Source organism: Ramlibacter paludis (genome assembly GCF_022012305.1).
GTDB classification, from domain to species: Bacteria; Pseudomonadota; Gammaproteobacteria; order Burkholderiales; family Burkholderiaceae_C; genus Ramlibacter; species Ramlibacter paludis.
In genome coordinates this window covers 1-227,906 of sequence record NZ_JAKLTM010000006.1, presented here as the reverse complement: position 1 = coordinate 227,906, position 227,906 = coordinate 1, and the positions used below count along the sequence as shown (strand labels likewise).

Sequence of the window (227,906 nt, the reverse complement as noted above, 5' to 3'; positions counted from 1 at the left end):
GGCTCCTTGCCGAAGAACTCCTTCACCTTCTCCTGCACCTTGGGCATGCGGGTCATGCCGCCGACCAGGATCACGTCCTGCACGTCGTTGATCGACACGCCGGCGTCCTTGACGGCGATCTTGCAGGGCTCGATGGTGCGGGCGATCAGCTCCTCCACCAGCGACTCGAGCTTGGCGCGCGTCAGCTTGATGTTCAGGTGCTTGGGACCGGACGCATCGGCCGTGATGTACGGCAGGTTGATGTCGGTCTGCGTGCTGTTGGACAGCTCGATCTTCGCCTTCTCGGCCGCTTCCTTCAGGCGCTGCAGCGCGAGCACGTCCTTCGACAGGTCGACGCCCTGGTCCTTCTTGAACTCGGAAATGATGTAGTCGATGATGCGCTGGTCGAAGTCCTCGCCGCCCAGGAAGGTGTCGCCGTTGGTGGACAGCACCTCGAACTGCTTCTCGCCGTCGACGTCCGCGATCTCGATGATCGAGATGTCGAAGGTGCCGCCGCCCAGGTCGTACACGGCGATCTTGCGGTCACCCTTGCCGTGCTTGTCCAGGCCGAAGGCCAGGGCCGCGGCGGTGGGCTCGTTGATGATGCGCTTGACTTCGAGGCCGGCGATGCGGCCGGCGTCCTTGGTGGCCTGGCGCTGCGCGTCGTTGAAGTACGCGGGCACCGTGATCACGGCCTCGGTGACGGTCTCGCCCAGGTAGTCCTCGGCGGTCTTCTTCATCTTGCGCAGGATGTCGGCGGAAACCTGCTGCGCCGAGATCTTCTTGCCGCGCGCCTCGATCCAGGCGTCGCCGTTGTCAGCCGGCACGATCTTGTAGGGCATCAGGTCGATGTCCTTCTGCACTTCCTTCTCGGTGAACTTGCGGCCGATCAGGCGCTTCACCGCGTACAGCGTGTTCTTGGGATTGGTCACCGCCTGGCGCTTGGCCGAGGCGCCGACGAGGATCTCGCCGTCTTCCTGGTAGGCGACGATCGAAGGCGTGGTGCGCGCGCCTTCGGAGTTCTCGATCACCTTGACGTTGTTGCCTTCCATGATCGCAACGCACGAGTTGGTGGTGCCGAGGTCGATGCCGATGATCTTTGCCATGTGGTTTCTCCTTGTCTTCGTCCGGGCCTCAGCCCTGTGAATCTGTCTGTTGAGTACTTGTGGATATCTGTGGATATCTATTTCGGATTCAAGGCTGGGCCGTGTTATTTGGGTGCGGTGACCGTGACCAGTGCCGGCCGCAGGATGCGGTCCGCGATCAGGTAGCCCTTCTGCAGCACCGTCACCACCGTGTTGGCTTCCTGCTCGGCGGGCACGACCGAGATGGCCTGGTGCTGGTGCGGATCGAACTTGGTGCCGGCGGGCGGGTTGATCTCGAGCACCTTGTTGCGCTCGAGCGCGGCCTTCAGCTGGCGCAGCGTGGCTTCGGCGCCCTGGCGGATCTGCTCGGCGCTGAGGTCGGCGTGGGCGAGGCCGGCTTCCAGGCTGTCGCACACGGGCAGCAGGCTGTCGGCAAAGGATTCGACGGCGTACTTGCGCGCCTTGGCCATTTCCTCGTCGGCGCGGCGGCGGGTGTTCTGCATCTCGGCCTGCGCGCGCAGGAACTGGTCGGCCAGTTCCTGGTTGCGGGCCTGCAGGGCGGCCAGCTGGGTGGAGAGGTCCTGGTCCGGGGCCGGTGCGGCGGTGGTCGAATCGTTGGCGGCCCCGTTGTCCTGGGGCAAGTCGCTCTCGTTCTGGATGTTGTCGGGCATTGCAGGGAGCTTTGTTCTGGAAAGACGGGCTGGACTTGGGGGCAGGGAAGCCCTTTTCAAGCTGGGGATATGCCCGGCAGCACAAAAAAATCGCCCCGGTCGGGGCGAGCGCGGATTGTACGGCCCGGTACCGGTCGGCCCCCGGCGCAGGTCGTCCCCGCGCGGCGCGCTTCGTCGCAGCAGGGGCGCTTTGCCTTGACCGCGGCGGCCCGCGCCCCGTATCGTCCCCGGATGGAAATGTCGGGCAGATCGTTGGAGGCCGGCGCGCAGGCGCCCCGGGCGGCGGAACACTGGCTGCTGCCGGGACTGCGGCCGCTGGCCTGGGTGGTGGCGACGGCCACGGTGGCGGCCGTGCTGGTCATGCCCATGACGCACAACACCTACCTCGAGCTGCTGGGCGAGACGCTCTTCGTCGGCATCGTGCTGCTGTTCGCGTTCCGCGGCGCCGGAGCCTGGCGGCAAAACGTGGTGCCGCGCTGGCTGGCGCAGGTGCTGGCGATCGCGGTCGGCGCCGTGGTCGCACCCTTGATCGTGCAGCTGGTGGCGGCAGGCGGCGACATCTCCGGCTTCACGAGCTCCCGGGGCCACGTCAAGGGCTACTTCCTGGTCACCTTCGCCGCGGCCATCATCGGCACCGCCATCGCGATGGGCGCGCTGTTCCGCGAACGCGATGCGCAAGCCCGCAACGAAGCGCTGCACTTCGACCTGCTGCGCGAACGGCTGGAGCGGCAGGCCGCCGATGCGCGGCTGCGGCTGCTGACGGCGCAGATCCAGCCGCACTTCCTGCTGAACACGCTGGCCAACGTGCAGGCCCTGGTGGAAAGCGGCTCGCCGCGCGCCGTGCCGCTGTTCCGCAGCCTCACCGCCTACCTGCGCGCCGCCGTGCCGCAGCTGCAGCAGGACCAGACCACGCTGGGCGAGGAAGAGAAGCTGGTGCAGGCCTACCTGGAACTGATGCAGATGCGCATGCCCGACCGGCTCGCGTTTTCGCTGGCGGTGGACCCTGCGCTGCGTGGCCTGCGCCTGCCGCCCCTGGTGCTGCTGACGCTGGTGGAGAACGCCGTGCGCCACGGCATCGATCCGGGCGTGGACGCGGGGCGCATCGAAGTGGGCGCACGGGCGGACGGTGATCGGGTGCGCCTGTGGGTGCAGGACAGCGGCGTGGGCATGGGCGATGCGCCGGGCGAGGGTGTCGGGCTGTCGAACCTGCGGCAACGCCTGGGCGCGTTCGACCCGAGCTCGGGGCTCGAGCTGTGCGAGCTGCAGCCGCAAGGCGTGCGGGCGGAGATCCACCTGCAGCGCGGGGCGATGGAATGAGTGCCGCCACCGCACTGCTGGCGGAAGACGAGCCGATCCTGCGCGAACGGCTGGCGACGATGCTGGCGCGTGCCTGGCCGGGGCTGGAGATCGTCGCCCAGGCCCGCCATGGACGCGAGGCCGTGGAGCTCTTCGAGCAGCACCAGCCGCAGGTCGCCTTCCTCGATGTCCACATGCCGGGCCTGAACGGCATCGAGGCGGCGCGTGCGATCGGCTCGCGCGCGGCGATCGTGTTCGTGACGGCCTTCGACAAGTACGCGGTGGAGGCTTTTGCCCGCGGCGCGATCGACTACCTGCTGAAGCCGGTGGAAGAGGAGCGGCTCGCGGAAACGGTGCAGCGGCTGCAGGCGCGGCTGGCCGGCGGCAGCGCGGCGCCTTCGCTGGAAGACACGCTGGAGCGCCTGGCCGCGCGCCTGGGCCAGCCGGCCGCGCCGCGGCTGCGCTGGATCCGCGCGTCGGTGGGCGACACGGTGCGGCTGATCCCGGTCGACCAGGTGGCGTACCTGAAGGCGGACCACAAGTACACGCTGGTGGTGTGGCAAGGCGGCGAGGGCGTGATCCGCACCTCGATCAAGGAGCTGTCGGACCAGCTCGACCCGGAGCACTTCGCGCGCATCCATCGCTCGGCGATCGTGAACCTCGCGCAGGTGGCGAGCTTCGTGCACGGCAACGATGCGGGGGAGATCCAGCTGCACGGCCGGCCGGAGCGGCTGCCGGTGAGCCGGAGCTTCGTGCACCTGTTCCAGCGGATGTGAGCTGGACTCGTCATTGCGGGCTCGACCCGCAATCCATCTCCGGTTGCTTGATGGACCGCGGGAGGCGGATCCCGGGTCAAGCCCGCGATGACAACTTATCGCGTCTCGAGCAGCTCCACGTCGAACTTCAGCGTTGCGTTCGGCGGAATCACGCCACCCGCGCCGCGCGCGCCGTAGCCCAGCGCCGGCGGAATAACCAGCGTGCGCTTGCCGCCGACCTTCATGCCGGCCACGCCTTCGTCCCAGCCGCGGATCACCATGCCGGCGCCGAGCGAGAACTCGAAGGGGTCGTTGCGGTCGCGGCTGGAGTCGAACTTGGCGCCTTGCACGCCGTTGTTGTACAGCCAGCCGGTGTAGTGCACGCGCACGTCCTGGCCGGACTTGGCTTCCGGGCCGCCGCCCACGAGTTCGTCTTCGTATTGCAGGCCGCTGGGGGTGGTGATCATCTGGGTTCTCTGGTTCAGTTCTTGAGGAGGCCGCGGCGGGCCAGGTCGCGCATCAGCGCGAGCGTGCCGTAGCGCCACGGGGCCACGCGGTCGGAGGTGTTGACGCGGTTCACCAGTGTACCGAGGCGCGGGGTCGAAATGGCGACCAGGTCGCCCACCACGTGCGTGAAGCCCTGGCCGGGACCATGCCGGTCCTGCGTCGGCGCGAACATGGTGCCCAGGAACAGCATGAAGCCATCGGGGTACTGGTGGTTCGCGTTCGTCGCCTGCGCCACGAGGTCGAGCGGATCGCGGCTGATCATCGAGAGGCTGCTCGCGCCGTCCATCACGAAGCCTTCGGGGCCGACGACCTTCATCGCCAGTTCGCACTGGCGCACGTCGGCGATGGAGAAGCCTGTATCGAAAAGGCGGATGAAGGGGCCGATCGCGCAGCTGGCGTTGTTGTCCTTGGCCTTGCCCAGCAGCAGCGCGCTGCGGCCTTCGAAGTCGCGCAGGTTGACGTCGTTGCCGAGCGTCGCGCCCACGGTCTCGCCGCGGCTGTTGACGCACAGCACGATCTCCGGCTCGGGATTGTTCCACTCGCTCTTGGGATGGATGCCGATCTCCGCGCCCGTGCCGACCGCGCTCATGGGCTGCGACTTGGTGAAGACTTCGGCGTCGGGCCCGATGCCGACTTCGAGGTACTGCGACCACATGTTCTTGGCCAGCAGCACTTCCTTCAGCTTCGCCGCGCCGGGCGAGCCGGGAACGACCTTGGAGAGATCGTCGCCGATCACCGCCATCACATCCTTGCGCACCGACTCGGCCAGGGCCGGATTGCCGCGGGCCTGTTCCTCGATCACGCGCTCCAGCATCGACGCAACGAAGGTCACGCCGGCCGCCTTCAGGGCCTGCAGGTCGCACGGGGCCATCAGCCAGGGCGTGCCATCGACGCGCTTGTCCGCGTGGCTGTTGGCGATCACCTCGGCCAGCGACGCGATGCGCGGGGCGTCGTGCGCGCGCACGGCGGCGGCCGGGTCCTGCAGTTCGAGCAAGGCGCTGCTGGTCGGCGCGAGCTGCGACAGGTCGTGCAAGGCGTCGCCGCGCACGTGGACCAGCACGGCCCCCTGGCCCTCGATCCAGACGCGCCCGACGAGGGTGGCTTGCTGCGCATCGGCGGGCAGCGTCGCTTTCAGGAAGTCTTTCATGGCACCTGCTTTTTCTTGGCTTGGGCGGCCACCCATTTGGCGGCGAAGGGCTGCAGGTCGCCCAGGCGCTTGAGCAGGTCCGCCCCGCTGGCCGTGACGCTGTAGCCTTCGCCGTTGTGTTGCATCAGCCCGGCTTCGCGCATCTCCTTGATGCGCGTGTTCAGCGTGTTGGGCGTGATGCCGCCCACGCTGTCCTGCAGCAGCCGGAAGGTCTGGGGATGGCCGTCGCGCAACGCCCACAGCACGCGCATGGCGTAACGCGCTTCCAGCAGCGCGAGCAGCTGGTGCGTGGCGGCATTCTCCTTGGAACTCATTCGCGCGCTCTCCCCCGATATCCGGGCCGGGGAACGGAGTGTACGCAGGCCGCGCTACCGAAACAATAGCGAACGTGACGGGGGAACAACGAGGCCGGTCCTATCCCGGCTGGTAGATCTTCTTCAGCAGCTTGATCAGCGTGCGCAGCTCGCTCGGCGTCAGCCGCGCCGCCACGCCCGCTTCCAGTTCGGCGGCCGTCGCCTCGGCGTCGCGCACCAGCTTCTCGCCCTGCGTGGTCAGGTGCAGCCCCATGGCGCGGCCGTCGCGTGGATGCGGCTGGCGCGAGATCAGTTCGCGCTTTTCCAGCGCGTTGACCATGCCCACCAGGTTGGGCGGCAGGATGCCCAGCGTGGTGCAGAGCTGGCGCGAGGTGATGCCCGGGTTGTGCGCGATCAGCGACAGCACCGAGAAGTCCACCGGCCGCAGCTGGTAGGGCGCCATCGCCTCCAGGAACACCTCGATCACCGCCAGCGCCGCGCGCCGTGCGTTGTAGCCCAGCAGGCTCTCGAGGTAGCTGGTGTCGATGACGTCCACCGACGGCGTTTCGCCGGCGTTCAGGTGGCGGTGCGTTCGCAGTTGGGCCATGGGTCAGGCTTTCACGGCTGGCGGCAGCTGAAGCTCGCGGCATTTTCCGGATCGCCGCTGCCGTTGTAGTGCGCGTATTGCGGCCAGGGGCACAGCGGCCGCGAGCGGTTCGGGAACACCGTGGTGCCGTTCGCGACGATCCGTTGCGGCGCCTGCCCTTTCTCCACCCAGTCGACCAGCGCCCCCAGGCCGTCCCAGCTGTCGGTGGCCGCGCCGCCGGAGCAATGGCCCATGCCGGGAATCTGGAACAGCCGCGCGAAATTCGCGGTGGCCGGGCCGTGCTTCGCGACCAGGCGCTCGTAGTAATCCTGCGATTCGAGCGGCGAGAAGATCGGGTCGGCCATGCCGTGCGCCAGCAGCAGCTTGCCGCCGCGGGCCCGGAAGCCGGCGAGGTCCACGTCCTTCTCGGTGTCGAAGATCCAGTCGTAGGCGTCCATGCGCGCCGGGTCGCGGTCGAAGTTGAAGCCGAAGACGGTCAGCGAACGGTCCGGCGGCGTGACGAAGTAGCCTTGCAGCGCGTCCTGCATCAGGAACACGTGGCGCGAATTCGGCGTGGCCGTCGTCGAGGTGCCCAGCTTCCAGTTGCGCCAGTCGTTCGCGGGATGGCCCATGCCCGGATCCCAGGGCCAGGGGAAGTAGAGCTTGCGGCCGGCGGAGTCCTGCGGGCCGCCGAACATCTTCTGCAAGGCGCCGACCTGCGCCGACGCGAGGCAGTTCGCGTCCTTGGCACCGGTGCACGCGAGCGTGCGCACGTCGAACTTGCAGGCGGCCGGATGGGACACCAGGCCGTCGGCCAGGCCGTCCTGCGCGTCGCACGCCTGCAGGATGCGGTTGCGCACCAGGCCCAGGTCGGCATCCGTCAGCGCCTGGCTGAGGACCTTCTTGCCATCGACGCCGGGCGGCGCGATCGCGTCCAGCGCTTGGGTGTCCCAGGCCGCGGCGATGGTCGCGCCCTTGGAGACGCGCATGGCCGGCGCCATCGCGATCACGCCGTCGAAGTAGGCGGGGAAACGCTGCGTGAACATCATGCCCTGCCGGCCGCCGCCGGAGCAGCCGATGAAGTAGGCGTGATCGGCCGGCTTGCGGTACCAGCGCTTCACCAGTTCCTTCGCCGTCACCGCGACCCGGTCATGCGCGTTGTAGGCGTTGTCGACGCGGGCAATGGGATCGAAGCCGAAGCTCGCGTCCGGGCCCTGGTGGCCGGCGTCGGTGGTGACCACGGCGAAGCCGCGGTTCAAGGCATAGCCGGGCGCGGCCTGCGGGCCGACGGCGGGGCGGATGATGCCGTCGTTGCCGCCGCCGCCCTGGTACAGCAGGCGGCCGTTCCAGTTGGCGGGCAGGCGCAGTTCGAAGCCGATGTGGTACGGCTTGCCGTCTTGCCCCATGCGCTCGTTCATGCGGCCCTGGATGCGGCAGTGCGCGGCCAGCAGCGGCCCGGTGGTCGTGCCGGGCGGCCGCACCGTGTCGCCGGCGATGGCCTCGGCCTCGGTGATGCGCAGGCCGGGCAGGGCGAAGGCCTCCGCCGCGGTGGCGCAGCCGGTGGCCGGCACGGACGAAACGCTTGCGCTCGGCGCAGGCGTGCCGCAGGACGCGAGCAGCAGCGTGGCGGCGGCAGAGGCGGTGAGAACGGCGATCTTCTTCATGGCGGGCCTTGCTTTCAGGATTCGGCGGTGAAGCCGATCTTCTTGACCAGCGGCCCCCAGCGGGTGAATTCGTCCTTCTGGCTCTTGTCCATCTGCACCGGCGTGGAGCCCTGCGCTTCCAGTCCCATCAGGTGCAGCGAATCGACCACCGTCTTTTCCTTGACCGCCTGGTTGATGGCCGCATTGGCGTTCGCGATCACGCTGGCGGGCGTGCCCGCGGGCGCGTAGAAGCCGAACCACTCCTCGGTGGTCAGCTCGGGGTAGCCCTGTTCGGCATAGGTCGGCACGTCCGGCGTGAAAGCCGTGCGCTGCGCGCCCGACGTGGCCAGGATGCGCACCTTGCCCGCCTTGTGATTGGCCAGCGCGTCGCCGGTGGGCGTGGAGCAGGAGGCGAGCTGGCCGCCGATCATGTCGGCCACCGCCGGCGCGGAGCCGCGGTAAGGCACGTGCTTCAGGTCCACGTTGTTGTTCAGGCCCAGCAGCGCCGCCAGGAAGTGGGGCGTGGAGCCGGCCGCCGGCGAGCCGTAGCTGGCCTTGTCCGGATTCGCCTTGGCCCAGGCCAGGTAGTCCTTCACCGTCTTCACGCTGGCCGGCACCATCGGGCCGACGCTCAGCGCGTGGGTCATCACCGCCGCGATCGACACCGGCAGGAAGTCCTTGAACGGGTCGTACGAGAGCTTGGCGTAGATGTGCGGGTAGATCGACATCATCGAATACGGCGTGAGCAGCAGCACGCTGCCGTCCGGCTTGGACGCCTTCACCACCTCGCAGGCGATGCGGCCGCCGGCGCCGGGCTTGTTCTCCACCACTGCCGCGGTCTTGGCGTAAGCCGTGCCGCCCATGCGCTCGCCGACGCGGCGCGCCGTCGCGTCCGCGGTGCCGCCGGCGGGAAAGCCGTTGATGATCTTCGGTGCTTCGAAAGCCTGGGCCAGCGCCTGCAGCGGGAACGCGGACACAGCAGCGGCGGACAAGGCGAAATCGCGGCGGGTGAGCATGGGCAGGTCTCCTTCGTTGGTGGGATTCAGGCGGGCTGCTTGCGGGCAGCCCCCAGGTAGGTTTCGATCACGCGCGGGTCGCCGGCGAGCTCGCGCGCCGGGCCGCGCAAGCCGATCTCGCCGGTTTCCAGCACGTAGCCATAGTCGGCGACTTCCAGCGCCGCGCGGGCGTTCTGTTCGACCAGCAGGATGCTGACGCCGCTGGTGCGCAGCGTGTCGATGATGCGGAAGATGTCGCGCACCACCAGCGGCGCCAGGCCGAGGCTGGGCTCGTCGAGCATCAGCAGCTTGGGCCGCGCCATCAGCGCCCGGCCCACGGCCAGCATCTGGCGCTCGCCGCCGGAGAGCGTGCCGGCGAGTTGCGCGCGGCGTTCCTTCAGGCGCGGGAACAGCGTGTAGACGCGTTCCAGCTCGCTCTTCCAGTTGGGAATGCGCAGCTTCATGGCGCGGTAGCCGCCCAGCACCAGGTTGTCTTCCACCGGCATGGTGCCGAAGAGCTCGCGCTTTTCCGGCACCAGCGCGAGTCCCAGCATCACGCGTTCCTCGAGGTCCGCATTCGCAAGGTCGACGCCGTCGAACAGCACCTGGCCGCGGCAGGGCAGCAGGCCCATCAAGGCGTTCAGCGTCGTGGACTTGCCGGCGCCGTTGGGGCCGATTACCGTGACGACCTGGCCGGCGGGCAGCTGGAAGTCCAGCCCGTTCAGCACTTCGGCGCGGCCGTAGCCGGCGTGCAGGCCTTTCACTTCGAGCAGCAGGCTCATCTCAATGCTCCGTTCCGAGATAGGCCGCGCGCACGGCGGGGCTGGCCTGCACTTCGGGCGGCGTGCCTTCCATCAGCTTGGTGCCGAATTCCATCACCACGATGCGGTCGGTGAGGCCCATGACGAAGTCCATGTCGTGTTCCACCAGCAGCAGGCTCACGCCTTCGCCCTTCAATTGGCGCAGCACGTCGCCCAGCGCCTGCTTCTCCTTGTGGCGCAGGCCGGCGGCGGGTTCGTCCAGCAGCAGCAGGGCAGGGTCGGTGCACAGTGCGCGCGCGATTTCCATCAGGCGCTGTGGTCCCAGCGCGAGGTTGCCCGCCAGTTCGTGCATGCGGTCGGCCATGCCGATGCGTGCCAGCTGGCGCTCGGCTTCGGCAAAGAGCCGGCGTTCTTCTTCGCGGTCGAGGCGCAGCATGGCGCGCAGCGGCCCCACGCTGCCGCGCAGGTAGCCGCCCAGCGCGACGTTCTCCAGCACGGTCATGTCCGGAATCATCTTCACGTGCTGGAAGGTGCGCGATACGCCCAGCCTGGCAATGTTGCGCGAAGCCATGCCGCCGATGGCCGCACCGCGGTACAGCACCTGGCCCTTGGTGAGCGCGAGGACGCCGGTGATCAGGTTGAAGGTGGTCGACTTGCCGGCGCCGTTGGGGCCGATCAGGCCGACGATCTCGCCCGCGCGGATCTCGAAGCTGACGTCGTTCACCGCCACCAGGCCGCCGAACTCCTTGCGCACCGCCTGCACCTGCAGCAGCGCCTCGCCCGGTGTCGGTTTCGCGCGCACCGGGAGCGCTTCCGCGTTGGCCCAGTCGCGCGGACGGTCCGCGCGCGGCAGCCAGCGGGCGACGAAGGTCCAGAGGCCGTCCGGCGCGTACTTCAGCACCAGCACCAGGATGACGCCGAACACGATGGATTCGAAGTTGCCGCTGGTGCCGATCAACTTGGGCAGCAGCACCTGCAGCTGGTCTTCCAGCAGCTTGACCACGCCGGCGCCGAGGAAGGCGCCCCACACGTGGCCGACGCCGCCCAGCACCGCCATGAACAGGTACTCGATGCCCTTGGCCAGCGAGAAGGGCGAGGGGTTCACCGTGCGCTGGAAGAAGGCGAACAGCCAGCCGGAGATGGCCGCCAGCACGGCGGCGATCACGAAGACGGTGAGCTTGGCGCGGAAGGTGGAGATGCCCATCGCCTCGGCCATCGTCGCGCCGCTCTTGAGCGAGCGGATCGCGCGGCCGGGCCGCGAGTCGAGCAGGTGCGTGGAGGCCAGCGCTGCGAGCAAGGCGATCAGCCAGATCACCACGTGCAGGTGGCGTTCACTGCCGATGTCCATGCCCCACAGCTTGAGCGTGGGGATGCCCAGGATGCCGTCGTACTTGCCCAGGAACTCCATGTTGCCCATGGTGAAGTACAGGGCCAGGCCCCAGGCGATGGTGGCCAGCGGCAGGTAGTGGCCGGACATGCGCAGCGTGATCGCACCCAGCACGAGCGCCGCCGCCACCGCGAGGCCGACACCGAGCAGCAGCGCCAGCCAGGGCGAAGCGGCCAGCTTGACCGTCAGGAAAGCAGCGGTGTACGCGCCTACGCCGACGAAGGCGGCCTGGCCGAAGGAGGTGAGACCGGCGACGCCGGTCAGCAGCACCAGGCCCAGCGAGACGATCGCGTACAGGCCGATGTAGTTGCCCTGCGAGATCCAGAAGTCCGGCACCGGCAGGAAGGGCAGCGCCAGCATGGCCAGCGCGAACAGCGGGAAGGCGAAGCGCCGCATCAATGCTCCTCCCCGTGCGGATCGCGCAGCGACCGCCACAGCAGCACCGGGAGGATGGAGGCGAACACGATCACCTCCTTGAAGGCGCTGGCCCAGAAGGAGCCGAAGCTTTCCAGCAGGCCGACGGCCAGCGCGCCGACGAGCGCCAGCGGGTAGCTCGAAAGGCCGGCGAACACGGCGGCGACGAAGCCCTTCAGGCCGATGATGAAGCCGCTGTCGTAGAAGACCGTGGTGGTCGGGCCGATCAGCAGGCCCGACAGCGCGCCCAGGAAGGCGGCCATCGTGAAGGCGAGGCGACCGGCGCCGTTGGAGGAAATTCCCATGAGGCGCGCGCCCACGCGGTTGACGGCCGTGGCGCGCAAGGCCTTGCCGGTGAGGGTGCGTTCGAAGAACAGGTAGAGCGCGACGATCAGCGCCACCGAGGCGGCAAAGATGATGACGGTCTGTCCGGTGAGGGTGACGGCCCCGGCGTTGAAGCGGGTGTCCCAGAAGCTCGGGTTGCGGAAGCCTTCCGCGCCGAAGAAGAACAGGCCCAGGCCGACCAACGCGAAGTGCACACCGACCGAGACGATCAGGAGAACCAGCACGGATGCGTCGGCCAGCGACTCGTAAGCCAGGCGATAGATCAGGTTGCCGAAAGGCGTGACCAGCGCGAGCGTCAGCAGCGCCTGCACCGCGAGCGGAAAGCCGCGCGGCGCGGCCCAGATGGCGACCAGCGACACGAGCACGGGCAGCGCCAGCGTCTTGCCCATGTCGGTGAGGATGCGTTTGGCGGGCCGATGGTGGCGCACGCCGTTGACGAGGTCGGCCAGCGCGGCGACCACGGCCAGCACCAGCAGGAACCACACCGTACCCGGGACCTTGCCGGTCTGCAGCAGGGCGAGGGTGAGGGCGCCGAAGGCGACGAACTCGCCTTGCGGAATGAAAATGACGCGGGTGACGGCGAACACGAGCACCGTCGCGAGGGCCAGCAGGGCATAGACGGCGCCGTTGGTCAGGCCGTCGAGCGCCAGGATGCTGGCGATGGAGAAGTCCATGGGTGGGAGAAGGGCTAGAGGCTAGAGACTGGAGGCTAGGGAAGGAAGCCGAGGCCTGGCCAGGTCCGGGAAGTTTCCCTAGCCCCTAGCCTCCAGCCCCTGTTTGCTGCGCGTTTTGGCGCAGCAAACTTCATTTCTCGACGACGAACTTGCCGTCCACGACCTTCTGCATCACGCCGGTTTCGTTGGTGTAGCCCCAGTGGTCGTCCTTGGTCCAGTTCATCACGCCGTGCGAGAAGATGGTGCGGCCCATGCCTTCCATGGCGTCGCGCAGCGCGGCGCGGAACTCCGGCGTGCCCGGCTTGGCCTTCTTCAGCGCCACGGGAACGATCTTCTCCATCACGATCGCGAAGTCGTAGGAGTGGCCGGCGAACTGGTTGCGCGAACCGGCGCCGTTGGCCTTCTCGAACTTGGTCACGAAGTCGACGGCGGCCTTCTTGGACGGGTGGCTGTCAGGCAGCTGCTCGGCGACGACGGCCGGGCCGGAGACGACGTAGGTGCCTTCGACGTCCTTGCCGCCGATGCGCACCAGGTCGGGCGTGGCCGCGGCGTGGGTCTGGTAGATCTTGCCCTTGTAGCCGCGCTCGACGATCGCCTTCTCGGGCATCGCCGCGCCGGAGCCGGAAGCCACGACCAGCATCGCGTCGGGGTTGGCGGAAACCAGCTTCAGCGCCTGCGGCGTGACGCTGGTGTCGGTGCGGGCGAAGCGCTCGGTGGCGACGATCTTCATGCCGTTCTTCTCGGCCTCAGCCGTCATGGCCTTGAGCCACAGTTCGCCGTAGGCGTCGGTGTAGCCCAGGAAGCCGATGGTCTTCACGCCCATCTTCTTCATGTGGTTGACCATCGCGTGGGCCATCACCTCGTTGCCCTGCGGCAGGCGGAACAGCCATTGGTCCTGGCCGGGGGGCACGCCGACCGGCGAGGCGGCGACCTGCAGCACCTTGTTTTCGGCGGTGACCGGCGCCATGGCGGCGGCCACCGGGGTCAGGCAGGAGCCGAGGATCACGTCGACCTTGTCCTCGGTGATCAGGCGCTTGGTGTTGCTCACGCCCTTGCCCGGGTCGGAGGCGTCGTCCAGGACGATCAGGTTGACCTTCTCGCCGGCGATTTCCTTGGGGAACAGCGCTAGCTGCTTCTGCATCGGGATGCCCAGGCCGGAGCCCGGGCCGGTCAGCGACAGCACGACGCCGACGTTGATGTCGGCCAGGGCGGCGCCGGCGGCGGACAGCGCCACCGCGGCGGCGATCAGGGTACGGACTAGCTTCATCTTCTTTGTCTCCAGGGGTTAAATCGATTCAACGGGGCGCCATGCGAAGCGCTCCGTCCAGGCGGATCACTTCGCCGTTCAAGTGGCTGTTGGTGACGATATGGCAAGCCAGCTGCGCAAACTCTTCGGGTTTGCCCAGGCGGGACGGGAAGGGGATGGACTTGGCCAGGGACTCCTGCACCGGCTCGGGCAGCTGCTTCATCAGCGGCGTCGAGAACAGGCCGGGCGCGATGGTGCACACGCGGATGCCATGCTGCGCGAGGTCACGCGCCATCGGCAAGGTCATGCCCACCAGGCCGCCCTTGGAGGCGCTGTAGGCCTGCTGGCCCACCTGGCCGTCGAAGGCCGCGACCGAGGCGGTGAACAGCATGACTCCGCGCTCGCCGTCTTCCAACGGTGCCAATTTTGCGCACTCCGCGGCAAACAGCCGGCTGACGTTGTACGTGCCGACCAGGTTGATGTTGACGACGCGCGCGAAGTCTTCCAGCGGCGCCGCAGTGCCGTCCTTCTGCACGATGCGCTTCGCGGTGCCTATGCCGGCGATGTTCATCAGGATGCGGGCCGGCCCGTGGGCGGCGGCGGCCTTGGCGATGGCGGCGGCAACGCTCTCCGCGTTGGTGATGTCGCACTGCATGGCCACGCCACCGATGTCGCGCGCGACCTGTTCGGCCTGCGCGAGGTTCACGTCGAGCACGGCGACCTTGGCGCCCAGCCGCGCGAGCTCGCGCGCGGTGGCTTCGCCGAGGCCCGAAGCGCCGCCCGTGACGAGGGCGGCCTGTCCCTGGATGTTCATGCCTTGTCCTTTGGCAGCAGCGTGTGGGCGAGCTTGCCGTCGTGGAAGTCCTGCACCAGCGGGTCGCGGTGCTTGAGCACGGCGCGCTGGTTGATGGAGCCCTTGTCGGTGACTTCGCCCTTGTCGATGGAAGGCGGCTCGTGCAGCAGGTGCAGGCGCGCCACGCGGTTGGCGCTGCCGGTGCCTTCGGCGGCCAGCTTGTCCAGCACTTGCTGGAAGTGCGCCTGCACCGGCGCGCTTTCCAGCACGTCCTTCAGCGGCGCGCCTTCCGGCAGGCCGGCCAGCTTGCGGATGGCCGGCGTGGGGAACAGCAGCGCGCCGACTTCCTTGCGGTTCAGGCCGGTGATGACGGCGTCCTGCACGTAGGGCGCGCCGGCCGCGATGATCTTCGCGCGCAGCGGGCCGACGCTGACGAAGGTGCCGGTGGCCAGCTTGAAGTCCTCGGCGATGCGGCCGTCGAACTTCAGGCCCAGGTGCGGATTCGCCTCGTCGATCCACAGCACGGCGTCGCCGGTGCAGAAGAAGCCTTCCTCGTCGAAGCATTCCGCGCTGGCCTCGGGGTTGCGCCAGTAGCCAGGCGTGACGTTCGGGCCCTTGTAGCGGATCTCGGTCTTGCCTTCGGCGGGCACCAGCTTCAGCTCCATGCCCACGGTCGGCAGGCCGATGTGGCCGGACTTGACCTCGGGGTTGGTGACGAACACGGCGAAAGGTGCCGACTCGGTCATGCCCAGGCCCGTGCCCATCACGATGCGCTCGCCGATCTCCTGCTCCTGCACCTCGTGCAGCAGGTCCCAGATCGGCTGCGCCAGGGCCGCGCCCGAGTAGAAGAACATGCGCACCCGCGACAGCAGGTTGCGGCGCAGCACCGGGTCGGCCTTCATCGCGTGGGCGATGGCTTCGAAGCCGGTCGGCACGTTGAAGTAGATGGTCGGCGCGATCTCGCGCAGGTTGCGCAGCGTCTCGGCCATGCCGGCCGGCGTCGGTTTGCCGTCGTCGATGTAGAGCGTGCCGCCGTTGTAGATCGTCAGGCCGACGTTGTGGTTGCCGCCGAAGGTGTGGTTCCAGGGCAGCCAGTCGACCAGCACCGGCGGCTCCTCGGCCAGCACCGGCATCGACTGCCGCATCTGCTGCTGGTTGGCGCACCACATGCCGTGGGTGTTGATCACCGCCTTGGGCAACTTGGTCGAGCCGGAGGTGAAGAGGAACTTGGTGATCGTGTCCGGGCCGGTGGCCTGCATCGCGGCGTCGACCGCGGGCGTGGGCTCGGTGGCCAGCAGGGCGGACAAAGGCGTCACGTCGCGACCGGGCAGCGTGCCTTCGGCCAGCACCACTTCGACGTCAGCGGGCACGGTGGCCGCGATGGCCTTGCCGTAGCGCGCCGCATCGAGCGCGAACACCAGGCCGGGCGTCAGCGTCTCCAGCACGTGCCGGAGCTTGTCGTAGTCCTGGCTCACCGTGGAATAGGCGGGCGACACCGGGCAATAGGGAATGCCGGCGTAGAGGCAGCCGAGCGCGACCTGCGCGTGCTCCAGGCTGTTCTCGCTGAGGATGGCGACGGGACGATCGGCGTCGAGGCCGCGGTCCAGCAGCGCCTGGCCGACGCGGCGCGCGGTCTGCAGCGCTTCGCCATACGTGATCTTGCGCCAGTCGCCGCTGCTGCCGTCGGCGCGCTTCTCGCGGCGCGCGATGAAGACGCGGTCCGGATCGGTTTGCGCCCAATGCAGCAGGCGGTCGGTCATGCGCTGCGCGTAGCGGGTGTCCAGCGGCACTTCGGCGCGCAGGTAGCGGGCGCCGCCGGTACCGTCGCGGAGCACGGCGCGGGTGACGCCGAAACCCATGGGGCGATAGCGCGGCGCGGGCCGCTTGGCTTCCGTGCTCATCGCGCTCAGCCCTTGCTGACCTTGGCGGCGCGGCCTTCGAGGAAGTCGCGCACGCGCTGCTTGGCCTCGGGCGCGCTCTGCGCGATGGCGGCCATCAGCGCCTCGGTGAGGAAGCCCTGGTCGGCCGGCTGCTCGGCGATGCGCGGCAGCGCATGCATCAGGGCGTAGTTGGTGAGCGGCGCGTTCTGCGCCACGCGGCGCGCGAGTTCCAGCGCCTTGGCGGAGGCCTGGCCCTGCGGCACGAGGTACTGGGCAAAACCGGCTTTCTCGCCGTCGACGGCGTTGTAGACGCGGCCGGTGAGCATCATGTCGGTCATGCGAGCGGCGCCGATCAGGCGCGGGATGCGCACCGCGCCGCCGCCGCCGACGAAGATGCCGCGCGATCCTTCCGGCAACGCGTAGAAAGTGGTTTCGTCGGCCACGCGGATGTGGCAGGCCGAGGCCAGCTCCAGTCCGCCGCCGACCACCGCGCCGTGCAGCGCGGCAATCACCGGCACCGGGCCGTACTGCACCTCTTCCAGCGCGGCGTGCCACATGCGCGAGTGGTGCAGGCCGGCGCCGGCGTCGCGCTCCTTCAGTTCCGACAGGTCGAGGCCGGCGCAGAAGTGCTCGCCCGCACCGTCGAGCACGGCGGCGCGCACGGTTTTCGGCAGCGTCTCGAAGGTGTTGCGCACGGCCTGGACCAGGCCGTCGCTCAGGGCGTTGCGCTTGGCCGGTCGGTTCAGGCGGACGATGGCGACGTCGCCATCGATCTCGAGTTGGATGTCGGCTTTGCTGGTCATGTTTTCGTTGGCGGAGTGGGACCCGGGTTGTTGGATTATTTGTTATAAACAATAACCAACTCAAGCCAAATCGCCCTAGGGATTACCCTTGGCACACGCATCCCGGAGACAAGCCATGGATCACGCAAACCTGGTCGCCATCGACGTGCACACGCATGCCGAAGTCAGCTGCTGGAATCCCTTCGACAACTACGGCGAGGAATACGACCGCGCCGCCGACAAGTACTTCCGCAATGCGCGGCGGCCCACGATCGCGGAGACGATCGCGCACTACCGCGAGAAGAAGATCGGCCTCGTGATGTTCACCGTGGACAGCGAGTCGCAGCTGGGCCGCCGCCGCATCCCGAACGAGGAGATCGCCCAGGCCGCGCGCGAGAACAGCGACATGATGGTGGCCTTTGCCAGCATCGACCCGCACAAGGGCAAGATGGGCGCGCGCGAAGCCGAGCGCCTGATCAAGGAAGAAGGCGTCAAGGGCTTCAAGTTCCACCCGACGGTGCAGGGCTACCACCCGTACGACCGCATGGCCTGGCCGATCTACGAGGTGATCAACGCGCACAAGCTGCCGACCATCTTCCACACCGGCCACAGCGGCATCGGCTCCGGCATGCGCTGCGGCGGCGGGCTCAAGCTGGAATACAGCAACCCGATGCATCTGGACGACGTCGCCATCGACTTTCCGGACATGCAGATCGTGATGGCGCACCCCAGCTTCCCCTGGCAGGACGAAGCGCTCTCGGTGGCCACGCACAAGCCCAACGTCTGGATCGACCTTTCGGGCTGGAGCCCGAAGTACTTCCCCAAGCAGCTCGTGCAGTACGCGAACACGCTGCTGAAGGACCGCATCCTCTTCGGCAGCGACTACCCCTTGATCACGCCGGAGCGCTGGATGAAGGACTTCGAGGACGCCGGCTTCAAGCCCGAGGTGATGCCCGGCATCCTGAAGGGCAACGCGGTGCGGCTGCTGGGCCTGGCCTGAGCGCCATGTTCCGCTCGCTGGCGGACATCGAGGCGCTGGAGCGCACGCCTTACGAGCAGGCGATCCCGGCGCGCTCGACCTACGGCTTGATCGAAAGGGCCGCGCGGCTCCACCCGGAGCGCGCGGCCTTCGTCTACCTGCCCGACGGCGACCTGGCGACACCGGCGGTTCGCGTCACCTATGCACAGCTGCTGGCCAACGTGCGGCGCGCGGCCAACCTGTTTCGCAGCCTGGGCGTCGGGCCCGACGACGCGGTCGCGATCCTGGCGCCCAACATCCCGGCGACGCAGTACGCGCTGTGGGGCGCGCAGGTCGCGGGGCGCGCCTGCCCGATCAATTTCATGCTGCAGCCGGACCACATAGCCGCGCTGCTCGAGGCCAGCGGCGCGAAGGTCGTCGTGGCGCTGGGGGCGAACGCGGAGCTGGACATCGCGTCCACGCTGCGCAAGGTGCCGGGGCTGGAGAAGCGCACCGTCCTGCGGATCGGCGAAGACTTCGAACCGGCGCTGGCGGCGCAGGCGGAAACGCTGCAGTTCGATCCGCTGTTGACGCCCGACCGCGTCGCCGCGCTGTTCCACACCGGCGGCACGACCGGCGCGCCCAAGCTGGTGCGGCACACGCACGGCAACGAGGCGCATGCCTCCTGGTTCGCGCACTTCTTCTACGGCTTCGACGAGCACACCGTCGAAATCAACGGGTTCCCACTGTTCCACGTGGCCGGCGCCTTCGTCTACGGCCTGGCGCTGCTGGCGGTGGGCGCGACGCAGGTCCTGCCCACCGTGACCGGCATGCGCAACGCGGCCTTCCTGCGCAACTACTGGAAGTTCTGCGAGCGCGAAGGCGTGAACGCGCTCGCGTGCGTGCCGACGATCCTGGCGAGCTTGTGCAACCTGCCGGTCGACGCCGACGTCTCGCGCATTCGCGTCGCCTACACGGGCGGCTCGCCGCTGCCGGCCGAACTGGCCGCGCGCTTCGAGCAGGCGCTGGCGATTCCCGTGCGCAACATCCTGGGCATGACCGAATGCGCCGGGCTGGTCTCCATCGAGCCTGCGGCGGCGCCGCGCGTGCCGGGCTCCTGCGGCCTGCGGCTGCCGTACTCCCGGGTGGAAGTGCATGACGGGGTGCTGGCGCTGCGGGGGCCACACGTCAGCCCGGGTTACACCGACCCGGCGCGCGATGCGGGCATGTTCGAGGACGGCTGGCTGGTGTCGGGCGACCTCGGCCACGTCGACGCGCAGGGCTACATCCACGTCACCGGCCGGGCCAAGGACGTGATCATCCGCGGCTCGCACAACATCGATCCGGGGCTGGTCGAAGACGCGTTCCTCGCCCATCCGGCAGTCGCGATGTGCGCGGTGGTCGCCGAACCGGACGCGCACGCGGGCGAGGTGCCGGCAGCATTCGTCACGCTCAAGCCCGGCGTGCGGATGGACGGCGATGCGTTGCTGTCCGCCGTGGCTCCGACGGTCTACGAGCGGCCGGCCGTTCCCAGGCGGGTGGTCATCCTCGACGCGCTGCCGCTGACGGCCATCGGCAAGGTCTACAAGCCGGCGCTGCGCGTGCGGGCGACGGAACTGAAGCTGCGGGAGTTGCTGGGCCCGGACTGGCGGGTGACGGTCGACGAACGCGGTGCGACGGCCGAAGGATCGGGGGATGTCGCGCAGATGCGTGCCGCGCTCGGCGCCATCGCGGTTCCGGTGCAGATCCTACCAGCCGCCCTCGGCTAGCCACGCCTCGACGTCGGGCAGGCGGTCCACTCCCCAGAACGGCTCGCCGTCCACCACGACCGTCGGCGAGCCGAAGACGCCCGCCTTCAGCGCCGACGCCACCGCATTGCGCAGCAGCGAGGCGGCTTCTTCGCTGGCGGTGGCTTCCGCCAGCACCTGCCCGTCCAGGCCGCCCGGCAGCTCGATCGCCCCGACCTTTTCCGGCGTCGACAGGTCGCGCCCTTCCGCCCAGAAAGCATGGAACAGGGCATGCGCCATCGCCGCTTCCAGGTGTGGGTGCTGCTGCTTGACCCAGTAGAAGGCGCGCGCCGCCGGCAACGGGTTACCGACGGAAGCATTGAGGTCGCGTTTCAGGGGTATGCGATGCCGGCGCGCATGGCGCAGCACGTCGCGCCGGATGTAATCGCCCTTCAGCGGCGTCTCCAGCAGCGGCTTCAGCCCCATCACCTTCAGCACCGCCACGCCCAGCAGCATGGGCCGCCAGTCGACGTTCCGGCCATGGCGCGCGGCGATTTCCTCCACCCGCAGGCTGGCGAAGTAGCCATAGGGCGAGATGAAATCGAAATAAAAGGAAAGTGGCGCAGCCATACGCAAGCTTAGCCGTGCCCGTCAGCCAAGGTCTACAGATGATTGCAGCAGCCTGCCGAGCTGCAACTCTTTAGCGGGGGCCGGTCTAAACCTTATGGTTGACTATCTGATCGGCGTCGACGGGGGTGGCAGCGGAACGCGCGCGTTGGTGCAGCGCAGCAACGGCGCCTTGGTCGGCGCGGGCGAAGCCGGACCGTCCGCCCTGGGGCAGGGCGTCGCCAAGGCCTGGCGCAACATCGCCATCGCGGTGCGGGCCGCCTTCGACCAGGCCGGCCTGGCCCAGCCCAGGTGGGAACGCTGTGCCCTGGCCGCCGGACTGTCGGGCGTGAGCCACCCGCCCTTGCGCGAGGAATTCCTGGCGGCCGATCCCGGCCTGGCCCACCTGGAAGCCGAAACCGATTCCTTCACCATGCTGCTGGGCGCGCACGGCGGCAAGCCCGGCGCCATCCTGATCGCCGGCACCGGCAGCATCGCGGAAGCGCTCCGCGCCGACGGCAGCCGCGCTACAGTCGGCGGATGGGGTTTTCCGGTGGGTGACGAAGGCAGCGGCGCCTGGCTCGGCTTGCAGGCCGTGCGGCAGGCGCAGAACGCGCTCGATGGACGCGCCGGCGCGGGTGTGCTGGCGCGCCGCGTGTGGATGCATTGCGGCGACGAGCGCGAGAGCCTGCAGGATTGGTGCGCGCAGGCGGGCCAGTTCGAATATGCGCAGCTGGCACGCGCGGTGTTCGACACCGAAGCGCAGGACCCGGTCTCCGCCGCGCTCCTGCAGTCCGCCGTGAATTCCCTCGAAGACCTGGCCCTGGCCATCGATCCGCGCGGCCGCCTGCCCCTGGCCGCCAGCGGCAGCATCGCCGAACGCCTGGCGCCGCGCATGCGGCCCGCGCTGCGCAGCCGGCTGGTGGCGGCGCAGGACAACGCGGTGGCCGGCGCGCTGGTGCTGGCCCGCCGCGCCGCGCAGGCCGAAACCACGGAAGCGGCCGCGTGACGCGAAGCCTGGCCGGCAGCATCCTCACGCCCGGCGGCTTCGTCGCCGGCAGCCTCCACATCGACGGCCATGGCCGCATCACCGCCATCGAGGGCCGGGACATCAGCCCGGAACAGGCGCGCGAGAACGGCGACATCCTGCTGCCCGGCTTCGTCGACTTGCACGTGCACGGCGGCGCCGGGCGCGACGTGATGGAAGGCGGCGACGCCGCGCTGCAGGTGGCGCGGCGCCATGCCGAACACGGCACGACCGCGCTGCTGGCCACCACGATGACCGCGCCCTACGACGACCTCGAAGCGGCCCTGGGCGCGATCGGGACCCTGTGCCGCGAAGGCGCGCCGGGCGCCGCGCGCGTGCTGGGCATGCACCTCGAAGGGCCGTACATCAATGCCGCCAAGCTGGGCGCGCAGCCCGATTTCGCGCGCCCGGTCTCGCTCGACGAACTGCGGCGGCTGGACGCGCTGGCGCCGGTGCGCCTGCTCACGCTCGCCCCCGAAGTGCCAGGCAACATGGACGCCATCGCGGCGCTGTGCGGGGCCGGCTACCGCGTCCAGATCGGCCACACGGCCGGCGACTATGAGCAGGGCCGCGAAGCGCTGGCGCGCGGCGCCCGCGGCTTCACGCACCTCTTCAACGCGATGACGCCGCTGCACCATCGCCTGCCGGGCATGGTGGGCGCGGCGCTGGCGCATGCGCAGTACGCCGAGATCATTCCCGACCTGTTGCACGTGCACCCCGGCGCGATCCGCACGGCCATGCGCTGCATTCCGCATCTCTATTGCGTGACCGATTCCACGGCGGCCACCGGCATGCCCGATGGCGAATACAAGCTGGGACGCCAGGCCGTAACGAAGTGCCTGGGCGGCGTGCGCCTGGCCGATGGCACGCTGGCCGGCTCCACGCTCACCATGGACCGCGCGCTGCGCAACCTGGTCGACGTGGTCGGCCTGGCGCTCGACGACGCGGCGCGGCGGGTCGCGACCTATCCCGCCGATTTCCTGGAACTCACGGACCGCGGGCGCCTCGCGCCCGGCGCCTGGGCCGACGTGGTGCGCCTGGATGGCGAGCTGCGCGTGCAGGCGGTCTACCTGCAGGGCCGCGAACGCGAAGGACAAGAAGGAGACAGGCGCCATGTCGCGCATGCTGGATGAGGCGCGCGAAGCGCCGCAGGTGGTCGCGCGCCAGTTGCGTGCGGACCGCGAGCAATACGCCGCACTCGGTGCGCAGCTGCGCAGCACTCCGCCCAGCTCGCTGCTGACGCTGGCACGCGGCAGCTCCGACCACGCGGCCCACTACGCGGCCTACCTGGTGATGGCGCGCATGGGGCGGCTGGTGACCTCCATGCCGATGTCGCTCATCACCCTGTACCAGTCGCGCATCGCCTGCCAGGGCCTGGCGTCCTTTGCCTTCTCGCAATCCGGCCAGAGCCCCGACGTGGTGAAGCCCACCGAATATTTCCGCGCGGGCGGCGCCGTCACCTGTGCTTTCGTCAACGACGCGGCCTCGCCGCTGGCGCAGGCCGCGCAGTGGTTGTTCCCGCTGCATGCCGGCCCCGAGAAGAGCGTGGCCGCGACCAAGAGCTTCATCGCGCAGCTGGTAGCCGGCGCGCGCCTGGCCGCCGCGTGGCAGGAAGATGCGGACTTGCAGCTGGCGCTGGACGCGCTGCCGGCCGCGCTGGAACTGGCGGCGCGCGCCGACTGGTCGGAGGCGGTGGACAAGCTGCGCGATGCCGACCGCCTGTTCGTGGTCGGCCGCGGCCTGAGCCTGCCGGTTGCGATGGAAGCCGCGCTAAAGTTCAAGGAGACTTGCGGCATCCAGGCCGAGGCCTTCTCGGCCGCGGAGATCCAGCACGGGCCGATGGCGCTGATCGAGCCGGGCTACCCACTGCTCATGTTCGCCCCGCGCGGGCCGGCGCAGGCCGGCGTGCTCGAAGTGGCGCGGGCCATGCGCGATCGCGGTGCATGCGTGCTGCTGGCGGCGCCGCCGGGCACGCCGGGCGCCACGCTGCCGCTGGTCGAAACGGGGCTGCCGGACGTCGATCCGGTGAGCGCCATCCAGAGCTTCTATCCCATGGTGGAGGCGCTGGCGCGGGCGCGCGGCAACGACCCCGACCAGCCTCCGCACCTGAAGAAGGTGACGCGAACCAGCTGAGCACTTGCGTGCTCCGGCCTACAGGCACCATGAGGGCGCGCGCAGCCTTCGTGGTGCACGCGAACTCGCATCGTGACACAGCGCTCGCCCGAGTGCACGCGCAATGTCGTTTACATGCGTCTCGGGTATCCACCGAGAAACTCCGCCCCCTTGTTTTTATCTACCGTTCACCTACAGTGAAGTCGGCGTTTCGCCTACATGCGCCGTTGAGGCAGGACGCCGACTCGGGAGTACAGTGACACCGCACTGCGCGCCCCGCTGCAGACAGTCAACGAAGGAGGCTTCATGGACGTGGTCCGCAATTTCCTCACGCGTTACGAGAAGACGCGCGAGGAGGAGATGTCGATCGAGGAGTACCTCGACCTCTGCAAACGGGAGCCGCTGACGTACGCCACGGCCGCAGAGCGCATGCTCGCCGCGATCGGCGAGCCCGAGATGGTCGACACCCGGCACGACACGCGCCTGTCGCGCATCTTCGGCAACAAGGTCATCCGCATCTATCCGGCCTTCAAGGACTTCTACGGTCTCGAAGAGCCGATCGAGCAGGTCGTCTCGCACTTCCGCCACGCGGCGCAGGGCCTGGAAGAAAAGAAACAGATCCTGTACCTGCTCGGCCCCGTCGGCGGCGGCAAGTCGTCGATCGCGGAGCGCCTGAAGCAGCTGATGGAACAGGTGCCGTTCTACGCGCTGAAGGATTCGCCGGTGAACGAGTCGCCGCTGGGTCTCTTCAGCAACGATGAGGACGGCCCGCTGCTGGAACAGCAGTTCGGCATTCCGCGCCGCTACACGCAACGCATCCTCTCGCCCTGGGCCGTCAAGCGCCTGGACGAATACGGCGGCGACATCCGCAAGTTCAAGGTCGTCAAGCGCTTCCCGTCCATCCTCAAGCAGGTCGGCATCGCCAAGACCGAGCCGGGCGACGAGAACAACCAGGACATCTCCTCGCTGGTCGGCAAGGTCGACATCCGCAAGCTCGAAAGCTACGCCCAGGACGACCCGGACGCCTACAGCTACTCCGGCGGCTTGTGCCTCGCGAACCAGGGCCTGCTGGAATTCGTGGAAATGTTCAAGGCGCCGATCAAGGTGCTGCACCCGCTGCTGACGGCCACCCAGGAAGGCAACTTCAAGGGCACCGAAGGCTTCGGCGCGATCCCCTTCGACGGCATCGTGATGGCCCACTCGAACGAAAGCGAGTGGAAGGCCTTCAAGAACAACAAGAACAACGAAGCTTTCCTCGACCGGATCTACGTCGTCAAGGTGCCGTACTGCCTGCGCGTGACCGAGGAAGTGAAGATCTACGAGAAGCTGATCACCAACTCGTCGCTCGCCGAGGCCATCTGCGCCCCGGGCACGCTGAAGATGATGGCCCAGTTCTCGGTGCTCACGCGCCTGAAGGAGCCGGAGAACTCCAGCCTGTTCTCCAAGATGCAGGTGTACGACGGCGAGAACCTCAAGGACACCGACCCCAAGGCCAAGAGCTACCAGGAGTACCGCGACTACGCCGGCGTCGACGAGGGCATGAACGGCATCTCCACCCGTTTCGCCTTCAAGATCATCTCCAAGGTGTTCAACTTCGACAGCAACGAGGTCGCGGCGAACCCGGTGCACCTGATGTACGTGCTGGAACAGCAGATCGAGCGCGAGCAGTTCCCGGCCGAGACGGAGCAGAAGTACCTCTCCTACATCAAGGAACACCTGGCCGCCCGCTACGCGGAGTTCATCGGCAAGGAAATCCAGACAGCCTACCTCGAGTCCTACTCGGAGTACGGGCAGAACATCTTCGACCGCTACGTCACCTACGCCGACTTCTGGATCCAGGACCAGGAGTTCCGCGACACGGACACGGGCGAGATCTTCGACCGCGCGGCGCTCAACGCCGAACTCGAGAAGATCGAGAAGCCCGCGGGCCTGTCGAACCCGAAGGACTTCCGCAACGAGATCGTCAACTTCGTGCTGCGCGCGCGCGCCAACAACGCCGGCAAGAACCCGGTGTGGACCAGCTACGAGAAGCTGCGCAGCGTGATCGAGAAGAAGATGTTCTCGAACACCGAGGAACTGCTGCCGGTCATCAGCTTCAACGCCAAGGCGAGCGCCGACGAGGCCAAGAAGCACGAGGACTTCGTGCACCGCATGGAAGAAAAGGGCTACACCAAGCGCCAGGTGCGCCTGCTGTGCGAGTGGTACCTGCGCGTCCGCAAGAGCTCATAGTTCATGGATAGCTCCGAGCGCTCGCAACTCCACCAGGTCATCGACCGGCGCCTATCGGGCAAGAACAAGTCCATCGGCAACCGGGAGCGCTTCCTGCGGCGCTACCGCGAGCAGATCAAGGACGCCGTGCGCAAGGCGGTCGGCGACCGCAGCATCCGCGACATCGAGGAGGGCGCCGACATCACGCTGCCCAAGCGCGATGTCACGGAGCCCACCTTCGGCCACGCGCCCGGCGGCAGCCGGGAGTTGGTGCACCCGGGCAACCAGGAATACCTGCGCGGCGACCGCATCCAGCGGCCGCAAGGCGGTGGCGGCGGCTCGGGCGGCAGCGGCGCTTCGCAGGACGGGCAGGGCGAGGACGACTTCGTCTTCCGCATCTCGCGCGAAGAGTTCATGAACTACTTCTTCGACGACCTGGCCCTGCCGCGCCTGATCCGCACGCAGCTGCTGGCCGACGTCCCGGAATGGAAGGTGCGGCGCGCGGGCTATGTCTCCGAAGGCAACCCCACCAGCTTGCACGTGGTGCGGTCGATGCGCGTCGGCCTCGCGCGGCGCATCGCCATGGGCGGTGACGCCCGGATGGAACTGAAGCGCGCCGAGGAAAACCTGGCCGAAGAGGAAAAGCGCGGCACGATGGCCCCGGCCGACCTGGAGAAGCTGCGCGCCGAAGTGCAGGAGTTGCGCGATCGCATGAAGCGAGTGCCGTTCCTCGACCCGTTCGACCTGCGCTACCGCAACCGCGTGCGCGAGCCGCTGCCCACCAGCAAGGCAGTGATGTTCTGCCTGATGGACGTCTCCGGCTCGATGGACGAATCGCGCAAAGATCTCGCCAAGCGCTTCTTCATCCTGCTGTATCTCTTCCTGTCGCGCCACTACGAGAAGACCGAAGTGGTCTTCATCCGCCACCACACTCAGGCCGCGGAAGTGACCGAGGACGAGTTCTTCCACGCCACCGAAAGCGGCGGCACGGTGGTGTCCAGCGCGCTCACGATGATGAACGACATCATCCGCGAGCGCTACATGGGCAGCGAGTGGAACATCTACGGCGCCCAGGCCTCGGACGGCGACAACTGGCAGCAGGACTCGTCCAAGTGCCGTGAGCTCCTGGACAACAAGATCCTTCCGCTGGTGCGCTACTACGCCTACGTGCAGGTGGCGGACGAAGACCAGAACCTGTGGGAAGAGTACACGCGGGTGCGCGACGCCAATGCGCACTTCGCCATGCAGAAGATCGTGACCCCGTCGCAGATCTTCCCGGTGTTCCGTGACCTGTTCAAGAAGTCCCCAACGGCGGCATGATGGAAGCAGAACTCCTTACCCCCTCCGACGCCAAGCCCTCGAATCGCCTGCCGAGCCCCTCGGACTGGACTTTCGAGCTGATCGAGACCTACTTCCAGGAGATCCGCAAGACGGCGGAACGCTTCGGGCTGGACACCTATCCGAGCCAGCTGGAACTGATCTCCTCCGAGCAGATGCTGGACGCCTACGCCTCGGTCGGCATGCCGGTGAACTACCGGCACTGGTCGTACGGCAAGCACTTCATCCAGAGCGAGAAGAGCTACCGCCGCGGCCACATGGGCCTCGCCTACGAGATCGTGATCAATTCCGATCCCTGCATCGCCTACCTGATGGAAGAAAACACCATGCCGATGCAGGCACTGGTGATGGCGCATGCCTGCTTCGGCCACAACTCCTTCTTCAAGGGCAACTACCTGTTCCGGATGTGGACGGACGCCAGCTCGATCGTCGACTACCTGGTCTACGCCAAGAGCTACATCACCGAATGCGAGGAACGCCACGGCATCGACGCGGTGGAACAGGTGCTCGACGCCTGCCACGCGCTGATGAACTACGGCGTGGACCGTTATCGCCGGCCGCAGAAGATCTCCATGGTGGAAGAAGAGAACCGCCGCAAGGACCGCGAGGCCTACCTGCAGCAGCAGGTGAACGACATGTGGCGCACGCTGCCCACCAAGGCGGGCAAGGCGGCCGAGAAGAAGGTGCGGCGCTTCCCGGACGAGCCGCAGGAAAACATCCTGTACTTCATCGAGAAGAACGCGCCGCTGCTGGAACCGTGGCAGCGCGAGATCGTGCGCATCGTGCGCAAGATCGCGCAGTACTTCTATCCGCAGCGCCAGACCCAGGTCATGAACGAGGGCTGGGCCACGTTCTGGCACTACACGCTGCTCAACACCATGTACGACGAGGGCAAGCTCTCGGACGGCTACATGATGGAGATCCTCAGCTCGCACACCAACGTGGTGTTCCAGCCGCCGATCACGCACCCGGCCTACAGCGGCATCAATCCGTATGCGCTGGGCTTCGCGATGTTCACGGACATCCGCCGCATCTGCGAGAACCCGACCGAGGAAGACCGCAAGTGGTTTCCCGACATCGCGGGCACCGACTGGATCAAGTCGCTCGACTACGCGATGCGCCACTTCAAGGACGAGAGCTTCATCGGGCAGTACCTGTCGCCCAAGCTGATGCGCGACCTCCGGCTGTTCGCGGTGCTCGACGATGCGGCCCAGTCCGAACTCGAAGTCTCGGCGATCCACGACGACAACGGCTACCGGCGCCTGCGCGAGTCGCTGTCGCGGCAGCACGACCTGGGCTGGCGCGAGCCGAACATCCAAGTGTGGAACGTCAATGCGCGCGGCGACCGGTCACTGACCTTGCGCCATGTGCGCCATGACGACAGGCCGCTGGACAACAGCGCGGAAGAAGTGGTGAAGCACGTCGCGCGGCTGTGGGGCTTCCGGGTCCGGCTGGAAAGCGTGGACGGCCACGAGCGCGTGATGCAGCATTGGGAAGTGACGCCGCCGGCGGTGGCGCATCATTGATTTCCCGTCATTCCCGCGGAGGCGGGAATCCAGAGCATGGAAAAGCGGCCCGCGGGCCGCTTTTTTCTGGAAGCCCTGGCTCCCCGCCTCCGCGGGGATGACAACTCTTACGCCCCCAGGCTCTTCGTCTCCGCCGCCGCCTGCGCGGCCAGCTCGGTCAGCACCGCCAACGACGCCTCGTCGCGCACGATGCCTTGCGCCGGCTGCACGGCCTCGGCGGCCACCACGATCGGCTCGGCTTCCCGGACCGTGTCGCCCGCCTTCAGCAGCGCCAGGTTGTTGCGGCCGATCCCGAGGTAAGTGAGCCCCGCCGCGGCCATCGCATGCGGCTCGTACAGGTTGCGGCCATCGAGCACCAGCGGCTGCCGCAGCGCATCGCGCAGCGCGCGCAGGTTCGGGCTCTTGTAGTTCTTCCACTCGGTCAGCACGATCAACGCGTCGGCGTCCTGCACCGCGTCCATGGGCTTGGGCACCAGGGTGAGGTTGCGCAGCAGCTCCGGATGGTCCTGCAGGTCGCCGGCCAGGGCCCGCGCCGCCTGCTCCTGGGCCACCGGGTCATGGGCGCGCACGGTGGCGCCGGCGCGCAGCAGGGCCTCGATGATGCAGCGGCTGGGCGCTTCACGCATGTCGTCGGTGCCCGGCTTGAAGGCCAGGCCCCAGATGGCGAAGCTGCGGCCGGCCAGGCTGCGGCCGAAATAGGCCCACACCTTCTGCAGCAGCACCTGCTTCTGCGCCAGGTTCACGCGCTGCACCGCATCCAGCACCTGCAGCGCATGGCCATGTTCGTTGGCGGTGCGGCACAGGGCGTCGACGTCCTTGGGGAAGCAGCTGCCGCCGTAGCCGGTGCCGGCATAGAGGAAGCTGTAGCCGATGCGCGGGTCGGAGCCTATGCCCTGGCGCACCAGCTCGATGTCGGCGCCGACGCGATCCGCCAGGTTGGCCAGTTCGTTCATGAAGCTGATGCGCGTGGCCAGCATCGCGTTGGCCGCGTACTTGGTGAATTCCGCGCTGCGCACGTCCATGACGCGGGTGCGTTCGTGGTTGCGGTTGAAAGGCATGTACAGCTCGCGCAGCGTCGCCAGCGCGCGCTGACCGGCAGGCGTGCTGTCAACGCCCAGCACGATGCGGTCGGGCCGCATGAAGTCGTCGACCGCCGCGCCTTCCTTCAGGAATTCGGGATTGCTTGCCACCGAGAACTCCAGCTGCTCGTGCAGGCCGCGTGCCGCCAGTTCCTCGCGGATCACTTCGGCGACCTTCTCCGCGGTGCCCACGGGCACGGTGGACTTGTCGATCACGACCTTGAAGCTTCCCATGTGCTTGCCGATGCTGCGCGCAGCGGCCAGCACGTACTGCAGGTCCGCGCTGCCGTCTTCGTCGGGAGGCGTGCCCACCGCGATGAACTGCACGTCGGCAAAGGCGACGCTCGCGGCGACGTCGGAGGAGAAGGTGAGACGGCCTTCCTCGCGGTTGCGCTGGATGATTTCCTCGAGCCCGGGCTCGTGGATCGGCATGCCGCCGGCATTCAGCAGGCGGATCTTGGCCTGGTCGACGTCCAGGCAGAACACGTTGTTGCCCAGTTCCGCCAGGCAGGCGCCGGTGACCAGGCCCACGTAGCCCGTCCCCACGATCGTCACGTTCATCGACTTCTCCCTCGCATTTGCGGTTGTTGGGCGAAGCCTAGGGGCGCGGCGTGTGCGGCGTCCCGACCGCGCGTCCTGTGAGGGCGTAGGTACCTTCCTACGGGTGGTCGCGGGATTTACGGTGACGCCGCAATTGTTGCAGTCGCGACCATGCAGCACGACTTTCCTTGAGGGAGGAAACATGATTTCACGAGAAGCGAACCTGCCCCGCAAGGCAATGCGCGTCGCCATTCCCTTGTTCGTCGAGATCGACGGCAAGACTTATGCCGCGCGCGACTGGTCGACCACGGGCATCGGCCTGGGCGACCTCGCCACCACCCCGCAGCCGGGCGAGGTGGTGCACGCACGCCTGAGCTTCCCCATGCTGGAGTCGACGCTGCTGATCCCGGCGCAACTCCTCTATCGCAGCACCCACGATGGCGTGCACGGCTTCGAATTCCACGACCTGTCGCCGCGCAACCGCCGCATCCTGCGCCACTACATCGAGCTTTCCCTCGACGGCAAGCTTGGCGACGTCGAGGACATCGTGGCCGCCGCTGCACTGCCCGGCGGCGAAGCGCCGCCGCAGGCTCCGCTGATGCTGGGTGGACCGGCAGCGGCCACCGCGGGCTCGCACCGCACGCGCCTTCTGGGCAGCCTGGTGGCCGGCCTGGCGGTGCTGGGCGCCGCCATCGGCATCGGTTACTACAACCTGACCTACCAGCTCGAAGGCACCGGCTTCGTGAGCGGCAGCATCACGCGCGTGACCGCCAACAACGACGGCCAGCTCTCCCGCATCCTGGTCGAGCCGGGCGCGCAGGTGGAGCCCAACACGGCGCTCTTCGCCGTGGAGAACCCGGCGCTGCGCAACGAGATCGATGCCATGGAGCAGCACCTGGGCGAACTCGCGCAGCAGCAGGCGCGCCTGACCACGGCGCGCCGGTCGGCCGAGGGCGGCCTGCTGCAGACGCTCAAGCGCGACTTGAGCATGCGCGAGAGCGAACTGGCCAATGCCCGCAAGCTCTACGAGACGGGAACCATCACGCAGCGCGACATGCTGCTGGTTGCGAACCAGGCGCAGGATACGCGGCTGAACTACATGCGGCAGGTCGCCGATGGCGCCACCCGCGTGCAGACCCTGGACAACTCCGACGAGCTGACGCGCATGCGCATGGACCTGGCGTCCAAGAAGATGCTGCTGGCGCGCCAGGAAGCCGAACGTGTCGTGCGTTCGCCGGTGCGCGGCCGCGTCTACACCGTCGACCACCAGCAGGGCGAGTTCGTTTCCGCGCGCGACCCGGTCGTGCTGCTGGAAGCCGACGTCACGCCCAGCGTGATGCTGCGCATGCCCAACGAGGACGCGCTCAAGCTGCGCCTGGGCATGCCCGCCACGATCTACGTGCCCTTCCAGGACCGCAAGTACGAGGCCAAGGTCGCGGCGGTGGGCCTGAGCGCCGCCAGCGCGGCGGCCGTGGTCACGCAGGAAGGCGGCGCCAACGAGACCCTGGTCAAGCTGGACTTCCAGGACCGCAAGGTGCGGCTGCCGGCCAATGCCCGGGTGAACGTCTGGATCCGCAATCCGACCCTGCCCTGGTCTTGAGATGAGCGACATCCGGCCGACCCGGGCGCAGGCGCTGCTGTCCGCGCTGCCCTCGCTGCTGCTGTATGGCGGGGGCGCGTGGTTCCTGCTCGGATGGGGCCACGACATCCTGCACGACGTGCACCGGCACGTGCTGCTGCTCCTGAGCGTGATCGCGCTGTGGCGCTACGGCTGGCAGCTGCTGCACTACCTGCGCAGCGCCTGGTATTCGGCCGTGCACTATCCCCGGCTGCGCGCAGCGGCGCAGGAGGTCGCGGCGCAGCGCGCCTGGCCGAAGCGGGTCTACGTGATCGTGCCTTCCTACCTGGAAGAAGCCTGGGTGAGCCAGCAGGCGATGGCCGCGCTCATGGCCAACCTGCGCGAGCTGCCTTGCCGCGCGACGGTGGTCGTGGCCGCCGGCAGCGACGCGGACGAAGCCGTCATCGCTGGCGCCTGCCGCCCGTGGCTGGGCGACGGCAGCATCGAGCTCGTGTTCCAGCGGCAGAGCCAGGGCAAGCGCATCGCCATGGGCCACGCCCTGCGGGCGGTGGCGCGCCGCTACGACCACGAGCAGGACAGCATCACGGTCTTCATGGATGGCGACTCCTGGCTGGAGCCCGGCGCGCTCAAGCGGGTGATTCCCTTCTTCATGGCCTACCGCGACCTCGGCGCGATCACCAGCGACGAGCGCGCCTTCATTCCGGGCCACCGACACTGGTACCGCGACTGGTTCGCGCTCAAGTTCGGCCAGCGAAACGTGCTGTTCCAGTCGCACAGCCTGTCCCACAAGGTGCTCACGCTCACGGGGCGCTTCTCCGTGCTGCGCACGTCGATCGTCGTGTCCGAGGACTTCGTCAGCACGATAGAACGCGACACCATCGACCACTGGCTGCACGGGCGCTTCCAGTTCCTGATGGGCGACGACAAGAGCTCGTGGTTCCACCTGCTGCGCAGCGGCTGGAACATGCTCTACCTGCCCGACGTGAACTGCGTCTCGCTGGAAACCCGCGACGACTCCTTCCTGCGTGCCAGCATGTCGCTGCCCTATCGCTGGTTCGGCAACACCATGCGCAACAACCCGCGCGCACTGGCGCTGGGACCGTGGCGCACCGGCTGGTTCATCTGGTTCGTGCTGCTGGACCAGCGGCTGTCGATGTGGACCTCGCTGGTCGGCATCACGGGCGCGGCCGTCCTGGCCTTCACCAAGTCCATCCTGTACCTGCCCCTGTACGTGGCCTGGGCGGTGCTGGTGCGCAGCGTGCAGCTGCTGGTGATCGCCTGGCACGGCCACGCGGTGACGCTGCGCACCGTGCCCATCATGCTGTACACGCAGTGGGTGGGGGCGCTGGTGAAGATCCGGGCCTGGCACCACCTGTCCGACCAGAACTGGAGCAAGGGCAAGGCCAAGCAGAAGGCGCAAGTCGTCGGCGGCTTCGGCCGCTGGGCGCCGACCGGGCGCATGCTGATGGCGTACGTGGCTTTCGCGCTTGCCATCCTGCTGACGCACAGCGCCTTGCGCCTTCCTGGCACCGAACTGTTCGCCGCGCAGGTCACCGTGGCCGACGAAGCGCCGGCGGCGACGCCCGCGCTGGCCGGGGTGCGCGCGGACGACGGCCAGGACGACGCCACGGCTTTGCAGTCCATCCTGGACAAGCAGCCGGCCGGCCCGGTCATCCTGCGCCTGCCGGCGGGCGTGCTGGATTTCAGGCAGCCGCTGGTGATCCGGCGCGACGGCGTGACCTTGATCGGTGCCGGGCGCGAGCGCACCCGCATCGTCTCGCACCTGCGCGCTCCGGCCACGTCGGTGATCCGCGTGGAAGGCGAGCAGGGCGGGCGCGCGGGCATGCTGGCGCAGCCGCTGGGCGCACAGGACCAGGTGCTGCGCGCGCCGGTCAGCGCACCGGCCGGTTCACTGCTGCTCGTGAAGGAGCCGAACGACGACGGCTTCCTGCGCGACATCGGCAGCCAGCGCTGGAACCGCGAGTATCCCTACCTGCGGCAGGCACTCCTGCGCGTGGCCGGCAGCCAGGACGGCGGCGTGCGTCTGGCGGATCCCGCCGGCATCGCTTTCGACGCGGGCCGCGCGGAGGTGGTGAAGGTGCGTCCGGTGCGCGGCACGCGGCTGTCGGATTTCACGATCGAGCAAAAGGCCGAGGGCCGGGCCATCGCGAGCGTGCAGCACGTCTACGAGAACGTGCTGCCCGAGGTGGCCGTCGACGGCATCTCGCTGATGTGGACCCAGGACGCCGTGATCGAGCGGGTGGCGGTCATCAACGCCGGCCGGCACCCGGTGTCCTTCGAACAGAGCTACGGCTTCACCCTGCGCGACTGCGTGATCGACGGCGCCTGGAACAAGGGCGACGGCGGCAGCGGCTACCTGCGCATCGCGCGCAGCTACCACGGCACGGTGGAAGGCTGCAGCGTGCGCGGCATCCGCCACATCGCGCTGCAATGGAGTTCAGCCTTCAACCGCATCCGCAACGTCGACAGCCAGGTCGACGTCAATTTCCACGGCGGCTACAGCCACGACAACTCGGTGGACGACGTGCGCTTCGCGATTCCCGCGCAGCACAAGTGGGGGCCGGTGTTCGTGACGCCCAACGACGCGCAATGGGCGCCGCCGGACGGCCCGCGCAACCTGGTCAGCGGTCAGGCAGCAGGTACAGCTCTCGCGGCTCGCGCGGCTTCACCAGCGCGCTGATCTGCGTCAGCACTTCCAGGACGTCCAGCCGCGCGAGCAGGATCTCGCGCTGCATCTCCACCAGCCGCAGGGTGAGGTCCTCGACGTCGCGGTCGGCGTCGGGCAGCACCGACACCGGGTGGTCGTAGCGGTAGCAGGCCTGCTCCGCCTTCTGCCGCACCAGCCGGTTCTCGGCCTGCAGGATGCGCATGTCGTTCTGCTTCAGGCGCAGGCGCTCGGACAGCAGTGCGAGCTTCTGGCCGAGCGCCGCGCGCATCGCTTCCTGCTGCTCGCGCGCGATGCCGGCATTGGCCTCGGCCACCGTGTCGCGCACTTCGTCGTTGCCGATCGGGATGCGGACCCGCACGCCGGCCACCGCATACGGCCCCCGTTCCAGGTCCTTGCTGCGCTCCACGTAGAGCCGCACCGAGGTGTTGTCCTTGACCGAGGGGAGAAAGGCGTTGCGCTGCGCCAGCATGCCTTGCAGCTGCAGGTCGGGTGAGCGTTCCGCGGCGCGCGCCAGCAGTTCGTCATCGGGACGCAGCTGCACCTCTTCGATCCGGTTGATCAATTCCTGCGACTGCGGATACACCAGCACGTCGCGCAGCCCCGAGTAGTGCTGGCCGCGCAGCGCGGCGCGTTCGGCCTTGTATTCGATCTCGGCGACGTCGCTGCGGGTGGCGCGGCCCGCCGCGAGTTCGGCCTTGCGCCGCTCCAGCACCGGGCGGATCGCGGCCGCCTCGCGCTGGTACAGCGTGGCCAGCAGCTTGTTGCGCATCTGTTCGACGGCCAGCAAGTTTTCCTGCAGCTGGCGGTCTTCCATGTCGCGCAGCAGCTGCACGTATTGCGTCTTGCTTTCCAGGCGCAGGCGGTCCATGGTGCGGCGTGCCTCGCCGCGGCCCTGGTCGAACAGTTCCCATTCGAGGCCGAAGCTGTAGCGGTTGCCGTAGGTGTCGGTCTGGTCGGCCAGGCCGGTGGCGTACAGGCCGTTGAAGGGCACGGCGCTATCGAGCTTGGCGAAATAGCTGTCGCGTTGCTTTTCCAGCCGCTCGCTGAGGGTCGCGTTGACCGACGCGGCGGCGTTCGCTGTCGATGACAGCGGCGGCACTTGCTGGCTGGCGAGCACCTGGCTGGTGAGGCTGTTGCACAGGCTGCCGGCCAGCCGCAGGCGCACCTGTTGCGCCTGCGCGGTGGAGGCGGCCAGCAGCGCCGCCAGCGTGGCCATCACCATAGCCCGAGGCCTTGTTCTTTGCATGTACAGCTGCTTCCTGGTAATTCGCCGACGGGATCGCAAAATTCTAGGCCAGCAGCAACATTCCAGGGGGCGTTCCATGGGACTTTCGTCCAATGGCTGCTTGCGCGGCGAGGTCCCAACAATGGACTTGCCATGGCGAATGCTTCGTTGTTCGACCGCGCCGTCGCCGTCCTGTTCGGCCGGGGCGGTCACCAGCCCGACCAGGATGCACAACTGGTCGTGGAGCTGACCGACATGATCGTGGACACGGTCGAGCCCAAGGTCCGCGCCCATGGCCGTTACCGGCAGGAACTGCGGGGCTGCGTGCAAGCCACGGTGGCCTATCTGCGGGAGATCGCCAGCGCGCCCGTGCAGCCGGTCGTGCTGGCAAGGGCCAGCTGGAGCACCGATCCGCGGCTGAATGCATTCTTCGGCCGTGCCGACGACGTGCCCGAGTTCCTGGGCCGCAGCCAGGAGCTGCGCGCCTTCTTCGACGATCCCGCCAACGCGACCGTGGACGAGGCTTTCGCGCTGCTGGCCATGAAGCGCGAGGAAAAGACCGTGCTGGGCCCGCGCATGGAAGACGGGCTGCTGCGCGAAGACGTGGCGCGCACGGCGGTGAACTTCACCCGGCATCGCCTGGTGGCGCCGTCGGCCACGGCCGAGGAGGCACGGCTGGAAATCGGCCGGCGCGTGATGCAGCGGCTCGCGCAGGTCGCGCTGGGCCGCATCCTCGCGATCGACCGCCAGGGCCTGCTGCACGGCCAGAAGCGGTCCTACCTCGCCAACAAGCTGCGCTACCTGCGGCTTGCGCAGGACGGCATGGAAGGCCTGGTGGAGGATCCTGCCGCGATCGCCAGGCAGATCGAGGCCGTGCAGCACGACCTGGACCAGGTCGACAAGAACTATGTGGAGGCCAAGGCCGGCCTGGTCACGCTGGACGGCTACATCGCGCAGATCCGCGAGGTGTTCTCGCAGCCGCAGGAGCACGTGGCCCTGACGCTGAGGGAGCTGCGGCTCGATCGCATGAACATCAAGGTCGGTCCGCGCGACGCGGAGCCGCATCACGTGCTGGCGCTCGCCGAGCTGCGGGTCGGAGACCGGGTCGATGCCGTGGTGGCTTTCGCGCGCTGCCCGCGCTCGGAGCTGCCGCCGGTGGTGGACCGGCTGGCGCAGGCCGAGCGCTACCTGTAAATTGGGGGCCGGCGGGACCACCCCCGCAGGAGCCACCATGTACGCAGCGCAACTCTTTGCCGGCCAGCGCATCCTGGTCACCGGCGGCGGAACCGGCCTGGGCCAGGCCATGGCCGAACGCCTCCTTTCCCTGGGCGCCGACGTCGCGATCTGCGGCCGCCGCAAGTCGGTCTGCGACGAAACCGCCGACGCCTGGCGCCAGCAGTTTCCCGAACGCCGCATCGACACCTTCGGCGTCGACATCCGCGTGGCGCAGGGCGTGGAGGAGATGGTCGAGGCGCTGTGGCAGGGCGGCGGGCTGACGGGGCTGATCAACAACGCGGCGGGCAACTTCATCGCGCCGACCGAAAGCCTGTCGCCGCGCGCCTTCGACGCCATCGCCAACATCGTCTTCCACGGCACCTTCTACGTGACGCAGGCCATCGGCAAGCGCTGGGTGGCCGAGGCGCGCGCGGGCAAGTGGCAGTCCGGCCAGCCGTTTCGCAACGTCATGAGCATCATCACCACCTGGGTCGACAACGGGAGTCCCTTCGTGGTGCCGTCGGCCATGAGCAAGGCAGGCATCGAGGTGATGACCAAGTCGCTGGCGGTGGAGTGGGCGCCTTATGGCGTGCGGCTGAACGCGGTGGGGCCGGGCGAGATCCCGACCGAGGGCATGAGCAAGCGCCTGAATCCGGGCGAGGAGCCGGGCGCGCGGAGCCGCGAGCGCAACCCGATGGCGCGCCCCGGCAAGATGAGCGAGCTGCAGAACCTGGCGGCCTTCCTGCTGGCACCGGGCCAATGCGATTGGCTGACGGGGCAGGCGATCATGATGGATGGCGGCAATGCGCTGGCGACGGGCGGCAACTTCTACGAGCTGCGAAGCTGGTCGCCGCAGGAGTGGCAGCAGGCCAGGGAGCGGATCGAGGCGCAGAACGCGAAGGACAAGGCGCAGAGGTAGGGCAGCGCGCTGGGAGGCGCGCATCCTGCCGGCTCGTTGCTTCGAGGGCGGCGGCTCAAAAGGGCCGCAAATGCGGGAATTGGCCGTTTGTTAGGAAGTCCGACCGCGTAACTGGTGGCGGTGACGCGTTTGGAATCAACGAACTGCGGCCGCTGCGCGCCACTTCCTTGGCGATGTTATTCCGCGGGTTTGCGGAGTTTCGTGTCTGAATGGGACAACGCCCTGGCGGAGGCGTGCGCCGGATTCGGTATAAATCAAGAACTTGCGAGGAACCAGGGGAGGAAAGAGATGCGGGGGCGGAAATGTTATCGGGCGGGAGTGCGCTCTAAATCAAGTTAGAGCTCGGAGATGCGCCGCGTTGTCGTCTTTGCCGTGCTGGGAACCATTTACCTCTCTTCTCATGCCGCGGTCTGCTCCGGCGCAGCGGCGGGCGTTAAGGACTACGAGCGGGCGGTGAAGCAGGTACTAGCCTTGCGGGAAATCAAGGCTTGGAGGCGCACCCACCCCTTTCCTGTCTCGGTCGTGCCGGAAGTCGATAAGAAGCAAATGGTAGGCTCCAGGTGCTATTGGTCCGTGACCGTTTACGCGAATCGTCCGGAGAGGTTGGAGCTATGGAACGTCTTCTTCGTGGAGTTGAACGGCAGGCATATGCTCGTCTCGGATCCAAACGGCGATGAAGTGTCTTTGAACCAGTGGCGCAGTGGGAAGGGTCAATGAACGTAGTGCGTCCGAGCCCTAACTTGGCAGTCGACACGGACACGCTGCGGCAAGGGGCCGCGCGGCGCCGTGGGATATCGTGCACCGCGCGGCCCCTTGCCGCAGCGTGCCGGTCACTTCTACGTTAGGCCGCTTGGACTTCTTCGCCGTTTAGACTCGCGGGAGTTTCCGGCCATGGCGCCCTGAGGTAGCATGTCTCTTCTTAGGAGGAAGTCCTATGGAACTGAGCACGGCTCGTGTCTTCGTGACTGACCTTGCAGAGGCCAGGTCGTTTTACGAAAAGGCTCTGGCGCTGCCGCTAAAGGTCGATGGAGAGAACTGCGGCTTCTTGGTCTATGGTTCGGGCGCTTTTGACCTCGTCGTCGAAGCAGTGCCAGTCGACGCCCCGGACGATGACCAAGTTCTTGTAGGGCGCTTCACCGGACTGTCCTTTGCCGTCTCGGACATTCATTCGAAGTACACCGAGTTGCTGGCAAAGGGCGTCACCTTCTCAGGCGCACCGGAGCCTCAGGCATGGGGAGGCACTCTTGCTACGTTTAAGGATCCGGCGGGCAATGGGCTACAACTGGTTCAGGGGCGAGCGGCCTAACAGGTCTACAAGGACTTCCCTTTAGTTCAACTTTCTTCCTCTTCATCAGCACGCGCCGAAGCAGCCACACAGAGCCAGACTGCAAATCTACAAACGGCCTTGTTGCACTTGAGTGCGGACCCAGATACCAACCGCTCGGCGGGACTCCATTCGATCGACGCGGACGCTGTGCCGCTGCCTGTTAGCCGAGTTCACCCGCCGCCGGTCTGACCTGTTTGGTGCATCTTCGCTGCGCGTCTGAAGGGAAGAGCCAATCCTTCTATATGTCAAATGCCCTGAGCCGAAGCAGTTCGTGCGCCGGCATAGTGCGGGTCATACTGTCGGTCCCGCACCAAGACGGCCCAGATGATGCGGGCATTCTTGTTGGCAACGGCCACCAGCGTCTTTTGCCAGCCGACTCGCTGCTGTAGCTGCAGGATCCATCGCGACACGGCGTCGCTGCGGCGCGCAGCGGTGCCCACGACGGAGCGGGCGCCCTGGATCAGCAAGGTGCGCAAGTAGTCTTCGCCGCGTTTGGTGATCCCGCCCAGTGAAGCCTTGCCACCGCTGGAGTTCTGTCGCGGCACCAGCCCCAGCCAGGCGGCGAACTGGCCGGCGCTGCGGAACTGGTGGAAGTCAGCCACGCAGGCGACCAGCGCGCTCGCACTGGTGGGGCCGACGCCGCGGATTGGCAGCAAGCGCTGCGCCTGGACATCTTGTTTGGCATGGTCGCTGATCTGTGCGTCACACCACGCGATCTCCGCGTCCAGAGCGCGCCAATGCGTAAACGCGCGGTCCAATCCGAGGCGCGCACAGCCAGGAAGCTCGTTGGAGGCATCCTCCAGCGCGTCGCCCAGTTGCGCCCGCAGCGCGCTTGGACCGAGCGGAAACACCAGGCCGAACTCGCTGAGCAAGCCGCGTATGCGGTTGATGCACGCGGTGCGCTCCTCCTTGTAGGCTTCACGAAGCCGGTGCACGCACAGCACGCCTTGCTGCGCGCAGCTCTTGATGGCGACAAATCGCATCTTGGGCCGGGACGCCGCTTCGCAGATGGCGGCGGCATCGGTCGCGTCGTTCTTGCCGCCTTTGCCTTCCATGCGGTACGGCGTGACGAAGTGCGGCGCGATCAGCCGCGGCTGCAAGCCCAGTCGCTGAAGTCGACGGGCCCAATGGTGCGCACCCGAGCAGGCTTCCATCGCGACAACGCAGCCGCCAGGCAACTGAGCGCACCAAGCGGCGAATTTCTGCCGGCTCATGCTGCGTGCGACGACCACCGCCTCCGTCGCGTCGACGCCATGCACCTGGATGACTTGCTTTGCCAGGTCCACACCCACTCGTGTAATCTCGGTCATGGACTTCCCCTTTCAAGGTTCAGATTGACTACCGCAAAAATCAATCTTGGCACTTTGATGCCGTTACCGCGATTGCGGGAAGTCCCTTCGTATTCGTTCGACGCGGACACGCACCAGCAGCGCGCCGCAAGGCGCGCAGATAATCGTGCACCTTGCGGCGCGCTGCCGGTGCGTGCCGGTCAACTCAGTCGTTAGGCCGCACATCTATGACCGGTGCTCGTGTTAGCTACGTGATTCAGTCCGCCGTTGTACTTTGTTGTTACGCGGTTCTGGGCGCTATCGTGTCCGTGCGCGTTTGGTCTGCGACACAGCTGGGTCTCCCTGCTCAGTTCTCGGTATTCGCCTTCCTTTGGGGTGTATGGCTCTACTTCTCCTGGGTGTTTTGGAGGCACTACAAGGAGCTTCCCAATGACCTTGAATAGGCCTAGATGCTCAGTGCCGCCTAACATGTCGTTCGACACGGACACGCACCGGCAGCGCGCCGCAAGGCGCGCGGGTGATCGTGCACCTTGCGGCGCGCTGCCGGTGCGTGCCGGTCAACTCCGACGTTATGTCGCAGGCAAAGCCGTGCCGCTCGACCCGCGACGGGGCTTCTCATGAGTTTGGGATTTGCTGTAACTCTCGTTGTCCTGGGTGCGTGTGTAATTGCATTCATCCTCTGGGATCAGCCCCGTATCGACAGGGAGGTCGCGGAAGCTGCTCGAGATGACACCCAACGGCCATTTCCAGCGGTCCCTTACAAGCAGCCGGGATGGGCAGATGGCGGCTCTGGGGGCGATGGTGGAGCGGGAGGGTGTGGTGGTGGTGGTGGAGGTGGAGATGGGTGTTGAGCTTGCTGCGACATGGCAGGTCATTCGACCCAGACACGGAGCTTGCCCCGATTTTGTCGACACTCTTCGCTCATGCGCACTCGTGACCACAACCCCGCCGGCCCAGGCAGTCTTTACGTCCTGATGACCGTGATGTACTCCGTCCCGCTCTCCGGCACCCACACTTCCCCTTTGCGTCCGAGGATCTGCCGCACGTTCGCGCTCTCGCGCGGCAGCGGGTGCGGCTCGAACTTCTCGGTCTTGGGGTCGAAGGACACCATGGCGTTACTGCCCCAGTCGCTGGTCCACACGATGTCGCGCTCGTCGACGTAGACCGCATAAGTCTTCGGGTTCGCACCCGGCAGCTTCCAGGTCTTCCAGGTGTTGGCCGCCGGGTCGTGCATCGACAGGTTGCCGCTGTTCCACTCGCTCACCCAGATCCGCCCGCGGCTGTCGCTCCAGACGCGGCGCGCGCCCTGGTCGCGCGTGGGCGGCTCGACGATCTTCGATTCGCCCGTGCGGCGGTCCACGTGCGCGATGAAGGAACCGGCGAGCGAACACCACCAGATCTCTCCCGCCGGCGTCGCACAGATGCCGTACGGGCCACGGCCGCGGGGCGATTGCTTCACCGTCACCTGGCCGGTCTTCACGGCGACCTTGCCGAGGTAGCCGCCTTGGCCCGTGAACCAGAGATCGCCGTCGCCATCGAAGGCGCAGGTATTGAGGTTGGCGTAAGGCGTGCCTTCGGGCAGCTTGTAGAGCGTGACGGCGCGCTGCGGCCAGGTCACGCGGGCGATGGCGTTCTGGCCGCCGTCGGTGATCCAGGCGGCGTGGTCCGGGCCCTGGATCACGCCGTGCGGGGCGGAGCCGCTGCCCAGGGGGACCAGCTCGGTGCGGCCGGTGGAAGGTTCGAACCAGCCGAGATGGCCGCTGGCCTGGGCGGTGAAGAAGACGCCGCCGTCCGGCGCGGGCGCGAGGTCGTGGATGCCGGTGCGGCGCGACGTGGCGAGCTTCCAGGACTGCATGCCGGGCTTGGCCTGGGCGGATGCCGCGAACGGCGAAGCGGCGAACGCCGCGAGGAGGGCGCGACGGGAAGTCGGCATGGCGGATCTCCGTAGGGCACGAGCTACCGTCTTGTGCCGCGGCGCCGCGCGGCTGTCAAGGACGCCCTGGGTTCCCGCCTGCGCGGGAATGACGGGTCAGACCTTGCCGGGCAGCAGTTCCACGGCTTCCTCGCCGCGCGCGGTCATCGCCTTGCGGCCGGCGGCGGCCTGGGTGGCGAGCATCTTCGCGACGGCGGGCGTGGCGCTCAGGCGCCAGCCTTCGGCAGCCGCCGTGCTGTGCACGCTGGCAACCGCGGCAATCGAGTCGCCCGGCACCAGGGAATGGCCCTGGTCGCCATGCAGGCCGTCGTCCACGGCCACCAGCGTTACCGGGCCGCGGTGCAGGGCCAGCGTTGCCACCCGCTCCTTCGGCACCGACTTCAGCAGGGCCGAGGCCGCGCGCAGCACGCGTGTCTCCACCGGCGTGGTCAGCGTGGCCTCGTCGGCCGCGAACACCGCCATCAGGTTGGTGCCGTAAGGCATGACGTGGTTGGCGCCGAACAGGTAGAGCGTGTCGCGGGCCGACTGGTGCACCTGCTTGACCAGGTCGGCCAGGCTGGGCGCGCTGCCCTGCGTGGGCTGCGGGCCGAGCATGTCGACCAGCATCACGAAGGCGTCCTTGTACGAGACGTCGCCGGCGGCGTTGGCGCGGCTCCAGCGGGCGTTGATTTCCTTGACCAGCCGGTTCTCGTACTGGACGCCGAGGTCTTCCTTCTGCTGCTCCAGCGCGTCCTCGACGACGCCGGAGACCGAGCTCATGAAGGCCTCCTTCTGCACCTGCCGGCGCGCCAGCACGGCGTTGATCGCCTCGCAGAGTTCGTCCGGCCGATAGGGCTTGGTGAGGTAGTCGTCGGCGCCCGCGGTCATGCCCTGGCGCATGTGCTTGCGGTCGGACATGGCGGTCAGCAGGATGACCGGCACGTTGGCCAGCTCGGTGTCGTTGCGAAGGGCGGCCACCACCTCGTAGCCGGTCATGCCCGGCATCATCACGTCGCAGACGATGACGTCGGGCTTGTCGGCCTTGGCCGCGGCCACGCCGTGCGGGCCGTCGTGGGCCTCGTTGACTTGGTGGCCCGCTTTCTTGAGCGCGAAACTGGCGACGAAGCGCTGGGCGTCGTCGTCCTCGATGATCAAAACACTCGGCATGGAGCCATTATCACGAATCGCCCCGCCGAAGGGGCCGGGCGATTTCGCGCCGGCGACCGCCCGGCGTGTAAATCAACCCCACACTTCCTGGGCCGTCTCCACCACCAGCCGCAGCTTGCTGCGCTGGTCTTCCACGGCGATGTTGTTGCCGTGCACGGTGCTGGAGAAGCCGCACTGGGGCGACAGGGCCAGCTGCTCCAGGGGCGCGTACTTGGCGGCTTCGTCGATGCGGCGCTTGAGCTCGTCCTTGTCCTCCAGCTGGCCGAACTTGGTGGTCACCAGGCCCAGGACGACGGTCTTCCCCTTGGGCAGGTAGCGCAGGGGCTTGAAGTCGCCCGAGCGGGTGTCGTCGTACTCCATGAAGTACGCGTCGATGTCCATTTCCTTCAGCAGCGCCTCGGCCACCGGCTCGTAGTTGCCGGCCGCCGCGTGCGTGCTCTTGAAGTTGCCGCGGCACAGGTGCATGGCCAGCAGCATGCCTTGCGGCTTCTGGGCGACCACCTTGTTGATGAATTTGGCGTAGCGGTGCGGCAGCTCGTTGGGGTCGTCGCCGCGCTGGCGGGCCGCCTCGCGCATCTTCTCGTCGCACAGGTAGGCGAGGTTGGTGTCGTCCATCTGCACGTAGCGGCAGCCGGCTTCGTACAGCGAACGCAGTTCGTCGCCGTAGGCCTGGGCCACGTCGTCGTAGAACGCCGGTTCCAGCTCGGGATAGGCTTCCTTGCTGATGCCGGCGCGGCCGCCGCGGAAGTGCAGCATGGTGGGCGAGGGAATGGTCACCTTGGGCGTGTGGCCGGCGGAGACCTGCGACTTGAGGTATTCGAAGTCGGCCTTCTGGATGTCCTTGGCGTGGCGCACCTTGTCGATCACGCGGATCACCGGCGGGGCCAGTTCCTCGGTGCCGTCCGGCTTGCGGATCGTGACCGGGATGTCGGTCTTGACGCCGCCGAGCTGCTCGAGGAAGTCGATGTGGAAGTAGGTGCGGCGGAACTCGCCGTCGGTGATGCTCTTGAGCCCGATCGACTCCTGGAACTTCACGATCTCGGCGATGGCCTTGTCTTCCACCGCGCGCAGCTGCGCCGGGGTGATTTCGCCGCGGGCCTTCTGGGCGCGGGCTTCCAGCAGGTACTGCGGGCGCAGGAAGCTGCCGACGTGGTCGTAGCGGGCGGGCAATTGCATCATCTCAGGGTCTCTCCGTTCAAATATCCAGCACCAGCAGCTTCGACCTGGCGCGCGAGCAGCAGGGCGTGAACTGGTCGTTCTTCGCCTTCTCGTCGTCGGTGAAGTACAGGTCGCGGTGGTCGCATTCCCCTTCCAGCACCCGCGTGATGCAGGTGCCGCAGACGCCCTGTTCGCAGGACATCAGGATCTCGACCCCGTGTTGCTGCAACGCGTGCGCCACGGACTGGTCTGCGGGAATTCTATAGACGGCGCCGCTGCTGGCGATCTTGACGTCGAAAGCCTGGTCGCCGGCGGTGTCCTGCGGCGCGGCGCCGAAGTATTCCAGGTGCACCTGCTCCGAGGGCCAGCCCTGTTGCGCGGCGGTCTTGGTGACCCAGTCGATGAAGCCGGTGGGACCGCAGACGTACAGGTGCGTACCCGCCTGCGGCTGGGCGATCTCCCGGGCCAGGTCGAGCTTCTGCGCGGCGTCGCCGTCGTCGTAGTGGAACTTGACGTTGGCCGCGAAGGGCGAGGCGGCGATCTCGTCGCGGAAGGCGGTGCGGTCGGCCGAGCGCGTGCAGTAGTGCAGCGTGAAGTCGGCGCCGATGGCGGCCAGGCGCTGGGCCATGCACAGCAGCGGCGTCACGCCGATGCCACCGGCCAGCAGGATCGTCTTCTGCGCATGCACCAGCGGGAAGTGGTTGCGCGGCTCGCTGATCTGCAGCGTGTCGCCTTCCTTCAGCGCGTCGTGCATGGCGACCGAACCGCCGCGCGAGGCGGGGTCGCGCAGCACGGCAATGCGGTAGCGGTGCTGTTCGGTGGCGTCGTTGCACAGCGAGTACTGGCGCGTGAGGCCGCCGGGGACCTGCACGTCGATGTGCGAGCCGGCGCTGAAGGCGGGCAGGGCGGCGCCGTCGGCGCGGGCCAGTTCGTAGCTGCAGATGCCGGTGGCTTCCTGCGTCTTGCGCAGGACCTGGACGGTGATCATGGTGGTCAGGCCGCGACGGGTTGCGGCTGTTGTTCGGCGGCGATGAGGCGGTCGATGATACGGCGCGATTGCACGCCGCCGGCATCGATGTTCAGCAGCAGCAGCTTGCGGCTGGGATGCAGCAGCAGGTTGCGCTGCTGGGCTTCGAGCACGGCTGTGTCCTCGGCGAAGACCTTGGCCTGACCGTCGCGGATCTGCGCGGTGAGGTTCTTGTCCTTCGGGTTGAAGTTGCGCGCCATGCCCCAGAAGTACCACATGGTGGTCTCGGTCTCGGGCGTGAGGAAGTCCACCACGATGCTCGACACCTTGTCCTTGGCGTCGGCGTGGTAGCCGCCCTTGCCCGCGTGGGCCACGCCGACTTCGATCATCACGTGGCTGGGCGGGCTGAAGTGGCAGACCTGCCAGCGGTCCACCGGCACGTCGTCGGCGAGATTGTTGCCGCGCAGGTTGGCTTTCCAGAAGGGCGGCGGCATCACGTTGTCCATGAAGCGGCTGGTGATGACGTGGTCGCCCTCGGTCTTGGTGCTGACCGGGGTTTCGTCGATCTCCTTCTGGCCGATGGAGGTGGTGTGCACGTAGGTCTCGTGCGTCAGGTCCATCAGGTTGTCGACCATCAGGCGGTAGTCGCACTTGATGTAGTAGAGGCCGCCGCCGTAGGCCCAGTCGGGGTTGTCGGCCCACTCCAGGTGGTGCAATTTGTCGGGCGAAGCCTGCGCGGCATCGCCGGGCCAGACCCAGATGAAGCCGTACTTCTCGATCACCGGGTAGGCCTTGATCTTGGGAAAGCCGCCCACGCGCTGGCCGGGCATGGAGACCGTCTTGCCTTCGCAACCCATCACCAGGCCGTGGTAGCCGCAGACCAGGTTGTTGTCGCAGACGTAGCCGAGCGAGAGCTGCGCGCCGCGGTGCGGGCAGAAGTCCTCGACCGCCGCCACCTTGCCGTCGCTGCCGCGGTAGAAGGCGATCTTCTCGTTGCAGATCGTGCGGCCCAGCGGCTTGTCGTCGATTTCGTCGGGGGTGCAGGCAACGTACCAGGCGTTCTTGGCAAACATGGCGGGGTCTCGAGGTGTGGCGGGATGCGCGGATTATGCGGGAAACGGCGATTGCTGTATACAATGATCGCGAACTTTGGGGCCGTGAATGGCCGACTCACCAATGAAGCAAGCCAGCAAGGCCGGCGCGGAAGGAGTCCCGTTGTATACAGACGAGGCCGGCAGCTCCCAGGCCGTCAAGGCGCAACTGCGGCTGCGCGAGATGATCCTGGCGGGGGAACTGCCGGCCGGCGCGCGCATCGCGGAACTGGCGATCGTCGAGCGGCTGGGCGTGTCGCGCACGCCGATCCGCGCGGCGCTGATGCGGCTGGAGCAGGAAGGTCTGCTCGATGCGCTGCCCAATGGCGGCTACGCGGTGCGGACCTTTTCCGAGCGCGACGTCTCCGATGCGATCGAGCTGCGCGGCACGGTCGAGGGCCTGGCCGCGCGCCTGGCGGCGGAGCGCGGCGTCGCGCCCGAGGTGCTGGCGCAGGCGCGCGAGTGCCTGGATGGCGTGGACGTGCTGCTGCAGCAGCCTGCCCTGGATGACGAAGGCTTCCTGCGCTACGTGACGCTCAACCAGCAGTTCCACAACCTGCTGAGCGACATGGCCGCCAGCAGCGTGCTGGCGCGGGAGCTGGAGCGGGTGGTCAGCCTGCCTTTCGCGTCGCCCTCCGGCTTCGTCGTCGTGCAGGCCAACTCGCCGAAGTCGCGCGACATGCTGGTGGTCGCGCAGGACCAGCACCGGCAGGTGCTTGATGCGATCGAGCGGCGCGAAGGCTCGCGCGCCGAAGCCATCATGCGCGAGCATTCACGCATCGCGCAGCGCAACCTGCGCGAGGCGGTGCGCAGCCCGGACCAGCACCAGATGCCCGGGGTCAGGCTGATCAAGAGTCAATAACGGAGCTTGCCGTCGGCATTGATGACGCCGATGTCCACCCACTTGCTGCCCACGTTGCCCTTGCTGAAGTCGACGCGGTAGCCGCCGAAGTCCATCTCGCCCGCCGCATGCAAGGCCTTCTCGAGATTGGCCGGCGTCAGCGCCGGATCCTTCGCCCGCCGGAGCGCTTCCGCGACCGTGCGGGCGGTGAGGTAGCCCTCCAACTGGAAAGACGTATAGGTCGTGATGTTCGGATGCGCCGCCTTCATCGCCGCCTGGAAGTCGCGCTGCACCGGCAGCGTGATGCCGTTCGGGTTGGGATAGGTCTGGGCGATGCCCACGCCGCGCGCGCCTTCGGCGCCGGCCAGCTTCACGATCAGCCCCGGCGGCACGTACGACAGCACGAACAGCGACTGCCGCATCTCCGCCTTGCGCAGCGCGGCCACGCCGTCCGCCATGAAGCGCGGCGCGCCGACGATCAGCACCGACTGCGGTTCGAGCTGCTTCATCGCCTGCGCCGCCGCCGCGAGCGCCGCCGCTTCGGTCCCCGACTTCACGCCCTTCAGCTCCAGGCCGCCGACGTCCTTGGCCGCCTGTTCGGCCACCGCCCAGCCCGAAGTGCCGATCGCCAGGTCCTGGTACAGCACGGCCATCTTCGTGGTGCCCAGCGTCCGGGCGTGGTTCACGATCTTCTCGATCTGCTGCTTGTCGCCGGCGCGCAGGTGGAACAGCCGCGGGTGGCCGGGGCTGCGCAGGCTCTCGGCGCCGGGAATGGCGTTGACGATCACCATGTCGCCCTTGTCCAGGAGCTTGTCGTTCAGCATGCGCGTGAGCGCGGCCGAGCCGATGGGCGCGAGCAGGGCGACCGGCCTGCGCTCCAGCGCCTTGCCGTACTGTTCGACGAACCCGTCGGCCGAATAGCGGTCGTCCAGGTCGAAGAAGCTGACCTTGCTGCCGCGGATGCCGCCCGCCTTGTTGGCCTGCTTGACGAAGGCCTGGATGCCCTGGTTCAGCTCCGGCGCGTCCGGCACCGGAATCACGGTGAACGGACCGACCTGGCCGAGCACCACTTCCTGGGCTGCGGCCACCGCGGCGGCGAGACTGAAGGAAAGGCAGGCGGCGCGGACGGCGCACCGCAGGATATGGCGACCTTGCATGAGACCCTCCTGGTTTCAAAATCATGCTAGGTGTGTCTTTATGTAACTACAAGGCCGCTTGATACTTTATTCCGTGAAATAACTGCGGAATCGTTATCGCAAAGGTGCATAACTGCTAGACCCCGGGGTGGGCTTTTCGCTGCCAGCCGGCGGGCGGAGAATGCGCGCCGACGCACCCTGGGCGCGCCTCTGGCTGCCCACCCCACAAACTGGAGACCCGACATGCAGAAGAGAACAATGATCCAGGCCGCGATCGCGCTGGCCCTGGCCGGCACCGGCGGCGCCGCCCTGGCGCAGGCCAACGTCTTCAAGATCGGCCTGATCCTGCCGATGACGGGCCAGCAGGCCACCACCGGCCGCCAGATCGAGGCCGCCGCCAAGTTGTGGATGGCGCAGAACGGCGACACCGTCGCCGGCAAGAAGGTGCAGCTGATCGTCAAGGACGACACCAGCCTGCCCGACGTCACGCGCCGCCTGGCGCAGGAACTGGTGGTGAACGAGAAGGTCGACGTGCTGGCCGGCATGGGCATCACGCCCTCGGCCCTGGCCGTGGCCCCCATCGCGACGCAGTCGAAGACGCCGCTGGTCGTGATGGCCGCCGCCACTTCCAGCATCACCGAAGCCTCGCCCTTCATCGTGCGTTCCAGCTTCACGCTGCCGCAGGCCTCGGTGGCCCTGGCCGACTGGGCGCCGAAGAACGGCATCAAGTCCGTGGTGACGCTGGTCAGCGACTACGGCCCCGGCATCGACGCCGAGAAGTACTTCAAGGACCGCTTCCTGTTCAACGGCGGCAAGGTGCCGGAGACGCTGCGCGTGCCGCTGCGCAACCCGGACTTCGCGCCCTTCCTGCAGAAGGTGCGTGACCTCAAGCCGGACGCGCTGTTCGTGTTCGTGCCCTCGGGCGCGGGCGCCGCGGTGATGAAGCAGTTCGGCGAGCGCGGCATGGACAAGGCCGGCATCAAGCTGATCGGCACCGGCGACGTCACGGACGACGACCAGCTCAACGACATGGGCGACGTCGCCCTGGGTGTCGTCACCTCGCACCACTACTCCACGGCGCACCCGTCGGCGGCGAACAAGAAGTTCGTGGCCGAATTCCAGAAGGCCAACAAGAACCTGCGCCCCAACTTCATGGCGGTGGGTGGCTACGACGGCATGCGCGTGATCTACGAAGCGCTGAAGAAGACCGGCGGCAAGGGCGGCGGCGAGGCGCTGCTGGGCGCCATGAAGGGCCAGATCTTCGAAAGCCCGCGCGGCCCGGTGTTCATCGACGCGCAGACCCGCGACATCGTGCAGAACATCTACCTGCGCAAGGTCGAGAAGAAGGACGGCCAGCTCTGGAACGTCGAATTCGACGTGATCAAGGACGTCAAGGATCCGGGCAAGTCGAAGTAAGCGGCGGCGCGAAGCGCCGCAGGGGCTGGAGGCTAGAGGCTGGAGGCTAGGGAAACAACCCGGCCCCGGTCCCTAGCCCCCAGCCTCCAGCCTCTAGCCCCTCCCCAAATGCTCACCATCCTCTTCGACGGCATCGCCTACGGCATGCTGCTGTTCGTGCTCGCGGTCGGACTGGCAGTGACCATGGGCCTGATGAACTTCATCAACCTGGCCCACGGCGCCTTCGCCATGGTCGGCGGCTACATCACGGTGCTGCTGATGCAGCGCCTGGACGTGCCTTTCCTGGTCTGCCTGCCGGTCGCGTTTGCCGGCTCCGCGCTGCTCGGGGCGGTGCTCGAACGCACGCTGTACCGGCCGCTCTACAGCAAGCCGCACCTGGACCAGGTGCTGTTCTCGATCGGGCTGGTGTTCATGGCGGTGGCGGCGGTCGACTACTACGTCGGCTCCACCCAGCAGATCATCCAGTTGCCGGCGTGGCTCAAGGGCCGCACCGAGATCGGCTCGCTGGGGATGGGCCACTACCGGCTGTTCATCATCGCCGTCTGCGCAGCGCTCACGGTGGGCCTGCAGTACATCCTGGCGAAGACGCGCTTCGGCAGCCGCCTGCGCGCTTCGGTCGACGACCAGCGGGTCGCGGCGGGCATGGGCATCAACGTCAACATCGTGTTCCTCTCCACCTTCGCCTTCGGCTCCGGCCTGGCCGGCCTGGGCGGTGCGCTGGGCGCCGAAGTGCTCGGCCTCGATCCGAGCTTCCCGCTCAAGTTCATGATCTATTTCCTGATCGTCGTGGCGGTGGGCGGCACGTCGTCCATCACCGGCCCGTTGCTGGCGGCCCTGCTGCTCGGCATCGCCGACGTGGCCGGCAAGTACTACATCCCCAAGATGGGCGCCTTCATCGTCTACAGCCTGATGATCGTGATCCTGCTGTGGAAGCCGAACGGCCTGTTCGTGCGGCAAGGCGGCAAGGCATGAACGCTTTGCAAAGCCTGCGCGGCGACAGCCGCATGAAGTGGTGGGAGCCGGTGCTGTGGCTCGCGATCTTCGCGGCGCCGCTGGTGTTTCCCTCGCACGCGCTGATCGTCAACGAGATCGCCATCTTCGCGCTGTTCGCCGTCTCGCTCGACCTGGTGCTGGGTTTCGGCGGCATCGTGTCGCTGGGCCATGCCGCCTTCTTCGGCCTGGGCGCCTACACCGCGGCGCTCTTCTGCAAGCACGTGATGCCCGATCCGCACGTGGGCCTGCTGGTGGCCATGGCCGCCGCGGCGCTGCTGGGACTGGTGGCCAGCCTGACCGTGCTGCGCGGCTCCGACCTCACGCGCCTGATGGTGACCCTGGGCGTGGCGCTGATCCTGCTGGAGCTGGCCAACAAGCTGGACTGGCTGACCGGCGGCACCGACGGCATCCAGGGCCTGGTGTTCTCGCCGCTGCTCGGCAAGTTCGAGTTCGACCTGGCCGGCAAGGTCGCCTCGATGTATTCGCTGGTCGTGCTGCTGGTGCTGTTCCTCGTCGCGCGGCGCATCGTCAACTCGCCCTTCGGCGCCACGCTGAAGGCGATCCGCGACAACCGCCTGCGCGCCATGGCCATCGGCATCCCGGTGCACGCGCGCCTGATAGCGATCTACACCGTGGCGGCGGCGCTGGCCGGTGCGGCCGGCGCGCTGTTCACGCAGACCTCCGGCTTCGCCTCGCTCGACGTGTTCGAGTTCCACCGCTCCGCCGACGTCATGCTGATGCTGGTGATCGGCGGCGTGGGCTGGCTCTATGGCGGCATCACCGGTGCCATCGTGTTCAAGCTGCTGCAGGACTTCATCTCGCAGATCACGCCGCAGTACTGGACCTTCTGGATCGGCCTGTTCCTGGTGGTGCTGGTGCTGGTGGGCCGTGATCGCATCTTCAAGCCCTGGACCTGGATCAAGCGGGGGGCGGCGCGATGAGCGAACACGTCCTTTCCGCGCAAGGCCTGGTCAAGCGCTTCGGCGGCATCACCGCCACCCAGAACGTCACGCTGAACCTGCGGCGCGGCGCCCGCCACGCCCTGATCGGCCCCAACGGCGCCGGCAAGACGACGCTGATCAACCTGCTGACCGGCGTCCTCGAGCCCACCGAAGGCACCATCATCCTGGAGGGCGAGGACATCAGCCGCCTCGCGCCGTACAAGCGCGTGCGGCGCGGCATGGTCCGCACCTTCCAGATCAACCAGCTGTTCGCCTCGATGACGCCGCTGCAGACGCTGGCGCTGGTGGTCGCGCAGCAGCGCGGCCTCGGCGCGCGCTGGTGGCCGTCCCTCGGCAGCCACGCCGCGGTGGCCGAACGCGCCGAGCAGCTGCTGGCGCAGTTCCACCTGACCGAGGTGATGAACCAGAAGACCGAAGTGCTGGCCTACGGCAAGCGCCGCCTGCTGGAGATCGCGATCGCGCTGGCCTGCGAGCCGCGCGTGCTGCTGCTCGACGAGCCGGTCGCGGGTGTTCCCGCCGGCGAGCGCGAGGAACTGCTGCAGACCGTGGCCGCGCTGCCGGCCGACGTCTCGGTGCTGCTGATCGAACACGACATGGATCTCGTCTTCAGCTTTGCCGACCGCATGACCGTGCTGGTGAACGGCGCGGTGCTCACCGAAGGCACGCCGGAGGAAATCGCCGCCGATCCCGAGGTGAAGGCCGTCTACCTCGGTCACGGGGAGGAAGCGCATGGCTGAACTCCTGAAGGTCGAGAACCTGAGCGCCGGCTACGGCGAGGCGGTGGTGCTGAACGGCATCTCCTTCGCCCTGGACGAAGGCGCCACGCTGGCCCTGCTGGGACGCAACGGCACCGGCAAGACCACGCTGATCAACACGCTGGCCGGCGCGACGCGCCAGCATGGCGGCAGCATCACGCTGGGCGGCGTGGCGCTGCACAAGCTGCCTTCGCACCAGCGCGCCGCGGCCGGCATCGGCTGGGTGCCGCAGGAGCGCAACATCTTCAAGTCGCTCACCGTGCACGAGAACCTCACGGCGGTGGCGCGGCCCGGGCGCTGGACGCCGGAGCGCGTCTACGAGATGTTCCCGCGCCTGGCCGAACGCAAGTCCAACCTGGGCACGCAGCTCTCGGGCGGCGAGCAGCAGATGCTGGCCATGGGCCGCGCGCTGGTGGTCAACCCCAAGCTGCTGCTGCTGGACGAGCCGCTGGAAGGCCTGGCGCCGATCATCGTCAGCGAGCTCTTGAAGGCGATCTCGCGCATCACGCGCGAGGAGGGCTTGTCGGCCATCATCGTGGAGCAGCATCCGCAGGCGATCCTGGCGATCTCCGACACGGCCATCGTGCTGGACCACGGAACGGTGGTGCATGCGGACAGCGCCAAGGCCCTGCGCGCCGCCCCCGAGCTGCTGGACCGGCTGCTCGGTGTGGCACGATGAAGGCATGAAGCTCTCGCGCCGGCAGACCTTGGCCGCCTTGCTCGCGGCCTGCACCTCCACCGCCTTCGGCCAGGCCAGGTGGCCGGGCAAGCCGATCCGAATCGTGGTGCCCTTCGGCGCCGGCGGCGTCGCCGACCTGACGGCGCGCGCGGTGGGCCAAAAGCTGAGCGAACAGATCGGGCAGGGCGTGATCATCGACAACCGCCCGGGCGCGGGCGGTGTCACCGCGGGTGACGTCGTCGCCCATGCCGAACCGGACGGCACCACGCTGCTGCTGATGTCCAACGGCACCGCGGTCAGCGCGGGCCTGTTCAACAAGCTGCCCTTCGATGCGCAGAAGGACTTCGCGCCGATCTCGCTGCTGGGCACTTTCGACATCGCGGTCTTCGTCCCGGAGAACTCGCGCTACAAGACGCTGGGTGACCTGCTGGCCGACGCCAAGGCACGGCCCGGCAAGCTGAACATCGCGACCATCGCGGTGGGCAGCACGCAGAACCTGGCCGCGGAACTCTTCAAGACGACGGCCGGCATCGATGCGCAGGTGGTGCCTTTCAACGGGACGCCGGCGGTGATCACGGCGCTGCGCGGCGGCACGGTCGATGCGGCGGTGGAAATCCTCGCGCCGATGAAGTCGCAAGTGACGTCCAAGGCGGTACGCGCGCTGGCGACCTTCGGCCAGAAGCGGCCGGCCGGCATGCCTGACGTGCCGACGGCTTCGGAGACCGGCGGCGCGCTGCAGCAGCTGCACATCGCTTCCTGGAACGCCCTGGCGGCGCCGGCGAAGACGCCGCGCGACGTCGTCGTCCGCCTGAACCGGGAGCTGCAGGCGGCGCTGGCGAGTGCGGACCTGAAGAAGAAGCTGGCGGAGCTGGACGTGGATGCGGCCTCCAGCACGCCGGAGCAGCTCGCCGGCCTGCTCGCGAGCGACATCAAGCGCTGGAGCGGCGTGATCGAGCGGGCGAAGATTCCGAAGCAGTAGAAAGGGAGAGCCGGGGTTGCCACCCCGGCCTACACGTGCGCCACCACCCCGGGCGCGGTCTTCCGGATCAGGTCCAGCGCCGCCTTCTGCACCGGCGTCGCCGGCCGCTGCAGGCTGGTGGCGAGCGACAGCCGGATGCGCAGCGGCGGAGTGCCGATCTGCTGCGCGGTATAGGCCGAAGGCCGCGGCGTGTGCAGCAAGGCATTGCGCGACAGGATGGCGCAGCCGGCGCCATCGAGCACCAGGTCCAGGATCGCCGACACGCCGTCGATCTCCAGCGCCACGTTGGGCCGGCAGCCGATGTCGGCCATCTCGGCTTCGACGTGCATGCGGATCGCATTCGGGCGGCTCGGGATCACCAGCGGCAGCCTGGCGACCTCGGCCAGGTCCACCGGCCCCGGCGGCGGGTCCTCGTGCAGGCCAGGCGGGCGGGCGCGCACCAGCAGGAGGTCCTCGTCGAAGAGCGGGCTCACGTCGAGCTCGCGCGAAGGCTGGGCGTTGTACAGCACGACGATGTCCAGCCGGCCGGCGGCCAGGCCCTGCTGGAGGCCCGCCGACAAGCCTTCGCTGATCGAGAGCTTGGCCTCGGGCAGCGCCTCGCGGAACGCGCGGGTGAGCGGAACGGTCAGCACCCGAGCCACGCTGCTGGGCAAGCCGACGGCCACCCGTCCCGCCAGGCCGCCCCGCAGGCGCCCCAGGTCTTCACGCGCGCGCTCCACCTGGTACAGGATGCCGCGCCCGTGATCGAGCAGCAGCTTGCCCGCCTCGGTCGGCACCGCCCCGCGGCCGTTGCGCACCAGCAGGGTCTGGCGCAGCTCCACCTCGAGCAGGCGGACCTGGCGGCTCAGCGCGGGCTGGGCCACGTCGAGCTCGCTGGCGGCGCGCGTGAAACTGCCCAGTTCGGCGACGCGCACGAAATACTCGAGCTGCTTGAGGTCCATGGAATCCGGTATAGCTTTGCAGTAATTATGCCGAAGCGGTATAGCTGGTAGTCGGCTGCCGCGCTTCTGTTTCCCCCGGGGCGCGACCACAATCCCCGCCATGACTGCGGTGATCCAGGGTATTTCGTCGATGGCCACCCGCCAGGTGCTGGGCGAGCTGGCTGCCGGCTACGAGAAGCAGTCCGGCGCGCCGGTCGCCATCGAATCGGTGGGCGGCGTCGATGCGGCCAAGCGCGTGCAGGGCGGCGAGTACTTCGACTTCGTGGTGCTGGCGGCCGATGCCATCGACAAGCTGGCGGCCGCCGGCCGCGTGGTCCCGGGCAGCCGCGTGGACCTGGTGCACTCCGGCGTGGCCGTCGCCGTACGCGCGGGCGAACCGGCCCCCGATATTTCCACCGAAGACGCATTGAAGCGCGCCGTGCTGGCGGCGAAGAGCGTCGGCTATTCCACCGGGCCGAGCGGTGTCGCGCTGGTCAAGCAGTTCGAGCGCTGGGGCATCGCGGAGCAGCTGCAGGGCCGGCTGCTGCAGGCACCGCCGGGCGTGCCGGTCGGCAGCCTGGTGGCACGCGGCGAAGTCGCCCTCGGCTTCCAGCAACTGAGCGAGCTGATGCACCTGCAAGGCATCACCGTCGTCGGGCCGCTGCCGGCCGCCGTGCAGATCACCACCACCTTCTCCGCCGGCCTGTGCGCCGCCTCGGCGCAGCCCGAGGCCGTGCGGTCCCTGTTCGCGTACCTGGCGTCGTCCGCCACTGCGGCCGCCAAGCGCAGCCACGGGATGGACCCCGCCTGAATCCAGCCCCCTGGGCATCCCACGAGGAAGAGACGAGATGAGCCTGATCATCGATTGCCACGGCCACTACACCACCGCGCCCAAGCAGCTGGAGGAGTGGCGCAACCGGCAGATCGCCGGCATCAAGGACCCGGCGCAGATGCCCAAGGTGTCCGAGCTGAAGATCAGCGACGACGACATCCGCGAGACCATCCGCAGCAACCAGCTGCGCCTGATGAAGGAGCGCGGCAACGACCTCACGCTGTTCTCGCCGCGCGCGAGCTTCATGGCCCACCACATCGGCGACTTCCAGGTCTCCAGCACCTGGGCGGCGATCTGCAACGAGCTGTGCTTCCGCGTGAGCCAGCTGTTTCCGGAGCACTTCGTGCCGGTGGCGATGCTGCCGCAGTCGCCGGGCGTGGCGCCCGAGACCTGCATCCCGGAACTGGTGAAGTGCGTCGAGCAGTACGGCAACGTCGGCATCAACCTCAATCCCGATCCGTCCGGCGGCCACTGGAACAGCCCGCCGCTGACCGACCGCCAGTGGTACCCCATCTACGAGAAGATGGTGGAGTACGACATCCCGGCGATGATCCACGTGTCGACCAGCTGCAACCCGGCCTTCCACACGACGGGCGCGCACTACCTGAACGCCGACACCACGGCCTTCATGCAGCTGGTCCAGGGCGACCTGTTCAAGGACTTCCCGACGCTGCGCTTCCTGATCCCCCACGGCGGCGGCGCGGTGCCGTACCACTGGGGCCGCTTCCGCGGGCTGGCGCAGGAGATGAAGCGCCCGCTGCTCAAGGACCATCTGCTGAACAACGTGTTCTTCGACACCTGCGTCTACCACCAGCCGGGCATCGACCTGCTCAACACGGTGATCCCGGTCAAGAACGTGCTGTTCGCCTCCGAGATGATCGGCGCCGTGCGCGGCATCGACCCGGAAACCGGCAACTACTACGACGACACCAAGAAATACATCGACGCTTCGACCATCCTGAGTGCGGCCGACAAGCACCAGATCTTCGAAGCCAACACACGCCGCGTGTTCCCGCGGCTGGACAAGAAGCTGAAGCAACAAGGACGTTGACCATGTACGAACTGGGCGTTGTCTATCGCAACATCAAGCGCGCCGACCGCGCGACCGCCGACGCGCTGGCCAAGCTGGGCGCCTCCACGGTGCACGAAGCCATGGGCCGCGTCGGCCTGTTGAAACCCTACATGCGGCCGATCTATCCCGGTGCGCAGGTCTCCGGCACCGCCGTCACCGTGCTGCTGCAGCCGGGCGACAACTGGATGCTGCACGTGGTGGCCGAGCAGATCCAGCCGGGCGACATCGTGATTGCCGCCTGCACCACCGACAACACCGACGGCTTCTTCGGCGACCTGCTGGCCACGTCCTTCCAGGCGCGTGGCGCCCGGGCGCTGGTGATCGACGCCGGCGTGCGCGACGTGAAGACGCTGACCGAGATGAACTTCCCGGTCTGGAGCCGCGCCATCAGCTCCAAGGGCACCGTCAAGGCCACGCTGGGGTCGGTGAACATCCCGGTGGTCTGCGCCGGCGCGCTGGTGCACCCCGGCGATGTGATCGTGGCCGACGATGACGGCGTGGTCTGCGTGCCAGCCGCCCTGGCGAAGAAGACCCTGGATGCCGCCACCGCGCGCGAAGCCAACGAAGGCGAGAAGCGCGCCAAGCTGGCCAGCGGGGTGCTGGGCCTGGACATGTACAAGATGCGCGAGCCGCTCGAAAAAGCCGGCCTGCGCTACATCGACTGAAGCGCAAGCCATGAGCAAACCCACCACCGGTGGATTCGAGAAAACGCCCGGCTGGCTCGACTGGTATGCCGGTCCGAGCAAGCCGCAGTTCAAGCTGCCGCCCAACGCCGTCGACGCGCACTGCCACGTCTTCGGCCCCGGCGCCGAATTTCCCTACGCGCCCGAGCGCAAGTACACGCCTTGCGACGCCAGCAAGCAGCAGCTGTTCGCGCTGCGCGACCACCTGGGCTTCGCCAGGAACGTGATCGTGCAGGCCACCTGCCATGGCGCGGACAACCGCGCGCTGGTCGATGCGCTGAAGTCCTCCAACGGCAAGGCCAAGGGCGTGGCGACCGTCAAGCGCAGCGTGACCGACCAGGAACTGCAGGACATGCATGCCGCCGGCGTGCGTGGCGTGCGCTTCAACTTCGTCAAGCGGCTGGTGGACTTCACGCCCAAGGACGAACTGATGGAGATCGCCGGCCGCGTCGCCAAGCTGGGCTGGCACGTGGTGATCTACTTCGAGGCGGTCGACCTGCCGGAGCTGTGGGACTTCTTCACCGGCCTGCCGACCACCGTGGTCGTCGACCACATGGGCCGGCCCGACGTCACCAAGCCGGTCGACGGGCCCGAATTCGAACTGTTCCTGAAGTTCATGCGCGAGCATCCCAACGTCTGGAGCAAGGTGAGCTGCCCCGAGCGCCTGTCGGTGGCCGGCCCGCCCGCCTTGAATGGCGAGCGCAATGCCTACCGCGACGTGGTTCCGTTCGCCCGCAAGGTCGTCGAGAGCTTCCCCGACCGCGTGCTGTGGGGCACCGACTGGCCGCATCCCAACCTGAAGGGCCACATGCCGGACGACGGCCTGCTGGTCGACTTCATTCCGCACATCGCGCCGACCCGCGAGCTGCAGCAGAAGCTGCTGGTGGACAACCCCAACCGGCTGTACTGGCCGGAGGAGAAGTGACATGGCCCTCGAGAAACCGTACGCCAACATTCCCGGCACGACGATCTTCGACGCCGACCAGAGCCGCAAGGGTTACTGGCTCAACCAGTTCTGCATGTCGCTGATGAAGGCCGAGAACCGCGAGAAGTTCAAGGCCGACGAGCGCGGCTACCTGGACCAGTGGCCGATGACGGAAGACCAGAAGCAGGCCGTGCTGGCGCGCGACCTGAACCGCTGCATCGCGCTGGGCGGCAACATCTACTTCCTGGCCAAGATCGGCGCCACCGACGGCAAGAGCTTCCAGCAGATGGCCGGTTCCATGACCGGCATGAGCGAGGAGGCCTACCGCGACATGATGATCGGCGGCGGCCGCCCCGCCACCTGGATCGGCAAGGAAGAGAAAAAGTAATGGCCCGCATCACCGCATCCGTCTACACCTCGCACGTGCCCGCCATCGGCGCGGCCATGGACCTGGGCAAGGACAAGGAGCCGTACTGGCAGAAGGTCTTCGCCGGCTACGACTTCTCGCGCCAGTGGATCAAGGAGAACAAGCCCGACGTGGTGTTCCTGGTCTTCAACGACCACGCCACCGCCTTCAGCCTGGAGATGATCCCGACCTTCGCGATCGGCACCGCCGCCGAATACGCGGTGGCCGACGAGGGCTGGGGCCCGCGGCCCGTGCCCAGGGTGGAAGGCGCGCCCGAGCTCGCATCGCACATCGCGCACTCGGTGATCCAGCAGGACTTCGACCTCACCATCGTCAACAAGATGGACGTCGACCACGGCCTGACCGTGCCGCTGTCGCTGATGTGCGGCCAGCCGAAGGAATGGCCGTTCAAGGTGATCCCGTTCGCCGTCAACGTCGTGCAGTACCCGGTGCCCAGCGGCATGCGCTGCTTCAAGCTGGGGCAGGCGATCCGCAAGGCGGTCGAGAGCTTCGACGAAGACCTGAACGTGCAGATCTGGGGCACGGGCGGCATGAGCCACCAGCTGCAGGGGCCGCGCGCCGGCCTGATCAACCGCGAGTGGGACAACAAGTTCCTCGATCGCCTGATCGAAGACCCGGAAGCGCTGGCGAAGGTCAGCCACATCGAATACGTGAACGAAGCGGGCAGCGAAGGCATCGAGCTCGTGATGTGGCTGATCGCGCGCGGCGCGATGGCCGACGTCGGCGGCGCGGGCGGCAGGAAGCCGCTCGTGAAGCACCGCTTCTACCACGTGCCCGCATCGAACACGGCCGTCGGCCACCTGATCCTGGAGAACCAGCAATGAGCAAGACCGTCCGCATCGCCCTGGCGGGGCCCGGCGCCTTCGGCATCAAGCACCTCGATGGCCTGAAGAACATCGAAGGCGTGGAAGTCACGTCCATCATCGGCCGCGAGCTGCCCAAGGCCGAGGAAGTCGCGAAGAAGTACGGCGCGAAGCACGTCACGACCAACCTCGACGAAGCGCTGGCGCGCCCCGACGTCGATGCCGTCATCCTGTGCACGCCGACGCAGATGCACGCGGAGCAATCCATCGCCGCCATGAAGGCCGGCAAGCACGTGCAGGTGGAGATCCCGCTGTGCGACAAGCTCGAAGAGGGCAAGGCCGTCGTCGCGATGCAGCAGAAGACGGGCCTGGTCGCGATGGTGGGCCATACGCGCCGCTTCAACCCGAGCCACCAGTACGTGCACAAGAAGATCCAGGCCGGCGAGTTCAACATCCAGCAGATGGACGTGCAGACCTACTTCTTCCGTCGCACGAACATGAACGCACTCGGCCAGGCGCGCAGCTGGACCGACCACCTGCTGTGGCACCACGCCGCGCACACGGTGGACCTGTTCGCCTACCAGTGCGGCAGCCCCATCGTGAAGGCCAACGTCGTGCAAGGCCCGATCCATCCGCAGCTGGGAATCGCGATGGACATGAGCATCCAGCTGAAGGCCGCCAACGGCGCCATCTGCACGCTTTCGCTCTCGTTCAACAACGACGGCCCGCTCGGCACCTTCTTCCGCTACATCGGCGACACCGCGACCTACATCGCGCGCTACGACGACCTGTTCAACGGCAAGGAGGAGAAGATCGACGTGTCCAAGGTCGACGTCTCCATGAACGGCATCGAGCTGCAGGACCGCGAGTTCATCGCCGCGATCCGCGAAGGGCGCGAGCCGAATTCGAGCGTGGCGAAGGTCCTGCCTTGCTACGACGTGCTGGACCAGCTGGAGCGGCAGCTGGGTTAACTCAATCCCGCTGCGCCGTCACTTCCGCCGGCAGCCGCTTCAACATCCACCGCAGCGCGAAGGTCACCACGGCGAGGTCGTCGGCCCAGCCCAGGAAGGGGATTCCGTCCGGGATCAGGTCGATCGGCGACACCAGGTACAGCACGGTGAGCGCCGTGCCCCATTTGAGCCAGCCCGGCGCGGCCGGATGGCGCAGCGCAGCCCAGAGCCGGCGGGCGTCGCCGCGAAACAGCGTCCAGAACAGGGCAATGCGTTTCCACATGGGGCTTTCCTTTCTTGCGTGCCGGCGCATCATCTGGTCGCCCCCGGCGAGATTGCAAGCCCGGGCTTGTCCGGGAGGCGTGTGAAGCCGCCCAGCCGTGACAATAGACCGTGCCTGCCGCCAACGCCCTTGCCCTGCAGACGCTGCTGGTCGGCGGATTGCTCAATTTCGCCTGCTCCGTCATCGCGTTCTATCTCTGGAACGAGCGCCGCAGCGAGCGGTTCCTGCTGTTCTGGGCGCTGGGCTGGACCTTCGGCTGGATCCGCTGGGCGACCGCCTTTTTCGCGCTGGGCAAGCCGGAACTGGCGCCGGTCCTGAGCCTGCAAAGCGCGCTGCTGTCCTTCTTCTTCGTGCTGGGCGCTTACGACCTGTTGCCCGGCAAGCCCTGGAAACGTCCCTGGATCGTCGGGGCGACGGCCCTGGCCGATCTTTCCTTCACGCTGGCGGGGCTGGTGGGCGGCATGCCCGCGGAACTGGAGTACGCGCGCTTTTTCACGCAGTTGCTGATCCTGGCGAGTGCCTTGTCCTGGGCGTATGCGACCGAACGCCTGCCCGGCTATGCGTTTGCCGCCGGAACCATCTTCGTGTGGGTCGGGTACGTGGGCATCGCATTGTCCGTACTGGGCAAGGGCGTGGGCAGCCACGTGGTGATCCCGCTGTTCAACGTGCCGCTGATGTTCTCCATCATCATCATCGCCTACCAGCGCAGCCGCCGCGAACTGCAGGAAAACGAGCGCACGCTGCAGAAGATCTTCGACACCGCGCCCGCGCCCATCGTCATCACCCGGCCGCCGCGCGGCGAGATCGAGCGGGCCAACGCGCTGGCGATCGAGGCGCTGGGCCTGGCGCCGGGCGACGCGCTGGGCAGGAGCGCCATCGAGCACGGCCTGGTCGCCGATGCCGGCGCGCGCGAGCGGATCTACGCCGAGCTCGCCGCAGGCCGCAAGGTCACGGGCGAGGTCCTCACCGTCCAGAGGGCCGGAGGCGAGGCGCGCATCCTGGCCGTCCACGCCGACCGCATCCTGCTGGCCAGCGGCGAACGCAACATCTTCAGCTTCTACGACCTCACCGAGCTGCGGCGCGCCGAGAGCGACCTGGCCCATGCCCAGCGGGTCACCGCGCTGGGCGAACTGTCGGCGTCGCTGGCGCACGAGGTCGGGCAGCCGCTCACGGCCATCCTGGCCAACGCGCAGGCGGCGCGCCGCTTCCGGCAGATCGATGCGCGGCACCCGGAGCTCGACCAGACGCTGGTGGACATTGCCGCCGCGGCGCGCGATGCCGGAGAAACCATCAGCCGCCTGCGCCTCCTGTTCCGCAAGGGGGCGACCCAGCATGCGACGGTGAGCCTGAACGCCGTGGTGGAGGACGTGCTGCGCCTGCTCAAGGGCAGCCTGGTGCGCAATCGCGTCGAGGTCGCGGCGGACCTGGCCGCGGACCTGCCGGCCGTGACGGGCGATGCGATCCAGCTGCGGCAGGTGCTGCTGAACCTGCTGGTGAACGCCCAGGAGGCGATCAACGCCGCCGATGCGCAGCGGCGCGAGATCCACGTCAGCACGCGGCGGGTCGACGCGCATCGGATAGCGGTGACGGTCCGCGACAGCGGGCCGGGCATCGCGGAGTCGGAACTCGAGCGGATCTTCGACCACTTCGTCACCACCAAGCCGAACGGAATCGGCATGGGCCTGGCCGTGAGCCGGACCATCCTGGAGGCGCACGACGGCCGCATCTGGGCGGAGCGCGCCGACGGCGCCGGCCTCACGCTCCGGATCGAACTGCCGGCGGCCGGCTAGCGCGCTGCCGCCGGGAAAGCCGGCAGCTTGCCGACGTCGCGCGGGTCGTGCTGGATGATGACGGTGGCCTTCAGGTTCTTCTGGATCTGCTTGATCCGCTCGAGCGAGGCGACGGTCTGCGCGCGGTCGTAGTTGAAGCCCGGCACCCCGTTGCTTTCGTAGTTCTCGTGGAAGTGGGCGGCGTCGCCGACCAGGATCACCGGGCCCTTGTCCTTCAGGCGCACCAGCAGCGCTTGGTGGCCGGGCGTGTGGCCGGGCGTCTTCAGGATCATCACGGTGCCGTCGCCGAAGACGTCCTTGTCGGCGGCCTGCGGTTCCACCTTGCCGCCGCCGGTGAGCCAATGCTTGAAGCCGGCCACGTTGGCGCCGGTCATCGGCGGCGTGGAGGTGAGGGCGGCCCACTCGCGCTCGCCGATCAGCAGCGTGGCGCCCGGCACGGTCCCGAGCTGGCCGGTGTGGTCGGCGTGGAAGTGGCTGATGCCGACGAACTTCACCTGCTCGGGCCGCACCTTCATCTGCGCGAGCTGGTCGCCCAGCGAGATCGTGGGAGCGTTCGGGTTGGAGCCGGGCAGGTAGCCGGTGTCCCAGACCATGTAGTCCTCGCCGTGCTTGATGACGTAGCAGCTGAAGGTGAAAGGCACCTTCGGGTCGCTGTACGCGAAAGTGTCGCTGAAGCGGCGCTGGTCGTTGAAGCCGTTGCCGCAGTCCAGCCGCGTGAGGGTGACCTCGGGCGCGGGTTGCGCCGCGGCGGGCAGGGCGTTCGCGGCGGCGGCGATGGCGCAGGCAAGGAGGAGGCAGCGCATGCAGGTTTCCTTCGGGAGGGGGGTAGCGGCGCAGTGTGGGAAATCCCCGGGTGAAGGACAATAGGGGTTGATAGGGAGAAGCCTTGCATCTGTCAGAGCGCATCGCCGGCCTGCGCCGCCAGGCGGTGGAAATGGCGCGGCGGCCCATGGTCCGCGCGGGTGTCCGTGAATGCGTGCCGATGTCCATCGGCATCTCGGCCTGGGGGCTGGTAGCGGGTGTGGCCATGGCCAAGAGCGGCATGAGCGTGCCGCTGGCAATCCTGATGTCCATCCTGGTCTCGGCCGGCTCCTCGCAGGTGGCGGCCCTGCCGCTGATCGCCAGCGACGCGCCGATGTGGGTCGTGTGGGCGACGGTCATGTGCGTCAACCTGCGCTTCCTGGTCTTCAGCTACCAGTACCGCCCCTACTTCGCGCACCTGCCGCGCAGGCGCCGCGTCGTCCTCAGCTACTTCATGGGCGACACCATCTTCGCCATGTTCCTGCGCCGCTATCCCGAGCCGCGGGTCGAGCCGGGGCAGGAGGACTACTTCTGGGGCGCCGCCGTCGTCAACTACGGCTTCTGGCAGGTCGCGGTGATCACCGGCATCGTGGCCGGCAAGGCCATTCCGCCGGAGTGGGGCATAGGCTTCGCCGGCACCATGGCCCTGCTGGCGCTCACCTGCAGCCAGCTGCGCAGCCGCTCGACCTGGGTCGCCGCCATCGTTGCCGGCTGCGCCGCCATCGCCGCTTACGGCCTGCCCCTGCGCCTGAACATCGTGGTGGCGATCGCCGCTGCCGTCACCGTGGGCATCCTGGCGCAGCACGCGCGCCCGGAGGCAGCGCGATGAGCTCCTGGGAAATCTTCTTCACCATCCTGGGCATGGCGGCCGTCACGCTGTTGTGCCGCGCCTTCTTCCTGCTGCCGGAGCAGGAACTGCCGATGCCGCGCTGGCTGCGCGAAGGCCTGCGCTATGCGCCCATCGCGGCGCTGGCGGCCGTGGTGGTGCCCGAAGTTGTGATGACGCAAGGCCATTTGATCCACACCTGGAAGGACGCACGCATCTTCGGCGCGCTGGCGGGGCTGGCCTTCTACGTCTGGCGCAAGGACCTGTTCGGCACCATCGTCTGCGGCACCGGCGTGATGCTGGCGCTGCGCTTCGGGCTGGGCTGGTAGGAACGTGGGTCCGGAAACGGCCAGTGCGGCGGGCGCATGGCGCGCACAGTGGTGCATCGCTTCAGGAGAACGCCATGCACTTCCGCATCCAGGGCCTGCCGGCCTCGAACTTCCTGCCGTTGGCCGGCCTGTCCGACGAAGAACTCGCCGCGCGCGGCGTGCTGCGGCGCGTGGCCGACCAGTGCCCCGGATTTCCGGACCGTGTCGCGCTGCGTGACGCCGAGCCCGGCGAGCGCCTGCTGCTCCTCAACTTCGAGCACCAGCCGGCGCGGAGTCCATATCGGGCCAGCCATGCCATCTTCGTGCTCGAAGGCGAGCGGACGAGCTTCGACGCCATCGACGAAGTGCCGCAGGTGCTGCGCCGGCGCACGCTTTCGCTGCGCGCCTTCGATGGCGCGGGAATGATCGTCGGGGCGGAACTGGTGGAAGGCACGCAGGTGGAGCGCGCGATCGCGACCTTGCTGGCGGATCCCTGCGCGGACTACCTGCACGTGCATTACGCGAAGTACGGCTGCTACGCGGCGCGGGTCGAGCGGGCCCGCTGATTCCCTCCTTGACGGCGCCGCACGGGGTCCGTTTAATCCCAGCCTCAACCCGAGGGAAGACAATGAACGAGTTCCAGGTGGGCCCGCTGTGATCGCGACCCGTCCGCTCTTCGAGATCCGGCTGCAGGTGCCGCAGATCACCGACATCGGCGACACGCCCCTGGGCCGCCGCCGCATCGCCGCCGTGACCGCCGGTGAATTCCAGGGCGAGCGCCTGCGCGGCACCGTGGTCGGTGCGCCCGGCGGCGACTGGCTGCTGCAGCGGCATGACGGCGTGACCGTGCTGGACGTGCGCATCCTGCTGCGCACGGACGACGGCGAGCACATCTACATGGCCTACCGTGGCTTGCGCCATGGCCCCGCCGAGGTGATGGCCCGGCTGGCCGCCGGCGAAGTCGTCGATCCGGCGAGCTACTACTTCCGCATCGCGCCGGTCTTCGAGACCGGGTCGCAGAGGTACGCGTGGATCAACAAGATCGTCGCCGTGGGCACCGGCCGCCGCGAGCCGGCCGGCCCGATCTATTCCGTGGAGGAAGTGCTGTAGCGGCAGCTCACGCCGAATCGCTGCCCGACGTCCACCGCGGCAGCGAATAGCGCGAGAGCAGCGCCGCCACCCGCAGCCCGGTGGCCACGGCCACCGCCAGCACCATGCTCCAGTCCTGGGGCATGCCGCCGGCCTGTGCGGCGACGAGCGCCCAGCCGCCCGCGAAAGCGCAGATGGCATACGGGCTGTGGTCGCGCAGGGCCGTGGGAATCTCGTTGCAGACGATGTCGCGCAGCACGCCGCCGAAGGTGGCGGTGATCACGCCCATCAGCACGGCGACGATGCCGGGCAGGTCCTGCGCCAGGGCCAGCTGGGTGCCGCTGGCGCTGAAGAGGCCCAGGCCCAGGGCGTCGGGCCACTGCATGGCGCGCTCGGTCAGGGCGAAGTGCTGCGCGCGCAGGAAGAACATCGCGCCCACGCAGAGCGCCAGCAGGCCCCACAACCATTCCGCGTGCGCCACCCAGAAGAAGGGGCGGCGGTCCAGCAGGACGTCGCGCAGGGTGCCGCCGCCGAAAGCGGCGAGGCCGGTGACGAGGCACACGCCCACGGCGTCGAGGCGCTTGCGCGCGGCCGCCAGCAGCCCCGACAAGGCGAAGGCCACCGTCGCGGCGGCCTCGATGGTGGATTGCAGCAGGGTGAGCAGGGGGGCGCTGGCCATGCGCCGATTGTCACTCGGCCTGGATCCCCGCCTCCTTCACGACCTTGCCCCACTTGGCCAGGTCCGACTTGATCAACGCGGCGTACTCCTGCGGCGTGCCGCCCTGGATCTCGATGCCTGCGGCTTCGAGCTTGGCGCGCACGTCGGGCAGCTTGAGCGCCGCGTTGATCTCCGCATTCAGCTTCGCGACGATGGCCTTGGGCGTGCCGGCCGGCGCCAGGAAGCCACCGTTGGTGTTGGCGTCGTAGCCCTTGAAGCCCTGCTCCTCGGCGGTCGGCACGTCGGGTAGCGACGACGCGCGCTTGCGCGTCGACACCGCGACCGCGCGCGCGTTGCCGGCCTTCACCTGCGACTGGATCGCGCTGATCGTGTCGATGTAGAGGGCGGTGCGGCCGGCCAGCAGGTCCGGGTGCGCGGCCGACGAGCCCTTGTAAGGCACCAGCAGCATGGGCGCGCCGCTGGCCATCTTGAACATTTCCGCGGCCATCTCCTGCGCGCTGCCGCGCCCGGAGGTCGCCACCTTGGCCTGGTCGGGATGCGCCTTCATCCAGGCGACGAGCTCGGGCAGCGTCTTCGCCGGGATCTGCGGATAGATCGCGAACACCAGCGGCACCTCGTGCGTGTAGACGATGGGCTCGAAGCTCTTCTCCGGGTCCCAGCCGAGGTTCCGGAACAGGAACTTGTTGGTGTTGTGGCTGCCGCCGACGATGCCGATCGTGTAGCCGTCCGGCGCCGACTTGGCCAGCGCATCGGTGCCGAGGTTGTTGGACGCGCCGGGGCGGTTGTCGACCACCACCGGCTGGCCGAGCGAGACCGAGAGCTTGTCGCCGACCACGCGGGCGATGGTGTCGATCGCACCGCCGGGCGGCGCCGGCACGATGATCTTGATGGCGCGCGTGGGCCAGGCCTGGGCCGAGGCCAGGGTCGCCGCGGTGGCAAGGGCAGCAGCCGCGAGGGTTTTCAACAGGGGTCTGCGTTGCATGGAATGTCTCCTCTGGGGGGGTGGGTCGGTTTCAGCCACGCCCGACGAAGGGCATGGCGCTGGCCATGACGGTCATGTTCAGGACGTTTGCGCCCAGGGGCAGGGCGGCGATGTGGCGCACGGCGTCGGCCACGTGGCGTGCGTCCATCATGGGTTCGGGGGCGACCGTGCCGTTGGCCTGCAGCACGCCGCGCGTCATGCGTTCGGACAGATCCGTCAGCGCATTGCCGATGTCGACCTGGCTCGCCACGATGCCGTACGCGCGGCCGTCGAGCGCGAGCGCCTTGGTGAGCCCGGTCACCGCGTGCTTGCTGGCGGTGTAGGGCGCGGTGAAGGGGCGCGGGGCGTGGGCCGAGACCGAGCCGTTGTTGATGATGCGGCCGCCTTGCGGCGACTGCCGACGCATCAGGCCGAAGGCGGCGCGCGCGCAGAGATAGACGCCCGTGATGTTGGTGTCGACCACCGCGAACCATTTGTCCAGCGGCAGTTCGTCCATGGGCACGGCCGGCGCGTTGACCCCGGCATTGTTGAACAGCAGGTCGAGGCGGCCGCAGCGGGCTTCGATGGTCGCGAACAGCGCTTCGACGCTGGCGGGATCGGTCACGTCGGTGGGGACGGCCAGCGCGAACCGGCCGCGCGCTTCGGCTTCGGCGGCCAGCGCCTGGAGGGGCTCGGCGCGGCGTCCGGCCAGCACGACGCTCCAGCCGTCGTCCAGCAGGGCGTTTGCGGTGGCGCGGCCTATGCCGCTGCCGGCGCCGGTGACCAGCGCGATCTTTCCTTGTGTCATGGGATGGTGCTCGTGGTTCAGGTGGTGAGGCTCATCGCCGGGCGCTGGCCGGCCAGCGCCTGTTCCAGGCTGGCCAGCACCATCTCGCCCATGGCGGCGCGCGTTTCCCAGGTGGCGCTGGCGCGGTGCGCCTGCAGGGTCACGCTGTCGGACTGGCGCAGGGCGAGCGGCACGCGCGGCTCGTCGACGAAGACGTCGAGGCCGGCACCGGCGATGGCGCCGGCGGCCAGGGCCGCCTGCAGGTCGGCCTCGTTGACGAGGCGGCCGCGGGCAACGTTGACCAGGAAGCCGCGCGGCCCGAGGGCATCGAGCACCGCGGCGTTGACGATGCCTTCGGCCTGGTCGGCGGCCGCGCAGAGCACCAGCGCATCGCTGTCGCGCGCCAGTTCGACCAGGTCGGCCACGAAGCGGTAGGGCACGTCGTCCATGCGGCGCAGGTCGGTGTAGCTGATCGGGCAGCCGAAGGCGGCGGCGCGCTGCGCGACTGCGCGGCCCACGCGCCCCATGCCCACCACGCCGACGCGCATGCCGCTGAAGCGGCGCGCCAGCGGGATCGCGCTAGGCTGGGGCTTCAGTTCCCATTGGCCGTCGCGCACGAAACGGTCGCCGGCGCACAGGTTGCGGCAGGCGGCGATCAGCAGGCCGATGGCGAGGTCGGCCACGTCTTCGGTCAGTGCACCGAGCGTCGCCGTCACGGGCAGGCCGCGCGCGCGGCAGTAGGCGAGGTCGACGGCATCCGTGCCCACGCCATTGACGGCCACCACCTTGAGCGCCGGCATCTGCTCCAGCATGGCGCGCGAGATGCCGGTGTGGCCGCCGGTGATGACGGCGTCCACGCCAGCGCCGTTGTCGCGCAGCCAGCCCTCGGGGTCGGCGGTTTCGAAGTGCTTGTGCACCGTGTAGCGCGCCGCGAGCTGGTCGTTGATCGCGGGGACCAGGATCGGGTTGAGTTGGAGGACGCGGGCTTTCATGGCGCTTATCTTGTCAATGCTTGATTGAATAGGCAATATTGACGTATAAAATCAATATATAAAAGTTCGCGAGGAGAACATGGCGTCCTGGATTTCGATGGCGGAGGCTTGCGACCAGCTCGGCGTGCAGCCCCAGACCGTCTATGCCTACGTGAGCCGCGGCAAGCTCGAAGTGATGCCCGACCCCGCGGACACGCGGCGCAGCCTCTACCGCGCCGAGGACGTGGCCGGCCTGGCCAGGCGCAAGCAGGCCGGCCGCAAGCACGAAACGCTGGCGGCCAACACCTTGTTCGGCGCCGAACCCAGCGTGCCCACAGCGCTCAGCACCTTCTTCAAGGGGCGGCTGTACTACCGCGGGCAGGACGCCGTGCGGCTCGCGGCGACGGCGACCGTGGAGCAGGCGGCGCAGTTGCTGTGGGACGCGGGGCAGGCTGTCGACTTCTCGGCGCCGCCCCTGGCGCGCGCCGGCAAGCCCGGTCGTGCCGCTGCCTTCGCCGCCCTCGCCGGCTTGGCGGCGGGCGGCCACTCGACGCGCGGGCGCATGACGCGCGTGCTGCATGCCGAGGCGCAGGGCCTCGTCGGCCAGCTGGCCGAAGCCTTCGGCGCCCAAGCCGGCAGCAAGCCGCTGCACCTGCGATTCGCCCAAGGCTGGAAGCAACCGGCGCGCGTCGCCGAGCTGCTGCGCACGGCGCTGGTGCTGCTGGTGGACCACGAGCTGACCAGCTCCGCCTTTGCCGCGCGCATCGCGGCATCGACCGGCGCATCGCTGCCCGCCTGCCTGCTGGCCGGACTGGCCGCGCTCTCCGGCCCGGCGCATGGCGACGCATCCGGCCGCGTGACGGCGCTGTTCGGCGAGGTGGAGCGGCTGGGCGACGAGCAGGTGGTGGCGCACTACCTGTCCACGGGGCTGCCGCTGCCGGGGTTCGGCCACCATCTCTATCCCGATGGCGATCCGCGGGCCGCGGCGCTTCTGGCGCTGTTCGAACTGCCGAAGGGCATGGCGCGCTTCATCGAGAAGGCCACGCAGCTCACCGGCCTGCAGCCGAACATCGACGTGGCGCTCGCGGCGCTGGTGGCGCACCACAGGCTGCCCGCCGATTCGGCCTTCGCGCTGTTCGCCACCGCGCGCAGCGTGGGCCTGCTGGCACACAGCCTGGAGCAGCTGGGCGTGGCCGAGGTGATTCGCCCGCGCGGGCGTTACGTCGGCATCGCGCCGCAACTGGCGGCTTAGGCCGGACCTACAGGATGTCGTGGATGAGGTAGGCCGCGGCGGCGTAGAACTTCACGCCGAGGCTGCGCTTCTTCCATTTGGCCAGCGTCACTTCCGGCGCGCGCTTCACGTAGCGCTCGAACACCGCGTCGAACTGCGCGGCCACGCCGGCGTCCAGGATGCCCAGCGAAATCTCGTCGTTGGTGTCGAAGGAGCGGTCGTCGAAGTTGGTGGAGCCCACTGCCGACCAGCAGCCGTCGATCGTCATGATCTTCTGGTGCAGCAGCGTGTGCGGGTATTCGAACAGGCGCACCCCGCCTTCCAGCAGCTGCTCGAAGTGGTAGTGGCCGGCATGCTGCACCGTGGGACTGTCCGAGCCGGAGGTGGCCGGCATCATCACCCGCACGTCGACGCCCCGCTTGACCGCGTTCACCAGGGCCGCGATCGCTTCTTTCTTGGGGATGAAGTAAGGGTTCTGGATCCAGATGCGCTTCTTGGCCAGGCACAAGGCCGTGTGGTGCAGCAGCTTGACCGCGGGCGCCGAGTTCTCGGGCTTGACATAGGCCGCGAAGATCGAGACGTCGCCCACCTTCTCCAGCACCGGGTAGAACTCGTCGCCGACGAACACCTCGCCGGTCTCGCCCGTCCAGTTCTCGCTGAAGGCGCCCTGGATGCTGTGCACGACGGGTCCGTGCAGCCAGACGCTGACGTCGGAGAAGTGCAGCTTGTCCTCGGCGTCGCCCAGCCAGTCGTCGACGACGCAATGGCCCCCGACGAAGGCCTCCTTGCCGTCGATGATGACCATCTTGCGGTGGTCGCGGTCGTTCAGCACGCCGATGGTGTAGATCGAGCGCTTGTGGAAGAACTTGACCTTGCAGCCGGCCTCGCGCATGCGCTCCACCGTGTCGGCCTCGATCGTCTTGGAGCCCTGGGCGTCGAGCATGAGGCGCACCACGACGCCGGCGCGCGCGCGCTCCATCAGCGCCGTGGCGAGGCGGGTGCCGAGCGCGCCGGGCTTCCACAGAAAGGTTTCGAAGTGCACCGAGTGCTGCGCCGCTCGGATGCGCTCCTCCAGCACGTCGAAGAACGCGCCGTTCTGCAGCACTTCGACGGTGTTGCCGTCCACCGCGGTGCTGAGCGACAGGCCCGAGAGCGAGGGCATCAGCTTGTCGATGGTCGACTCGCACTGGACGTGCAGGATCGGGCTGCGGTGCCGGCGGATCGACCAGATCACGATGACCAGCAGGACGACGAGTCCCAGCAGCAGCCAGAACCAGAAAGCGGAATCGAGGACGAACATGGTGGGGTGGTATTGACTCTGCCGTGGCTTGCGGAATTCTCGGGGCGGCGGCGCCCCGCTCAGGTAGGACACAAGGCCGTCCCGTAGACTGGCGGGACCATGAGCACCACCCCACCGCGCTATGCCGCCGCCGATCTCCTGGCCTTTGCCCAACGCCTGCTGCACGCCGCCGGCATGCCCGACGACAAGGCGCAGGCCGTCGCCGGCATCCTGGTCGAAGGCGACCTGATGGGCCACACCACCCACGGCCTGCAGCTGCTGGGCTCGTACCTGCGCGAGATCGAGGCCGGGACCATGAACGTGCAGGGCGGCCCCGAAGTCGTGAGCGACGCTCCGGCCGCGCTGACCTGGGACGGCCGCCGCCTGCCGGGGCCGTGGCTCGTGCTGCAGGCGCTGGAAGCCGCGGCCGAGCGCGCCCGCCGCATGGGCACGGGCACGGTCGTGATCCGCCGCAGCCACCACATCGCCAGCCTGGCGAGCTTCCACAAACGCGCCACCGACCAGGGCCTGCTGCTGCTGCTGGCCTGCTCGGACCCGAACTCCGCGAGCGTCGCGCCCTTCGGCGGGCTCGACCCGGTGTTCACGCCGAACCCGCTGTCCGCCGGCATTCCGGCGCCGGGCCTGCCGGTCGTGATGGACATCTCGACCTCGGCGACCACCAACGGCCTGACCAATCGCCTGCATGCGGAAGGCGGCAAGCTGCCGGCGCCCTGGGTGATCGACGGGCACGGCCAGCCGAGCGACGACCCGGCCGTTCTGTTCCAGGAACCGAAGGGCACGATCCTGCCGCTGGGCGGGCTCGATTCAGGCCACAAGGGCTACGGACTCTCGCTGCTGGTGGAGGCGTTGACCGGCGGCCTGTCCGGCCACGGGCGCGCCGACCCGAAGGAAGGCTGGGGCGCGACCGTCTTCCTGCAGGTGATGGACCCCGCGGCCTTTGCGGGGCTGGAAGCCTTCCAGCGCCAGACCGGTGAAGTGGTGCGCCGCTGCCATGCGTCGCGTGCGGCGCGCGAGGGCAGGGCCGTCCGCCTGCCGGGGGAGAAGGGCTTCCAGCTCGCCGAGGCGCAGCGGCGCGAAGGCGTGACGCTGCACGCCGGGATCATGGACGCGCTGGCGGGGTGGGCGAAGAAGCTGGACGTGGCCTTGCCGGCCGGTCGCTAGTCGACCAGTTCCGGCTCGCGCCGCCGCGAGGTCTCGAAGCCGATGCCCGGCCAGAGGTCGAGATCGAGCACCGCCTGCGGCAGGATCGATTGCGGCATCGCCTCGCCCGTCGAATGCGGCGCGACGAAGGCGACATGGCATTCGCAGATGCGCTGGGCCGTGCGCGGCAGCAGCTCCTGGTAGCCGATCTTGCGCAGCAGCTCCGCGAACACGCCGGCCTGGCTGTAGCCGCGCAGCACGCCTTCGGCCGTCATCGTGCCCGAGCGGTCGACGATGCCGACCCGCAGCGTCTCGGAAGAGCGGCAGGTGACGGCGCGCGCCATCTCGTAGGCGCGCGCGACCAGCGGATAGTTGGGCAGTTCGGGCTGGTCCGGACGGCGTTTCATAGGAGCCCACCATAGGGAGGGCGCCATCCCCTCCCTGTAGGACGACGCGGCAGCCGGCCGCCAGCCGGCGGCTGCGCTTGCGCGTAGGTGCCGGCTCTCAGCCGCGGTGCGGCGGGGGCGTCGGTTGGGCGGGCGGCTGCTGGGACTGCGCTTCGCGCCGCAGGCGGTCGGCCTCGCGCGTGTACGCCGGCATGAAGTGGCGGTTGAACACCTGCTCCAGCCAGTCGGCCATGTGCTGGCCCTTGTCCTCGTAGTGGGTGGTGTAGAGGTCCCACAGGCGCGCGTTGTCGATGGCGGTGGCGATGCTGCGCTTGCCCTTCATCAGGGTGGCGCGCAGCTTGGCGGGATCGAACTCCTTGATCGAACCTTCCACCACGGCGCGCACGGCGGCCAGCGAGGCGAACTCGTGCGCCCGCAGGTCGGTGATGCTTTCCGCCAGCGCCCGCGGCACCGGCATGTAGCCGGCCGCGCCCTGCGGCATGAACAGCAGGTAGTGCAGCAGTTCGTCCATCGGCATGCTGCTCTTGAGCGGGTTGTTCTCCTGCGCGCCCAGCATGGTGCGGTCGGCCGCGCGCATCTCGCGCTTGAGCTCGGCACGCACGTTCATGAGGTCGCTCAGGCCCTGCACGATTTGCCGGATCGACTGGCCCAGGTGCTCCCACTCGGCGTCGGACAGTTGCCGTGGCCCGCCGATACCCAGGCCCTTGCACAGTGCCTGCAACGCTGCGGCGTTGGCTTCGAAGTTCGCGCTGGGGGCGGCGGTGGGCGGCGGCACCGAGAAGGCGGCGTTCAGGACCTTGTCGCTCTCGAACGAAGCGCTGGCCAGCGGATCGACCACGGTGTCGGGCATGTCCTCGACGTGCCACGCGGTGGACGAGGAGAAGGCATCGTCGAAGGCGTGGTTGAGCGGTGCCTGCGGAGCCGGCTTGTCCTTGGCCCGGCCGCCGGGTGGCACCCATTCGCTGGCGAAATCGGCCCAGGGATCCGCGGACTTGGCGGCGGGTGCGGCGGGCGCCGCCGAGGGCGCCGGTGCGGCGGCTGCGCGCGGCGCTGCCGTCGCCGGCGGCGCGCCGAACGCAGCGAGTGCGTCCAGCGCCGCGAGCGGATCGTCCGCGAGCGGTGCGGTGGGCGCAGGCGGCGGCACCGGCTGCATGTTCATCGGCCGCAGCGGCAGGTTGAAGTCGTGCACGTGGTCGGTGGCCAGCTTGCGTGCGGGGCCTTCCGATTCGGGCCGCAGCATCTGTGCCGCGCCCAGTCCGCGCGGCTGGTTGCCGGCGCCGCCCAGGAATTCGTCGATCGACACCGAGGAGTGCGCGGGCGGCTGGCTGCCGCCGAAGGCCGCGAGCGGATCGAGCTCGGCGCCCGGCGCGGCGCCGCTGAAGCTCGCGCCGCCATGCGCGGGCCTGCCGCTCATCGCATCGAGCGCCGCCGGCATGTCGAGCGCAGGCGCCGGTGCGCGCGCCGGCGTGTTGAAGAAGGGATCGTCGAAGACCGAGTTCGAACCCGCGGGCGCCGCCGCGCCGCCGAATACCTGGAAGGGATCGTCGGCGGGTGCCGGCATCGCGGCTGGCGCGGCCATCGCCGGCGCGCCGGCCCCAGCGCCGCCGCGTTCGCACACGAATGTGTAGCGACCGAGCTGCGCGGATTCACCCGGTGGAATCACCACCGACTGGCCGATGTTGAACTCGCCGCGCGGCGTGGTGATGCCATTTACTTTCGACAACACGGTGACCTTGACGCCCCCCTGGTCCCACTCCAGAGTGCAGTGGCGCCGCGAGATGAGGCGGTCGTTGTCGGGCAGGTAGACGCCGGCCTGCGCATCGCGTCCCACGTCGAGGGGTGGCGCTGCGGGCTGGAGGACCACAGACTTGCTGAAAGACGGTCCAGAGAAATGCACGAGGACGGTCACGTTGAAGCGGTCCCTTCGGTCTCGGCACAATCGCGCGGAGGAGGTATTGTCGTAAAAGTATCGGTCAGATATTATGAAAATGTAAAGTCATAAACAGACGTCTCCCCCTTGGGGTGGAGGCGCGAAGTTGAAGTCGTTGGGGATCACGCAATTCATTTGCAGGGGTCTCCATGAGCGAAATCAGCAGGTCCAAGCTTTTCTCCAAGCTCGATGCGACCACCTTCAAGGCCCTCGAGTCGGCCACCGTGTTCTGCAAGCTCCGGGGAAACCCGTACGTGGAACTCGTACACTGGCTTTTCCAGCTGAAGCAGATCGAGAACGGCGACCTCGCCCTCATCGCCCGCCAGTTCGACCTCGATCCCGCGCGCCTGCAGGCCGACTTCACGGCGGCCCTCGATGCCCTGCCGCGCGGCAGCAGTTCCATCTCCGACCTCTCCTCGCACATCGACGAAGCGGTGGAGCGCGCCTGGACCTACGCCTCGGTGATGTACGGCTCGCACAAGGTGCGCACCGGGCACATCCTGATCGGCGCGCTCAAGTCGAACACGCTGCGCAACGCGCTGCTGGCCATCTCGCGCGAGTTCAGCAAGGTCAAGGTCGAGCGCCTCACCGATGAATTCGACACACTGCTCGCCGGCAGCGTCGAAGCGCAAAGCGCCGCGCAGGCCGGCGGCAGCGGCCAGCTCGGCGAAGCGTCGGGCGCGATGGGCCCGGGCGACTCCAAGGACAGCGCGCTGGCCAAGTACGCGCAGGACCTGACGGCCAAGGCGGAGAAGGGCGAGATCGACCCGGTGCTGGGCCGCGACCACGAGATCCGGCAGATCGTCGACATCCTCATGCGGCGGCGCCAGAACAACCCGATCCTCACCGGCGAGGCGGGCGTGGGCAAGACCTCGGTGGTCGAAGGCTTCGCGCTGCGCGTGGTCAAGGGCGACGTGCCGCCCCAGCTGCGCGGCGTGCGCATCTGTTCGCTGGACCTCGGTGCGCTGCAGGCCGGCGCCAGCATGAAGGGCGAGTTCGAGAACCGCCTGCGCCAGGTCATCGAGGAGGTGCAGTCCTCCGCCACGCCCATCATCCTGTTCATCGACGAAGCCCACACGCTCATCGGCGCGGGCGGCGCGGCCGGCACCGGCGACGCCGCCAACCTGCTGAAGCCGGCGCTGGCGCGCGGCAAGCTGCGCACCGTCGCCGCCACCACCTTCGCCGAATACAAGAAGTACTTCGAGAAGGATCCGGCGCTCACCCGCCGCTTCCAGGTGATCCAGGTGGGCGAGCCCGACGAGGAGAAGGGCATCCAGATGCTGCGCGGCGTGGTGCCCGTGCTCGAGCAGCACCACAAGGTCGAGATCATGGAGACGGCGGTCGAAGCGGCCGTGCGCCTGTCGCACCGCTACATCCCGGCGCGCCAGCTGCCGGACAAGGGCGTGAGCCTGCTGGACACCGCCTGCGCCCGCGTCGCCGTGAGCCAGTACGCGACGCCGGCCGCCATCGAGGACCGCAGCCGCCAGCGCGACGTGCTGCAGACCGAGCAGGAGATCCTCAAGCGCGAGACCCACTTTGGCGCGTCGCACGACAAGCGCCTGACCGCCATCGAGATGGACCTGGCGGCGCTCAACGAGGAGCTGGCGGCGCTCGACGCGCGCTGGCAGACCGAGAAGGAACTGACCGGCCGCATCCTGGAGCTGCGGCGCCGCATGCGCGAAGAGCCGGAGCAGCGCGGCGAGCTGATGGGCCCGCTCAACGCGGCGCAAGGCGAGCTCTCGAAGTTGCAGAAAGAAACGCAGCTTGTCATTCCGACGGTGGACGACATGGTGGTCGCCTCGGTCGTCCAGGACTGGACCGGCATCCCGGTCGGCAAGATGGTCGGCGACGAGATCCAGAACATCCTGAAGCTCGCGGACACGCTGGACAAGCGCGTCATCGGCCAGCGCCACGGCCTGGAGATGATCGCCAAGCGCATCCAGACCTCGGCCGCGCGCCTGGACAACCCGAACAAGCCGGTGGGCGTGTTCATGCTGTGCGGGCCCTCGGGCGTCGGCAAGACCGAGACCGCGCTGGCGCTGGCCGACGCCATGTACGGCGGCGAGCAGAACATCATCACCATCAACATGAGCGAATACCAGGAGGCGCACACCGTCTCCTCGCTCAAGGGCGCGCCGCCCGGCTACGTGGGCTACGGCGAAGGCGGCGTACTGACCGAGGCGGTGCGCCGGCGGCCGTACAGCGTGGTCCTGCTCGACGAGGTGGAGAAGGCGCACCCCGACGTGCACGAGATCTTCTTCCAGGTCTTCGACAAGGGCTGGATGGAAGACGGCGAAGGGCGCATGATCGACTTCCGCAACACGCTGATCCTGCTGACGTCCAACGTCGGCACCGAGACCATCGCCGACCTGTGCGCCGACCCCGAGCTGGCGCCCGGCCCCGAGGAAATCGCCAAGGCGCTGCGCGCCCCGCTGCTGAAGGTGTTCCCGCCCGCGCTGCTGGGCCGCATCGTCACCATTCCCTATTACCCGCTGTCGGACCAGATGCTGTCCCAGATCATCCGCCTGCAGCTCGATCGCATCGTCAAGCGCTTCGGCGCCAACCACGAGGCGGTGCTCTCGTACACCGACGACGTGGTGGGCCTGGTGGCTTCGCGCTGCACCGAGGTGGAAAGCGGAGGCCGCATGATCGACGCGATCCTCACCAACAGCGTGCTGCCGCGGCTGTCGGAGATCGTGCTGGGGCGGCTGATCGAACAGAAGCCCCTCTCCCGCATCGACGTGACGGTGCAGGACAAGGATTTCGCGTACAGCGTGGGCTGATCGCCTCTTCAAGGAAGTACCGATGTCGATCAGCAACGCGCGCGTGATCTGGTCCGAAGGACTGTTCCTCCGCCCGCACCATTTCCAGCAGCAGGAGCGCTTCTTCGAGTCCCTGCTCGATTCGCGGCTCGGGCCGCTGCATGGCTTCGCCTACGGCTTCAAGCGCCTGGTGATCGACCAGCCCTTGCTGCTGCAGGGCAAGCTGGCCCTCAACAGCGCCGAAGGCCTGCTGCCGGACGGCACGCCCTTCAGCCTGCCGTCGGATGCCACCCAGCTGGCGCCGCTCGACGTGGCCGAAGGCGTGCGCGACGAGATCGTCTACCTGAGCGGGGTGCTGCGCCGGCCCGGGCAGAAGACGGCGGTGCTGGAAGAGGGCAAGCGCCGCACCCGTTTCATCGGGCGCGACACCACGGTGTCGGACGCGGTGCTGGGTTTCGATTCGGAAGCGGAACTCAAGGTGGGCGTGCTGAGCCTGTCGCTCAACCTCGCCAGCACGCTCGACGGCGAACTTGCCTCGATGCCGATCGCGCGCATCCGCGAGCGCAAGGGCCAGGTGGTGGAGCTCGACGACCAGTTCGTGCCGCCGCTGCTGGACATGCAGGCGCATCCCAAGGCGCGCTCCTGGCTCGAGGAGCTCTACGGCCTGGTCAAGCAGCGCGGGGACGCGCTGGCCGCCCGCGTCGGCGCGCCCGGCACCAAGGGCGTGGCGGACTTCGCCGACTTCATCCTGCTGCAGGCCTGCAACCGCTACCAGCCGCTGCTGGACCAGTTCCGCCACACCACGCCACTGCATCCGCTGCACGTCTTCAACGAGCTGCTGAAGCTGGCCGGCGAGTGCGCGACCTTCCTCCCCGAGCGCCGGGCGCCGACCTTCGAACGCTACGACCACAACCAGCTGGCCGGCACCTTCATCCCGGTGGTGGAGGCGATCCGCCGCACCATGGCCGCGGTGCTGGAACAGACCGCGGTGCAGATCCCGCTGACGCAGGTGGCCAAGGGCCTGTACGGAGCCGACATCGCCGACGTGCGCCTGATCACCTCCGGCTACTTCGTGCTCTCGGCTTCCGCGCAGGTGCCGCGCGAGGCGCTGCGCACCACGCTGCCCACGCAGATCAAGATCGGGCCGCCCGACAAGATCCGCGACCTGGTGATGACCGCCGTGCCGGGCATCCGCATCGAACCGATCGACGCGCCGCGCCAGATTCCGTTCCACGCCAACTTCAGCTACTTCCAGCTCGACGCGCAAAGCGAGTTCTGGGACTCGGTGAAGACCAGCCGCCGCCTCGCCATCTACGTGGCCGGCGAGCTGCCGGGGCTGGAACTGCAGTTCTGGGCCATCCGTTCCTGACGCTCTGGCAAGGAAGGACCACCATGAGCTACAGCCCCAACGACTCCACCCTGCTGTTCCGGCCCGCGGCGGCCATGAACTTCGCCGCGGTGGCCGCGCCCCCGGTGGCGCCGGTCGACACGCGGCAGATCGCCGGGCTGGCCGCGATCAACCCGGTCGTCGCGGCGGCCAATCCGCTGCTGATGATGGTGCCGGCGCTGCGCACGGCGCATCCGCCCGGCGACGTCGGCGTGACGCGCGCGCGGCTGATCGAGATGGTGCGCGACTTCGATGCCGCCGTGATCAAGCAGGGCCTGCCCGACGACCAGCGCAACATCGCGCGCTACGCGCTGTGCACGGTGGTCGACGAGGCGATCCAGATGACGCCCTGGGGCACCGCGGCCAACTGGGCGCAGCAAAGCCTGCTGATCCACTTCTTCAAGGAGAACTGGGGCGGCGAGAAGTTCTTCCAGATCCTCGACAAGATGTCGGAGACGCCTTCGCGCTTCACGCAGGTGCTGGAGCTGTTCTACGTCTGCCTGGCGGTCGGCTTCATGGGGCGCTTCCACCTCGCGGGCGCGCAGGGCCGGCAGGCGGTGGGCGACCTGCGCGAGCGGCTCTACGTGCTGATCAAGCGCACCCAGGGCGAGGCCGACCGCACGCTGTCCGGCCACTGGAAGGGCGTGGAAGTGGAGCAGCGCCGCTTCAAGGGCTTCGCGATGTTCGGCGTGGTGGCGGCGTTGTGCGTGCTGGCCAGCCTGGGCGTCTTCGCCTTCTACAGCTACTCGCTGGCCGGCCAGGTCGACGAGCTCGCGCTGTCGGGCCTGGCTTTGAAGAAGGGCGAGCTGACCAAGGTGGCGATGGCGCCGGCGCCCAAGCCGCGCCTGGCGCAGCTGCTGGCGCCCGAGATCCAGGGCAACCAGGTCTCGGTGAAGGACCTCAAGCTGGAGTCGGTGGTGACGCTGCTGGGCGAGGGCGTGTTCGAGTCCGGCAGCGCGGCGCCCACGGCGCGCTCGATCCAGCTGCTGCGCGCCGTGGCCGCGGCGCTGGACCAGGTCGAAGGCCAGGTGGTCGTCACCGGCCACACCGACAACGTGCCCACCCGCACGCTGCGCTACGCCTCCAACTTCGCGCTGTCCAAGGACCGCGCCGCCAACGTCAAGGCGATGATCGACACGATGTTGAAGGACCCCGGCCGCAGCAGCGCCGAGGGCAAGGGCGACACCGAGCCGGTGGCGTCCAACGACACGGCCGAAGGCCGCGCCCAGAACCGCCGCGTGGAGATCACGCTGCGGGTTCCGTCCACCCTGCAGTAAGGACAGCGCCGTGAGCTCCCTACCCTGGAAACGCCTGGCCATCGGCGCCTTCGTCGTCCTGTCGCTGGCCCTGCTGGTCTGGTTCGTCGGTCCCCTGGTCGCGGTGGGCCAGCCGCGCATCCTCGAATCGGGGACGCGGCGCGGGATGATCGTCATCCTGCTGCTGCTGCTGTGGGCCGCCATCGAACTGACGCGGGTGCTGCTGGTGCGCCGGAAGAACCGCAAGATGATCAGCGAGCTCGCTTCGGGCGGCGAAGAGGAGTCGCTCTCGCGGCTGGAGGCGGAGCAGCTGGCGCAGCGCTTCGCCACCGCGCTCGACGTGCTGAAGGCGCAGAAGTTCGGCGGCAAGTCCAGCGGCAAGCTGCTGTACCAGCTGCCCTGGTACATGTTCATCGGCGCGCCGGGCTCGGGCAAGACCACCGCGCTGGTGAACTGCGGGCTGCGCTTCCCGCTCGCGGCGCCGGGCTCGCAGGCCAGCGCCGTGGGCGGCATCGGCGGCACGCGCAACTGCGACTGGTGGTTCACCGACCGCGCGGTGCTGATCGACACCGCCGGCCGCTACACCACGCAGGACAGCAACGCCAGCGTGGACCGCAGCGCCTGGACCACCTTCCTGCAGCTGCTGAAGAAATACCGTCCGCGCCAGCCGATCAGCGGCATCCTCGTGACTTTGAGCGTGAGCGACCTGATCGGCTTCACGCCCGACGAGCGCCAGCGCTACGCGCAGGTCGTGCGGGCGCGGGTCGACGAACTGCAGAAGGACCTCGGCCTGCAGTTCCCGGTCTACGTGCTGGTCACCAAGTGCGACCTGGTGGCGGGCTTCAGCGAGTTCTTCAACACCTTCGACGCCGACCAGCGCGCGCAGGTCTGGGGCGTTTCCTTCGACCTCGACATCCGCACGCGCCAGTCGGCCAATCCGCGCGAGCAGTTCGACAAGGAATTCCCGGCGCTGCTCGGCAAGCTGAACGACCTGCTGCTCGCGCGGCTGCAGGAAGAGCGCGATTCGGACCGGCGCACGGTGATGTATCCCTTCCCGCAGCAGTTCGCCGCGCTGGGCCCGCTGGTCTCCGAGTTCCTGGCCGCCGCCTTCGCCGACTCGAACTTCAACGACAAGGCGCTGGTGCGCGGCGTCTACTTCACGAGCGGCACGCAGCAGGGCGCGCCCATCGACCGCCTGCTCGGCTCGCTTTCGCGCACGCTGGACATCCCGGCCACGGCGGCGACGTCGGCCAAGGGTGGCGGCGTGTTCGCCGGCGCGGCCAAGAGCTTCTTCCTCACCCGCCTGATGCAGGAGGTGATCTTCCCGGAAGCGGGCCTGGCCGGCTACAGCGAGCAGCGCGAGAAGCGCCTGCGCCTGCTGAACTGGGCGATGGTGTCGGTGGCCTTCCTGCTCGCGGGCGGGCTCGTCACGGCCTGGACCTTCAGCTACTTCTCCAACCGGCAAGGCCTGCTGGCCGCGGCCGAGGCCACGAAGAAAGCCAGGACCGCTGTGGCGCAGGTCGGTCCGCCTGCGCCGGCCGACCTGGCCGTGCTGGTGAGCGCCTTGAACAGCGTGCGCGCCGTTCCGCCCGCGGTGCATGACCCGGTGCGCGAGCCGCCCATGCGCATGGGCTGGGGGCTGTACCAGGGCGAGAAGGTGGAGGACCAGGTCGCCGAGCGCTATCGCACCGCCTTGCAGCAGGGGCTGCTGCCGCGGATCGCGCTGCACCTGGAAAGCATCATGGCCGCGCCCACCGTCAAGCCGGAAGGCGTGTATGCGGCGCTCAAGGCCTACCTGATGATGTACGAGGGCAAGCGGATGGATCCGGCCTTCTTTGTCGCGACGGTGGGCGATCTCTGGAACAGCGCAGGTGTCGACCGCGAACTGGCAAGCGCCGCGCGCGAGCACCTGATCGAACTGGTGCAGTCCAAGGACCTGCAGGTCGCGCGCTGGCATCCGGTCGACGAGAAGGTGGTTGCGGCCGCGCGCGATCGCGTGGCTTCCGCTTCCATGGTCGACCGTGCCTACAGCCTGCTGCGCCTGTCGGGCAACCTGGCCGGTGCCGGCCTGCGCCTGAGCGAAGTGGTGGGGCCGGCAGGCGTCGGCGTGCTGCAGCGCGCCTCCGGCGTGTCGCTGGCCGACCCGATCGACGCCGTCTTCACGCGCGAAGGCTACCTGCGCGCGGTGCGCCCGCGCATCGGCGACCTGGTGAAGGACCTGGCGAAGGAAGAGGCCTGGGTGATGGGCCCGCGCGCCTCGGGCGTCGCGGCCGGCACCAACACCAAGGAGCTGGAGGCGGCAGTGCTGCAGCGCTTCCTGGCCGACTACCGCGCCACCTGGGAAGGCGTGCTGCGCGACGTGCAGGTGCGCAAGATCGACGGCATCCGCTCGGCGATGAACGTGTCGCAGGTGCTGGCGCAGTCCGACTCGCCCCTGAAGCGGCTGGTGGTGGCGGTGGCGGAGCAGACGCGCCTGAGTCCGTCGGCGAACGACACCAAGGCGATGGCGGTATCGGCGGCATCGGAAGAAGCCAAGCGCAAGCTGCGCGACGCCGCGGCCAACGCCACCAGCGGCATCTTCGGCAGCCAGGGCAGCCAGGTGGCCGGCACGGTGCTGCCGCAGGGCGACCCGTTGCGCGCGCAGGAACTCGCGTTCGAGGAGCAGTTCGCTGGCCTGCGGCGCCTGGCCGGCGACGGCAAGAGCCCGGGCGAGATCGACGCCGCCATCGCGCTGATCAACGACATCTTCAATGAACTGGTCGCGATGCAGCAGCGGCTGGCCTCCGGCCAGGGCATCAAGGAGATGCCGCAGGGCCTGGCGCGCGCCAAGGCCTCGGCCGACCGCTTCGGCCCGCCGGTCTCGGGCGTGATCAAGGCAATCGCCGACTACTCCGAGCAGGAAGCGTCGGGCGGAGTGCGCAAGGAGGTGAAGGCCGGCGTCGGCGGCGCGGCTTCGATGTGCGCCCGCGCCATCCCCGGCAAGTACCCCTTCGTCCGCAGCTCGCAGCAGGACGCCGGCGTGCAGGACTTCGTCAACGTGTTCAAGGCAGGCGGCGACCTCGACGCCTTCTTCAACAGCAACCTCGCGCAGTTCGTCGACAAGTCGGGCGGCGTGTGGCGGCTGAAAGGCAGTGGCGAGTCCGCGCCGCCCGTGTCCGCCGGCACCCTGCGCCAGTTCCAGAACGCCGACGCGATCCGCACGGCCTTCCTCAACGGCGGCGCATCGCCCGCGGTGACCGTCGACGTGGCGGTGGTGTCGGGCGACGGCGAAGTCACCATCGACTACGACGGCCAGAGCTACAAGCTGCGCGTGGGTTCGGGCAGCGCGCGGCTCGCGTGGCCCGCCAAGCCGAACGCCCGGCTTTCGATCGGCGGCCAGCCGGTGGCGGCCGCCGAAGGGCCGTGGGCGCTGTTCCGCCTGGTCGACAAGGGCGCGATCGATCCGGCCAGCACCGGTGACAAGGTGCGCGTGAGCTACAGCGCGCCAGGCGGCTCGCGGGCGCAGCTCGAACTGCGCACCGGCAGTGCGGCCTTCAATCCCTTCCGCCTGCGCGAGCTGGAAAGCTTCGGCTGCCCGCGCGAATAGCCGACCACGAGAACACGCATGCCTGCCATCGGCCTGTTCGGAAAGATGCCCAGCGTCGGCGACTTCGTCAGCCGCGGCTTCTCGCCCACGCTGTGCGAAAACCTCGACCACCTGCTGCAGACGGCGCTGCAGGCCACGACCAGCGAGGGCGCCGAAGCCCGAGACGTGATGGCGCAAGCCAGTCCGGTGATGGTCTCGATCCGCCCCAGCGCCCTGTGCGCGACCGGCTTCGCGGGACTGTGGTTTCCCTCGCGCGACCGCGTGGGCCGCGTGTTCCCGCTGTGCGTGGGACTCGAGACCGAAGCCGACCAGTCCCAGGTGCCGCTGCTGTGGCCCACGCGCGGACTCACCGAAGCGCTGTGCGGCGCAGTGGTGCAGGTCCTGCAGGCCGGCGGCGGCCCGGACGAACTGCTCGCTGCCTTGCCCGCGCTGGCCGAATGGCAGGCCGCGGCCACGCGGGGAATCCCTTTCAGCGACGTGGGCGACGAGACCGTGCCCGACGTTTCCTACCGCGGCAGCCTGTTCGCACTGCCCGGTCCGGAAGCGCGCATGTCGCTCGCGCAGCGCGCGCTGTGCAGTCGGCTGCCCTGGGTCGCGCAGACTTTGGGCACGGTGGTGGGGCCGGATGGCAACTCGGCCTGGTACTTCGGCAGCCGCACGATGCTCACGTGGACCCCGTTTGCCGCATTGTTCGATGGACGCTGGCCGCATTGGGAGTGGACCGTCGGCGATGGCTATGGCCGCGACGACAGCACCTTGCCTCCTTCGGAAGTAGGAGCGCGCTAGATGTTCCCTGCTACCACCATTGACAACGACCGGTCCGGGTTTCATAGTGAATCTCGGAGGTCGCTGCACTGCGCGCAGTCATACGCAGGCCGCTCGAAACGGTGCCGACACGATGTTCTCTGAAAAGCTGATCCAGTCCGTTTCGGAGGCTGCTCCCGCAGGCGAGGAGGCCGTCTACACGCCCGCCTTCCAGGAACTGAACGCGCTCGCCGAGTACCTCGCCGCGCGCCTGGAACTCGGCGAACTCGAACGCCTCGCCCGGCTCGATCACCAGGGCGAGAACGCGGAATCCGATGCGCGCGTCGCGCAGGCCAACGCGGAAGACGGCCGTGCCAAGGTCGCGCGCGCCGAGGCCAACGTCAAGGAAGTCACCGGCAAGGCGCCGTCGGCCGATGGCGCGCGCAACGAACTGCGCAATCGCGCCGAGAAGATGCTCGGCGAAGTCGGCAAGGACCTGCGCGTGGTGCAGCAGCTCACGCTGGCCTGGTTGATGGAGCAGGGCGTCACCGGCCTCGGCGACGGATTCCGCCTGATCGACGCACTGCTCGAACAGTACGGTGCCGACGTGCATCCCCGGCCCGACGAGGATGACCCGAGCGACGTGTCGGCGCGCGAGATGGTCATCTCCGAGATGCTGCAGGGCGCGCCCTTCGTGCAGGCACTGCGCGAGTGCGAGCTGTTCGGCGCCAACGGCGGCCGTCTCACGGGGCGCGACGTCGAGGTGATCGACGGCCGGCTCGACGACGACCGCGGCGGCGGCGCGCGTTCGGTGGCCGAACTCACATCCATTGCGCTGTCCATCGACGGCACGCCCGAAGGCTCGAACAACGCGCTGCGCGCCGCCATCGAGAACATCGACGCCTGCCAGCAGGCGATCACGGCGGTGGTCGATCGCTTCTCGCCCGGCGCATTGCACGGCGACCGCGTGCCCAAGCTGCTGCAGCGCGCGCGCGGCCTGCTCGATTCCGCTTTGCAATCCGATGCAGCTGCCGAAGAGGCGCCTGCGCAGTCGGACGACGGCGGCATCGCCCCCATCGTCACGCGCGGCGGCAACGGCGCTGCCTCGGGTCCGCTGCGCAATCGCGACGACGCGCGCCAGCTGATCCTGCAGATCGCGAAGTTCCTCGAGGAAACGGAGCCCAGCCACCCGGCGCCGTTCTTCCTGCGCCGCGCCGAGCGCCTGCTCGGCGCCAAGGACTTCTTCGCGATCATGCGCGACATGTCCCCCGACGCCATCGCGGAGATGGAGCGCATCACCGGCCACCGCGACAGCGGCGATTCCTACTGACAGCCAAACCGATTCCCCCGACGCAAAGGACTTTCCCATGAGCACGAGCAGCCAGAAATTCATCGCCCGCAATCGCGCGCCGCGGGTCCAGATCGAATACGACGTCGAGACCTTCGGCGCCCAGAAGAAGGTGAACCTTCCCTTCGTCATGGGCGTGATGGCCGATCTCGCGGGCAAGAGCGAGACCGACGAAGCCAAGAAGGCGGTCGGCGACCGCAAGTTCCTGGAGATCGACGTCGACAACTTCGACAGCCGCATGGCGGCGCTCAAGCCCAAGCTGTCCTTCAAGGTCGACAACACGCTGACCGGCGAGGGCCAGATCCCGGTGGAGATCGAGTTCGAGAGCATGGAGGACTTCACGCCGGCCAAGGTGGCCGCCAAGGTCGACGCGCTCAAGAAGATGATGGAAGCGCGCAACCAGCTCTCCGCGCTGCTGACGTACATGGACGGCAAATCGGGCGCCGAGGACCTGCTGGCCAAGGTCATGGCCAATCCCGACCTGCTCAAGAGCATCGCCGACCTGCCCAAGAACGACGCCGCCGCTTCCTGAAGCAGCACCACACCAGGAGTACTCACATGGCCACCCAGACCAACCAGACCAGCGCCCTGGCAACCGTCCAGGTCGAGGAAATGGGCGACCTTGCCAGCCTGCTGCGCAAGGAATTCAAGCCTCGCACCGACGGCGCCGAACAGGCCGTCTCGCAGGCGGTGCAGACGCTGGCGCAGCAGGCGCTGGCCGATACGCGCCTCCTGAAGGACGACGTCGTGCAGTCGATCGAGGCGCTGATCGCCGCCATCGACAAGAAGCTCGGCGCGCAACTGGACAAGATCCTGCACAACCCCGAGTTCCAGCAGCTCGAAGGCGCGTGGCGCGGCCTGCACTACCTGGTGAACAACACCGAGACCGACGAGACGCTCAAGATCCGCGTCCTGAACATCTCGAAGAAGGACCTGGGCAAGACCTTCTCCAAGTTCAAGGGAACGGCCTGGGACCAGTCGCCGCTGTTCAAGAACGTGTACGAGTCCGAGTTCGGGCAACTGGGCGGCGTGCCCTACGGCTGCCTGGTGGGCGACTTCCAGTTCGACCACAGCCCGCCGGACCTGGAGATCATGAAGGGCATGGCGCAGATCGCCGCGGCCGCCCACGCACCCTTCATCTCCGCGCCCAAGCCTTCGCTGTTCCAGATGGAATCGTGGCAGGAGCTGTCGAACCCGCGCGACCTGACCAAGATCTTCCAGACGCCCGAGTACGCCGCCTGGCGCAGTTTCCGGCAGTCGGACGACGCGCGCTACGTCGGCCTGGCCATGCCGCGCTTCCTGGCCCGGCTGCCCTATGGCGAGAAGACGAATCCGAGCGAAGGCCTGGCCTACGAGGAGTCGGTCACCGGCGGCAGCCACGACCAGTACACCTGGGCCAACTCCTGCTACGCGATGGCGACCAACATCGCACGCTCGTTCAAGTTGTATGGCTGGTGCACCTCGATCCGCGGCGTCGAATCCGGCGGCGCGGTGGAGGGCCTGCCCACCCACACCTTCAGCACCGACGACGGCGGCGTGGACACCAAGTGCCCGACCGAGATCGCGATCAGCGATCGCCGCGAAGGCGAGCTGGCCAAGGCCGGCCTGATGCCCCTGGTGCACCGCAAGAACAGCGACTTCGCCGCCTTCATCGGCGCGCAGTCGGTGCACCAGCCGGCCGAATACGACGACCCCGCGGCCAGCGCCAACGCAAACCTCGGCGCCTGCCTGCCCTACATCTTCGGCACCAGCCGCTTCGCGCACTACCTCAAGTGCATCGTGCGCGACAAGGTGGGCCGCAGCGACTGGAACACGGCCTCGGCCGTCCAGCGCAACCTGCAGAACTGGATCCTGAACTACGTCGATGGGGACCCGGAGGGTTCCAGCGAGGTCGTGAAAGCGACCCACCCGCTGGCGGCCGCCGAGGTCGTGGTGACGGAAAACAAGTCGAAGCCCGGGTATTACGGGGCTCAATTCTTCCTGAGGCCGCATTACCAGCTGGAAGGCCTCAACGCGTCGTTGCGTCTCGTGTCGGAGCTCCCGTCCCAGCGGGCTTCCTGAGACCTCGTTCCATTCCTCTCATCTTTAGGAGCCTCGCACCATGGCTGTCGACATCCACATCAAGATCGATACGATCCCCGGCAATTCCGAGATCAAGGGCTTCGAGGGCCAGATCCAGCTCGAAGCCTTCTCCTGGAACATGCAGCAGACCACGTCCTTCGGCCATTCGACCGGCGGCGGCGCGGGCAAGGTCAACATGGGCGACCTGCACTTCACCCACCACGTCGACAAGGCCACGCCCAAGCTGATGATCGCCTGCTGCGTCGGCACGCACATCAAGGACGCGGTGCTCACCTGCCGCAAGGCGGGCGGCGAGAGCTCGGTCGACTTCCTCAAGATCGAGCTGAAGGACGTGATCGTGTCCTCGGTGTCGCCCTCCGGCTCCAACTCCGGCGACACGCCCACCGAGTCGGTCACGCTGGCTTTCTCCGAGTACAAGATCGAGTACCAGGAGCAGGACAACAAGGGCGCCAAGAAGGGCGGCCCGGTGATCGCCGGCTACAGCGTGCAGAAGAACAGCAAGACGGCCTGACGGCCGGCCAGCGCGGTGCGGCGGCCGCCGCACCGCAACCCTTCCGGGACGCTTCCATGCCCACGCAATCCCTGGACCAGCTGTTCCAACAGGCCAAGGACCGCGCCAAGAGCGCGCCCGAGGACCTGGCCGCGCGCAGCGCGCTGTGGCAGATCTTCGCCGCCCGCGGCGAGATCGACCGCGCGCGCAAGCAACTCGAACTCATCCCCAAGATCGACAGCACCTGGCTGATCGAGGTGCAGGCCTGCCAGGGCCTGCTCGACGCCGAGGCGAAGCGCGAGGCCGTGTTTGCCGGCCGCGAGCCGCCGGCCTGCCTGGGCGAGCCGCCGGCGTGGTTCGGCGCGCTGGCCGCGGCGCTGCAGTGCCTGGGCCAGGGCCAGCACGAGGCGGCGATGCCGCTGCTGGCCGAAGTGTGGAACGGTGGCGAGGCCTGTCCCGGCCTGCTCAATGGCGTGCCGATCGAGTGGGTGCGCGACGGCGACGCCCGCATCGGCCCCTGTCTCGAGGTCATCGTGCAAGGCCGCTACCTGTGGGTGCCCTGGGAAAGGCTGATGAAGCTGGAGACCAGACCGCCGACGGAGGTGCGCGACCGCCTGTGGCAGCCGGCGCAGGTCCAGCTGTCGGAGGAGGGCGCCATCGAGGCTTTCCTGCCGGTGCGCTATCCCAACCCGCGCGACGATGCCGAACGCATGGCACGCCGCACCGACTGGCTGCCCCTGGGCGGCGAGTTGTACCTGGGCTACGGCCAGAAGTGCCTGGTGACCGATGGCGATCCCGTCGGCTACCTGGATCTGCGCGAGCTGACGCTGCAGCGGCCGACCCCGTCCACGGGCCGGCTGCAATGAACGTCTTCCTGCCCTGCCTGCTGGAACGCTGGTCCAGTGCCGGCGGCGCGCGGACCGGCGCCCGCGGCGTGCTGAACACCTGGCAGGACGTGCGGCGCGACGTGATGCGCAACATCGAGTGGCTGCTCAACACCGAGGCCCCTGCAAGCCTGGCGCACCGGCCGATTCCGCCCGCCGTGCAGCAGTCGGTGCTGTGCTTCGGCATCGAACCGTACTCGGGCCGGGCGCAATCGAGCCTGAGCCCCAGCGAGGTGGCCTGGAGCATCCGCGAGCGCATCATCGCCTTTGAGCCGCGCATCGACCGCCACAGCATCGAGGTGCTGGTGACCGACCGCGACGCCAACCAGCGCTTCAACAAGATGCGCTTCACGGTGGTCGGCGAACTGCGCGCCGACCCGATGCCGATCGAATTCATCGTGCAGGCCGAGATCGACACCGAGGACGGCTCGGCCCGGGTCACCTAGGACGCCCGATGGACCCGCGCATCATCGACCTGTACAACGAGGAGCTGCTGCACCTGCGCAGCGAGGCGGCCGAGTTCGCGCGCGAGTATCCCGACCGTGCGGCGGCACTGGCGCTCGATGACAAGCGCGTGGAAGACCCGTACGTCGAGCGCCTGCTGGAAGGCGTGGCCTTCCTGGCAGCGCGCGTGCGGCTCAAGCTCGATGCGCAATACCCGCTTTTCACGCAGCAGCTGCTGGACGTGCTGTTCCCCGGTTGGCTCGACCCGACGCCGTCTGCCTGCGTGCTGCGGCTGCAGCCGGACGCGAGCGGCGGCGAGCTTGGCGATGGACCCGTGGTGCCGCGCGGCTCGGTCGTGCGCGGCAGCATTCCCGGCAATTCCGACGTGCGCTGCGACTTCCAGACCACGCGCGACCTGCAGCTCCTGCCCATCGACCTCGTCTCCGCGCAATACGTCGCGGCGCGGCCGGAGGAATCGATCGCGCAGCACCAGTCGCAGCGCGCCCTGTCCAGCCTGCGCCTGGAATTCGAGCTGAAGGGCGACGGCAGCTTCGACGAGCTGCCGCTCGACCGGCTGCCCCTGTACGTTTCCGCGTCCGACGCCTACGGCAGCCAGCTGATGGAGCTGCTGGGTGGACGCTGCATCGCCATCGGGGTGTCGGCGCAGGCGCAGGCGCGCAGCTCGCACACCTGGCTGCCCGGAACCAGCCTCGTCCACGTGGGCTTCGACGACGACGAGGCCATGCTGCCGATCCCGATCCGCGGCCACACCGGCTTCCGCGTGCTCAAGGAATACGCCGCGCTGCCCGACAAGTTCCGCTTCGTCGAGCTCCGCGGACTGCGCAAGGCGCTGGCCGGCGTGCGCGGCAAGAAGCTGTTCCTGCACTTCCACTTCTCCGGCGTCTTCCCGCGGCTGGAGAGCGCGGTCAAGGCGCAGACCCTGGCGCTGTTCTGCGTGCCCGCCGTCAACCTGCGCGAGCGCCAGCTCGATCGCGTGGACGTGCAAGCGGGCCTTACCGAGTTCCAGCTGCGCGGCGACGCGATGCGGCCGCGCGACTTCGAGGTGATCCGGCTGCTGAGCGTGCTGGGCGGCGGCGGCGGCAGCGAGCGGCGCTTCGCGCCGGTGTTCGAGGCGGTTTCCAGCGGCCGCATGGGCAGCGGCAGCTACTACATGCTGCGGCGGGAACGCCGGCGCCTCACGCAGGCGGAGATGGTCGGGCGCTCGGTGACCTACGCGGGCTCCGAGCTGTACATCTCGCTGAGCGAGCCGGGCAGCGCGCCCTATGGCCGCGACCTGCAGTACCTGTCGGTGCGCGCGCTGTGCTCCAACCGCGACATGCCGCTGTACCTGAAGGCGCAACGGGCCGATGCGCGCTACGAGCCGGTCGACACCATCCCGGTCAAGCAGATCGACTGCCTTGCCGGCCCGTCGGTGCCGCTCACATCGCCGGTCGACGGCTACGATCCGTGGGTCGCCTTGAGCCACCTGTACGTCAACTACCTGTCGCTGTTCGACGCCGGCGACGGCAAGGGCGCCGACGTACTTCGCGCGATGCTGGGGCTGTATGCCAGCGTGCCGGGCCACTTCCTGCTGCGGCAGGCCGAGGGCTTGAACTCGGTGAGCGCGGAGCAAATCACGCGGCGCGTGCCGGGCGGCGGGCCGCTCGCTTTCGGCCGCGGCGTCGCGGTCAAGCTGTCGATGAACGACCGCGCCTTCGACGGCGGCTCACCCTTCCTGCTGGCAGCCGTGCTCGAGAACTACCTCGCCGCGCACGTCGCGATCAATTCCTTCGTCGAGACCCAGCTCGAGCTGGCGGATCGCGCGGAGTCCTTCCGATGGCCATCACGCTTCGGCCGCCGTCCGACCTTCTGAGCGAAGGCGTCATCGCCACCGACGGTTCCACGGAGCCGGCGGTGCTCGACGCTTTGCAGGCGGTGCTGGCGGCGCACGCGGCGCCGGTGGAACGGCAGGCGGACGCCTGGAGCGTCGACGCGGCGATCCAGGAGCTCAACTCCGGGCTGCGCGAGCTGAACCTGTTTGCCGCGCTGCGCCTGTTGCAGGCCGCGCAGCCGGAGCGCCAGCGCCTGGGCTACTCGCACGTCGCCGAGGAAGACCCGGTGCGCATCGACCAGGAACTGCGCCTGGACTTCGCGCCCACCGAGGTGAGCCAGGTGCAAGCCTCGCGCGGCGTCGCGACCACGCACCGGCCCACGGTCACGCAGGCGGCCGTCGGCCTGTTGGGACCCAACGGTGCGTTGCCTTACACCTGGACGGAGTACGCGCACGAACTTGCGCACTCGCCTTATCGCTCGGAGCGCGACGGCAGCTTCGTCGCGCTGGTCAACGTGGTGCAGCGCCGGCAGCTGGCCTTCCTGTACCGTGCCTGGCACGACAGCCAGGCGATCGCGGGCCTGGATCGGCCGGAGGACGGCCACCCGGTTGCCGACCGGCTCGAAGCGCTGGCGGGCCTGGCGCTGGCCGACAGCGGCAAGCGTGACAGCGTCGCACCCGGTTTCAAGACGGCTTTTGCCGCGGTGTTGTCGCGCCGCGTCCGCAGTCCGCAAGCCCTGGCTGCGATGCTGGCGCATTACTTCGACGCGCCGGTGCGGGTGGAGGAATTCGTCGCGCGCTGGCTGGACATTCCGACGCCGCAGCGCACGATGCTCGGAACGCAGTTCAGCACGCTGGGGGTCGATGCCGTGGCGGGCGCCCGGGTCTGGGACTGCGCCACTTGCTTCCGCATCTTCGTCGGCCCGCTGGACCTGCAGCGCTATCGCAGCTTCCTGCCGCACGGCGAGGCTTATGCGCAGCTGGCCGACCTGGTGGCACTGCATGCCGGCCCCGAGTTCGAATGGGAACTGGTGCCGGTGCTGCAGACCAGCGAAGTGCCCTACAGCTGGCTCGGCAATCGGGGCCTGCTGCTCGGGTGGTCGTCCTGGCTGGGCGTGCGCTACGACTCGCACGACGCCGCCGACCTCAACCTTCCCATGGCACCCAACCTCCAGCCGAGGACCTGATGGCCCGCCCCCTCGACGTCGAAACCCACCTCGGCCCGCAGTTCTTCATCCTGCTGGAATTCACCGGGCACGAGCACCTCTCGCGCCTGAGCGAGTTCACGCTGCGCCTGAAGTGCAAGCAGCCGGACATCACGCCGCAGCAGATGCTGGGGCAGAACCTCACTGCGCGGGTGGAGCTGTTCGGCAACAAGGCGCGCTATTTCAACGGCTACATCACGCGCTGGACCGGCGTCACCGAGCAGCGCGACTCGCTCGCGGGCGCGAAGGAAACCCGGGCCTACGTCTACGAAGCGACGGTCAGCCCCTGGCTGTGGTGCCTCACGCGCCAGTCGAACAGCCGCATCTTCCAGAACAAGACGGTGCCGCAGATCGTCGAGGAAGTGTTCAAGGCCTACGGCGGCCTGGCCAGCTTCAAGCAGAAGCTCAATGGGCGCTACCGCGACTGGGAGTACTGCTGCCAGTATCGCGAGACCGACTTCAATTTCGTCGCCCGGCTGATGGAGCAGGAAGGCATCTACTGGTTCGTCGAGCACGAGAACGGCAAGCACTCGGTGACGCTGGTGGACAGCAGCAGCGCGCACGAGCCTTATCCGGGCTACGACGAGGTGCGCTTCGACCGCGAGGACCGGTCGCGGCAGGAATTGCTCTCCACCTGGCAGGGCCGCCACGAGATCCAGCCGGACCGCTACGTGGTCGACGACTACGACCCGCTCAAGCCCCGCACCACCCTGCAGGCGTCGGCCGCCCGGCAGGCCAGGCACTCGATGGGCAGCTTCGAGTTCTTCGACTGGCCGGCGGAATACGAGAAGCCGTCCGAAGGCGAGTCGTATGCGCGCATCCGCATCGGCGAACTCGACACGCAGGCGCAGACCTTCGCCGGCTCCGGCAACGTGCGCGGCTTCCAGCCCGGCTGTTCGTTCACCCTGGCGCGCCATCCGGTGGAAACCTTCAACGGCAAGCAGCTGGTGGTGGGCGCGGTCTACTCGGCCACCGGCAATGCGGAGACCAGCGGCGCCAGCGCGGGCTTCGACTTCTCCTGCAGCATCACCGCCATCCCCTTCAACACGCAGTACCGGCCGCCGCGCATCACGCCCAAGCCGGTGGCGCAAGGCCCGCAGACCGCGACCGTCGTCGGGCCCGCGGGCGAAGAGATCTACACCGACGAACACGGCCGCATCAAGGTGCAGTTCCGCTGGGACCGCTACGGCACCGCCGACCAGAACGCAAGCTGTTGGATCCGCGTTTCGCAGGCCTGGGCCGGCAACGGCTACGGCGCCATCGCGCTGCCGCGGCTGGGCCAGGAGGTGATCGTCGAATTCCTGGAGGGCGACCCGGATTCGCCGATCGTCACCGGCAGCGTCTACAACGGCGAGAACAAGCCGCCCTACAAGCTGCCGGCCGAGAAGACGCGCTGGGGCCTCAAGAGCCGCAGCAGCAAGGGCGGCGGCGCCGGCAACTTCAACGAGCTGCGCTTCGAGGACAAGATGGGCAGCGAAGAGGTCTACCTCCATGCCGAGAAGGACCAGACGCTCTACACGCGCAAGAAGCGCACCGAGTTCGTCGGCGACGAAAGCCACCTGAACGTCAAGAAGGACCTGGTGGAGAAGCTCGAGGCGGACGTGCACCGCGACGTCCAGGGCGACGAGATGGTGAAGCTCGGAGGCGGCTTCCACGTGAAGACGGCTTCGGGCTGGGAAGGGAAGATCGGCAGCAAGTTCGCCGTCGACGCCGGGCAGGAGATCCACCTCAAGGCCGGCGCCACGCTGGTGCTGGAAGCGGGGTCGCGGCTGTCGCTGAAGGTCGGCGGCAATTTCATCGACATCAATCCCGGCGGCGTCTTCATCAAGGGCACCATGGTGATGGTCAACTCCGGCGGCTCCGCGGGCAGCGGCAGCGGCGCCTCGCCCAAGGCGCCCAAGAACGCCGAGGCCGCGCACGACTCCGAAGGCGGCACCGACAAGCCCATTTCGCAGAAGGCGGCGGTGCTCAAGGCGGCGCGCGCCTCGTCGACGCCGTTCTGCGAGATCTGCAACAGCTGAAGGCAAGGGCGCAATGGCAAGTTTCGGCGAGATCTGGACGGGGCTGAAGCAGGCGGGAGGCGGCACGCCTTACCTGCTGGTGGACTGCGCCGGGCTCGATGCCGGCGCGGCGGCGCTGCCCCGCGGCGCCTGCACGGAACTCGAGTGCCTGTTCACCGGCGACCTGGCGGACGAACTCGCGGATGTCGCGCCTTACCTGGGCCGCGTGAAGGCCTTCGAAGGCGAGGTGCCGGGTGTCGCCGAGGACCTGCTGAAGCGCCAGGTGGGCATGCTGGTGGTGGTGCCGCCGGCGCCCGATGGCGAGGCGCCCACCTTCTCGCAGCTGCATCGCCACTTCCGCAAGTTCAACGTGGTCTACGACCCGGAGGGCAAGCCGCTGTTCTTCCGCTACTACGACCCGCGGGTGATCGTCGAGGTGCTGTCGGTGCTGGAGCCGCAGCAGCTCGATGCCTTCTTCGGGCCCATCGACAGCCTGGTGCTGGTGGATGGCGAGGCGCGCACGGTGCGCTGCTACCGCCAGGGCGGCAAGCTCGCCGTGCAGGGCTGAGGTTTTCGGCGCGGGCCGGGCCCGCGCGCATACGCAAGGAGGTTTCCATGGTCAGGATCACAGCCAGCGTAGGGCAGGGCGGACGCAACAACCGCCCCGACGTCGTCGTCGTGCAGGACCTGTTGCGATCGCGGGGCGTCGATCCGGGCCCGTCCGACGGCGACTGCGGACCGCGCACCATCGCCGCCATCCAGAAATTCCAGTCGCGCTTCATGGCCGCGCCGGACGGCCTGGTGGAACCGGACAAGAACACCTGGAAGCAGCTGCTGCAATCCACCGCCACGGTGGCGCCCAGGACGCCGGCGGAATGGCTGGGCGACTCGGCGCAGTGGCCGCAGGACAAGAAGCTGCGCAGCATGAACCCGCAGCTGGCCGTCAAGCTGCGCGGCGTGCTCGACGCGCTCGGCCGGCGCGGCTTCCAGCCCAAGGTGTTCTACGGCTGGCGTTCCGTCGACGTGCAGGCGCGCCTGTATGCCGAGGGCAAGAGCAAGGTACGCTTCAGCTTCCACAACGCGCAGAAACCCGACGGAACGCCCTACGCCTATGCGGCCGACATCATCGACGCGCGCTATGCCTGGACGCCGCAGGCCGACAGCTCCGGCTTCTGGAAGGCGCTGGGCGAGGAGGCCAAGCGCCAGGGCCTGGTCTGGGGCGGCGACTGGGCGAGCTTTCGCGATTGGGCGCACGTGCAGCTGGTCGCCAACGGCGAACTGCCGCGCGTGAAGAAGGAAAGCGGCCTGTGAAGCTGCGCTTCGCCACGCTGCTGGCCGCCGCCACCTGGGCGGCCGCGGCCTGTGGCCAGCCGGCGTCCACGGGCGGCGAGCAGTTCCTGGTGATAGGCGCGAGCGAGGCCTCGGCGCAGCGCATCGCCGTGCGCGCGCAGCAACTCGCCAAGGCCTCGGGCCGGCCCGGCCTGGTGTTGCAGGTGGGGGACTGCGGCGATGCGCGCCGGCTGTTTGCCTGGTCGGCGGCCGTGACCTCCAGCGCCGCCGAGGCGCAGCAGGCGCTGGCGCAGCTCCAGCGTTCCGCGCCCGATGCCTACGTCAAGCGCTGCAAGGTGCGACCGGGCAGCCTGCTGGCGCTGCGCGTGCCCGCGGTCGACCCCAGCATCGCGCGCGTGCCGGCGCAGGTGGTGAACTGGAGCGAGGAAGACCGCATATCGGCCGTCGTGCCGCTCGGGGGCACCGGCAGCGCGGTGCTGGTGCGGCGCTACGAGGCCGCGCCCGACGATCCGCTGGAAGGCCGCCGCACGCGCGTCGCCCTGGCGTCGGGCGGCGGCGAACTGGTCACGCTGGCGGAAGACTGCTCCGGCGCGTCGCAGTTCGTGCGCGGCGGCTCCTGGCTGGCCTTTGCCTGCGACACCGAGCAGGCGGCTGACCACGTGCTGCACACGGTGCGCGCGTTCGACGACAGCGGCGTGCCCGGCGGGACGCTCCCGCGTTGCCGGACGCCGGCCATCACCGCGTCCGGCATGCTGGCCTGCCAGGGCGAGGAGGTCGATGCCGCCGGGCAGTTGAAGCTCACCCCGCGCAGCCTGAAGCTCGCCCCGCGCTGAGGAGAACCGCGATGGCCCTGCAAGTCGTGAACAGCGCGCAGCTCATGTGCTCCATGGGCATGGCGCCCAGCGCGCTGGTTGTGCTGCCGCTGAACCGGGTGTTGTCCGGCAACCAGCCGGCGGCCAATATCATGGACCACAAGCCGATGCTGAACATCATGCCCTTCGGCATGTGCCGCAGCCCGGCCAATCCGGCGGTGGCGGCGGCGACGGCGGCCGCGCTAGGCGTGCTCACGCCCATGCCGTGCATACCGGCGACGCCGGCGCCATGGGTGCCGGGGGCGGTGACGGTGCTCCTGGGGAACCAGCCTTCGCTGGACAACACATGCAAGCTCAATTGCATGTGGGCCGGGGTGATCCAGGTGGTGGCGCCGGGACAGGCCACCCACATGATCCCCTAGGGGACTTCAGCGCAGCCGGACGGCCTGCGCGACTTTCTCGCCATGGGTTTCGGCGACGCGGTACCAGCGCAGCGACTCGGCCAGGTCCTTTTCAACACCCGGCACGCCGCGCCAGTAGAGGTCGCCCAGGCGCTTGGCGGCTTCGCCGCTGCCGGCGTTGGCCGCTTCGCGATAGAGCTTGGCCGCATCCGCGTGCCGGCGTTCTTCCTCGGCCTCCTTGCCGCGCGCGAGCGCCATGGCCGCCGCCGGAGAAACCGGCGTGGCCTGGCGGGCCAGCGCTTCGGGTGGCGGGTTGTGCTGCATGCCCGCGGCCAGCAGGGCCGCGAGGCCGATGACGGCCAGAGTACTCATTGCCTTCCTTCCCATGCCGGCAGGCCCGGCGATGTGCTCTTGCAGTTTACGTCGCGGACGCCCGTTTGGCCAATCGGCCGGCGCGAGCAATTCACGCTTCCCGCAAGGGCTAACCCCGATGCGCGGGCCCAGTGAAACCGCGGCTAGTCCGCATGGAGGAGGGAGGGAAAACGCGCAACCGCTGAACTCCCGTTGACAGGGCCGTAATCGAATGTAAGAGTCCGTTCTCGCTGCCAAAAATTCCCGCAAGAGGAGCACTCGTGAAGAGAAACACCTGGTTGAAGCTGTCCGCCATCGCGCTGTGCACTTCGTCGGCATTTGCCCAGCAGACCCGCCCCGACTCGGGCACCCTGCTGGAACCCCAGCGCCAGATCCCCACCCTGCCGGCTCCCGGCGGTGCTCCCACGGTGGTCGTCCCTCCGGCCCCGCCCGCGGCGGCGGTCAATCCGGCGCTGCGCGTCACGCCCACGGCCTTCCGCATCCAGGGCAACACGCTGTTCTCCGAAGCCGAACTGCTGCCGCTGGTGAACGAGTACGTCGGCAAGCCGACCGACATGGAAGGCCTGCTGAAGGCCGCCGGCGCGGTGCGCCGCTACTACCGCGACCGCGGCTACCTGCTGACCGAGGCCTACCTGCCGCAGCAGCAGTTCCCTGCCGGTAGCGGCCCCGTCACCATCCAGGTGCTGGAGGCGCGCGTCGGCAAGGTGGCCGTCAAGGTCGAGGGCGATGGCATCTCCGAGTCGCTCGCCGGCCGCATCGTGCGCAACCACCTGCACAGCGGCGACTACATCTCCGAGTACGCGCTCGACAAGCCGGTGCTGCTGCTGCGCGACCTGGCCGGATTCGACGCCACGGCTTCCGTCACGCCGGGCAGCAACGTCGGCGAGGCCGACATCACGGTGATCGTCAAACCCTATGGGCCGAAGTTCGACGGCGTCATCGGCCTCGACAACTACGGCGTGCGCTCGGCCGGCGAGATCCGCGGCTACGTCGGCGCCAACGTCAACAACCTGCTCGGGTGGGGCGACAGCCTGAACGTGCGGGCGCAGACCTCGGAAGGCCAGGACACCAACCTGTACCGCATCGGCTACGCAATCCCCATCAACGGCTATGCCACCAAGCTGGGCCTGAGCGTCACCAAGACCGACTACACGCTGGGCAAGCAGTTCGCGCCGCTCGGCGCGAGCGGCGACGCAACCATCTACGGCATCTCGCTCACGCATCCCTTCATCCGCTCGCGCGCCAACAACATGCTGGGCGGCATCACGCTGGAGCGCAAGGACCTGCACGACGACACCACCACGCCGCCTTCGTCGGCGGAGCGGCAGGTGGACTCGGTGCGCCTGAGCCTGCTGGGCAACTTCGTCGACAACCTGACGATGGGCTCGTTCAACAGCTACGCGCTGAATTTCACCTCCGGCAAGGTCGACCTCGACCCCACCACGCGCGCGATCGACCAGGGCGCCGCCGGCCTCAACACGGAAGGCCACTTCACCAAGGTGAACGTGGAGTACCTGCGCACCACCTACCTGAGCGCCAAGGACCGCCTGAGCGCCTCGCTGCAGGCGCAGGTGGCCTCCAAGAACCTCACGTCGGCCGAGAAGTTCGCGCTGGGCGGACCCAGCGGCGTGCGCGGCTACCCGGTGGGCGAGGCCGTGGGCGACAGCGGCGCGATCATCAACCTGGAGTACCAGCGCCAGCTGGGCGACTTCGGCACCGGCATCCCGCTCGCCGCCAGCCTGTTCTACGACTGGGGCCACATCAAGTACAACGAAAACAACACCACGGGCGTCGCCGCCGCCAACCCGAACACCGAGAACCTCAGTTCGGCCGGCCTGGGCCTCACCGTGGGCACCTTCGGCAAGTTCCTGCTGACGACGCAGGTTGCCTGGCGCCTCGACCGCGCCCCGGCCGGCGGCGAACCGGACCGCCATCCGCGCGTGTGGGTCTCGCTGCAGAAGTGGCTGCCCTGAGCGCCGCGCGCCCGACCCGTCCCCGAACCGAATAGTCGTAGCTGTCGCAAGGAATCGTATGAACACCCAGAGCGCCGCGAAACAAGCCGGCGGTGGCCGCGCCACCATCCGCACCGTCATCGTCCAGATCTCCCGCAAGCTCAAGGCGACCTACCGCATCCGCAGCGGCCGGCGCTTCTCCGACCTGCTGCTGGCGCTGGTGGCGACCATCGTCGCGCCGGTGGCGCATGCGCTGCCGACCGGCATGTCGGTGCAGAGCGGCCAGACGACGGCGAGCTCGCCCAACGCCAATTCGCTGGTGTTGACGCAGGGCACCGACAAGGCCATCCTGAACTGGCAGACCTACACGATCGGCCAGGGCCAGTCGGTGCAGTACGTGCAGCCGGGCACGTCCTCGGTGTCGCTCAACCGCGTGCTGGGTGGCGACCTCTCGTACATCTACGGCTCGCTGACGGCCAACGGCCAGGTCTTCCTGGTCAACCCGGCGGGCGTGCTGTTCGCACCGGGCGCAACGGTGAACGTGGGCGGCCTGGTGGCCTCCACACTGTCCCTGAGCAACGCCGACTTCCTTGCCGGCCGCTACAGCTTCAGCGGCTCGGGCGGCAACGTCACCAACCAGGGCACGCTCAATGGCGGCTATGTCGTGCTGGCGGGCAACACGGTCAACAACGCGGGGACCATCAACGCGCCCGGCGGCGCGGTCGGCCTGCTGGCCGGTTCGCGCGTCACGGTCGACGCCTCCGGCGCCGGCCTGGTGACCTTCTCGGTGGACGGCGGCGCCGTGGGTGCCGCGATCGCCAACAGCGGCGCCATCGCGGCCGACGGCGGCAACGTCACGCTGTCGGCGAAGGCCATCGGCGACACGCTGAACACGGTCATCAACCAGAGCGGCGTGATCCGCGCCAACACGCTGGAGAACCGCAACGGCACGATCGTGCTGAGCGGCGGCCCGCAAGGGGTGGTGAACGTCTCGGGTTCGCTGCAGGCGAACGGCACCGGCGCCGGCGAGAGCGGCGGCACGGTCAAGGTGCTCGGCGACAAGGTGGCCCTGGCCTCCACTTCGGCCATCTCGGCCAGCGGCGACGCCGGCGGCGGCACGGTGCTGGTGGGCGGCGGCTGGCAGGGCAAGGGCGAAGCGCAGAACGCGTCGTCGACCTTCATGGCCACGGGCGCGACGATCAACGCGGATGCGGTGAACAGCGGCAACGGCGGCACGGTGGTGCTGTGGGCCGATGGGAATACGGCGGTCGGCGGCGCGATCAGCGCAAGGGGCGGCGCGAACGGCGGCAACGGCGGCAAGGTGGAGACCTCGGGCAAGGAGAATTTGGTCGTCGCCGAGTCCACCACGGTCAATACTTCTGCAGCGCATGGCGCGACAGGCAACTGGCTGCTCGATCCCCTGAACATCATCGTGTCCAACGTCGGTGGTGCCGCGCTGGGTGACGTCGACCAGTTCTCGGACACGCCAGCATCCGACGTCACCATCGCTTCGGCCACCATCAACTCGGCGCCGAGCACGGTCACGCTGCAGGCCAAGAACAACATCACGGTCAACAACCCGATCGCGATGACGGTCAACGGTGCGGGCATCACTGCGCAAGCCGGCAACAACATCGCCGTCAACGCCAGCGTCAGCACCACCAACGGCTCGATCACCCTCTCGGCCAACGATCCGGGGGCCGCGCCGGCAAGCGGCGTCGGGGCCGTCACCTTGAACGCTCCGCTGAACTCCGGGACGGCGGGCATCGTCATCACCAACAACGGCAGCTCGACGCCGCATACCTTCTCTTCGACCGTCACCGGCGGCAGCATCGGCGTCACCGGCGCCATCAGCCTGGGCGGCGCCACCCAGCTGACGGCGAGCAATACGGTTTCCCTCGGCAACGTCACGGGCAACGGCAACACCATGGACCTGAGCGCGCCTGGCGGCGCGACCGCGGGCGTGGTGAGCGGCGTCAACGTGCTGACGACCGCCGTCGGCACCAACCTCAACGCGACCAGCGTCTCCGCGAGCTCCGCCAGCCTGGGCGGCAACGTGACCTCGACGGGCGCACAAAACTACACCGGCGGCATCACGCTGACCGGCAATTCCACGCTGAGCGCCGGCACCACGTTCAACAGCGGCAACATCACCGGCGGCGCCAACGACCTCTCGATCACTGCGCCCACTTCCCTCACCACGGGCTCGCTCACCGCGAACAACGTCACGCTGAGCTCCGTCAACGGGCTGGTGACCACGGGCGCACTGACGATTGGCGGCAACTACAACGTGACCGGGTCGGACTTCAGCGGCTCGCTGAGCCCGAACTTCGGCGCCGGCACCACCAACGACTTCACGATCGTCGACACGGGCGGCGGCCTGTTCCTCGGGGCTTTCACGGCGCCCGGCACGCTGAGCATCACGACCCAGAACGGCGGCCCGCTGACCATCGGCTCGGCGACTTCCACCAACGAAAGCGTCGCACTGGCCGCCACCGGCGGCGGCACCCTTACCCTGAATGGCAACGTCACGGCCAGCAACGGGAGCGTGAGCCTGACCGGGCCGTTGAGCCTGGGCGCACCCGTCAGCTTGACGGCGGGCACCACCGTGACAGCCGGCAACGTGACGGGGAACGGGAACAACCTCCTCGTGACCGCGCCGAGCGGGGCTACGGCGGGGACCGTTTCCGGCGTCAACAACCTGAACACGACCAACGGCACCACGCTGAACGCAACGAGCCTCAGCGTGAGCTCGGCCAGCCTGGGCGGCAACGTGACGACCAGCGGCACCCAGACCTACACCGGCGCAGTGACGCTGAAGGACGACATCACTTTCACGGGCACGACCGTCACGTTCAATGGGTTGGTCGACGGCGTCACCGCGGGGGGCCAGGCGCTGATCAGCGCCGCCGGCACGAACCTGGTGCTGAACGCGGCGGCCGGCAGCACGACGGCCCTGGAGGCCTTGCTGGCCAATGGCCCGACCTCCATCAACGGCAACGTGACGACCGACGCCGGCCAGATCTACAGCGGAGCCGTGACGGTCGGGGCCAGCCGCACGCTCACCAGCGTGAGCGGCGGCAACATCGACTTCAACCAGAGCGTCAACGGCACGGCGGCCACGGAAAACCTGGTCATCAACACGGCGGGCGCGACGCGCTTCTTCGGTGCCGTCGGCAACAGCATTCCCCTTGGCTCGGTCACGACGGACGCGGTCGGCTCCACGACCCTGAAGAGCACAGTCGTCACGACCGGTGCGCAGACGTTCAACGACAGCGTCAACCTGGCCGGCAATGTCACGCTCGATACGACCGGTGGCGCTTCGACGGGCGCCAACGTGACGACCGGTGCGATCACCGGCAACGGGAACAACCTGACCATCGATGCCGGCACCACGGGCACGGTCAGCACCGGCGCCATCACGGGCGTCAACACCTATACGGTCCAGGCCGCGGCGAGCAACCTGAGCGGCAGCTTCGACTCGGTGAACCTCACCTCGCCGGGCGCGATCACCGTCAATGGCGCGACCACGGCCAACAACGGCGTCACGGTGGCCGCCGACAGCTTCACCGTCAACGGCGGCGCCAGCATCTCGACCACGGCCGGCGCCGTCACCGTCAGCGCGGACAACATGCAGTTGAATGGCACGGTGTCCGGCCCGACGGTCTCTCTCCAGAACCGCACGGGTGGCCGCGCGATCAGCCTGGGCACCGAGGTGGCGGGCGAACTGAGCCTCACCGACGCCGAGATCGACCGGGTCAGCGCCACCGGCGGCACGCTGAACATCGGCTCCGCAACCAGCGGCAACATCTTCGTGAATGCGGCGATTTCCCCGGCGGGCGCCAGCCTGTTGTCGCTGCGCACGGGCGCCGCCGTGATCGACAACAATGCGGTCGGCGCGGACCTGACCGTGGCCAACCTGGCCATCCGCTCCGCGGGAGGCATCGGCTCCAGTGCGGACCCGGTGGAGACGGCTGTCAGCAACCTGGCCTTCAGCAACACCGGAGGAAGCGGCGTCAACATCGCCAACAGCGGCGCGCTGACCGTCGCGTCGCTCGACGGCCTGAGCGCCTCGAGCGGCGGCAGTGGTGCGGTCACCCTCAGCGCCAGCAGCCCGGTCACCATCGCCGTGAACATGACTTCGGCGGGCACCATTACCGTGACCGCCGGCGAGAGCGCCGGCTCCGGCGACGACCTCACGGTCAATCCGGGCGTCACGGTGCAGTCCACCGGCGGCGATGTCATTCTGCAAGCCGGCGACAACATCGTCCTGGGCGCCGGGTCCCTGGTGACCTCCACGGCGGGCACGGCTTCCTTGACGGCCGGTTTCGGTGACGTCGACGGCGCTGGCGCCATCAGCGGCAGCGGCACGGTCGCCGCGCCGACCGTGGTGCTCGATGGCCTGACCGGCGTCGGCGCCACCGGCGCGCGAATCAACACCCAGGCCACTACGCTGGCCGCGCGCACGCGCACCACCGGCGACGTCTTCGTCAACGAATCCGACGCGGTGACGCTCAACACCGTCGGCGGCGTCGTCAACGGCGCGGCCGGCGGCGCCGCCTACGACGTCACGGCAGGCGGCACCATCACGGTTTCGGGCGCGGTAAACGCCTCCGGCACGGGTTCCACGACGCTGACTTCCACGGCCGGCGGCAACATCGTGGTGAACGCCAACGTGGGTAACACCTCCGGCGCAACGGTGCTGAGCGCCGCTGGAACCGTCAGCCAGTCGGCTGCCGGCGTGGTCGCGGCCGGCACGTTGACCGTCAACGGCACCGACGTGGCGCTGTCCACGGCCGCCAACACGGTGAACACCCTGGCCAGCTCCGGCGCGACCACCGGCAATTTCAGCTTCACCGACACGGCCGGCGGCCTGGTGGTGAGCGGGACGGGCGTTTCCGCGCCGGGCTCGGTCACCATCGCCACGGCGGGCGGCAACCTGAGCATCAGCGCCCCCGTGACGGGCCTCGGCGTCAACCTGACCACCAACACGTCGGGCGACATCAACATGGGGCAGAACGTGGATGCCGGTGCCGGCACGCTGACGCTGACCTCCGCCGGCAACATCACGCAGGGCGGCATCATCAACGCCAACACGCTGACCGGCTCGGCCGCCGGCTCGGTCTTGCTCTCGCCCAACGGCAACACCATCACCAACCTCGGCTCCTTCAGTTCCAACGGCTTCGCGCTGAACGACAGCACCGGCGGCCTGACCCTGACCGGCGCCGTCTCGGGCGGCACGGGCGCGGTGTCCATCACCACCGCCGGCGGCCCGCTGGTGCTGGGAGCCAACAACGTCACCGGCACCGGGGTGAGCCTCATCGGCCCGGGCGTCACGCAAGCCGCGGGCAGCACCGTCAACGCCGGAGCAGGCGACATCCTGGTGGACGGCAACGACGGCGCCATCAACCTCGCCGGTGCCCTGACCACCACCAGCAACAGCGTCACCGCGGTCCGCATCATCGACTCCACGACCGCGGCGCTGGGGAACATCACGACCGGTGCGCTGGGCGTCGTCACGCTGGGCGGGGCCCTGGGGGACAACCTCTCCGGCGCGGTCACGCAGAACGGCACGACCACCATCAGCGCCGGCACGCTGCAAGTCAACGGCGGCAGCACGGTGTCGCTGCCCAACGCGAACGCGATCACGGTCCTGGGCAACGTCACCAGCGCGGGCGGCTTCACCCTCAACGATGTCGGCGGCCTGACGGTCTCCGGCGTGGTGGCGGACAGCGCCGGCCCGGTGTCCCTCACCACCAGCGGCGCGCTGAGCGTGGGCAACAACGTGAGCGGCGTCGGCGTCAGCCTGGCCGGCACCGGCGTGACCCAGTCCGCCGGCACGACCATCAATGGCGGCTCGGGCGACGTCCTGCTGGACGCCAACGACGGCGGCTTCAACCTCGCCGGCTCCATCGTCACCACCAGCAACAGTGCCACGGCGGTCCAGATCCTGGACGCGAACGCCCTTGCCACGCTCGGCAACATCACCACGGGCGCCACCGGCACGACGCGGCTCGGGACGGCGGGCGTGGACAGCCTGAACGGCGGGGTGCAGCAAAGCGGCGGCACGGTGATCAACACCGGCACCCTGACGGTTGCGGCCGGCAGCACCGTGAACCTGACCAACGCCAACACCGTCACCAACCTGGGCCCGACCGTCAGCAGCGGTGGCTTCCAGTTCAGCGATGCGGGCGGCGGCCTGGTGATCAGCGGCGGCGTCCAGGACACCACCGGCTCGGTCAGCATCGCAACGAGCGGCGGCACCCTGGCGGTGAACAACTCCGTCAGCGGGGCCAACGGCGTGGCGCTTTCGGCCACCGGCGCGGGCAGCGACATCGCGATCGGTGCCAACGTGGCAGCCGGCACCGGAACCGCCAACCTGAACGCGGACGACACCATCACGCGCACGGCCGGCACCTTGTCCGGCGCTGCCGTGAACCTGGTGACGGCCTCCGGCAGCATCACCGCGGACGTCGCCACGACCACCTTGACGGGCTTCGCCGGCACCACCGCGACGATCACGGGTGATGCTTCCCTGCTCAACGGCTTCACCACCAGCGGCGGCTTCACGATGACCGATGCCGGCGGGCTGTCGATCACCGGCGCGGTCACGGGCGGCACGGGCCCGGTGTCGGTTACCACGACCGGCGCGCTTTCGGTGAACAGCAACGTGTCCGGGACGGGAGTCACACTGGCGGGCACCGGGGTCACGCAACAAGTCGGCACGGGCATCGACGGCGGCACAGGCGACGTGACCATCGACGGCAACGACGGCGCGATCAACCTGGCCGGCTCGATCACCACGACCAGCAACTCTGCGACCGCGGTGCGGATCATCGACGCGACCACGGCCGTGCTCGGCGACGTCTCCACCGGGGCGACCGGCACCGTCGTCATCGGCGGGGCCGGGACCGACAACCTCTCCGGCGCGGTCACGCAGAACGCCGGCACGACGCTCAGCGCCGGCACCGTCACCGTCAACGGCGGGAGTTCGGTGGCGCTGACCAACGCGAACAGCGTCACCAACCTCGGTGCGGTGACCACCAACGGCAATTTCGGCTTCACCAACGCGGGCGCGCTCAACGTCACGGCGGCCGTCAATTCCGGCACCGGCCAGGTTGCGATCGCCACCAACGCCGGCGCGCTGAACATCGCCGCGGCAGGCGATATCACCGCCGGCGACGCCGTCACGCTCACGGGGGCGGGCGGCATCAACACCACGGGCGACGTGACGACGAGCAACGACAACGTCAGCTACGTCGGCGCCGTGACCCTGACCGGTCCGGTCGCGGTCAATGCCGGCAGCGGCGCGGTGAGCTACTCCAGCACGCTCAGCGGCAACGCCAACAACCTTTCGCTCACCGCCACCGGCGGGGTCACGGTGGCCGGCGCGGCCACGGGCTTCAACAGCCTGACCACGTCCAACGGCACCAACATCAGCGCGGCTTCGCTGGCCACCAACGCGGCAAGCCTGGGCGGCAACGTCACCACGAGCGGCCAGCAGGACTACACCGGCGCCGTGACGCTGACCAACGACGTGACCGTGCAGAGCACCGGGGGCGGGGCGATCAACTTCGCCGCCACCGGCACCGTCGACGGCGCACAGGCGCTGGTGGTCACCACTTCCGGCCTGACGACGATCGCCGGCACGGTCGGCGGCACCACGCCGCTGACCAGCCTGACCACCAACGGCGGCGGCATCACGGACCTGAATGCCAGCGTCACCACCACCGGCGCGCAGACCTACACGGACAACGTGGTCCTGACCACCGACGTCACGCTGACCGGTAGCGCAGTGAGCTTCGGCGGCACGGTCGACGGCACCACGGCCGGCACCGAGTCGCTGACCACGGTTGCAGGCAGCACCACATTCGGCGGCGCCGTCGGCGCCACCACGCCGCTGGAATTCGTCAGCACCAGCGGCGGCACGACGATCACGGGCAACGTCACCACCGCCGGCGGCCAGACCTACGGCGGTGCGACGGTCCTGGCAGCCGACTCCGTGCTCACCAGCACGGCCAACGGCGCCATCACCTTCACCGGCACGGTCGACGGCACGACGGCCGGCGTGGAAGACCTCACGGTCACCACCGGCGGGCTGACCACCTTCGGCAGCACTGTCGGCGCCACCACGCCGCTCGCCACGCTGACCACCAACGGCGGCGGCACAACCAGCCTGGCTGGCAACGTGACGACCACCGGCGCGCAGAACTACGCCGATGCGGTGACGCTGGCAGCTGCCGTGACGGCCACCGGCGCGGGCGTGACCTTCGGCAACACGGTGAGCGGACCGCAGGCGCTGACGGTCAACACCACTGGCGCCACGGCAACCACGTTCAACGGCGCGGTCAACATCGGCTCGCTGACGACCAACGCCGACGGCACCACCGTCATCAACGGCGGCACGGTCACCACCAGTGGCGCACAGAACTACGGTGACGCGGTGACGCTGGGTGCGGCGACGACACTGACGGGCGCCGGTGTCACCTTCGGCAGCACGGTCGGCGGCGCGCAGGCACTGACGGTCAACAGCACCGGCAACACGGCGACGACCTTCAACGGCGCTGTCAACGTGGCCTCGGTCACGACCAACGCCGACGGGACGACGGTCATCAACGGCGGCACGGTCACCACCAGCGGCGCACAGAACTACGGCGACGCGGTCACGCTGGGTGCGGCGACCACGCTGACCGGCGCCGGCGTGACCTTCGCCAGTACCGTCGGCGGTGCGCAGGCACTGACCGTCAATACCACCGGCGGCACGGCGACCACGTTCAACGGCGCGGTCAACATCGCGTCCCTGGCCACCAACGCCGACGGCGTCACCAACCTCGGCGCCAACGTCACCACCAGCGGCGCGCAGGCCTACGGCGATGCGGTCAACCTGACCGCCCCCGTGACTGCGACCAGCACCGGCGGCGGCGCGATCACCTTCGGCAGCACGGTCAACGGCGCGCAGGCGCTGACCGTGACCACCGCGGGCCTGACCACCTTCACCGGCGCCGTGGGCAACACGACGCCGCTCACCAGCCTGGTCACCAACGGAGGCGGAACCACCGCAGTCAACGGCGGCGCGGTCACCACCAGCGGCGCTCAGAACTACGGGGACGCGGTCACGCTGGGCGCGGCCACCACCTTCACGGGCGCCGGCGTCACCTTCGGCAGCACGGTCGGCGGCGCGCAGGCGCTGACGGTCAACACGACCGGCGGCACGGCGACCACCTTCAACGGCGCGGTCAACGTGGCGTCGGTCACGACCAATGCAGACGGCAGCACCGTCATCAACGGAGGCAGCGTCACCACCACGGGCGCGCAGACCTACGGGGACCCCGTCACGCTCGGTGCGGCCACCACGCTGACGGGGGCTGGCGTCACCTTCAACGGCGCGGTCACCGGCCCGCAAGCCCTGACCGTGAACACCACGGGCGGCACGGCGACCACCTTCAACAACGTGGTCAACATCGGCTCGCTGACGACCAATGCGGACGGCACCACCGTCGTCAACGGCGGCTCGGTCACCACCAGCGGCGCGCAGAACTACGGCGATGCCGTCACGCTGGGCGGGGCCACCACCTTCACCGGTGCCGGCGTCACCTTCGGCAGCACGGTCGGCGGCGCGCAGGCGCTGACGGTCAACAGCACCGGCAACACGGCGACGACCTTCAACGGCGCCGTCAACGTGGCCTCGGTCACGACCAACGCCGACGGCAGCACCGTGATCAACGGCGGCACCGTCACCACGACCGGCGCGCAGAACTACGGCGATGCCGTCACGCTGGGTGCGGCCACCACGCTGACGGGCGCCGGCGTCACCTTCGGCAGCACCGTCGGCGGTGCGCAGGCACTGACCGTCAACACCACCGGCGGCACCGCGACGACGTTCAACGGCGCAGTCAACATCGCCTCGCTCGCCACCAACGCCGACGGCAGCACCGTCATCAACGGCGGCAGCGTCACGACCACGGGCGCGCAGACCTACGGCGACCCGGTCACGCTCGGCGCGGCCACCACGCTGACCGGCGCGGGCGTCACCTTCAACGGCACCGTCAGCGGCCCGCAAGCACTGACCGTGAACACCACGGGCGGCACGGCGACCACCTTCAACAACGTGGTCAACGTCGGCTCGCTGACCACCAACGCCGACGGCACCACCGTCGTCAACGGCGGCTCGGTGACCACGACCAGTGCGCAGAACTACGGCGATGCGGTCACGCTGGGCGGGGCGACCACCTTCACCGGTGCCGGCGTCACCTTCGGCAGCACGGTCGGCGGCGCACAGGCGCTGACGGTCAACAGCACCGGCAACACGGCGACGACCTTCAACGGCGCGGTCAACGTGGCCTCGGTCACGACCAATGCCGACGGCACGACGGTCATCAACGGCGGCACCGTCACCACCAGCGGCGCACAGAACTACGGCGACGCGGTGACGCTGGGTGCGGCGACCACGCTGACCGGCGCAGGCGTCACCTTCGCCAGCACGGTCGGCGGCGCGCAGGCGCTGACGGTCAACAGCACCGGCGGCACGGCGACCACGTTCAACGGCGCGGTCAACATCGCGTCCCTGGCCACCAACGCAGACGGCGTCACCAACCTGGGCGCCAACGTCACCACCAGCGGCGCCCAGACCTACGGCGACGCGGTCAACCTGACCGGCCCGGTCACGGCGGCCAGCACCGGCGGCGGCGCGATCACCTTCGGCAGCATGGTCAACGGCGCGCAGGCGCTGACCGTGACCACCGCGGGCCCGACCACCTTCACCGGCGCGGTCGGCAACACCACCGCGCTGACGAGCCTGGCCACCAACGGCGGCGGCACCACCGCCATCAACGGCGGCTCGGTCACCACCACCGGCGCGGCCGGCCAGGTCTACAGCGACAACGTCACCCTGGGTGCGAACACGACGCTGAACGCCGGCGCGGGCGCGATCACCTTCGGCGGCACGCTCGACGGCGCCTTCTCGCTGGCCGCCAATACCACCGGCGTGACGACCTTCGGCACGGTCGGCGGCACGACGCCGCTCACCAGCATCGCCACCAACGCCGGCGGCAGCACCGTGCTGGGCGGCAACGTCACCACGGTGGCCGGCCAGACCTGGGGCGAGGCGGTCACGCTGACCGGCCCGGTGATGGCGACCAGCACCAGCAACGGCGCGATCGCGTTCAACAACACGGTCGACGGCGCGCAAGCGCTGACGGTCACCACCGGCGGCCTCACCAGCTTCCTGGGCACGGTGGGCGGCACCACGCCGCTGGCCAGCCTGACCACCAACGGCGGCGGCACCACCGACATCAACGCCAGCATCACGACGACCGGCTTCCAGACCTACGGGGACAACGTGGTCCTGAGCACGGACGTTGCGCTGACTGGCGCCGGGGCCGATTTCACCGGAACCGTCGAAGGCACGACGGCCGGTGCCGAGTCGCTGACCATCACCGGCCCGGCCCGCTTCGGCAGCACGGTCGGCGCCGCGACGCCGCTCGAGTTCCTCAGCGTGTCCGGGGCGACCACGCTCACCGGCAACGTGAGGACCGCGGGGGCCCAGAGCTACGGCAACACCGTGACGCTGGCGGCGAATACGACGCTGACCAGCACCGGCAGCGGCGCCATCGGCATCACCGGCGCCGTCAACGGCACGACCGCAGGCGCGCAGGCCCTGACGGTCAACACGGCCGGCACGACGAGCTTCGGCAGCACCGTCGGCTCCGGCGTGGCGCTGGCCTCGCTGGCCACCGATGCGGGCGGCACCACCAGCCTGGGCGGCAACGTCACCACCACCGGCGCGCAGAGCTACGGCGATGCCGTGACGCTGGCGGCCGACGTGACGGCCACCAGCACGGGCAACGGCGCCATCACCTTCGCCAACACGGTCAACGGCGCGCGCGCGCTCACCGTGAACACCGGCGGCGCGACCACCTTCGCCGGCGCAGTCGGCAACACGACGGCGCTGACTTCGGTGGCCACCAATGCCGGCGGCACCACGGCCATCAACGGCGGCTCGGTGACCACGACCGGCGCGGCCGGCCAGGTGTACGGCGATGCCGTGACGCTCGGCGCCAATACGACGTTGAACGCCGGAGCCGGCGCCATCACCTTCGGCAACACGGTCAACGGCGCCGTCAGCCTCACCGCCAACACCAGCGGCGCCACCACCTTCGGCGGCGCGGTCGGCAACACCACGGCGCTGAGTTCGCTGACGACCAATGCCGGCGGCACCACCAGCCTGGGCGGCAACGTCACCACCACCGGCGCGCAGAACTACGGCGACGCCGTGACCCTCGCCGCCGCGGTGACGGCCACCGGTGCGGGCGTGACCTTCGGCAGCACGGTCGGCGGCGCGCAGGCGCTGACGGTCAACACCACCGGCGGCACGGCGACCACCTTCAACGGCGCGGTCAGCATCGGCTCCCTGGCGACCAACGCCGACGGCAGCACGGTGATCAACGGCGGCTCCGTGGCCACGACGGGCGCGCAGGCCTATGGCGACCCGGTCACCCTGGGCGCGGCGACCACGCTGACCGGCGCGGGCGTGACCTTCAACGGCACGGTAGGCGGCGCGAACGCGCTGACGGTCAACAGCACCGGCGGCACGGCGACCACCTTCAACGGCGCGGTGAACGTGGCCTCGGTCACGACCAACGCCGACGGCAGCACCGTGATCAACGGCGGCACCGTCACCACCACCGGCGCGCAGAACTACGGCGACGCGGTGACCCTGGGCGCAGCCACGACGCTGACCGGCGCCGGCGTGACCTTCGGCAGCACCATCGGCGGCGCCCAGGCGCTGACGGTGAACAGCACGGGCAACACGGCGACGTCCTTCAACGGCGCGGTCAACGTGGCCTCCGTGACGACCAACGCCGACGGCACGGTCAACCTCGGCGCCAACGTCACGACCAGCGGCGCCCAGACCTACAACGAGCTGGTCAACCTGACCGGCCCGGTCACGGCGACCAGCACCGGCGGCGGCGCGATCACCTTCGCCAACACGGTCAACGGCACGCAGGCGCTGACGGTCAACACCGCGGGTGCGACCACCTTCACCGGTGCGGTCGGCAACACCACGGCGCTGGCCAGCCTGGCCACCGGCGGCGGCGGCACCACCGCCATCAACGGCGGCTCGGTGACCACCAGCGGCGCGGCCGGCCAGAACTACGGCGATGCGGTCACCCTGGGCGGCAACACGACGTTCAACGCAGGCAGCGGCCCGATCACCTTCGGCAGCACGCTGACCGGCAACGTGGCGGTCACGGCCAACAGCGGCGCCGACACCACCTTCGGCGGCGCGGTGAACCTGGCCAGCCTGACCACCGACGCGGGCGGCCGCACGGTGGTGAACGGCGGCACGCTGACGACGACCGGCTCGGCGGGGCAGGTGTACAACGATGCACTGGTGACGGCGGCCAATGCGACCCTCACCGCCGGCCCGGGCGGCATCTCGGCCACCAACACCGGCAGCAGCATCGGCAACAACACCACCTTCTCGCTGGACGGCAACCTCGACGTGCGCGGCGACTTCGCCGGCAGCGTCTCGGTGGCGGGCAACTCCACCACCGTGAACCTGCTCGACACCAGCGCCAGCACGCTGACCGTGGCGAAGATGCAGGTGGCGCCCACCGCCTCGGTCACGCTGCAGTCGCCGGCCAACCTGGTGATCAACACGCCGCAGCTGTCGCCGGTGCGCCTGCTGACGGTCGTGTCCCCGACGATCAAGTTCGAGGACTCCGACATCGCCATCACCAACGGCTCGCCGGGCGTGATCGCCACCGAGAAGATCGACGTGACCATCTCGCCGGACGGCAGCCTGAACACGCCGGACGACCCGATGTACATCCACCCGCAGACGCCGTCGATCGTGATCACGGGCGTCAACCCGGTGTCCAAGAACTACTGGATCGCCGGCAACGTGGGCACGGACGTCGTCACCGCCCGCGTGCTGGGCTTCAGCGTGAGCGCGGTGTCGTCGATCTATTCCGAGATCGCGCGCTTCCTGCGCATGCAGCAGCGCGCCGACGCCGGCCTGCTCGGCCTGGAGAACCTGGTGATGTTCGGCAACCTGCCGCTCGATGCGGTGGTGGCGCCCCTGAGCTTCCCGAGCCTCCTGATCCGCGAGCCGCGTTGCCTGGACGAACAGCGCCGCAACGAGCCGAACTGCCAGTAAGGCCGGCACCCACCACCCCGTCCGGCCCTGCGCCGGCGGGGGTTTCCACGGAGGCGTCGCAGACGCCTGCGTGACTTATTTGGCCGCCCGCATGGTGCGGCCTTGCGCCAGACCTTAAACTGTGGCGGCGCGCAGTCCACGCATCACCACCCTGTGACCGGTAAAAAGCTAGGCCGCTACGAGATCATCCGCACCCTGGGCAAGGGCGCGATGGGTCTGGTTTACGAAGGCCACGACCCCGTGCTGCAGCGGCACGTGGCGATCAAGACGATCATCGTCGAGAAGCTGGACCCCAAGGCCGCCGAGGAATACGAGTTCCGTTTCCGCACGGAGGCGCTGGCCGCCGCGCGCCTGCTGCACCCCAACATCGTCCCGATCTTCGACTTCGGGCGCGACGAGGAAGTCGCGTACCTGGTCATGCAGTTCATCGACGGGGACGACCTCAAGCACCACCTCGACCAGGGCGAGCACTTCTCGACGGCGATGGTGGTGTCGATGATCCTCGACCTGCTGGCCGCGCTGGACCACGCGCACGAAAACAACATCGTGCACCGCGACGTCAAGCCGGGGAACATGCTGATCGAGAAGGGCCGCGTCAAGCTGATGGACTTCGGCGTGGCGCGCATCCAGGACCCCGACGCGGCGAACCGCACCCAGGTGGGCGCCGCCGGCATCGGCACGCCGCGCTACATGTCGCCGGAGCAGGCGCAGGGCCAGCGCGTCGACGCGCGCTCCGACCTGTTCGCCGCCGGCGTGGTGCTGTACGAACTGCTCACCGGCGTGCGGCCGTTCGACGGCGACAACCCGTTCGCGGTGATCCACCAGATCGTCAACACGCTGCCGCCGCCGCCTTCGTACCACAACCCCAAGCTGCCGCGCGCGATGGACGCCGTGGTGGCCAAGGCGCTGGCGAAGAACCGCGACGAGCGCTTCTCCTCGGCGCGCGAGTTCGCCCTGGCCCTGAAGTCCGCGGGACAGCGCGTAGGCGCCACCGGCGCCGGGCCGCCCTCGGTGTCGTCCACGGCGCCGCCGCCGACCGTCGCCCCCAAGCCGCCGGAGACGGCCGCGAGCCAGGCCTCGTCCATCAACCTCGAGCTGGAGCTCGAGTACTGGAAGGACATCAAGGACTCCGACGACGTCCATGACTTCGTCACCTTCGTCGAGAGCTTCCCCAACGGCAAGTTCGCCGCGCTGGCGCAGCGCCGCCTGCGCAAGCTGGGCTGGGACCCGGATGCCAGCAACAAGGGCACCGGTACCGGCACCGGCACGGGGCAGGGGACCGGGCAAGGCACCGTAGGCGCCGACGAAGAGACGCGCCTGCCTTCGCAGATGCCCTCGCTGCCGGGCGGTCCGTCGTCGGCCAGCGGCCTGGGCCTGAGCAACACCGGCGCCGTGGTGACTGCCTCGGCGCCCGCGGTCATTTCGCCGGCGGCACTGAAGGTGATCGAGGAGGCCAAGGCGGGCGCCGTCGTCGCGCGCCAGTCCGACACCAGCGCGCGGCCCGCCGACCTGAGCGATGCCCAGGCCCGTGCCACCGCGGAGGCGGCGCGACAGGCGGAAGCGGCGCGGCAGGCCGAAGCCGCACGCCAGGCCGAGGCGGCGCGCCTGGCCGAGGCGCGCCGCAAGGAAGACGAGGAAATGCAACGCGAGGCGGCTGCCAAGCGCCAGGCCGCCGAGGAAAGGCGCCGGCTCGAGGACGCCAAGCGCGCGGAGGCCGAACAGGAAGCGCGCCGCATCGAGGCCGAGCAGCGCGAAGCGGAAGCGCAGCGCCAGGCGGCCGAGGAGGCCCAGCGGCAGGCGGCGGAAGAGGCGAAGCGGCAGGAAGAAGCGCGCCGCATCGCCGCCGAAGCGGAGGCCAGGCGCATCGAGGAAGCGCAGCGCGAAGCCGAAGCCAGGCGGCAGGCCGAGGAGGCCAAGCGCCAGGAAGACGCGCGCCGCGCGGCCGCGGAGGCGGAGGCGAAGCGGCAGGAAGAAGCGCGCCGCGTGGCCGCCGAGGCGGAGGCCAAGCGCATCGAGCAGGAGCAGCGCGAAGCCGAAGCGCGCCGCAAGGCGGCCGAGGAAGCCAGGAAGCAGGAAGAGACGAAGCGCCTGGCCGCCGAGGCCGAGGCCTTCCGCATCGAGAAGGAAAAGCGCGACGCCGAAGCGAAGCGCCAGGCCGAGGAAGCCGCGAAGCGCGAAGCGCAGGAGCGGGAAGCCAAGGCGCGCCAGCAGGCGGCGGAAGCGAAGAAGCAGGAAGAGGCGAAGCGGCTCGAAGCCGAGCGCCAGGCGGCCGAGAACCGCAAGGTCGAAGAGCAGCGGCAGAAGGAGGCCGTCGAGGCGCGGCGGCGCGAGGAAGACAAGCGCCTGGCGCAGCAGCGTGCCCTCGAGGCCGCGCGCCTGAAGGAAGCCGCCGACGCCAAGCAGAAGGCGATCGACGACGCGAAGAAGGAGGCCGAGGAGGCGCGCCGCCGCGAACGCGAGCGCGCCGAGGCCGAGGCGAAGCTGCGTCCGCCGGCACCCCCGGCCGTGCCGGCCGCGCCGGTGGCCCGCCGCGTCGACGACGAAGACGAGCCGGCCGCCAAGCCCAAGTCGAAGATGGTGCCGGTCGCCATCGCCGGCGTCGTCGCACTGGGTGCGATCGGGGTCGGCGTGAAGATGATGATGGGTTCGGGCAAGACCGAGTCCGCGAAAACCGAGGCCACCCAGCCGGCCGACGAGCAGCAGGCCAAGCTGACCACGCCGACGCCCGCGCCGCGGCCGCCGGCGCAGGCGCCCGTTGCCCCGCCGCCGGCGAGCATCGCGCCGACGCCCGCTCCCGCACCGGCGCGTCCCGCCGCCCCGGCGCCGGCTCCCACGCCTGCGCCGACGCCGGCCCCGACGCCGCGTCCCGCACCGACGCCGGCGCCTACCCCGGCCCCGAAGGCGGGACCGACGGCGCCGCCGCCGGCCACCGCGCCGGCACCGACGCCCGCGCCGCCGCCACCGGCTGCGGCGCCCACGCCGGCCCCCACACCGGCGCCCACGCCCGCACCAACCCCCGCGCCGACGCCGGCTCCCGCGCCGGCCCCCACGCCGGCACCCGCACCGCCGCCCGCCGAGCGTCCGAGCGCGTCTGCCTTGCTGGCCCAGGCGCGGTCGGCCGAGCAGAGCGGCAACATGGCCGCCGCCGTCAGCGCCTATCGCCAGGCTGCCAACGCCGGCAGCGGGCCCGCCGCGCGCCGCCTGTACGAGATCTACACCAAGGGCGAGGGCAGCGTCGGCAAGGACAGCTCCGAAGCCAATGCCTGGCGCAACAAGGCCACGCAGCTGGGCGAGAACATGCCGGAGGCGGTGCGGCTGCGCTGACGCGCATTTGGCGGGGTCGTCGCGCGACCCGCGACAATGCAGCCCATGAAAAACCGCTCCGCCGCCGGCGGCCTGGTCTATTCGACCGAGGCCGGCCGCATGTGCCCCGTCTGCCGCCGTCCCGTCGCCCAGTGCAGCTGCCGCAGCGCCGCCGCCGCGCCCATCGCCTCGGCCGACGGCATCGTGCGCGTGCAGCGCGAAACCAAGGGCCGCGGCGGCAAGGCGGTCACCATCGTGCGCGGCGCCCCGGTCGATGCAGCGGGCCTGCTCAAGCTCGGACAGGACCTGAAGGCCTCCTGCGGCAGCGGCGGCACGGTGAAGGACGGCACGGTGGAAGTGCAGGGCGACCACGTCGACAAGGTCGTGGCCCTGCTGCAGCAGCGCGGGTGGAAGGTCAAGCGGGCGGGCGGATGATTGGCCTGCTCAAGCCCGCGTCCTACACGGCTGAGCCGCCGGCCTCACTAGATTGCACGGCATGACTCCCGCCCTCGCGCAGGCCCGTGCCTGGGCCGCCGATCGCTGGCGGCAGCTGGTGGCCCTGGTGCGCCGCCATCCCGTCCGTTCCGCCTTCGTCCTGCCGGCGCTGCTGCTCGCCTACGTGCTGGTGCTGATCCCCTTCACGCCCAGCATCGCGGACCTGCGCAAGGCCAAGTCCGAGGTGCCCACGGTGGTGATGTCCGCCGACGGCGTGGTGCTGGCGGAGTTCCGCCGCCTGAACCGCCAGTGGGTCCCGCTCGAACGCATCTCCAAGTCGGCGATCGACGCGCTGATCGCCACCGAGGACAACCGTTTCTACGAACACCATGGCCTCGACCTGCGGCGCACGCTGGGGGCGGCCTGGAACACGCTGCGCGGCAACCGCCAGGGCGGCTCGACCATCACGCAGCAGCTCGCGCGCAACCTCTTTCCCGAGGAGATCGGCCGTTCGGCCAGCATCACGCGCAAGGTGAAGGAAGCCATCACCGCGCTGAAGATCGAGGCGATCTACTCCAAGCAGGAGATCCTGGAGGTCTACCTCAACACGGTGCCCTTCCTCTACAACGCCTTCGGCATCGAGATGGCCGCGCGCACCTATTTCGACAAGTCGGCCGACAAGCTCGACGTGCTGGAAAGCGCCACGCTGATCGGCATGCTCAAGGGCACCAGCTACTACAACCCGGTGCTCAATCCGGAGCGCGCGCGCGACCGGCGCAACACCGTGCTGGCGCAGATGGTGAAGCGCGGCAAGCTGGCGCCCGACCGCGGCCAGGCGCTGGCGGCGCGGCCGCTGCGCGTGGACTTCGAGCGCCAGCAGGAGCCGATCGGGATCGCGCCGCACCTTGCGCAGCACCTGCGCAAGTGGCTGATCGCCTGGGCCGACCGCGCCGACTACGACATCTATGCCGACGGCCTGGTGGTCCGCACGACCATCGACGCGCGGCTGCAGCGCGCCGCCAACCAGGCCGTGGCGCGCCAGGTGCGCACGCTGCAGGACGCCGCCGACCGCGCGCGCCCGCGCGGGCAGGAGCGCGCGCTGGTGCAGGCCGGCTTCCTCGCGCTGGATCCGCGCAGCGCGCAGGTGCGTGCCTGGGTCGGCAGCGCCGACTTCACGCAGGCGCAGTTCGACCACGTCAACCAGGCGCGGCGCCAGCCGGGCTCCACCTTCAAGCCCTTCGTCTACGGCGTGGCCTTCGAGCGCGGCATGAGCCCCGACGACACCTTCATCGACCAGCAGGTGGAGATCCGCGACCGCGGCTCGGTCTGGAGCCCGCGCGATGCCACGCCGCCCACCAACCAGCCGATGACGCTGCGCGACGGCCTGGTCCACTCGCGCAACAGCATCACGGCGCAGGTCGTGCAGAAGGTCGGCGCCGCGCGGGTCGCGGAGCTGGCGTACTCGCTGGGCGTGCGCGACAGCAAGCTCGAAGCCGTGCCTTCGCTGGCCCTTGGCACCAGTCCCGTCACGCTGCGCGAGATGGTGTCGGCCTATGGTTCGCTCGCCAACAACGGGCGTTACCTCGGCGAGCCGCAGCTGGTGACCGCGGTCGAAGACCGCAAGGGGCACCTGCTGGCGACCTTCGTGATTCCCAAGCCGCAGCAGGTGATGCAGCGCGGACAGGCCCTGAAGCTGGTGAACGTGATGCGCGGGGTCGTGGATGAAGGCACGGGCGCCGCCATCCGCAGCCGCTACGGCATCCAGGCCGACGTCGCGGGCAAGACCGGTACCACCCAGGACAACACCGACGGCTGGTTCATCCTGATGCATCCGCAGCTGGTGGCGGGCGCCTGGGTCGGTTTCGACGACAGCCGCCTCACGCTGGGCGACGCCTGGGGACCGGGCGCGCGGAGCGCGCTGCCGATGGTGGGCGATTTCTTCGGGCAGGCCCTGCGCGTGCGTGCCATCGATTCGCGCGCCGAGTTCGACATTCCGCGGCCGCGGCCGAAGCCGCGCGAACAGCCCGCGCCCGACCCGGTTCAGCAGGTGGTGAACGACCTGTTCTCGCGGATCATGCGGATGATCCAGTGACGCCGCCCAGCGCGTGATACACGCGCAGCGCCGCCCAAGCATCGTTGGCGGCGTAGAGCACCTGCGCCGGCGTCAACTGGCGGCTCGCCCAGTTCGAGGTTGCCGCCCGCTTGGACTTCAACAGCCGCCGGTTGAACAGCACCGCGACCGCGGCCTTCACCCCCATCTGCCGGCGGTAGCCCTGCGAGCGGAAGACCGTGTCCAGGTCCAGCACGTCCTGCGGCTCGACGCCGAGCTTGTGGGTGATGCGGCGCTTGTCGTCGTGCAGGCCGAAGCCGGCCTTGACGATGCCGCCCCGGGCCAGCAGTTCGCCGGCCACCGCGCGGCAGCCGGGCTCGTGCAGCTGGAACACGTAGGCGCGGTCGAGCACGGCCAGCTGCACCGTGTGCGGCCCGTCCGAGGCCTCGCCGGCCTGGAAGGTGGGCTTGGATTCGGTGTCGAATCCCCAGACCGGTTCGGCCAGCAGGAGCTCGGCGGCGGCCTCGGCCTGGCTCACGCTGGCGACCAGTTCGATGCGGTCGAGGCCGATGCGCTCGAACGGCTCCAGCAGCGCGATTTCTTCGGGGGCGGGTAAGGGCGGCGGCTGCATGGCCGCCAGCATAGGGCATCGGGGAATGGAGCATTCCAGCGGCGCCCCGGGCCCCGCAGAATGTTTGCATGCCACCGGAGACAAGCACCATGCGTCGAATCCCCCTTTTCCTGGCCGCGGCACTGCTGGCCGCCATCCCCTTCACCGCCGCGCAGGCGCAGGCGCAGGCGTGGCCGGCGCGGCCGGTCCGCATCGTGGTCACTTTCCCGCCCGGCGGCGCGCCGGACACGCTGGCGCGCGTGCTGGCGGAGAAGTGGGCCGCGCTCGGCCAGGCGGTGACGGTGGACAACAAGCCGGGCGCCGGCGGCAACATCGGCGCCGACATCGTTGCGAAGGCGCCGGGTGACGGCTACACGCTGGTGGTCGGCACGGTCGGCACGCACGCGATCAACGCGTCGCTGTACGAGAAGATGCCGTACAACAACATCCGCGACTTCACGCCGATCAGCTTCCTGGCCGCCACGCCCAACCTGCTGGTGGTGAACAAGGACGTGCCGGCCAACAACGTCAAGGAACTGATCGAGCTGGCCAGGAAGCAGCCGCTGTTCTTCGGCTCCTCGGGCAGCGGCACCTCCATCCACCTCTCCGGCGAACTGTTCAACACGCTGGCCGGCGTGAAGATGCAGCACGTGCCGTACAAGGGCCGCGCCGAAGCCATCCCCGACCTGCTGGGCGGCGCATCCAGATGATCTTCGACAACATGCCCTCGGCGCTGCCGCTGGTGCAGGAGGGCAAGCTGAAGGCGATCGCGGTGACGAGTGCGCAGCGCTCGCCGGCCGCGCCTTCCATTCCCACCATCGCCGAATCGGGCCTGCCCGGCTTCGAAGCCACTTCCTGGTTCGCGCTGCTCGGTTCGCCCGGCATCCCGCGCGAGGTGCAGATGCGCATCAACGCCGAGACGCTCAAGGTGCTGGCGATGCCGGACGTGAAGGAAAAGCTTGCCAAGCTGGGGCTCGAGCCGAATCCCGGCACGCCCGAGGCGCTGGCCACCACCATCCAGGCCGAAACTGCGAAATGGGCCAAGGTGGTCAAGGAGTCCGGCGCGAAGATCGAATGAAGCGGCCTTTGGCGGCTACGCCTGGAAATCGCCGGCCCTCTGCTAACGATTTCACGCTTTTCATGCTGCATTTACGCAACACTGGTAAAAATTCTTAAGCTCTCGTAATCCTTCCGGCTTAAAAAGGCGGTCCGTGATGTCGATGGACGGCCGAACAACGGCTCGCCGTCGGGAGGATGCGGAGAGATGAAAACAACCAGGTCGTTGGGGGTGAGCAGCGGATTCACGCTGCTCGAGTTGCTCATCGGGATCGTGATCGTCGCCCTCCTGGCGGCCGTCGCCTTTCCGTCCTATACCGCGCACGTGCGGCGTGGCAAGATCGCCGCGGCCCTGGGCGAGGTGAGCGCCGTGCGGGTGCGGCTGGAGCAGTACTACCAGGACAACCGCAACTACGGCGCCACCGGCTGCGGCGTAGCGATGCCTTCCTCGCAAGGCTTCACCATCACCTGCGCGTGGGGCTCCACGAGCGATTCGCAGTCCTTCCTCATCACGGCCACGGGCCAGGATGCGGCCGGCCTGGGCGGCTACGTCTACACCGTGGACCAGTCGGATCGCCACAAGACCACCCGGTTCGACGGCGCCGACGTCAGCTACGCCTGCTGGGTCATGAAGAAGGGGGAGGCGTGTTGAACCGCCGCCCCGCCAGCCGCCGCGCCCGCGGCTTCACCCTCATCGAACTGCTGGTGGTCATCGCGATCGTGGCCGTGGGCATGGCGCTGGCCGCGCCGGGCGTGTCCTCGATGGTTTCCACGCGCAAGGTGCAGAACGCGGCGCAGAGCATCGTGGACGGCCTGAACTTCGCCCGCGCCGAAGCCGTGCGGCGCAATACCGCGGTGAACTTCGTCCTGCGCAGCGACTTCACCGGCTGGGACGTCACGCAGGCTTCGGACGGCAGCTCGCTGCAGGGCTTCTCCAGCTCCGACTGGAAGACCATGAGCATGTCGGCCGCGAACTCCGCGCTCACCGCCACCTTCCTCGCCACGGGCGTGCTCTCGACCACCGGCACGCAGCTGTCGCAGGTGAATATCGTCAGCCTGGGCGGCAACGACACGACGCGGCGCGTCAACGTCTTCGGGGGCGGGCTGATCCGCATGTGCGATCCGGGGGTGAGCGCCGCCAACGATCCGAGGCGCTGCTGATGAACGCCGTCACACACTCCAAAGCGCAGCGCGGCTTCTCGCTGGTCGAGGTGCTGGTCGCCATCGTCGTCTTTTCCTTCGGCGTGCTCGGGCTGGTTCGCCTGCAGGCCACCGCGGTCAAGATGTCCACGGATGCGCGCCAGCGCGCCGAGGCAACCTTCCTCGCCGACCAGCTGCTCGCCCGCCTGCTGATCTCCAATCCCGCCACGGCGACCGAGTTCAACCACATGGCGGGTGGAACGTCCGCCTGTGCGCCGACCGGCACCGCCTCGACGAACGCAACGTTGCTGGACTGGATGTCGCAGGTGACCGCGGCCTTCCCGCGCGTGAATGCCAGCGAGCAGCAGGTCATCGTGGGCGGCACCAACAACGCCGACGTCACCATCCGCCTGTGCTGGAAGAACGGCGAGGACGACCTGCCGCACACGCTGGAGGTCTACAACCGGGTGCAATGGCCATGAGCAAGCATCACAAGCTCCAGGGCGGCTTCTCGCTCGTCGAAGTCCTGGTCGCCAGCGCGGTCGGCCTGATCGTGGCGCTGGCCGTCACCAGTGCCGTCGTCAGCAGCGGCCGCCAGTTCTCCATCCTGACCGGGAACGTCTCGGCGCAAAGCAGCGCGCAGATCAGCCTGTCGCTCATCGACCAGGCGGCGCGCAGCGCGGGCGCCGGCTTCTACGGCAACGGCCAGACGCTCTGCCCGACCTGGAACGCGTACAACGGCACCACCGTCATCTCCGACGGGGCGCGCTTCATGCCGGTCCGCATCGTCGACGGCGGCGGCGCAGGCGTGTCGGACCGCATCGTCTTCACCGGCGGCGCGAGCAGCAGCAAGCCGCTGTCCGGGGCGCCAGTCATGATGGACGTGTCGGGCGCCAGCATCCAGGTGAGCCGCGGCGGCGACTTCGCGAACGGCGAGATCGGCGTGATCGGCGCGCCGGGAACGGGCCAGCCCTGCACCCTGTTCTCCATCACCCAGGCCCCGACCGACACGGCGGCCTGCGGCGGCAACGCCACGGCCTGCAAGCTGCTGGTGCGCACGCCCAACGCCGGGCTCAATCCCGGCCCGGCCGTGTACACCACGCGCCCCACCTACGGCTTCGACGCCACCGGCACCACCACCGGGCCCGCGGTGGTGAGCCGCGTCGGCACCGCCGCCAGCGGCTTCCGCCAGGACGCTTTCGCGGTGCAGTGCAGTGCGCTCGTGCGCTACAACGCCTTTGCCACGCCCAGCCTGCCGGCCTGCACCAGCTCGCCCCTGGCCTTCGGCAGCGGCGTGGAGGCCCTCGCCACCGACATCGTCCTGATGCACGCGCAATACGGCGTGAGCAGCACGGCCGCCAGCGACGTGGTCACCAGCTGGGTGGAGGCCACCGGGGCCTGGGCCGGCACGCCGGCCGCCGCCGACATCGCGCGGATCAAGGCCGTGCGCGTGGTGCTGGTGGCGCGCTCGCGCGAGGCGGATGGCGGGGCCGTCACGGCGGCCTGCACCAACGGAGCCGCGGTCGCGAACACCGGTCCCTGCTCGTTCCAGGATGCGTCGGCCCCGGTGATCGACCTGTCGACGGTTCCCGTACCCAGCGGCCGCAGCTGGCAGAACTACCGCTACCGCGTGCACGCGGCCGTCCTGCCGCTGCGCGCGGTGATCTGGAGCGACTGATGAAGCGAGCACGACGCCAGGAAGGCATGGTCCTGATCGCGGTGCTGCTGGCACTGGTGATCACGCTGCTGGCCGGCATGGGGGTGATGCGGGCCGTGCGCAACGGCAACGTGATGGCCGGCAACTTCGCCTTCCGCCAGACCGCGGTGCAGGCCTCGGACCGCGCGCTGGAAAACGCGATGAGCGAGATCGCCAACCGCATCGCGGGCGGCACCGGCAACACCGGGTCATCGCGCTACCTCGCCACCATCGGCGCGGTCAACGCCCTCGGCGTGCCGACGGCCATCGACTGGACGACGGTGAGTTGCACCGACGAAAAGGGCGCCGTCCTCGCGGATTGCGCCGCGGACAACGGCGGCTACCGCGTGCAGTACGTGGTGGAGCGGCGCTGCCTGAGCAGCCCCGACCTCACCGTGGTCACCCAGATCCGCGCCCAGTGCGAATACGAGCCGCGCGCCTCTTCCATTTCCCCCACCACCATCTCGCTGCGCTACCGCGTGCTGGTGCGGGTGCGCGGACCGCGGGGCACCGAGAACTGGTTCGAGGCCATGGTCAGCGGCCCGGCCACGACGTGAAGAACAGGGACGGACGATGACTGCATTCCTTTGCCACTTCCCGGGGCTGGCGCGGGCGGCGCTGGCCGTGCTGGCGCTTGCCGGCGGCGCCGCGCTCGCGCAGAAGATCGACGACATCCCGCCGGCCGTGCAGAACAACGTGCCGCCGAACTTCATGTTCATGATCGACAACTCGGGGTCGATGAGCAACATCGTGCCGGCGGCGCCGTATTCGGCGACGGCCACCTACCTGGCGAGCTGCGCGAGCGGCAGCCTGATTCCCGCCGGCACCTCGGTGGACCTGAACATCGTCGGCGGCGTCCCCAAGATCGTCTACGGCGGCACGACCTACCGGCACACGACCGCTACATCGGGCACCCAGACCACGCGCTGCTTCAACAACACCGCCACTTATGGCGCGCGCCTGCTCGCCGATACGGGCACCACCACCAAGAGCCCGAGCGGCTACCTGGATTCCGACTACACCGGCCATTTCCTGAACTGGTATTTCGGCAATTACGGGGGCGCGCAGAGCGGCTGGACGGACCGCAAGCTGGTGAGCACCGGCGCGGTGGAAACGCGCATCGAGATCGCGCGGCGTTCGGCCAAGTCCGCGATCGATTCGCTGCCTATCCCCACCGTGTCCGGCGCCCGCGCCGCCGTGCGCGTGGGCCTGAGCACCTACAACGCGAGCCCGCTCGGCGGCCTGCTGAAGCTGTCGGTGCGCGACCTCGACACGACCTCGCGCAGCGCGATCAAGACCCAGATCGACACGCTGACGCCCTCCGGCGCGACGCCGCTGGCCGCGACCCTGGCCGACATCGGCCGCTACATGGCCACCGGCTACAACGGCAACGTCAGCACCGCCAACGACACCGGCGTCGCCATCGACACGCTCCTGCGCATGTCCGGCGCCGACGCCAACCCGGCGCGCAACTCCTGCGTGGCCGGCTCGCCGGTGTCCTGCAATTCGACCAGCGCGACCGCGGCGCAGAAGCCGATCCAGTACTGGTGCCAGCGCACGTCGATCTTCGCGATGACCGACGGCCGGCCGCAGAACGACCGGGTGTTCGACAACAACACCTACGTGCGCGACTACGACAAGGACTGCACCGGCGCCAACGCGGCGCAGTGCAAGGACGCCACCGGCTCCGTCCTGCCCTACGACCGCAAGAACGCCGCCACCGGCCGCTCCTACGAGTCCAACGGCTCGGACTACATGGACGACGTGGCCAAGCTGCTGTTCGACACCGACCTGCGGCCCGACCTGGTTCCCGCCTCCGGCGCCAAGCGCGGCAAGAACAACATCAGCACCTACATGATCGGCTTCGCGGATCCGGCGGTGCAGAACGACCCGCTGCTGATCAACACGGGACGGCAGGGCGGGGGCCGTTTCCTGGCGGCAACCGACGCGCCCACGCTGCTCGAGGCCTTCCAGAACGTGATCTCCGATGCCCTGGCGATCGACGCGGCCGCCGCCGCCGTCGCCGTCACGAGCGCGCAGATCACCTCCGGCACCATCGGCTACGCCTCCAGCTACACCTCCGGCAACTGGTACGGCGACCTCGAGGCCTATTCGCTGGACCAGATCACGGGCCTGCGCAACGGCCCGGTCCAATGGTCGGCGCGCGACAAGCTGGCGGCCCAGGACCCCACCACGCGGCGGATCGTCACTTTCAGCGGCACGACCGGCACCGGCGCCGGCCTGGTGTTCTCGACCGCCAACGGCGGCAACTTCCGGGGCGCCGGCACGTCGCCCAGCGACGCGGTGATCAACTACACGCGCGGCGACCGCAGCGGCGAGGGCAGCACCTTCCGCCAGCGCTCCTACGTGCTGGGGGACATCATCAATGCCGAACCGGTCGCGGTGAGCTACACGGCCGGCAGCATCGTGTACCAGGCTTCCAACGACGGCATGCTGCATGCCTTCGACGGGCGCATCGATGCCAGCGTGGCCACGCGCGGCAAGGAGCTGTGGGCCTATGTCCCGCGCCTGGTGCACAGCCGCCTGGCCGACCGCGCGTCGACCGGCTACGACCACGTCTACCTGGTCGATGCCACGCCCGCCGTGGCCGACATGTCCGGCACGGGCGCGGGCACCGTCGGCAAGATCCTGGTCGGCGGCCTCGGCAAGGGCGGGGCCGGCTACTACGCGCTGGACATCACCAGCGGCACGGCCGCAACTGATGCCGAGGCGACCGCCAAGGTCCTGTGGGAGTTCAAGCCGACGAACATGGGCTACTCCTTCGGTACCCCGCTGGTGGTGAAGACGGCCGACGGCTGGCGCGTGGTCGTCTCGTCCGGCCTTGCCAACGACGGCAGCAGCAACGGCATAGGCGGCGACGGCCGCGGCTACGTCTGGGTGCTGGAAGCGTCCACCGGCGCGGTCATGAAGACCTTCGTGACGCCCAGCGGCTTCGGCAGCGCCAGCGCGAGCCTGGGGCTGACCCACCTGTCCAAGTCGCAGGACCTGGCGCCGTCCGCCGACGTGCGATTCGTGTACTCCGGCGACCTGCAGGGCAACGTGTGGCGCTTCGACTTGACGGCCCCGGATCTCGCCTCGCCGGTGCGAATCGCGCAGCTGACCGCGCCCGACGGCAGCGCGCAGCCGGTCACGGCCGCCGTGACCGTGGCGCCGGTGACCGGCAGCACGAACCGGCAGTTCGTCTACGTCGGCACCGGGCAGTACTTCTCGATCGACGACGTGCCGGGCAGCTCCACGCCCAACACGCTGGCGTCGCAGGTGGAAAGCTTCTACGGCATCATCGACGACACCAGCGTGGCGGCGCCGACCCTGCCCAACATCCGCGGCAGCAACGGTGCCGCGTGCCCGGCCGACGGCGGCACGACGGACTACCTGTGCCAGTCGCTCACGACGGCGGCGGACGGATCGCAGACGGTTACGCACAACGCCATGACCGCCACCAAGCGCGGCTTCTACCTGGACCTCGGCTCGCTGGGACGGGTCACCACGCGCGCGGCGCTGTCCGCGGGCGGCACGCTGAGCGTGGTCGTGAACAAGCCGACCAACGTCGTCTGCAACCCCGGCGGCACCAGTACGCTGCTGCAGCTGTCCTCCGCGAACGGCGGCGCCGTTGCGCGCACCTATGGCGGCACCGTGTACTACCCGGCGCTCTATTCGATCGGGGATGCGTTGTCCAGCCGCCCGCTGATCGTGATCACCGGGGACGGCGTGCGCGCGATCCTGCGCCTGTCGGACCGCAGCACGCAGAGCGTCAAGATCAACGAGACCTCGAGCGGCTCCCCGGCCTTCCGCCGCATCTACATGCGCCCCTTGAACTGAGGGCGGGCGTCGCCTGCGCGACGCCGCCTCAGGGGAATGGAGCATGCCGGCGCCCGGGAGGCCGCGCCAGAATGGCGCATGGCCAGCACGCTCACCCTCCACGGATCTCTGATCAGCAACTACTACAACAAGGCCAAGATGGCCTTGCTGGAAAAGGGCCTGCCCTTCGAGGAACAGAAGGTCGACCTCAAGGACAAGGGCGAAGGCGTCCTCTCGGCGTCACCGCTCGGGAAGATCCCCTTCCTCACCACGCCGCAGGGCTGCCTGTGCGAGAGCCAGGTGATCCTGGACTACCTGGAAGCCGTCGCCCCGCAACCGGCCCTGCTGCCGGCCGATCCCTTTGCCGCGGCCAAGGTGCGCGAGCTCGTCACCTTCCTCGACTGGCACCTGGAGATGGCAACGCGCCAGCTCTATGGCGCGGCTTTCTTCGGCGCGCCGGCGCTGTCCGAGGCGAACGCCGCGCGCATCCGGCGCGAGATCGAACAACGCATCGCGGGCCTCAAGCGCCTGCTGAAGATGGCGCCTTATGCCGCCGGTGAGACCTTCACCATGGCGGACTGCGCCGCGTTCGCGAACCTGCCGCTGGTGGGCATGGCCACCAAGGCCATCTACGGCGAAGACCTGCTGCTGGCCGCCGGCGTCGACTACAAGCCTTACGTGAAGTTCATCGGCGAGCGCCCCAGTGCCCAGCGGATCGTCGCCGACCGCAAGGCCGCGCAGGTGAAGGCATCGTGAGCGATCGCAAGGTCGCCCTCGTCACCGGCTCCGCCACCGGCGTGGGCGCGGCCGCGGCGCTGCAGTTGGCGCAGCGCGGCTGGAACGTCGTCATCAACTACTCGCGCAGCGAAGCCGAGGCGCAGGCGGCCGAAGCGGCCTGCCGCGCGGCCGGTGCCGAAACGCTGCTGCTGCGCGGTGACGTCGCGCAGGATGCGGATTGCCGCGCGCTGGCGGCGGCGACCCTGCAGCGCTGGGGCCGCATCGATGCGCTCGTCAACAACGCCGGCATCTCGATCTTCGGCGCGCAAGCTTCCTGGGACGCGCTGGACGTCGAAGCCTTCCAGCGCATCTACGCGGTGAACGCCATCGGCAGCTTCCAGATGGTGCGCGCCTGCGTGGCGGCATTGAAGGCCGCGCGCGGCTGCATCGTCAACGTATCCTCGATCGCGGGCTCGCTCGGCATCGGCTCGTCGGTGCCCTACATTGCCTCGAAGGGTGCGATGAATGCGATGACCTTGCACCTGGCACGCACGCTGGCGCCCGAAGTGCGGGTGAATGCGGTCTGCCCCGGCATGATCACCAGCCGCTGGTTCGTCGACGGCATCGGGCAGGAAGGCTTCGACAAGCTGAAGGACAACTACGAGAAAGCCGCCCCTCTCGGCCGCCCGGCGACGCCGGAGGACGTGGCCGAGGCGATCGTGTGGCTGGTCGACGGCGCCCGCACGACCACCGGCGAGCTGCTCCACCTGGACGCCGGCATGCACCTGGGCGGCCGGCCGCCGCAGATTCCCGGCGCGCGGTAACCTTCGGGCATGACCCCCGAAGAACTGCTGCGCCACTACGACGACGCGACACTCTGGAGCACGGGCTGCGGCCTGCCCGTGAACGAAGCCTACGAGCGCGCCCTGTCGGTGCGCCAGCTGCGCATCAACCGCGGCGAGGTGCCGCGCGGCTACAAGATCGGCTTCACCAACCGCACCATCTGGCCGCGCTACGGCGTCTATGCGCCGATCTGGGGAACGGTGTGGGACACCACGCTGGCCTTCTGCGAAGGCGAGGGGGAAATCGACCTCGCCGGCACCGCTCAGCCCCGGCTGGAGCCCGAGTGCGTGTTCGGCCTGCGCGCCACGCCGCCCGCGCGCGCCACGCTGGCCGACCTGCGTGCCTGCCTCGAATGGGTCGCACCGGGTTTCGAGATCGTGCAGTCCCACATGCCGGACTGGAAGTTCACGGCCGCCGACACCGTGGCCGACAGCGGCCTGCACGCGCGGCTGCTGGTCGGAACGCGCCGGGCCGCCGACACCTTGCCGGCGGATGCCGCAAGCTTCGAGCAGCAACTGGCATCGGCCCGCATCACCCTGCGGCGCGGCGAGGAAAGGATCGACGAGGGCCGCGGCGCCAACGTGCTCGACGGCCCGCTGCATGCGCTGCTGCACTTCCTGCAAGCCCTGCGCGATTGCCCGGGCGCCACCGACCTGCAGCCGGGTGATGTCGTCACCACCGGTACATGGACCGACGCCTGGCCGGTGCGTGCCGGCGAAACCTGGCGCGCCGACTTCGAGGGCGCCCTGTCGCCGCTGACCGTTCGCTTCCGCTGAGCCATGGACGAGCTTTCGCCGCAGGATTGCCTGGCCGCCACCGCGCTCGTCGACAGCGACCATCCCGCCGTGCTGGCTTTCGCCGAGCGCCATGCGCGAGGTGAGACGCCGGTCGAACGCGCCGTGGCGCTGTACTACGCCGTGCGCGACGGCTTCCGCTACGACCCTTACCGTGTGGACCTGAGCCCGGCCGGCATGCGTGCCAGCGCGGTGCTGGCCCTCGGCTACGGCTGGTGCGTCACCAAGGCGGCCTTGCTCGCCGCCGCCGCGCGCGCCGCCGGCATCCCGGCGCGCCTGGGTTTCGCCGACGTGCGCAACCACCTGTCCACCGAGCGCATGCGCAGCACGATGACCACCGATGTCTTCGTCTGGCACGGCTACACCGAGCTCTGGCTCGAAGGCGCCTGGCGCAAGGCCACGCCGGCCTTCAACGTGGAACTGTGCGAGCGCTTCGGCCTGCTGCCTTTGGAGTTCGACGGCCTGCACGATTCGATCTACCACCCGTTCGACCGGGCGGGCAACCGGCACATGGAGTACCTGCGCGAGCGCGGCAGCTTCACGGACATTCCGCTGGCGAGCGTGCTGGAAGACTTCCGCAAGACCTACCCGCATTGGCTGCAGGACGCGTCGACCGGCAGCGCCCTGGGAGGCGCCGATTTCCAGGCGGACGTAGTCCGCGAGACCGGCGGCTGAGCCAGCACGGGCAGGCGGCCGCCGACCGCCTGCGTCAACCGGCGACTACAAGCGCAGTCGACCGACGAGGCTACGGTAGGGCATCGCACTGAGGAGCCATCGATGCCCCGCAACAAGAACACGCTGGCGCTCCTTGCGCTGGCCATCCCCCTCGCGTTCGCCGCACCGCTGGTGCAGGCGAAGGCGCCCGCCAGGAAGGCGGAGGCCGCCGCGGTCGTCGCGCCCGGCTTTCCCGCCGACGCCACCGAGCACGCCACCAAACTGAATGCCGACGGCGCGATGCCGCCGCTGGCCGAAGGCGCCAAAGGTCCGGCCGTCGTGCGCGCGCAGATCCTGCTCGATCGCGCGTGGTTCTCGCCGGGCGAGATCGACGGCCACTTCGCGCGCAACATGCAGCACGCCGTGCAGGCCTTCCAGGAAGCGCGTGGCCTGCCGGCCACCGGCAAGATCGACGAAGCAACCTGGTCGGCGCTGTCGCAGGCGCAGTCTCCGGCCTTTGCCACCTATACGCTGACCGACAAGGACATCAACGGGCCGTACGCGGCGATCCCCAAGGACGACCCGGTGGCCCAGTCGCAATTGACCGAGCTCGGCTACCAGGACATGCAGGAGGCGCTCGGTGAACGCTTCCACATGAGCCCCAAGCTGCTGGCCGCGTTGAACAAGGGACGCAGCATGCAGGTGGGGCAGTCCATCGTCGTCGCCGACGTGGGCCGCGCCGCCACGCTGCCCGGCAAGGTCGCCTCGCTGCGCATCGGCAAGACGGCCAAGATGCTGTACCTGCTGGGCGCCGACAACAAGGTGATGGGCGCCATGCCGGTCAGCATCGGCAGCTCGCAGGATCCGTTGCCGATCGGCATGCTGAGCATCACGAGCCAGGCGAAGTTTCCGGACTTCCACTACGACCCGGCCTTGCTGCGCAACGCGAAGGCGGACCAGAAACTGCGCTTGCCGCCCGGCCCGAACAGCCCCGTGGGCGTGATGTGGATGGCGCTGACCAAGGAGCACTGGGGCATCCACGGCACTTCCGAGCCTTCGCAGATGGCGCGGGTGGAAACCAACGGCTGCGTGCGCCTGACCAATTGGGACGTCGTGCGTCTCTCGACCGTCGTCGCCAAGGGAATCCAGGTGGAGGTGCAATCATGAGAATGATCGACTGGCGACTCGGCCTGTTGGCCGCCGCCGCGGCGCTGAGCCTGCAGGCTTGCGACGTGCAGGTGCATTCCAGCGCAGACAACACCAAGGTGCAGCAGCCGCAGGCCTCGCTGCCGGACAACGCTCGCCTCGACGGCCAGCAGACGGCGGCGGTGACGCCGCCGCCGGTGGACACCACTGCCGCTCCGGCGCCGGACGCCGCGGCTTCCGCTGCGCTGCCGGTGCCCGATACCACGGCGCAAGCGCCCACGCAGCCGGACATGACGGCACAGGCGCCGGCCCAGCCGGACGCGACCGCACAAGTCCCTGCGCAACCCGACACCAGCGCGCTCGGCGCCCCCGGCGCCACGCCGGCCGCCAGCACTGCCACCACGAGCGCCGCGCCCACCGAGCTGCAGCGCTTCTTCGAGACCAACTCGCCGGCCGCCAAGGCGGAAAAGGCCGCGGCGAAGAAATGAGCACGGGCCTGCGTTGCGCCGTGCTGGCGGCGATCGCGGGCTGCCTGCTCGCGGGCTGCGAGCGCGAACCGGTGCGCACGACGGTGATCCCGCCGCGGCATGCGGCGAGCGACAGCGTCGCGGTTGCACCGCCGCCAGTCGTGACCGTTCCGCCGGCAACCGCGCCGGCAACGCCGCCGATCACCCAGGCGCCGCTGCCCACCGTCCGCAACCCCGGCGACCGCGAAGGTGCCGAACTGCTCGCGCAGCGCACCTTGCTGGTCCCGGTGGTGGGCATCGCGCCGGAGCGCCTGGCCGACACCTACGACCAGGGCCGCGGCCAACGCGCGCACGAGGCGATGGACATCCTCGCGCCGCGCGGCACGCCGGTGGTGGCCGTCGACAACGGGCGCGTCGCCAAGCTGTTCACCAGCAAGCCGGGCGGGCTCACGGTCTACCACTTCGACGAGGCCGGGCGGCTGGCCTACTACTACGCGCACCTCGATCGCTATGCCGACGGCCTGCGCGAAGGCATGGAGTTGAAGCGCGGCGACCTGGTCGGCTACGTCGGCACGACGGGCAACGCGGACCCGGGGACGCCGCACCTGCACTTCGCGGTGTTCAAGCTGGGGCCGGACAAGAAGTGGTGGCAGGGGGAGCCGGTCAATCCCTATCCGGCGCTGCGGCGCGCAGCGCCTGCGACGGAGATCACCGCGAGCCGCTAGTCCGCTGCGGATAGAGCCAGGCCTGCAGCCCGTAGAGCGCCATGCCGGCGAGCAGCGCGCCGGTCGCTATCCACAGCGAGCGGTCGAAGCCTTCCGCCGTGCTGCGGCTGTGCGCCACCAGCGCCGCGGCCATCGGCGGGCCGAGGATCTGGCCCAGTCCCCACATCGCCGTCATCAGGCCCATCAGGCTGGTCGCATGCCGCGGCCGGATGCGGCGCGCTTCCTGCATCGCGAAGAACGTGATCGCCGTGAACGGCAGTCCCAGCAGCAGGCTGCCCAGTGCAAACCCCGCGAGCGTCGGGCTCACCAGGCTGGCCGCGACGCCCGCGGCCTGGATGGCATAGCAGGCCGCGAGGCGCAGCCGCAAGTCGCCGCCGCGCAGGCGCGAGGCGACCAGCGCGCCGATGATGACGCCGAGGCCGAAGAGCGGCCAGAACAGGTCCAGCCAGTGCGAGCCGGGCAGGGCGAGGCGCGCGATCACCGGCAGGAAGGTGGCGGTGACGATGTAGCCGATGCCGGCGATGCCGTAGGCCAGGGACAGCAGCGCCATCTCCATGCCGCCTGCTTCGGGCGTCGCGGTGCCGGCGCCCTTGGCCGCGGTGGCCGGTGCGGAAGCCGGCACCGCGGCGCGCGCATCGAAGACCTTCCACACGGCGGCGCTCAGCACCGCCGCGAACACGCCGAACACCAGCCACCCGAGCGCGGCCTGCGCGTGCAAGGCCACCATCGCGCTCGCGGCCAGTCCGCTGGCGACGATGCCCAGGCCGGGCCCCACGTAGATCAGCGCGCCCGTGTCCGGCACGCCGCGGCGTGCGAGCTGCTCCAGGCAGAAGCCCGAGGTGTAGAGGAAGACGACGGCACTGGCGAGGCCGGCGGCAAAGCGCCACAACACCCAGCCCGCAGGCCAGTGGAAGGCCATCGCCGCGGTCAGGAGCGCGGTGGCGGCCAGGCCCACGCGCACGAGCGCCGGCCCGTTGACGTGGCTGGCCCAGCCCAGTCGCGCCCAGATCCAGGGCTGGAAGGTGCAGGCCACCGCGCCGAGGAGGTAGCCGAAGTAATTGGCGCTCGCCAGCAGGCTGGCGCCGGGCAGGGTGACGCTGCCTTCGGCCATCATGATCGGCAGCAGCGGCGTGAAGGCGAAGCGGCCTATGCCCATGGCGACCGCCAGGGCGAACAGGCCGGCCAGCGCAATGGCGATCGGGCGCGCGGGAGCAGGGGGAGCGGGCATGGGCCGCGCAGTTTCGCACGTGCGCGCAACCGGCTGCCGGCTGGGGCTATGGACCGAGCAGCTACCATTGCGGCCATGAAAATCCTGCTTGCCCTGCGCCCGTGCAGTCCGGGCCTGGCGCACCGCGTGGCGGCCGACGACACCCTGGCAAAAGCCCTGGGCGCCAAGCCCAATCCCGCGGTCGGCTTCCTGTTCCCCCGCTTCTTCGACGCCGCCGGGCCGGTGCTGCCCCGCCTGCTGGAACTCGCCGACGGCGAGCCGGTGACCTTCCTGCGCGACCTGCAATGCACGCCGCTGGAGCTGGAAGGCAGTTCGCATTTCGAGGCGCTATGCCGCAGCACCATCGGCCAGAGCCGCGCCGACTCCAAGGCCACCATGAGCGCCTACCACCAGGACACGCTGCATCCGACGGCCAGCCGCTGGTCCGTGCGCCTGCCGCAGAAGATCTGGCTGAGCAAGCCGGTGGCCGAAGGCTCCATCACGCACGTCGATCAGTGGACCGGCGAATACGTGATCGGCCCGACCCTGGCGCAGGCCTTGCGCGCCAGCGGGCTCACCGGCTTCGAATTGCGTCCCGTGCTGCACCAGAAGGCCGAGACGCCGGATGAGGCGGCCCAGCACCTCGTCGCGCGCGAGCTGTTGCCCGCGGCGCTGGAAGATGTCACCACCTTCGAGACCTTCGACGACGGTCCGCGGCAGCCGTCGACGCCGCGCCGCTATGGCCTGCTCACGTATGCGCCCGGCGCGCTCGAGGCCAGCCCGGACCTGGCGCGCACCGCCGAACCCTGGGGCCACTGGCGCACGCCGGCGTGGATCGCGCGCCAGCAGGCGCGCTCCTGGTTCGAATCGGCGCAGGTGCGCGGCTGGAAGTTCCAGCCGGTGCTGGCCGCCGGCAGCAAGCTCCATGCGGAGCACACGCAACGCTGGCAAGACCTGCTGGGCCGCTTGCAGGCCGCCGGTGCCTCGGTGATTGCCTAGCGAACGACCAGCACAGGCATCGTGGCTTCGGCCAGCACGCGGCTGGTGACGCTGCCCAGCACCAGCTTGCGCAAGGCGCCATGCCCGTGCGAGCCGATCACGACCAGGTCGGCCTTCTCGTCGCGCGCGGTCTGCGCGATGCCGTGGGCCGCGGTGGCCTCTTCGACGATGCGCGTCTCCAGCGCCAGCGGCGTGCCGCCGTCGTCGGCCAGTTCGGCGGCGCGCGCCAGGGCCCTGCCCGCATGCGTGTGGGCCGCCGCGATGTAGGCCTGGAATCCGAGGGGGTTGGCCTGGCCGATGCCGAGGTAAGGGTAGGGGTCGACGACGTTCACGGCCGTGAGCTTCGCGCCATGGGTGCGCGCCAGGGCGATGGCGGTGCGAGTGGCCTGGTCGCAGGCGGCGGAGCCGTCGGTGGCCAGCAGGATGTGCTTGAACATGGAAGCCTCCCTGCGCGGAACAGTGCCCCAGCGTAGGCCGCCGGGGCCCGCGCGTCAATCGCCATAATCGCGGCCATGGCCTTTCCACTCGACGCAATGTCCATCACCCACGGCATCCAGCTGGCGGTGGCTCCGGTGTTCCTGCTCACCGCGGTCTCGGGAATGATAGGCGCCGTAGCGGGCCGGCTGGCGCGCATCATCGACCGCGCGCGGCTGGTGGAAGACCGCGCCCGCAACGCCGAGGGCGACGCGCTGCAGCGCTCCATCGGCGAGCTGCAGGAGCTGCGCGCCCGCGGCCGCCTGGCCAACGCCTGCATCGCGCTGCTCACCACCTGCGCCTTCCTGATCGGCCTGACCATCATCGTGCTGTTCCTGGGCGAAGCGGGCGGGCTGCAGATCAGCCGGTGGGCGGTCGGCAGCTTCCTGGCCGGCGTGGGCAGCTTCCTGGCCGCCTTGCTTTGCTTCCTGGCCGAAACCTACCTGGCCACGCGCCTGCTGAACTTCCAGCTGGTTTCCCGCACTTGAACGGGCCGCGGCGCGGCGCTAGCATGGCCGCGAGCCGCCGCCTTTCGCGGCACGGGAGGTTCCGATGCCGCAGTTGATCGCCAGCGTCAAGGGCGTGGAAGTCAAGCACGTCTACCTGACCAAGGACCGCACCACGCTGGGCCGCAAGGAAGGCAACGACATCGTGCTGGACACCATGGTGGTGAGCGGCCAGCACTGCGCCTTCGACCTGGTGGGCGTGGCCGACGTCTTCCTGCAGGACCTGGGCAGCACCAACGGCACCTACGTCAACGACCACATGGTGCGCGAGCGCACCCGGCTCAGCGACGGCGACGTGATCGCCATCGGCCCCTACCGCATCAAGTACCTGCAGGCCTCGGAGACGCCCGTCAGCGGCTTCGGCGAAACCCAGTCCTTCATGGCGGGGCCGGACAGCATCATGCCTTCGCAGCTGCAGGCCAGCTTCGCGGTGATCTCCGGCTCGTCGGCGGGCCTGGAAGTGCCGGTCGTCAAGGCGGTCACCACCTTCGGTCGCCCCGGGGTTGCGGTGGTGTCGGTGGCGCACCGGCGCAACGGCTTCTTCGTGACCCACCTGGCCGGGGACACCGTGCCGCTCCTGAACGGCCGGCCCTTGGGCGACGGGGCCGTGCTGTTGTCGGACCAAGACGTCCTGGACCTCGCGGGCACGCAAATGCGCTTCCAGCTCAGGGAATGAAGCACAATCGTTCGCATGGGCCTGTTGAAGCGCATCTTCGGTACGAACGAAACGAACCGCGACTCCGAGCCGGGGGCGGAATCCGCGCAGTTCCACGAAAGCGTCAGTACCAGCAACGAGGCTGAAACCTCGCGCAACGCGCCGCGGCGCGAGCTGATCCAGGTCCTCACGCGCGACGTCATGCGCAAGCACGGCATCCCGTCGGACTGGCTGGAGTGCCGCATCCTCTCCACGGTCACGCGTTCCGGCCGCGCCGGCCTGCACGTGAACTTCGTCGTGCGGCAGGCGCACGAACAGCTGCTGGGATACGTGTTTGCCTTCCAGGACAGCTTCCTGTCCGAGCTGGCCCGCTTCGAGCCGCGCGCGCGCGACTGGCTGGTGAGCGTCGGCTGGGAGTTCGAAGGCCACGGCGTGTCGTCTTCCCAGGGCGCGCCCGCGGTCAGGCTTGCCGGAGCGCCGCCGCCGCAGTCGGGTCGCGTCCCGCTCGTGCCGCCCGCCCAGCCGCGGGCCTTCGCGCCGACCGACGACGCCATGGTCGCGGAGCTGCCGCGTTCCGACGAGGACATGCAGCAGGACTTGCAGGCACTTTTCGCGATCCGCGACGCCGCGATCGCAGACGCCGCGAAGAACGAGGACCGTCCGGACTTCGAGCAGACCCGGCCCTTCGAGGACACCGAAGCTCCGCCGCCCAGCCCGCAGCGCTGAGCGCACGCCTGTGGCGGCCGCGCCGCAGGTCCCTGTCTCCATCCGCAACAATCGGCGGCCAGCGGCAACAGGCCCTGCTGTCGAGCGCCCTTGCCGTTACGCACGGACACCCGCCGGCACGACCCGGCCCCACCATCGCGGCTCCACAACACTGAGAGACAGCAAATGGAGAAGTCGATGCGTGGGAGCGCGATCCGCCGCCTGGCGGGATGGGCGGCAGTTGCCGCGACGGCCGGACTGGCCGCATGCGGCGGTGGTGGAGGCAGCGCCAGCGCGCCGGAAGGCACGCTGCAACTGGCGCTGACCGATGCGCCCAGCTGCTATGAACACGTCTATGTCACCGTGGAAAAGGTCCGCGTGCACACCAGCGACGCGGCGGCCGACGCCGACATGGGCTGGCAGGAACTGGTGCTGCCGGCACCCAAGCGCGTGGACCTGCTGAACCTCACCAACGGCGTGCTGGAAGAACTGGGAAGCACGCCGCTGCCCGCCGGCCACTACTCGCAGCTGCGGCTGGTGCTCGCCGAAAACGGCGGCGCCAACCCGCTGGCCAACGCGGTGCAGCCGATCGGCGGCGCCCTGGTGCCGCTGCGCACGCCGAGCGCGCAGCAAAGCGGGTTGAAGCTGAAGGTCAACGTGGAGATCGAGGCCGGCAAGGTGGCCGACCTCGTGCTGGACTTCGACGCCTGCAAGTCGGTGGTGAAGGCCGGCAACTCGGGCAACTACAACCTGAAGCCGGTGATCTCGGTGACGCCTCGCTTTGCCAGTTCGATCCAGGGCTACGTGACGACGACGCTGACCCTCTCGGCCACCTCGGTGAGCGCGCAGCAGGACGGCGTGGTCGTGCGTTCGACCACCCCGGATGCGAGCGGCAAGTTCAACCTGGCGTTCATGCCGCAAGGCACGTACACGCTGGTGATCACCTCCGACGGCCACGCGACCGGCGTCGTGACCAGCGTGCCGGTGACGACGGCCACGGGCTCGGTCAGCATCAACGGCACGGCCACGGCCATCGTCCTGCCGACGTCGACGATGGGCACCGTTACGGGCACCGTCACCGCCACCACGGCGAGCGGCTCCGGCACCACGACGGCTGCCGTCACCGACGCCACGGTCACGGCGCTGCAGTCGCTGACCGGCGGGCCGGTGATCCAGCTTGCGGCCAAGCCGGTGGATGCCGACCTCGGTACCTACACCTTCAAGCTGCCGGCCGCGGCGCCGGTCAAGGCGCCTTACGCCAGCACCGGGCTGACCTTCACGCCCGACACGGCCGTCGCCGGCAAGTACCGCCTGCAGGCGGTGGCGCCCGGACGCAGCATGATCGAGAAGCCGGCGGACATCAGCGCCGGCAGTGCGACGGTGAACTTCGGCTACTAGCCGAACCGGTGGACCGGCAGGTAACTGCCGGCCACCGAGCGCATCAAGCCATAGCCCGGCCCGGCCTCCCAGCGCAAAGCCGCGGAGGCCGGTGGCCGGGCGTTTTGCGCCTTGCGCGCCAGCGTGACGTGCGGGCGAAAGCGCCGGGTCTCCACCGGGAGGTCCAGGCGCTTCAGCGCGTCACCCAGGCATGCATGCAGGCCGGCCAGCGCCGGCGGCACGGTGCCGGCTTCGAGCACCGCGATGCCCCCGGGCCAGACTTCGCAGCGATCCAGTTCCAGCGTGCAGCCGGGCCAGTCGCACCGCAGGCCATCGCGCAACGCGGGGACGCGATCCGCATCCACGTCACCGATGAAATGCAGCGTGATGTGCAACCGCTCGTCCAGCGTGCGCCGCGCCGCGTCTGGCCAGTGCCAGGCCTGCGCATGCTCCACGATCGCCGCGCGCGTGGCGGGCGACGGCCAGAGGCCGAGGAACAGGCGCCAGGGCGGCACGGGCGTTTCGCGCATCCGACGATTGTGCGGCGGCGTGCGGAAAAAACGTCATGGTCGAGCATCGACGCCGGCCGTTTTTCAGTACATTTGCGCCAACATAATGAAACTAGGCGAAGTGCCGGCAGACGTTCGCCGGTTCATCCTCACCAGCGTTCCGTCCGTCCCCTTCCTCGAGGCGGTCCTCCTGCTGCGCGGCGAACCGTCCCATGGCTGGGACGGCGCGCTGCTGGCTCGACGTCTCTACGTGCCGGAGCGCACGGCGCACGAACTGATGGCGCTGCTCGCGCAGTCCGGCATCACCGCGCCTGCGGCCGCAGGGGCGGGGGTGCGCTACGCGCCGTTGCCCGAACTCGCCGCCGTGCTCGATCGCGTGGCTGCGGCTTATGCCGCGGACCTGGTGGCCATCACAGACCTGATCCATTCCCGCATCGACAAGCGCGCGCAACGCTTTGCCGATGCATTCCGGTTTCGCAAGGAGTGATGCGATGGCCGCGCTGATCTATACGCTGTGCGCGCTGACTTCGGTCGCCTGCCTGGTGCTGTTGTGGCGCAGCTGGCGCAAGAGCGGCGCCCGGCTGCTGTTCTGGAGCGCGCTGTGCTTCGGCGCGCTCAGTGTCAACAACGTGCTGCTGGTCCTGGACCGGGTGGTGCTGCCGACCGAGGTCGACCTGTTCGACTGGCGCCTGGCGGCGGCGCTGGCGGCGGTGATCCTGCTCCTGGTGGGCCTGGTCTGGGAGGAGGACTGATGCTGCGCGAGATCGTGACGGGCGCCATCGCCATGGGCTGGCTGGTGGCCGGACTGTTCTTCTTCCGCTTCTGGAGCCACACGCGCGACCGCTTCTTCCTGTGGTTCGCGCTGTCGTTCTGGATCGAGGCGGCGGACCGCGTCGCGCTCGGCCTGCTGGCCGGCGCCAGCGAGGACAGCCCGCTGGTCTATCTGTTCCGCCTGCTTTCCTACGGCCTGATCCTGCTGGCCATCTGGCAGAAGAACCGGCCGGATCGGAACTAGAGCTTTGGAATCCGCAGCGTCTTGCTGATCATCAGGCTGCCCGAAAGCACGAACAGCAAGGCCAGCGGGTGCAGTTCCCACGGGCCCAGGTCGAAGCGGCCGCCCCAGAGGTTGTCCTCGATGCGGCCTTCCCAGCAGGCCCAGGCAAGCAAACCCACGATGACGACGCTGGTGGGGATGGGCGTGCCCTCGAAGTACTTCACCTTGCCCGAGCTGTCGTCGCCGGCCAGCGCTTCGGCGGTGACGTTGTAGCGCGCGAGCCGGCTCACGCCGCAGCAGACGAAGTAGATCAGCGCCGCGGCGTCCCAGCCGCCTTGCAGGCCGGCCGCGAAGCCGAGCGCCGCCGGCGCCATGCCGAAGGAAATCACGTCGGACAGGGAATCGAGTTCGCGCCCCAGCGCCGAATGCGTGTGGCGCGCCCGGGCGATGCGGCCATCCAGCACGTCGAGGATGAAGGCGATGGGCGCCAGCACCGCGGCCGCGAGGAAATGCTCCCGGTGGCCGCTGACCATGAACAGCATGGCCAGCAGGATGGAGCCGACGCCGCAGGCGGCGTTGCCCAGGGTGAAGAAGTCGGCCAGGTGGAATTCCCTGACCATCGAGAAATGGCGCGGTGCGCTGCGTTCCATGGCGGTCCCGTGTTCGGTATCGCCTGAGCTTACGCCCCGCCCGGCCCGGCGGGGCGTAGGACGCAGCCTTATTGGCGGATCTTGCCGGCGCCGCTGATGATGGACAGCTCGACGAAGCGCGAGCCCGAGTGCATGTTGGGCTTGAAGCCCACCACGTAGCCGCCCAGGTCGTAGCTGGCGATGGCGTCCAGCGCCGGTGCCATGCCTTCGCGCGTCACACGTGCGCCCTGGCGGCGCACACCCTCGACGATCACCTTGGCGGCAATGAAGCCTTCCATCATCGCGTAGCTGACCGGCACCTCGAGGTTGCCGGCCTTGGCCACCAGGTCGCCGAACTCCTTGGCCAGCTTCGTGCTGATCTTGTAGGGGCTGGGCGTGACTTGGGCGATGGCCACGCCCTGCATCTGCTCTTCGGACAGGCGCTTGGCCAGCTGCTCGATGTCGGCGCCCGAATGCGCGAACAGCTGCGCGGTGCCGCCGCTGGAGCGGTACTGCTCGATGAAGCCGGCGGCGGCGGCGCCGCTGGAGATCATCAGGATCGCCTGCGGCGGGGTCTTCATGAAGGCGTCGACCGCGGGCGAGACCCGCGCGGTGCCGGCTTCGTAGCCGACCTTCTGCGTGATGGTGGCCTTGGCCTTGGCCGCCGCTTCGTCAGCCGCAGCCAGCAGGGCTGCCGCGCCCGGCCCGTTCTCGTAGAACAGGCCCAGGCGGGTGATGCCGATGGTGGCCAGGTGCTCGGTGAGCTTGCCCAGTTCGTCGCGCAGGTTGGCCCGCACGCTGTACAGGCCCGGCGTCTCCGGGCGGATCTCGGTGGTGCGGTAGCCGACCAGCGCGATCTTGTCCTTCTGCAGCAGGCCGGCCGCCACCAGGTCCGCCACGTTCTTGCTGCCGAAATAGCCCGCCAGCACCATCGGCCTGTCCTCGGCCAGCATGGCCTTGGTGAGCGAGACGGTGTCTTCCGGACGCCCGCTGTCGTCGCGCTTGACGAGCGAGAAGGTGTGGCCGTTGACGCCGCCCCCCTGGTTGACCGCATTGAAATACAGCTGCATGCCCGCCGCGTAGGCCCGCCCCTGGCTGGCCTCCAGACCGCTCATGGGGCCGACCTGGCCGACCACCACCTGCGCCGCCAGCGCTCCCTGTGCCGCCGCCGCCATCGCCACTGCCAGCGCGGTGCGCGCGACCGAAACCTTCCAACCCATTCCGACTGCTCCTCTTGTCAATGTGCGCGCCACCATAGTGGACGCGGGTGATCCCCCCGCTCGTGGTAAGCCCTAGGTGTGGTGCGCCAGCCCCAGCACCGTGATCGGTTCCAATCGGTGCATGGAGCCCGCGACGCGCAAGGACATTGAATCGCCTTATGCCTGGTGGCGGCTGGCCGTTTCGCTGCTGCTGATGACGATCGGCGGCTCCGGCATGTATTCGATCACGGTGGTGTTGCCGCGCATCCAGCAGGACTTCGGCGTCGCGCGCGGCGATGCGTCGCTGCCCTACACGTTGACGATGGTGGGCTTCGGCATCGGCGGGATCGCGATGGGTCGGCTCGCGGACCGCTTCGGCGTGATGGCGCCGGTGTTGCTGGGGGCGGTGGGCCTGGGCGCCGGCTTCATCTTCTCCGGCCTCGCGCCCAACCTGGCAATGTTCTGCCTCGTGCAAGGACTGTTCGTCGGCGTGCTGGGCACGTCGGCCACCTTCGCGCCGCTCGTGGCCGACACCTCGCAATGGTTCGACCGCCGCCGCGGCATCGCACTGGCCATCTGCATGAGCGGCAACTACACCGCCGGCGCGCTGTGGCCGCCGGTGCTGCAGCACTTCATCGCCGACCACGGCTGGCGCGCGACCTACATCGGGCTGGGCATCTTCTGCATCGCCAGCATGCTGCCGCTGGCCCTGGTGCTGCGCAGGCGGCCGCCGCCGCAGGCGCCGGTGGTGGCCCCCGCCGCATCGGCGGGCACCGCCACGGTCACCGGCACGGCGGCGGCGCGGCCGCTGGGCCTGCATCCGAACCTGCTGCTGGCGCTGCTGTGCGTCGCGGGCGTGTCCTGTTGCGTGGCGATGTCCATGCCGCAGGTCCACATCGTCGCCTACTGCGGCGACCTCGGCTTCGGCGCGGCGCGCGGCGCCGAGATGCTGTCGCTGATGCTGGCCATGGGCGTGGTGAGCCGGCTGGTCTCGGGCTGGATCTCCGACCGCATCGGCGGGCTGCGCACGCTGCTGCTCGGCTCGCTGCTGCAGGGGCTGGCGCTCCTGATGTTCCTGCCGTCCGACGCCCTGGTGTCGCTCTACGTGGTGTCGGCGCTGTTCGGGCTGTTCCAGGGCGGCATCGTGCCGGCCTATGCGCTGATCGTGCGCGAGTACTTCCCGCCGAGCGAGGCGGGCGCCCGGGTCGGCACCGTGCTGATGGCGACGCTGTTCGGGATGGCGCTGGGCGGCTGGCTGTCGGGAGCGGTGTTCGACTGGACGGGGTCGTACCGGGCGGCGTTCCTCAACGGGATCGGCTGGAACCTGCTGAACCTGGGGATCGTGTCGTTCCTGCTGTGGCGGGCGAGGGCTGGGTCCGCCCAGCGGCCCCAGCTCAGGGGCGCACGACTTCCAGCAGCCGATCCAGCCCACCCGCGTTGATCGCCACCATCGCCTGCTCCCGCACCGTCGGCTTGGCGTGGTACGCCACGGACAGGCCCGCCTCGCCCATCATCGGCAGGTCGTTGGCGCCATCGCCAACCGCGATGGCCTCCTTCGCGGAAATGCCCAGCCGCGCGCAGGTTTCCAGCAGCATCTTGCGCTTTTCCGCGCCGTCGCAGATGTCGCCCCATTCCTGGTCGACCATCCGCCCGGTCAGTTCGCCGCAGTTGGCGCCGGAGCGGACCTCCAGCACGTTGGAGCGCGTGAAGTCGATGCCCAGCCGGTCGCGGATGCGGTCGGTGAAGAAGGTGAAGCCGCCCGACACCAGCAGCGTCTTCAGCCCTGCCGCTTGGCAGGCTTTCACCAGCGCCTCGGCGCCCGGGTTCAGCTGCAGCCGCTCGGTGTAGACCTGCTCCATGTCGGCCACGGTCACCCCGCGCAGCAGCGCCACCCGGCGGCGCAGGCTTTCCTTGTAGTCCGTGATCTCGCCGCGCATCGCGGCCTCGGTGATGGCGGCCACTTCCGCCTTGCGGCCCACCGCGTCGGCGATCTCGTCCACGCATTCGAGATTGATCAGCGTGGAGTCCATGTCGAACGCCGCCAGCTTGAAGTCGGCCAGGTTCAGCGGCGGCTTGAAGCCCTGGATCACCAGGCCGGGGGAGATTTCTTGCGAAGGCATGCCGGAATTGTCGCATCGGCCTAAGATGCCACTAACGCCCAGAGGACAGCGGCATGCACTCGGTCCTCATCATCGACGACCACGACATCGTCCGTCTCGGACTGGAGGCACTGTTGTCCCGTTGTCCCGACCTCACCCTGGCGGGCTGGGCCGACAACCTGCAGTCGGGGCTGGCGCAGATCCACCGGCAATGCCCGGCGCTCGTGATCAGCGACATGGGCCTGGGCGATTCCCACGGGCTGGAGACGGTACGGGCGCTCGCGCAGGCGCAGGGGACGCGCCGCCTGCTGGTCGTCACCATGCAGGACGAGATGCTCTACGGCGAGCAGGCATTGGCCCTGGGCGCCAACGGCTACCTGATGAAGGGCAGCGTGCAGGCCAACCTGGTGCCGGCCGTGCTGACCATCCTGCATGGCGGCACCTGGACCAGCCCGCGGCTGAACGCCCGCATGGTCGACCGCTACCTGCGCCGCAACACCGGTGCCAAGGCGCGGGCGGAGGAGGGCGTGTCGTCCCTGAGCGCGCGCGAGCTGCAGGTGCTGGAGCTGCTGCGCAGCGGCAAGACGACCAAGGAAATCGCCGACCAGCTGCAATTGAGCAGCCGCACGGTCGACATCCACCGCGCCAACATGAAGAAAAAGCTCAAGCTGCGCACCGGCGCGGAGCTGATCGCCTTCGCATCGCGCCGCGCGTGACTCCGGCCATCCTCCCAAATACGGAGGCACCTTAGGTACAAGTACATAGGGGGTGCTGCTCGGCCGTGCCCATCATTGGGTTCCATGGTTGCAAGAACCCCGCCGCGCCGGTGCGCAGAGCGGGGGTGCAGGAAGGGGACTCGGATGGATGCCATTGCCGTGGGCGCGCGCAGCGCCGCGCCCGGAAGGAACGCGTTTGCCTGGGTGGCGCCCGCGACGGCGGACTCGCCGGCCAACCGGCCCGCACATGCCAGCCTCTGCATGACCTGCCCGGTGCGGGCCCATTGCCTGGGCGCCGTGGCGCCCCAGGCGGGCACCCACGAGCTGCTGTCGGTGCTGGCCGGCCGCCGGCTATTGCCCGCCGGCGAGGCGATCGTGCTGCCGCGCGGCGGCGTCTGCGTGGTCCGCCGCGGCTCCCTCAAATCGCTCACGTTGGGCACCGACGGCGGCCAGGCGCGCTGCTTCCACTTTCCCGGCGAGGCCGTGGCGGCGAGCAGCGAGGTCGGCCTGCCGATCGTCGCGCTGGAAGACACCGAGCTGTGCGTGATGCGGACCGCGCTCAGCGACGGCGCCGTGCGGCCGGACAACGCCTGCCTCGGCCGCTTGTGGGACATGACCAGCCGCGACCTGCTGCGCGAGCGCGCCCAGGCGGCCGGCCTGGCGGCGCTGTCGCCGGTGCGGCGCATCACGGCCTTCATCGCCGACACCGCGCAGCGGGCGCGGGTGGTGGGCGCCACGCCGCGCATCCTGCAGCTGAACCTGTCGGCATCGGACATCGCGTCCTACCTGGGCGTGCCCAGCGACACGGTGCGGCGGGTGCTGGGCGTGCTCGCCCGGCGCGAGGTGCTGCTGCTGGCGCGGCGGCATTTCATCGTGGTGAACCACGAGTTGCTGCAGTTCGCGGCGCGGCAGGACTGACGCCGGGTCCCCGCCCGCGCGGGAATGACCGGCACGCTACGCTGGCTCGGTCAGTTTCGGTTGCCCCAGCGACTTCAGCACGTCCCGCACCATCTGCGCCCGGTCGCGCACTTCCACCAGCGACTTCTCGATGCGCAGCTTGTCGTTGCCGGCCAGCTTGATGTGCTTGTTCTTCTGCACCAGCTGGATGATGGCCAGCGGCTCGATCGGCGGGTTGGGCTTGAAGGTGATGTGGATCACCGTCGGCGCCGCATCGACCTTCACCACGCCGTAGGGCCGCGCCAGCACGCGCAGCCGGTGCACGTCGACCAGCGTCTGCGCCTGCGGCGGCAGCTTGCCGAAGCGGTCGACGATCTCCTCCAGCAGCCGGTCGATCTGGTCCACGTTCTTCGCGGTCGCCAGCTTCTTGTAGAAGGACAGGCGCAGGTGCACGTCGCCGCAGTAGTCGTCGGGCAGCAAAGCGGGCGCGTGCAGGTTGATGTCCGTCGCCACCGACAGCGGCGCCAGCAGGTCCGGCTCCTTGCCGCTCTTGAGTGAGCGGACGGCCTCGGCCAGCATCTCGTTGTACAGCTGGAAGCCGACCTCCAGCATGTTGCCGCTCTGGTTCTCGCCCAGCACCTCGCCGGCGCCGCGGATTTCCAGGTCGTGCATCGCGAGGTAGAAGCCCGAGCCGAGCTCCTCCATCTGCTGGATCGCATCGAGCCGTTGCGCCGCCTGCTTGGTCAGGCCCTCGACGTCCGGCACCATGAGGTAGGCATAGGCCTGGTGGTGGCTGCGGCCGACCCGGCCGCGCAGCTGGTGCAGCTGCGCGAGGCCGAACTTGTCGGCCCGCGCGATGACGATGGTGTTCGCGCTCGGCACGTCGATGCCGGTCTCGATGATGGTGGAGCAGAGCAGCACGTTGTACTTCTGCGCGATGAAGTCGCGCATCACGCGTTCCAGCTCGCGTTCCGGCATCTGGCCGTGGGCGACGGCGATGCGGGCTTCGGGCAGCAGGCGCTCCAGCGCCTCGCGCCGGTTCTGGATGGTCTCCACCTCGTTGTGCAGAAAGTAGACCTGGCCGCCGCGCTTCAGCTCGCGCAGCACCGCCTCGCGGATCACGCCGTTGCCCTCGTTGCGCACGAAGGTCTTGATCGCCAGGCGCCGCTGCGGCGCGGTGGCGATCACCGACAGGTCGCGCAAGCCTTCCAGCGCCATGCCCAGCGTGCGCGGGATCGGCGTGGCGGTGAGCGTGAGCACGTCGACCTCGGCGCGCATCGCCTTCACGGCCTCCTTGTGGCGCACGCCGAAGCGGTGCTCCTCGTCGATGATCAGCAGGCCCAGGTTCTTGAACCTGGTCTTCTGCGAGAGCAGCTTGTGCGTGCCGACCACGATGTCGACGCTGCCGTCCTCCAGGCCCTTCATCGCGGCATTGATCTCCTTGGTGGAGCGGAAGCGGCTCATCTCGGCGATCTTCACCGGCCACTTGCTGAAGCGGTCGACCAGCGTCGTGTAGTGCTGTTCCGCCAGCAGCGTGGTCGGCGCGAGGAAGGCGACCTGCTTGCCGCCGGTGACCGCGATGAAGGCCGCGCGCAACGCGACCTCGGTCTTGCCGAAGCCGACGTCGCCGCAGACCAGCCGGTCCATCGGGTGCGGCGACACCATGTCCTGGATCACCGCGTGGATCGCCGCATTCTGGTCCGGCGTCTCGTCGAAGCCGAAGTCGTTGGCGAATGTCTCGTAGTCCTGCGCCGAGAAGCGGAACGAATGGCCGGCGCGCGCGGCCCGGCGCGCGTAGAGGTTCAGCAGTTCGGCGGCGGTGTCCCGCACCTGTTCGGCCGCCTTGCGCTTGGCTTTCTCCCACTGGCCGGAGCCCAGGCGGTGCAGCGGCGCTTCGTCGGCGCCGACGCCGGTGTAGCGGCTGATCTGGTGCAGCTGGCTCACCGGCACGTAGAGCGTGGCCTTGTCGGCGTATTCCAGGTGCAGGAACTCGGTGCTGCCCTGGCCCACGTCCATGCTCATGAGGCCGCGGTACCTGCCGATCCCGTGCTGCGCGTGGACGACCGGGTCGCCGACGTTCAGCTCCGAAAGGTCCTTGATCAGCGCATCGACGTCGCTGACCTGTTCCTGCTTCTTGCGCCGCCGCGTGGTCGGCGCGCTGGCGAACAGCTCGGTCTCGGTGACGAGGTCGATGGCCTCCTCGGTCCACGAGAAGCCGCTCGCGAGTGCCGCGGTGGCAATGCCCAGCTTCTCGTCGCTGGCCATGAACTCGGCCAGCGAGTCGAAGGCGGGCAGGGTGAGGTGGCTGGCGCGCAGGAAGTCGAGCAGGCTCTCGCGCCGGCCGGCGCTCTCGGCCAGCACCAGCACCTGGTTCGGCGTCTTCTCCGCGTGCTGCTTGAATCGCGCGAGCGGATCCTCGGCCCCGCGCACGACCGACAGGTCCGGCAGCGGCTGGAATTCGGCGAAGTCGGTGGCCGAGCCGGTCGCCTTGAGCGCCAGCTGCGCATGTTCGTTGGCGCGCGTGTAGAACTGCTCCGCGCTCAGGAACAACGCCTCGGGCGGCAGCACCGGCCGCTCGGGGTCGCCTTGAACGAGGCGATAGCGATCCTTGGTGTCCTGCCAGAAGCGCTGGAAGGCGGGCTCCAGTTCGCCGTGCAGCACCACGGTGGATGCTTCGCCCAGGTAGTCGAATACCGTCGCCGTGTCTTCGAAGAACAGAGGCAGGTAGTACTCGATGCCGGCGGTGGCGACGCCGTTGCCCATGTCCTTGTAGATGCGGCTCTTGGTCGGGTCGCCTTCCAGCAGTTCGCGCCAGCGGCTGCGAAAGCGCGCGCGGGCGTCGTCGTCCATCGGGAACTCGCGCCCCGGCAGCAGCCGCACTTCGGGCACCGGGTACAGGCTGCGCTGCGAATCGGGATCGAAGGTGCGGATCGAATCGACCTCGTCGTCGAACAGGTCGACGCGGAAGGGCACCGCCGATCCCATGGGGAACAGGTCGATCAGGCCGCCGCGCACCGCGTATTCGCCAGGGCTCACGACCTGGGTCACGTGGTTGTAGCCCGCCAGCGTGAGCTGCGCCTTCAGCCGCGCTTCGTCGAGCTTCTGGCCCTGCTGGAAATGGAAGGTGTAGCCGGCCAGGAAGCTGGGCGGCGCGACGCGATAGAGCGCCGTGCTGGCCGGCACCAGCACCACGTCGGCTTCGCGCTGCAGGATGCCCCACAGCGTGGCCAGGCGCTCGCTGATCAGGTCCTGGTGCGGCGAGAAGGTGTCGTAGGGCAGCGTTTCCCAATCGGGAAAGAGCGCCACGCGCAGCTCCGGGCCGAAGAACTTCAGTTCCTCCTGCAGGCGCTGCGCATCGTTCGCGTCGGCGGTGACGATGGCCGTCAGCCGCTGCGCCGCGTGTTCGCGCTGGGCCACGCGGGCGAGCAGCAACGCGTCGGCCGAGCCGGCGGGCCGCGGCAAGGTCATCCGGCGTCCGGGGGTGAGCTTGGGTAAATCCATGAAGCCGTAAAGAAAATGCAAAACACCCCGCTCTTGAACAAGGCGGGGTGTGCAAGCATTGTAGGCATAGAATGATTTCGACGGGACGGATATGAACCAGCCAGCTACCCCAGCGCGTTTCTTCGCGCTCATCCCCTGTGCCGGCAACGGCAGCCGGGCCGGCACGGCCGGCCCCAAGCAGTACGAACGTGTCGGTGGCCAGCCCATGGTGTGGCACACGCTGTCGGCGTTTGCCGGCGTCAAGCGCATCGCCCGCACCCTGGTGGTCGTCGCGCCCGGTGACGGCTTCTTCGAGCGCAACCCCACCACCTCGGCGCTCGTCGTGCCCTGTGGCGGCGCGACGCGCGCGGCCAGCGTCAGCAACGGCCTGCGCGAGCTGCGCCGCGCCGGCGCGGTCGACAACGACTGGGTGCTGGTGCACGACGCGGCCCGCTGCCTCATCACGCCGGAACTCATCGACCGCCTGATCGACACCTGCCTGAACGACGAGGTCGGCGGCCTGCTGGCGCATCCGCTGGCCGACACGCTCAAGCTGGGCGAGGGCGGCCGCGTGGCCGGCACCATTGCCCGCGACGACAAGTGGCAGGCGCAGACGCCGCAGATGTTCCGCCTGGGCATGCTGCGGCAGGCGCTGGAGGCCGCGGGCGACAAGGTGACCGACGAGTCGAGCGCCATCGAGTCCATGGGCCTGAAGCCGCTGCTGGTGGAAGCCGGCGGCCAGAACTTCAAGGTGACCTATCCGGAGGACTTCGCCATGGCGGAGGCGGTCCTCCGCGGCCGCCGATGAAGTTGCGCGTCGGCGAAGGCTGGGACACGCACGCCCTGGTGCCGGGGCGCAAGCTGTTGCTGGGCGGCGTCGAGATTCCCTACGACCGCGGGCTGCTGGGGCATTCGGATGCCGACGCCTTGCTCCATGCGATCACCGATGCCTTGCTCGGCGCGGCGGGGCTGGGCGACATCGGGCGGCATTTCCCGGACACCGACGAACGCTTCAAGGGCGCGGACTCCATCGTGCTGCTGACCGAAGCCGCGCTGCGCGTGCGCCAGGGCGGCTGGAAGATCATGAACGTGGACAGCACCATCGTGGCCCAGGCGCCGAAGCTGGCGCCTCACATCGACGCGATGCGGACGCGGATCGCGCAGGCGCTCGACCTCGCGCCGGCGGAAGTGAACGTGAAGGCGAAGACGGCGGAGAAGCTGGGGCCCGTGGGTATGGGGCAGAGCATCGAGGCGAGGGCGGTGGTGTTACTCAACGCTTGAGCGTCCCCGCAGCCTTGTCATCCCGGGCTTGACCCGGGATCCAGCCCCAGCGGTCGTTCAGGCGACCGGTGATGGATTGCGGGTCAAGCCCGCAATGACAGGTTCATCAAACCGTCGCTTCCTTCACCACCGGCACGCCGCCCCCGGGCACCGGCGGCATCATGCGCGGCCGCTGCAGCTTGATGTGCGCGGCCAGCCCGCCCGAGGTGGTGTTCGCCAGCGCGAAGATCCCGCCCATGCGCTGCACCGTCTTGTCGACGATTGCCAGGCCCAGGCCCGCGCCGGTGGCTGCGGTACGCGCAGCATCCCCGCGGAAGAAGGGCTTCACGAGATTCGGCAGCGCCTCCGGCGACACGCCCATGCCGTGGTCGCGCACCTTCAGCAGCACCCATTCGTTGCGCGCACGGGCGGCGATGTCGACCACCGCGATGCCGGTTTCCGGTGTCTTGCCGTAGCGCCGCGCGTTCTCCAGCAGGTTGGAGATGACGCGCGCGAGTTCGACTTCGTCCGCCAGCACCTGCACGTTCTTCGGCAGGTCGAGGTTGACGCGGATGTCGCCGTGGTCCTCGATCGCGTACATGCAGGCTTCGATCACGTCGTTCAGCACCACCGGCTTCAGCTCGGCGTGGTCCGGGCGGGCGTAGTCGAGGAACTTGTCGATGATGGCGTCGAGCTGGTCGATGTCGGCGGCCATGTGGTCGCGCGCATCGGCGTCGACCACGCTCATCTCGGTCTCCAGCCGCAGGCGGGCGAGCGGCGTGCGCAGGTCATGCGAGATGCCGGCCAGCATCACCGCGCGGTCCTGCTCGATCTTGGCCAGCTGCTGCGCCATGCGGTTGAAGCCGATGTTCACCTCCCGGATCTCGGAGGTCACGGCCTTCTCGTCGAGACGCGAGGCGTCGAAGTCGCCGTCGCGCACGCGGCTGGCGGCAAACGACAGCTGCTTGAGCGGCCGGTTGATCAGGCGCGCGATCACCGCGGCGCCCGCCAGCGACAGCGCCGCCGCCGTGATCAGCCAGACCAGCCAGGTCTTGCCGCCCACCTGCGAGAAGCGGGCCTTGTCCAGCAGCATCCAGTAGTCGTCGCGGTCGATCTTGAAGCCGATCCACAGGCCTTCCTCGCCATTGACGCTGCTGCCCATGACGGTGCCCGAGCCCAGGCGGCTCACCAGCTCGTCGATGATGCGGCGGTCCATGGCGCTGCCGGCCAGCGGCGCGTACTTGTCGCGCGGTTCGCGCGGCAGGATGCGTACGCCTTCCTGGTCGGCCAGGGTCTTGATGAGCGAGACCCGGGCGATCGGGTCCGCATGCACCAGCGCCGCGCGGCTCAAGTTGACCAGCGAGGCGATCTGCTGGGCCGTCTGCACCGCCCGCGGCTCGAATTCGAGCGCGCGGAAGGTCTGCAGCCAGGCCACGATGGAGCCCACCAGCAGCAGCGACAGCAGGAAGAAGGTGCGCCAGAACAGGGAGAGGCCCACGCGGGGCCGCATTTCCAGGGGCGCTGGCGCGGTCTCCAGCGGCGCGGGGCCGGTGGGTTCCACGTGGTTCTGGGAGGCGCGGATCATTGAAGAATGACGAAATGACGCCGGCTGCGCCGGACATGACGGAATGACAAGGGAGCAGTCATTTCGTCATTGAAGCGCAGCGAAGTCATTCTGTCATCCGCTGCGCAGCGCGAACGCATCAACCCGCGCCGTCCGGCACGAACACGTAGCCCACGCCCCACACCGTCTGGATGTAGCGCGGCGAGGCCGGGTCGGCTTCGATCAGCTTGCGAAGGCGCGAGACCTGCACGTCGAGGCTGCGGTCGAAGGGTTCGAACTCGCGGCCGCGGGCCAGCTGCGCCAGTTTTTCGCGCGACAGCGGCTGGCGCGGATGCCGCACCAAGGCCTTGAGCATGGCGAATTCGCCGGTGGTCAGCGGCAGTTCCTCGCCGTTCTTGCGCAGCGTGCGGGCGCCGAGGTCGAAGGCGAAGGGGCCGAAGGACACCACTTCGTTGTCGGAAGAGGGCGCGCCGGGGGCTTCCTGGGCCGGGCGGCGGCGCAGCACGGCATGCACGCGGGCCAGCAGCTCGCGCGGGTTGAAGGGCTTGCCCAGGTAGTCGTCGGCGCCGACTTCCAGCCCGACGATGCGGTCCACGTCCTCGCCCTTGGCGGTGAGCATGATGATGGGCGTGCGGTCGTTGGCGGCGCGCAGGCGCCGGCAGATCGACAGGCCGTCCTCGCCGGGCATCATGAGGTCGAGCACGATCAGGTCGGCCGTTTCGCGCAGCATCAGGCGGTTGAGCGCCTTGCCGTCTTCGGCCAGGATGACTTCGAAGCCTTCCTGCGTGAGGTAGCGGCGGAGCAAGTCGCGGATGCGTGCGTCGTCGTCGACGACCAGGATCTTGTCGGTCCGTGCTGCGGCTTGGGTCATGGTTCTCCGGAATCCAATTTGTAACAGCGACGATTCTGCACAGCGCGGCAACCGGATTCCCGGAATCCGGCCTTTGCTTTTCACAGTGTTACAAATGTTGCCCCACGGGGGCCGCCTTCACACGGTTAGGGTCTCCCGCAGGCCCTCCGGGGCCGTTGAGCAGCGTGCCAATCCACAAAAGAGAATGCGAATCCCATGACATTGAAAGCGATGCTGGCGGCTTGCGCCCTGGTCGCCGGCGCGGCCGGCCTGTCCGCCCAGACCCTGCCGCCCCCGCAGAACGTCCTGCAGCTGCAGGCCTCCGGCACGGTGGAAGTGCAGCAGGACCTGCTGACGATGAACCTCACGACGGCGCGCGACGGCGCCGACCCGGTGCAGGTGCAGGCGCAGCTGAAGGCCGCCCTGGACGCGGCCCTGGCGGAGGCGCGCAAGACGGCCCAGCCCGGCCAGATGGACGTGCGCACCGGCAACTTCGCGCTCTATCCGCGCCATGGCCGCGACGGCAAGATCAGCGGCTGGACCGGCAGCGCCGAACTGGTGCTGGAAGGCCGCGACTTTCCGCGCATCACCCAGGCGGCCGGCCGCATCCAGACCATGACGCTGGGCGGCATCGCCTTCGGCCTGAGCCGCGAGGCCCGCGCGCGGGTCGAGACCGACGCCCAGACCCAGGCCATCGAACGCTTCAAGGCCAAGGCCGGCGAACTCGCCAAGGGCTTCGGTTTCTCGGGCTACACCTTGCGCGAGGTCTCCGTGAACGCCAACGAGCCGGGCTACATGCCGCGCCCGCGGATGATGACGGCGCAGGCCAAGGCCGCCGACAGCGAGAGCGCGGTGGCGGTGGAGCCGGGCAAGAGCACGGTGGTCGTCACCGTATCCGGGTCGGTTCAGCTGCGCTGAAGCAGGGCCCGGTCTGACAAGCGCGGCCGCGCGCCGCCCCTATGCTCGCGGACCATGACGGTCCTGCTGCATATTTCCGACACCCATTTCGGCACCGAGGACGCGGCGGTGGTGGCCGGCGTCCAGAAACTGGTGCGCGAGCACCGGCCCGACGCCGTCATCCTGAGCGGCGACATCACGCAGCGCGCGCGCAGCTCGCAGTTCGCCGCCGCGCGCAAGTTCTGCGACTCGCTGCGGGTGCCGCGCCTGCTCACGCTGCCGGGCAACCACGACCTGCCGCTGTACAACGCGGCGGCGCGCCTGCTCTCGCCCTACGGCAACTACAAGAAGTGCTTCGGCGACGACCTGGAGCCCGAGCTGGAGTTCGGCGACGTGCTGGTGGTCGGCGTCAACACGACGCGGCCCAAGCGGCACAAGGACGGCGAGGTGTCCAAGGAACAGGTGGAGCGCGTGGTGCAGCGGCTGAAAGGTGCGCGCGCGGACCAGCTGCGGGTCGTGGTGACCCACCAGCCGGCCTGCGTGATGCGCGAGAAGGACGAACCGGACCGGCTGCACGGCGGCGAGATGGCCCTGCAGGCCTGGGCCCGCGCCGGCGCCGACCTGGTGCTGGGTGGCCACATCCACCTGCCGTACGTGGCCGACCTGGCCGCGCGCCCGCAGCAGCCGACGCCGCGGCGCACGTATTGCGTGCAGGCCGGCACCGCCGTGTCGCAGCGCACGCGCCATGCGGTGCCGAACTCGCTCAACGTGATCCGCTGGGAGCCGCCTTCAGCAGGCGGCCAGCGGATGGTGCGGGTGGAACGCTGGGATTACGACGTGGTGGACGCGCGCTTCGAAGAGACGCACGTCCACGAATTGAAGCTGGGCGACTGAGCCAGGGTCGCTTCGACGACGCAGCCTACTGGGCGGCCCAGCCGCCGTCCATGTTCCACGCCACGCCGCGCACGTTCTTGCCGGCGTCGGAGCAGAAGAACACCGCCAGCTGGCCGAGTTCCTCCGGCGTGGTGAACTGCAGCGAAGGCTCCTTCTCGGCCAGCAGCTGCTTCTTGGCTTCCTCGTTGCTGATGCCCAGCGCGGCCGCCTTGGCGTCGACCTGCTTCTGCACCAGCGGCGTCAGCACCCAGCCGGGGCAGATCGCATTGCAGGTCACGCCCGTGGTCGCCAGTTCCAGCGCGGTCACCTTGGTCAGGCCGACCAGGCCGTGCTTGGCGGCGACGTAGGCCGACTTCTGCGCCGAAGCAACCAGGCCGTGCACCGAGGCCACGTTGATGATCCGGCCCCAGCCCGCCGACTTCATCGCGGGAATGGCCAGGCGGCTCGCGTGGAAGGCGCTCGAGAGGTTGATGGCGAGGATCGCGTCCCACTTCTCCGGCGGGAAGTCCTCCACCGGCGCCACGTGCTGGATGCCGGCGTTGTTCACCAGGATGTCGGTGCGGCCGAAGGTCTGGGCCGCGTACTGCATCATGGCCTCGATCTCGGCCGGCTTGCTCATGTCGGCGCCGTGATAGCCCACCTTCACGCCCAGCGCCGCGACTTCGGCCTTCGGGCCCTCGACGTCGCCGAAGCCGTTCAGCACGATGTTGGCGCCCTGCGCGGCGAGCGCCTTGGCGATGCCCAGCCCGATGCCGCTGGTGGAGCCCGTGACCAGGGCGGTTTTGCCTTTCAGCATGTAGTTTCTCCGGGATCTATTACGATGATGCGGCCAAGCCGGCAGTATCAAAGTATCCCGGCAATCGCGCATCCATGACCGCACCTACGCTGAATTACGTATCCTGCCCCGACGCGGGCGGCACGCACCGCATGGCCTACTGGCTGTGGGGCGACGCCGCCGCGCCGCACGTGGTCGTCTGCGTCCACGGCCTCTCGCGCCAGGGCCGCGACTTCGATGCGCTCGCGCAGGGGCTGCTGGCGCGCAGCAGCACGCCGCTGCGCATCGCCTGCCCGGACGTCGTCGGCCGCGGCCGCAGCGACTGGCTGGCCGATCCCATGGGCTACGGCGTGCCGACCTATGTGGCCGACATGCTGGCGCTGCTGGCGCAGTTGAACGCGCAGGCCCCGGTTCGCACGCTCGACTGGGTGGGCACCAGCATGGGCGGCCTGATCGGCATGGGCGTCGCCGGCACGCCGGGCCTGCCGCTGCCCGCGCCCATCCGCAAGCTGGTGCTGAACGACGTCGGCCCGGCGATCCAGTGGGCCTCGCTGCAGCGCATCGGCACGTATCTCGGCAACACCGGCCGCTTCGAGTCGGTGCAGCAGGCCGCCGATGCGATGTGGCAGATCTCCTCCAGCTTCGGCCCGCACACGCCCGAGCAATGGCTGGCGCTGTCGCAGGCCATGGTGAAGCCGCTGCCCGAAGGCGGCTTCACGCTGCATTACGACCCGGCCATCGCCGTCCCATTCCGGGCGCTGGACGAAAAGATGGCGGCCGCCGGCCAGGCCGCGCTGTGGCAGGCCTATGACGCGATCCGCGCCGACACGCTGCTGCTGCGCGGCGCGCAGTCGGACCTGCTGGCGCGCGAGACCGCGGCGGAGATGGGCCGCCGCGGACCGCGCGCTCGTCTCGTCGAATTCGAAGGGGTGGGCCATGCGCCGACCCTGATCTCTCCTTCCCAGGTGGAGGCGGTCGCCTCCTTCCTGCTACCCGACACCGCTGCCGATGAAAAGCCATTCCGCGGAGCTGGTTGAAGCTGCCGCCGTCCCCGAGCTGGTGGCCGCCGCCGAACAGGCGCTGCCCCACCAGGCCAATGCGCTCGCCCGCGCGCGCGCGTTCGCCGAGCCGCTGATCGCCAGCGAGACGCTGGACACCGGCGAGAACACGCTCGCGCATGCCGACGCCGTCGCCGAGATCCTCAAGTCCATGGGCGGCTCCGAGGCCATGCAGGCCGCGAGCTACTTGGTCTATGCCTCGCACCACCTGAACAAGCCGCAGGAGGTGATCGCCAAGGCCTTCGGCGACAGCTATGCGGCGCTCGCGATCGAGACCAACAAGCTGGTGCGCGTGCAGCAGCAGGCGCGCGGCGCCGAGGTCACGGCGCACCTGGTCGACGACCCGCGCGTGCAGACCGAGAACGTGCGCAAGATGCTGCTGGCCTTCTCGCGCGACCTGCGCGTGGTGATGCTGCGCCTGGCCTCGCGCCTGCGCACGCTGCGCTGGTACGCGGCGACCAAGCGGGCGGTGGCGCCGGGCGTGGCCTACGAGGCGCTGCACGTCTTCGCGCCGCTGGCCAACCGGCTGGGCATCTGGCAGGTGAAGTGGGAGATGGAAGACCTGGCCTTCCGCTTCCTCGAACCCGAGACCTACAAGCGCGTCGCCGGCTGGCTGGACGAGAAGCGGGTCGAGCGCGAAGACTACGTGCAGAAGCTGCGCACGGAGCTCGAAGCCGACCTCAAGCGGCAGGGCATACGGGCGCAGGTGCAGGGCCGCCCCAAGCACATCTACAGCATCGTCAAGAAGATGCGCGGCAAGTCGCTCAACTTCGAGAAGGTGCTCGACGTGCGCGCGCTGCGCGTGATCGTGCCCGACGTCAACGACTGCTACGCGGCGCTGGCCTGGGTGCACTCGCGCTTCTCGCCGATCCTGGAGGAATTCGACGACTACATCGCGCGGCCCAAGCCGAACGGCTACCAGTCGCTGCACACCATCGTGCGCGACGAGGCCGGGCGCCCGATCGAGATCCAGATCCGCACGCAGGCGATGCACGACCACGCTGAGCACGGCGTCGCCGCGCACTGGGCCTACAAGGAGGCCGGCCACAAGGGTTATGCGGGCGTGGCCGCCAGCGGCAACTACGACACCAAGATCGCGGTGCTGCGCCAGCTGCTGGCCTGGGAGCGCGACTTGGCCGGCTCCGCCGAAGGCCTGTTCGAGGATCGCATCTACGTGCTGACGCCGCAGGCATCGATCATCGAGCTGCCGCAGGGCGCGACGCCGGTCGACTTCGCCTACACCGTGCACACCAGCCTCGGGCACCGTTGCCGCGGGGCGCGCGTCGACGGCGTCATGGTTCCGCTGAACACGCAGCTGCACAACGGCCAGACCGTGGAGATCGTCGCGGCCAAGGAGGGCGGGCCCTCGCGCGACTGGCTCAATCCCGAACTCGGCTTCCTGGCCAGCCACCGCGCGCGGGCCAAGGCGCGGGCCTGGTTCAACGAGCAGGTGCGCCACGAGACCGAGTCCCGCGGCCGCGACTTGGTGGAAAGGCTGCTGCAGCGCGAAGGCCGCACGGCGATGAAGCTCGACGACCTGGCGTCGCAGCTCGGGTTCAAGTCCGCCGAGGACCTGTTCTACGTGGTCGGCAAGGACGAGTTCTCCCTGCGCAGCATCGAGGTGCTGCTGCATCCGCAGCGCGAGGCGCAGCAGCACGACGACGGCCTGGTGCTGAAGAAGGCCAAGGCGCCGTCGCGCTCAGGCAAGGGCGGCGTGCTGGTGGTGGGCGTGGATTCGCTCATGACGCAGCTGGCCAAGTGCTGCAAGCCGGCGCCGCCGGACGCGATCAGCGGCTTCGTCACGCGCGGCAAGGGCGTGAGCATCCACCGCGTCGACTGCTCCAATTTCCGCGAGATGTCCGCCCGCGCGCCGGAACGGATCATCGAAGTGGAGTGGGGCGCACCGCGCAAGGACGACGCCGCGGTGTATCCGGTGGACGTGGCGATCGAAGCCGCCGACCGGCAGGGCCTGCTGCGCGACATCTCCGAAGTCTTCGCCAAGGAGAAGATGAACGTGATCGGCGTGCAGACGCAGACCGTCAAGGGCACGGCCTGGATGACGTTCACGGTGGAGACCTCGGATTCGCAGCGGCTGGCCAAGGTGCTGGGGATCGTGCGCGACGTGAACGGCGTGCGCTCGGCGCGCCGGCGGTGATGGACCTGCTGCTGCGCAACGTGCGGCCGCTGGGGGCGGGCGCGGTCGACGTCGCCGTGCGCGACGGCCGCATCGCGGCCATCGGCCCCGGCTTGCGCTGCGAGGCGGAAGTGATCGAGGGCGAGGGCGCCTTGCTGCTGCCCGGCCTGGTCGAGTCGCACACGCACCTGGACAAGACCCATTGGGGCCTGCCCTGGTACGTGAACGAAGTCGGCCCGCGCCTGGAGGACCGCATCGCCAACGAGCGGCGCTGGCGCGCCGGGAGCGGCCACGATGCAGGCGCGCAGTCGCTGCGGCTGGCGCGCGAGTTCCTGGCCCAGGGCACGACACGCTTGCGCACGCATGTCGACGTCGATACGGAGGCCGGCCTGAAGCACCTGCACGGGGTGCTGGCAACGCGCGAAGCGATGCGTGGGCCGATGGAAATCCAGGTCGTGGCCTTTCCGCAGTCCGGCCTGCTGGCGCGGCCCGGGACCTTCGAACTGCTGGAGGAGTCCCTCCGGCTGGGCGCGGACGTATTGGGTGGCCTGGATCCGCAGGCCATCGATGGCGATGCGGCAGCATCGCTGGACCTGCTGTTCGCGCTGGCGCTGCGGCACGGCAAGCCGCTGGACATCCACCTGCACGAGGCCGGCGAGGAGGGCGCGCGCACGCTGGACGCCATCCTCGATCGCACGCAAGCCCTCGGGATGCAGGGGAAGGTGGCCATCAGCCACTGCTTCTGCCTCGGCGACGTCGTGGCTGCGCGGCGTGCTGCGCTCCTGGTGCGGATGGCGCGGCTGCAGGTCGCCGTGATCAGCACCGGCACCGCTTCGCGCCCGGTGCCGCCGCTGAAGGAATGCGTGGCGGCCGGCGTGGCCGTGGCGGCCGGCAACGACGGCATCCGCGACGCCTGGACGCCGTATGGCCGCCCCGACATGCTGGAGCGCGCGATGCTGGTCGGCCTGCGCAACAACCTGCGGCGCGACGACGAGATCGCCCTGGCGTTCGATGCGGTGACGCACGCCGGCGCCCGCGTCTGCGGTTTCGCGGATTACGGGCTGAAGGCCGGTTGCCGCGCCGACCTGGTGCTGGTGCAGGCCGCGAATGTCGCCGAAGCGGTGGTGGCCCGTCCGGCGCGGCAACTGGTGATCGCAGCGGGCCAGGTCGTGCGATGAGCGAACCCTCGGCCACCGACCTGCTGCTGCTCGCCTGCGAGCTCGCCACCCGGGTGGAGTGCCGCCCCGAGCGCCGCGACGGCTCGGACGCAGCCGTCTACGAAAGCTCGGGCGCCACGCTGGCGCGCCGCATCCGCGCCGGCGCGCCGGTCACGGCCTCGTACCGCGAGGCGGCGCCGTTCTCCTGGACCGTCGCCCTGCAGGCGGGCGCCGCCCGCAAGACGAACTACCAGCTGTGGCTGCGCGAGTCGCCCGCCGAACTGAAGGCCTTGTGGCAGGCGCGCGCCCAGGCCCGGGCCTTGCGCGAGAGCCTGCCGCACGCGCAGCGCAAGAAGAAGCCCTGGGGACCGCTTTGATGGGCGGCGCCAGGTTTTTGCTATACTCCGAGGCTGTGACGCGCACCGCATCCGCAAGGGGTGGCGCGAGGAACACGGGCCGTTAGCTCAGCGGTAGAGCGCCTCTTTGACGTGGAGGATGTCGGAGATTCGATCTCTCCACGGCCCACCAGAACCGCGCACGAAGCCCGCTCCCGCAAGGGGGCGGGCTTTTGCTTTTTGCCTGCATGGGACCTAGGTCCAACTGCGGCAAAGCGCGGCGCGTCCGAATAATGCGTCCCCTGTCTCTACGCCCGGGGTGCCCATGCAACGACGCCAATTCTTCCTGTTCGCCTCCGCGCTGGCCGCGTCCGGAGCGCCGGCTTTCGCCCAGGACAACGCGGCCAAGCAGGCCGAAGTGAAGGACAAGGCCATGAAGGCCTTGCAGGACTTCTACAAGGCCGATCCCAAGCTGAAGGACGCCGTGGCCAAGGCGCCCGGCTACGCGGTGTTCACCACCTTCGGCCTGAGCTTCGGGCTGGGCGGCGCCGGTGGCCGCGGCTTCGCGCACGACAACCAGTCCGGCAAGGACACCTACATGAACATCGCGCAAGCCAGCGCGGGCCTCCAGCTCGGCGCGTCCAACACGCGCTACCTGTTCATCTTCGACAGCCCGAAGGCGGTGGCCGATTTCATCGACAAGGGCTGGGACGCCTCGGCCAGCGCTGCCGCCGGCGTGGGCGCGGGCGGCAGCGCCAATGCCAACGTCGGTGCCGGCGCGGGCAACATCCAGGGCGGCCGCATGTACTCGCTGACCAAGGCCGGCCTGCAGGCAGGCGGCGCGGTTTCGGGCCTGAAGGCCTGGAAGGACAAGGACTTCAACTAGGCGCCCGGGCCTGCTCCTCCGGCGGCCGGATGCGGTGGAACATGGCCAGCAGCAGCAGGTCGTAGGCGATCTTCAGCGCGCCCCCGGCCAGCAGCGGCCAGCCGAAGGTGGACGCACCCAGCAGGTAGCCGGCGATGGCGGGGCTCAGCGCCGCCGCCAGGCTGCGCGGCACCGAGGTGACGCTGGCCGCCGCCGCACGCTCCGGCGGCGTGACGATCGCCATCACGTAGGAGCTGCGGGTCGGCACGTCCATCTGCGACAGCGCCCCGCGCACCAGCAGCAGCGCGATCACCCACGTCACGTCGCTGCAGAAGGGCAGCACCAGCAGGCAGATGCTGGAAGGCAGGTGCGTGAACACCATGGTCCGCACCAGGCCGATCCGGTCCGCGATGCGCGCCGCCACCAGGTAGGACAGCGCGGCCAGCGTGCCGGTCCAGAAGAACAGCGTGCCCGCCGTTTCGAGCGACATGCCGAAGCGCTGGAACAGCCACAGGGCCAGCAGCGACTGCACCAGGAAGCCGCCGGCGAAGGCATCGATGCTGAAGAGGCCGGCCAGCAGCAGCACGTTGCGGCGCGACGGCCCCAACACGGAGCGTTGACTGGTGGCCGGACCCTCCTGCCCGCGCGGCAGTCCGCGGTAGACGAGGGCAGCGAGCCCCGCGACCAGCGCGTAGGCGACGAACATCGCTGGCACCGCGTCACCCAGGGGAATGCCCAGCCTTTGCGCAGCCACCGCCGGCACGCCGGCCGCCAGCGCGCCGAACGCGCCGGACAGCGTCCCGACCAGGCTGTAGCGGGCGAAGCCCGCCGTGCGCTCGCGCGGCGCGACGCGGCTGGTGACCACCGCATGTTCCAGCGGCAGGAACACGCTCACATCGCCGCCCGAGGGATTGATGGTGCCGAAGAAGGCCACCAGCAGCAGCGGCCAGAAGCCGGTGAGCGAGGCCAGCGCGAGGCCGGTGGCGGCCATCAGCGCGCAGGCGGCCAGCAGGAGCGTGCGCCAGGCATGCCGGCCCGCGTGCGCGCCCACGAGCAGCGTGAGCAGCCCCGAGCCGAGCAAGGTGGTGGTGGCGATGCAGCCGACCTGGAAGGGCGTGAAGCCCAGTTGCAGCAGGTGCAAGGGCAGCAGCAGGCTGACGAAGCCGTCGGCGAAGGCGCGCAGGCCCTTGGCCAGCAGCAGGCGGTGGACGGTGGTGTGCAAGCGGTGCTCCCATCCGGGCGTGTGCCCGTGACCAGGAGCAGAACTTGGGCGCTGGCGCGCCTGGGTGCGGGGAGTCTGCCCTTGTCCCCGGCTGGAAATTCTAGTCCTGCTGGGTCCGTCCGAGCTCGCCGAAGAAATCGGCCATCCACTGCGGCCCGGTCTTCTGCGGCAGCTCGCGCGGATGGTCCTGCGCGAGTTCCAGCGCCAGGATCAGCGGCAGGAAGCGGCCCGGGCCGAAGCGTTCGATGCGGCTGATCCGCCGCAGCATGCGCGAGGGCTTGAGCGCCATCTCGATCTTGCGCACGGTCCCCGAGGCCAGCACCGCGCAGTGTTCGGCCGGCGAGGACACCAGGTACTCGCGGCAGGCCAGGGGCCGGTCGGGATGGATGGAGCAGGACTCGTCTTCCAGGAAGGGGCAGGGCACGCCCAGGTGGAAGTACTGCAAGGCGAGGTCGGTGAGTTTCTGCCGCGCCGCTTCCGCCGGCTCGGGCGGCGGTGCGGTGACGGTGGCATCCATCGCCTCGAACCAGCCGGTGGGCCGGATGCGTGCCACGCCGGCGGCGAAGCGTGCGCGGATCTCGCTGCGGCGCGGCTCGGGCATCGCTTCGACCAGTTCGGAAATCTGCTGCACCTCGGCTTCGGAAATCGGCACGGCCTGGCGGCAGCACGCGCCGCAGCCCGCCTTGCACGAGACTGCACGCCCATCGCTCGCGGCGACGCCCGTGCTGGCCTCGACGAAGAGGTTGGTGACCTGCTGGAAGATGGGGATCATGCGGTGCAGCGGCACCGGCTGCGCCGGAACCGTCATTTCCAGGTCGACGGGCTGCGCGCCAATGCGCAGCGTCACCCGGCCCGTGATCCAGTCGTCCTGGTCCATGCCACAACGGTAGTCCCAAACGCGGCGCAGCGCCAGCCACCGATGACGGTGTCAGAAGCGGACGTCGTAGTTGAAATAGAGGCGCAGTTGCTCGCCGGCCCGCGGGGCCCCGTCCTGGCGCAGCCAGGAGTAGCGCAGGGCGCCCGTCAGGCCCGCCAGCGCGCTGCCCCTGGCGAAGGCGTAGGCCAGCTGCACGTTCGTTTCGCTGCGGTCCGGCAGGGGAGCGCCGCTCGTGAAGTCGATGCGGTTGCTGCCGCTGGCGTGGATGGCCGACGCCTTCAGGCCGGGTGCGCCAAACGGCCCGAAGTCGATGTCGCCGCCCAGCCCCCAGGCCCTTTCGCCCGCGGTGTTGAAGGCCACCTGCATCAGGTTCAGGTAGGAAGGGTGCTGGCCGTAGGGGTTGAGCGTGTCGCGCCCCTTGCCGGTCTGCGTCCAATGGAGTTGCGCGCCGAACGGCCCGTGCGCCAGCGCCGCCTGCAGGCCGTAGCCCCAGGTGGTGAAGGAGCCGATCTGGCGCTCGCCCACGGCCCTCTGCGGATAGCCCTGGGCGCCGAGCACCAGCGTGGTCCGGTCCGCCAGTTCCAGCGGGTAGCGGATGTCGGCGTAGAAGGAGTTGAAGACGTCGACGGAATACTGTTCGTCCAGCCGCAGCAGGCCGCCCTGGCCGAACTTGTAGTCGAGGCCGGCCAGGGCGACGCCGCGATGCGGACCCGCGCCGCCGGCCACGCCGGACATCCAGGCGAAGTCGTCGGTGTCGCGCAGCTTGACCTTCGTGACGTAGCCACCGGTGTAGCGCGCCGGCCCCGCGGCCCCCGAGAGCAGGTAGGCCTCGAAGGTGTGCGGGATCATGCGGCTGTCGTTGGGATTGATGAAGGGCCGGTCGATCTGCTGCCGCCAGGCGCTGAAGACCTGGCCGGCGAACTTGAGGGAGGCATTCGCCTCGCCCAGCACCGTGATGGACCCCTGGTCGGCGGTGAGCAGGCGCGTGCCGCCCTTGCCCTCGGGGCCGTACAGCTTCTGCGACGTGTAGCCGATGATTTCCAGCTGCAGCAGGTCGCCCCACCAGGGGCTGCGCAGGCCGGCCCAGCCGCCCAGCGCCCAGGCGGTGCTGGGAACGCCGCTCGTGGTCTCCTGGTCGAAGTAGTAGGTGCGCAGGTGCAGGATGGGCTCGAAGCCGCCCGGCAATCGGTAGCCGTCGTCGGCCCGCGCATGCATGGCGAGCGCAGCCAGCAGCAGGGCAGCTGCGGATCTCCTTGCAGGCGGCATCGGCATCCTCCGGAAATGGCCGATGCTTGCGTCTTGCCGGCGGCGGTCCCAGTGGACCAAGGTCCCATGCGACATCCTTCACGCCGCTACTCCGTCCGCAGTATCCCCAGCGCGGGTGCGGCGCTGCACATTCGGCGCACCCCACGACAAAGGAAGTACCGGGATGAAAGCAAGCATGCTCCGCTCCGCCGCTGCCGCGGCTTTCCTGGCGCTCGCCGGGCTCTCCGCCCAGGCCGCCGACATCGTCTACATCTCCTCGGCCAGCGGCTACCTGCTGCACAACACCGGCGGCGCCGCCGTCACCGCGCCCTGGAACGGCCAGGCGGTGGTGCAGGGCTTCAGCGGCTACGGCGCGATCCGCATCAACGGCCAATGCCTCACCGGCCGCACGTCCGGCCAGCCGCTGCGCTGGGAGGCCTGCCATGGCGGCGACAAGAGCCAGGTGTGGGCGCTGTCGGGCCGCAAGTTGAACAACGAACTGGGCCTGTGCGCCGACGTCGAAGGCAACCGCTCCGGCGCCGGCGTGCGGGTGCTGGCGTGGAGCTGCAGCGGCGCGAGCAACCAGCAGTGGAAGGCGCACCACCGCGAGACGGCCCAGTCGTACGCCATGCGCATCAACGATCCGGCGGCGCGCGCCGAGTTCATCAGGAATGCGCAGGCCGCTTCACCCGGCACCATCATCAGCATCGCCACCGGCCGTGTCGTCGCCCCGGGCGGGGCCAACGTGGTCGCACCCGGCGGCGCCAACGTCGTGTCCGCCGGCGGCGGCAACGTGGTGGCGGCAGGGGGCCTGAACTGATGCGGCTGACGCGGGCGGCCACGCTCGCCGTCCTGTTCGCGTCGGCCCACGCCGGCGCGTCCGCGGCGGCGCTCGGCCCGTCGAGCGGCAGGCTCACGGTCTCGGGCATGCTGGCCGGCGGCGGCCGCTTCGAGATCGACGCCGACCTGAAGGGCGGCAATTTCACCGGCACGGGCAAGGTGACGGTGGGCGGGCAGTCCTTCGAAGGCCCGCTGCTCCCGCGGCGCAGCTACCTCGAAAACGGCAAGTGCTACTTCCGCTTCGAACAGGGGCGGGCCCGCGGCGACATTTCGGGCAAGTGCGACAGCAGCGGGATGGAAGGCCGATTCGAGACCTTCGTCGCCGGCGACCTGCGCAACGGCGCCAGCAGCGGTCGGGTGACGGTCGCGGGCGGCGGCATGGCGACGGCCGCCGCCGGACAGTTGCCCACGGCAAAGCTGACCTGCGCTTACCAGGACCGCCGCATCGGCGTGCGCCCCGGCGAGACGACGCAGTTCAGCCTGCAATCCTCCAACCTGGCGACGCTCACGCTGGCCGCCGGCCGCTACAGCGCCGGCAGGTCCGCAGGCGGCAGCTTCGAACGCGTGGGCGCCGACAAGATCCGGCTCACCTCCGGCCCCTGGTCCGGCGCGCTCGGCACGCTGGAGCCGGACCGTTCCGGCCGGCCCGCCGTCGTCTTCCACATCGAGGAGAACCGCCGCCCCGACGGCGTCCACCTCGTCGACCCGTCCACGACCCGCTGCACCGAAAGCCGTTCATGAAGTTCCTGCCGCTGGCACTTGCCGCCTTCGCCTCGCTGGCCGCGTCGGCCGCCACCATCAATCCTCTGAGCGTGCTCGTGAAGAAAGGCGGCGCGCTGGAGACCGGCACCTATTCCTGCAAGCAGCAGTACAACCAGGCTGGCTACACCTACAAGGTGGTCGAGTTCAACAGCCCCACGCAGTACGCATGGGTGCACGGCGGCAAGAAGGCCGGCAGCATGAAGTACGACAGCGGCAGTGGCCGCATCACCTTCACCGCCGGCCCGCTGGGCAAGGGCTTCGAGGCGCATGCCGGCCACCGCGCTGACGGCGCGCCGGTGATCATCCTGGTCGACACCGACCTGGCGCCCAAGGCCGACGCCTACGACTACTGCACGCGGCGCAAGGGCTAGCGCGCCGCGCCTGCGGGCTTGCTCATGCATAGGGTTAACCTTGGGCGAGTGCCGCGGGCGCCTCCCTAGAATCTGCTGCATTGCAATACAACATCCGGTGGGACCCATTGCCACACCGCGAAGAGGAGTGAGCCCCGTGCAAAGCAAGAAAGCCACCGGCCCCAAGCCGGCGCAGCGCGTCATCAAGAAGTACCCCAACCGGCGGCTCTACGACACCGACACCTCCACCTACATCACGCTGGCCGACGTCAAGCAGCTGGTGATGGACAGCGAGTCCTTCGTGGTGCGCGACGCCAAGAGCAACGAGGACCTCACGCGCAGCATCCTGCTGCAGATCATCCTGGAGGAAGAGGCGGGCGGCGCGCCGATGTTCAGCGAGGCGGCGCTGGCCAACCTCATCCGCTTCTACGGCCAGGCGATGCAGGGCTTCATGGGCAGCTACCTGGAGAAGAACGTCCAGGCCTTCACCGACCTGCAGACCAAGATGGCCGAACAGTCGAAAAATGTCACGCCCGAGGCCTGGGCCCAGTTCATGAACGTCCAGAACCCGCTGAACATGTTCGAGAAGATGCAGGAGCAGATGGCCAAGCAGACCGAGCAGATGCTGGGCGCATTCGGGATCAAGAAATGACGGAATGACGCCGGCTGCGCCGGGCATGACGCCATGACCGGTTGAGTCATTGCAGTCATCGAGCGTCCATATGGACGCGAGGTCATTTCATCATCTGGGACAATACGGGGATGAGCGAAGTCGCCGTCCCCGAGACCCCCACCATTCCCACCACGACGCCGAAGGTCGGCTTCGTCAGCCTGGGCTGCCCCAAGGCCCTCACCGATTCGGAACTGATCCTCACGCAGCTGAGCGCGGAAGGCTATGCCACGTCCAAGACCTTCGAGGGCGCGGACCTGGTGATCGTCAACACCTGCGGCTTCATCGACGACGCGGTGAAGGAGAGCCTGGACACCATCGGCGAAGCGCTGTCGGCCAACGGCAAGGTGATCGTCACCGGCTGCCTGGGCGCGCGGGCCGGCGACAAGAGCGACAACCTCGTGCGCGAGATGCATCCCTCGGTGCTGGCCGTGACGGGCCCGCACGCGACGCAGGAAGTGATGGACGCGGTGCACGCGCACCTGCCCAAGCCGCACGATCCCTTCATCGACCTGGTGCCCGCCGCGGGCATCAAGCTCACGCCGAAGCACTACGCGTACCTCAAGATCAGCGAGGGCTGCAACCACCGCTGCACCTTCTGCATCATTCCCTCGATGCGCGGCGACCTGGTGAGCCGCCCGGTCGGCGACGTGCTGAAGGAAGCCCGCGCGCTGTTCGAAGGCGGCGTGAAGGAGCTGCTGGTGATCAGCCAGGACACTTCCGCCTACGGCGTCGACGTCAAGTACCGCACCGGCTTCTTCGACGGCCGCCCGGTGAAGACGCGCATGCTGGACCTGGTGCAGGAGCTGGGCAAGATGGCCGAGCCCTACGGCGCCTGGGTGCGCCTGCACTACGTGTATCCGTACCCGAGCGTCGACGACGTGATTCCGCTGATGGCCGAAGGCAAGGTGCTGCCTTACCTGGACGTGCCGTTCCAGCACAGCCACCCCGACGTGCTGCGCCGCATGAAGCGCCCCGCGAGCGGCGAGAAGAACCTGGAGCGCATCGCGCGCTGGCGCGAGATCTGCCCCGAGCTGGTGATCCGCAGCACCTTCATTGCCGGCTTCCCCGGCGAGACGGAAGAAGAGTTCCAGCACCTGCTGGACTTCCTGCGCGAGGCGAAGATCGACCGCGCCGGCTGCTTCGCGTACAGCCCGGTGGAGGGCGCCGCCGCCAACGAGATTCCCGGCATGCTGCCGCAGGAAGTGCGCGAGGAGCGCCGCGCGCGCTTCATGGCAGTGGCCGAGGAAGTGTCGGCGGAGAAACTCAAGCGCCGCATCGGCGCGACCATGCAGGTGCTCGTGGATTCGGCGCCCGCGTTGGGCAGGAAGGGCGGCGTCGGCCGTTCCTATGCCGACGCGCCGGAGATCGACGGCACCGTGAAGCTGCTGCCGCCGCAGAAGATCAGCAAGCGGCTGGCGGTGGGCGAGTTCACCAAGGCGCGCATCGTCGGCACCGACGGGCACGACCTGGTGGCCGAACCCATCTGAGAAAACCTTCGCAAAAACAACAAAGCCGGCGTCTGCCGGCTTTATCATTCGCTGGTCGGAAGAACCGACCGTTTGGTGCCCAGGAGAGGACTCGAACCTCCACGGAGTTACCCGCTAGTACCTGAAACTAGTGCGTCTACCAATTCCGCCACCTGGGCATTTCAGGAAAAGCAAGATTGTATATCAAAAACATAGACCGACAGAACACCGGACTCCTCGATGAAATCGAGGGCGTGATCCAGGGACACCGCGACGGCCACGGCTACGTGGTGCGCGACGACGGCGAAGCCGACATCTACCTGCCTCCCAACGAAATGCGCGCGGTGCTGCACCGCGATCGCGTCAAGGCGCGCATCGTGCGCCACGACCGCAAGGGCCGCGCCGAAGGCCGCGTCGTCGAGATCGTCGAACGCCCGCCGCATCCCATCATCGGCCGGCTGCTGCACGAAAGCGGCGTCTGGCTCGTCGCCCCCGAAGACAAGCGCTACGGCCAGGACGTGCTGATTCCCAAGGGCGCCACCGGCCTCGCCAAGTCGGGCCAGGTGGTGGTGGTCGAACTGACCGAGCCGCCCTCGCTGTACGGCCAGCCCGTGGGCCGGGTGAAGGAAGTGCTGGGCGAGATCGACGACCCCGGCATGGAGATCGAGATCGCGGTGCGCAAGTACGGCGTGCCGCACGAATTCTCCGAATCCTGCATCGCGCAGGCCCGCTCGCTGCCGGACAAGGTCGGCCCGAAGGACCGCAAGGGCCGCGTCGACCTCACCGACGTGCCGCTGGTCACCATCGACGGCGAGGACGCGCGCGACTTCGACGACGCCGTCTACTGCGAACCGGCCCGCGTGGGCCGCGGCAAGGGCTGGCGCCTGCTGGTCGCCATCGCCGACGTCAGCCACTACGTGGAGACCGGCAGCGCGATCGACGTCGACGCCTACGACCGCGCCACCAGCGTCTATTTCCCGCGCCGGGTCATCCCGATGCTGCCGGAGAAGCTATCGAACGGCCTGTGCTCGCTCAACCCGCAGGTCGACCGGCTTTGCATGGTTTGCGACATGCTCGTCACCGCTGCCGGCGAGGTGCACGCTTACCAGTTCTATCCGGCCGTGATGCACAGCCACGCGCGCATGACCTATACGGAAGTGGCGGCTATCCTGGCCAACACGCGCGGACCCGAAGCGACGCGGCGCAAGGACCTGGTGCCGCACTTCCTGAACCTGCACGACGTCTACCGCGCGCTCTTGAAGTCGCGCAACGCGCGCGGCGCGGTGGACTTCGAGACCACCGAGACGCAGATCATCTGCGACGAGAACGGCCGCATCGAGCAGATCGTGCCGCGCGTGCGCAACGACGCCCACAAGCTGATCGAGGAGGCCATGCTGGCCGCCAACGTCTGCTCCGCCGACTTCATCCTGCAGGCGGAAACGCCCGGCCTCTACCGGGTGCACGAAGGCCCGACGCCGGAGAAGAAGGAGATCCTGCGCGGCTACCTCAAGGCCATGGGCGTGGGCATGACGATCAGCGACGACCCGACGCCGGGTGAGTTCCAGAAGATCGCCCTCGCCACCAAGGATCGGCCCGACGCGCAGCAGATCTCCACCATGCTGCTGCGTTCGATGCAGCAGGCGATCTACTCGCCCTTCAACAGCGGCCACTTCGGCCTGGCCTACGAGGCCTATACGCACTTCACCAGCCCGATCCGGCGCTATCCCGACCTGCTCGTGCACCGCGTGATCAAGGCGATCCTGAACAAGGAGCGCTACCAGCTGCCGGCGCTGCCGACGCCGGGCGAAGCGCACGAGAAGCTGGCGCGCCGGCTCGCCTCGCGCGTCGCCGCGCCGAACCAGAAGCTGAAGAAAGGCCCGCCGCCCACGCGCGAGCTGCTGGCCTGGGAAGCCGCGGGCTTCCATTGCAGCGCCAACGAGCGCCGCGCCGACGAGGCCAGCCGCGACGTCGAGGCCTGGCTGAAGTGCAAGTACATGCGCGACCACCTCGGCGAGGAGTATTCGGGCGTGGTCACGTCGGCGACGAGCTTCGGCATCTTCGTCACGCTCGACGCGATGTATGTCGAGGGCCTGGTGCACATCACCGAGCTGGGCGGCGAGTACTTCAAGTTCGACGAGGCGCGGCAGGAATTGCGCGGCGAACGCACCGGCATCCGCTACGCCATCGGCACGCGGCTGCGGGTGCAGGTGAGCCGCGTCGACCTGGACGGCCGCAAGATCGACTTCCGCCTGGTGCGCGAAGGCGAGGAGCTGACGGCGCGCGCGATGAAGGACAAGGGCGTGGCCAACGGCCGCACCGAAGGCGTGCCGGCGAAGAGCTCCACCAAGAAGCGCGCGGCCAAGAAGGTCGCCGCGGCCAAGGACGACAAGAAGTCCTCGCTGCAGGCGGCGGTGAAGGCCGCCGCGGCCAAGAAGGCCGCCAAGGCAAAATCGCCCCGGCGCGCGAAGCGTTGACGGGACAGGATTCGAGGAGAACGGACATGGCAGGCAGGAACGAAGGCAAGGTCGCGATCGTCACCGGCGGCGGCAGCGGCATCGGGCGCGCGGCGGCTCTGGCCCTGTTGCGCGACGGCTGGCGCGTGGCGCTGGCGGGGCGGCGCGAGGACGCGCTGCAGGAAACGGCCAAGCTCTCCGGCGCCGGCGAGCGCGCGTTGCCGGTGTCGACCGACATCACCGATCCGGCGCAAGTGGAGCGGCTGTTCCAGCAGGCGGTGAAGGCCTGGGGCCGCGTCGACCTGCTGTTCAACAATGCCGGCATGGGCCTGGCGGCCGCGCCGCTGGAAGACATCGCCATCGCCGACTGGAAGCGGGTGGTGGACACCAACCTGAACGGCATGTTCTACGGCATCCAGCAGGCTTTCCGCGTGATGAAGGCGCAGGACCCGATGGGCGGGCGCATCATCAACAACGGCTCGATCTCGGCGCATGCACCGCGGCCGCATTCGATCGCCTACACCGCCACCAAGCATGCGGTGACCGGGCTCACCAAGACCGCCTCGCTCGACGGCCGCCGCTACAACATCGCGGTGGGCCAGATCGACATCGGCAACGCCCTCACCGACCTCGCCGCGCGCATGGCCAAGGGCGTGCCGCAGGCCAACGGCGAGATCGCGGTGGAGCCGTTGATGGACGTCGACATCGTCGGCCAGTCGCTGCTGTACATGGCCAACCTGCCGCTGGAAGCCAACGTGCTGTTCCACACGGTGATGGCCACCAAGATGCCCTTCGTGGGCCGGGGTTAGTCCGGGACTCCCGCAGGGCGGGTTCGCGCCAGCGACCCCGCCGTCAAGGGCTGGTCTTCCGGCCACTGGTCGGCCGCCAGCCCATGCAGGTAAGCCGCGTGGCTGGCCGCATCGAGCGCTGGCTCCCCGGCCGCCAAGCGCGCGGCCACCCATCCCGCCAGCACGTCGCCCGTGCCCGCGATCGCCAGGCGGGCATTGCCGGTCGGATTGATCCGCACTTCGCCTTGTGGCGCCGCGATCACCGTGCCCGATCCCTTGAGCAGCGTGACGGCGCCGAAGCGCAGGGCGAGTTCGCGCGCGGCGGCGAGCCGGTCGTCCTGCACTTCACTTGTCTTCTTCCCCAGCAGCCGCGCGGCCTCCAGCGGATGCGGCGTCAGCACGGTCGCTGCCTGGCGCCGCCCGCGCGCCTGCAATAGCGCCTGCAGTTGCGGATCGCCCGCGATCGCGTTGAGGGCGTCGGCGTCGAGGACCAGCGTGCGTGCCGCCGACAACACCCGCGGCAGCACGGGGCGGACTGCGTCACCGCCGCCGCAGCCGCAGGCGACGTGCAGGGCGCGCAGGTCCAGCGCGTCCCAGGCGCGCAGCATCAGGTCCGGCTGGTCCGGGTCGAGCGGCGGGGCCTGCGGATCGAGCAGCGCCGCGTAGACGCGGCCCGCTCCGTGATGCAGCGCGGCGCGCGCGGCCAGCAGAGCGGCGCCGGCCATGCCGGGCGCGCCGCAGATCACCGCGACGTCGCCGTAGCTGCCCTTGTGCGAGGCATGCCGGCGCGGCTGGCGCATGGGGGCTGCAGACAGCACGGCGGAGGAAGCTTCGGCATCGCTGGCCACTTGCAGGTCGTCGAACCACACCTGGCCCGCGGCATCGCGTCCCCCGCCGGTGAAAAGCCCGGGCTTGAGTGCCAGCAGGCAGAGCGTGTGCGCGGCCTGCACGCAGGCTTCGCTGCGGCCGCTATCGGCGTCGAGGCCGGAAGGCAGGTCGATCGCCAGCACGCGGGCGCTGCCGGCGTTGAGGGCTTCGATGTGGGCCAGCAGGGCGCCCGTGGGCGCGCGCGCGGCACCCAGCCCGAGCAGCGCATCGAGCGCGAAGTCCCAGTCCGGTGGCGCTTCGGTGGCGAAGCGGACGCCGGCCGCGCGGGCGCGCTGCAGCGAGGCAAGGGCATCCGCCGGCGCCTTGGCTTCGTCGCCCAGCCAGGTGACGACGGGCTCCTTGCCCCATTGCTGCAGGTGCAGTGCGGCCTCGAAGCCGTCGCCGCCGTTGTTCCCGGGGCCGCAGGCGATCCAGAAGGTGCGTGCATGGGGTGCGAGGGCGAGCGCCAGGCGGGCGCAGGCGAGGCCCGCGCGCTGCATCAGCGTGTGCGGGGGCAGGGCGGCCGCGGCGCGCTGCTCCAGGCGGCGGATCGCCGCGACGTCGTGCAAGGGCCAGGCGCGGCCGGGGACGATGCGCTGCATGGGGCGATTGTGCCCGGGGCTGCCGTCATCCCCGCGCAGGCGGGGACCCAGGGCATTGGGAGTCGCCGCGCGCGGCGACCGAATGCAGAAGCGCTGGATTCCCGCCGCCGCGGGAATGACAGGGCTAGAGGGCCAGGCGCTCCACACCGAGGCCTTCCAGGTCCACCTCCGCCGGCCGCGCACCCATCAGGTCCGCCACCGCCCGTGCGCTGCCGCAGGCCAGCGCCCAGCCGCTGGAGCCGTGCCCGATGTTGATCCACACGCCCGGCACGCCGGTGGCGCCCAGCACGGGCGGCCCGTCGGGCAGCATGGGCCGCGCGCCCTTCCACTCCTGCACCGCGCTGCCGGTGTTGGCCAGCTGCGCCGCGCCCGGGAACCAGTCGTGCAGAACCTTGTACAGCGTCTGGATCGCCGAGGGCCGCTTGGCGGTGGGATTGCCGCCGATCTCGGCGCTGCCGGCCACGCGCACGCGGTTGCCCAGGCGCGAGATGGCGACCTTGTAGCGTTCGTCCATCAGGCCGCTGCGCGGCGCGTTCAGCGGTTCGCGGATCGGCGCGCTGATCGAGTAGCCGTGCACGGCCGCCAGCGGAATCTTGAGCCCCACCGGACGCAGCAGCATCGCCGAAGCGAGGCCGCTGCAGATCACGACCTGGTCGAAGCGATGCAGCTGCGGCGCCGCGTTCTCGCCGAGGGTCACGCGCAGCTGCGTGGGCTGCGCCGGATCGAGCGGCGCCACCGACGCGTTGAACTCGAAGCGCGCGCCCAGCGCCTGTGCCTGGTTCTTCAGCAGCAGCGCGAACTGCCGGCAGTTGCCGACCTCGTCGTCCGGCAGGTGGATCGCGCCGGCGAAAGCCGTGTCGGGATTCAGCGCGGGCTCCAGCGCCCGCGCCGTGTCGGCATCGACTTCGGCGAACTTCACGCCGGCGTCGCGCAGCACCTGCAGTCCCGGCTGCACCATCTTGCGGTCCCGGTCCGAGCGCAGCAGCACCATGTAGCCGGTGCTGCGGTCGTATTCCAGCTGCAGGTCCTCGGTCAGCGTGTGCAGGCGCTGGCGGCTGTAGAAGGCCAGGCGCTGCAGCCGCGCGCGGTTGGCGACGTAGGTGTCGAGGTCGCAGGCGCTGCGCCAGCGCAGCATCCAGCGCATCTCGTGCGCCGCCAGCGGCCAGCACACCCGCACCGGGGCGTGCCGGCTGAACAGGTAGCGCGCCACCTTGGCCGGCATGCCGGGCGCGGCCCAGGGCGTGACGTAGCCGGGCGCGACGACGCCGGCGTTGGCGAAGCTGGTTTCGAGCGCTGCGGCGCCGTGGCGCTCGTACACGGTGACTTCATGGCCGTCGGCGGCCAGTTCGTACGCGGTGGTCACGCCGATGATCCCGGCGCCCACGATGGCAATTTTCATTCTTGGGTGGCAGGCAGGGCGAGCAGCTCTTCGATCCGCAGCGCGAGGTTGAGGAGGGTGTCGTCGTGCAGCGCGCCCTGCCAGGCCATCAGGCCCACCGGCAGTTCGCCGGCCACGTGGCAGGGCAGGGAAATCGCGCAGCCGTCCAGCATGTTGACCACGCTGGTGTTGCGCAGCAGGAGCGCGTTGGTGCGGAAGAAGGCTTCGTCGCGCTCCGCGCCGGGCGCGAGGTCGGCGATGGCGGGCGCCACCATGGGCACCGTCGGCGAGAGCACGGCGTCGTAGCCGGCCAGCGCCTGTTCGACCGCGGCCACCCAGGCCTTGCGCGCCTGGTGCAGCTCGATGTACTCGAAGGCCTTCATCGTGGCGCCGCGCTCTATGCGCTGGCGGACCCGAGGGTCGTATTGCGCGCCCTTGGCCTGCACCAACTGGCGATGGTGCGCGTAGCTCTCGGCGGCGGAGAAGCCGCCGGTGGCCTGGATGGTGCCCAGGTCCTGGATCTGGTGGAGCGCGATCTCGTCGATGCGGGCACCGGCGGCGCGCAGCGCGGCCAGCGTGCGGGAGAAGGCGCGGGCGACGGTCGCATCGAGCCCGTCGAGCAATTGCGTGGTGGCCACGGCCAGGCGGTAGCCGGCCAGCGGCTTGTCGTCGCGCCGCACCGTGCGGGCGGCCAGGATCTCGTGCGCCAGGATCGTGTCGCCCACGCTGCGCGTCATCGCGCCCACGGTGTCCAGCGTGGTCGACAGCGGAAAGGCGCCTTCGCTGGGGACGAGGCGCGCCGTGCTCTTGAAGCCGACGATGCCGCACAGGGCCGCGGGAATGCGCAGCGAGCCGCCGGTGTCGGAGCCGAGGCCGATGAACGACGAGCCGCTCGCCACCGACACCGCAGCGCCCGAAGACGAACCGCCCGGGATGCGTGCCACCGCGGCATCGCAGGGATTCGCCGGCGTGCCGAAATGCGGATTGATGCCGACGCCGGAGAAGGCGAACTCGGTCATGTTGGTGCGGCCCACCACGACCCCGCCGGCGGCCCGCAGCCGCGCCACGGCGGGCGCATCGGCCGCGGCCGGCGCGGCATCGGCCAGCGCGGTGGAGCCCGCCGCCGTCACCTCGCCGGCGCAATCGAACAGATCCTTCACGGAGACCGGCAGCCCCGCCAGCGGCAAGGCTGGATCGGCACGCCGCGCCTCCTGCTGCGCCGCCTCGAAGCGGGTCGCCAGGAACACGTGCGGCGCGGCACTGGCTGCGCGCGCGCGGCCGAGTTCATCCGTGGCGCTGGCCTGGCCCTGCCGCAGGCGGGTGCGGGTGGCAAGGAGGTCGGACTGCAGGCGAGGGGCGGGCATGCTAGAATCTTTGGGTTTTGCTGGGTGGCCCGGGCACTGTGCACGGACCGTCGGACGGCGAAACAAATCGCGAATTCCGCCCCTCAAGGTGTTGCAACTGCAAAAAGGTTGCGATTTCGGGCGGGATTTTAGACCCAACCTTCGGAGCTCAAATGCCTGTATCCATGCGCGAAATGCTGGAAGCCGGTGTCCATTTCGGACACCAGACCCGCTTCTGGAACCCCAAGATGGCCCCGTTCATCTTCGGCCACCGCAACAAGATCCACATCATCAACCTCGAAAAGACGTTGCCGATGTTCAACGAGGCGACGAAGTTCGCCAAGCAGCTGGCCTCCAACCGCGGCACCATCCTGATGGTCGGCACCAAGCGCCAGGCCCGTGACCTGATGGCCACCGAAGCCGAGCGCGCCGGCATGCCCTTCGTGAACCAGCGCTGGTTGGGCGGCATGCTGACCAACTTCAAGACGGTCAAGACCTCGCTCAAGCGCCTGAAGGACATGAAGGCCCAGCAGGAAGCCGGCCTGGAATCCATGTCGAAGAAAGAGCAGCTGATGTTCCAGCGCGAACTGCAGAAGCTCGAGAAGGACATCGGCGGCATCCAGGACATGAACACCCTGCCGGACGCCCTGTTCATCGTGGACGTCGGCTTCCACAAGATCGCCGTCGCCGAAGCGCAGAAGCTGGGCATCCCGATCATCGGCGTGGTGGACTCCAACCACTCCCCCGAGGGCATCGACTACGTGATCCCCGGCAACGATGACTCCGCCAAGGCCGTCACGCTGTACGTGCGCGCCATGGCCGACGCCATCCTCGAAGGCAAGTCCAGCGCCGGCACCGACGTGCAGCGCGCCCTGGCCGAAGGCGGCAAGAGCGGCGACGAGTTCGTGGAAGTGCAGGAAGGCGCTTCCGCCTAAACCGGGCCCAACCCGCGACGAAGGGGGCTCTTGAGCCCCCTTTGCACACCCAGATTCAACTGATCAAGAGGTAAAGAGATGGCTGCTATCACCGCAAGCATGGTCGGCGAACTGCGCGCGAAGACCGACGCGCCCATGATGGAATGCAAGAAGGCCCTGACCGAGGCCAACGGCGACATGGAAAAGGCCGAGGAGCTGCTGCGCGTCAAGCTGGGCAACAAGGCCGGCAAGGCCTCGTCGCGCGTCACCGCCGAAGGCGTGGTCACCGCGTCGATCGCCGGCACCACCGGCGCGCTGCTGGAAGTGAACTGCGAGACCGACTTCGTCACCAAGAACGACAGCTTCCTGGCGCTGGCCCAGGCCGCCGTGGAACTGGTCGCGAAGAACAACCCGGCCGACGTCGCCGCGCTGGGCGCGCTGCCGTACAGCCAGGACGGCTTCGGCCCGACGCTGGAAGACGTGCGCAAGGGCCTGGTCGGCAAGATCGGCGAGAACATGAGCTTCCGCCGCTTCAAGCGCTTCGAAGGCGCGAACAAGCTGGTGAGCTACCTGCACGGCACGCGCATCGGCGTGGTCGTCGAGTACACGGGTGACGAAGTCGCCGCCAAGGACGTCGCGATGCACATCGCCGCGATGAAGCCGGTGTCGCTGTCGGCCGACCAGGTGCCCGCCGAGCTGATCGCCAAGGAACGCGCCGTCGCCACCGGCAAGGCCGAGGAAGACCGCAAGGCCGCCGAAGCCGCCGGCAAGCCGGTGCAGTCCGCCGAGATCGTCGCCAAGCGCATCGAAGGCGGCGTGCAGAAGTACCTGAAGGAAGTCTCGCTGCTGAACCAGTCTTTCGTGAAGAACGACAAGCAGACCGTGGAGCAGATGCTCAAGGCCGCCAACACCACGATCCAGGGCTTCACCCTGTACGTGGTCGGCGAAGGCATCGAGAAGAAGGCCGACGACTTCGCCGCCGAAGTCGCCGCGCAGGTCGCCGCCGCCAAGCAAGCCGCTTAAGGCCGCGCCGCCCAAGCCCGTCCAGGCTCCAGCAGCCGGGGCGGGCTTTTTACCACCCCCAGCCAGCTTACACTCTCACCCGTCGCACCCGAAGGAGACACCCGCACATGCCCAGCCAGCCCGCCCACAAGCGCATCCTGCTCAAGCTGTCGGGCGAAGCCCTGATGGGGGACGACGCGTTCGGCATCAACCGCGCCACCATCGTGCGCATGGTGGAGGAAGTGGCCGAAGTGGTGAACATGGGCGTGGAAGTGGCCATCGTCATCGGCGGCGGCAACATCTTCCGCGGCGTGGCCGGCGGCTCGGTCGGCATGGACCGCGCCACCGCCGACTACATGGGCATGCTCGCCACCGTGATGAACGCGCTGGCGCTGTCCGACGCGATGACCAAGCAGGGCCTGGTGGCGCGCGTGATGTCCGCCATCGCCATCGAGCAGGTGGTCGAACCCTACGTGCGCCCGAAGGCGCTGCAATACCTGGAAGAAGGCAAGGTGGTGATCTTCGCCGCCGGCACGGGCAACCCCTTCTTCACGACCGACACCGCCGCCGCGCTGCGCGGCGCCGAGATCGGGGCGGAGATGGTGCTCAAGGCGACCAAGGTCGACGGCGTCTACTCCGCCGACCCCAACAAGGATCCCTCGGCCGAGCGCTATTCGCGCATCAGCTTCGACCAGGCCATGGCGCAGAACCTGGGCATCATGGATGCGACGGCCTTCGCGCTGTGCCGCGACCAGAAGCTGCCGATCAAGGTGTTCTCCATCTTCAAGCACGGCGCGCTCAAGCGCGTGGTGCTGGGCGAGGACGAGGGCACCCTGGTCTACGCCTGAGAAGCCCGAGAAGAGAGAGGAGCAGAAACCATGGCAACGATCCCCGAAATCAAGCAGACGACGCAGGCCAAGATGGACCAGTCCATCGCCGCCTTCAAGAACACCCTGACCAAGATCCGCACCGGCCGCGCCAACCCGCAGATCCTGGACACCGTGCAGGTCGAGTACTACGGCACCATGATGCCGATCAGCCAGGTCGCCAGCGTGAACCTGATCGATTCCCGCACGATCGGCGTGCAGCCCTTCGAGAAGGGCATGGGCGCCAAGATCGAGAAGGCCATCCGCGAGAGCGACCTCGGCCTGAACCCGGCCTCCATGGGCGACCTGCTGCGCGTGCCGATGCCGCCGATGTCGGAGGAGCGCCGCAAGGAAATGACCAAGCTGGTGCGGCACGAGGCCGAGAGCGCCAAGGTCGCCATCCGCAACCTGCGCCGCGACGCCAACGAGCACGTGAAGAAGCTGGTGAAGGACAAGGAAGCGACCGAGGACGACCTGAAGCGCGCGGAAGTCGACGTGCAGAAGGCGACCGACAGGCACATCAACGAGATCGACAGCCTGGTCGCGGCCAAGGAACAGGAAATCATGGCGGTCTGACCGCCGGTCCCACGTGTCGAACCTGCCGCACCACATCGCCATCGTCATGGATGGCAACGGCCGCTGGGCCACGCGGCGGTTCCTGCCCCGCGTCGCGGGGCACAAGAAGGGCGTCGACGCCCTGCGGGCCTGCGTGCGCCATTGCGGCGACATCGGCGTCAAGGTGCTGACGGTCTTCGCCTTCTCCTCCGAGAACTGGAACCGCCCCGCAGAGGAAGTCTCGGGCCTGATGGAACTGCTGGCGCTGGCGCTTTCGCGCGAGGTGCCGCAGCTGCAGTCCGAAGGCGTGCGCATCCATTTCATCGGCGAGCGCTCCGGCCTGTCGGAGAAGGTGCGCAACGGCCTGGCCCAGGCCGAGGCCGCGACGGCGGGCAACAGCCGCCTGGTCTTCAACATCTGCTTCAACTACGGCGGCCGCTGGGACATCGCGCAGGCCGCCGCCGGGCTGGCCGCCCGCGGCGAAGCGATCACCGAGCAGAGCCTGGACCGCGCGATGGCGCTGGCCCACGTGCCCGATCCCGACCTCCTGATCCGCACCGGCGGCGAGAAGCGCATCAGCAACTTCCTGCTGTGGCAGGCCGCGTACAGCGAACTGTATTTCACCGACAAGCTGTGGCCGGAGTTCGACGCTGCGGCGATCGACGAAGCCATCGCCGACTACAGCGGCCGCGAGCGCCGCTTCGGCCGCACCTCCGAGCAAGTGGCCGCCCCCGGCGGCGCCAAGAAACGCAAGGCCGCCTGAGGGCGCGAACTGCCGCAATGCTGAAGCAAAGGGTCATCACCGCCATCGTCCTGCTGGCGATCCTGCTGCCTGCGCTGTTCTGGTCCACGCCCGAACCCTTCCTCGGCATCACGCTCGTGATGATCGCGGCGGCGGGCTGGGAGTGGGGCCGCCTGAACGGCCTGGGGCAGGGCGGCAGCGTCGCGCTGGGGCTCGTCACGCTGGTGCTGTGCGCGCTGGCCTGGGCCCTGGGCTGGACCGCGCGCCCGTCGGCGCTGCTGTGGATGGTGGTGGGCGCCTTCTGGGTGCTGGCCGGCGCCGCGCTCGTGCGCTCCGGCGTCGACGGCTGGCCCAAGGTGCCGCAAGGCGTGCGCGTGGTGGGCGGCGTGATCGCGCTGGCGCTCGCGTGGCTGGCGATGGCGCAGGCCCGGGTGATCGGCACCAACTTCCTGCTTTCCATCCTGGTGCTGGTCTGGGTGGCCGACATCTTTGCCTACTTCGCCGGCCGTGCCATCGGCGGCAAGTTCACGCAAAGCAAGCTGGCGCCCGTCATCAGTCCCAAGAAAAGCTGGGAAGGCGTGTGGGGCGGCATGCTGGGCGTGGTGGTCCTGGCCGTGGCCTGGACTTTCGCCGACGGCGCCACGAACGCGCAGGTCCCGAGTCTTTACTCCCGGCTGGCCACGATGGGCTGGCCGGTTCTCGTCATTGCGGCGCTGTTCCTGGCCGCGATGAGCGTCGTCGGCGACCTGGCCGAATCGCTCGTCAAGCGCAGCGCCGGCTTCAAGGATTCCAGCCAGCTGCTGCCCGGGCATGGCGGCGTGCTCGATCGCGTCGACGCACTGCTGCCCACCTTGCCCCTGGCGATGATGCTGGCCACGCTGGCCGCACGATGAAACAGAAGATTGCCGTCCTCGGCTCCACCGGATCGGTGGGCGCCAACACGCTGGACGTGATTTCCCGCCACCCGGAGAAGTTCGAGGTCTTCGCGCTGAGCGCGGACTCCAAGGTCGACCTGATGCTGCAGCAGTGCGCGCAGTTCCGCCCCGCCTTCGCCGTCATGGCGCGGGAAGAGGCAGGCCGTGCGCTCGCCGCGAAGATCGAATCCAGCGGATTGAAGACGCGGGTGCTATGGGGCGCCGGTGCGCTCGACACCGTCGCCTCGCATCCCGAGGTCGACGCGGTGATGGCCGCCATCGTCGGCGCCGCCGGCCTGTCCTCTTGCCTGGCGGCTGCCCGCGCGGGCAAGAAGCTGCTGCTGGCCAACAAGGAAGCCCTGGTCGTGGGCGGCGAGCTGTTCCTGGCCGCGGTGCGCGAAGGCGGCGCCCGCCTGCTGCCGATCGACAGCGAGCACTCGGCGATCTTCCAGTCGCTGCCGGAGGACCCGGCCACCTGGAACGACCGGGTCGAGAAGATCATCCTCACCGCGTCGGGCGGACCCTTCCGTGCGCGCGACCCGCGCACCTTGCGCGAGGTGACGCCGGAGCAGGCCTGCGCGCATCCCAACTGGGTGATGGGCCGCAAGATCTCGGTCGACTCCGCGACCATGATGAACAAGGCGCTCGAAGTGATCGAGGCGCGCTGGCTGTTCGGCCTGGAGCCCGGCCGGCTCGAGGTGGTGATCCACCCCCAGAGCGTGATCCATTCGATGGTGCAGTACCGCGACACCTCGGTGGTGGCGCAGCTGGGCACGCCCGACATGCGCGTGCCCATCGCCTACGGCCTGGCCTGGCCGGAGCGCGTGGCCTCCGGCGCGCAGGCGCTGGACTTCACGGCGCTGGCGGACATGACCTTCGAATCGTTCGACACGCGCGGCCACCGCGAGCGCTTTCCCGGCCTGCAGCTGGCCTGGGACAGCCTGAACGCCGCGCCCGGGACCACAGCGGTGCTGAACGCGGCCAACGAGGAGGCCGTGGCGGGCTTCCTGGAGCGGCGCGTCCGCTTCGACCAGATCCACCAGGTAAACCTGGAAACTTTGGCGGCGGTCACGCCGTCCAAGCCGGCATCGCTGGGCGACCTGCTGGCCATCGACGCGCAGGCGCGCGCGGCGGCGCGGCAGGCCATCGCCCGCCTGACTCCCTGACTGGATCCCCGATGTTGACCGTCATCGCCTTCATCGTCGCGCTCGGCCTGCTGATCGCGGTGCACGAATACGGCCACTACCGCGTGGCCGTGGCCTGCAACGTGCGGGTGCTGCGCTTCTCGATCGGCTTCGGCAAGACGCTTTACAGCTGGAAGCCGCGCAAGCCGCGGCCGGGGCAGGACACCGAGTTCGTGATCGGCGCCTTCCCGCTGGGCGGCTACGTGAAAATGCTGGACGAGCGCGAAGGCCCGGTCGATCCGGCCGAACGCGCCCGCGCCTTCAACACCCAGCCTCTGAAATCGCGCGCGGCCATCGTCGCGGCCGGTCCCGCGGCCAACCTGGTCCTCGCCGTCCTGCTCTATTCCGCCGTCAACTGGCTGGGCGTGCAGGAGCCGCAGCCTGTGCTGGGCAGCCCGGTCGCGGGCTCGGTGGCGGCCGACGCCGGCCTGCGCGGCGGCGAGCGCGTGGTGCGCGCCGGCTTCGAGGGCGATGAGATCGAGGACGTGCGCTCCTTCGAGGAAGTGCGCTGGCTGCTCACGCGCGGCGCGCTCGACGGCCGCGACGTGCGGCTGGTGCTGGACCGGCGCAGCCCCGGCGGCGAACGCGAGACCGTCCTGCGCCTGTCGCGCCTGGAGGCCAAGGACGCCGATGCGCAGCTGCTGCGCAAGGTGGGCGTGCTGTCGCCCTGGACCCCGGCGCAGATCGGCGACGTGATGGCCGGCGGCGCCGCCCAGCGCTCCGGCCTGCAGAAGGGCGACGTGGTGCGCAGCGCCGGCGGCCAGCCCATTGCCGACGGCCAGCAGCTGCGCGACTGGATCCGCGGCCAGGTGCAGGCCGGCAAGGGCGTCGCCGCCACCTGGCAGGTCGAACGCCAGGGCCGGCTGCTGGACATCCCCGTCACGCCGGATGCGGTCGCCGAGGGCGGCGTTCCCGCCTATGGCCGCATCGGCGCCTACGTCGGCGCGCCGCCGGCCATGGTGACGGTGCGCTACGGCGTGTTCGAAGGCCTGTGGAAGGGCATGACCCGCACCTGGGAAGTCTCGGCGCTGACGCTGCGCATGATGGGCCGCATGGTCATCGGCCAGGCCTCGCTGAAGAACCTGAGCGGTCCGCTGACCATCGCCGACTACGCCGGCAAGTCCGCCAGCCTCGGCCTGACCCAGTACCTGCTGTTCCTGGCCCTCATCAGCGTCAGCCTCGGCGTGCTGAACCTGCTGCCGCTGCCCGTCTTGGACGGTGGGCACCTGATGTATTATCTTTGGGAGGCCATCACGGGACGGAGCATCTCCGACGCCTGGATGGAGCGCCTGCAGCGCGGAGGCGTTGCGGTGTTGCTGGTGATGATGTCGATAGCGCTATTCAACGACGTCACCCGGCTCTTTGGCTAAGAAACTGAACAAGCAGCTGCAGCCGCGCGGGCCCGCCGGCGCCACCCTGATTTCGATGAAACAACAATTCAAGCGCTTTCGCGTGCGTACCGTTTCGGCCATGGTGGCCATGGCCTTCGCGGCCAACGCCTGGGCGGTGGACCCGTTCACCGTGCGCGACATCCGCATCGAGGGCCTGCAGCGCGTGGAGCCCGGCACGGTGTTCGCGTCGCTGCCCTTCCGCGTGGGCGACCAGTACAACGACGAGAAGGGCTCGGCAGCGATCCGGGCCCTCTTCGCATTGGGCGTGTTCAAGGACGTGCGCGTCGAGGTCAACGGCGACGTGCTGGTGGTCGTGGTGGAAGAGCGCCCCACGGTCAACGAAGTGGACTTCGTCGGCACCAAGGAGTTCGACAAGGACACGATGAAGAAGGCGCTGAAGGAAATCGGCCTGACCGAAGGCCGGCCCTTCGACCAGGCGCTGGCCGACCGCGCCGAGCAGGAACTCAAGCGCCAGTACATCAACCGCAGCCTGTACGGCGCGGACGTCGTCACCACGGTGACGCCGGTGGACCGCAACCGCGTCAACCTCACCTTCACCGTCACCGAAGGCGAGCCGGCCCGCATCAAGGACATCCGCATCGTCGGCAACCAGGCCTTCCCGGAGAAGGACCTCAAGGGCCTGTTCGACCTGGACACCGGCGGCTGGCTCTCCTGGTACACCAAGTCCGACCGCTACTCGCGCACCAAGCTCAACGCCGACCTCGAGTCGCTGAAGTCCTATTACCTGCGCCGCGGCTTCCTGGAATTCCGCATCGATTCGACCCAGGTCGCGATCTCGCCGGACAAGCAGGAGATCACCATCACCGTCAACGTGACCGAGGGCGACCGCTACGTCGTCTCGGGCGTGCGGCTGGAAGGCGACTATCTCGGCAAGGAAGACGACTTCAAGTCGCTGGTGCGCATCCGCGCCGGCGAACCCTACAACGCCGACCAGGTGAGCGAGACCACCAAGGCCTTCACCGACTACTTCGGCAACTTCGGCTATGCGTTCGCCCAGGTCGAAGCCAAGCCGGAGATCGACCGCGCCAACAACCGCGTGTTCTTCGTGCTGGCCGCCGACCCGTCGCGCCGCGCCTACGTGCGCCGCATCAACATCGCGGGCAACACCCGCACGCGCGACGAAGTGATCCGCCGCGAGTTCCGCCAGTTCGAGTCGAGCTGGTACGACGCCGACAAGATCAAGCGCTCGCGCGACCGCGTCGACCGCCTGAACTTCTTCAAGGACGTCAACGTCGAGACCACCGACGTGCCGGGCGCGCCCGACCAGGTGGACCTGAACGTCGCCGTGACCGAGCGTCCCACCGGTTCGCTGCAGCTGGGCGCGGGCTTCTCCAGCGCCGAGAAGCTGGCGCTGTCGTTCTCGGTCAAGCAGGAGAACGCCTTCGGCTCGGGCAACTACCTGGGCGTCGAGGTGAACACCAGCAAGTACAACCGCACGCTGGCCTTCACCACGTCCAACCCGTACTTCACGCCGGACGGCATCTCGCGCACCATAGACATCTACCACCGCGCCTCGCGTCCGTACGACGACCAGGGCGGCAACTACCAGCTGGTGACCTCCGGCGCCGGCATCCGCTTCGGCGTGCCGTTCAGCGAGGCGGACACGGTGTTCTTCGGCGCCAGCATGGAGCGCACGCAGATCAAGCCCGGTACCAACATCCCGGCGGCCTACCTGGCCTATGCCGAGGAGTTCGGCTACACCAGCTATTCGGTGCCGCTGTCGGTGGGCTGGTCGCGCGACGACCGCGACAGCACGATCGCGCCTTCGCGCGGCCGCTACCAGCGCCTGGCCATGGAGCTCGGCGTCGCCGCCGACACGCGTTATTTCCGCGGCAACTACCAGTATCAGCAGTACGTCCCGCTGGGGGGCCGCTTCACGCTGGCCTTCAACGGCGAGATCGGCTACGGCACGGGCTTTGCCGGCCGGCCGTTCCCGGTGTTCAAGAACTTCTATTCGGGCGGCCTGGGCTCGGTGCGCGGCTTCGACCAGGGCACCCTGGGCCCGCGCGACGTGACCGGCTCCTCCATCGGCGGCGCCAAGAAGCTCACCTTGAACACGGAAGTGCTCACCCCGTTCCCGGGCGCCGGCAACGACCGGTCGCTGCGGATGTTCGGCTTCGTCGACATCGGCAACGTCTACGCCGAGAACGAGAAGTTCTCGATTCCGGACCTGCGCGCCTCGGCGGGCGTGGGCCTGTCCTGGCTGTCCCCCATCGGGCCGCTGCGGGTGGCATTCGCCAAGCCGTTGCGCACGCAGCCTGGCGATAGAATCCAGAAATTGCAATTCCAGATCGGAACCTCCTTCTGATGAAGACCTTGTCCCGCTACTGCCTGCTGCTGCTGGGCGCGCTCGCCCTGGGTGGCCAGGCACAGGCCGAGGATTTCCGCGTGGGGTTCGTCAACACCGACCGCATCTTCCGCGAGGCGAATTCGGCCAAGGCCGCCCAGGCCAAGCTGGAGCAGGAGTTCGCGCGCCGCGAGAAGGACCTGAACGACCTGGGCACCGCGCTCAAGTCCGCCTCGGACAAGTTCGAGCGCGAGGCGCCCACGCTGGCCGAAAGCCAGCGCGGGTCGCGCCAGAAGGCGCTGATCGACCAGGACCGCGAGTTCCAGCGCAAGCGCCGCGAATTCCAGGAAGACCTCAACGCCCGCAAGAACGAGGAACTGCAGGCGGTGCTCGACCGCGCCAACCGCGTCGTCAAGCAGGTGGCCGAGCAGGAGAAGTACGACCTGATCCTGCAGGAAGCCGTCTACATCAATCCCAAGCACGACATCACCGACAAGGTGATCAAGGCGCTCAACGCCGTCAGATAGGCGGCCGCCGTGGCGCTGCAACTCGCGGCCATCGTCCAGGCGCTCGGCGGCGAGCTCCAGGGAGACGGCACCCTCATGATCGAAGGCCTGGCGCCGCTGGAAAGCGCGAGCCCGTTCGACCTGAGCTTCCTGGCCAATCCGCGCTACCGGCAGCAGCTGGAGACCACGCGCGCGGGCTGCGTCATCGTCGCGCCCGACATGCGCGAGGCGGCGCAGGCGCGCGGCAGCTGCATCGTCACCCCGGATCCCTACCTCTACTTCGCCCGCGTCACGCAGCTGTGGAAGAAGTCGTTGCCCGCGCCGAGCGGGCCCGCGATCCACCCCAGCGCCGTCGTCGACACCGAGGCGGTGCTGGAAGAGGGCGTGCGCATCGGGCCGCTGTGCGTGGTGGAGCGGGGCGCGCGCATCGGCCGCGGCACCGAGCTGAAGGCGCGCGTGCACATCGGCGAGCGCTGCGTGATCGGCGAGCGCTGCATCGTGCACCCGGGCGTCGTGATCGGCGCCGACGGCTTCGGCTTCGCGCCCGTGAAGGGCGGCGGCTACGAGAAGATCGAGCAGCTCGGCGCAGTTTCCATCGGCAACGACGTCGAGATCGGCGCCAACACCTGCATCGACCGCGGCGCGCTGGCCGACACCGTGATCGAGGACGGCGTGAAGCTGGACAACCTGATCCAGATCGCGCACAACGTGCGCATCGGCCGCAACACGGCGGTGGCCGCCTGCACCGGCATCGCCGGCAGCGCGACCATCGGCGCCAATTGCATGATCGGCGGCGCGGCCCGCATCCAGGGGCACATCAGCATCGCCGACGGCACCTTCGTCTCCACCGGCACCTTCATTTCCCGCTCGATCCAGAAGCCTGGCATGTACACCGGCGTGTTCCCCATGGACGACAATGCGTCCTGGGAAAAGAATGCCGCGGCGCTCAAGCAGCTGTCCGCGCTGCGCGACCGCATCAAGGCCCTGGAAAAAAAATCATGACGACGCCGAACAACGTGATGGACATCCATCAGATCCTCAAGAAGCTCCCGCACCGCTACCCGATCCTGCTGGTCGACCGCGTGCTGGCGATGGACGCCAAGACCATCAAGGCGCTGAAGAACGTCACCATCAACGAGCCGTATTTCGTCGGCCACTTCCCGCACCGGCCGGTGATGCCGGGCGTGCTGATGCTGGAGGCGCTGGCCCAGGCCGCCGCGCTGCTGGCCTTCTCCGCCGTGGGAACGGGCCTCGACGAGAACTCGGTGATCTATTTCGTGGGCATCGACAACGCGCGCTTCAAGCGGCCGGTGGAGCCGGGCGACCAGCTGACGCTGGAGGTCACGCTGGATCGCGCGCGCGCGGGCATCTACAAGTTCACCGCCAAGGCCAGCGTGGGCGACGAGGTCGCCTGCGAGGCCGACCTGATGTGCACGATGCGCAGCGTCGCCTGAGCTTCCCGTCCGGCATGGCGAGCATCCATCCCAGCGCGATCGTCGACCCCAAGGCGCAGCTCGATGCCAGCGTGAGCGTCGGCGCCTATTCGGTGGTCGGGCCGGACGTCAGGATCGGCGCCGGCACGACGGTGGGGCCGCACGTGGTGCTGGAGGGCCACACGACCATTGGCCGCGACAACCGCATCTTCCAGTTCAACTCGATAGGCGCGGCGAACCAGGACAAGAAGTACAAGGGCGAGCCCACCGAGCTGGTGATCGGCGACCGCAACACCATCCGCGAGTTCTGCACCCTGCAGGTGGGCACGGTGCAGGACAAGGCCGTCACCCGCATCGGCAACGACAACTGGATCATGGCGTACTGCCACGTCGCGCACGACTGCGTGGTGGGCAGCAACGTGACGATGGCCAACAACTCCACGCTCGCGGGCCACATCGAGATCGGCGACTGGGTCACCATCGGCGGCCTGGTGGGCATCCACCAGTTCGTGAAGGTCGGCGCGCACGTGATGATCGGCTTCGCCAGCGCGGTGTCGCAGGACGTGCCGCCCTTCATGCTGGTGGACGGCAATCCGATGGCGGTGCGCGGCTTCAATGCCACCGGCCTGAAGCGCCGCGATTTCTCCGCCGCGCGCATCGCCGCCGTGAAGCAGATGCACAAGCTGCTGTACCGCGAAGGCCGCACGCTGGACGACGCGCGCGCCGCCATCGAGGCGCTGGCGCAGCAGGCGCCCGAAGCCGCCGGCGACGTCGCCCTCATGAGCGGCTTCCTGGCCGCCGCCACCCGCGGCATCGCGCGGTGAGCACCCCTGGCACGCCTCGCGCGGCGCTGGTCGCCGGCGAGGCCTCCGGCGACCTGCTGGCCGGCCTGCTGCTGCAAGGCATGCGCCAGCGCTGGGCCGGCCTGCAGTCGGGCGGCATCGGCGGCCCCCAGATGGCGCGCCACGGCTTCGAGCCCTGGTGGCCCTACGAGAAGCTGGCCGTGCGCGGCTACGCCGAGGTGCTGCGCCACTACCGCGAGATCGTCGGCATCCGCGACCAGCTGCGCGAACGCCTGCTGAAGGACAAGCCCGATCTCTTCATCGGCGTCGACGCCCCGGACTTCAACCTGGCCCTGGAGCAGGACCTGCGCACGGCGGGCATCAAGACCGTGCACTTCGTCTGCCCGTCGATCTGGGCGTGGCGCATGAAGCGCGTGGAGAAGTTGAAGCGCAGCTGCGACCACGTGCTGTGCATCTTTCCCTTCGAGCCAGAACTGCTGGCGCGCCATGGCGTGGAGGCGACCTATGTCGGCCATCCGCTGGCGCAGGTGATCCCCATGGAGCCGGACCAGGCGGCCGCCCGCGCCGCGCTGGGCTTGCCGGAGCAGGGCGAGGTGATCGCCTTGCTGCCCGGCAGCCGCGCGTCCGAGATCGAGGCCATGACCCCGCGCTTCCTGGAAGCGGCGGCGCTGATGCAGCAGCAGAAGCCGCAAGCCTGGTTCGTGCTGCCGGCCATGCCGGCGCTGCAGGCGCGCATCGGCGAGATCGCGCAACGCTGCACGCCGGTGCGCAACCTGAAGATCGTCACCGGCCAGTCGCATGCGGTGCTGGCCGCGTGTGACGTGACCCTGGTGGCGAGCGGCACCGCCACCCTGGAGGCCGCGCTTTTCAAGCGGCCGATGGTGATCGCGTACCACACGCACTGGCTGACCTACGCGCTGATGAAGCCGCGCCACCTGCAGCCCTGGGTGGGCCTGCCCAACATCCTGGCCGGCGATTTCGTCGTGCCGGAGTTGCTGCAGTCCAACGCAAAGCCCGACCTGCTGGCTGGGGCGGTGTTGGATTGGCTCGCGAGCCCTGAGAGAATGCGCACCGTGCAGGAGACTTTCCGCGGGCTGCATGCCCAGCTCCTGCGCGACACGCCGACCCTTGCCGCCGATGCCATCGAAAAAGTCCTCGCCCGCCCGTAGCAAGCCCGCACAGAAGCGGCTGGACTGGGATCCCGTCGGCTTGATGGCGGGCGTCGACGAAGCCGGACGCGGGCCGCTGGCCGGCCCGGTGGTCGCCGCCGCGGTGATCCTCGACGACACCAAGCGCATTCGCGGCCTGGCCGATTCCAAGGTGCTGACCGCCCTGGCACGGGAGCGCCTGTACGACACCATCCGCGAAAAGGCCCTGTGCTGCGCGGTGGGCGAGGCCAGCGTCGAGGAAATCGACACCCTGAACATCCTGCACGCCACCATGCTGGCGATGCGCCGCGCCGTCGAGGGCTTGCGGCTCAAGCCGATCAAGGTGCTGGTGGACGGCAATCGCCTGCCTACGCTGGACGTGCTGTCCGAAGCCATCGTCGGGGGCGACGCCAAGGTCAAGTCGATCTCGGCGGCTTCGATCATCGCCAAGGTCACGCGCGACCGCATGCTGGCGCAGCTGCACGAGCAGTACCCGCAGTACGGCTTTGCCACGCACAAGGGCTACGGCACGCCGGAGCACCTGGAGGCCCTGCGCGTGCACGGGCCCTGCGTCCACCACCGGCGGCATTTCAGCCCGGTGGCGGCCACCTTCACCACGGCCGAGGGCGCGTTGGTGAGCGTGCAAGTCCAGTGACCTCCGGTCCGCAAACGATCTCTTCCCGCGAGAACGCGCTCCTGAAGGAGCTGCACCGCCTCGCGCACGACAACACCGCGTACCGCAAGCAGGGCCGCGTCTGGCTGGAGGGCGACCACCTGTGCCGGGCGGCGCTGCAGCGCGGGCAGCAGCCTTCGCACGCGGTGTTCCAGGCGTCGTACTGGTCGGCGACCTCGGCGCAGTGGCCGGATGCCATCGGCAAGGTGGTGGTCGTCGATGACGCCCTGTTCGGCCAGCTGAGCAGCCTGGAGTCCCCGGCGCGCATGGCCTTCCTGCTGCCGCTGCCGCCCGCGCCGGCGCTGCAGCCTGGCGATGCCAGCGTGGTGCTCGATGGCGTGCAGGACGCCGGCAACGTTGGCGCCATCCTGCGCAGCGCGGCCGCCTTCGGCTTTCGCCAGGTGCTGGCCCTGAAAGGCACGGCGGCGCTGTGGAGCCCCAAGGTGCTGCGCGCCGGCATGGGCGCGCATTTCGGACTGCACCTGGTCGAAGGACTGGAGGCCGCGGCGCTTGCGGCCTTGCAGGTGCCGCTGCTGGCGACCAGTTCGCACCAGGGCGACTTCCTGCACCAGGCGAAGCTGCCCTGGCCTTGCGGCTGGGTGTTCGGCCACGAAGGGCAGGGCGTCAGTGCGGCCCTGGCCGCGCGCGCCGCGGGGCACGTGCGCATCATCCAGCCGGGCGGCGAGGAGTCGTTGAACGTGGCGGCGGCGGCGGCGATCTGCCTGCACGCCAGCGCGGCGGCGCGCGCCTAGGCAGGCGCGCGGGGCAAGGTCACCGAAAACGTGGTGCCTTCGGCCTGGCTCGATTCCAGCTCCAGCGTGCCGCCGTGGGCGCGCACGATCTCGCGGCAGATGTAGAGGCCCAGGCCGAGGCCCCCGGTGGCGCGCCGCTCACCGGCCAGGTGCTGCTGCATGCCGCGTTCCAGCGGCTGGAAGATGCGCTCGCGCTCGCTCATCGGAATGGCGTCGCCGTGGTTGTGCACCGCGAAGCGGGCTTCGGACGCGCTGGAACTCATGGTCACGGTGACCGTGCTGTCCCGCGCGCCGTAGACGAGCGCGTTGCCGAGCAGGTTGGACAGCAGCTGCCCCATGCGGCCTTCGTCCCAGCTGCCGGCGAAGTCGCCGCTGCCCGCCAGCATCACCTTGCGGTCGGGATGGTGCACCTGCGTCTCCTGCACGATCTTGGCCAGCTGGACGGCCAGGTCGCCCGGCACGCGCGTGATGGGCATCAGCCCGTCGGCCTGGGCCCGGGTGAAGTCGACGACCTGCTCGATGATCCCCTGGATGCGGATGGCCGCGTTCTTGATGGGCGCGGCGGCCGCCGCTTCCAGCCTGCCGGAGCGCACCAGTACTTCGGCGCTGTTCAGGATGGTCCCGAGGGGATTGCGGATGTCGTGGCCCAGGATGCCGATGAACAGGTCGGTGGACGTGCTCGTCTGGCGCGTGTAGCGGCCCACGGACTCGGCGATCGACTGGTCGATTGCCTCGTTGAAGCGGGTCAGGTCCGTCAGGTCGTCGGCCCGGGTGCCGCCGCCGGCCCGGGCCCAGATCTTCAGCACGCTGGCGCGCAGGGCCCGGTACTCGGTGATCATGGCGTCGACCGCGAAGCCGGCGATCATGCGGAAGTCGGCGTGCGTTTCGGCGGCCGTGAGCACCGCGCCGCGCGGCGCCCGGCCCTTGCCTTTCGCGTCCTGCTCGTCGGAGGTCTGCGGCCGGCCCAGGTCGTCCGCGATGGCAGACAGGATCTGGGCCGCATGGTCGCGCAAGGCGGCCGGGTCCAGCGTCCGGCCCTCGTGGGTGACGGTGGCCGCGAACTCGTCCCAGGCCAGCAGGATCTCGGTGGAATGGGAGCGGATGAACTCGGCCAGCCGTGGGCGGGCCGGCGGGCGCGCCACGAAGCGGCGCATGACGATCGGCTTGATGTAGGCGGAGAGTTGCATGACGGCACCTCGTACTGCGGTGCGTCTGCGAACCGGGCGGGCTGCTGCCCATCGGCTAGAGGCACTAGGGAAGCCGACCCGGTGGAAAACCGAGTGTAGGGCTTTCCCCGCCGCTCCGCCTCGGGCGATGCGCTGCGGCCGAGCAGCCGGCCCAGTGGCCGGGCTATAATCAGAGGCTTTCCCGCAAACCCCCGCGTACGCCCTAGCGCTTTCAGCACTCCCCTCCGACAAAAGCAACATCGAGAGTTCCTCTTGATCGTGCTGGGCGTACCCGAATCCATATCGGAGAACCCAGTGCTTTCGTCGCTCCAAGGCGCTTTCCCGCCCGCCATCCTGGCGCTCGCAGACGGCACGGTCTTTATCGGCAACTCGATCGGCGCCGCAGGATCCACCACCGGCGAGGTCGTGTTCAACACGTCGCTCACCGGCTACCAGGAAATCCTGACCGACCCGAGCTACCGCCAGCAGATCGTCACGCTCACCTATCCGCACATCGGCAACTACGGCGTGAACGCCGAGGACGTCGAGGCGACCCGCATCCACGCCGCCGGCCTGGTGATCCGCGACCTGCCGCTCATTGCCTCCAGCTTCCGCGCCGACATGACCCTGCAGCAATACCTGCAGCGCGAGAAGACGGTGGGCATCGCCAACATCGACACCCGCAAGCTCACCCGCCTGCTGCGCACCAAGGGCGCGCAGAACGGCTGCCTGGTCGGCCTGAAGGAAGGCCAGGAAGTCACGCCGGCGCTGGTCGACGAGGCGGTTGCCAAGGCGCGCGCCGTGCATTCGATGGCCGGCCTCGACCTGGCGCAGGACGTCACGGTGAAGAAGTCCTACGACTGGGACCAGACCGAGTGGCAGCTGGGCACCGGCTACGGCAAGCTCGAGAACGCCAAGTACCACGTGGTGGCCTTCGACTACGGTGTGAAGCAGAACATCCTGCGCATGCTGGCCGAGCGCGGCTGCAAGGTGACGGTCGTTCCCGCCAAGACGCCCGCGGCCGAAGTGAAGAAGCTCAAGCCCGATGGCGTGTTCCTCTCCAACGGCCCCGGCGACCCGGAACCCTGCGACTACGCGATCGCCGCCACGCGCGAGCTGATCGAGGACGGTTACCCCACCTTCGGCATCTGCCTGGGCCACCAGATCATGGCGCTGGCTTCCGGCGCCAAGACCTTCAAGATGAAGTTCGGCCACCACGGCGCCAACCATCCCGTGAAGGACCTCGACTCCGGCCAGGTCTCGATCACCAGCCAGAACCACGGCTTCGCGGTGGACGAGAAGACGCTGCCGGCGAACCTGCGGGCGACGCACGTGTCGCTGTTCGACGGCACGCTGCAAGGCCTGGCCCGCACCGACAAGCCGGCCTTCTGCTTCCAGGGCCATCCGGAGGCATCCCCAGGCCCGCACGACATTGGCTACCTCTTCGACCGGTTCACCGGCCTGATGGACCAGAACAAGAGGGGCTAGAGGCTAGAGGCTAGAGGCTAGAGGCTGGAGGCTAGGGAAATGCAGATCAGAAGCTATAGGGACCTGCTCGTTTGGCAACGTGGCATGGATCTGACTTCCCTGGTGTATCGCCTCTCGACTGAATTGCCCGCTGACGAACGGTTTGGCCTCATATCCCAGATGCGCCGGGCGGCAGTTTCAGTCCCGGCCAATATCGCCGAAGGGCATCAGCGTTCGTCCACCAAGGACTACTTGAGATTTCTATCGATTGCCAGCGGGTCGCTTGCCGAAGTGGAGACCCTGATTGAGCTGGCCGCGCGTTTGTATTCCGTTCGAACAACTTCCATCGAGGACCTGGTTGCCCAGGCAGATGAGCTTGGAAAGATGCTCCGTTCCCTCCAGCAGCGGCTGGAAGAGAAGCTCGCTCCCTAGCCTCTAGCCTCCAGCACCTAGCACCTAAAACATATGCCCAAGCGTTCAGACATCCAGAGCATCCTCATCATCGGCGCCGGCCCGATCATCATCGGCCAGGCCTGCGAGTTCGACTACTCCGGCGTGCAGGCCTGCAAGGCGCTGCGCGAGGAGGGCTACAAGGTCATCCTGATCAACTCCAACCCGGCGACGATCATGACGGACCCGGCGACCGCCGACGTCACCTACATCGAGCCCATCACCTGGCAGACGGTCGAGAAGATCATCGCCAAGGAAAGGCCCGACGCGATCCTGCCGACCATGGGCGGCCAGACGGCGCTGAACTGCGCGCTGGACCTGTGGCGCCAGGGCGTGCTGCACAAGTACAAGGGCGCGGCCACCAACAAGGCCATCGAGCTGATCGGCGCCACGCCGGAATCGATCGACAAGGCCGAGGACCGCCTGAAGTTCAAGGACGCGATGACGCGCATCGGCCTGGGCTCGGCGCGTTCCGGCATCGCCCACACGATGGATGACGCCTGGGCCGTGCAGAAGAGCGTCGGCTTCCCCACCGTGATCCGTCCCAGCTTCACGCTCGGCGGCACCGGCGGCGGCATCGCCTACAACCCGGAGGAATTCGAGACCATCTGCAAGCGCGGCCTGGAAGCCTCGCCGACCAGCGAACTGCTGATCGAGGAATCGCTGCTGGGATGGAAAGAGTACGAGATGGAAGTGGTCCGCGACAAGAAGGACAACTGCATCATCGTCTGCTCGATCGAGAACCTGGACCCGATGGGCGTGCACACCGGCGACTCGATCACCGTCGCGCCGGCCCAGACGCTGACCGACAAGGAATACCAGATCATGCGCAACGCCTCGCTGGCGGTGCTGCGCGAGATCGGCGTCGACACCGGCGGCTCCAACGTGCAGTTCTCGATCAACCCGAAGGACGGTCGCATGATCGTCATCGAGATGAACCCGCGCGTGTCGCGTTCCTCGGCGCTGGCCTCCAAGGCCACCGGCTTCCCGATCGCCAAGGTCGCGGCCAAGCTGGCCGTGGGCTACACGCTCGATGAACTGCGCAACGAGATCACCGGCGGCGCGACCCCGGCCTCGTTCGAGCCTTCGATCGACTACGTCGTCACCAAGATCCCGCGTTTCGCCTTCGAGAAATTCAAGGACGCGGACGACCGCCTCACCACGCAGATGAAGTCGGTGGGCGAGGTGATGGCCATGGGCCGTACCTTCCAGGAAAGCTTCCAGAAGGCGCTGCGCGGCCTGGAAGTGGGCGTCGACGGCCTCAACCAGAAGACCGAGGACCGCGAGGTGCTGGAAAAGGAACTGGGCTCGCCCGGTCCCGAGCGCATCTGGTACGTGGGCGACGCCTTCGGCATGGGCCTCACCGTCGACGAGGTCTACGACCTCACCAAGATCGACAAGTGGTTCTTGGTGCAGATCGAGGAGATCGTCAAGATCGAGCTCGACCTGGACAAGCTGGCTGCGGAAAAGGGCGACCAGGCGTTGGCCGCCATCGATGCCGCCACGATGCGCGCGCTCAAGCGCAAGGGCTTCTCCGACCGCCGCCTGGCCAAGCTGCTGAAGACCACCGACAAGGCCGTGCGTGAAGCGCGCAAGGCGCTGGACGTGCGCCCGGTCTACAAGCGGGTGGACACCTGCGCGGCCGAATTCGCGACCAACACCGCCTACATGTACTCGACCTACGAGGACGAGTGCGAGGCCGAGCCGACCAACAGGAAGAAGATCATGGTGCTGGGCGGCGGGCCCAACCGCATCGGCCAGGGCATCGAGTTCGACTACTGCTGCGTGCACGCGGCCCTCGCGCTGCGCGAGGACGGCTACGAGACCATCATGGTCAACTGCAACCCGGAGACCGTGTCGACCGACTACGACACCTCCGACCGCCTGTACTTCGAGCCGCTGACGCTGGAAGACGTGCTGGAGATCGTCGCCAAGGAAAAGCCCACCGGCGTGATCGTGCAGTACGGCGGCCAGACGCCGCTCAAGCTCGCCCTGGGCCTGGAGGCCGAAGGCGTGCCGATCATCGGCACCTCGCCGGACATGATCGATGCCGCGGAAGACCGCGAGCGTTTCCAGAAGCTGCTGAACGACCTGAAGCTGCGCCAGCCGCCGAACGCCACCGCGCGCACCGAGCCGGAAGCGCTGGAAAAGGCGCAGGCCCTGGGCTACCCGCTGGTGGTGCGCCCCTCCTACGTGCTGGGCGGCCGCGCGATGGAGATCGTGCACGAGCAGCGCGACCTCGAGCGCTACATGCGCGAGGCCGTCAAGGTGTCGAACGATTCGCCCGTGCTGCTGGACCGCTTCCTGAACGACGCGATCGAATGCGACGTGGACTGCATCGCGGATGCCAGCGGCAAGGTCTTCATCGGCGGCGTGATGGAGCACATCGAGCAGGCCGGCGTGCACTCGGGCGATTCCGCCTGCTCGCTGCCGCCGTACTCTTTGTCTCAGGGAACCATAGCCGAACTCAAGCGCCAGACCGCCGCGATGGCCAAGGCGCTGAAGGTCGTCGGCCTGATGAACGTGCAGTTCGCGATCCAGGAGAAGGACGGCCAGGACGTCATCTTCGTGCTGGAAGTGAACCCGCGCGCCTCGCGCACCGTGCCTTACGTGAGCAAGGCGACCGGCATCCAGCTGGCCAAGGTGGCCGCGCGCTGCATGGTCGGCCAGACGCTGGACCAGCAGGGCATCACGAAGGAAGTGACGCCGCCGTACTTCAGCGTGAAGGAAGCCGTGTTCCCCTTCGTCAAGTTCCCCGGCGTGGACACCATCCTCGGCCCGGAGATGAAGTCCACCGGCGAGGTGATGGGCGTGGGCAAGACCTTCGGCGAAGCCTTCGTCAAGAGCCAGCTCGGCGCCGGCACCAAGCTGCCCAAGGCGGTGGATGCCGAGGGCAAGCCGTCCGGCAAGGTGTTCCTGACCGTGAAGAACAACGACAAGCCGCGCGCCGTCGAAGTCGCGCGCCAGCTGGCCGCGATGGGCTTCCCGCTCATCGCCACCAAGGGCACGTCGGCAGCCATCAACGCCGCCGGCATCGCTTGCGAGACCGTGAACAAGGTCACGGAAGGCCGCCCGCACGTGGTGGACATGATCAAGAACAACGAGATCGTGATGGTGATCAACACGGTGGAAGAGCGCCGCAACGCCATCGCCGACTCGCGCATGATCCGCACTTCCTCGCTGCTGGCGCGGGTGACGACCTTCACGACCATCGCGGGCGCGGAAGCCGCCGTCGAAGGTATGAAAAGCATGGAAAACCTGGATGTGATCAGCGTCCAGGAGATGCACGCCCAACTGGCATAATTAGTCATCGCAGAAGAACCGCCGAGCGGCAACGTTCGGCGGTTTTCATTTGGAGACCGAACCTTCATGGCCACCATTCCCATCACCAAGCGCGGCGCCGAGAAGCTCAAGACCGAGCTGCACCGCCTGAAGACCGTCGACCGCCCGGGCGTGATCCAGGCGATCGCCGAGGCGCGGGCCCAGGGTGACCTGTCCGAGAACGCCGAATACGACGCCGCCAAGGACCGCCAGGGCTTCATCGAAGGCCGCATCCAGGAGATCGAGGGCAAGCTGGCCGCCGCGCAGATCATCGACCCGTCGTCGGTGGACGCCGGCGGCAAGGTGGTGTTCGGCGCCACCGTGGAACTCGAGGAAGAAACCAGCGGCGAGAAGGTCAAGTACCAGATCGTCGGCGAGGACGAGGCCGACCTGAAGCAGGGCCTGATCAACGTGTCCAGCCCGATCGGCCGCGCGCTGATCGGCAAGGAAGAGGGCGACACCGCCGAAGTGCAGGCGCCCGGCGGCACCAAGCGCTACGAGATCGTCGCCGTCTCCTACCTCTGACCGTGGCGCCCTGGAAAGCCCGCCTGGCCGTGCTGGCCGCCGCCCTCTGGTGGGGCAGCCTGACGGCGGTGGGTTTCCTGGTGGTGCCGATGCTGTTCGCCAGCCTCGGAAGCCCGGCGCAGGCCGGCCAGATGGCGGCGAAGCTGTTCGCCGCGCAGACCTGGGTCGGCGTGGGCTGCGGGATGCTGCTGCTGATGGCGTCGAGCGCGCGCGAGGATGCGCCGCGCATGGACTGGGGCAACGGCGCGCTGGTCTACGTGCTGGCCGGGATGCTGCTGGCGCTGCTGCAGGAATTCGCGGTGGCCCCGCGCATCGTGCTGCGGCAGGACCTGGCCTTGTGGCACGGCGCCGGGACGGCGATGTACGCCGCCCAGTGGCTGTGCGCGCTGGTCGTGCTGTGGAGGCTTACTCGGCCCGCGACTTCTTCACCGACTTCTGCTTAGGCTTGGCCTTGCGCACCTGGCCGCCGGGGGTCAGGCGCTGGTTGCCCAGCACGCGCACGCGCTTGACCTCGGGGCGCTGGCCGCCGCGGCTGGAGTTCTTGACCACCTTGAACTCGCGCGGGCCCGGCTTTCGGTCCTCGTCCTCGGCCTTTTCCTTCTTCGGCTTGGGACGCCACAGCACCAGCAGCTTGCCGATGTGCTGGATGGGCGCGGCGTTCAGCTCGTCCGCCAGCTGCTGGTACATGGCTTCGCGGGCTTCGCGGTCGTCGCCGAGCACGCGGATCTTGATCAGGCCGTGGGCGTTGAGGGCGTTGTGGGCTTCCTTGCGGACGGCGGGCGTGAGACCGTCGTTGCCGATCATCACCACGGGATCGAGGTGGTGGGCTTCGGCCCGATGCGCCTTGCGCTCGGCGATGGTCAGTTGAATTGCAGGCATGGGCCGTATTATCCCAGTTAGGGCAGATCGCATATGAAAGTCAAGACGAAGAGCAAGAAGGTCACCAAGTCATGGTTGAACGACCATGTGAACGACCCCTATGTGAAGCTCGCCCAGAAAGAGGGCTACCGCGCCCGGGCCGCGTACAAGCTGAAGGAGATCGACGAGCAGCTCGGCCTGATCAAGCCCGGCCACCTGGTGGTCGACCTCGGCTCCACGCCGGGGGCCTGGAGCCAGTACGTGCGCCGCAGGCTGTCGCCCAAGGGCGCCGCCGTGGGCGAGTTGAACGGCACCATCCTCGCGCTCGACATCCTGCCGATGGAGCCGATCGAGGGCGTGACCTTCCTGCAGGGTGACTTCCGCGAGCCGGAGGCGGCGGCCGCGCTGGACAAGGAGCTGGCGGGCCGCAAGGTCGACGCCGTGGTCTCGGACATGGCCCCCAACCTGTCGGGCATCCCGTCCTCGGACTCGGCGCGCATCGAACTCCTGGTGGAACTGGCGATCGAATTCGCCATGCAACACCTGAAACCGGAAGGCGCGCTGGTCTGCAAGGTGTTCCACGGCAGCGGCTACAGCCAGCTGGTGAAGCGCTTCAAGGAGCAGTTCCGCACCGTCAAGCCGCTCAAGCCCAAGGCCTCGCGCGACAAGTCGTCCGAGACCTTTCTGGTCGGGATCGGCCCCAAAAACGCAAGCAGGTAGTCCCTCTCCGGCAGAAATCCTGCCTGCTTTCCTATGGAACGCGTAGGCAAAATACATCGTTCCATCCCTTGAAACCCCTAGAATGGGCGTCAATTGGCTCAGGAGATGGGCCATCCCGACCCCGGAGACACAGTTTGAACAATCAGTGGTTTTCCAAGATCGCCGTCTGGCTGGTGATCGCACTGGTGTTATTCACCGTTTTCAAGCAGTTCGATACCCGGGGCGCCGCCGGCGCGTCCATGGTCGGTTACTCGGATTTCCTGGAGCAGGTGCGTAACCGCCAGATCAAGAGCGCGATCATCCAGGAGGGCCAGGGCGGCACGGAAATCGTCGCGGTCACCAACGACGACCGCAAGGTCCGCACCACCGCGACCTACCTCGATCGCGGCCTGGTCGGCGACCTGATCAACAACAACGTCAAGTTCGACGTCAAGCCGCGCGAAGAGGGTTCGCTGCTGATGACGCTGCTCGTGAGCTGGGGGCCGATGCTCCTGCTCATAGGCGTCTGGATCTACTTCATGCGCCAGATGCAGGGCGGCGGCAAGGGCGGCGCCTTCAGCTTCGGCAAGTCGAAGGCGCGCATGCTCGACGAGAGCAGCAACCAGCTCACGTTCAGCGACGTGGCCGGCTGCGACGAAGCCAAGGAAGAAACCAAGGAAGTCGTCGACTTCCTGAAGGACCCGCAGAAGTTCCAGAAGCTGGGCGGCCGCATTCCGCGCGGCCTGCTGCTGGTCGGCCCCCCGGGCACCGGCAAGACCCTGCTCGCCAAGGCCATCGCCGGCGAGGCCAAGGTCCCGTTCTTCTCGATCTCCGGTTCGGACTTCGTCGAGATGTTCGTCGGCGTGGGCGCGGCCCGCGTGCGCGACATGTTCGAGAACGCGAAGAAGAATGCGCCCTGCATCATCTTCATCGACGAAATCGACGCGGTCGGCCGCCAGCGCGGCGCCGGCCTCGGCGGCGGCAACGACGAACGCGAGCAGACCCTCAACCAGATGCTGGTGGAGATGGACGGCTTCGAGACCAACCTCGGCGTGATCGTGATCGCGGCGACCAACCGTCCCGACATCCTCGACTCCGCCCTGCTGCGCCCGGGCCGCTTCGACCGCCAGGTCTACGTGACGCTGCCGGACATCCGCGGCCGCGAGCAGATCCTGAACGTGCACATGCGCAAGATCCCGATCGGTCAGGACGTGGCCCCGGGCATCATCGCGCGCGGCACGCCCGGCATGTCCGGCGCCGACCTGGCCAACCTCTGCAACGAAGCCGCCCTGATGGCCGCCCGCCGCAATGCGCGTGTGGTGGAGATGCAGGACTTCGAGAAGGCCAAGGACAAGATCATCATGGGCCCGGAGCGCAAGTCCATGGTCATGCCCGAGGAAGAGCGCCGCAACACGGCCTACCACGAGGCCGGCCACGCGATCATCGGCAAGCTGCTGCCCAAATGCGACCCGGTGCACAAGGTCACCATCATCCCGCGCGGCCGCGCGCTGGGCGTGACGATGAGCCTGCCGGCGCAGGACCGCTACAGCTACGACCGCGACTACATGCTCAACCAGATCAGCATGCTGTTCGGCGGCCGCATCGCGGAAGAAGTGTTCATGCACCAGATGACCACCGGCGCTTCGAACGACTTCGAGCGGGCCACCCACCTGGCGCGCGACATGGTGATGCGCTACGGCATGACCGATGCCCTGGGCCCGATGGTCTACGCGGAGAACGAGGGCGAGGTCTTCCTGGGCCGCTCGGTCACCAAGACCACCAACATCAGCGAGCAGACGATGCAGAAGGTGGACATGGAAGTGCGCCGCATCATCGACGAGCAGTACACGCTGGCGCGCCGCCTGATCGAGGACAACAGCGACAAGATGCACCGCATGGCGCAGGCTTTGCTCGAGTGGGAAACCATCGACGCCGAGCAGATCGACGACATCATGGCCGGCAAGGAGCCGCGCCCGCCCAAGGACTTCACGCCGCGCACGCCGACGTCCGGCGGCACCGGTGGCCCGTCCGCCGGCGCGGAGCCCGCACCCAACGCAGCGTAAAAGTTCGATGAACTCTCCACAAGAGGCCCTCCGGGCCTCTTTTTCATTGCCGCGCGGGAGCAAAATCCAGCCCATGCTCTGGCAGACGTCCCGCTACCGCATAGACCTGGATCGCGCCCGGGTGATGGGCATCGTGAACGTCACGCCGGATTCCTTTTCCGACGGCGGCCGCTTCGCCAGCACGACGAATGCGCTGGCGCACTGCGAGCAGCTCCTCGCCGACGGCGCGGACATCCTCGACATCGGCGGCGAGTCGAGCCGTCCGGGCATGGACCCGGTGCCGCTCGAGGAGGAACTGGCGCGCGTGCTGCCGGTGCTGCGCGAGGCGGTGAAGCTGGGCGTGCCCATCTCCGTCGACACCTACAAGCCCGAAACGATGCGCGCCGCGCTGGACCTGGGCGCCGACATCGTCAATGACATCTGGGCGCTGCGGCAACCGGGCGCCGAGGACGTGGTCGCGCAGCATCCGGCCTGCGGCGTCTGCCTGATGCACATGCACGGCGAGCCGCGCACCATGCAGCGCAGCCCGCTGCCGGGCGATGCGGTGCCCCAGGTGCTGCAGTTCCTGCGCGTGCGCACGGACGCGCTGCGCGCGCGCGGCGTCGCCGCCGAGCGCATCTGCTGGGACCCCGGCATCGGTTTCGGCAAGACCGTGGGGCAGAATTTCGCCTTGCTCGCACGCCAGGAGGAACTGGCGCACGATGGCTATCCGCTGCTGGCGGGCTGGTCGCGCAAGTCTTCGCTCGGTACGGTCACGGGCCTCGCGGTGGATGAACGTGCCGCGGCCAGCGTGGCGGCGGCGCTGCTGGCCGCGGAGCGCGGCGCGCGCATCGTGCGCGTGCACGACGTGCGCGACACCGTCGCGGCCCTGAAGGTTTTCAACGCAATGCAGAAGGCCGGCACTTTGCCGGCAGAGGGAGAATCATGAGCAGGAAGTATTTCGGCACCGACGGCATCCGCGGCAAGGTGGGCGAGGCGCCCATCACGCCCGACTTCGTGCTGAAGCTCGCGCATGCGGTCGGCCGCGTGCTGACGCGTACCGAGGAGCGCCCGACCGTGCTGATCGGCAAGGACACGCGCATCTCCGGCTACATGCTGGAAAGCGCGCTGGAGTCGGGCTTCAACTCCGCCGGCGTCGACGTCGTGCTGCTCGGCCCGCTGCCCACGCCCGGCGTGGCCTACCTCACGCGCGCGCAGCGCGCCAGCCTGGGCGTGGTGATCAGCGCCAGCCACAACGCCTATCCGGACAACGGCATCAAGTTCTTCAGCGCGCAGGGCACCAAGCTGCCCGACGCCTGGGAGCTGGACGTGGAGGCCGCGCTGGAGGAGCCGCCCGTGTGGGCGGGCTCCGCCACCATCGGCAAGGCGCGCCGGCTCGAGGACGCGGCCGGCCGCTACATCGAGTTCTGCAAGAGCACCTTCTCCAACGACCTCACGCTCAAGGGCATGACGATCGCGGTCGACGCCGCCAACGGCGCCGCGTACCACATCGCGCCCAAGGTGTTCCACGAGCTGGGCGCGGAGGTCTTCTGCCTGGGCTGCTCGCCCGACGGCCTGAATATCAACGACAAGGTGGGCGCCACCCATCCCCAGGCGCTCGTCGCGGCCGTGCGCGCCAACCGTGCCGACTTCGGCATCGCCCTCGATGGCGACGCCGACCGCCTGCAGATGGTGGACGCCGATGGCCGCCTGTTCAACGGCGACGAGTTGCTCTACCTGATGGTGATGGACCGGCTGGCGCAAGGCCATCGCGTGCCCGGTGCCGTCGGCACGCTCATGACCAACATGGCGGTGGAACTGGCGCTGAAGGAGCGCGACGTCGAGTTCGTGCGCGCCAAGGTCGGCGACCGCTACGTGCTGGAAGAACTGGAAAAGCGCGGCTGGCTGCTGGGCGGCGAGGGCTCCGGCCATCTGCTTTGCCTGGACCAGCACACCACCGGCGACGGCCTGATCAGCGCGCTGCAGGTGCTGAAGGCCTGCGCGCGCAGCGGCAAGAAGCTGTCGCGCCTGCTGGAGGACGTGACGCTGTTCCCGCAGACCCTGATCAACGTGCGCCTGCAGCCCGGCCAGGACTGGAAGGAGAACACCAAGCTGTCCGCCGAGACCGCGAAGGTCGAGGCCGAGCTCGCCGGCAGCGGCCGCGTGCTGATCCGCGCCAGCGGCACCGAGCCGTTGCTGCGCGTGATGGTGGAAGCGCGCGAGGAGCAGGTGGCGCGCAGCGCCGCCGAGCGCCTGGCCGAAGCGGTGCGGACCGGCTGATGGAGGGGCGTGTACTCGCCGTCCATCGCAGCGCAGACCACAGCTTCAGCAAGTTCGCCGAAGACACCATCACGCTGGTGCCTGGCCTCGGCGTTGCCGGCGACGCCCACGCCGGTGCAACGGTGCAACATCGTTCGCGGGTGGCGCGCGATCCCTCGGCGCCCAACCTGCGGCAGGTGCACCTGCTGCACGCGGAGCTGTTCGACGAGCTGGTGGAGCGTGATTTCGCCGTGTTCCCGGGCGACCTGGGCGAGAACATCACCACCCGCGGCTTGAACCTGCTGGAACTCCCCACCGGAACGCGGCTTCGGATCGGATCTGCCGAGATCGAGCTCACCGGCCTGCGCAATCCGTGCAGCCAGATCGATCGTTTCCAACGCGGCCTGACCGCGGCCGTGCTGGACCGGGACGCCGCCGGCGAATTGGTGCGGAAGGCGGGCGTGATGGCGATCGTGCACGAAGGCGGCGAGATCCGTGCAGGAGACGCCATCGTGGTGCATTTGCCCCCAGCGCCTTACCGTCCGCTGGCGCCCGTCTAGCGTTCGTCGGAATCCCCGTGGCTAGCCTGCCACATGGGCAACCGCCCACTCGCCAGACGCTTTACCAAGGTCTACATTGAATGCCATGGACCGCGTCTCACCCTTCATCGCCCAGGCCCTGGTGGCCGCCGCGCTCGTGGCGGCCGCGGGCGGTTCCTCGGCGCAAATCGTCGCGCCCAGCTATTCCCTGACCAGCGTCGCGCCCCTGCTGGATCCCGAAGTCACCCCGCGCCTGGCCCTGGTGAATGCCGGACCCTTGCAGCTGGCGGCGGCCACGTCCACCACCGGCAGTGGCTTGTCGTTGCAGGCCGGCCATCGCTGGTTCGCCCGCGTCGGCGTGGGCCGCAGCCTGGAGACCGACGTGGTGAGCGTGGGCGGCGGCTACACCTTCCGCGACGGCGACGCGCTGTCCATGCACGTCACCCGTCAGCTGGGACAGGAGCGGCTGGGCCTCGCGGTGCGCTACGACTGGGCGCGCACGTACTTGCGCCTCGCGTACGAGACGCAGCCCCATCCCTTGAACGGCTCGGACCGGCTGCGGTTCTCGGCCGGCGTTCGCTTCTAGAAGAAGGGCTTCGCGAGCCGCGCCGCCTTGCGGCAGGCCTGTTCGCAGCGCGCGGCGATTTCGCCTTCGCGTGCGGCCAGCCAGCCGGCGCCGAACCAGGCCTTCGCGTCCTTCTCCGCATGCCGTTCGAAGAGCGTGCGCGCCGAGGCCGCGTCCTGGTATTCGCCCAACGCGTCCTGCAAGGCCTTCAGCGTCTCGACGTAGCGATCCACCACGCGCCCCGCGAACAGCGGGCGCGCGAGTTCGGCGAGGTAGCGCAGGCGCTTGAGGCGCTTGCGCACCCGGTGCCTGTCGTCCAGCGCCAGCGTCTCGAAGCGCCGCCCGTCGTGCAGCACCTCGTGGTGCAGCTTGTCGAGCCGTCGCGACACCATCTTGCGCGTGCCCTTGAGCTTGCCGGGCGGCGCCTCGTGCAGGTCCTGCACCAGCACGATCAGCTGCAGCAGCGCGGACTGGAAGCCTGGATCGCGGATCGCCGCGGCCACGTCGGGCAGGCGCGGTTGCCAATCGTGCATGGGCGGCGCGCCGATCCGTGCCAGGTCCTGTTCCACCGCCGGCACCAGCGTCGCGCGGTCGCGGTGTTGTCCCAGCAGCTGGAAGAGGTCGCGGATTGCAGGTTCGATCTGGGAGGCGATGCCATCCAGTCCGGCGATGCCGCGCAGCTCCCGTAGCGCCGTGCGCAGTCGGCGCAGGCCGATGCGCAGCTGGTGCACGTGTTCATCGCTGCCGCCGCCCGCGGCGAGCTCGCGGGCGTTGCCCAGCACCTGGTCCAAGCCGGCGCCGAGAATGCCTGCGAGCAACTGCGCGGGACTCTCGACCTCACCCGCCCGTGCCTTTGCCAGCACCGCGGGCGCCGCGTCCGCGCCTTGTCCCAGCCGCCGGCCTTGCTCCGCCTTGCTCACCGGATCCAGCCACAGCCCGTGCTCGCGCATCCAGCCGTCCGCCAGTTCCGCCAGCGCCGCGGCGCTGCCTTGTTTCAGTTCGAACTCCACTTCCTGGATCGCATGGCTGCGGCGCCCCGCGCGCACGTGGCCCCGGTCCAGCGCGATCTCGATGCTGCTGCCCCCGGCCTCCACCACGCGCGTGAGCCGCGTGACATCGGTTTCGAAGACGACGTCCAGCGCGCCGGCGGAATGACGCAGCGCCTTGCGCAGCAGCTTGCCGACCGGATGCCAGCGATGGCGTTCCGGAACGGGGATTTCTTCGCCGCCTGCGCTCGGTACTTCGTCTTCGAGCCGCTCCAGGCCGCCGCGTCCTGGCCCCTTGGCTGCCTGCACCCAGTACGGGCCTTCCTGCCGAACGCGCAGCACGAGCCGGTTGCGGGCCAGGTCTTCGGCTGGCGTGTCGTAATAGCGCGCCCGCAGTTGGGTGCTCTCCACCTTGCCGCGGCGCAGGGCGGCCTCGACGCCGGCGAGGCGCTCGGTGGGGACCTGGAACTTGAGTTCGAATTCGTGCATGGCGGTCTGGATGGGATTGTGATTGTCACGGTCCTGTCACGCGCCGCCCCCAGACTGTCACCGTTCCGTCATCATCCGGGTTTCTGCATGAGCGACGCCGTGCCGACGGTGCTTCCCTTCCTCGACCGTGACCACAGCATCCTTGCCTTCAATGAGCGGGTGCTCGACTGGGCGCAGCGCCCGGGGGTGCCCCTGCTCGAGCGGCTGCGCTTCCTCACCATCGTCTCCTCCAACCTCGACGAATTCTTCGAGGTGCGCGCGGCCGACCACCTGACCGGCGCGCAGGCCGGCGAGCCCAAGGGGCCCAATAGCGTGGCCAGCTTCGAAGCCCTGGCGGCGGTGGCGCACAAGCTGGTGGAGAAACAGTACGCGCTCTACAACGACGACCTGATGCCGGCCTTTGCCAAGCGCGGCATCGAGATCGTCTCGCATGGTGACCGCAACGCGGCGCAGAAGCAGTGGGTGCACGAGTACTTCGAAAGCGACGTGCGGCCGCTGCTGATCCCGGTCGGGCTCGATCCCGCGCATCCGTTCCCGCAGGTTGCCAACAAGTCGCTGAACTTCATCGTGCGACTCTCCGGCAAGGACGCCTTCGGCCGCGAGAACGAGATCGCCATCGTCAAGGTGCCGCGCGTGCTGCCGCGCGTGATCCCGATGCCGGCCAAGGTGTCCGGCAAGAAGAAGCTGTTCGTCTCGCTTTCCAGCGTGATCCGTGCGCACCTGGCCCTGCTGTTCCCGGGCCGCGAGGTCGGCCAGTTCTCGCAGTTCCGCGTGACCCGCCATTCCGAACTGGCGTTGGGCGAGGAAGAGGTGCGCAACCTCCGCACCGCGCTGCGCCTGGGCCTGCAGCAGCGGCACTACGGGCAGGCCGTGCGGCTGGAGGTGTCGTCGGGCTGCTCCGAACACCTGTCGTCCTTCCTGTTGAAGCAGTTCAACCTGCCCGCCGGCGCGCTGTACCGCGTGCACGGGCCGGTGAACCTGGCGCGGCTGCAGCAGCTGGTCGACCTGGTGGATGCGCCCAAGCTGCTGTTCCCGCCTTTCACGCCGGGCTACCCGCGCCATCTGGTGCCTGGGCGTCCGATCTTCGAGCAGCTGAAGAAGCAGGACGTGGTGATCCACCAGCCCTTCGAGAGCTTCGACGGCGTGCTCGACTTCCTGCGCGAGGCGGTGCACGACCCGCAGGTGCTGGCGATCAAGCAGACCATCTACCGCACCGGCAACGACTCGCAGATGATGGAACTGCTGCGCGAAGCGGTGCGGCGCGGCAAGGAAGTGACCGTGGTGGTGGAGCTGAAGGCGCGCTTCGACGAGGAAGCCAACATCAACTGGGCCGAGGCGCTGGAAGCGGTCGGCGCGCAGGTGGTGTACGGCGTCGTCGGCCTCAAGACCCACGCCAAGATGCTGCTGGTGACGCGGCGCGAGGGCAGTGCGCTGGTGCGCTATGCCCACCTGGCCACCGGCAACTACAACCCGCGCACCGCGCGGCTCTACACCGACATCAGCCACCTGACGGCCGACCCGCAGCTCACCGCCGACGTGGACCAGGTCTTCGTGCACCTGGCCAGCCAGAGCAAGCTGCCCAAATTGCACCAGCTGTGGCTCGCGCCCTTCCTCCTGCAGCGCAAGCTGGTCGAACACATCGACCTGGTGGGCGTGGCGGCGGTGGGCGGCCTGGACGCCCGCATCGTCTTGAAGATGAATGCGCTGACCGACGAGCCGCTGATGCAGGCGCTGGTGCGCGCCGGGCAGCGCGGCGCGCGCATCGACCTCCTCGTGCGCGGTGCCTGCATGCTGCCCGCGCGGGTGCCGGGCCTGAGCGACAACATCCGCGTTCGATCGGTGATCGGGCGCTTCCTGGAGCACTCGCGGCTGTTCTACTTCCGCGCCGGCCACGAGGAGCAGCTCTACCTGTCCAGCGCGGACCTGATGAACCGCAACATGCTGCGGCGGGTCGAACTGGCCTGGCCGGTCAATGACCCGCAGCTGCGCCAGCGCCTGATCGATGAGTGCCTGGTGGCTTACCTGCACGACACCCGCGACGCCTGGGACCTGCAGTCCGATGGAAGCTACAAGCGCGCCAAGGGCGCCGAGGACCCGCGGGCGCACAGCGCGCAGCAGGCCTTGATGGAACGTTATGCCGCCCCGCCGGGCGAGGAAGAGGTACGAAGATGGAACTGATTTTCTGGCGCCACGCCGAAGCCGAGGACGAGCGCGAGGGCCTGCCCGACCTGGACCGCGCGCTCACGCCGCGCGGCCTCAAGCAGGCCGCCAAGGTGGCGGCCTGGCTGGAGCCCCAGCTGCCCGAAGACACGCGCATCCTGTGCAGCCCGGCGCTGCGCTGCGAGCAGACGGTGGCGCCGCTGGGGCGCAAGTACGAGGTGCGCGAGGACCTGGCGCCCGGAGCCATCGCGGCCGCCTTGCTGGACGCCGCGCAGTGGCCGGTGAGCAAGCAGCCGGTGCTGATCGTCGGGCACCAGCCCACCATCGGCGAAACCGTGGCGCAGCTGCTGCGCATCGAAGGCGGCAGCGTCGCGGTGCGCAAGTCCGCGGTCTGGTGGCTGCGCTCGCGCGAGCGCGATGGCGACGAGCAGACGGTGGTGTGGGCGGTGCAGTCGCCGGAAACGCTGCCCTGACTTCAGGCGAGCGTTAGCGACCACGGCGTCTTCTGCCACGCCACCGTTTCCTCGCGCAGCAGGTGGGCCGACTGCGGATAGGCCCGGGCCCAATCGGGCTTGAAGGACAGCTTGACCTCCGTGCCGTCCGCCCGCAGCTTCAGGCCCTGCAGGTCGGGATCACGGCGTGCGTGGCACAGGATCACGGCAAGGCGCAGGCACATCAGCTGGTGGATGAAGAGGGCATCGTCGAAGTCCGCCTCCAGCTTGCGCAGCTTCCCGCGATGCCCCAGCACCAGCAGGCTCAAGCGATGCAGTTCGGCCTGCGCGAAGCCGGGCGCGTCGGCGTTGTCCAGGATGTAGGCGCCGTGCTTGTGGTAGTCCGCATGCGAGATCCGGCTGCCGATCTCGTGCAGCTGCGCCGCCCATTCGAGCTTGCGTTCGTCGCGCTGCAACTGCGCGGCGGGTTCCGTCGCGCGCAACTGGCGCAGCAGCTGCCCGGCCACCCGCCCCACGCGCTGCGCCTGCGCCCCGTCGACGCCGAACTTGGTGGCCAGGCGCTGCACCGTGGCGTTGCGCACGTCCGTGTTCACCTGTTCGCGATCGAGCAGGTCGAACAAGGCGCCGTGCCGCAGCGCGCCTTGCGCCGGCCGCATCTCGCGCAGCCCCAGCAGGTCGAACACCGCGCGCAGCACGCTGAGGCCGCCGCCGATCACCGGTCGGCGGTCGTCCTTCAGGCCCGGGAGCTTGACGCGGTCGGCCGTGCGCGCCTGCAACAATTGTTCCTGCAGCCACTGCAGGCCTTCCAGCGTGACGACGCCGGGCGCATGCCCCGTCGCGACCAGCACGTCGCCGACCGCGCCTATCGTGCCCGAGGAGCCGTAGGCCGTGTCCCAGCTCCCGGGCACGTACAAGGCCAGCGCCTCGTCCAGCACGGCCTGCGCTGCGATCTGCGCGCGTTCGAAAGCGGAGGGCGTGAACTGGCCTTCCGGAAAATATTTCATCGACCAGGCCACGCTGCCGACGCGATAGCTCTCCATCGTCGTGGCCTCGAACTGGCGGCCCAGGATCAGCTCGGTGGAGCGGCCGCCGATGTCGACCACCAGCCGGCGCTCTTCGGATTGGGGTAGCAGGTGCGCCACGCCCTGGTAGATCAGGCGCGCTTCCTCGCGGCCGGAGATCACGTCGATGCGGTAGCCGAGGATCTTCGAGGCCTTGTCCAGGAACACGTCGCGGTTGCGGGCTTCGCGCAACGTCTGCGTGGCGACCGCGCGCACCTGGCGCTTGGGAAAGCCGGCGATGCGTTCGGCAAAGCGCGCCAGGCAGGCCCAGCCGCGCTCCATGGCTTCCGGCGTGAGGTTGCGTGCCTCGTCGAGGCCGCTGCCCTGGCGCACGGTCTCCTTGAGGTATTCGATCCGCTGCACCTGGCCGTGCTCGTGGCGCCCGATCTCCAGCCGGAAGCTGTTGGAGCCGAGGTCGACGGCGGCGAGCAGGGAACCGTTTTGCATGCGGGGGCCAGGGAGGGAGTGCGACCCAGCATAGCATCGCCGATGACGGCTGCGTGACGGCGCCATGGCCGTGTCACAGAGCTGTCACGGAAGCTCCTTACAGTCCTCCGCAGACCCTGACCAACCCTCAACAGGTGACTGCATGAACATCCGTTTTCCCATGGCCGCGCTTCTCGTGACCTGCGCGGGCTTCGCCTCCGCCCAGGACGTCACCGGCGCCGGCGCCAGCTTCCCCGCGCCCCTGTATGCCAAGTGGGCCGCCGACTACAACAAGGCCACCGGCGTCAAGATCAATTACCAGTCCGTCGGCTCCGGCGCCGGCATCAAGCAGATCGACGCCAAGACCGTGGCTTTCGGCGCTTCCGACATGCCGCTGAAGGACGAAGAGCTGGTGAAGAAGGGCCAGATCCAGTTCCCCACCGTCATCGGCGGCGTGGTGCCGGTCGTCAACATCAAGGGCATCGCTGCCGGCCAGCTGCGCCTGAGCGGCCAGGTGCTGGGCGACATCTACCTGGGCAAGATCACCAAGTGGAACGACCCGGCGCTGAAGGCGCTGAACCCCAGCCTGGCGCTGCCCGACGCGGCCATCGCGGCGGTGCGTCGCGCCGACGGTTCCGGCACCAGCTTCCTGTTCACCAACTACCTGTCCAAGGTGAACGCCGAGTGGAAGTCCAAGGTCGGTGAAGGCACCGCCGTCAACTGGCCCACGGGCGCGGGCGGCAAGGGCAACGAAGGCGTGGCCGCTTTCGTCGGCCGCCTGCCCAACTCGATCGGCTATGTCGAGTATGCGTACGTCAAGCAGAACAAGATGACCTACGCCCTGCTGCAGAACGCCGCCGGCCAGTTCGCCGCCCCGGACGACAGCGCCTTCAAAGCCGCGGCGGCCGGCGCCGATTGGAGCAAGAGCTTCCACCAGGTGCTGACCAACCAGCCGGGCGCGCAGTCCTGGCCCATCACCGGCGCGACCTTCATCCTGATGCACAAGCTGCAGGACAAGCCGGCCGAAGCCAGCGCCACGCTGAAGTTCTTCGAGTGGGCCTACAAGAGCGGGGACAAGACGGCCGAGGACCTGGACTACGTGCCGATGCCCGCCGCGGTGAAGGCGCAGGTGCAGAAGCTGTGGGCGGCCGAGATCAAGGACGCCTCCGGCAAGAACGTGGCCTTCCAGTAAGCAGGACGCCAGGCCCGACGTGTCCTCTACACTTCCGGCCCATGAGGCCATGCTGGACGACGCGCCGCTGCCGCGGCAGCGCGCGCAGCCCATGAGATCGGGCGCGGTTGCCGACCGGCTGTTCGGCTGGACGGCGCGGGCGGCGGCGCTGGTGACCCTGGCGCTGCTGCTCGGCATCCTCGCGTCGCTGGTCGTGGGCGCCGCGCCCGCCATCGAGAAATACGGCCTCGGCTTCTTCACCTCCAGCACCTGGGACCCGGTGAGCGAGGAGTTCGGCGGCCTGGTGATGATCTACGGCACGCTGGCCACGTCGGTCATCGCGCTGCTGATCGCCGTGCCGGTCAGCTTCGGCATCGCGCTGTTCCTCACCGAGCTTTCGCCCGCCTGGCTCAAGCGCCCGCTGGGCACCGCCATCGAACTGCTGGCGGCCGTGCCTTCCATCGTCTACGGCATGTGGGGCCTGCTGGTGTTCGGTCCGCTGCTGGCGACTTTCGTGCAGCAGCCGCTGCAGGCCGTGTTCGCCGGCGTGCCGGTGCTCGGCGCGCTGTTCTCCGGGCCCCCGGTGGGCATCGGCATCCTGGCCGCCGGGATCATCCTGGCCATCATGATCATCCCCTTCATCGCCTCCGTGATGCGCGACGTGTTCGACGTCACGCCGCCGATGCTGAAGGAGTCCGCCTATGCGCTGGGCTCCACCACCTGGGAAGTGGTGTTCAAGGTGGTGCTGCCTTACACCAAGAGCGGCGTCATCGGCGGCATCATGCTGGGCCTGGGCCGCGCGCTCGGCGAGACCATGGCCGTCACCTTCGTGATCGGCAACTTCAACCAGCTCGATTCGCTCAGCCTGTTCGCGCCCGCCAACAGCATCACGTCCGCGCTGGCCAACGAGTTCGCCGAGGCCTCCGCCGGCATGCACCAGGCGGCGCTGATCTACCTGGGCCTGGTGCTGTTCTTCATCACTTTCGTGGTGCTGTCGCTGTCCAAGCTGCTGCTGGCGCGCCTGCGCCGCGGCGAGGGGACCCGGGCATGAGCCGCCGGGCCGCCCCAAGGCGAATCCCGCAGCGCGTAGCGCGGAGGGTAGTCCAATGAGTTCGACCGCGCAACGCCTGCTGCGGGCGGCCGACAGCGCCGCGGCCAAGGAGCGCAAGTACCTGGCGCGCAAGCGCGTCAACCGGATCGCGCTGGCCCTGTCGCTCGCCGCCATGGCCTTCGGCGTCTTCTGGCTGGTGTGGATCCTGTGGTCCACGGTGCAGCTCGGCTTCGGCGGCCTGACCTGGGCCGCGCTGTCGCAGATGACGCCGCCGCCCAACGAAGCGGGCGGCCTGCTCAATGCCATCTGGGGCTCCTTCCTGATGGTGCTGCTGGCCACCTTCGTCGGCACGCCCATCGGGATCATGGCGGGCATCTACCTGGCCGAATACGACCCCAAGGGCTGGCTCGGATCGACCACCCGTTTCGTCAACGACATCCTGCTGTCGGCGCCGTCCATCGTGATCGGCCTGTTCGTCTATGCCGTGGTCGTGGTGCGCTACAAGCAGTTCTCCGGCTATGCCGGCATCCTGGCGCTGGCACTGATCGTGATCCCGGTGGTGATCCGGACCACCGAGAACATGCTGCTGCTGGTGCCCGCGGCGCTGCGGGAAGCGGCCTATGCACTGGGCGCGCCCAAGTGGAAGGTGGTCATGCAGATCACCATGCGCGCGGCGCGGGCCGGCGTCGTCACGGGCGTGCTGCTGGCGGTGGCCCGGATCTCGGGCGAGACGGCGCCGCTGCTGTTCACCGCGCTGAACAACCAGTTCTTCACCACCGACCTCGGCCAGCCCATCGCCAGCCTGCCGGTGACCATCTTCAAGTTCGCCATGAGCCCCTACGAGAACTGGCAGCAGCTCGCCTGGGCCGGCGTCTTCCTCATCACGCTGGCCGTGCTGGGCCTCAACATCCTCGCGCGGGTCCTCACCCGCAACAAGACCTGACATGGACGCCACCCCCGCCAAGCTCTCGGTGCGCAAGCTGAACTTCCACTACGGCAAGTTCCACGCGCTGAAGAACATCAACCTCGACATCCCCGAGAAGAAGGTCACTGCCTTCATCGGCCCTTCGGGCTGCGGCAAGTCGACCCTGCTGCGCACCTTCAACCGCATGTACGAGCTGTACCCGGACCAGCGCGCGCAGGGCGAGGTGGTCCTCGATGGCGAGAACCTGCTGACCTCGAAGAAGGACGTTGCGCTGATCCGCGCCAAGGTCGGCATGGTCTTCCAGAAGCCCACGCCCTTCCCGATGTCCATCTATGACAACATCGCCTTCGGCGTGCGGCTCTTCGAGTCGCTGGGCGAGGCCGACATGGACGACCGGGTCGAATGGGCGCTGCGCAAGGCGGCCCTGTGGGACGAGGTGAAGGACAAGCTGAACCAGAGCGGCTCCGGCCTCTCGGGCGGGCAGCAGCAGCGCCTGTGCATCGCGCGCGGCATCGCCATCAAGCCCGAGGTGCTGCTGCTCGACGAGCCCTGTTCGGCGCTGGACCCGATCTCCACCGGCAAGATCGAGGAGCTGATCGCGGAGCTGAAGCACGACTACACGGTGGTGATCGTGACGCACAACATGCAGCAGGCGGCGCGTGTCTCCGACTACACCGCCTACATGTACCTGGGCGACCTGGTGGAAGTGGGCGAGACCGAGCAGATCTTCTTCAAGCCCAAGCGCCAGGAAACCGAGGACTACATCACGGGCCGTTTCGGTTGAACGGAGCAGTACAGATGGCGGATAAACACCTTTCCACCCAGTTCGACAGCGAACTCAACTCGCTCTCCACCCGCGTCATGGAGCTCGGCGGGCTGGTCGAGTCGCAGATCCGCCAGGCGATCCATGCGCTCGCGCACTTCAACGAAGACGCCGCCGCGCAGGTGATCGCGACCGAGACCCGCGTCAACAACATGGAAGTGGAGATCGACCGCGAGCTGTCCTCGGTGATCGCGCGGCGCCAGCCGACCGCGCGCGACCTGCGGCTCTTGATGGCGATCTCCAAGACCACGGCCAACCTCGAACGCGTGGGCGACGAGGCCGAGCGCATCGCGCGCATGGTGCGCTCCATCATCGCCAAGAGCGGCGCGGTCCGCACGCTGCCCTCCGGCGACCTCGGCGTCGCGGCGGACCTGGCGTCGGCGCAGCTGCGCAAGGCGCTCGACGCCTTCGCCCGCCTCGACACGCAGGCGGCGGTGGCGATCCTGAAGGAGGACGACCTCCTGGACAGCGAGTTCGACGGCTTCGTGCGCAAGCTGATCACCTACATGATGGAAGACCCGCGCACCATCTCGCCCAGCCTCGACCTGCTGTTCGTCGCCAAGGCCATCGAGCGCATCGGCGACCACGCGAAGAACATCGCCGAGTTCATCATCTACGTCGTCAAGGGCGCCGACGTGCGCCACAGCTCGATGGAACACATCGAGCTGGCCATCAAGTGAGCGCATGAAACCCCAACCGCGCATCCTGATCGTCGAGGACGAGCCCGCCATCGCGGAACTGGTGGCCGTGAACCTGCGCCACAACGGCCTGTCGCCGGTGTGGGCCGAGGACGGCGACTCCGCCCAGCGCGCGATCGACGCCGTGCTGCCGGACGCCATCCTGCTGGACTGGATGCTGCCCGGCCAGACCGGCCTGGCGCTGGCCCGCCGCTGGCGTGCCGACCCGCGCACCAAGGGCATCCCGATCCTGATGCTCACGGCGCGCGGCGACGAGGGCGACAAGGTGCAGGGCCTGGACGCCGGCGCCGACGACTACATCACCAAGCCCTTCTCGACGCAGGAGCTGCTGGCGCGCATCCGCGCGGTGCTGCGGCGGCGCTCGCCCGAGAAGGCCGACGACACCGTGACGCTGGCAGGCCTGAGCCTGGACGCCGGTTCCTACCGCGTGACCTGGCAAGGCCGCGCGCTCAAGCTGGGCCCGACCGAGTTCAAGCTGCTGAACTTCCTGATGAAGCATCCCGAACGCGTGCACAGCCGCCAGCAATTGCTGGACAAGGTCTGGGGCGACCACGTCTTCATCGAGGAGCGCACGGTGGACGTCCACGTGAAGCGCCTGCGCGAAGCGCTGGGTCCGTCCGCCGGTGCGCTGGTGGAGACGGTGCGCGGCGCGGGCTACCGCATCACCGCGCAGCCGGCGACGCGCAGCGCCGCCTGAGGCGACGGCACTGCTGCATCCGATGGCCGCCCGCATCCTCGCCTTCCTGTTCTGCATGGCCATCGGCGGCGTGCCGGGCTGGTGGTTCGGCGGCTTCCGGGTCGGCGTCCTGGGCCTGCTGGCCGGCGCCATCGCCTGGGCCATCCTGGAAAGCCTGCGCGCGCTGAAAGTGCGGCGCTGGCTGCGGCGGGGCGACTACCGGACGGTTCCCCGCGTGGCCGGCCTATGGGGCGAGGCGGCGGACCGCTTCCGCCGCGCGCTGTTGGTGCGCGAGAAGCAGGCCGCGGAGGCCGAACACCGCCTGGAGGATTTCCTGGCCGCGCTGCGCGCATCGCCCAACGGGGTGGTCCTGCTCGATCGCCAGGCGCGCATCGAATGGCTCAACGAAACCGCGGCGGCCCACCTGGGGCTCGACCCCGGGCGCGACCTGCAGCAATACATCGTCAACCTGGTTCGCGACCCCGGGTTCGCCGCTTTTTTCCAGGAGACCAGCGCGAACCAGGACGTCGTGATTGCCGGCCCCGGCAGCACCGCGGCGCGGCCGCGCAAGATCTCGCTGCGGCTGCACCCTTACGGCGAAGGCCGCATGCTGCTGCTGTCGCGCGACGTGACGGCGGTGGAGCAGGCCGAGCACATGCGGCGCGACTTCGTGGCGAACGTGTCGCACGAGATCCGCACGCCGCTCACGGTGCTGTCCGGCTACGTCGAGACCATGCTGAACCTCGAGCTGCCGGCGGAGGAGCGCAAGCGCTACCTGCAGACCATGGCGCAGCAGGCGCAGCGCATGCAGACGCTGGTGAACGACCTGCTGACGCTGTCGCGGCTGGAAGGCAGCCCCTTGCCGGGCGCGGCGGAGTGGACCGACGTCGCGCAGCTGCTGGCGCAATGCCGGCAGGAAGCGGAGGCCATCGCGTCAGCCTTGAACAAGAAGCTGCAGTTGCGCTTCGCGCCTGCGCCCGAGGCGCTGGTCGCCGGTGCGGGCGGCGAGCTCACGAGCGCCTTGTCCAACCTGGTGGGCAATGCGGTGCGCTACACGCCCAGCGGCGGCAGCGTCGACGTTGCCGCCACCTTGCTGCCCGGCGGCCGCATCGAATTCAGCGTGAAGGACACGGGGCCGGGCGTCGCGCCCGAGCACCTGCCGCGCCTCACCGAGCGCTTCTATCGGGTCGACCGCAGCCGCTCGCGCGAAACCGGCGGCACGGGACTGGGCCTCGCCATCGTCAAGCACGTGGTGCAGCGGCATGGCGGCGAGCTGAAGCTGGAAAGCACGCTCGGTGCCGGATCGTCCTTCGGCTTCGTGCTGCCGGCCGCGCGCGTGCGCGCCGCCGGCTCTACGCCGGCCGATAGCGCCGAACGGCCCGCCACAGAACCAGCGGCAGGATGAGGGCCAGTAGGCCCAGCGCGAAGCTGCTGGCCACCCAGAAGGCGGCGGGGCTGTTCTGCGCCGGGTACGGGCCGATCCCGCGATAGGCCAGCAGGTAGCCGCCGGCCACGCCCACGCCCCACAGCAGCACGCTGTACGCCACCAGCGGCACGACGGCGACGCGGTAGCAACGCAGCACGAACACGCACAGGGCCTGCGTCGCGTCGCCCAGGTGGTAGACCGCGACGATCGCCAGGATGCCGGCCGCCATGGCCGCCACCTGCGGGTCCGACGAGTAGGTGGCCGCGATGCCGTGCCGCGCCAGCAGCATGGTGGCGGCCAGCACCAGGGCCAGCGACCAGCCGAGGCGGAAGCCGGTGCGGATGCAGGAGCGCGCCCGCTTGGGATCGCCCGCGCCCAGCCAGTAGCTCACGCGCGCGCTGGTGGCGATGGCGATCGACAGCGGCACCATGTACATCACGGCGGCGAGGTTGGCCGCCACCTGGTGCGGCGCCGCGGCCAGCGTGCCCTGGCGCGCGATGAAGAGCGACATCAGCGTGAAGGACGTGACTTCCACCGTGAGCGCGAGGCCGGCGGGCACGCCCAGCCGGCCGAAGTCGGCGATCGCGCGCCAGTCGGGCCGCTCGATGCGGCGCCAGATCGCATAAGGCTGGTAGAGGGAATCCGTGCGCACCAGCCAGATGGCGATGGCGAGGAACAGCCAGTTGCTCACCACGCTGGCCCACGCGCAACCCACGGCGCCCATCGCCGGCAGGCCGAGTCCGCCGAAGGCGAACCAGATCGTGAGCGGCACCTTCACGACCAGCGAGGCGAGCTGCAGCCAGGTCACCAGCTGCGGCTTGCCCAGGCTCTGGTTCAGGGTGCTGAACATGCGGAACAGCAGGGCGGGCGGCAGCGCCAGCGTCAGCACCGAGAGGTAGTTGCGCACGTCGCCTTCCAGCGACGCCGGGACGTCGGTGGTGTGCAGCAGGAAGCCGGGGAACTGCAGGCCGACCACGCCGACGATGCACGCCAGGCCGGCGACATAAAGGGCTTGCCGCACCGAGCGGCCGAGGTCGTGCTTGCGGCCGGCGCCATGCAGCTCGGCCCAGGTGGGCAGCAGGGCCTGCAGCGTGCCGAGCAGGGCAATGAAGACCGTGATGAAGACGGCGGAGCCGACCGACAGCGCCGCCAGCGCCTGCTGCGAATAGCGGCCGGCCACGATGGTGTCGGTGATGCCGAACGCCATGGTCGCCAGCTGGCCGGCCAGCACCGTGCCGGCGTGGCGCGCAATGATGCCGCGTTCGCTCAACGTTTCTTGTACAGCAGCAGGTTGTCGTTCTTGTCCGTCGGGCGGCGGATGGTCGCCACCAGCGTCCACTGGCGGGCGTCGAGCGCCATCGTCAGCGAGGGCTGGAACTCCTGCGCCACCACCAGCCACGGGCAGGCGCTGGGCAGCGTGGCCTGGCGCAGCTCGAGGCCGCCGTGGAAGCGCAGGGCCGCGATCTGCGGCCGCGTCAGGCCGAACACTTCGACGCAGCCCGTCACGTCGAGGCGCTTGGTGAGTCCGTCGACCACGGCGGTGTAGTTGCGCGCGTAATCCAGCGCGGGCAGCCACAGCGTGGTGGCCAGCAGCCAGGCCAGGGCCGTGCCGCCCGCGGGCAGCACCAGGCTTTTCCAGATCGCCTCGCGGCTGCGCTTGGTGCGCCAGCGCACCAGCCAGACCCAGGCGATGGTGGCCAGCAGCGCGACGAGGAAAGGCAGCAGCGCGAATTCGGGCACGAAGCCCGGCGCCAGCTTGGCCACGTTGGAGGCGGGCTTGGCGGGAAAACCGGTCTGGATGGCGATCCACATCACCCAGATGAAGAAGGCGATGCCGCTGAAGAACAGCAGCGTGAACCAGTCGATCAGGGCCGAGGCGCTGCGCGAGAAAGTGGGCAGGGCGAAGGCCGCGAGCGCCGCCAGGGCCGGCAGACTCAGCAGCAGCGCGCGGTCCGGATTCGGCGCCAGCAGCGTCGTGATTGCACAGACGGCGGCAAACCACAGCGGCAGCGCCACGTGGCGGTGGTTCAGCTGGCGGCGCCAGCGCCAGGCCGTCCACAGGGCCAGCGGCCAGACCGGCCAGGTGAACCAGACGACCAGCTTCGCCAGCGAACGCCAGTCATGGCCGCTGTCGTCGAGGTCCAGGCGCCAGTGCCAGGCCTGGAAGCCGCTGGCCACGGCGGCCGCGACGGCGGCCAGCCCCAGCACCAGCAGGGCGCCGAACCGGCCCCGGGCCGGCGTGGCGGCATCGGCCGGCGTGTCGGCCGAGTGGAGGACCGCGCCGCCCAGGGCGAACAGGACGGCCATGGAAGGCGCGCCGCTCAGGGCCAGGCCCAGCAGGCCCAGGCCGATGGCCACCGCCGGAAAGGCCAGGCGATAAGGCAGGGCCGCCAGGCCGTAGAAGCTCAAGGCCGTGAACCCGAGCTGCGCCAGTGAAGGCGTCGTCTCGTGCGACAGCTGCATCAGGCCCAGGCAGGCCACCAGCGCCAGCAGGCCGGCGTCGGCCACGGCCCGCGCATAGTCGGTCGGGTGCGCTTCCCCGCCGAAGGCAAAGGGGACGGGCTGGGCGTTGGGGGTGCGCGCGAGGTAGTAGACGCCGTACCAGGTGGCCACCAGGGTCAACACGAGCAGCAGGATGAAGGGGACGCGGGCGGCGAAGTCCGGCGCGATCCAGCCGGGCGCCAGCTGCATCGCCCAGGCGCCCAGCCAGTAGGGCAGCAGGGCGTCGAACTCGGGCGGCTGTCCCAGCAGCGTCGGGGCCAGCCAGTGGGCGCGCCCCTGCGCCAGCTCGTTCATGTAGCCGAAGGCCATCATGTCCGCGTTCTTCCACGGACCGCGGCCGATGAAGCCGGGCAGCACGTAGGCGGCGCAAAACAGCAGCAGGGCCCACCGGGGCAGGCGGCGCACGGCGCTCTGGGCGACGATGGCGGGGGTGGGCTGGTTCACGCGTGAGCGATTGTCAAACAAAAAAAGGCAGCTCGCGAGCTGCCTTTGGTGGGAAGCGGAGGCGCCGGCCTTACTTGGCGGCGGTCTTGCCGAACTTCTTGAAGAACTTGTCCACGCGGCCGCCCATGTCGTTCACCGACTTCTGGGTGCCCGTGTAGAACGGGTGCGATTCGCTGGAGGTGTCCAGCTTGAAGAGGGGCAGCTCGCGGCCGTCGTCCATCTTGGTGGTCTCGCGGGTGGAGACGCAGGAGCGGGTCACGAACTTGAAACCGTTCGACAGGTCCACGAAGCAGACGTCGCGGTAGTTGGGGTGAATGCCTTCTTTCATGGGGTGTCCTTGGTCAGTGCCGGCAGCCGCGCGCAGGACATCTGGCGTACTTTCCGGGAAGCCCGCCATTATAGCCGGGTCCGGGAAAGGGGTCACTGGCGGGTTCGGACCCGGTCTTCCAGGGCGCCGGACGCCTGGGTCAGCAGGGTGGTCAGCAGCAGGTAGATGCAGGCCGTGGTCGCCAGGGTGGCCACCGGCTGGAAGGTGGCGGCCTGGACCCGGTTGCCGATGTTGGTCAGCTCCACCACCCCGATGGCGAAGGCCAGCGAGGAATCCTTCAGCAGCGCCACCAGGTTGTTGGCCAGCGGCGGCAGCGCCACCCGCAGCGCCTGTGGCGCGACGATGTGGGCCAGCACCTGCAGGGGCTTCAGGCCCAGCGCCTTGGCTGCCTGGGACTGGCTGTGCGGCACGGCCAGCAGCCCGGCCCGGATCGCCTCGGCGTTGTACGCGCCGACGTTGACCGCCAGCGCCACCACGGCAGCGGCGAAGTCCGGCAGGTTCCAGCCCGGCACCAGCAGGGGCAGGGCGAAGTAGACGAACAGGATCTGCACCAGCAGCGGCGTGCCGCGGATCACCCACAGGTAAAAACCGGCCGCGGCGCGCGCTGCAGCGTTGTGCGAAGTGCGCGCCAGCGCGGCAAGCGTGCCCAGCACCAGCCCGATCGCGCCGGAGAGCAAGGTGAGCCACAGCGTGATGCGCGCACCCGCGGCGAACTGTTCGGCGTTGCTGCCGATCGGCTCAGGAAGCAGCGCGAGCACGGCGCCCAGCAGCCACAGGCTGGCGACCAGCAGGACCGCCGTGACCAGCAGCGGCGGCCTCACTTGCAGCGCACGTCCTCGCCGAAATAGCGCTTGGACAACTGGGCGTAACTGCCGTCGGCCAGGATGGCCGCCAGCCCCTGGTTCCAGGCCTGCACCAGGGGCGCATTGCCCTTGGCGGCGGCTGCGGCGATCTTCTCCGTGAACAGCAGTTCGCCGGCGTGCAGCTTCAGGCCCGGATTCTTGCGCAGCGTCTCCAGGGCGACGAAGCGGTCCGAGACCCAGGCGTCGACGCGGCCGGTGACCAGCGCCGCGCGCGCATCGCCGTCGCCCGGGAAGTTCTTCACTTCCTTCACGGCGCTGACCTTCTTGACGTTCTCCAGGTAGCTGGTGCCGGTCTGCACGGCGACGGTCTTGCCGGCAAGGTCTTTCGCGGCGCGGATCTTCGGATCCTTGGCGACGATCAGCCCGCCGGAGCAGTAGTGCGGCGCCATGAAGCTCACGGCCTTCGCGCGTTCCTCGGTGATGCCGTGCGAGGCGATCACCACGTCCCAGCGGTCCTGGCCCAGGCCGGTGAGCAGGGCATCGAAGCCGAGCGTCTTCCACTCGATGGCGAGGCCCATCTTCCTGGCCACCAGGTCCGCGAGCTCCACCTCGAAGCCGGTGAGCTTGCTGCCTTCGAAGTGGTTGAAGGGCGCGAACGCGCCTTCGGTGGCGACCAGCAGCTTGCCGCTTTTCTGGATGTCGGGGAGGGGGCGGGCGAAGGAGGCCGTGCATGCCAGCACGAGGGCCAGCGCCGTCAGGATGCGTTTCATGGCGCGTAGTGTGCTTTGCGGCCGGACAAAAGAAAAGCGGCCCGTGGGCCGCTTCGCATTCGCGCGCGGAATCAACCGCCGCGGCGCATCATGTCGAAGAACTCCACGTTGGTCTTGGTGGCCTTCATCGACTTCAGCACCATTTCCATCGCCTCGATCTCGTCCATGTTGTACATGAACTGGCGCAGGATGCGGGTCTTCTGCAGGATCTCGGGGGCCAGCAGCAGTTCCTCGCGGCGCGTGCCGGAGCGATTGAGCTGGATCGAGGGGAACACGCGCTTCTCGTACAGGCGGCGGTCCAGGTGCAGTTCGCAGTTGCCGGTGCCCTTGAACTCCTCGAAGATCACTTCGTCCATGCGCGAGCCGGTGTCGATCAGCGCGGTGGCGATGATGGTCAGCGAGCCGCCTTCTTCCACGTTGCGCGCGGCGCCCAGGAAGCGCTTCGGGCGCTGCAGCGCGTTGGCGTCCACGCCGCCGGTCAGCACCTTGCCGGAGGAGGGCACGACGTTGTTGTAGGCACGGGCCAGGCGGGTGATCGAGTCCAGCAGGATCACCACGTCCTTCTTCAGTTCGACCAGGCGCTTGGCGCGCTCGATCACCATCTCGGCCACGTGCACGTGGCGGGCCGCCGGCTCGTCGAAGGTCGACGCGATCACTTCGGCCTTGACCGAGCGCTGCATGTCGGTCACTTCTTCCGGACGCTCGTCGACCAGCAGCACCATCATGTAGCTGTCGGGGTAGTTGGCGGCGATGGCGTGCGCCATGTGCTGCATCATCACCGTCTTGCCGCTCTTGGGCGGCGCGACGATCAGCGCGCGCTGGCCCTTGCCGATGGGCGCGATGATGTCGATGATGCGGCCGGTGATGTTCTCTTCGTTCTTCAGGCCGTCGCGTTCCAGGCGCATCTGTTCCCGGGGGAACAGCGGCGTCAGGTTCTCGAACATGACCTTGTGCTTGTTGTCTTCCGGCAGGCCGTTGTTGACCTTGTCCAGCTTGGTCAGCGCGAAGTAGCGCTCGCCGTCCTTCGGCGTGCGCACTTCGCCTTCGATCATGTCGCCGGTGTGCAGGTTGAAGCGCCGCACCTGGCTGGGCGAGATGTAGATGTCGTCGGTGCTGGCCGTGTAGCTGGTGTCCGGGCTGCGCAGGAAGCCGAAGCCGTCCGGCAGGATCTCGAGCACGCCGTCGGCGAACACCTGTTCGCCGGCGCGGGCGCGCTTCTTGATGATGGCGAACATCAGCTCCTGCTTGCGCATGCGGCCGGTGTTCTCGATTTCGAGCTCTTCGGCTTGCTTGAGGACTTCCGAGACGTGCAGCGCCTTGAGTTCGTTCAGGTGCATGGAGTGACTCCGTTGGGGAGTTCTTTGAAAGGTCTGGGGGAGGTTCGATGCGGGGCGAGAGGTGCCCTGCGAACCGGTACTCGAACTGCCCGCCTGGGTGGGCGGATCAGTGATTGAGGGGCATTATGCAGCAAAACGGGGCCCAGGGGCCCCGTTCGTCCAGAGTCGGTGTCGGCTTCAGGCGAGTTGCTGGTCGATGAAGGCAGTCAGCTGCGCCTTGCTCATCGCGCCGACCTTGGTGGCGGCCAGCTGGCCGTCCTTGAACAGCATGAGCGTGGGGATGCCGCGGATGCCGAACTTGGCCGGGATGTCGCGGTTCTCGTCGACGTTCATCTTCGCGATCTGCAGCTTGTCCTTGTACGACTGGGAGACCTCGTCGAGGATGGGCGCGATCATCTTGCAGGGGCCGCACCATTCGGCCCAGTAGTCGACCAGCACGGGCTTGTCGGCCTTCAGGACGTCGGATTCGAAGGAAGCGTCGGAGATGTGCTTGATCAGGTCGCTGGCCATGGGTTCCTCGTGGGTGCGGTGGGTAGTCCCGCTACAGTCAGGGCATTGTGACAGAAACCAAGTCTCCTCGCCGGGCCTCCAGGGGCTGCGAACTGCTATGGATGCGATAGCAAATACCCATCCTCCCCGCCGCCTGCCGAGCCTCGCCGCCTACCTGGCCGTGGCGGTGGCGGCGCTGTCGATCCTGCTGGCGGGCCTGCTCATGCTGGTGATCGAGCGCGCGGCCAGCCACGACATCGCCACCGGCATCGGCGTCAACCTGGCGGAGCTCGCCGGCCAGACCGCGACCCGGCTCGATCGCGGCATGTTCGAGCGCTACCGCGAGGTGCAGCTGATGGCCAACCGCCTGGGCCGGCTGAAGGACCTGGACGAAGTGCGGGTCGAGCTGGACGAGACGCGGGACAGCTACCGCTATTACGCGTGGCTCGGCGTCACCGATCCGGCCGGGGTGGTGCAGGCAGCGAGCGGCGGGGTGCTGCAAGGCGCGGACGTGTCGCAGCGGCCCTGGTTCCGGCAGGCCACGCAAGGCATCCACCTGGGCGACGTGCATCCTGCCGTGCTGCTGGCCAAGGCGCTGGGCAACAAGGGCACCGACCCGCCGCGCTTCTTCGACGTGGCCTTTCCGTTGCAGGGCGGGGCGCGCAGCGGCGTCCTCGGCGCGCATGTCTCCTGGGAGTGGGCGCGCCAGATCAGCCAGGCCGCCTTCGGCCCGCGCAACGGCACGGTCGATCCCCTCATCATTTCCGCCGCGGGCGAAGTGCTGCTGGGCCCGCCGGGAACCGAGGGCATGAAGCTGGCGCTGGAGAGCGTCAGGCGCGGGCGTGCCGGACAGATCGGCTACGTGATCGAAACCTGGCCGGACGGGCGGGAATACGTGGTGGGGCATGCGACGAGCCGCCGCTACCAGTCCTCGCCGGGCCTGGGCTGGACGGTGCTGGTGCGGCAGGACACCGACGGCGCCTTCGAGCCGCTGCGGCATTTGCAGTGGCGCGTGTTCTTCGGCGGCCTCACGCTGGCGATCCTGGTGTCGGCGCTGGGCTGGCTGGCCGCGCGGCGCGTGACGCGGCCCTTGCAGGCCCTGACTTCCGCGGCGCACCGGCTGGAGATCGGCGCCGAGGACGAATCGGCCAAGGTGGGCCCATTCACCGATTACCGCGAAGTGCAGGTGCTGGGCGCGGCCTTCAACGCGATGCTGGCGCGGCTGGAGCAGCGGCGTGCCGAGCTGCATTCGCTCAACACCGAGCTGGAGCAGCGGGTGGAGCAGCGCACGCGCGAAGTGCGCGCCGCTTTCGACAAGGTGCGCGCCAACGAGCACCGCATCCAGACCATCATCGAGTCGGCGCAGGACCCTTTCATCGGCATCGACCTCGACGGCCACATCATCGACTGGAGCTCGCGCGCCGAGGCGGTGTTCGGCTGGGCCCGTGAGGAGGTGATCGGCCGCACGGTCAGCGAGGTGCTGCTGCCCGAGCGCTACACCGGCAGCCTCGAGGCGGCGCTGGCGCAGTTCCGCCACACCGGCGAATCCGCGCTGCTGAACCGCCCCATCGAGCGCGTGATGCAGGACCGCCAGGGCCGCGAGATGCCGGTGGAAGTGCGCATCGGCCTGGTGAGCACCGGCGAGCAGCGTTTCTTCAGCGCCTTCGTGCACGACATCTCGCAGCGCAAGGAAGTGGAGCGGATGAAGGACGAATTCATCTCCACGGTCTCGCACGAGCTGCGCACGCCGCTGACCGCGATCTACGGCTCGCTCAACCTGCTGACTTCGGGCATGGCCGGCGAGCTGCCGCCGGATGCGGTTCACCTGCTGGGCATCTCGCACCAGAGCACGGAGCGCCTGATCCGCCTGATCAACGACATGCTGGACCTGGAGAAGATCGCGTCCGGCAAGATCGAATACCGCATGACCGACCAGCCGCTGCGGCCGCTGGTGGAGCAGGCGATCCGCGACACGCAGGCGTATGGCGAGGGCCTGAAGGTGCGGTTCACGCTGGAGGCGGGTGACCACCCGCGCGTCTATGCGGATGCGGACCGCATCGTGCAGGTGTGCGTGAACCTGCTGTCCAACGCCGCCAAGTTCTCGCCGCCGGATTCCGGCGTGGAGGTCGAGGTGAAGGTGCAGGGCCGCACGGCGCGGGTCGCGGTGATCGACCACGGGCCCGGCGTGCCGCCGGAGTTCCACGAGCGCATGTTCCAGCGCTTCGCGCAGGCCGACGCGTCGGACCGTCGCACCAAGGGCGGCACGGGCCTGGGCCTGTCGATCTGCCGCAGCATCGTCGAGGCGCATGGCGGCACGCTCGGGTTTGCGAGCGAGCCCGGGGTGCGGACCGAGTTCTACTTCGACCTGCCGCTGGTGGATTGAGCGTCGCAAGCCGGGGTTGCCACCCCGGCCTACGACAGAAGCCAGCCGCGGTTCGTTCCTCACCAACGGCCTACCAACCGCGTCTGC

The 227,906-nt window shown here is 68.9% G+C and carries 201 protein-coding genes, 2 tRNA genes and 1 pseudogene (1 of these 204 running past the window's edge); 139 read left to right on the top strand and 65 right to left on the bottom strand.

Features of this window, described 5'->3' with window-relative positions; translation table 11 throughout:
• Together dnaK and grpE are read right to left on the bottom strand one after the other, a co-directional pair.
• Window positions 1–1,127, bottom strand: partial view of a molecular chaperone DnaK gene (gene dnaK / locus LZ009_RS20595; protein WP_275699858.1) — the 5' portion only. 850 nt of this gene lie to the left of the window's left edge; the window shows 1,127 of its 1,977 coding nt (coding positions 1–1,127); it begins with the start codon at window positions 1,125–1,127; its stop codon lies beyond the left edge, outside the window.
• A gap of 62 nt (window positions 1,128–1,189) precedes the next feature.
• Entirely contained in the window at window positions 1,190–1,735 is a 546-nt protein-coding gene (gene grpE / locus LZ009_RS20590; RefSeq protein WP_275699852.1) for a nucleotide exchange factor GrpE, read from the bottom strand.
• A gap of 237 nt (window positions 1,736–1,972) precedes the next feature.
• Between grpE and LZ009_RS20585 the strand changes: the two genes are divergently transcribed.
• Together LZ009_RS20585 and LZ009_RS20580 are read left to right on the top strand one after the other, a co-directional pair.
• Window positions 1,973–3,052, top strand: coding sequence for a sensor histidine kinase (locus LZ009_RS20585; RefSeq protein ID WP_275699851.1), 1,080 nt, complete (start codon window positions 1,973–1,975; stop codon window positions 3,050–3,052).
• Window positions 3,049–3,807: a LytR/AlgR family response regulator transcription factor gene (locus LZ009_RS20580; protein WP_275699850.1), complete on the top strand. Its 759-nt coding sequence runs from the start codon at window positions 3,049–3,051 to the stop codon at window positions 3,805–3,807. The genes LZ009_RS20585 and LZ009_RS20580 overlap by 4 nt, the downstream gene beginning before the upstream one ends.
• 95 nt (window positions 3,808–3,902) lie before the next feature.
• Here the strand turns inward: LZ009_RS20580 and LZ009_RS20575 are convergent, their stop codons facing one another.
• The 13 genes from LZ009_RS20575 to LZ009_RS20515 form a co-directional block, all read right to left on the bottom strand.
• Window positions 3,903–4,253 carry an FKBP-type peptidyl-prolyl cis-trans isomerase gene (locus LZ009_RS20575; protein ID WP_275699849.1) on the bottom strand — a complete coding sequence of 117 codons (351 nt, stop codon included), beginning with the start codon at window positions 4,251–4,253 and terminating at the stop codon, window positions 3,903–3,905.
• A 14-nt stretch (window positions 4,254–4,267) separates the two neighbouring features.
• Entirely contained in the window at window positions 4,268–5,440 is a 1,173-nt protein-coding gene (locus LZ009_RS20570; RefSeq protein ID WP_275699848.1) for a fumarylacetoacetate hydrolase family protein, read from the bottom strand.
• On the bottom strand, window positions 5,437–5,754 hold the full coding sequence (locus tag LZ009_RS20565; protein WP_275699847.1) for a winged helix-turn-helix transcriptional regulator: 318 nt from the start codon (window positions 5,752–5,754) through the stop codon (window positions 5,437–5,439). Before LZ009_RS20565 ends, LZ009_RS20570 begins: the two co-directional genes overlap by 4 nt.
• A gap of 100 nt (window positions 5,755–5,854) precedes the next feature.
• Window positions 5,855–6,340, bottom strand: a complete 486-nt coding sequence (locus LZ009_RS20560) for a MarR family winged helix-turn-helix transcriptional regulator (RefSeq protein ID WP_275699846.1) — start codon at window positions 6,338–6,340, stop codon at window positions 5,855–5,857.
• Between the two features lie 11 nt (window positions 6,341–6,351).
• Entirely contained in the window at window positions 6,352–7,983 is a 1,632-nt protein-coding gene (locus tag LZ009_RS20555) for a tannase/feruloyl esterase family alpha/beta hydrolase (RefSeq protein ID WP_275699845.1), read from the bottom strand.
• Window positions 7,984–7,997: 14 nt separating this feature from the next.
• Entirely contained in the window at window positions 7,998–8,978 is a 981-nt protein-coding gene (locus LZ009_RS20550) for a Bug family tripartite tricarboxylate transporter substrate binding protein (protein ID WP_275699844.1), read from the bottom strand.
• A gap of 26 nt (window positions 8,979–9,004) precedes the next feature.
• Window positions 9,005–9,739, bottom strand: a complete 735-nt coding sequence (locus tag LZ009_RS20545; protein WP_275699843.1) for an ABC transporter ATP-binding protein — start codon at window positions 9,737–9,739, stop codon at window positions 9,005–9,007.
• Between the two features lies 1 nt (window position 9,740).
• A complete protein-coding gene (locus LZ009_RS20540; RefSeq protein WP_275699842.1) occupies window positions 9,741–11,501 on the bottom strand; it encodes a branched-chain amino acid ABC transporter ATP-binding protein/permease in 1,761 nt (586 codons plus the stop codon).
• Complete coding sequence (locus LZ009_RS20535) at window positions 11,501–12,538, bottom strand: branched-chain amino acid ABC transporter permease (protein ID WP_275699841.1); 1,038 nt, start codon at window positions 12,536–12,538, stop codon at window positions 11,501–11,503. The genes LZ009_RS20540 and LZ009_RS20535 overlap by 1 nt, the downstream gene beginning before the upstream one ends.
• 130 nt (window positions 12,539–12,668) lie before the next feature.
• A complete protein-coding gene (locus LZ009_RS20530; protein ID WP_275699840.1) occupies window positions 12,669–13,805 on the bottom strand; it encodes an ABC transporter substrate-binding protein in 1,137 nt (378 codons plus the stop codon).
• 28 nt (window positions 13,806–13,833) lie between these two features.
• Window positions 13,834–14,598 carry an SDR family NAD(P)-dependent oxidoreductase gene (locus LZ009_RS20525; protein WP_275699839.1) on the bottom strand — a complete coding sequence of 255 codons (765 nt, stop codon included), beginning with the start codon at window positions 14,596–14,598 and terminating at the stop codon, window positions 13,834–13,836.
• Window positions 14,595–16,478 (bottom strand): feruloyl-CoA synthase, encoded by a 1,884-nt coding sequence (locus tag LZ009_RS20520; RefSeq protein ID WP_275699838.1) that lies wholly within the window; start codon window positions 16,476–16,478, stop codon window positions 14,595–14,597. The genes LZ009_RS20525 and LZ009_RS20520 overlap by 4 nt, the downstream gene beginning before the upstream one ends.
• Before the next feature lie 5 nt (window positions 16,479–16,483).
• Entirely contained in the window at window positions 16,484–17,260 is a 777-nt protein-coding gene (locus LZ009_RS20515; protein ID WP_275699837.1) for a crotonase/enoyl-CoA hydratase family protein, read from the bottom strand.
• Between the two features lie 115 nt (window positions 17,261–17,375).
• On the opposite strand from LZ009_RS20515, the gene LZ009_RS20510 reads away from it, so the two are divergent.
• Together LZ009_RS20510 and LZ009_RS20505 are read left to right on the top strand one after the other, a co-directional pair.
• Window positions 17,376–18,239, top strand: coding sequence for an amidohydrolase family protein (locus LZ009_RS20510; protein WP_275699836.1), 864 nt, complete (start codon window positions 17,376–17,378; stop codon window positions 18,237–18,239).
• 5 nt (window positions 18,240–18,244) lie between these two features.
• Window positions 18,245–19,966, top strand: a complete 1,722-nt coding sequence (locus LZ009_RS20505) for an AMP-binding protein (protein WP_275699835.1) — start codon at window positions 18,245–18,247, stop codon at window positions 19,964–19,966.
• Here the strand turns inward: LZ009_RS20505 and LZ009_RS20500 are convergent.
• Window positions 19,946–20,554 (bottom strand): 2-hydroxychromene-2-carboxylate isomerase, encoded by a 609-nt coding sequence (locus tag LZ009_RS20500; protein WP_275699834.1) that lies wholly within the window; start codon window positions 20,552–20,554, stop codon window positions 19,946–19,948. The genes LZ009_RS20505 and LZ009_RS20500 overlap by 21 nt on opposite strands.
• 94 nt (window positions 20,555–20,648) lie before the next feature.
• Between LZ009_RS20500 and LZ009_RS20495 the strand changes: the two genes are divergently transcribed.
• The 6 genes from LZ009_RS20495 to LZ009_RS20470 all read left to right on the top strand — a co-directional run bounded on the left by LZ009_RS20495 (window position 20,649) and on the right by LZ009_RS20470 (window position 28,741).
• The gene (locus tag LZ009_RS20495; RefSeq protein WP_275699833.1) at window positions 20,649–21,539 is read left to right on the top strand and encodes a glucosamine kinase nucleotide-binding domain-containing protein; all 891 of its coding nucleotides are present in this window, start codon (window positions 20,649–20,651) and stop codon (window positions 21,537–21,539) included.
• Window positions 21,536–22,690: an N-acetylglucosamine-6-phosphate deacetylase gene (gene nagA, locus LZ009_RS20490; protein ID WP_275699832.1), complete on the top strand. Its 1,155-nt coding sequence runs from the start codon at window positions 21,536–21,538 to the stop codon at window positions 22,688–22,690. The genes LZ009_RS20495 and nagA overlap by 4 nt, the downstream gene beginning before the upstream one ends.
• Window positions 22,680–23,690 carry an SIS domain-containing protein gene (locus tag LZ009_RS20485; protein ID WP_275699857.1) on the top strand — a complete coding sequence of 337 codons (1,011 nt, stop codon included), beginning with the start codon at window positions 22,680–22,682 and terminating at the stop codon, window positions 23,688–23,690. The genes nagA and LZ009_RS20485 overlap by 11 nt, the downstream gene beginning before the upstream one ends.
• A 285-nt stretch (window positions 23,691–23,975) precedes the next feature.
• Window positions 23,976–25,898, top strand: a complete 1,923-nt coding sequence (locus LZ009_RS20480; RefSeq protein WP_275699831.1) for a PrkA family serine protein kinase — start codon at window positions 23,976–23,978, stop codon at window positions 25,896–25,898.
• Window positions 25,899–25,901: 3 nt separating this feature from the next.
• Window positions 25,902–27,197 (top strand): YeaH/YhbH family protein, encoded by a 1,296-nt coding sequence (locus LZ009_RS20475; protein WP_275699830.1) that lies wholly within the window; start codon window positions 25,902–25,904, stop codon window positions 27,195–27,197.
• Window positions 27,194–28,741: a SpoVR family protein gene (locus LZ009_RS20470; protein ID WP_275699829.1), complete on the top strand. Its 1,548-nt coding sequence runs from the start codon at window positions 27,194–27,196 to the stop codon at window positions 28,739–28,741. The genes LZ009_RS20475 and LZ009_RS20470 overlap by 4 nt, the downstream gene beginning before the upstream one ends.
• Before the next feature lie 107 nt (window positions 28,742–28,848).
• On the opposite strand, the gene LZ009_RS20465 is transcribed toward LZ009_RS20470, so the two are convergent.
• The gene (locus LZ009_RS20465) at window positions 28,849–30,381 is read right to left on the bottom strand and encodes a UDP-glucose dehydrogenase family protein (RefSeq protein WP_275699828.1); all 1,533 of its coding nucleotides are present in this window, start codon (window positions 30,379–30,381) and stop codon (window positions 28,849–28,851) included.
• A gap of 181 nt (window positions 30,382–30,562) precedes the next feature.
• On the opposite strand from LZ009_RS20465, the gene LZ009_RS20460 reads away from it, so the two are divergent.
• Together LZ009_RS20460 and LZ009_RS20455 are read left to right on the top strand one after the other, a co-directional pair.
• On the top strand, window positions 30,563–31,960 hold the full coding sequence (locus LZ009_RS20460; protein WP_275699827.1) for a PilZ domain-containing protein: 1,398 nt from the start codon (window positions 30,563–30,565) through the stop codon (window positions 31,958–31,960).
• A gap of 1 nt (window position 31,961) precedes the next feature.
• Complete coding sequence (locus tag LZ009_RS20455; RefSeq protein ID WP_275699826.1) at window positions 31,962–34,640, top strand: glycosyltransferase; 2,679 nt, start codon at window positions 31,962–31,964, stop codon at window positions 34,638–34,640.
• Here the strand turns inward: LZ009_RS20455 and LZ009_RS20450 are convergent.
• On the bottom strand, window positions 34,582–35,850 hold the full coding sequence (locus LZ009_RS20450) for a hypothetical protein (RefSeq protein WP_275699825.1): 1,269 nt from the start codon (window positions 35,848–35,850) through the stop codon (window positions 34,582–34,584). The two genes, LZ009_RS20455 and LZ009_RS20450, sit on opposite strands and share 59 nt — an antisense overlap.
• Before the next feature lie 156 nt (window positions 35,851–36,006).
• On the opposite strand from LZ009_RS20450, the gene LZ009_RS20445 reads away from it, so the two are divergent.
• The 4 genes from LZ009_RS20445 to LZ009_RS20430 all read left to right on the top strand — a co-directional run bounded on the left by LZ009_RS20445 (window position 36,007) and on the right by LZ009_RS20430 (window position 39,293).
• On the top strand, window positions 36,007–37,047 hold the full coding sequence (locus tag LZ009_RS20445) for a hypothetical protein (protein ID WP_275699824.1): 1,041 nt from the start codon (window positions 36,007–36,009) through the stop codon (window positions 37,045–37,047).
• A 37-nt stretch (window positions 37,048–37,084) separates the two neighbouring features.
• Window positions 37,085–37,987 (top strand): SDR family oxidoreductase, encoded by a 903-nt coding sequence (locus LZ009_RS20440; protein WP_275699823.1) that lies wholly within the window; start codon window positions 37,085–37,087, stop codon window positions 37,985–37,987.
• 348 nt (window positions 37,988–38,335) lie between these two features.
• Window positions 38,336–38,704, top strand: coding sequence for a hypothetical protein (locus tag LZ009_RS20435; RefSeq protein ID WP_275699822.1), 369 nt, complete (start codon window positions 38,336–38,338; stop codon window positions 38,702–38,704).
• Between the two features lie 217 nt (window positions 38,705–38,921).
• On the top strand, window positions 38,922–39,293 hold the full coding sequence (locus LZ009_RS20430) for a VOC family protein (RefSeq protein WP_275699821.1): 372 nt from the start codon (window positions 38,922–38,924) through the stop codon (window positions 39,291–39,293).
• A gap of 266 nt (window positions 39,294–39,559) precedes the next feature.
• Here LZ009_RS20430 and LZ009_RS20425 read toward each other — a convergent pair whose 3' ends face one another.
• From LZ009_RS20425 to LZ009_RS20400, 6 genes are all read right to left on the bottom strand, one after another.
• Window positions 39,560–40,624 (bottom strand): IS110 family RNA-guided transposase, encoded by a 1,065-nt coding sequence (locus LZ009_RS20425; protein WP_275699820.1) that lies wholly within the window; start codon window positions 40,622–40,624, stop codon window positions 39,560–39,562.
• A gap of 943 nt (window positions 40,625–41,567) precedes the next feature.
• A complete protein-coding gene (locus LZ009_RS20420; protein WP_275699819.1) occupies window positions 41,568–42,536 on the bottom strand; it encodes a Vgb family protein in 969 nt (322 codons plus the stop codon).
• Window positions 42,537–42,632: 96 nt separating this feature from the next.
• Window positions 42,633–43,682 (bottom strand): response regulator transcription factor, encoded by a 1,050-nt coding sequence (locus tag LZ009_RS20415; protein WP_275699818.1) that lies wholly within the window; start codon window positions 43,680–43,682, stop codon window positions 42,633–42,635.
• A gap of 72 nt (window positions 43,683–43,754) precedes the next feature.
• Window positions 43,755–44,861 (bottom strand): 5-methyltetrahydropteroyltriglutamate--homocysteine S-methyltransferase, encoded by a 1,107-nt coding sequence (locus LZ009_RS20410; RefSeq protein ID WP_275699817.1) that lies wholly within the window; start codon window positions 44,859–44,861, stop codon window positions 43,755–43,757.
• A gap of 16 nt (window positions 44,862–44,877) precedes the next feature.
• Entirely contained in the window at window positions 44,878–45,828 is a 951-nt protein-coding gene (locus LZ009_RS20405) for a PDR/VanB family oxidoreductase (protein WP_275699816.1), read from the bottom strand.
• Window positions 45,829–45,833: 5 nt separating this feature from the next.
• Window positions 45,834–46,880, bottom strand: coding sequence for an aromatic ring-hydroxylating dioxygenase subunit alpha (locus tag LZ009_RS20400; RefSeq protein WP_275699815.1), 1,047 nt, complete (start codon window positions 46,878–46,880; stop codon window positions 45,834–45,836).
• Window positions 46,881–46,983: 103 nt separating this feature from the next.
• On the opposite strand from LZ009_RS20400, the gene LZ009_RS20395 reads away from it, so the two are divergent.
• A complete protein-coding gene (locus tag LZ009_RS20395) occupies window positions 46,984–47,760 on the top strand; it encodes a GntR family transcriptional regulator (protein ID WP_430300399.1) in 777 nt (258 codons plus the stop codon).
• Here the strand turns inward: LZ009_RS20395 and LZ009_RS20390 are convergent.
• Window positions 47,754–48,896 carry an ABC transporter substrate-binding protein gene (locus tag LZ009_RS20390; protein ID WP_275699813.1) on the bottom strand — a complete coding sequence of 381 codons (1,143 nt, stop codon included), beginning with the start codon at window positions 48,894–48,896 and terminating at the stop codon, window positions 47,754–47,756. The two genes, LZ009_RS20395 and LZ009_RS20390, sit on opposite strands and share 7 nt — an antisense overlap.
• 222 nt (window positions 48,897–49,118) lie before the next feature.
• On the opposite strand from LZ009_RS20390, the gene LZ009_RS20385 reads away from it, so the two are divergent.
• From LZ009_RS20385 to LZ009_RS20360, 6 genes are all read left to right on the top strand, one after another.
• Window positions 49,119–50,291 (top strand): ABC transporter substrate-binding protein, encoded by a 1,173-nt coding sequence (locus LZ009_RS20385; RefSeq protein WP_275699812.1) that lies wholly within the window; start codon window positions 49,119–49,121, stop codon window positions 50,289–50,291.
• 108 nt (window positions 50,292–50,399) lie between these two features.
• Entirely contained in the window at window positions 50,400–51,263 is an 864-nt protein-coding gene (locus tag LZ009_RS20380; RefSeq protein ID WP_275699811.1) for a branched-chain amino acid ABC transporter permease, read from the top strand.
• The gene (locus LZ009_RS20375) at window positions 51,260–52,225 is read left to right on the top strand and encodes a branched-chain amino acid ABC transporter permease (RefSeq protein ID WP_275699810.1); all 966 of its coding nucleotides are present in this window, start codon (window positions 51,260–51,262) and stop codon (window positions 52,223–52,225) included. Before LZ009_RS20380 ends, LZ009_RS20375 begins: the two co-directional genes overlap by 4 nt.
• Entirely contained in the window at window positions 52,222–52,983 is a 762-nt protein-coding gene (locus LZ009_RS20370; RefSeq protein ID WP_275699809.1) for an ABC transporter ATP-binding protein, read from the top strand. Before LZ009_RS20375 ends, LZ009_RS20370 begins: the two co-directional genes overlap by 4 nt.
• Complete coding sequence (locus tag LZ009_RS20365) at window positions 52,976–53,680, top strand: ABC transporter ATP-binding protein (protein WP_275699808.1); 705 nt, start codon at window positions 52,976–52,978, stop codon at window positions 53,678–53,680. Before LZ009_RS20370 ends, LZ009_RS20365 begins: the two co-directional genes overlap by 8 nt.
• 4 nt (window positions 53,681–53,684) lie before the next feature.
• Window positions 53,685–54,659: a Bug family tripartite tricarboxylate transporter substrate binding protein gene (locus tag LZ009_RS20360; RefSeq protein ID WP_275699807.1), complete on the top strand. Its 975-nt coding sequence runs from the start codon at window positions 53,685–53,687 to the stop codon at window positions 54,657–54,659.
• A 29-nt stretch (window positions 54,660–54,688) separates the two neighbouring features.
• Here the strand turns inward: LZ009_RS20360 and LZ009_RS20355 are convergent, their stop codons facing one another.
• The gene (locus tag LZ009_RS20355; RefSeq protein WP_275699806.1) at window positions 54,689–55,600 is read right to left on the bottom strand and encodes a LysR substrate-binding domain-containing protein; all 912 of its coding nucleotides are present in this window, start codon (window positions 55,598–55,600) and stop codon (window positions 54,689–54,691) included.
• Between the two features lie 100 nt (window positions 55,601–55,700).
• On the opposite strand from LZ009_RS20355, the gene LZ009_RS20350 reads away from it, so the two are divergent.
• Genes LZ009_RS20350 through LZ009_RS20320 form a run of 7 tightly spaced genes read left to right on the top strand, consistent with a single transcriptional unit; the run spans window position 55,701 to window position 61,292 of the window.
• Window positions 55,701–56,390, top strand: a complete 690-nt coding sequence (locus tag LZ009_RS20350) for a substrate-binding domain-containing protein (RefSeq protein ID WP_275699805.1) — start codon at window positions 55,701–55,703, stop codon at window positions 56,388–56,390.
• Window positions 56,391–56,427: 37 nt separating this feature from the next.
• The gene (locus tag LZ009_RS20345) at window positions 56,428–57,462 is read left to right on the top strand and encodes an amidohydrolase family protein (RefSeq protein WP_275699804.1); all 1,035 of its coding nucleotides are present in this window, start codon (window positions 56,428–56,430) and stop codon (window positions 57,460–57,462) included.
• Window positions 57,463–57,464: 2 nt separating this feature from the next.
• A complete protein-coding gene (gene ligK / locus LZ009_RS20340; RefSeq protein WP_275699803.1) occupies window positions 57,465–58,148 on the top strand; it encodes a 4-carboxy-4-hydroxy-2-oxoadipate aldolase/oxaloacetate decarboxylase in 684 nt (227 codons plus the stop codon).
• A gap of 10 nt (window positions 58,149–58,158) precedes the next feature.
• Window positions 58,159–59,091 carry an amidohydrolase family protein gene (locus LZ009_RS20335; protein ID WP_275699802.1) on the top strand — a complete coding sequence of 311 codons (933 nt, stop codon included), beginning with the start codon at window positions 58,159–58,161 and terminating at the stop codon, window positions 59,089–59,091.
• Between the two features lies 1 nt (window position 59,092).
• Entirely contained in the window at window positions 59,093–59,479 is a 387-nt protein-coding gene (gene ligA / locus LZ009_RS20330; RefSeq protein WP_275699801.1) for a protocatechuate 4,5-dioxygenase subunit alpha, read from the top strand.
• Entirely contained in the window at window positions 59,479–60,342 is an 864-nt protein-coding gene (locus LZ009_RS20325; protein WP_275699800.1) for a class III extradiol dioxygenase subunit beta, read from the top strand. The genes ligA and LZ009_RS20325 overlap by 1 nt, the downstream gene beginning before the upstream one ends.
• The gene (locus LZ009_RS20320; RefSeq protein ID WP_275699799.1) at window positions 60,339–61,292 is read left to right on the top strand and encodes a Gfo/Idh/MocA family oxidoreductase; all 954 of its coding nucleotides are present in this window, start codon (window positions 60,339–60,341) and stop codon (window positions 61,290–61,292) included. The genes LZ009_RS20325 and LZ009_RS20320 overlap by 4 nt, the downstream gene beginning before the upstream one ends.
• Before the next feature lies 1 nt (window position 61,293).
• Here the strand turns inward: LZ009_RS20320 and LZ009_RS20315 are convergent, their stop codons facing one another.
• Window positions 61,294–61,554 (bottom strand): YkvA family protein, encoded by a 261-nt coding sequence (locus LZ009_RS20315; RefSeq protein ID WP_275699798.1) that lies wholly within the window; start codon window positions 61,552–61,554, stop codon window positions 61,294–61,296.
• A gap of 110 nt (window positions 61,555–61,664) precedes the next feature.
• Here LZ009_RS20315 and LZ009_RS20310 point away from each other — a divergent pair, with 110 nt between their 5' ends.
• Window positions 61,665–63,344, top strand: a complete 1,680-nt coding sequence (locus LZ009_RS20310) for a sensor histidine kinase (protein ID WP_275699797.1) — start codon at window positions 61,665–61,667, stop codon at window positions 63,342–63,344.
• Here the strand turns inward: LZ009_RS20310 and LZ009_RS20305 are convergent.
• Window positions 63,341–64,147, bottom strand: a complete 807-nt coding sequence (locus tag LZ009_RS20305; RefSeq protein ID WP_275699796.1) for an N-acyl homoserine lactonase family protein — start codon at window positions 64,145–64,147, stop codon at window positions 63,341–63,343. The genes LZ009_RS20310 and LZ009_RS20305 overlap by 4 nt on opposite strands.
• Window positions 64,148–64,236: 89 nt before the next feature.
• Between LZ009_RS20305 and LZ009_RS20300 the strand changes: the two genes are divergently transcribed.
• The 4 genes from LZ009_RS20300 to LZ009_RS20285 all read left to right on the top strand — a co-directional run bounded on the left by LZ009_RS20300 (window position 64,237) and on the right by LZ009_RS20285 (window position 66,389).
• The gene (locus LZ009_RS20300) at window positions 64,237–64,974 is read left to right on the top strand and encodes an AzlC family ABC transporter permease (RefSeq protein WP_430300400.1); all 738 of its coding nucleotides are present in this window, start codon (window positions 64,237–64,239) and stop codon (window positions 64,972–64,974) included.
• Complete coding sequence (locus LZ009_RS20295; RefSeq protein ID WP_275699794.1) at window positions 64,971–65,300, top strand: AzlD domain-containing protein; 330 nt, start codon at window positions 64,971–64,973, stop codon at window positions 65,298–65,300. The genes LZ009_RS20300 and LZ009_RS20295 overlap by 4 nt, the downstream gene beginning before the upstream one ends.
• 74 nt (window positions 65,301–65,374) lie before the next feature.
• The gene (locus LZ009_RS20290) at window positions 65,375–65,845 is read left to right on the top strand and encodes a DUF1203 domain-containing protein (protein ID WP_275699793.1); all 471 of its coding nucleotides are present in this window, start codon (window positions 65,375–65,377) and stop codon (window positions 65,843–65,845) included.
• 88 nt (window positions 65,846–65,933) lie between these two features.
• Complete coding sequence (locus LZ009_RS20285) at window positions 65,934–66,389, top strand: DUF3237 domain-containing protein (protein WP_275699792.1); 456 nt, start codon at window positions 65,934–65,936, stop codon at window positions 66,387–66,389.
• 7 nt (window positions 66,390–66,396) lie between these two features.
• On the opposite strand, the gene LZ009_RS20280 is transcribed toward LZ009_RS20285, so the two are convergent.
• The 4 genes from LZ009_RS20280 to LZ009_RS20265 are packed head-to-tail and all read right to left on the bottom strand — an operon-like array spanning window position 66,397 to window position 69,787.
• Entirely contained in the window at window positions 66,397–67,047 is a 651-nt protein-coding gene (locus tag LZ009_RS20280) for a trimeric intracellular cation channel family protein (RefSeq protein ID WP_275699791.1), read from the bottom strand.
• Between the two features lie 10 nt (window positions 67,048–67,057).
• Window positions 67,058–68,029: a Bug family tripartite tricarboxylate transporter substrate binding protein gene (locus tag LZ009_RS20275; protein ID WP_275699790.1), complete on the bottom strand. Its 972-nt coding sequence runs from the start codon at window positions 68,027–68,029 to the stop codon at window positions 67,058–67,060.
• 31 nt (window positions 68,030–68,060) lie between these two features.
• Window positions 68,061–68,816 (bottom strand): SDR family oxidoreductase, encoded by a 756-nt coding sequence (locus LZ009_RS20270; protein ID WP_275699789.1) that lies wholly within the window; start codon window positions 68,814–68,816, stop codon window positions 68,061–68,063.
• A gap of 17 nt (window positions 68,817–68,833) precedes the next feature.
• On the bottom strand, window positions 68,834–69,787 hold the full coding sequence (locus LZ009_RS20265; RefSeq protein WP_275699788.1) for an NAD(P)-dependent oxidoreductase: 954 nt from the start codon (window positions 69,785–69,787) through the stop codon (window positions 68,834–68,836).
• Between the two features lie 79 nt (window positions 69,788–69,866).
• On the opposite strand from LZ009_RS20265, the gene LZ009_RS20260 reads away from it, so the two are divergent.
• The gene (locus LZ009_RS20260) at window positions 69,867–71,018 is read left to right on the top strand and encodes a citrate synthase (RefSeq protein WP_275699787.1); all 1,152 of its coding nucleotides are present in this window, start codon (window positions 69,867–69,869) and stop codon (window positions 71,016–71,018) included.
• Window positions 71,019–71,025: 7 nt separating this feature from the next.
• On the opposite strand, the gene LZ009_RS20255 is transcribed toward LZ009_RS20260, so the two are convergent.
• A complete protein-coding gene (locus tag LZ009_RS20255; RefSeq protein WP_275699786.1) occupies window positions 71,026–72,297 on the bottom strand; it encodes a phospholipase D-like domain-containing protein in 1,272 nt (423 codons plus the stop codon).
• A gap of 99 nt (window positions 72,298–72,396) precedes the next feature.
• Between LZ009_RS20255 and LZ009_RS20250 the strand changes: the two genes are divergently transcribed.
• The gene (locus tag LZ009_RS20250; RefSeq protein ID WP_275699785.1) at window positions 72,397–73,458 is read left to right on the top strand and encodes an Ldh family oxidoreductase; all 1,062 of its coding nucleotides are present in this window, start codon (window positions 72,397–72,399) and stop codon (window positions 73,456–73,458) included.
• On the opposite strand, the gene LZ009_RS20245 is transcribed toward LZ009_RS20250, so the two are convergent.
• Window positions 73,455–73,844: a hypothetical protein gene (locus LZ009_RS20245; RefSeq protein WP_275699784.1), complete on the bottom strand. Its 390-nt coding sequence runs from the start codon at window positions 73,842–73,844 to the stop codon at window positions 73,455–73,457. The genes LZ009_RS20250 and LZ009_RS20245 overlap by 4 nt on opposite strands.
• A 97-nt stretch (window positions 73,845–73,941) precedes the next feature.
• Entirely contained in the window at window positions 73,942–75,708 is a 1,767-nt protein-coding gene (tagH, locus tag LZ009_RS20240) for a type VI secretion system-associated FHA domain protein TagH (RefSeq protein ID WP_275699783.1), read from the bottom strand.
• A gap of 215 nt (window positions 75,709–75,923) precedes the next feature.
• Between tagH and tssH the strand changes: the two genes are divergently transcribed.
• The 18 genes from tssH (at window position 75,924) to LZ009_RS20150 (ending at window position 98,317) form a co-directional block, all read left to right on the top strand.
• Window positions 75,924–78,557, top strand: a complete 2,634-nt coding sequence (gene tssH / locus LZ009_RS20235; protein WP_275699782.1) for a type VI secretion system ATPase TssH — start codon at window positions 75,924–75,926, stop codon at window positions 78,555–78,557.
• Window positions 78,558–78,579: 22 nt separating this feature from the next.
• Window positions 78,580–79,905 (top strand): type VI secretion system baseplate subunit TssK, encoded by a 1,326-nt coding sequence (gene tssK, locus LZ009_RS20230; protein ID WP_275699781.1) that lies wholly within the window; start codon window positions 78,580–78,582, stop codon window positions 79,903–79,905.
• A 23-nt stretch (window positions 79,906–79,928) separates the two neighbouring features.
• Window positions 79,929–81,200 (top strand): type VI secretion system protein TssL, long form, encoded by a 1,272-nt coding sequence (gene tssL, locus LZ009_RS20225; RefSeq protein WP_275699780.1) that lies wholly within the window; start codon window positions 79,929–79,931, stop codon window positions 81,198–81,200.
• A 10-nt stretch (window positions 81,201–81,210) separates the two neighbouring features.
• Entirely contained in the window at window positions 81,211–84,765 is a 3,555-nt protein-coding gene (gene tssM / locus LZ009_RS20220) for a type VI secretion system membrane subunit TssM (RefSeq protein WP_275699779.1), read from the top strand.
• Window positions 84,766–84,783: 18 nt separating this feature from the next.
• The gene (gene tagF, locus LZ009_RS20215) at window positions 84,784–85,551 is read left to right on the top strand and encodes a type VI secretion system-associated protein TagF (RefSeq protein WP_275699778.1); all 768 of its coding nucleotides are present in this window, start codon (window positions 84,784–84,786) and stop codon (window positions 85,549–85,551) included.
• A 112-nt stretch (window positions 85,552–85,663) separates the two neighbouring features.
• Complete coding sequence (locus LZ009_RS20210) at window positions 85,664–86,839, top strand: type VI secretion system protein TssA (RefSeq protein WP_275699777.1); 1,176 nt, start codon at window positions 85,664–85,666, stop codon at window positions 86,837–86,839.
• 37 nt (window positions 86,840–86,876) lie between these two features.
• Window positions 86,877–87,389: a type VI secretion system contractile sheath small subunit gene (gene tssB / locus LZ009_RS20205; protein ID WP_275699776.1), complete on the top strand. Its 513-nt coding sequence runs from the start codon at window positions 86,877–86,879 to the stop codon at window positions 87,387–87,389.
• A gap of 26 nt (window positions 87,390–87,415) precedes the next feature.
• On the top strand, window positions 87,416–88,918 hold the full coding sequence (gene tssC, locus LZ009_RS20200) for a type VI secretion system contractile sheath large subunit (RefSeq protein ID WP_275699775.1): 1,503 nt from the start codon (window positions 87,416–87,418) through the stop codon (window positions 88,916–88,918).
• A gap of 40 nt (window positions 88,919–88,958) precedes the next feature.
• On the top strand, window positions 88,959–89,450 hold the full coding sequence (locus LZ009_RS20195) for an Hcp family type VI secretion system effector (protein WP_275699774.1): 492 nt from the start codon (window positions 88,959–88,961) through the stop codon (window positions 89,448–89,450).
• Between the two features lie 56 nt (window positions 89,451–89,506).
• Window positions 89,507–90,295 (top strand): type VI secretion system accessory protein TagJ, encoded by a 789-nt coding sequence (locus tag LZ009_RS20190; RefSeq protein ID WP_275699773.1) that lies wholly within the window; start codon window positions 89,507–89,509, stop codon window positions 90,293–90,295.
• A complete protein-coding gene (locus tag LZ009_RS20185) occupies window positions 90,292–90,759 on the top strand; it encodes a type VI secretion system baseplate subunit TssE (protein ID WP_275699772.1) in 468 nt (155 codons plus the stop codon). Before LZ009_RS20190 ends, LZ009_RS20185 begins: the two co-directional genes overlap by 4 nt.
• A gap of 8 nt (window positions 90,760–90,767) precedes the next feature.
• The gene (tssF, locus tag LZ009_RS20180) at window positions 90,768–92,630 is read left to right on the top strand and encodes a type VI secretion system baseplate subunit TssF (RefSeq protein WP_275699771.1); all 1,863 of its coding nucleotides are present in this window, start codon (window positions 90,768–90,770) and stop codon (window positions 92,628–92,630) included.
• Window positions 92,594–93,775 (top strand): type VI secretion system baseplate subunit TssG, encoded by a 1,182-nt coding sequence (tssG, locus tag LZ009_RS20175; protein ID WP_275699770.1) that lies wholly within the window; start codon window positions 92,594–92,596, stop codon window positions 93,773–93,775. Before tssF ends, tssG begins: the two co-directional genes overlap by 37 nt.
• Window positions 93,775–95,814 (top strand): type VI secretion system Vgr family protein, encoded by a 2,040-nt coding sequence (locus tag LZ009_RS20170; RefSeq protein WP_275699769.1) that lies wholly within the window; start codon window positions 93,775–93,777, stop codon window positions 95,812–95,814. The genes tssG and LZ009_RS20170 overlap by 1 nt, the downstream gene beginning before the upstream one ends.
• A gap of 13 nt (window positions 95,815–95,827) precedes the next feature.
• Window positions 95,828–96,361: a DUF4123 domain-containing protein gene (locus LZ009_RS20165; protein WP_275699768.1), complete on the top strand. Its 534-nt coding sequence runs from the start codon at window positions 95,828–95,830 to the stop codon at window positions 96,359–96,361.
• A gap of 47 nt (window positions 96,362–96,408) precedes the next feature.
• The gene (locus LZ009_RS20160) at window positions 96,409–97,104 is read left to right on the top strand and encodes a peptidoglycan-binding protein (RefSeq protein WP_275699767.1); all 696 of its coding nucleotides are present in this window, start codon (window positions 96,409–96,411) and stop codon (window positions 97,102–97,104) included.
• Window positions 97,101–97,916 carry a hypothetical protein gene (locus tag LZ009_RS20155; RefSeq protein ID WP_275699766.1) on the top strand — a complete coding sequence of 272 codons (816 nt, stop codon included), beginning with the start codon at window positions 97,101–97,103 and terminating at the stop codon, window positions 97,914–97,916. Before LZ009_RS20160 ends, LZ009_RS20155 begins: the two co-directional genes overlap by 4 nt.
• An 11-nt stretch (window positions 97,917–97,927) precedes the next feature.
• The gene (locus LZ009_RS20150; RefSeq protein ID WP_275699765.1) at window positions 97,928–98,317 is read left to right on the top strand and encodes a DUF4280 domain-containing protein; all 390 of its coding nucleotides are present in this window, start codon (window positions 97,928–97,930) and stop codon (window positions 98,315–98,317) included.
• A 6-nt stretch (window positions 98,318–98,323) separates the two neighbouring features.
• On the opposite strand, the gene LZ009_RS20145 is transcribed toward LZ009_RS20150, so the two are convergent.
• Window positions 98,324–98,668, bottom strand: a complete 345-nt coding sequence (locus tag LZ009_RS20145; RefSeq protein ID WP_275699764.1) for an SEL1-like repeat protein — start codon at window positions 98,666–98,668, stop codon at window positions 98,324–98,326.
• A gap of 260 nt (window positions 98,669–98,928) precedes the next feature.
• Between LZ009_RS20145 and LZ009_RS20140 the strand changes: the two genes are divergently transcribed.
• The 5 genes from LZ009_RS20140 to LZ009_RS20120 all read left to right on the top strand — a co-directional run bounded on the left by LZ009_RS20140 (window position 98,929) and on the right by LZ009_RS20120 (window position 120,611).
• Window positions 98,929–100,641, top strand: coding sequence for a ShlB/FhaC/HecB family hemolysin secretion/activation protein (locus LZ009_RS20140; RefSeq protein ID WP_275699763.1), 1,713 nt, complete (start codon window positions 98,929–98,931; stop codon window positions 100,639–100,641).
• 58 nt (window positions 100,642–100,699) lie between these two features.
• Window positions 100,700–114,781 (top strand): beta strand repeat-containing protein, encoded by a 14,082-nt coding sequence (locus LZ009_RS20135; RefSeq protein ID WP_275699762.1) that lies wholly within the window; start codon window positions 100,700–100,702, stop codon window positions 114,779–114,781.
• Window positions 114,782–114,934: 153 nt separating this feature from the next.
• Window positions 114,935–118,105 carry a serine/threonine-protein kinase gene (locus tag LZ009_RS20130; RefSeq protein WP_275699761.1) on the top strand — a complete coding sequence of 1,057 codons (3,171 nt, stop codon included), beginning with the start codon at window positions 114,935–114,937 and terminating at the stop codon, window positions 118,103–118,105.
• 45 nt (window positions 118,106–118,150) lie between these two features.
• Complete coding sequence (locus tag LZ009_RS20125) at window positions 118,151–118,519, top strand: translation initiation factor Sui1 (protein WP_275699760.1); 369 nt, start codon at window positions 118,151–118,153, stop codon at window positions 118,517–118,519.
• Between the two features lie 61 nt (window positions 118,520–118,580).
• On the top strand, window positions 118,581–120,611 hold the full coding sequence (locus LZ009_RS20120) for a penicillin-binding protein 1A (protein WP_275699759.1): 2,031 nt from the start codon (window positions 118,581–118,583) through the stop codon (window positions 120,609–120,611).
• Here the strand turns inward: LZ009_RS20120 and LZ009_RS20115 are convergent.
• Window positions 120,592–121,200, bottom strand: coding sequence for a 3'-5' exonuclease (locus LZ009_RS20115; RefSeq protein ID WP_275699758.1), 609 nt, complete (start codon window positions 121,198–121,200; stop codon window positions 120,592–120,594). The genes LZ009_RS20120 and LZ009_RS20115 overlap by 20 nt on opposite strands.
• 68 nt (window positions 121,201–121,268) lie before the next feature.
• On the opposite strand from LZ009_RS20115, the pseudogene LZ009_RS20110 reads away from it, so the two are divergent.
• From LZ009_RS20110 to LZ009_RS20045, 14 genes and pseudogenes are all read left to right on the top strand, one after another.
• Window positions 121,269–122,257 (top strand): annotated as a pseudogene (locus LZ009_RS20110) (Bug family tripartite tricarboxylate transporter substrate binding protein).
• Between the two features lie 186 nt (window positions 122,258–122,443).
• Window positions 122,444–122,887, top strand: coding sequence for a type IV pilin protein (locus tag LZ009_RS20105; protein WP_275699757.1), 444 nt, complete (start codon window positions 122,444–122,446; stop codon window positions 122,885–122,887).
• Window positions 122,881–123,396: a GspH/FimT family pseudopilin gene (locus LZ009_RS20100; protein ID WP_275699756.1), complete on the top strand. Its 516-nt coding sequence runs from the start codon at window positions 122,881–122,883 to the stop codon at window positions 123,394–123,396. Before LZ009_RS20105 ends, LZ009_RS20100 begins: the two co-directional genes overlap by 7 nt.
• Entirely contained in the window at window positions 123,396–123,857 is a 462-nt protein-coding gene (gene pilV / locus LZ009_RS20095) for a type IV pilus modification protein PilV (RefSeq protein WP_275699755.1), read from the top strand. The genes LZ009_RS20100 and pilV overlap by 1 nt, the downstream gene beginning before the upstream one ends.
• A complete protein-coding gene (locus LZ009_RS20090; RefSeq protein WP_275699754.1) occupies window positions 123,854–125,053 on the top strand; it encodes a PilW family protein in 1,200 nt (399 codons plus the stop codon). The genes pilV and LZ009_RS20090 overlap by 4 nt, the downstream gene beginning before the upstream one ends.
• Window positions 125,053–125,628, top strand: coding sequence for a pilus assembly PilX family protein (locus LZ009_RS20085; protein ID WP_275699753.1), 576 nt, complete (start codon window positions 125,053–125,055; stop codon window positions 125,626–125,628). The genes LZ009_RS20090 and LZ009_RS20085 overlap by 1 nt, the downstream gene beginning before the upstream one ends.
• A gap of 16 nt (window positions 125,629–125,644) precedes the next feature.
• Complete coding sequence (locus LZ009_RS20080; RefSeq protein ID WP_275699752.1) at window positions 125,645–128,911, top strand: PilC/PilY family type IV pilus protein; 3,267 nt, start codon at window positions 125,645–125,647, stop codon at window positions 128,909–128,911.
• A gap of 78 nt (window positions 128,912–128,989) precedes the next feature.
• Window positions 128,990–129,646: a glutathione S-transferase family protein gene (locus LZ009_RS20075; RefSeq protein WP_275699751.1), complete on the top strand. Its 657-nt coding sequence runs from the start codon at window positions 128,990–128,992 to the stop codon at window positions 129,644–129,646.
• On the top strand, window positions 129,643–130,431 hold the full coding sequence (locus LZ009_RS20070; RefSeq protein WP_275699750.1) for an SDR family NAD(P)-dependent oxidoreductase: 789 nt from the start codon (window positions 129,643–129,645) through the stop codon (window positions 130,429–130,431). Before LZ009_RS20075 ends, LZ009_RS20070 begins: the two co-directional genes overlap by 4 nt.
• A 9-nt stretch (window positions 130,432–130,440) precedes the next feature.
• Window positions 130,441–131,226 (top strand): 2-keto-4-pentenoate hydratase, encoded by a 786-nt coding sequence (locus LZ009_RS20065; RefSeq protein ID WP_275699749.1) that lies wholly within the window; start codon window positions 130,441–130,443, stop codon window positions 131,224–131,226.
• 3 nt (window positions 131,227–131,229) lie between these two features.
• Complete coding sequence (locus LZ009_RS20060; protein ID WP_275699748.1) at window positions 131,230–131,919, top strand: transglutaminase-like domain-containing protein; 690 nt, start codon at window positions 131,230–131,232, stop codon at window positions 131,917–131,919.
• A gap of 102 nt (window positions 131,920–132,021) precedes the next feature.
• Window positions 132,022–133,065, top strand: coding sequence for a L,D-transpeptidase family protein (locus LZ009_RS20055; RefSeq protein ID WP_275699747.1), 1,044 nt, complete (start codon window positions 132,022–132,024; stop codon window positions 133,063–133,065).
• Window positions 133,062–133,532, top strand: coding sequence for a hypothetical protein (locus LZ009_RS20050; RefSeq protein ID WP_275699746.1), 471 nt, complete (start codon window positions 133,062–133,064; stop codon window positions 133,530–133,532). The genes LZ009_RS20055 and LZ009_RS20050 overlap by 4 nt, the downstream gene beginning before the upstream one ends.
• Window positions 133,529–134,236, top strand: coding sequence for a M23 family metallopeptidase (locus LZ009_RS20045; RefSeq protein ID WP_275699745.1), 708 nt, complete (start codon window positions 133,529–133,531; stop codon window positions 134,234–134,236). The genes LZ009_RS20050 and LZ009_RS20045 overlap by 4 nt, the downstream gene beginning before the upstream one ends.
• Here the strand turns inward: LZ009_RS20045 and LZ009_RS20040 are convergent.
• Window positions 134,220–135,464 carry a YbfB/YjiJ family MFS transporter gene (locus LZ009_RS20040; protein ID WP_275699744.1) on the bottom strand — a complete coding sequence of 415 codons (1,245 nt, stop codon included), beginning with the start codon at window positions 135,462–135,464 and terminating at the stop codon, window positions 134,220–134,222. The genes LZ009_RS20045 and LZ009_RS20040 overlap by 17 nt on opposite strands.
• A gap of 75 nt (window positions 135,465–135,539) precedes the next feature.
• Between LZ009_RS20040 and LZ009_RS20035 the strand changes: the two genes are divergently transcribed.
• Complete coding sequence (locus tag LZ009_RS20035) at window positions 135,540–136,442, top strand: hypothetical protein (protein WP_275699743.1); 903 nt, start codon at window positions 135,540–135,542, stop codon at window positions 136,440–136,442.
• On the opposite strand, the gene LZ009_RS20030 is transcribed toward LZ009_RS20035, so the two are convergent.
• Window positions 136,439–136,879 carry a universal stress protein gene (locus LZ009_RS20030; protein ID WP_275699742.1) on the bottom strand — a complete coding sequence of 147 codons (441 nt, stop codon included), beginning with the start codon at window positions 136,877–136,879 and terminating at the stop codon, window positions 136,439–136,441. The genes LZ009_RS20035 and LZ009_RS20030 overlap by 4 nt on opposite strands.
• 75 nt (window positions 136,880–136,954) lie before the next feature.
• On the opposite strand from LZ009_RS20030, the gene LZ009_RS20025 reads away from it, so the two are divergent.
• From LZ009_RS20025 to LZ009_RS20010, 4 genes are all read left to right on the top strand, one after another.
• Window positions 136,955–137,404: a DUF2721 domain-containing protein gene (locus tag LZ009_RS20025; protein WP_275699741.1), complete on the top strand. Its 450-nt coding sequence runs from the start codon at window positions 136,955–136,957 to the stop codon at window positions 137,402–137,404.
• A 64-nt stretch (window positions 137,405–137,468) separates the two neighbouring features.
• Entirely contained in the window at window positions 137,469–138,098 is a 630-nt protein-coding gene (locus LZ009_RS20020) for an FHA domain-containing protein (RefSeq protein ID WP_275699740.1), read from the top strand.
• 15 nt (window positions 138,099–138,113) lie between these two features.
• The gene (locus tag LZ009_RS20015; RefSeq protein ID WP_275699739.1) at window positions 138,114–138,803 is read left to right on the top strand and encodes a hypothetical protein; all 690 of its coding nucleotides are present in this window, start codon (window positions 138,114–138,116) and stop codon (window positions 138,801–138,803) included.
• Between the two features lie 177 nt (window positions 138,804–138,980).
• Window positions 138,981–140,180, top strand: coding sequence for a DUF4382 domain-containing protein (locus LZ009_RS20010; RefSeq protein ID WP_275699738.1), 1,200 nt, complete (start codon window positions 138,981–138,983; stop codon window positions 140,178–140,180).
• Here the strand turns inward: LZ009_RS20010 and thpR are convergent.
• Entirely contained in the window at window positions 140,177–140,689 is a 513-nt protein-coding gene (gene thpR, locus LZ009_RS20005; RefSeq protein ID WP_275699737.1) for an RNA 2',3'-cyclic phosphodiesterase, read from the bottom strand. The two genes, LZ009_RS20010 and thpR, sit on opposite strands and share 4 nt — an antisense overlap.
• An 85-nt stretch (window positions 140,690–140,774) precedes the next feature.
• Between thpR and LZ009_RS20000 the strand changes: the two genes are divergently transcribed.
• From LZ009_RS20000 to LZ009_RS19990, 3 genes are read left to right on the top strand one after another with little or no spacing between them, the layout of a single operon-like run.
• Window positions 140,775–141,155 (top strand): hypothetical protein, encoded by a 381-nt coding sequence (locus tag LZ009_RS20000; RefSeq protein WP_275699736.1) that lies wholly within the window; start codon window positions 140,775–140,777, stop codon window positions 141,153–141,155.
• A gap of 4 nt (window positions 141,156–141,159) precedes the next feature.
• Window positions 141,160–141,420 (top strand): DUF5985 family protein, encoded by a 261-nt coding sequence (locus tag LZ009_RS19995; protein ID WP_275699735.1) that lies wholly within the window; start codon window positions 141,160–141,162, stop codon window positions 141,418–141,420.
• Window positions 141,420–141,683, top strand: coding sequence for a DUF5985 family protein (locus LZ009_RS19990; RefSeq protein ID WP_275699734.1), 264 nt, complete (start codon window positions 141,420–141,422; stop codon window positions 141,681–141,683). The genes LZ009_RS19995 and LZ009_RS19990 overlap by 1 nt, the downstream gene beginning before the upstream one ends.
• On the opposite strand, the gene LZ009_RS19985 is transcribed toward LZ009_RS19990, so the two are convergent.
• A complete protein-coding gene (locus tag LZ009_RS19985; protein ID WP_275699733.1) occupies window positions 141,680–142,312 on the bottom strand; it encodes a CDP-alcohol phosphatidyltransferase family protein in 633 nt (210 codons plus the stop codon). The two genes, LZ009_RS19990 and LZ009_RS19985, sit on opposite strands and share 4 nt — an antisense overlap.
• Before the next feature lie 68 nt (window positions 142,313–142,380).
• A complete protein-coding gene (locus tag LZ009_RS19980; RefSeq protein WP_430300398.1) occupies window positions 142,381–143,511 on the bottom strand; it encodes an ABC transporter substrate-binding protein in 1,131 nt (376 codons plus the stop codon).
• Between the two features lie 121 nt (window positions 143,512–143,632).
• On the opposite strand from LZ009_RS19980, the gene LZ009_RS19975 reads away from it, so the two are divergent.
• On the top strand, window positions 143,633–144,931 hold the full coding sequence (locus LZ009_RS19975) for an MFS transporter (protein WP_275699732.1): 1,299 nt from the start codon (window positions 143,633–143,635) through the stop codon (window positions 144,929–144,931).
• Here LZ009_RS19975 and serB read toward each other — a convergent pair.
• Window positions 144,885–145,610, bottom strand: a complete 726-nt coding sequence (gene serB, locus LZ009_RS19970; RefSeq protein WP_275699731.1) for a phosphoserine phosphatase SerB — start codon at window positions 145,608–145,610, stop codon at window positions 144,885–144,887. The genes LZ009_RS19975 and serB overlap by 47 nt on opposite strands.
• A gap of 53 nt (window positions 145,611–145,663) precedes the next feature.
• Here serB and LZ009_RS19965 point away from each other — a divergent pair, with 53 nt between their 5' ends.
• Window positions 145,664–146,305, top strand: coding sequence for a LuxR C-terminal-related transcriptional regulator (locus tag LZ009_RS19965; RefSeq protein WP_275699730.1), 642 nt, complete (start codon window positions 145,664–145,666; stop codon window positions 146,303–146,305).
• A gap of 144 nt (window positions 146,306–146,449) precedes the next feature.
• Window positions 146,450–147,223 (top strand): Crp/Fnr family transcriptional regulator, encoded by a 774-nt coding sequence (locus LZ009_RS19960; protein ID WP_275699729.1) that lies wholly within the window; start codon window positions 146,450–146,452, stop codon window positions 147,221–147,223.
• A gap of 36 nt (window positions 147,224–147,259) precedes the next feature.
• Here the strand turns inward: LZ009_RS19960 and mfd are convergent, their stop codons facing one another.
• A complete protein-coding gene (mfd, locus tag LZ009_RS19955) occupies window positions 147,260–150,703 on the bottom strand; it encodes a transcription-repair coupling factor (RefSeq protein ID WP_275699728.1) in 3,444 nt (1,147 codons plus the stop codon).
• A gap of 91 nt (window positions 150,704–150,794) precedes the next feature.
• Here mfd and ispD point away from each other — a divergent pair, with 91 nt between their 5' ends.
• Together ispD and ispF are read left to right on the top strand one after the other, a co-directional pair.
• A complete protein-coding gene (ispD, locus tag LZ009_RS19950) occupies window positions 150,795–151,490 on the top strand; it encodes a 2-C-methyl-D-erythritol 4-phosphate cytidylyltransferase (RefSeq protein WP_275699727.1) in 696 nt (231 codons plus the stop codon).
• The gene (gene ispF / locus LZ009_RS19945) at window positions 151,487–151,963 is read left to right on the top strand and encodes a 2-C-methyl-D-erythritol 2,4-cyclodiphosphate synthase (protein ID WP_275699726.1); all 477 of its coding nucleotides are present in this window, start codon (window positions 151,487–151,489) and stop codon (window positions 151,961–151,963) included. Before ispD ends, ispF begins: the two co-directional genes overlap by 4 nt.
• Window positions 151,964–152,069: 106 nt before the next feature.
• On the opposite strand, the gene LZ009_RS19940 is transcribed toward ispF, so the two are convergent.
• Entirely contained in the window at window positions 152,070–153,527 is a 1,458-nt protein-coding gene (locus tag LZ009_RS19940; RefSeq protein WP_275699725.1) for a sensor histidine kinase, read from the bottom strand.
• A 118-nt stretch (window positions 153,528–153,645) separates the two neighbouring features.
• A complete protein-coding gene (gene ompR / locus LZ009_RS19935; protein ID WP_169419489.1) occupies window positions 153,646–154,377 on the bottom strand; it encodes an osmolarity response regulator transcription factor OmpR in 732 nt (243 codons plus the stop codon).
• 195 nt (window positions 154,378–154,572) lie between these two features.
• On the opposite strand from ompR, the gene LZ009_RS19930 reads away from it, so the two are divergent.
• The gene (locus LZ009_RS19930) at window positions 154,573–155,274 is read left to right on the top strand and encodes an SIMPL domain-containing protein (protein ID WP_275699724.1); all 702 of its coding nucleotides are present in this window, start codon (window positions 154,573–154,575) and stop codon (window positions 155,272–155,274) included.
• Between the two features lie 54 nt (window positions 155,275–155,328).
• Entirely contained in the window at window positions 155,329–156,147 is an 819-nt protein-coding gene (locus tag LZ009_RS19925; protein WP_275699723.1) for a metallophosphoesterase family protein, read from the top strand.
• Window positions 156,148–156,172: 25 nt separating this feature from the next.
• Here LZ009_RS19925 and LZ009_RS19920 read toward each other — a convergent pair whose 3' ends face one another.
• Window positions 156,173–156,943, bottom strand: a complete 771-nt coding sequence (locus LZ009_RS19920) for a 3-hydroxybutyrate dehydrogenase (protein WP_275699722.1) — start codon at window positions 156,941–156,943, stop codon at window positions 156,173–156,175.
• A gap of 74 nt (window positions 156,944–157,017) precedes the next feature.
• On the opposite strand from LZ009_RS19920, the gene LZ009_RS19915 reads away from it, so the two are divergent.
• The 6 genes from LZ009_RS19915 (at window position 157,018) to LZ009_RS19890 (ending at window position 162,492) form a co-directional block, all read left to right on the top strand.
• On the top strand, window positions 157,018–157,959 hold the full coding sequence (locus LZ009_RS19915) for an alpha/beta fold hydrolase (protein ID WP_275699721.1): 942 nt from the start codon (window positions 157,018–157,020) through the stop codon (window positions 157,957–157,959).
• Window positions 157,931–160,135, top strand: a complete 2,205-nt coding sequence (locus LZ009_RS19910) for a RelA/SpoT family protein (protein WP_275699720.1) — start codon at window positions 157,931–157,933, stop codon at window positions 160,133–160,135. The genes LZ009_RS19915 and LZ009_RS19910 overlap by 29 nt, the downstream gene beginning before the upstream one ends.
• Window positions 160,132–161,292 carry an amidohydrolase family protein gene (locus LZ009_RS19905; RefSeq protein WP_275699719.1) on the top strand — a complete coding sequence of 387 codons (1,161 nt, stop codon included), beginning with the start codon at window positions 160,132–160,134 and terminating at the stop codon, window positions 161,290–161,292. The genes LZ009_RS19910 and LZ009_RS19905 overlap by 4 nt, the downstream gene beginning before the upstream one ends.
• Window positions 161,289–161,648 carry a hypothetical protein gene (locus LZ009_RS19900; protein ID WP_275699718.1) on the top strand — a complete coding sequence of 120 codons (360 nt, stop codon included), beginning with the start codon at window positions 161,289–161,291 and terminating at the stop codon, window positions 161,646–161,648. The genes LZ009_RS19905 and LZ009_RS19900 overlap by 4 nt, the downstream gene beginning before the upstream one ends.
• Window positions 161,649–161,724: 76 nt before the next feature.
• A tRNA-Val gene (locus tag LZ009_RS19895) sits at window positions 161,725–161,799 on the top strand.
• 132 nt (window positions 161,800–161,931) lie between these two features.
• Complete coding sequence (locus tag LZ009_RS19890) at window positions 161,932–162,492, top strand: YSC84-related protein (RefSeq protein WP_275699717.1); 561 nt, start codon at window positions 161,932–161,934, stop codon at window positions 162,490–162,492.
• Here LZ009_RS19890 and LZ009_RS19885 read toward each other — a convergent pair.
• From LZ009_RS19885 to LZ009_RS19875, 3 genes are all read right to left on the bottom strand, one after another.
• Complete coding sequence (locus LZ009_RS19885; RefSeq protein WP_275699716.1) at window positions 162,485–163,693, bottom strand: MFS transporter; 1,209 nt, start codon at window positions 163,691–163,693, stop codon at window positions 162,485–162,487. The two genes, LZ009_RS19890 and LZ009_RS19885, sit on opposite strands and share 8 nt — an antisense overlap.
• 100 nt (window positions 163,694–163,793) lie before the next feature.
• Window positions 163,794–164,570: a YkgJ family cysteine cluster protein gene (locus LZ009_RS19880; protein ID WP_275699715.1), complete on the bottom strand. Its 777-nt coding sequence runs from the start codon at window positions 164,568–164,570 to the stop codon at window positions 163,794–163,796.
• 51 nt (window positions 164,571–164,621) lie between these two features.
• Window positions 164,622–165,842 (bottom strand): OprD family outer membrane porin, encoded by a 1,221-nt coding sequence (locus tag LZ009_RS19875; protein ID WP_275699714.1) that lies wholly within the window; start codon window positions 165,840–165,842, stop codon window positions 164,622–164,624.
• 169 nt (window positions 165,843–166,011) lie between these two features.
• On the opposite strand from LZ009_RS19875, the gene LZ009_RS19870 reads away from it, so the two are divergent.
• The 5 genes from LZ009_RS19870 (at window position 166,012) to rimO (ending at window position 169,927) form a co-directional block, all read left to right on the top strand.
• The gene (locus LZ009_RS19870) at window positions 166,012–166,635 is read left to right on the top strand and encodes an RICIN domain-containing protein (RefSeq protein ID WP_275699713.1); all 624 of its coding nucleotides are present in this window, start codon (window positions 166,012–166,014) and stop codon (window positions 166,633–166,635) included.
• On the top strand, window positions 166,635–167,396 hold the full coding sequence (locus LZ009_RS19865; protein WP_275699712.1) for a hypothetical protein: 762 nt from the start codon (window positions 166,635–166,637) through the stop codon (window positions 167,394–167,396). Before LZ009_RS19870 ends, LZ009_RS19865 begins: the two co-directional genes overlap by 1 nt.
• A complete protein-coding gene (locus LZ009_RS19860; protein WP_275699711.1) occupies window positions 167,393–167,788 on the top strand; it encodes a hypothetical protein in 396 nt (131 codons plus the stop codon). The genes LZ009_RS19865 and LZ009_RS19860 overlap by 4 nt, the downstream gene beginning before the upstream one ends.
• A gap of 136 nt (window positions 167,789–167,924) precedes the next feature.
• Window positions 167,925–168,419, top strand: a complete 495-nt coding sequence (gene phaR, locus LZ009_RS19855) for a polyhydroxyalkanoate synthesis repressor PhaR (protein ID WP_275699710.1) — start codon at window positions 167,925–167,927, stop codon at window positions 168,417–168,419.
• Between the two features lie 110 nt (window positions 168,420–168,529).
• Window positions 168,530–169,927, top strand: coding sequence for a 30S ribosomal protein S12 methylthiotransferase RimO (rimO, locus tag LZ009_RS19850; RefSeq protein WP_275699709.1), 1,398 nt, complete (start codon window positions 168,530–168,532; stop codon window positions 169,925–169,927).
• Between the two features lie 73 nt (window positions 169,928–170,000).
• Here the strand turns inward: rimO and LZ009_RS19845 are convergent.
• Window positions 170,001–170,085, bottom strand: a tRNA-Leu gene (locus LZ009_RS19845).
• An 18-nt stretch (window positions 170,086–170,103) separates the two neighbouring features.
• On the opposite strand from LZ009_RS19845, the gene rnr reads away from it, so the two are divergent.
• Together rnr and LZ009_RS19835 are read left to right on the top strand one after the other, a co-directional pair.
• Window positions 170,104–172,380 (top strand): ribonuclease R, encoded by a 2,277-nt coding sequence (gene rnr / locus LZ009_RS19840; protein WP_275699708.1) that lies wholly within the window; start codon window positions 170,104–170,106, stop codon window positions 172,378–172,380.
• A 26-nt stretch (window positions 172,381–172,406) separates the two neighbouring features.
• A complete protein-coding gene (locus LZ009_RS19835; protein ID WP_275699707.1) occupies window positions 172,407–173,168 on the top strand; it encodes an SDR family oxidoreductase in 762 nt (253 codons plus the stop codon).
• Here LZ009_RS19835 and LZ009_RS19830 read toward each other — a convergent pair.
• From LZ009_RS19830 to LZ009_RS19820, 3 genes are all read right to left on the bottom strand, one after another.
• On the bottom strand, window positions 173,165–174,616 hold the full coding sequence (locus LZ009_RS19830; RefSeq protein ID WP_275699706.1) for an NAD(P)H-hydrate dehydratase: 1,452 nt from the start codon (window positions 174,614–174,616) through the stop codon (window positions 173,165–173,167). The two genes, LZ009_RS19835 and LZ009_RS19830, sit on opposite strands and share 4 nt — an antisense overlap.
• 124 nt (window positions 174,617–174,740) lie before the next feature.
• Entirely contained in the window at window positions 174,741–176,015 is a 1,275-nt protein-coding gene (locus LZ009_RS19825) for a D-amino acid dehydrogenase (RefSeq protein WP_275699705.1), read from the bottom strand.
• On the bottom strand, window positions 176,012–177,358 hold the full coding sequence (locus LZ009_RS19820; protein WP_275699704.1) for an amidase: 1,347 nt from the start codon (window positions 177,356–177,358) through the stop codon (window positions 176,012–176,014). Before LZ009_RS19820 ends, LZ009_RS19825 begins: the two co-directional genes overlap by 4 nt.
• A 152-nt stretch (window positions 177,359–177,510) precedes the next feature.
• Between LZ009_RS19820 and rpsB the strand changes: the two genes are divergently transcribed.
• The 16 genes from rpsB (at window position 177,511) to LZ009_RS19740 (ending at window position 192,528) form a co-directional block, all read left to right on the top strand.
• On the top strand, window positions 177,511–178,272 hold the full coding sequence (gene rpsB / locus LZ009_RS19815) for a 30S ribosomal protein S2 (protein WP_275699703.1): 762 nt from the start codon (window positions 177,511–177,513) through the stop codon (window positions 178,270–178,272).
• Between the two features lie 78 nt (window positions 178,273–178,350).
• Complete coding sequence (gene tsf, locus LZ009_RS19810) at window positions 178,351–179,274, top strand: translation elongation factor Ts (protein ID WP_275699702.1); 924 nt, start codon at window positions 178,351–178,353, stop codon at window positions 179,272–179,274.
• Window positions 179,275–179,381: 107 nt separating this feature from the next.
• Window positions 179,382–180,101 carry a UMP kinase gene (gene pyrH, locus LZ009_RS19805; protein ID WP_275699701.1) on the top strand — a complete coding sequence of 240 codons (720 nt, stop codon included), beginning with the start codon at window positions 179,382–179,384 and terminating at the stop codon, window positions 180,099–180,101.
• 30 nt (window positions 180,102–180,131) lie between these two features.
• Entirely contained in the window at window positions 180,132–180,695 is a 564-nt protein-coding gene (gene frr, locus LZ009_RS19800) for a ribosome recycling factor (protein ID WP_275699700.1), read from the top strand.
• Window positions 180,696–180,708: 13 nt separating this feature from the next.
• Window positions 180,709–181,437, top strand: coding sequence for a polyprenyl diphosphate synthase (gene uppS / locus LZ009_RS19795; protein WP_275699699.1), 729 nt, complete (start codon window positions 180,709–180,711; stop codon window positions 181,435–181,437).
• 17 nt (window positions 181,438–181,454) lie between these two features.
• A complete protein-coding gene (locus tag LZ009_RS19790) occupies window positions 181,455–182,309 on the top strand; it encodes a phosphatidate cytidylyltransferase (protein ID WP_275699698.1) in 855 nt (284 codons plus the stop codon).
• The gene (gene ispC, locus LZ009_RS19785; RefSeq protein WP_275699697.1) at window positions 182,306–183,496 is read left to right on the top strand and encodes a 1-deoxy-D-xylulose-5-phosphate reductoisomerase; all 1,191 of its coding nucleotides are present in this window, start codon (window positions 182,306–182,308) and stop codon (window positions 183,494–183,496) included. The genes LZ009_RS19790 and ispC overlap by 4 nt, the downstream gene beginning before the upstream one ends.
• 11 nt (window positions 183,497–183,507) lie before the next feature.
• Complete coding sequence (gene rseP, locus LZ009_RS19780; RefSeq protein WP_275699696.1) at window positions 183,508–184,884, top strand: RIP metalloprotease RseP; 1,377 nt, start codon at window positions 183,508–183,510, stop codon at window positions 184,882–184,884.
• A 55-nt stretch (window positions 184,885–184,939) separates the two neighbouring features.
• Window positions 184,940–187,234, top strand: a complete 2,295-nt coding sequence (bamA, locus tag LZ009_RS19775) for an outer membrane protein assembly factor BamA (protein ID WP_275699695.1) — start codon at window positions 184,940–184,942, stop codon at window positions 187,232–187,234.
• Entirely contained in the window at window positions 187,234–187,740 is a 507-nt protein-coding gene (locus LZ009_RS19770) for an OmpH/Skp family outer membrane protein (protein WP_275699694.1), read from the top strand. Before bamA ends, LZ009_RS19770 begins: the two co-directional genes overlap by 1 nt.
• 9 nt (window positions 187,741–187,749) lie before the next feature.
• Complete coding sequence (gene lpxD, locus LZ009_RS19765) at window positions 187,750–188,721, top strand: UDP-3-O-(3-hydroxymyristoyl)glucosamine N-acyltransferase (RefSeq protein WP_275699693.1); 972 nt, start codon at window positions 187,750–187,752, stop codon at window positions 188,719–188,721.
• 14 nt (window positions 188,722–188,735) lie between these two features.
• Window positions 188,736–189,173: a 3-hydroxyacyl-ACP dehydratase FabZ gene (gene fabZ, locus LZ009_RS19760; protein ID WP_275699855.1), complete on the top strand. Its 438-nt coding sequence runs from the start codon at window positions 188,736–188,738 to the stop codon at window positions 189,171–189,173.
• 14 nt (window positions 189,174–189,187) lie between these two features.
• On the top strand, window positions 189,188–189,976 hold the full coding sequence (gene lpxA, locus LZ009_RS19755; RefSeq protein ID WP_275699692.1) for an acyl-ACP--UDP-N-acetylglucosamine O-acyltransferase: 789 nt from the start codon (window positions 189,188–189,190) through the stop codon (window positions 189,974–189,976).
• On the top strand, window positions 189,973–191,124 hold the full coding sequence (gene lpxB, locus LZ009_RS19750) for a lipid-A-disaccharide synthase (RefSeq protein WP_275699691.1): 1,152 nt from the start codon (window positions 189,973–189,975) through the stop codon (window positions 191,122–191,124). The genes lpxA and lpxB overlap by 4 nt, the downstream gene beginning before the upstream one ends.
• A complete protein-coding gene (rnhB, locus tag LZ009_RS19745; RefSeq protein WP_275699690.1) occupies window positions 191,093–191,758 on the top strand; it encodes a ribonuclease HII in 666 nt (221 codons plus the stop codon). The genes lpxB and rnhB overlap by 32 nt, the downstream gene beginning before the upstream one ends.
• Entirely contained in the window at window positions 191,755–192,528 is a 774-nt protein-coding gene (locus LZ009_RS19740) for a TrmH family RNA methyltransferase (protein ID WP_275699689.1), read from the top strand. The genes rnhB and LZ009_RS19740 overlap by 4 nt, the downstream gene beginning before the upstream one ends.
• On the opposite strand, the gene LZ009_RS19735 is transcribed toward LZ009_RS19740, so the two are convergent.
• Window positions 192,525–193,715 (bottom strand): sensor histidine kinase, encoded by a 1,191-nt coding sequence (locus LZ009_RS19735; RefSeq protein ID WP_275699688.1) that lies wholly within the window; start codon window positions 193,713–193,715, stop codon window positions 192,525–192,527. The two genes, LZ009_RS19740 and LZ009_RS19735, sit on opposite strands and share 4 nt — an antisense overlap.
• Window positions 193,716–194,009: 294 nt before the next feature.
• Here LZ009_RS19735 and carA point away from each other — a divergent pair, with 294 nt between their 5' ends.
• The 5 genes from carA (at window position 194,010) to LZ009_RS19710 (ending at window position 199,900) form a co-directional block, all read left to right on the top strand.
• Entirely contained in the window at window positions 194,010–195,182 is a 1,173-nt protein-coding gene (carA, locus tag LZ009_RS19730; protein ID WP_275699687.1) for a glutamine-hydrolyzing carbamoyl-phosphate synthase small subunit, read from the top strand.
• Between the two features lie 39 nt (window positions 195,183–195,221).
• Complete coding sequence (locus LZ009_RS19725; RefSeq protein ID WP_275699686.1) at window positions 195,222–195,593, top strand: four helix bundle protein; 372 nt, start codon at window positions 195,222–195,224, stop codon at window positions 195,591–195,593.
• 33 nt (window positions 195,594–195,626) lie between these two features.
• Window positions 195,627–198,914, top strand: a complete 3,288-nt coding sequence (carB, locus tag LZ009_RS19720; protein ID WP_275699685.1) for a carbamoyl-phosphate synthase large subunit — start codon at window positions 195,627–195,629, stop codon at window positions 198,912–198,914.
• Between the two features lie 66 nt (window positions 198,915–198,980).
• A complete protein-coding gene (gene greA / locus LZ009_RS19715) occupies window positions 198,981–199,457 on the top strand; it encodes a transcription elongation factor GreA (RefSeq protein WP_275699684.1) in 477 nt (158 codons plus the stop codon).
• A 2-nt stretch (window positions 199,458–199,459) separates the two neighbouring features.
• Window positions 199,460–199,900 carry a DUF4149 domain-containing protein gene (locus LZ009_RS19710; RefSeq protein WP_430300397.1) on the top strand — a complete coding sequence of 147 codons (441 nt, stop codon included), beginning with the start codon at window positions 199,460–199,462 and terminating at the stop codon, window positions 199,898–199,900.
• Here LZ009_RS19710 and LZ009_RS19705 read toward each other — a convergent pair.
• Window positions 199,863–200,336 carry a YhbY family RNA-binding protein gene (locus tag LZ009_RS19705; protein ID WP_275699683.1) on the bottom strand — a complete coding sequence of 158 codons (474 nt, stop codon included), beginning with the start codon at window positions 200,334–200,336 and terminating at the stop codon, window positions 199,863–199,865. The two genes, LZ009_RS19710 and LZ009_RS19705, sit on opposite strands and share 38 nt — an antisense overlap.
• A gap of 33 nt (window positions 200,337–200,369) precedes the next feature.
• Here LZ009_RS19705 and LZ009_RS19700 point away from each other — a divergent pair, with 33 nt between their 5' ends.
• The 6 genes from LZ009_RS19700 (at window position 200,370) to LZ009_RS19675 (ending at window position 206,440) form a co-directional block, all read left to right on the top strand.
• Entirely contained in the window at window positions 200,370–201,035 is a 666-nt protein-coding gene (locus tag LZ009_RS19700; protein WP_275699682.1) for an RlmE family RNA methyltransferase, read from the top strand.
• Between the two features lie 134 nt (window positions 201,036–201,169).
• Entirely contained in the window at window positions 201,170–203,077 is a 1,908-nt protein-coding gene (gene ftsH, locus LZ009_RS19695; protein ID WP_275699681.1) for an ATP-dependent zinc metalloprotease FtsH, read from the top strand.
• Window positions 203,078–203,150: 73 nt separating this feature from the next.
• Window positions 203,151–204,005, top strand: coding sequence for a dihydropteroate synthase (gene folP / locus LZ009_RS19690; protein ID WP_275699680.1), 855 nt, complete (start codon window positions 203,151–203,153; stop codon window positions 204,003–204,005).
• Complete coding sequence (gene glmM, locus LZ009_RS19685) at window positions 204,002–205,336, top strand: phosphoglucosamine mutase (protein WP_275699679.1); 1,335 nt, start codon at window positions 204,002–204,004, stop codon at window positions 205,334–205,336. The genes folP and glmM overlap by 4 nt, the downstream gene beginning before the upstream one ends.
• Window positions 205,336–205,875, top strand: coding sequence for an MOSC domain-containing protein (locus LZ009_RS19680; RefSeq protein ID WP_275699678.1), 540 nt, complete (start codon window positions 205,336–205,338; stop codon window positions 205,873–205,875). Before glmM ends, LZ009_RS19680 begins: the two co-directional genes overlap by 1 nt.
• An 85-nt stretch (window positions 205,876–205,960) precedes the next feature.
• Window positions 205,961–206,440: a hypothetical protein gene (locus LZ009_RS19675; protein WP_275699677.1), complete on the top strand. Its 480-nt coding sequence runs from the start codon at window positions 205,961–205,963 to the stop codon at window positions 206,438–206,440.
• On the opposite strand, the gene LZ009_RS19670 is transcribed toward LZ009_RS19675, so the two are convergent.
• The gene (locus LZ009_RS19670) at window positions 206,437–207,894 is read right to left on the bottom strand and encodes a CYTH and CHAD domain-containing protein (protein ID WP_275699676.1); all 1,458 of its coding nucleotides are present in this window, start codon (window positions 207,892–207,894) and stop codon (window positions 206,437–206,439) included. The genes LZ009_RS19675 and LZ009_RS19670 overlap by 4 nt on opposite strands.
• 87 nt (window positions 207,895–207,981) lie before the next feature.
• Here LZ009_RS19670 and ppk1 point away from each other — a divergent pair, with 87 nt between their 5' ends.
• Both ppk1 and LZ009_RS19660 read left to right on the top strand, forming a co-directional pair.
• Entirely contained in the window at window positions 207,982–210,072 is a 2,091-nt protein-coding gene (ppk1, locus tag LZ009_RS19665) for a polyphosphate kinase 1 (RefSeq protein ID WP_275699675.1), read from the top strand.
• On the top strand, window positions 210,063–210,527 hold the full coding sequence (locus LZ009_RS19660) for a SixA phosphatase family protein (RefSeq protein WP_275699674.1): 465 nt from the start codon (window positions 210,063–210,065) through the stop codon (window positions 210,525–210,527). Before ppk1 ends, LZ009_RS19660 begins: the two co-directional genes overlap by 10 nt.
• A 2-nt stretch (window positions 210,528–210,529) precedes the next feature.
• Here LZ009_RS19660 and ppx read toward each other — a convergent pair whose 3' ends face one another.
• A complete protein-coding gene (ppx, locus tag LZ009_RS19655) occupies window positions 210,530–212,014 on the bottom strand; it encodes an exopolyphosphatase (RefSeq protein ID WP_275699673.1) in 1,485 nt (494 codons plus the stop codon).
• 142 nt (window positions 212,015–212,156) lie between these two features.
• On the opposite strand from ppx, the gene pstS reads away from it, so the two are divergent.
• Genes pstS through phoR form a run of 7 tightly spaced genes read left to right on the top strand, consistent with a single transcriptional unit; the run spans window position 212,157 to window position 218,742 of the window.
• A complete protein-coding gene (gene pstS / locus LZ009_RS19650) occupies window positions 212,157–213,185 on the top strand; it encodes a phosphate ABC transporter substrate-binding protein PstS (RefSeq protein WP_275699672.1) in 1,029 nt (342 codons plus the stop codon).
• A gap of 49 nt (window positions 213,186–213,234) precedes the next feature.
• Window positions 213,235–214,215: a phosphate ABC transporter permease PstC gene (pstC, locus tag LZ009_RS19645; protein ID WP_275699671.1), complete on the top strand. Its 981-nt coding sequence runs from the start codon at window positions 213,235–213,237 to the stop codon at window positions 214,213–214,215.
• A 55-nt stretch (window positions 214,216–214,270) separates the two neighbouring features.
• On the top strand, window positions 214,271–215,158 hold the full coding sequence (gene pstA, locus LZ009_RS19640; protein ID WP_275699670.1) for a phosphate ABC transporter permease PstA: 888 nt from the start codon (window positions 214,271–214,273) through the stop codon (window positions 215,156–215,158).
• A 1-nt stretch (window position 215,159) separates the two neighbouring features.
• Window positions 215,160–215,924 (top strand): phosphate ABC transporter ATP-binding protein PstB, encoded by a 765-nt coding sequence (gene pstB, locus LZ009_RS19635; RefSeq protein ID WP_275699669.1) that lies wholly within the window; start codon window positions 215,160–215,162, stop codon window positions 215,922–215,924.
• A 14-nt stretch (window positions 215,925–215,938) separates the two neighbouring features.
• The gene (phoU, locus tag LZ009_RS19630; protein WP_275699668.1) at window positions 215,939–216,643 is read left to right on the top strand and encodes a phosphate signaling complex protein PhoU; all 705 of its coding nucleotides are present in this window, start codon (window positions 215,939–215,941) and stop codon (window positions 216,641–216,643) included.
• 4 nt (window positions 216,644–216,647) lie between these two features.
• Entirely contained in the window at window positions 216,648–217,358 is a 711-nt protein-coding gene (gene phoB, locus LZ009_RS19625) for a phosphate regulon transcriptional regulator PhoB (protein ID WP_275699667.1), read from the top strand.
• 22 nt (window positions 217,359–217,380) lie between these two features.
• Entirely contained in the window at window positions 217,381–218,742 is a 1,362-nt protein-coding gene (gene phoR / locus LZ009_RS19620; RefSeq protein ID WP_275699666.1) for a phosphate regulon sensor histidine kinase PhoR, read from the top strand.
• On the opposite strand, the gene LZ009_RS19615 is transcribed toward phoR, so the two are convergent.
• The 7 genes from LZ009_RS19615 to trxA all read right to left on the bottom strand — a co-directional run bounded on the left by LZ009_RS19615 (window position 218,690) and on the right by trxA (window position 225,457).
• A complete protein-coding gene (locus LZ009_RS19615) occupies window positions 218,690–220,033 on the bottom strand; it encodes an MATE family efflux transporter (RefSeq protein WP_275699665.1) in 1,344 nt (447 codons plus the stop codon). The two genes, phoR and LZ009_RS19615, sit on opposite strands and share 53 nt — an antisense overlap.
• The gene (locus LZ009_RS19610) at window positions 220,030–221,709 is read right to left on the bottom strand and encodes a hypothetical protein (RefSeq protein ID WP_275699664.1); all 1,680 of its coding nucleotides are present in this window, start codon (window positions 221,707–221,709) and stop codon (window positions 220,030–220,032) included. The genes LZ009_RS19615 and LZ009_RS19610 overlap by 4 nt, the downstream gene beginning before the upstream one ends.
• Before the next feature lie 70 nt (window positions 221,710–221,779).
• Window positions 221,780–222,037, bottom strand: a complete 258-nt coding sequence (locus tag LZ009_RS19605; protein ID WP_275699663.1) for a type B 50S ribosomal protein L31 — start codon at window positions 222,035–222,037, stop codon at window positions 221,780–221,782.
• Between the two features lie 92 nt (window positions 222,038–222,129).
• The gene (locus tag LZ009_RS19600; protein ID WP_275699662.1) at window positions 222,130–222,858 is read right to left on the bottom strand and encodes an amino acid ABC transporter permease; all 729 of its coding nucleotides are present in this window, start codon (window positions 222,856–222,858) and stop codon (window positions 222,130–222,132) included.
• The gene (locus tag LZ009_RS19595; RefSeq protein WP_275699661.1) at window positions 222,855–223,610 is read right to left on the bottom strand and encodes an ABC transporter substrate-binding protein; all 756 of its coding nucleotides are present in this window, start codon (window positions 223,608–223,610) and stop codon (window positions 222,855–222,857) included. Before LZ009_RS19595 ends, LZ009_RS19600 begins: the two co-directional genes overlap by 4 nt.
• 71 nt (window positions 223,611–223,681) lie before the next feature.
• Window positions 223,682–224,947 (bottom strand): transcription termination factor Rho, encoded by a 1,266-nt coding sequence (gene rho / locus LZ009_RS19590; protein ID WP_275699660.1) that lies wholly within the window; start codon window positions 224,945–224,947, stop codon window positions 223,682–223,684.
• A gap of 177 nt (window positions 224,948–225,124) precedes the next feature.
• Entirely contained in the window at window positions 225,125–225,457 is a 333-nt protein-coding gene (trxA, locus tag LZ009_RS19585; protein WP_275699659.1) for a thioredoxin TrxA, read from the bottom strand.
• 97 nt (window positions 225,458–225,554) lie between these two features.
• On the opposite strand from trxA, the gene LZ009_RS19580 reads away from it, so the two are divergent.
• Window positions 225,555–227,819 carry a sensor histidine kinase gene (locus LZ009_RS19580; RefSeq protein WP_275699658.1) on the top strand — a complete coding sequence of 755 codons (2,265 nt, stop codon included), beginning with the start codon at window positions 225,555–225,557 and terminating at the stop codon, window positions 227,817–227,819.
• The last annotated feature ends 87 nt before the right edge of the window (window positions 227,820–227,906 follow it).

Bases quoted from the DNA above. Each gene is read 5' to 3' on its own strand.
- LZ009_RS19880 (WP_275699715.1), bottom strand. From the start codon at position 164,570: ATGGACCAGGACGACTGGATCACGGGCCGGGTGACGCTGCGCATTGGC.
- LZ009_RS19770 (WP_275699694.1), top strand. From the start codon at position 187,234: ATGAAGACCTTGTCCCGCTACTGCCTGCTGCTGCTGGGCGCGCTCGCC.
- phoR (WP_275699666.1), top strand. From the start codon at position 217,381: ATGGCCGCCCGCATCCTCGCCTTCCTGTTCTGCATGGCCATCGGCGGC.
- LZ009_RS19925 (WP_275699723.1), top strand. From the start codon at position 155,329: ATGACGGTCCTGCTGCATATTTCCGACACCCATTTCGGCACCGAGGAC.
- LZ009_RS20550 (WP_275699844.1), bottom strand. From the start codon at position 8,978: ATGCTCACCCGCCGCGATTTCGCCTTGTCCGCCGCTGCTGTGTCCGCG.
- rho (WP_275699660.1), bottom strand. From the start codon at position 224,947: ATGCACCTGAACGAACTCAAGGCGCTGCACGTCTCGGAAGTCCTCAAG.
- tssH (WP_275699782.1), top strand. From the start codon at position 75,924: ATGAGCGAAATCAGCAGGTCCAAGCTTTTCTCCAAGCTCGATGCGACC.
- LZ009_RS20245 (WP_275699784.1), bottom strand. From the start codon at position 73,844: ATGAAACGCCGTCCGGACCAGCCCGAACTGCCCAACTATCCGCTGGTC.
- LZ009_RS20145 (WP_275699764.1), bottom strand. From the start codon at position 98,668: ATGAGTACTCTGGCCGTCATCGGCCTCGCGGCCCTGCTGGCCGCGGGC.
- LZ009_RS19725 (WP_275699686.1), top strand. From the start codon at position 195,222: ATGCAGATCAGAAGCTATAGGGACCTGCTCGTTTGGCAACGTGGCATG.
- LZ009_RS20525 (WP_275699839.1), bottom strand. From the start codon at position 14,598: ATGAACATCCAGGGACAGGCCGCCCTCGTCACGGGCGGCGCTTCGGGC.
- LZ009_RS20365 (WP_275699808.1), top strand. From the start codon at position 52,976: ATGGCTGAACTCCTGAAGGTCGAGAACCTGAGCGCCGGCTACGGCGAG.
- pstA (WP_275699670.1), top strand. From the start codon at position 214,271: ATGAGTTCGACCGCGCAACGCCTGCTGCGGGCGGCCGACAGCGCCGCG.
- LZ009_RS20570 (WP_275699848.1), bottom strand. From the start codon at position 5,440: ATGAAAGACTTCCTGAAAGCGACGCTGCCCGCCGATGCGCAGCAAGCC.
- ppx (WP_275699673.1), bottom strand. From the start codon at position 212,014: ATGCAAAACGGTTCCCTGCTCGCCGCCGTCGACCTCGGCTCCAACAGC.
- LZ009_RS19790 (WP_275699698.1), top strand. From the start codon at position 181,455: ATGCTGAAGCAAAGGGTCATCACCGCCATCGTCCTGCTGGCGATCCTG.
- LZ009_RS20000 (WP_275699736.1), top strand. From the start codon at position 140,775: ATGAAACTAGGCGAAGTGCCGGCAGACGTTCGCCGGTTCATCCTCACC.
- LZ009_RS19930 (WP_275699724.1), top strand. From the start codon at position 154,573: ATGACATTGAAAGCGATGCTGGCGGCTTGCGCCCTGGTCGCCGGCGCG.
- LZ009_RS20060 (WP_275699748.1), top strand. From the start codon at position 131,230: ATGGACGAGCTTTCGCCGCAGGATTGCCTGGCCGCCACCGCGCTCGTC.
- LZ009_RS20355 (WP_275699806.1), bottom strand. From the start codon at position 55,600: ATGGACCTCAAGCAGCTCGAGTATTTCGTGCGCGTCGCCGAACTGGGC.
- LZ009_RS19890 (WP_275699717.1), top strand. From the start codon at position 161,932: ATGCAACGACGCCAATTCTTCCTGTTCGCCTCCGCGCTGGCCGCGTCC.
- rimO (WP_275699709.1), top strand. From the start codon at position 168,530: ATGAGCGAAGTCGCCGTCCCCGAGACCCCCACCATTCCCACCACGACG.
- greA (WP_275699684.1), top strand. From the start codon at position 198,981: ATGGCCACCATTCCCATCACCAAGCGCGGCGCCGAGAAGCTCAAGACC.
- LZ009_RS20010 (WP_275699738.1), top strand. From the start codon at position 138,981: ATGCGTGGGAGCGCGATCCGCCGCCTGGCGGGATGGGCGGCAGTTGCC.
- pstS (WP_275699672.1), top strand. From the start codon at position 212,157: ATGAACATCCGTTTTCCCATGGCCGCGCTTCTCGTGACCTGCGCGGGC.
- rseP (WP_275699696.1), top strand. From the start codon at position 183,508: ATGTTGACCGTCATCGCCTTCATCGTCGCGCTCGGCCTGCTGATCGCG.
- LZ009_RS20105 (WP_275699757.1), top strand. From the start codon at position 122,444: ATGAAAACAACCAGGTCGTTGGGGGTGAGCAGCGGATTCACGCTGCTC.
- LZ009_RS20065 (WP_275699749.1), top strand. From the start codon at position 130,441: ATGACCCCCGAAGAACTGCTGCGCCACTACGACGACGCGACACTCTGG.
- LZ009_RS20255 (WP_275699786.1), bottom strand. From the start codon at position 72,297: ATGTTCGTCCTCGATTCCGCTTTCTGGTTCTGGCTGCTGCTGGGACTC.
- LZ009_RS20405 (WP_275699816.1), bottom strand. From the start codon at position 45,828: ATGATCACCGTCCAGGTCCTGCGCAAGACGCAGGAAGCCACCGGCATC.
- LZ009_RS20380 (WP_275699811.1), top strand. From the start codon at position 50,400: ATGCTCACCATCCTCTTCGACGGCATCGCCTACGGCATGCTGCTGTTC.
- LZ009_RS20420 (WP_275699819.1), bottom strand. From the start codon at position 42,536: ATGCCGACTTCCCGTCGCGCCCTCCTCGCGGCGTTCGCCGCTTCGCCG.
- LZ009_RS19595 (WP_275699661.1), bottom strand. From the start codon at position 223,610: ATGAAACGCATCCTGACGGCGCTGGCCCTCGTGCTGGCATGCACGGCC.
- LZ009_RS20455 (WP_275699826.1), top strand. From the start codon at position 31,962: ATGAGCGACATCCGGCCGACCCGGGCGCAGGCGCTGCTGTCCGCGCTG.
- LZ009_RS19835 (WP_275699707.1), top strand. From the start codon at position 172,407: ATGGCAGGCAGGAACGAAGGCAAGGTCGCGATCGTCACCGGCGGCGGC.
- LZ009_RS20360 (WP_275699807.1), top strand. From the start codon at position 53,685: ATGAAGCTCTCGCGCCGGCAGACCTTGGCCGCCTTGCTCGCGGCCTGC.
- LZ009_RS20530 (WP_275699840.1), bottom strand. From the start codon at position 13,805: ATGAAGCTAGTCCGTACCCTGATCGCCGCCGCGGTGGCGCTGTCCGCC.
- rpsB (WP_275699703.1), top strand. From the start codon at position 177,511: ATGCCTGTATCCATGCGCGAAATGCTGGAAGCCGGTGTCCATTTCGGA.
- LZ009_RS20410 (WP_275699817.1), bottom strand. From the start codon at position 44,861: ATGATGCAATTGCCCGCCCGCTACGACCACGTCGGCAGCTTCCTGCGC.
- LZ009_RS19870 (WP_275699713.1), top strand. From the start codon at position 166,012: ATGCTCCGCTCCGCCGCTGCCGCGGCTTTCCTGGCGCTCGCCGGGCTC.
- LZ009_RS20185 (WP_275699772.1), top strand. From the start codon at position 90,292: ATGAACGTCTTCCTGCCCTGCCTGCTGGAACGCTGGTCCAGTGCCGGC.
- LZ009_RS20510 (WP_275699836.1), top strand. From the start codon at position 17,376: ATGGATCACGCAAACCTGGTCGCCATCGACGTGCACACGCATGCCGAA.
- LZ009_RS20090 (WP_275699754.1), top strand. From the start codon at position 123,854: ATGAGCAAGCATCACAAGCTCCAGGGCGGCTTCTCGCTCGTCGAAGTC.
- LZ009_RS20485 (WP_275699857.1), top strand. From the start codon at position 22,680: ATGCTGGATGAGGCGCGCGAAGCGCCGCAGGTGGTCGCGCGCCAGTTG.
- LZ009_RS19920 (WP_275699722.1), bottom strand. From the start codon at position 156,943: ATGCTGAAAGGCAAAACCGCCCTGGTCACGGGCTCCACCAGCGGCATC.
- LZ009_RS20260 (WP_275699787.1), top strand. From the start codon at position 69,867: ATGGCGTCCTGGATTTCGATGGCGGAGGCTTGCGACCAGCTCGGCGTG.
- LZ009_RS19700 (WP_275699682.1), top strand. From the start codon at position 200,370: ATGAAAGTCAAGACGAAGAGCAAGAAGGTCACCAAGTCATGGTTGAAC.
- LZ009_RS20025 (WP_275699741.1), top strand. From the start codon at position 136,955: ATGGCCTTTCCACTCGACGCAATGTCCATCACCCACGGCATCCAGCTG.
- grpE (WP_275699852.1), bottom strand. From the start codon at position 1,735: ATGCCCGACAACATCCAGAACGAGAGCGACTTGCCCCAGGACAACGGG.
- LZ009_RS20450 (WP_275699825.1), bottom strand. From the start codon at position 35,850: ATGGTGATGGCCACGCTGGCGGCGCTGCTGGCCGCCTCCACCGCGCAG.
- LZ009_RS19660 (WP_275699674.1), top strand. From the start codon at position 210,063: ATGGAACTGATTTTCTGGCGCCACGCCGAAGCCGAGGACGAGCGCGAG.
- LZ009_RS19910 (WP_275699720.1), top strand. From the start codon at position 157,931: ATGAAAAGCCATTCCGCGGAGCTGGTTGAAGCTGCCGCCGTCCCCGAG.
- LZ009_RS20120 (WP_275699759.1), top strand. From the start codon at position 118,581: ATGACTCCCGCCCTCGCGCAGGCCCGTGCCTGGGCCGCCGATCGCTGG.
- LZ009_RS20015 (WP_275699739.1), top strand. From the start codon at position 138,114: ATGGGCCTGTTGAAGCGCATCTTCGGTACGAACGAAACGAACCGCGAC.
- phoU (WP_275699668.1), top strand. From the start codon at position 215,939: ATGGCGGATAAACACCTTTCCACCCAGTTCGACAGCGAACTCAACTCG.
- LZ009_RS20535 (WP_275699841.1), bottom strand. From the start codon at position 12,538: ATGGACTTCTCCATCGCCAGCATCCTGGCGCTCGACGGCCTGACCAAC.
- pstB (WP_275699669.1), top strand. From the start codon at position 215,160: ATGGACGCCACCCCCGCCAAGCTCTCGGTGCGCAAGCTGAACTTCCAC.
- LZ009_RS20265 (WP_275699788.1), bottom strand. From the start codon at position 69,787: ATGAAAGCCCGCGTCCTCCAACTCAACCCGATCCTGGTCCCCGCGATC.
- tagF (WP_275699778.1), top strand. From the start codon at position 84,784: ATGCCTGCCATCGGCCTGTTCGGAAAGATGCCCAGCGTCGGCGACTTC.
- pilV (WP_275699755.1), top strand. From the start codon at position 123,396: ATGAACGCCGTCACACACTCCAAAGCGCAGCGCGGCTTCTCGCTGGTC.
- LZ009_RS20565 (WP_275699847.1), bottom strand. From the start codon at position 5,754: ATGAGTTCCAAGGAGAATGCCGCCACGCACCAGCTGCTCGCGCTGCTG.
- LZ009_RS20085 (WP_275699753.1), top strand. From the start codon at position 125,053: ATGAAGCGAGCACGACGCCAGGAAGGCATGGTCCTGATCGCGGTGCTG.
- LZ009_RS20345 (WP_275699804.1), top strand. From the start codon at position 56,428: ATGAGCCTGATCATCGATTGCCACGGCCACTACACCACCGCGCCCAAG.
- LZ009_RS20465 (WP_275699828.1), bottom strand. From the start codon at position 30,381: ATGAACGTGACGATCGTGGGGACGGGCTACGTGGGCCTGGTCACCGGC.
- LZ009_RS20425 (WP_275699820.1), bottom strand. From the start codon at position 40,624: ATGACCGAGATTACACGAGTGGGTGTGGACCTGGCAAAGCAAGTCATC.
- LZ009_RS20480 (WP_275699831.1), top strand. From the start codon at position 23,976: ATGGACGTGGTCCGCAATTTCCTCACGCGTTACGAGAAGACGCGCGAG.
- LZ009_RS20400 (WP_275699815.1), bottom strand. From the start codon at position 46,880: ATGTTTGCCAAGAACGCCTGGTACGTTGCCTGCACCCCCGACGAAATC.
- LZ009_RS20375 (WP_275699810.1), top strand. From the start codon at position 51,260: ATGAACGCTTTGCAAAGCCTGCGCGGCGACAGCCGCATGAAGTGGTGG.
- LZ009_RS19915 (WP_275699721.1), top strand. From the start codon at position 157,018: ATGACCGCACCTACGCTGAATTACGTATCCTGCCCCGACGCGGGCGGC.
- LZ009_RS20475 (WP_275699830.1), top strand. From the start codon at position 25,902: ATGGATAGCTCCGAGCGCTCGCAACTCCACCAGGTCATCGACCGGCGC.
- LZ009_RS20555 (WP_275699845.1), bottom strand. From the start codon at position 7,983: ATGAAGAAGATCGCCGTTCTCACCGCCTCTGCCGCCGCCACGCTGCTG.
- LZ009_RS19670 (WP_275699676.1), bottom strand. From the start codon at position 207,894: ATGCACGAATTCGAACTCAAGTTCCAGGTCCCCACCGAGCGCCTCGCC.
- LZ009_RS19985 (WP_275699733.1), bottom strand. From the start codon at position 142,312: ATGGAACGCAGCGCACCGCGCCATTTCTCGATGGTCAGGGAATTCCAC.
- LZ009_RS20115 (WP_275699758.1), bottom strand. From the start codon at position 121,200: ATGCAGCCGCCGCCCTTACCCGCCCCCGAAGAAATCGCGCTGCTGGAG.
- LZ009_RS20440 (WP_275699823.1), top strand. From the start codon at position 37,085: ATGTACGCAGCGCAACTCTTTGCCGGCCAGCGCATCCTGGTCACCGGC.
- LZ009_RS20515 (WP_275699837.1), bottom strand. From the start codon at position 17,260: ATGACCAGCAAAGCCGACATCCAACTCGAGATCGATGGCGACGTCGCC.
- ispF (WP_275699726.1), top strand. From the start codon at position 151,487: ATGAAGTTGCGCGTCGGCGAAGGCTGGGACACGCACGCCCTGGTGCCG.
- LZ009_RS20045 (WP_275699745.1), top strand. From the start codon at position 133,529: ATGAGCACGGGCCTGCGTTGCGCCGTGCTGGCGGCGATCGCGGGCTGC.
- LZ009_RS20445 (WP_275699824.1), top strand. From the start codon at position 36,007: ATGGCGAATGCTTCGTTGTTCGACCGCGCCGTCGCCGTCCTGTTCGGC.
- LZ009_RS20325 (WP_275699800.1), top strand. From the start codon at position 59,479: ATGGCCCGCATCACCGCATCCGTCTACACCTCGCACGTGCCCGCCATC.
- LZ009_RS20545 (WP_275699843.1), bottom strand. From the start codon at position 9,739: ATGAGCCTGCTGCTCGAAGTGAAAGGCCTGCACGCCGGCTACGGCCGC.
- LZ009_RS20290 (WP_275699793.1), top strand. From the start codon at position 65,375: ATGCACTTCCGCATCCAGGGCCTGCCGGCCTCGAACTTCCTGCCGTTG.
- LZ009_RS19580 (WP_275699658.1), top strand. From the start codon at position 225,555: ATGGATGCGATAGCAAATACCCATCCTCCCCGCCGCCTGCCGAGCCTC.
- LZ009_RS20030 (WP_275699742.1), bottom strand. From the start codon at position 136,879: ATGTTCAAGCACATCCTGCTGGCCACCGACGGCTCCGCCGCCTGCGAC.
- carB (WP_275699685.1), top strand. From the start codon at position 195,627: ATGCCCAAGCGTTCAGACATCCAGAGCATCCTCATCATCGGCGCCGGC.
- ligK (WP_275699803.1), top strand. From the start codon at position 57,465: ATGTACGAACTGGGCGTTGTCTATCGCAACATCAAGCGCGCCGACCGC.
- LZ009_RS20385 (WP_275699812.1), top strand. From the start codon at position 49,119: ATGCAGAAGAGAACAATGATCCAGGCCGCGATCGCGCTGGCCCTGGCC.
- LZ009_RS20135 (WP_275699762.1), top strand. From the start codon at position 100,700: ATGAACACCCAGAGCGCCGCGAAACAAGCCGGCGGTGGCCGCGCCACC.
- LZ009_RS20195 (WP_275699774.1), top strand. From the start codon at position 88,959: ATGGCTGTCGACATCCACATCAAGATCGATACGATCCCCGGCAATTCC.
- LZ009_RS20575 (WP_275699849.1), bottom strand. From the start codon at position 4,253: ATGATCACCACCCCCAGCGGCCTGCAATACGAAGACGAACTCGTGGGC.
- LZ009_RS20125 (WP_275699760.1), top strand. From the start codon at position 118,151: ATGAAAAACCGCTCCGCCGCCGGCGGCCTGGTCTATTCGACCGAGGCC.
- LZ009_RS20075 (WP_275699751.1), top strand. From the start codon at position 128,990: ATGGCCAGCACGCTCACCCTCCACGGATCTCTGATCAGCAACTACTAC.
- tssF (WP_275699771.1), top strand. From the start codon at position 90,768: ATGGACCCGCGCATCATCGACCTGTACAACGAGGAGCTGCTGCACCTG.
- LZ009_RS20020 (WP_275699740.1), top strand. From the start codon at position 137,469: ATGCCGCAGTTGATCGCCAGCGTCAAGGGCGTGGAAGTCAAGCACGTC.
- LZ009_RS20270 (WP_275699789.1), bottom strand. From the start codon at position 68,816: ATGACACAAGGAAAGATCGCGCTGGTCACCGGCGCCGGCAGCGGCATA.
- ispD (WP_275699727.1), top strand. From the start codon at position 150,795: ATGAACCAGCCAGCTACCCCAGCGCGTTTCTTCGCGCTCATCCCCTGT.
- LZ009_RS20500 (WP_275699834.1), bottom strand. From the start codon at position 20,554: ATGGCTGCGCCACTTTCCTTTTATTTCGATTTCATCTCGCCCTATGGC.
- LZ009_RS19965 (WP_275699730.1), top strand. From the start codon at position 145,664: ATGCACTCGGTCCTCATCATCGACGACCACGACATCGTCCGTCTCGGA.
- LZ009_RS20170 (WP_275699769.1), top strand. From the start codon at position 93,775: ATGGCCCGCCCCCTCGACGTCGAAACCCACCTCGGCCCGCAGTTCTTC.
- LZ009_RS20540 (WP_275699842.1), bottom strand. From the start codon at position 11,501: ATGCGGCGCTTCGCCTTCCCGCTGTTCGCGCTGGCCATGCTGGCGCTG.
- LZ009_RS19875 (WP_275699714.1), bottom strand. From the start codon at position 165,842: ATGCCGATGCCGCCTGCAAGGAGATCCGCAGCTGCCCTGCTGCTGGCT.
- LZ009_RS20035 (WP_275699743.1), top strand. From the start codon at position 135,540: ATGAAAATCCTGCTTGCCCTGCGCCCGTGCAGTCCGGGCCTGGCGCAC.
- phoB (WP_275699667.1), top strand. From the start codon at position 216,648: ATGAAACCCCAACCGCGCATCCTGATCGTCGAGGACGAGCCCGCCATC.
- LZ009_RS20165 (WP_275699768.1), top strand. From the start codon at position 95,828: ATGGCAAGTTTCGGCGAGATCTGGACGGGGCTGAAGCAGGCGGGAGGC.
- folP (WP_275699680.1), top strand. From the start codon at position 203,151: ATGCTCTGGCAGACGTCCCGCTACCGCATAGACCTGGATCGCGCCCGG.
- LZ009_RS19940 (WP_275699725.1), bottom strand. From the start codon at position 153,527: ATGATCCGCGCCTCCCAGAACCACGTGGAACCCACCGGCCCCGCGCCG.
- LZ009_RS19980 (WP_430300398.1), bottom strand. From the start codon at position 143,511: ATGGGTTGGAAGGTTTCGGTCGCGCGCACCGCGCTGGCAGTGGCGATG.
- LZ009_RS20520 (WP_275699838.1), bottom strand. From the start codon at position 16,478: ATGAGCACGGAAGCCAAGCGGCCCGCGCCGCGCTATCGCCCCATGGGT.
- LZ009_RS20275 (WP_275699790.1), bottom strand. From the start codon at position 68,029: ATGCAACGCAGACCCCTGTTGAAAACCCTCGCGGCTGCTGCCCTTGCC.
- frr (WP_275699700.1), top strand. From the start codon at position 180,132: ATGGCAACGATCCCCGAAATCAAGCAGACGACGCAGGCCAAGATGGAC.
- ligA (WP_275699801.1), top strand. From the start codon at position 59,093: ATGGCCCTCGAGAAACCGTACGCCAACATTCCCGGCACGACGATCTTC.
- LZ009_RS20560 (WP_275699846.1), bottom strand. From the start codon at position 6,340: ATGGCCCAACTGCGAACGCACCGCCACCTGAACGCCGGCGAAACGCCG.
- tssB (WP_275699776.1), top strand. From the start codon at position 86,877: ATGAGCACGAGCAGCCAGAAATTCATCGCCCGCAATCGCGCGCCGCGG.
- tssK (WP_275699781.1), top strand. From the start codon at position 78,580: ATGTCGATCAGCAACGCGCGCGTGATCTGGTCCGAAGGACTGTTCCTC.
- pstC (WP_275699671.1), top strand. From the start codon at position 213,235: ATGCTGGACGACGCGCCGCTGCCGCGGCAGCGCGCGCAGCCCATGAGA.
- LZ009_RS19975 (WP_275699732.1), top strand. From the start codon at position 143,633: ATGGAGCCCGCGACGCGCAAGGACATTGAATCGCCTTATGCCTGGTGG.
- LZ009_RS19705 (WP_275699683.1), bottom strand. From the start codon at position 200,336: ATGCCTGCAATTCAACTGACCATCGCCGAGCGCAAGGCGCATCGGGCC.
- LZ009_RS19865 (WP_275699712.1), top strand. From the start codon at position 166,635: ATGCGGCTGACGCGGGCGGCCACGCTCGCCGTCCTGTTCGCGTCGGCC.
- LZ009_RS20470 (WP_275699829.1), top strand. From the start codon at position 27,194: ATGATGGAAGCAGAACTCCTTACCCCCTCCGACGCCAAGCCCTCGAAT.
- LZ009_RS20585 (WP_275699851.1), top strand. From the start codon at position 1,973: ATGTCGGGCAGATCGTTGGAGGCCGGCGCGCAGGCGCCCCGGGCGGCG.
- tssG (WP_275699770.1), top strand. From the start codon at position 92,594: ATGGCCATCACGCTTCGGCCGCCGTCCGACCTTCTGAGCGAAGGCGTC.
- LZ009_RS20390 (WP_275699813.1), bottom strand. From the start codon at position 48,896: ATGCAAGGTCGCCATATCCTGCGGTGCGCCGTCCGCGCCGCCTGCCTT.
- LZ009_RS19735 (WP_275699688.1), bottom strand. From the start codon at position 193,715: ATGCAACTCTCCGCCTACATCAAGCCGATCGTCATGCGCCGCTTCGTG.
- ompR (WP_169419489.1), bottom strand. From the start codon at position 154,377: ATGACCCAAGCCGCAGCACGGACCGACAAGATCCTGGTCGTCGACGAC.
- LZ009_RS20160 (WP_275699767.1), top strand. From the start codon at position 96,409: ATGGTCAGGATCACAGCCAGCGTAGGGCAGGGCGGACGCAACAACCGC.
- bamA (WP_275699695.1), top strand. From the start codon at position 184,940: ATGAAACAACAATTCAAGCGCTTTCGCGTGCGTACCGTTTCGGCCATG.
- thpR (WP_275699737.1), bottom strand. From the start codon at position 140,689: ATGCGCGAAACGCCCGTGCCGCCCTGGCGCCTGTTCCTCGGCCTCTGG.
- LZ009_RS20335 (WP_275699802.1), top strand. From the start codon at position 58,159: ATGAGCAAACCCACCACCGGTGGATTCGAGAAAACGCCCGGCTGGCTC.
- LZ009_RS19990 (WP_275699734.1), top strand. From the start codon at position 141,420: ATGCTGCGCGAGATCGTGACGGGCGCCATCGCCATGGGCTGGCTGGTG.
- mfd (WP_275699728.1), bottom strand. From the start codon at position 150,703: ATGGATTTACCCAAGCTCACCCCCGGACGCCGGATGACCTTGCCGCGG.
- LZ009_RS20055 (WP_275699747.1), top strand. From the start codon at position 132,022: ATGCCCCGCAACAAGAACACGCTGGCGCTCCTTGCGCTGGCCATCCCC.
- LZ009_RS20415 (WP_275699818.1), bottom strand. From the start codon at position 43,682: ATGCCGAGTGTTTTGATCATCGAGGACGACGACGCCCAGCGCTTCGTC.
- LZ009_RS19605 (WP_275699663.1), bottom strand. From the start codon at position 222,037: ATGAAAGAAGGCATTCACCCCAACTACCGCGACGTCTGCTTCGTGGAC.
- LZ009_RS20190 (WP_275699773.1), top strand. From the start codon at position 89,507: ATGCCCACGCAATCCCTGGACCAGCTGTTCCAACAGGCCAAGGACCGC.
- LZ009_RS19900 (WP_275699718.1), top strand. From the start codon at position 161,289: ATGAGCGAACCCTCGGCCACCGACCTGCTGCTGCTCGCCTGCGAGCTC.
- lpxA (WP_275699692.1), top strand. From the start codon at position 189,188: ATGGCGAGCATCCATCCCAGCGCGATCGTCGACCCCAAGGCGCAGCTC.
- LZ009_RS20350 (WP_275699805.1), top strand. From the start codon at position 55,701: ATGACTGCGGTGATCCAGGGTATTTCGTCGATGGCCACCCGCCAGGTG.
- LZ009_RS20280 (WP_275699791.1), bottom strand. From the start codon at position 67,047: ATGGCCAGCGCCCCCCTGCTCACCCTGCTGCAATCCACCATCGAGGCC.
- LZ009_RS19830 (WP_275699706.1), bottom strand. From the start codon at position 174,616: ATGCAGCGCATCGTCCCCGGCCGCGCCTGGCCCTTGCACGACGTCGCG.
- LZ009_RS20320 (WP_275699799.1), top strand. From the start codon at position 60,339: ATGAGCAAGACCGTCCGCATCGCCCTGGCGGGGCCCGGCGCCTTCGGC.
- LZ009_RS20250 (WP_275699785.1), top strand. From the start codon at position 72,397: ATGAGCACCACCCCACCGCGCTATGCCGCCGCCGATCTCCTGGCCTTT.
- LZ009_RS20295 (WP_275699794.1), top strand. From the start codon at position 64,971: ATGAGCTCCTGGGAAATCTTCTTCACCATCCTGGGCATGGCGGCCGTC.
- LZ009_RS19820 (WP_275699704.1), bottom strand. From the start codon at position 177,358: ATGCCCGCCCCTCGCCTGCAGTCCGACCTCCTTGCCACCCGCACCCGC.
- LZ009_RS20430 (WP_275699821.1), top strand. From the start codon at position 38,922: ATGGAACTGAGCACGGCTCGTGTCTTCGTGACTGACCTTGCAGAGGCC.
- tsf (WP_275699702.1), top strand. From the start codon at position 178,351: ATGGCTGCTATCACCGCAAGCATGGTCGGCGAACTGCGCGCGAAGACC.
- LZ009_RS20050 (WP_275699746.1), top strand. From the start codon at position 133,062: ATGAGAATGATCGACTGGCGACTCGGCCTGTTGGCCGCCGCCGCGGCG.
- LZ009_RS20505 (WP_275699835.1), top strand. From the start codon at position 18,245: ATGTTCCGCTCGCTGGCGGACATCGAGGCGCTGGAGCGCACGCCTTAC.
- LZ009_RS19675 (WP_275699677.1), top strand. From the start codon at position 205,961: ATGGACCGCGTCTCACCCTTCATCGCCCAGGCCCTGGTGGCCGCCGCG.
- LZ009_RS20395 (WP_430300399.1), top strand. From the start codon at position 46,984: ATGAAGCAAGCCAGCAAGGCCGGCGCGGAAGGAGTCCCGTTGTATACA.
- ispC (WP_275699697.1), top strand. From the start codon at position 182,306: ATGAAACAGAAGATTGCCGTCCTCGGCTCCACCGGATCGGTGGGCGCC.
- LZ009_RS20580 (WP_275699850.1), top strand. From the start codon at position 3,049: ATGAGTGCCGCCACCGCACTGCTGGCGGAAGACGAGCCGATCCTGCGC.
- tssL (WP_275699780.1), top strand. From the start codon at position 79,929: ATGAGCTACAGCCCCAACGACTCCACCCTGCTGTTCCGGCCCGCGGCG.
- LZ009_RS19680 (WP_275699678.1), top strand. From the start codon at position 205,336: ATGGAGGGGCGTGTACTCGCCGTCCATCGCAGCGCAGACCACAGCTTC.
- serB (WP_275699731.1), bottom strand. From the start codon at position 145,610: ATGCCTTCGCAAGAAATCTCCCCCGGCCTGGTGATCCAGGGCTTCAAG.
- LZ009_RS20080 (WP_275699752.1), top strand. From the start codon at position 125,645: ATGACTGCATTCCTTTGCCACTTCCCGGGGCTGGCGCGGGCGGCGCTG.
- LZ009_RS19995 (WP_275699735.1), top strand. From the start codon at position 141,160: ATGGCCGCGCTGATCTATACGCTGTGCGCGCTGACTTCGGTCGCCTGC.
- LZ009_RS19825 (WP_275699705.1), bottom strand. From the start codon at position 176,015: ATGAAAATTGCCATCGTGGGCGCCGGGATCATCGGCGTGACCACCGCG.
- LZ009_RS20150 (WP_275699765.1), top strand. From the start codon at position 97,928: ATGGCCCTGCAAGTCGTGAACAGCGCGCAGCTCATGTGCTCCATGGGC.
- tssC (WP_275699775.1), top strand. From the start codon at position 87,416: ATGGCCACCCAGACCAACCAGACCAGCGCCCTGGCAACCGTCCAGGTC.
- LZ009_RS20210 (WP_275699777.1), top strand. From the start codon at position 85,664: ATGTTCTCTGAAAAGCTGATCCAGTCCGTTTCGGAGGCTGCTCCCGCA.
- LZ009_RS19960 (WP_275699729.1), top strand. From the start codon at position 146,450: ATGGATGCCATTGCCGTGGGCGCGCGCAGCGCCGCGCCCGGAAGGAAC.
- LZ009_RS19860 (WP_275699711.1), top strand. From the start codon at position 167,393: ATGAAGTTCCTGCCGCTGGCACTTGCCGCCTTCGCCTCGCTGGCCGCG.
- LZ009_RS20435 (WP_275699822.1), top strand. From the start codon at position 38,336: ATGCGCCGCGTTGTCGTCTTTGCCGTGCTGGGAACCATTTACCTCTCT.
- LZ009_RS20040 (WP_275699744.1), bottom strand. From the start codon at position 135,464: ATGCCCGCTCCCCCTGCTCCCGCGCGCCCGATCGCCATTGCGCTGGCC.
- rnhB (WP_275699690.1), top strand. From the start codon at position 191,093: ATGCCATCGAAAAAGTCCTCGCCCGCCCGTAGCAAGCCCGCACAGAAG.
- LZ009_RS20460 (WP_275699827.1), top strand. From the start codon at position 30,563: ATGATTTCACGAGAAGCGAACCTGCCCCGCAAGGCAATGCGCGTCGCC.
- trxA (WP_275699659.1), bottom strand. From the start codon at position 225,457: ATGGCCAGCGACCTGATCAAGCACATCTCCGACGCTTCCTTCGAATCC.
- ppk1 (WP_275699675.1), top strand. From the start codon at position 207,982: ATGAGCGACGCCGTGCCGACGGTGCTTCCCTTCCTCGACCGTGACCAC.
- LZ009_RS20305 (WP_275699796.1), bottom strand. From the start codon at position 64,147: ATGCGCTGCCTCCTCCTTGCCTGCGCCATCGCCGCCGCCGCGAACGCC.
- LZ009_RS20370 (WP_275699809.1), top strand. From the start codon at position 52,222: ATGAGCGAACACGTCCTTTCCGCGCAAGGCCTGGTCAAGCGCTTCGGC.
- LZ009_RS20495 (WP_275699833.1), top strand. From the start codon at position 20,649: ATGGTTGACTATCTGATCGGCGTCGACGGGGGTGGCAGCGGAACGCGC.
- glmM (WP_275699679.1), top strand. From the start codon at position 204,002: ATGAGCAGGAAGTATTTCGGCACCGACGGCATCCGCGGCAAGGTGGGC.
- LZ009_RS20315 (WP_275699798.1), bottom strand. From the start codon at position 61,554: ATGTGGAAACGCATTGCCCTGTTCTGGACGCTGTTTCGCGGCGACGCC.
- pyrH (WP_275699701.1), top strand. From the start codon at position 179,382: ATGCCCAGCCAGCCCGCCCACAAGCGCATCCTGCTCAAGCTGTCGGGC.